The following is a 227051-nucleotide window of genomic DNA, read 5'->3' as shown; positions in this document are numbered from 1 at the left end:
GGGCCAGAGCTCGACCAGGGCCACCCACCAGCCCGCCGACACGACCATCGCGAGCCCGGCGAGGGCGAGCCGGCCGATGCGGCGGCCGATCGCACCCGGCGCGCACACCCCGTGGACGAGCGCGAGCGGCGGCAGGATCAGGAAGGCCTGGAGGGTCTTCGCGAGGAACGCGAAACCGAAGGCCACCCCCGCCCCGACCAGCCACTTCGCCGCGCCCTTCTCCTGCTCCAGGGCCCGCAGCACGCAGTACACCGCGACCGTCATGAGCAGCGCGAGCAGCGCGTCCGGGTTGTTGAAGCGGAACATCAACGCGGCCACGGGCGTCAGCGCGAGCACCGCGCCCGCGATCAGACCCGCGCCCGCGCCGAACCGGCGCCGGACGGCCGCGTAGAGCACGGCGACCGTGGCCACGCCCATCAGCACCTCGGGCACCAGGATCTGCCAGGAGCCGAGCCCGAAGAGACGGACGGAGAGCGCCATCGGCCACAGGGCGGCCGGGGGCTTGTCGACGGTGATGGCGTTGGCCGCGTCGAGGGAGCCGAAGAAGAAGGCCTTCCAGCTCTCGCCGCCCGCCTGGACGGCGGCGGAGTAGAAGGAGTTGGCGTAGCCGGAGGCGCTCAGGTTCCAGAGGTAGAGCGCGGTGGTCACGGCGAGCAGGCCGAGGAAGGCGGGCCGGACCCAGGGGGCGTCCTCGGCGCGACCGCGCCACAGCCGGGCGGGAGAGCCGCCGCGGGACGGCGCGGCGTGGGCCGCGGTGGGCAGGGTGGTCATCGGTCGTTCCTTGCTGAAGCGCGGTCCGGGAAGACCCAGAGCCGGAAGAGGAGGAAGCGCAGGACGGTCGCGGCGAGATTGGCGACGATCAGGACGGCGAGCTCCGTGGAGTGCGCCGGATCGCCGGTCGCCGCGCTCAGAGCCGCGAGCGAACCGCTCGTCAGGGCCAGGCCGATGGCGAAGACCACGAGCCCCTGCGCCTGATGGCGGACGGCCCGGTCCCGGCCCCGTACGCCGAAGGTCAGGCGCCGGTTGGCCGCCGTGTTGGCGACGGCCGAGACGAGCAGGGCACCGGCGTTGGCGAACTGCGGGCCGACGCCGAGCCGGAAGGCCGAGTACAGCGCGACGTAGAAGAGCGTGGACAGCGCGCCGACCACGCAGAAGCCGACGAGCTGGCGCGCGAGTCCGCCCGGCACTCCGCTGAGGTCGCGGTCCCGGGGATCGTCCCCGAAGGGCCGGGCCAGCCGGTCGAGGGGCAGCGAGCCGGTCGCGAGGGCGCGTCCGACCCGCAGGACGCCCTTCAGGTCGTCGGTGGCCGTCTTCACGATGTGCACGGTCGAGTCGGGGTCGTCGACCCAGTCGACCGGCACCTCGTGGATGCGGAGCCCGGCCCGCTCGGCGAGGACCAGCATCTCGGTGTCGAAGAACCAGCCGGTGTCCTCCACCATCGGGAGGAGCCGCTCGGCGACGTCCCGCCGTATCGCCTTGAATCCGCACTGGGCGTCGGAGAATCGGGCGGCGAGCGAGCCGCGCAGGATCAGGTTGTACGCCCGCGAGATGAACTCCCGCTTCGGCCCGCGCACCACCCGCGAGGAGCGGGCGAGCCGGGAGCCGATCGCCAGGTCCGAGTGACCCGAGATGAGCGGCGCGACCAGCGGGAGCAGCGCGTTCAGGTCGGTCGACAGGTCGACGTCCATGTAGGCGAGGACGGGGGCGTCCGAACCCGACCAGACCGTCCGCAGCGCCCGTCCGCGTCCCTTCTGCTCCAGCCGTACGGAGCGCACCTCGGGCACCTCGGCGGCGAGGGCCGCGGCGACGACGGGGGTCGTGTCGGTGGAGGCGTTGTCGGCGACGGTGATGCGGAAGCCGTACGGGAAGGTCCGGACGAGGTGGTCGTGGAGCCGGCGGACGCACGGCTCCAGGTCCTTCTCCTCGTTGTAGACGGGGATCACCACGTCCAGAACGGGCCTTCCGGCGACGCTCACCGGCAGGTGCTCCCGGGCGGGAAGGGCGCCGGGAGTCCCGTACGCGGGGCCCGCGATCGTTGGAGTTCGCATACGGACGACACTCGCCGGGGCCGCTGTCACCGCTGTGTGATGAGCCTGTGCCCTCGCTGTGAGTCCGGCTGGGGGCGCTGCCGGGAGTCCGGCGGGGAGTCCGGTAGGGGCGCCTTGTCGGAGGGGAGCCGGACGGTGAAGACGGTCCGGATCCCCGGGGTGCTCGCGACGCTCACCTCGCCGCCGTGGGCGAGGGCGACCGCGCGGACGATCGCGAGGCCGAGGCCGGTGGAGCCGGCGTGCCGGGAGCGGGAGGCGTCGCCGCGCGCGAACCGCTCGAAGACGGAGGGCAGGAGCTCGGGCGGGATGCCCGGCCCGTCGTCCTCGATGTCGACGAGGGCGCTCGGCCCGTCCGACCGGACCCGGGCGGTGACCTTCGTTCCGGGCGGGGTGTGGGTCCGGGCGTTGGCGAGGAGGTTGACGAGCACCTGCTGGAGGCGGGCCCCGTCGGCCCGTACGGTCACGGCCTCGCCGTCCGCGGGCAGTTCGAGGCGCCAGTGGTGCTCGGACCCGGCGGCGCGGGCGTCGCTCACGGCGTCCACGACGAGGGGGACGACGTCGGTGCTCTCGTACGAGAGCGGCCGGCCGGCGTCGAGCCGCGCGAGCAGCAGGAGGTCCTCGACCAGACCCGTCATCCGGGTCGCCTCGGACTCGATGCGGCCGAGCGCGTGCCGCGTGTCGGGCCCGCACTCCTCCCGGCCGCGCCGGGTCAGCTCGGCGTACCCCCGGATCGAGGCGAGCGGGGTGCGCAGCTCGTGGCTGGCGTCCGCGACGAACTGGCGGACCCGGGTCTCGCTCTGCTGGCGGGCGTCGAGCGCCGAGTGGACGTGGTCGAGCATCCGGTTGATGGCCGCGCCGACCTGGCCGACCTCGGTGCGCGCGTCGGCCTCCGTCTCCGAGACCCGCTGGTGGAGCGCCACCTCGCCGCTGTGCAGCGGGAGCTGGGCGACCTGACCGGCGGTGGCGGCGACCCGCCGCAGCGGGCGCAGCGCCACCCGGACCAGCACGGTCCCGGCGATCGAGGCCGCGACGAGCCCGGCGCCGGTGACGCTCAGCTCGACGAGGACGAGGGTGGAGAGGGCGTCCTCGACCTCGGTGAGCGGGATGCCGGTGAGGAACGAGCCATGGCCCCCAGAGGCGTACTCGACCCGGTAGGAGCCGAGGCCGCCGGGCAGCTCGACGGTGTGCGGCTCGCCGTCGCGGGGGACGGCGGCGAGCGCGGCCCGCTGGGCCGCTGTGAGGTCCGTGGTCGGGACGTTCCGTCCGTAGGCCCCGCCGTCCTCGGGCGCGGCCTCCTCCGAGTACAGGGCGGTGGTCACCTCGCCGTCCACCAGGACGGCGCCGAGGGTGCCGATCGCGCCGGGCCCTTTCACGAACGCGAGCAGGTCCTGCCCCCTGCCGGGGTCGGGCATGCCGGGGACGGAGCCCATGGCGGCCGGCGGGCCCGCGGCCCGTACCGAGACGCTGTTCAGCCGCTCGTCGGCCTGGTCGTACAGGTACGAGCGGAAGGCGATGGTCGTCACCGTCCCGATGACGGCCGCGACGACCGCGATCAGCGCGACCGCCGAGACGACGAGCCGGGTCCGCAGCGACCACGGCCGCCGACGTCGCACGCGCACGGGCGCTACTCCCCCGGCTTGATGAGGTACCCGGCCCCGCGCCGGGTGTGGATCATCGGGGCGCGGCCCGCGTCGATCTTCCGGCGCAGGTAGGAGATGTAGAGCTCGACGACGTTGGCCTGGCCGCCGAAGTCGTACGACCAGACGCGGTCGAGGATCTGCGCCTTGCTGAGCACCCGGCGCGGATTGCGCATGAGGTAGCGCAGCAGCTCGAACTCGGTCGCGGTGAGGTGGATCGAGTCCCCGCCCCGGGTGACTTCGTGGCTGTCCTCGTCGAGGGTCAGGTCCCCGACCGCGAGCAGCGACTCGCTGCGCGACTGCGCCGCACCGGACCGGCGGATGAGGCCGCGCAGGCGGGCGACGACCTCCTCCAGGCTGAAGGGCTTGGTGACGTAGTCGTCGCCGCCGGCGGTGAGCCCGGCGATCCGGTCCTCGACGGCGTCCTTCGCCGTCAGGAAGAGGACCGGCACATCGGGCAGCTCGCGACGGATCGAGCCCAGCAGGCTGAGCCCGTCGGCGTCGGGGAGCATCACGTCGAGGATCACGGCGTCGGGCCGGAACTCGCGTACGGAACGCAGGGCGGTGGCGCCGTCACCGGCGCTCCGTACCTGCCAGCCCTCGTAGCGGAGGGCCATGGAGAGGAGCTCGGCGAGCGAGGCCTCGTCGTCGACGACGAGGACGCGGACGGCGGTGCCGTCGGCACGGAGCATGTCGGCGCGGGTGCCGGGGCGGCGCGTGGTGACGGTCATGCACCCACGCTCTCCGTCGCCGCTGAGAGCCCTCTTTCCCTTTCCTGTGAATTCCCTGAGAAAGGGCCTCGGGAGACCGCGGGAGGTCTCAGCGGCTCACGGTTTCACGTGAAACAACGCGGCGCCGTTCTCATAGAGGACCCGCCGCAGCCAGTCGTCCCCGAGCCCGAGGCGTTCGAGGGCGTGGAGCTGGTGGGCGTACGGGTAGGGGATGTTCGGGAAGTCGGAGCCGAGGAGGATCCGGTCGCCGAGGTCGGCGAGCCGCCCGAGCTCCGTCGTGGGGAAGGGCGCGAGCCGCTCGCTGAAGTCGGTGAAGGCCATGGTGGTGTCGAGACGCACGCCCTCGTACCGCTCGGCCAGGGTGAGGAAGTCGCTGTACTCGGGCATCCCCATGTGCGCGACGATCACCCGCAGCCGGGGGTGCCGGTCGAGCAGCCGGCCCATGGGCCCGGGGCCGGTGTACTTGCCCGGGGTGGGCCCGGACCCGCAGTGCACGACGACGGGCGTACCGCAGTCGGCGAGGGTTCCCCACGCGCTGTCGAGCAGCGGGTCCGTCGGGTCGAACGCGCCGACCTGGAGGTGCACCTTGAAGACGCGGGCGCCGGCGTCGAGCGCCTCGCGGACGTACGTGTCGACGCCCGGCTCTGGGAAGAGGGTCGCGGTGTGCAGACAGTCGGGCGTGCGGGTGGCGAAGTCGGCGGCCCACGAGTTCAGCCAGGTGGCCATGCCGGGCTTGTGCGGGTAGAGCATCGCGGTGAAGGCGACGGCCCCGAAACCGCGCAGGATGGCGAGCCGGCGGTCCTCCTCCTCGCGGTAGGTGATGGGCCACTCCAGGCCCGTCAGGGGGCCGGCGGAGTCGAAGTACGCCCAGACCTTGTCGAGGACGTTCTGCGGCATGAAGTGCGTGTGCACGTCGACGAGCCCGGGAATCCCGAGCCGCGCGATCAGCGCCGGGATGTCACTCTCGCTCAAAGCTGTAGCTCCGTTCGACCTTGCCGATGTGGACGCTGTAGCTCTCGTACCAGTGCTCCCGCCCGTACGCCTTGGCCGCCTGGTGCTCGGTGTCGAGGCGCCAGGCGTCGAGGGAGTCGAGGTCGCGGAAGTAGGCGACGGTGATGCCGATGCCGCCGGGGGTACGGGCGGACTCGTAGCCGAGGAACCCGGGGATGTCCTTGACGATGTCCTGCATCCGGGTGGAGGTCTCGGCGTACCCCTCGGGCGCTTCGGGGCGGACGGAGGTGAACACGGCGGTGTAATAGGGCGGTTCCAGGCCCGCCACCAGCTTCGGAGTCATGTGATCACCCTCGTCCGGGCCGGGCCGGGATGTCCACGGGCGCAGACCAAAGGGATCCAAGACTTTACGAAGCGTCAGAAGAGCTCGCCCTGAGCGCTCTCGGACTCCGCGACGGCCACGGAGGCAACCGGCACCGAGAAGTCCTCCCCTTCCCCGACCCGCTGGAGCGCCCATCCCCCCATGAGCCGGGTGTCGAGGACGACGCAGCGCCCGCCGGGATCGAGCAGGTGCAGATCGGGCCCGGCGGCGGCGAGCAGCCGCCCCGTGACGACACCGCCGTCGACGAGTTCGGTGACCGTCCCGTCGAGCGGCGGGAGCCCGTCGAGATGGAACGCCCCGACGTGGTCACGGGGGACGAAGTCCAGCGGCTCCAGGGTCTCCGTCCAGCCGCCGACCGCCCGCGCGCTCCGGTACAGCTCCTCGACCTCCCGGGCTCGCTCCTCGGCGGGCGGCAGGACGTGCCGTACGGCCCGCTTCCGCTCGTACGCGATCCGGTCGGGCACGCCGAGCGCCTGCCGCAGCACCTCCTCGGTCCGGCGCGCGGCCATGAGGGGCCCACGCCCGAGCCAGCTGAAGGCGACGGCGCCCTGCTCCAGGAGCCGGGCCTCGCCACGGGCCTCGGCGGTGATCCCGACCTTGGTCATCCCGGGCCCGAACCAGGCGAGATAGACGCGGTAGGGCTGCGGATCGTCCAGCAGGGTGTCGGCCGCGACGGAGTGCGCCCGGTCGAGCCGCGCGCACTCACCGCACCGCCCTCCGGTGGCCCGTCCGGACACGACGGCCTCCAGGGGACAGGGATTGCCCCGGGCGCCCGGACACCGCCGCACTCCGGAGGCCCGAAAGGAAAGCCTCTGCCCTTGGACAAGAGTGCTCACCCTCCCGCCGCGCCACCGCAGCCCGGGCACTCCACCGGCCCACCCGAGCCCCCGACACCACCACTCCACCGGCCCACGCCTCCCTACCCCTGCTGTGGTGTCCAGTCTCCGCCACATCCGCTTCGAGTCCCCGACCCGAGGCCCCCGGGGCCATCACCCCGGCGCCTTCGGCCTCGCCAACGCGCTCGCCGGATAGTGGCGGCCCCCCTCAGGGCAGCACGTAGATCCGAGCCCCGTCAGGATCCGGGGCACCCACCTCGCGCATGCAGCCGCGCTCCAGAAGGATCCGGACGCAGTCGCGGACGCACTCCCCGGACAGCCCGGTGCGGCGGGTGACGTCCTGGGGCCGGTAGCGGACCCCGCCCCGCACGAGCGCGGGCGCGAGGCAGCAGGCGACGGTCCGCATGTCGCCGGTGATGGCCCAGGACTCGACGAGCTGCTGCGGGGTGAGCGCGGCGACGGCGGCGCCGGTGCGCTGCCGGGGCACCGAGAGACGCGCAAGGGAGTCGGCGGCCCTTGCGAGGTTCTCGCGTGTCTCGCGGAGCAGCTCCGCGCGGTCGACGTACTCCTCGTACACGGCGGCCTGCTCGTCGAACTCGCCCTCCAGCCGTACGAGCGCGTCGACGAGCTCCGGCGGCAGGAGGAACCCGGCGCGGACCGGCGAGGGTTCGAGCCCGTAGCCGCCGTGCCGCTGGACCGCCGTGACGACCTCCGCGACCCACGCCCGGAACGGCCCGGCCTCCGGCCTCCGGCACGCGCCCACGAGCTGGACGAGCCCCGGCAGGTTCACCATCCGCGCCGAGGCCCTGACCCCGCTGAGGGCGAGTATCGCGGCGCTCCCCGCGAGCTTCCCCGCCCCGACCAGGCACCCCTCGGGCAGCGCCACGGTCCGCAGCGCCTCCCGTGTCCCGGCGTACCCCAGCCGCTTCGCCACGTCCACGACCGGGAACCAGTGCGTCCCGTCCGGCGCGGTCAACCGCCTCAGACGCGCCCCGGTGGCGACGTGCACCATGTCATCGATGTCGATCGCATCCATCGATCATCACCTCCACCTCGCAAGCTAGGCCGAGGGCATATTCAACTGACATGCAAATCAGACAGGTTCACCCAAAAGGGGAAGGCCCCCGGGAATCCCGGGGGCCCTCACCAAACCGTCCGCTCCGCTACGTCACCGCTACTTCGCGACGAACTGCGTCAGGATCGCCTGCACCTCGTAGATGTCGACGCCCTTGGTGAAGGTCTTCTGGACGGGCACGGCGTTGCCCGAGATCCAGATCTTCAGCTCGGCGTCGAGGTCGAAGGTGCCGGCGGTCTCGACGGCGAAGTGCGTGATGCTCCGGTACGGGATCGAGTGGTACTCGACCTTCTTGCCGGTGATGCCCTGCTTGTCGACGAGCACCAGCCGCCGGTCGGTGAAGAAGATGGTGTCGCGAATCAGCAGATACGCGGCGTGCACCTGCTCCCCCTGCCCGAGCAGCCGCGCGAAGTCCTGCTGCGCCTGCGCCGGATCGATCGCGTGCGCGTTCCCGAAGAGTGCCATGCCCCTACCCCCATGGATGAAGAGAAAGAACGATCATCCGACCTGGCACCACACCAACGCAAGAGGCCCCGGACTCTCGTCCGGGGCCTCTCACCTATGTGCACTCGGCAGGATTCGAACCTGCAACCTTCTGATCCGTAGTCAGATGCTCTATCCGTTAAGCTACGAGTGCTTGTTTTGTTTTCTTGTCTCGCTCCCCGGTCTTTCGACCCGCTCGCGGCGACAGGAAGAACATTACATGACTGCCGCCGTCATGTGAAATCCATTCACCCCACCCCTTGTGACCTGCGAAAACGCCGTACGGGGGAGGTTCGGGGGGCCTGCGGTCGAGGGGTGCCGGCGGGGGTCCGAGGGGCGAGAACGCGGCGAAAGAGACCGGGGTCACATCCGCGTGCCGGTGAAGGCGGAGGCCGGGAAACGGCCGAAGCCCCGGCCGTGTGGGCCGGGGCTTCGGTAAGGGCGGAGGCGGAGGGATTTGAACCCTCGATGGGCTTTAAGACCCAAACCGCATTAGCAGTGCGGCGCCATAGACCGGACTAGGCGACGCCTCCATGCACCCCGCGCATACGCGAGTGGTGCGTGCAGATGATGACACAGGCGAACCGGCTGTCACCAATCGATTCTCACCGTACTAGGCCTCCGGGGTCCAGGGCAAAGCCCCGGGCGCCCGCGCCGCCCACCCGGCGCACCCCGCTTGCGCAACGCCCCGGCGCCCGGAGCGTTAGAGGGGGCGGGAGACGCCGTGCGTCCGCAGCACCCGTTCCCCTTCCCGTTCCCGTTCGCGTTCCCGCACTGGCAGCCCGCACCCGTGTCCGCCGCACCCGCCGTTCCTGGAGATCCGAATGTTGCGCCGTCTCGCCCTCGCGACCCTCGCCACCGCCGCCGCCGGGACCGCCGGGTTCGGCCCCCTGCCGCCGCTGACCCTGCTCTCCCCGCCCGACACGCTGACCGTGACGGTCGCGGAGAGCGGCCGTCCGGGCGTCGACGGGACGGTCGAGCTGACCTGTGACGACCGGGCCGGCGGGACGCACCCGGACGCCGAGGACGCCTGCGCACGCCTTGAGCAGTTCGCGAAGGAGGGCGTGAACCCCTTCAAGGCCGTTCCGCAGGACGCCTTCTGCACCCAGGTGTACGGCGGGGACGCCGTCGCGCACGTCACCGGCACCTGGCAGGGCCGCGAGATCGACGCCCGCTTCTCCCGCGTCAACGGCTGCGAGATCGACCGCTGGGAGAACCTCCGGCCGGTCCTGCCCGTCCTCGGGCAATGACGCCGGCATGGGTGCTGCCAATGAACGGCGGGCGGCGGCTCCCTTAGACTCCCTCCGTGACAGGCTGCGGCCCGAGGGGCAAGATGGGGCCCGCCTGCCGACAGGCAAGCACGTGCAGTGGGTCAGGGAGGAACCGTCGTCGTGAGCAGCAGGCCATCCCGAGGCGCTGCTCGCCTCGCAGCCATACTCGACGCCCTCCCCGACGGCCTCGTGCTGGTCAACTGCAACGGCACGGTCGTCAACGCCAACACGATCGCCCTCGGCATGTTCGAGACCCCCGGCACCGCGCTCGTCGGCCGTGGCCTGCTCGATCTGCTGCCCGGCTTCGACTCGCGCCTCATCCCCGGCTCCATGCGCCGCCCCGAGGGCACCGACGAGCGGGGCCGCACCAAGCCGACCCGGATGATCGCCCGCCGCACCGACGGCAGCGAGTTCCCCGTCGAGGTGACCAGCGCCAGCCTGGAGGACGGCCGCGAGGCCTACGACTCGTACAGCGGGTACACCGGCGACGAACTGCTCATGCTCGTCGTACGGGACCTCACCGGCACCCTCGACACCGAGGCCGAACTCGCCCGCTCCCAGCGCCAGACCGAGATGATCCTGCGCGCCGCGTCCGAGGGCGTCGTCGGCACGGACACCGACGGCCGGGTCGTCCTCGTCAACCCCGCCGCCGCGCAGATCCTCGGCTACCGCGCCGGTGAGCTCGGCGGGCAGGAGCTGCACCCGCTGATCCTCGCCACCCGCGCCGACGGCGAGCCCTTCCCGTACGAGGAGTCGCCGCTCGCCGACACCCTCAAGTCCGGGCGCAAGCACCGGGTCCGCGGGCAGGTGCTGTGGGCGAAGAAGGGCGACCGGGTGCCGGTCGACCTCACGACCGCTCCCGTCCGGGACGGGGACCAGCTCGTCGGCGCCGTGATGACCTTCGCCGACCGCAGGCCGTACGAGCAGCTCGCCGAGGAGCACGCCGCCGAGCTCGCCGACCGCGCCGAGCGCCACGCGGCCGAACGGGAGGCGCAGCAGGAGCGGTACGCCTCGCTGGCCGCCCGGCACGAGCAGCTGACCGCCGTCCTCGCCGAGTCGCTGCGCGGGCCCCTGGAGGAGCTGCGCACCCGGCTGGGCGCGCTCGCCGCCGACGACGCAGGGCAGCTGTGGCCCGAGGCCAACCAGGTGCTGCACCATCTGACCGCCGGATACGCCCGGATGACGGCCCTCGTGGACAACGTCCTGGGCTACCAGCGCCTGGACGCGGGCGAGGAGGAGCTCGACCGGCGGGTCGCGCTGCTCGACGGGGTCGTGACGGCCGGCATCGACGCGGCCGTCGAGCTGATCGGGCCCGGCCGCGCGCAGTTCGCCGTGCACGCGCCGCCGATCGAGGCCGAGGTGGACCCGGACCGGCTCGCGACCGCGCTCGCGCATCTCGTCGCGGACGTCGCCGGCGTCGACGCGACCGGCAAGAACAGGGCCGCCGCGCAGGGCGCCGGGCCGGCCGACTCCACGATCGTCGTCGCGGCCGCCCAGCGCGGAGACGTCGTACGCATCGAGGTCCGCGGCCCGTACGCGGGCGGCGACCCGGTCCACGGGCCGGTCGTGCGCGGGATCGTGGCGGCGCACGGCGGTGTCGTGCAGACCCACGAGGTCCCGGGGACGAGCGGCGGCGCGTACGTCCTCGAAGTCCCGGTCGGGGCAGGGCGGGGAACGGTCCCCGCGTCTGCTCCCGCACCCGCGTCTCTTCCCGTTCTCTCATCCGATTCGCCGTCGCAGGACGCCGGTGTACGGGACGTTCCCGCGCTGCCCGCGCAGGCCACGGGCGCGGAGGGGGAGACCTCGGGCGGCGGACGTCGCCGGGCCCGGCGCGCCTCCACGGACGCCTTCCTGGAGAGCCCGGTCGCCGCGGAGGGTGCCGAGGCCGGCGGTCGCCGCCGTGCCCGTACGGGAGAGTCGTCCGGTCACGCCGAACTGATCCCCGCCCAGCAGAACGCCGCCGTGGCCGCGCTTCCGGCGTCGGTTGCGGGTTCGGGTTCCCCTGTCGGTGGGCCCGCCGCCGAGCCCACCGGGCGCCGTCGGGGCCGTCCCGCCGAGGGGTCCGTGGTGACCGCCGCCGAGGGCGCGCAGGGGCGGGCCGCGCTGGGCGCCGCCGTGCCGCCGCAGGGTGTCGCCGCCGACGGGCACGTGAACGCGCCCGTGTCCGCCCACGGCCCCGCGCTGGCCCTGCCCGCCGTCGCCTCCGGTGACGTGCCCGCCGACCCGCCGAGCGGACGCCGCCGGCGGGCGCTGGCCGCCGCGCAGGAGCGGGCCGCAGCGGCCGAGGCCGGGCCCCGGACGCCGTTCGCGCTCCCGCCGGCCGACGCCGACCGCCCCGATGCCGACCCCGTCCCGGGCGCTCCGGCCCCGGCCCCCGTGGCGGTTCCGGCGGCCGGCGCCGCGCTGCCCGTCTCCGACGAGGGGCAGCACGAGGCCGTACGCGGTGTCCCGGGCTCCGACCACACGCCCCCGCAGCCCCATCCGCACCTCGCGTCGCAGCCTCAGCCGCTGCCCGAGCCGAGCGGTCGCCGCCGGGCCATGGCGCCGCCGGCGCCCGTGCCGTCGTCGGCGACCCCGCTGCCGGGTGCCGTCCCGGCCCCCGCGGCCGCCCCGCTGCCCGCGCCGCAGAGCGGCACCGGTTCCGGGACGGGCACCGGCTCCGTACCGCTGCCGCCCGAGCTGCCCATGCCGAAGGACTCGACGCAGGGGCGGGCGTTCAGCGTGCGCACCCTCGGGCAGGGCGTTCCCTTCGTCCCGCCGGCCGCCGCGTCCGCCACGTCCGTCGCTCCGGCGGCCCCCGTAGCGCCCGTCGCCCCGGTGGCCCCTCCCGCCCCCTCCGTACCCGCCGCCCCGGCGGCCCCCGCGCCCTCCAACGGTTCCGGGCGGCGGCGCAAGCTCGCCACCCCGCCGGAGGTCGACCCGCCGGCCCCGTCGGCCCCGTCGGCTCCGTCGGCGCTCCCCGTACCGGCCGCCGCCGAGAACGCGGCCAAGCAGCACCCGCAGTCCTCCCCCGAGGCCGCGCTCGGGCTCTCCCCGGCCGCCCCCGAGGGCCGCGCCTATGCCATAGGGGCGCCCGCGGAGGGCTCCGCCGAAGGTCCCGAGCCGCTCGACGGCCCCGGTGGCGCGGTCGAGGTCGCCAACCGTCCCGCTCCGCGGCCCGTCGACGACGAGCTGCCCCCCGAGCCGCTCGACAACCCGCGCCGGCTGCTCGTCTGGCCCGCGCCCGACGTCTCCACCCAGCAGGCGCTCAGCGACCGCGGCTACCGCCCCGTGATCGTGCACTCCCGCGAGGAGGTCGACGCCCAGATCGCCGCCTTCCCCGCCGCGCTCTTCGTCGACCCGCTGACCGGCCCCATCACCCGTACCGCCCTCCAGTCGCTGCGGCAGGCCGCCGTCGCCGCCGAGGTGCCGGTGCTGCTCGCGGCCGGTCTCGGGCAGGCGACCCGGGAGGCCGCGTACGGCGCCGACCCCGCCGTACTCCTCAAGGCGCTCGCGCCCCGCGACAGCGAGCAGCACCCGTCGCGGGTCCTGCTGATCGAGGAGCACGACGACATCGCGGAGGCGCTCGCCGCCACTCTGGAGCGGCGCGGCATGCAGGTCGCCCGCGCGGCCACGGACACCGAGGCGGTCACGCTCGCCACGCAGACCCGGCCGAACCTCGTCGTGATGGACCTGATGCAGGTACGCCGCCGCCGGGCCGGGATCATCGACTGGCTGCGCGCGAACGGGCAGTTGAACCGCACCCCGCTCGTCGTCTACACCTCGGCCGACCTGGACGAGGAGGAGCTGCCGACGCTGTCCTCCGGCGAGACGGTCCTCTTCCTCGCCGAGCGGTCGAACAGCACCGAGGTCCAGGCCCGGATCGTCGACCTGCTCGCGAAGATCGGCACCAACTAGTCCGGTACCGACTGGTCCGGCACCGGCCGGTCCGGCACCGGCCGGTCCGGCACCGACCGGCCGTACCGACACGGGTGAGGGGGAGGGCCGCCAAGCCCTCCCCCTCACCCGTTTCCGTCCCTACAGCCGGCCGGCTTACAGCTGCGTCACGTCCAGCTCGCCCTCCGCGTACTGCCTGCGGATGACCTTCTTGTCGAACTTGCCGACGCTCGTCTTCGGCACCGCCGGCACGATCGCCCAGCGCTCCGGCAGCTGCCACTTGGCGATGCCGCCCTCGCTCGCGAGGAAGGACCGCAGCGTCTCGTAGTCCGCCGTGGCCCCCTCCTTGAGGACGACCGTCGCGAGCGGCCGCTCGCCCCACTTGTCGTCCGGCACGGCGACGACGGCGGCCTCGGCGACCTCCGGGTGCGCCATGAGGGCGTTCTCCAGGTCGACGCTCGAAATCCACTCGCCGCCGGACTTGATGACGTCCTTCGCCCGGTCGGTGAGGGTGAGGTAGCCGTCGGGGCTGATCACACCGACGTCGCCCGTCTTGAGCCAGCCGTCCTCGCTGAACTTGTCGGCCGGGCGGATCTCCTCGCCGTCGGCACCGCCGAAGTACGAGCCCGCGATCCAGGTGCCGCGCACCTCCAGCTCGCCGGCCGACTCACCGTCCCAGGGCAGGTGATCGCCGCCGGGGCCGACGAGCCGCGCCTCGACACCGGCGGGGAAACGTCCCTGCGTGACCCGGTACGGCCACTCCTCCTCGGCGCTCAGACCGGCCGGCGGGTGGGCCATCGTGCCCAGCGGGGAGGTCTCGGTCATGCCCCAGGCGTGGCAGAGACGGACGCCGAGCCGGTCGTACGCCTCCATGAGGGAGGGCGGGCAGGCCGCGCCGCCGATGGTGACCTGGGCCATCGAGGAGAGGTCGCGGGGGTTCGCGGTGACCTCGGCGAGCAGGCCCTGCCAGATGGTGGGGACGGCCGCCGCGTGGCTCGGCCGCTCGCGCTCGATCATGTCGGCGAGCGGGGCCGGCTGGAGGAAACGGTCCGGCATGAGCATGTTGATGCCGGTCATGAAGGTGGCGTGCGGGAGGCCCCAGGCGTTCACGTGGAACTGCGGCACGACGACGAGGGTCGTGTCCTTGTCGGTCAGGGCCATCGACTCGGCCATGTTCACCTGCATGGAGTGCAGGTAGATCGAACGGTGGGAGTAGACGACGCCCTTGGGGTCCCCGGTGGTGCCGGAGGTGTAACACATGGCCGCGGCGGAACGCTCGTCGAGATCGGGCCAGTCGTACGTGGTCGGGCGGCCGGCGATCAGCTCCTCGTAGTCGTGCACGCGCGGCGCGGCGCCGTCCAGTACGGAACGGTCGCCGGGGCCCGCGACGACGACGTGCTCGACCGTCGGAAGGTGCGGGAGCAGCGGGGCGAGGAGCGGCAGCAGCGAGCCGTTGACGAGCACGACCCGGTCGTCGGCGTGGTTGACGATCCACACCAGCTGCTCGGGGGGAAGACGGAGGTTGAGGGTGTGGAGGACCGCGCCCATCGAGGGGATCGCGAAGTACGCCTCGACGTGCTCGGAGTTGTTCCACATGAGGGTGGCGACCCGCTGGTCGCCGGTGACGCCGAGTTCGTCGCGCAGGGCGTTGGCCAGCTGGTGCGCGCGGGCTCCGGCCTCCGCGAACGTGCGGCGCTGCGGCTCGGGCTCGCCCGTCCAGGTGGTGATGGTGGACTTTCCGTGGATCGTCATCCCGTGCTTGAGGATGCGGCTCACGGTCAGCTGTACGTCCTGCATGGTGCTGTACACGGGGCGTCCTCCCGGTGGGCGCTACGTGGCAGAAAGGGTGGGGAGATTCTGCGCACGTACCGCGCGGTATGTCACTACCCGGGAGTACGTAAATTGCCAGTGATCACTGGCGGTAGTTGCTCTTCCCCTGATCACTCAGGGCGTCTTCACCGTACGGGGGTCAGCTCCGGGTCCTCGCGGAGCTTGCCGAGCGCTCGCGACACCGCGCTCTTGACCGTGCCGACCGAGACCCCGAGGACCTCCGCGGTCTGGGCCTCGCTGAGGTCCTCGTAGTACCGCAGGACCACCATCTGACGCTGCCGCTCCGGCAGCTTCATCACCGCGCGCCACATCGCGTCGTGCAGCACCTGGCGGTCGGCCGGGTCGGGCTCCGGCAGACCGGTCGGCTCCGGCAGCTCCTCGCAGGCGAACTCGTCGACCTTGCGCTTGCGCCACTGCGACGTACGGGTGTTCAGCAGCGCGCGGCGGACGTAGCCGTCCAGGGCGCGGTGGTCCTCGATGCGCTCCCAGGCCACGAAGGTCTTGGTGAGCGCGGTCTGGAGGAGGTCCTCGGCGTCGCAGGGGTTGGCGGTCAGGGAGCGCGCCGTACGCAGCAGCACGGGACCACGCGCCCGGACGTACGAGGAGAACGACGGGTACGGCACGTGGCCGAGGGCGGCCTTCGAGGCGCCGGTGCAGACGGGGCCAGAGGGTGGCGGAGTCATGCCTCCACGCTAGAAGCGGACGTTGCCCGGCGGATCGGCCCCAGGTCCCGAACCGGGGTCCGCCTCAGGTTGGAGGAACCGCGCCGCCAGGACCTTCTCTGGGTGGAGTCGCCCCGCCGATGGCCTCAGGGTCGAGACCGGGTCGAACCAGGGTCGGGGGGAGGTTGCGGCGGGGTCGGGGCGGGTTGAGGCGAGGTCGGAGCCGGGCCGAGACGGGTGCGGGGGGGCGGGTGCGGGGCGGGTGCGGGGGGGGCGGGTGCGGGGCGGGTGCGGGGGGGGTGCGGGGGGGTGCGGGGGGGGTGCGGGGGGGGCGGGTGCGGGGTCAGATGCCGGGCGCCGTTACGCGGGCGACCGGCGCGTCCACCGCGTTGCGGTCGATCAGCATCCGGCGGCCTCCGTACGTCTCGGCGACGTTCCCCACGTACTGGTGGATCCGGGCGTGCGGCATCCAGGCATCCGGGTGCAGCGACGTCTCCTCGTACAGCGCGGGCACGCCACGCCAGCGCGCGAACCACAGCACGGACGGCAGGTCCGCCGTGCCCGCCTTCCGCGCCCCCTCGATGTGCCGGATGCCGGTGTCGGCGCTGCTGTAGTAGCCGGGCAGATAGCCGAGGCGCCGCACCTCGCGGTTCCAGGCGCGGACGAAGGAGAGGGTGGTGGCGGCACAGCTCGTGTCCTCCACCTGGAAGGACTCGATGTCCAGGTAGAGCGGGCTGCTCGTGCCGATCCCCAGGGCCCGCGCCGCCCGCACCGCGTCGCCCGCCTCCCGGGTGCCCTGGCTCCAGGGGGTGCTGCCGATGGCGTACGGCCGCTTCGCGGCGGCGTAGACGCACGGCGCCTGGGAGCCGACGAAGAGCGGCAGCAGCCGCCAGCCCATGGCGTGGGCCGACGCGACCCAGGCGGGGGTCAGCTCCTTCTGGGTGGGACAGCCCCGTCCCCGGCCCCCGAAGTAGACGCCGACGGCCCGGTACGGGGAGCTGAGCCAGGCCTTCATCACCGTGAGGGACGGCGCCTCACAGGTGTCGAAGGCCTTGCCCGCGAAGTGCGGCGCGGGCGCGAGCCTGGATGCGGACGCGAACGTCGGTGCGGGTTCGCGTGCGAGTTCGGGGTCGAGTGCGGGGTCGGGTGCGGGTTCGGGTGCGGGTGCGGGTTCGCGTACGGGCGCGGGAGCGCCGGCGGCGGGTGCGGCCGGGGCGGGGGCCGAGGCCGGCGGGGAGGCCACGGCCTTGGCGGGGGTCGGTCCGGCGAGGAGGGCCGCGCCGGCCAGCGCCACCACCAGCGCGGTGACCACGGTCCGCGCCCCGGGAGGCGGCGCGGACCGTGCGTACGGCGGACGGACGGGCGACGGCGACGACGGCGACAGCATCGGCGGCAGCACCGGGGACGGCGACAGTGACGGCGACGGCGAGCGCGGGGGTGGCGCGTGAGTGCTCATGGCGCGAGTGAAGAGCCGCCCGCCCCGCCCGGCCACCGCTGGGGCCGTCGCGTCAGCCGTCCGTGCCCAGGATCAACCCGGACGTGGGAACCCCCGTGCCCGCCGTGACCAGAGTCCGGGCCGCGCCGGGTATCTGGTTCACCGAGGTACCGCGCAGTTGCCGCACCGCCTCCGCGATGCCGTTCATGCCGTGCAGATAGGCCTCGCCGAGCTGGCCTCCGTGGGTGTTCAGCGGTATCGCGTCGGCCGCGACGAAGTCCGCCGCCTCCCCGGGACCGCAGAAGCCGAACTCCTCCAGCTGCATCAGCACGAACGGGGTGAAGTGGTCGTAGAGGATCGCCACGTCGATGTCGTCCGGTGCGAGGCCCGCGGTCCGCCAGAGCTGCCGGGCGACCACGCCCATCTCCGGCAGCCCGGTCAACTCGTCCCGGTAGAAGCTGGTCATGGCCTCCTGCTTCCGTCCGGCGCCCTGCGCCGCCGCCAGGATCACGGCGGGCGGCCGGGGCAGGTCCCGGGCGCGCTCGACGGAGGTGACGACGATCGCCTGGCCGCCGTCGGTCTCCTGGCAGCAGTCGAGGAGCCGCAGCGGCTCGACGATCCAGCGCGAGGCGGCGTGGTCGGCGAGGGTGATCGGCTTCCCGTGGAAGTACGCGGCGGGGTTGCGGGCCGCGTGCCGCCGGTCGGTCACGGCGACGTGGCCGAAGGCGTCCGGGGTGAGCCCGTAGGTGTGGAGGTACCGCTGGGCGGCCATCGCGACCCAGGAGGCCGGGGTGAGCAGCCCGAAGGGAAGCTGCCAGCCGAGCGCGGCGCCCTCGGCGGAGGGCTCGCGCTGCTGGACGCCGGAGCCGAAGCGGCGCCCGGAGCGCTCGTTGAACGCCCGGTAGCAGACGACGACTTCGGCGACCCCGCTCGCGACGGCGAGCGCGGCCTGCTGGACGGTGGCGCAGGCGGCCCCGCCCCCGTAGTGGATGCGGGAGAAGAAGGACAGCTCGCCGATGCCGGCGGCCTGGGCGACGGTGATCTCGGGGTTGGTGTCCATGGTGAAGGTGACCAGGCCGTCGACGTCGCCGGGGGTCAGTCCGGCGTCGTCGAGGGCGGCCCGTACCGCCTCGACGGCGAGGGAGAGTTCGCTGCGGCCCGAGTCCTTGGAGAACTCCGTCGCCCCGATGCCGACGACGGCCGCCCGCCCGCCGAGGCTGTCCCTGGTGCGGACGCTCATCGCGCCACCTCCACGGTGACGGTCCCCGTGACGTGGTGCCCCAGGCCGTTGGCCCCGACGACCCGGACCGTGGCCGTGTCGCCGGCCACCTCGGTGACCGTCCCGGTCAGGGTCATCGTGTCCCCGGGGTAGTTGGGGGCGCCGAGCCGGATGGCGACCCGGCGGAGGGCCGCACGGGGGCCGAAGTGGTCCGTGATGTACCGGCCGACGAGCCCGTTGGTCGTGAGGATGTTCATGAAGATGTCCGGGGAGCCCTTCTCCCGGGCCAGTTCGGCGTCGTGGTGCACGTCCTGGTAGTCGCGGGAGGCCACGGCCCCGGCGACGATCAGGGTGCGGGTGATCGGGATCGACAGCGGCGGCAGCTCGTCCCCGGGCTTCATGACAGGTCTCCCTTCGCGAGCAGGTCGCCGAGTTCGGCGAGGAGTTCGGTGCCGCAGCCCAGATAGGCGTCGAGCTGGCGGCCCCAGAGGAAGTGCCGGTGGACGGGGTGGTCGAGGTCGGCGCCCATGCCGCCGTGGAGGTGCTGCCCGGTGTGGACGACCCGCTTGCCCGCCTCGGACGCCCACCAGGCGGCGGTCAGGGCGGCCCCGGTGGCGTCCAGGCCCTCGTCGTGACGCCAGGCCGCCTCGTAGGCCGTGACCCGGATGGCCTCGGTGTCCATGTGGGCGTCGGCGGCCCGCAACTGGACCGCCTGGTGGGTGGAGAGCGGGCGCCCGAACTGCTCCCGTACGGAGGTGTACTCCACGGCCCGGGCGAGGGACCCCGCGCACACCCCGGCCTGGAGCCCGGCGAAGGCGACCCGGGCGGCGGCCAGCACGTCCTCGTAGGCTCCGGGGCCGGTCCCCAGCCGCTCCCCCGCCGCCCCGTCGAGCACGAGCCGCCCCGCCGACCAGGGCGCGGTGAGCTCGACGGGCTCGATCCGGGCCGCGTCCTCGGTGCGGACGAGCCACAGTCCGCGCTCCGCGTCCGGTACGAGGACATGGGTGGCGTCCCTGAGCCACGGCACCCAGTCGACGACCCCGTCGAGCCGCCCCTCGCCCGACGCGACCGAGCCGGACGACGTGACCGAGCCGGACGCCTCGACCGAGCCGGACGCCTCGACCGAGCCGGTCGACGCGACCGAGCCGGACGCCGCGACCCCGCCGGTAGCGGGGAGCGCGCCCGTCACCACCGTCGTCCCGTCGCGGAGGCCCGGCAGGAGCCGGGCGCGCTGTTCCTCGGTGCCGTGCCGGGCGACGGCGAGGATCCCGTACACACAGCTCGCGGCGAAGGGGACCTGTGCGGTCGTGCGCCCCTGCTCCTCCAGGAGGAGGACGAGGCCGAGCAGCCCGGTCTCCTCGACGGCGCCGGGGAGTCCCGCCGCGCAGAGGGCCTTCCACAGCTCGGCGTCGCTGCCGGTGCCGGCGGCCGCGAGCCGCTCGTGGGTGGCGAGGTCGCCGAAGATCCGCGCGGCCAGGTCCCGGGCGGCCTCCTGCTCCTCGGTGGGGGTGAAGTCCATGTCAGCCCTCCCCTCCCGCACGGAAGACGGGGAGCTCCAGCTCGTCGTCGACCCGCAGGAACTCCAGCCGCACCGGCATCCCGATCCGGACCTTGTCGTACGGCACGCCCACCACGTTGCTGACCATCCGGACGCCCTCGGCCAGTTCGATCAGCCCGACCGCGTACGGGGGGTCGAAGGCCGGGAAGGGCGGGTGGTGCATCACCACGTACGAGTAGACGGTCCCGGCGCCGCTCGCCTCGACCGTGTCCCACTCCGGCGAGCCGCACTCGGCGCACCCCGGCAGCCAGGGGAGGCGCAGGCTCGCGCAGTCGCCGCAGCGCTGGATGAGCAGCCGGTGCGCGGCCACGCCCTCCCAGAATCCGGCGTTGTCCCGGTTGACGACCGGCCGGGGCCGGCGGGGCGCCGCGGCGGCGGGCGCGGCGGGCTCCGAGCTTCGCCGGTCGGGCTTCGGGGGGCGCCCCGCGGGCGCGTACTTGAGGATCCGGAAGCGGTGGGTGCCCGCGAGCTCGCCGTCCGCCAGGACGTCCATCCGGGTCGTGACGAAGTGCCCGGTGCCGAGCTTGGTCGTCTTGCGCGGCGACACGGACTCGATGACGGCGTCGAAGGTGATCGCGTCCCCCGGCCGCAGCGGTCGGAGGTACTCCTGCTCGCAGTCGGTCGCGACGACCGAGGTGTACCCGGCGCCGTCGAGGAGCGCGAACAGCTCGTCGTACGCCTCGGAGCGGTCGCCGTGCCCGGAGAGGCCGCCCATGGTCCACGCCTGGAGCATGGTCGGGGGCGCGATCGCCCCGGGCCCGTCGTAGGCCGGGTGGGCATCGCCCATGGCCTCGCACCAGTGGCGGATCATGGGCAGGTTGACGGGGTCCTTGCCGACCCCGGCGGTGGCGGCGGACCGTCCCTCGTAGCCGGCGAGCCGCTCGTACAGCTCGTCCTGTGCCGTCTCCGTACCGGTCATCGCCGCCCCCTCCCCTTCATGCCGAGCCGCATCCTCGCGACGATCTCGCGCTGCACCTCGCTCACCCCTCCCCCGAAGGTGTTGATCTGCGCGGCCCGGTTCATGCGCTCCAGCTCGCCGCCGTCGAACTCCCCCGGCGATCCCGCTCGCACCGTCCCCGCCCCGCCCGCGATCTCCTGACATATGCGATAGACCTCGACCGCCGATTCGGTTCCCGCGAACTTCACGCCGCTCGCGTCCCCCGGGGCCAGCCGGCCGGCCCCCACATCCCCCACCAAACGCCAGTTGAGCAGGCGTGTCGCCGCCAGCCGGGCATGTGCTTCGGCGGCCCGGATCCGGATCCACGGCTCGTCGACACGACGCCTGCCCGTCACCGGATCGGGGGTGCGCGCCCGGTCGAGCGCCGCCGCGAAGAAGTCCTCGGCCTGCATGCCGATCGCGGCGAGCGCGACCCGCTCGTGGTTGAGCTGCTCGGTGATCAGCCCCCAGCCGCCGTGCTCCGGCCCGACGAGGTTCCCGGCGGGCACCCGTATCCCGTCGTAGTAGGTCGAGGTCGTCGTCAGCCCGCCGACGGTCGCGATCGGGGTCCAGGAGAACCCCGGTGCGCCGGTGGGGACGAGGACGATGGAGATGCCCCGGTGCGGCGGCGCGTCGGGATCGGTGCGGCAGGCGAGCCAGATCCAGTCGGCGTTCTGGGCGTTGGAGGTGAAGATCTTCTGCCCGTCGATCAGCCACTCCGCGCCGTCCCGCACCGCGCGCGTCCGGAGGGAGGCGAGGTCCGTGCCGGCCTCGGGCTCGCTGTAGCCGATGGCGAAGACGGTCTCGCCGCGCAGGATCCGGGGCAGGAAGTACGCCTTCTGCTCGTCGGTCCCGTACCTCATGAGGGTGGGTCCGACGGTGTTGAGGGTGACCATGGAGACGGGTGCGCCCGCCCGGTAGGCCTCGTCGAAGAAGACGAACTGCTCGTCGGGGCCGCGCCCCTGGCCTCCGTACTCCTCGGGCCAGCCGAGGCCGAGGAGCCCGTCCGCCCCGATCCGGCGGAGCAGTCGGCGCTGGGCGGCGGCGTCGTCGGCCGGAGGTGGGCCGTCGGGCATCACCTCGCGGAAGTACACGCGGAGTTCGGCGCGCAGCCGCAGCTGCCGCTCGGTCGGGGCGAGGTGCACGGCGACGGCCTCCCGTGGGACGACTGAGGTTTCTGACTGTCCGTCAGATTCAGGACCCCTGTCAAGGTCGGCGACGTACGCCCCCGGGCGTGCGGCCGACGAAAGGCGCACCCGGCGCGCGCACCCGGAAACGCGGGACGGCCCGCACGCCGGTACCGAAGTACCGGCGCACAGGCCGTCGTTCCTCGTTCACACCGCGGTCACGCCCCCCGTCGGGCCGGCTCCCGTGCTGCTGCCGACTACCACCACGGGTAGAAGTTCACCACCGCGTTCGTCTGGTCGATGTGGGTGAACGCGGAGCCGTTCACGCTCGCCGTGTTGTTCTGGTTGGAGGCACCGGAACCGGTCGCCACCTGCTGCGTGGTGGTGGAGTTTCCGTTGTTGTCCCCACCCACACCACTGCCGATGATCGTGGCGACGCTCGTGTTCGATCCGTCGTCCGCGAATCCACCGTTGTCGGCCTGGGCCACCCCGGTGAAGAGCGCGGCGGCGAGGGGCAGGGCGGCGGCAGCGGCGAGAACGCGGGCGGTACGGATGCTTGCCATGTCTGTTCCTCCGGGAACTGAAACTGATGCTTTGCACGGAACTGCTTCGAGAACTTCTCTGAACTACAGCCATTACCCAGGCAGTTGGCCGACCGCCTCGGTCGTTGTGCTCGACGTCGCGAATCCAGAGTTGCCCACCGAATCCCCGTCGAACCACCCCGGAGCGGCTTATTCCCCCGCAAGCGTGAGGACAGACCGATAAACCCCGGCGAAGCGAGAACGGCGCAGCTCAGCCGGTCGGAGGAAGGTGCGTCACCGGGAGAATCCGTGCGCGGCAAGGGAGGAAGCGTTCCGGCAGATTTTCCGCCAATCTTTCTCTCGGAAAGACGGCCCGGCGAGTCCCGCCAACATGGCATTCGAACACCCTGGCCATTCGGAAAAGAGCGTTCCACGGAAGGCCCTCCTGCGGAAAAGCCCTACGAAGGGCCCTACGAAGAGCCCTACGAAAGGGCCTGCCCGCCGACCGCCGCCTCGAAGGCCGCGTACGCCCCCGCGTCGAACAGCACGAACCGCACTTCCTCCACCTCGGTACGGGCGGACCGCACGGTCTCCACGGCGATCCTGGCCCCGTCGCCCATCGGCCAGCCGTAGATCCCGGTGGAGATGGCGGGGAACGCGACCGTACGGGCCCCCAACTCGTCCGCGACCCGCAGCGATTCGCGGTAGCAGGAGGCCAGCAGCGCCGACCGGTCCTCGTCCCGCGACCAGACCGGCCCCACGGTGTGGATCACGTGCCGGGCCGGCAACCGCCCCCCGGTCGTCGCCACGGCCCGCCCGGTCGGCAGCCCCTTGCCGTAGTGCGAGCGCCGCAGATCCTGACAGGCGGCGAGGATCTCCGGCCCGCCCTTCCGGTGAATGGCCCCGTCGACGCCCCCGCCCCCGAGCAGCGACGAGTTCGCGGCGTTGACCACCGCGTCCGCCGCCTCGGCGGTGATGTCCCCCTGCACCAAAACGATCCGCACCATGCCGAGAACCCCTTCATGCCAAAGGGGCGCTCCTGGTGAGGAGCGCCCCTTGCGATCAGCTCGGGCGCTGATCCGGTGCGGTGGGTGTGGGATTTGAACCCACGGAGACATCGCTGCCTCGACGGTTTTCAAGACCGTTCCCTTAGGCCGCTCGGGCAACCCACCTTCGCCCCTGCCCACCTGGGGTGGAGCGGGCTACAGCGTACCGGCTGGGGAGCGGGGCGGGGCGGGGTCGGCCGAGGAGGGGGCTGAGTTAGAGTCCCTTGTTCACAAGATCTCCACATTTGAGTTCCGCGGCGTGCGCCGCGTGATTCCCGAAGGGTTGCAGGGTGCACGGCACGATCGACGGCTTCAGCTACGGCATGGTCACGCCCTTGGTGGGTTACGTGATGGCCTGTCTGGGAAGCGCCCTGGGGCTGCGCTGCACGGTCAGGTCCCTCAGCACCGACCGTGCGCGGAAGCCCGGTTGGCTGGCGCTCGGCGCGGCCTCCATCGGGTGCGGCATCTGGACGATGCACTTCATCGCCATGCTCGGCTTCCAGGTGCGCGAGACACCGATCTCGTACGACGCGTCCCTGACGTTCCTCAGCCTCCTCGTGGCCGTGGTCGTCGTGGGCGTCGGCGTGTTCATCGTGGGCTACCTCGGCGCCCGGCCGGCCCCGCTGCTCGTCGCGGGCGTCTTCACCGGGCTCGGCGTCGCCGGCATGCACTACCTGGGCATGGCGGCCATGCGGATGAACGGGCAGCTCGGCTACGCCCCCGCCGTCGTCGTCGTGTCCGTGGTCATCGCCGTCGTCGCGGCGACCGCCGCGCTCTGGGCGGCGGTCTCGATCCGCGGCTTCCTGGCCAGCCTCGGCGCCAGTGTCGTCATGGGCGTCGCCGTGACCGGCATGCACTACACGGGCATGGCCGCGGTCAGCGTGCACGTCGCCGACGCGTCGCACACGGCCGAGAGCTCCTCGCTCCTGAACGTGCTGCCCATGCTCGTCGGCCCGCTCGTCTTCCTCGTCCTGGCCGCGGCCGTCGTCATGTTCGACCCCCTGCTGATCATGGGCGACGACGAGCCGCGCCGCCCGGCGCCCCGGAATCACTCCCGGGGCAGCGGGTTCGGCGCCACGCGGATCGACATCGGGGACGTCGAGGGCGGGGACGTCGAGAACGGGGGCGTCGAGAACGGGGGCGTCGGCCACGGGTACGTCGGCCACGGCGGGGACGGGCCTTCGTCCTGGGAGACGAAGGCCGAGGTCCTCACGTCGTACGACAGGCCCTAGCTGTCACCCGTGCGCTCGCCGAGGGTGACCGTGGCCGTGGACGTCTTGCCGTCGCGCTCGTAGGTGATCTTGACCGAGTCGCCCGGCTTGTGGGTCCAGATCTCGCTGATGAGCGTGGGGCCGCTGTCGATCACGTGGCCGTCGAAGTCCGTGATGACGTCGCCGGCCTTGAGGCCCGCCTTCGCCGCCGGACCGTTCGGGATGACCGGGGCGGTGCCGCCGGTGCCCTGGGACGCGATCGTCGCGCCCTCGCCCTGCTCGGTCATGTTCACGGTCGCGCCGATCACCGGGTAGACCGGCTTGCCCGTCTTGATCAGCTGCTGCGCCACGTTCTTCGCCTGGTTGACCGGGATCGCGAAGCCGAGGCCGATCGAGCCCGCCTGGGACTGGCCGAAGCCGTTCCCGGTGGACTGGATGGCCGAGTTGATGCCGATGACCGCGCCGCTCGCGTCGAGCAGCGGGCCGCCGGAGTTGCCCGGGTTGATCGAGGCGTCGGTCTGCAGCGCGCTCATGTACGAGTTGCCGCCGCCCGAGCCGTCACCCGAGGCCACCGGGCGGTTCTTGGCGCTGATGATGCCCGTCGTCACCGTGTTCGACAGGCCGAAGGGCGCGCCGATCGCGATCGTCGAGTCGCCGACCGCCACCTGGTCGGAGTTGCCGAGCGGCAGCGGCTTCAGCCCCTTCGGGGCGCTCTTCAGCTTCAGGACGGCCACGTCGTAGCCCTGGGCCCGGCCGACGACCTCCGCGTCGTACGTCTTGCCGTCGGAGAACGTCACGGAGAGCGTGCCGCCGTCCGCGGCCGAGGCCACCACGTGGTTGTTGGTGACGATGTGGCCTTCCTGGTCGTACACGAAGCCGGTGCCCGTGCCGCCCTCGCTCTCGCCCTGCGTTCCGCCGGACTTCGCCTGGATCGTGACGACGCTGGGCAGCGCCTTCGCCGCGACCGCCGCGACCGTCCCCGGGTCGCGCTTGAACGACGCGGGCGCCTCGGCCGAGGAGACCGTCGTCGAGCCGGTCCCGTTGTCGCCGCGCTCGGCCGCCCAGTAGCCGATGCCGCCGCCGACACCGCCCGCGACGAGCGCCGCGACCAGGACGGCCGCGACGATCCCGCCGGTCCGCTTGCGGGGTGCCTCGGGGGCGGGAGGGAGGGGCGCACCCCAGGCCGGTACGGCCGGCGGGGGCGGCGGCCAGCCGCCGGCACCGGCGGCCGGAGCCGTCGCGGGGGCGGGGGGAGCGGGCGGCGCGGCAGCCGCGGGAGCCGCGACGGTCACCGGTTCGGCAGGTGCGGGGGCAGGGGCCGGTGCCGGTGCGGGGTCAGTGGCGGGCGCGGAGGCCGCGGCCTCCGCCGTCGTCGGCGTCGTCGGCGTCTCCGTCGTCACCGCCTCCGCCGGCGGCGCCGAAGGGACGGGAGGCGTCGGAGGGGCGGACGGGGCAGTCGGGTCCGCCGGAACCGCCGTGCCCTCGTTCTCGGTGCTCACAGCTCGCTCTCCTCGTTGACTGCTCGATCACTGCGCGGGGTGGGTGCGGGGTGGTCGGGGGTGTGCTGATGCGTGGTCGTGGGTGGTCATGTCTGGCTCAGGCTCTTGTCACCAGCTTTTCCCACCGGGCGTCAGGCCGCTGTAAGGCGGAGCTGTGCATCTGCGCTCCATCCTTTATATACGGACAGAACGGACAGCTTCCGGTGTGCTCGCCCCACCCCGCCAATGGCACCATGACGCCGTGACTCACGCACGGCAGCACCCGAACAGCGCACCCGTCCAGGTCGTCGCCCACCGCGGAGCCTCCGAGGACGCCCCGGAACACACCCTGGCCGCCTACGTGAAGGCCATCGAGGACGGCGCCGACGCCCTGGAGTGCGACGTCCGGCTCACCGCCGACGGCCACCTCGTCTGCGTCCACGACCGACGCGTCAACCGTACGTCCAACGGTCGCGGCGCCGTCTCCGCGCTCGAACTCGCCGACCTCGCCGCCCTCGACTTCGGCGTCTGGAAGGAACGGGAGGAGCGGGACGACGCCTCGGAGAGCCCCGACTGGGGAGACCCCGAGTACACGTCCGTCCTCACCCTGGAGCGCCTCCTGGAGCTCGTCTCCGACGCCGGGCGCAGGGTCGAGCTGGCCATCGAGACCAAACACCCCACCCGCTGGGCGGGCCAGGTCGAGGAGCGGCTCCTCCAGCTCCTGAAGCGGTTCGGCCTCGACGCCCCCGCCTCCCGCGACGACTCTCCCGTACGGGTCATGAGCTTCTCGGCCCGGTCCCTCCACCGGATCGCCGCCGCCTCGCCGACCCTGCCGACCGTCTCCCTCACCCAGTTCGTCACCCCGCGCCTGCGCGACGGGCGCCTCCCCGCGGGCGCGCGCGTGGCGGGCCCCTCGATCCGGATCGTCCGCCACCACCCCGCCGTGATCCTGCGGCTCCAGAAGGCCGGGCACCAGGTCCACGTCTGGACGGTGGACGAGCCCGAGGACGTCGAGCTCTGCGTACGTCTCGGGGTGGACGCGATCATCACCAACCGTCCGAAGCAGGTGCTCTCCCAGCTGGGCCGCGGCTGACCTACAACCCCATACGTCACACCTTCCCCAGGGCTTACAGGGAGTGCACCGGCGCGTTCAGCGCGTACTCGATCGTCACGAGTGCCACACGCCACGTGCACTGGCCGGTTTCCGGTCCAGTCCAGTGGGGCATCCACACGGTGGCGTGGGGCAAAGGAGGTCTCGGGGGTGGCGTTGGTGGTGGCACAAGAGGTGCCCACGTCGTCGAGCATGGCCGTACCCCATGGCCCTGCGGGCGTGGGTGAGGCGCGACACCGGATGCGGGACGAGCTGTACCGCAGCGGGGTGTCCGAATCGGTCGTCGACGACGCGGTACTGATCCTTTCGGAGCTGCTCAGCAATGCCTGTCGCTACGGCAGGCCGCTGGGACGGGCGGAGCGGGGCGAGGGCGATGTCCGGGCGGCCTGGCGGGTCGACCCGGCGGGTGGCCTGCGGGTCGAGGTGACGGACGGCGGTGGTCCCACGAGACCCGTCCCGTCCACCCCTTCGGTCACGGCACGCGGCGGACGCGGGCTGAACATCATCAGCGCGCTGGCCCAGGACTGGGGCGTACGGGACAGCGCGACCGGCGAGGTCACGGTCTGGGTCGTGGTCACCGAGGGACACCGCCGCGAGGACTTCGCGGCGCGCGTCGGCGGTGGCTCGGGCTTCGACTTCCTCGACGCGTACGACGATCTGGACTGACGAACGGTCCGAACGGTCCGAACGGTCGACACGTACGACGACCTGGACCGGCACCAGCACCGGCACCGGGACCCGGTCCCGGACCGACGTGCCTCGGGCGGGGCCGCGCCCCGCCTGAGGGGCGGCGGTGCCCGGTGCGGCTAGGCTCGCGCCCGATACAGCACGCACACAGCACCGCCGCGATCGGGAGAAAGCCACACCATGGCCAAGAAGCGCCCCCAGACGAAGGCCGGCAAGGCCGGCCAGGCACAGGTCACGAGCGGGGAGATCCCGGTCGTCGGCGCGCGCGAGCCCTGCCCCTGCGGCTCGGGCCGCCGCTACAAGGCCTGTCACGGCCGGTCCGCCTCGCACGCCGTGACCGAGCTCGTCCAGCGCCCCTTCGAGGGCCTGCCCGGCGAGTGCGACTGGGTCGCGCTCCGCGAGCTGGTCCCCGCCGCCACCGTGCCGCTCACCCTGAAGGGCGGACTGCCCGAGGGCGTGCCGTCGGTGACGCTCGCGACCGTGCTGCCGATGGCGTGGCCGGCGCTGCGCCGCGACGACGGCTCCGTCCTCCTCGCCCTGCAGAACGACTCCTCCTCCGGCGACCTCGCGCGCGACCTCGCCGACACCCTCCAGCGCGCCCTGGAGACCGAGCCGGGCACCCCGGTCCCCCCGCGCCGCGTGCCGGCCGAGGGCCCGCGCCTGCAGGAGCTGCTCGACGCGGACGCCCCGTTCGCCCCGGAGGTCCACACGGGCTTCGAGTTCTGGATCCCGGCCTCCGCGGACGGCGCCGACCCCGAGGTCGCCGCCTCCCTGGAGCGGGCCAACGCCGCCGCGATCCCGACGGTCAAGCTGACCGGCGTCGACTCCGCGTACTGGTGCGAGGTCCCGGACAAGAACCACCTGCGCTGGGTCATGCCGCACCCGGAGGAGAAGCTCCTCGACGCGCTCGCCCGGCTCCAGGCCGGCGAGGGCACCTCCCTCGGCGCGGACACCCGGCTCGTCGGCTCCTTCCGCGCCCACGGCCTGATGGTGCCGGTGTGGGACCTGCCCAGCTCCATGACCGCCGAGGACTGCGAGAAGCCGGCCGCCGAGCTCGCCGAGCGGCTCGCCGAGGCGCTCGCCTCGGACGCCCCTCTCACTGCCGAAGAGCGTCGCGCTCGCGGCGGTCTCACGAACCGTCAGGTGACTCTCAGCTGATACCCCAGGTGGTATCGGTGACTGACAGACCGACCAGTCGGTGACTTCCGCCACAACCCGGTCTGCGGGCGGGTAAATCCCTGTCCGAATAACCGAGATCGAATTTGCGAACAGCAGATCTCTTGTTACCGTTCTGGAAGCCCGGTCGCTGGTGCATCCCCCGTCGCCAGCGATCGGGCGTTTCCATGCCCGCCCCAGGCCGCGCCGGGGCGTTCGGCACTCAACTTCCTTCGGTGTCCGCCGTGTTGCTGCCCGACCTCAGCAGCAGCGGAGTGGTGTCCCCTTCGCCGGTACCCGCGAATTCCGCCACCGCCGTATACGTCGTGGCCTTGCCCCGACCGCGTTCCCTGGGCGTTTCACAGGTTCCCGGTTCGTCCTGCGCCGCGACCGGACAACGCACTTGTACGGTCCGCCCGCCGGGCGCCATGAGGGTAAGAAACGCGTCGAGTTCCTGCCCCGTCGCGTTTCGGTAGTACGTACGCGCCCAGGTGTCGGGTCCCTCGGCCAGAACGCAGGTCTGCGCCTCGATCCCCTCGGGAGAGGCGAGTTCCGGACCACACTTCGTGACGCGTTCCGGCCCCTCGGAGGAAGCCGAGGAAGGTGAGGAAGCCGAGGGGGGCGAGGCAGGCGAGGAGGGCGAGGCGGGTACGGAAGCAGGAGCGGGAGCCCGATCAGGGCCGGCCGCCGGACCGGCATCCCGACCGGCGCCGGGAGTCCCCGCCGTACGGGATCCGCCGCCGAGCCCCAGGTCCGACAGCAGGTCCCCGCTCTCGCCCCCGCGCTCACCGCCGGGCTTCGCGTCGCTCTGGCCCGCGGGCGGCCGTGCGGGATCACCCGTCTGCCCCGCCACCGCGACGATCGGCAGCAGGACGGCGACCGTGACGGCCGCTCCGAGTCCGATCATGCGGAGTTTCGCCGGGCTCATCACCGGACTCATGCGTCCCACCTGCTCTTTCGCCCGGGATCTTCGACGGGTGGGGCGAACATATCGGCGGCCGGCGGGCGCCCGGTCGGCCGCGCGCGCGTTTCCCCTGCAAGTCGGGCCAGGACACACCCGTTCGGGTGAACGAGCCGCGCCGCCCGGCCCGTACGCGGACGGCCTCCGGACGCCACCGCCGGACGGTCACCGCCGGGCAGTCACCGCCGGACCGGTGGCGCCCCTCAGTACGTGAGCCGGCTCCCGCCGCCCGGGGTGCTCGTGCTCGCCTCGACCAGGGCGTCCACCACGGCCTCCACGTCCGGCAGCCACGGCCGGGCCGAGCCCGCGAGCGGCGCCCGCTCCCACCGCACCTGCCCGTTCCCGGCGACCGAGGGAGGCAGCAACAGATAGCCGCCCTCACTGTGGAACCGCAGCGAACTGGGCACGCTGTCCTTCACGTACAGCAGCTCGCCCAGCCGTTCGAGGCCGTACGGGGCGACGAGGATCGACCAGCGCGTCGGCGTCGCCACCACCGGGCCGAGCCGCATGCCCATCGCGTCGAGCGCGGTCAGCGCCCGCGCTCCCGCCACCGCGGGCAGGCTCACCGCGCACGGCGCACCGCCACCCGTGGCGAGGAGCACCGGGGCCTCCGGGCGCCTGGTCCACCACCAGCGGATCATCCGCTCGTCGGTGGTGGCCGCGAGGAGCCCGGGTTCGTACGGGTGCGCGCCGGGGACCGCGCATTCGGGGTCGGGGCAGACGCAGGCGGGCCCCGCGGCCGGGCGGGTCGTCGCCCTCAGGCCGGCGCCCGGCAGGACGGGCCAGCCCCACTCGACCGCGAAGGTGACCGCCGCGTCGAGCCGGGCCGGCCTCACCTCGCGCCGGAGCCTGCGTCGGCTGCCTCGCCTCACAAGGGGTCCCAGGATTCCGAGGATCTCGCGCATGAGCGCTCGTTCCTTTCCGTTGAACGCCGAATCCACATCACACCATGTGCAGATCTCTTCACCGTGCGTATCAGCGCGTACAAGGTCGGTGGTGCGCCGCCCCGCGCCGAAGCGGGGTCGACGGGCCAGGTATGAACCGGAGGAGCCAGGTCGAGCCGGGGAGGAACCGGTGGAGCAGGTCAGAACCAGGTGGAGCCAGGTCGGAACCAGGTGGTGCCAGGTCGGAACCAGGTCGAGCCAGGTCGATCCGTATCGGTGCCAGATCCAAGCCGGGTCAGAACACGTTCCCCGCCACTGGGGGACGGGCCGAGGCCTGCGGCACGTAAGACGCCGGGGTTCCGCGGCACGTTCCGGGGCAGCTCCAACTGCCCCTGCCTGTCATCGAGTACGTACCCAGCACGCTCGGAATGACGCGCTTTCAAACGACGCCAGTCGACCGCAAAAGGTGCACACCGGGGGCAATTTTCGGCCAACTTCCCGCGCACTTCAACCCTTGCGTCCAAGCTCACGGACACCACAAGTCCCATGGGGACAATGCTGGACATCGCTCCTCCAGTGCGTGTACATGTGGATGCATCGAGCGGCGCAGAATGACATGGGGGTTTGCGATGCTATGGCGTCAAACGCACCGGTCGGAAAGCCGACTGACATGAGCGCCCCACACATGCCGAAAGTGGCCGGAATCGATTCCACGGTTCCCCACCCCCCGCACACTACGGCGCCCCTTCCCGGGGTCCCCGCGGCGGCGACGCCCGCCGACGCGGCCCTCCCGCCCGGCGCGCTGATCCAGGACCGGCTGGCCGGCTGGGTCTCCGACCTCACCACCCTCCACGAACTCACCGAGCGCCTCATCAGGACCTCGTCCCTCGACGAGGCCCTCCCCGAGGTGCTCCGCGCCGGCGCCGCCCTCGTCGGCGCCCGCCGGGGCATGGCCGTCCTCGAACCCGCCGACGGCCTCGGCCCCGCCACCACCATCGGCCTCGGGCTCGCCCACGCCGAGCTCGGCACGATCGAGACCGTCCCGCGCGGCGCCACCAGCTACGGGCGCCTCCTCGACGGCCTCCCCGATCCCGCCGACCCGGCCCGCGTCCCCGATCCGATCGCCATCCCCGACGTCCGTACGGAGGAGGGCCTCGACCCGCGCCACCGCGAGGTCGCCGCCCGCCTCGGCTACGCCGCGAGCTACGCCCTCCCCCTCGCCACCGAGGAGGCCGGCCGGCTGGGCGCGGCCGTCTGGCTCTACGACGAGCCCGCCGAGCCCTCCGAACGCCAGCGCCACCTCATCGGGCTCTACGGCCGCTTCGCGACCGAGCACCTCGCCCGCCTCCTCCAGGTCGAGCGCGCCCGCGCCCAGGTCTCCACCATCGCCGAGGAGCTGCTCCCCAGCCGCCTCCCCCGCGTCCCCGGCGTCCAGCTCGCCGCCCGCCACCGCACCGGCCCCCGGGGCGGCGGCGACTGGTACGACGCGCTGCCGCTGCCGGAGGGCGCCCTCGGCCTCGCCGTCGGCTCCGTCTCCGGGACCGGGCCGAGCGCGCTGGCCGCCATGGGCCGGCTGCGCGCCTCCCTCCGGGCGTACGCGGTGATGGAGGGCGAGGATCCCGTCGCCGTCCTCTCCGACCTGGAGCTCCTGCTCCGGCTCACCGAGCCCGCCCGCTCGGCGACCGCGCTCTTCGCCTACGCCGAGCCCGCGCAGCGCCGGATCGTCCTGGCCGGGGCCGGGCACGCCCCGCCGCTGATCATCGGCGAGCACCGCACCGAGTTCGTCGAGACCTCGCTCTCGGCTCCGCTCGGGATGCTCTCCTGCTGGGAGGCGCCGAGCGTCGAGCTGTCTCCCACCCCGGGAGAAACGGTGCTTCTCTACACGGACGGGCTGCTCCGCCGTACCGGTGACGCCATGGACCGGGCCTTCGCGCGGCTCCACGCGGCCGCCGCGAGCGTGCCGAAGGCGGACCGGGGCGACCCGGGCGCGATCGCCGACCACGTCCTGCGGACCCTGCTGCCCGAGGGCCTCGACACGGCCGACGACGAGGAGGACGTGGTCCTGCTCGCCGCACGCTTCGAGTGAGCTCCGCGGGGCACTCGCACGGGAGCTCCGCGGGACGCCCGCGCGTGAGCGGAACGTGACGCTCCGGTAAGAGGCCTTCCGGCCCTGGGCCCCCTTCCGTACGACCGTACGATGGTGGGGGTTCAGTGTCGTACCAAGAGGAGGCAGACCCGTGGCCGAGGAGCTCACGCCGGAGACCCCGGAAGAGACGACCGAAGAGCAGGCGATCAAGCAGCGGAAGAACGGCCTGTACCCGGGCGTGTCCGACGAGCTCGCCGAGAACATGAAGTCCGGCTGGGCCGACACCGAGCTGCGTGACCTGGCGCCCGTCGCGCAGGCCGACAAGACGGCCGCGCGCCGCGCCGCGCTGTCCGCCCGCTTCCCGGGCGAGCGTCTGGTGATCCCCGCCGGCAACCTGAAGACCCGGTCGAACGACACGGAGTACGCCTTCCGTGCCTCGACCGAGTACGCGTACCTCACCGGCGACCAGACGCAGGACGGCGTCCTCGTCCTGGAGCCGGCGAAGAGCGGCCACAAGGCCACGATCTACCTGCTGCCGCGCTCCGACCGCGAGAACGGCGAGTTCTGGCTCGACGGCCAGGGCGAGCTGTGGGTCGGCCGCCGCCACTCCCTCACCGAGGCCGAGCAGCTCCTCGGCGTCCCCGCGAAGGACGTCCGCGAGCTGGCCGCCCAGCTGAAGGAGGCCACCGGCCCCGTCCGCGCCGTCCGCGGCCACGACGCCGGCATCGAGGCGGCCCTGACCGACAAGGTCACCGCCGAGCGCGACGAGGAACTCCGCGTCTACCTCTCCGAGGCCCGCCTGATCAAGGACGACTTCGAGGTCGCCGAGCTCAAGAAGGCCTGCGACGCCACCGCCCGCGGCTTCGAGGACGTCGTCAAGGTCCTCGACAAGGCCGAGGCGACCAGCGAGCGCTACATCGAGGGCACCTTCTTCCTGCGCGCCCGCGTCGAGGGCAACGACATCGGCTACGGCTCCATCTGCGCCGCCGGCCCGCACGCCACCACCCTCCACTGGGTGCGCAACGACGGCGACGTCCGCTCCGGCGACCTGCTGCTGCTCGACGCCGGCGTGGAGACGACCGAGCTCTACACCGCGGACATCACCCGCACCCTGCCGATCAACGGCCGGTACACCGAGCTCCAGCGCAAGATCTACGACGCCGTGTACGAGGCCCAGGAGGCCGGCATCGCCGCGGTGAAGCCCGGCGCCGCCTACCGCGACTTCCACGACGCCGCCCAGCGCGTCCTCGCCGAGAAGCTCGTCGAGTGGGGCCTCGTCGAGGGCCCGGTCGAGCGCGTCCTGGAGCTCGGCCTCCAGCGCCGCTGGACCCTGCACGGCACCGGTCACATGCTCGGCATGGACGTCCACGACTGCGCCGCCGCGCGCACCGAGGCGTACGTCGACACGACCCTCGCGCCGGGCATGTGCCTGACCGTCGAGCCGGGTCTGTACTTCCAGGCCGACGACCTGACCGTGCCGGAGGAGTACCGCGGCATCGGCGTCCGGATCGAGGACGACATCCTCGTCACCGAGGACGGCAACGTGAACCTCTCGGACGCGCTGCCGCGCACCTCCGAAGAGGTCGAGGCGTGGATGGCCGGCCTGAAGGGCTGACCTCCGCGTTCGCGCCGCGGCGCGGACGTTTTCGCGCAGCCGTTTTCGCGCGTACGTTGGAGACGAAGGGCCCCCGCCGACCGACCGGCGGGGGCCCTTCCCCGTACGCGCACGCCTCGCACGCCTCGCACGCCTCTCCCGGGCTCAGGCCATCAGGAGGGACGGGCCGTCCTTCCACTTCAGGATCTTGTCGAAGCTGACGACCGCGCCGCCCCGGCCCGAGCGGTTGCCGAACTGCACGTGGTCGGCGAGCTCCTCGATCAGGCGCAGCCCACGGCCGTGCTCGGCGTCGTCGGAGGCGGGCGGCGGCGCCGACGCCGTCCCGGCACCGGGGCGGCCGGGTCCCGCGCCGGGGAAGCCCGGGCCCGAGTCCGCCACCTCGATACGGCAGGTCTCGCCGTCCAGGTACGCCGTCACGCGGTACGCCCTGCCCGTCCCGCCGCCGTCGCCGTCACCGCCGTGCTCGACCGCGTTCGCACAGGCCTCGGTGAGCGCGACCGACAGCTCGTACGACACGTCGGGATCGACCCCGGCCGTCTCCATCGTGCCCAGCAGAAGCCGGCGGGCAAGCGGCACGCTCGCGGCCTCGCGCCGCAGATGGAGTGACCACCAGATGCTCATGCTCCAGCCTCCCGGCAGCGGCTCGACATACCGATACCTATTGCCGGACGGAACCCTTCGTAAGCCCCCGAAGGCGACAAGAGCGCTCGTTCGGCGGATGCACCGCGCCGGTACGCCGGTGTATGTCACCCCGAAGACGCCCAAGAACGACCTTACGGACCTGCCTCATGGCGGCCCTGCCCCTGGTGCGATGATGGGCCCGCCATGACTGCCCCCGCGCTCGCTCCACGGCTGCTGAGGGCCGCGGTGTTCACCGCGGTCTGCGTCGTGCTGTCCGCGCTGGGACACGCCCTCGCCGCCTGTGCGGGCATCGCCCTGTGGACCCTCCTCGCCGGTTTCCTCGGCGTCTTCGGGATCACCGTCCTCTTCGCCGGACGCGAACGCTCCCTCGCCTTCGTCGTCGGCGCCCTCGCGGGCGGGCAGCTCGGCCTGCACGTCCTCTTCAGCCTGGGCCGGCGCCCTCTCGCGCTGAGCCCCACGGCCGACGACGCCCTCGTGCGGCTGGCCGCCAAGCTGGTCTGCGGAGCGGGTACCGGGGCCATCAGTCCGGCCGACGCCGCCAGGATCGTCGGCGACGCCGGGCTCGCCCCGGCCACCGCCCACGGCCACCTGGGGCACGCGGCGGCCCCGTCCGACGGGCTCCTGCCCGGACTGCCCATGCTCCTCGGCCACCTGCTCGCCGCCCTCGCCGCGGGCTGGCTGCTGCGCCGCGGCGACCGGGCCCTGGTCCGGCTCGTCCAGCTCTCCGAGCAGGGCGCGACGGAGCTCGCCGAGTGCACCCTCGTGCGCTCGCTCCGGGCCGCGCTCCGCCTCGTACGGAGCCTGCTCGCCGGACTGCCCGCGGCCCCGCACACGGCATCGCGGCGGCCCGTACGTACGGCCTTCGACTCCGCTCCGCCGCCGGTCTTCGAGGCGCTCGAGAACACGGTGATCCGACGCGGCCCCCCGGCCGCCGACTGCGTCCTCGCAGCCTGACGCGGACCGCTCACCAGGAGCGGGCCGCGTACGTCCGCACGCCTGAGCAGGGGTTCCCCCTCGGCGCGCCGGATCCCGCCGTCCTTCTCCGAGCTGGAGTGTCTTCCGCCATGAGCGTTTCCCGTACCTCTTCCTCTTCTTCCTCGCGCCTCTCCTCCGCCACCCGTGTCGCCCTCGCCGGCGGCATCGCGCTCTCCTCCGTCGTGCTGCTGTCCGGCACGGCCTTCGCGCACGTCAGCGTGCAGCCGCAGGGCGAGGCCGCCAAGGGCGGCTACGCGACCGTCAACATCAAGGTCCCGAACGAGCGCGACAACGCCTCCACCGTGAAGCTGGAGGTCAACTTCCCGCTCGACCACCCGCTGGCCTCCGTCATGCCGCAGCCCATCCCCGGCTGGAAGGCCGAGGTGACGAAGAGCAAGCTCAGCAAGCCGCTGGAGCTGCACGGCAAGAAGATCAACGAGGCCGTCTCCAAGGTGACCTGGACCGCCGACGGTTCGAAGATCGGCCCCGGCCAGTTCCAGCAGTTCCCGCTCTCCCTCGGCCAGCTGCCCGAGGACGCGGACGAGCTCGTGCTCAAGGCCATCCAGACGTACGACAACAAGGAGGTCGTGCGCTGGATCGAGGAGGCGAAGGACGGCGCGGACGAGCCGCAGAACCCGGCTCCCGTCCTGAAGCTCTCCGCCGCGAGCGGTGACCACCACGGCGGCGGCGCCACCGCCCCCTCGGCCTCCGCCTCCGGCGACGCGAAGTCCGGGCACGACGACAAGGCCGGCGCCCACGAGGAGAAGACGGCCGCCGCCTCGTCGTCCTCCTCCGACACCACGGCCCGGATCCTCGGCGTCATCGGCATCCTGGTCGGCATCGCCGGCGTCGCCTTCGGCGTCCTCGCCGGCCGCCGCCGCTCGGCCTGACACTCCTTCTCCTTTCACCCGACTTCCACCCGACGAGTTCGGAAAGAACCACGATGTCCGCAGAGAAGACACCCACCCCGCAGCCCGAGGGCGGCGCCGCCCGCCCCGGGCGGCGCACCCCGCTGATCGTCGCCGCGGTCGCGATCGTCGCCGCGCTCGGCATCACCGCGGCCGTCGGCCTCGGTGGCAACGACGACAAGCCCGGCACGGGCTCGAACGCGGTCGCCGAGATCTCCGGCGGCAGCGACTCCACCAAGGCCGCCACCGTCCTCGACCGGCCGTTCACCAAGCCCTCGCTCGTCCTCACCGACACCAAGGGCGAGAAGTACGACCTGCGCGAGCGGACCAAGGGCAAGCCGACCCTCGTCTACTTCGGCTACACGCACTGCCCCGACGTCTGCCCCATGACGATGAGCAACATCGCCATCGCCATGAAGCAGCTCCCCAAGGCCGACCAGGAGAAGCTCCAGGTCGTCCTCATCACCACCGACCCCGAGCGGGACACCCCCGCCGAGCTCGCCAAGTGGCTGCCCGCCGCGGGCGACCCCTCCTTCATCGGTCTCACCGGCGAGTTCTCCACCATCCAGGCGGGCGCCCGCTCGATCGGCATCGGCATCGACCCGCCGAAGAAGGAGAAGAACGGCTCGGTCGTCTCCATGCACGGCGCCCAGGTGATCGCCTTCTCGCCCACCACCGACCAGGGCTACGTCCTGTACGGCGAGGACACGACCGTCGAGGACTACGCCAAGGACCTGCCGAAGCTCATCAAGGGGGAGAACCCGTGAACCGCCGCACCACCGCCCTGTCCGCCGCCGTGGCCCTCGCCGCCTCGCTCGCGCTGACCGGGTGCTCGTCCGACTCCGGATCCGACTCCGCGGGCGGCAAGCCCGAGCTGAAGGTCAGCGGCGCGTTCATGCCGCAGCCGGTGATGGACATGGCCGGCGGCTTCCTCACCGTCACCAACAGCGGCGGCACGGCGGACAAGCTCACCTCCGTCACCAGCCCGATCTCGGACGACATCACGATCCACGAGACGAAGAACCAGAAGATGGTGCAGGTGACGTCCTTCGACATCCCCGCCAACGGGGAGCTGAAGCTCGAACGCGGTGGCAGCCACATCATGTTCATGGAGCTGAAGAAGAAGCCCAAGCAGGGCGAGAAGGTCAGCATCGAGCTCCACTTCGAGAAGTCCGCCCCCCTCAAGGTCGACGTTCCCGTCGAGGCCGCCAACCACAACCCGCAGCAGCACTGAGCTCGTTGACGGAGTGACATACAGATGACAACCACCACCGCCCCGCGCCTCGGTACCGCCGTGGCCCGGCTGCTGATCCTCGCGGCCGCGCTGCTCGGCACGCTGCTCGCCGGCGCCGCCCCCGCCTCCGCGCACGCGGCGCTCACCGGAAGCGACCCGAGGGACGGGGCGGTGGTCGCCACCGCCCCCAAGGAGGTCAACCTGACCTTCTCCGAGCAGGTCGCCATGAGCGCCGACTCGATCCGGGTCCTCGACCCGGCGGGACGGCGGGCCGACACCGGCGAGATACGCGACCTGTGCAGCGGCTCGATCGTCCGGTACGGAGTCGGGCTCCGCGCCGGGCTCCCGGACGGTACGTACACCGTGGCCTGGCAGACCGTCTCCGCCGACAGCCACCCGATCGCCGGTGCCTTCACCTTCTCCATCGGGGCCCCCTCCGCGACCTCCGTCGCGCTGCCCGAGCAGAACGCCGGCGGTGGCCTCGTCGGCGCCCTCTACGGCATCGCGCGCTACCTCTCGTACGCCGCCTTCGCCGTCCTCGTCGGCGGCGGCGCCTTCGTCCTGGCCTGCTGGCCGCGCGGCGCGGGCGTCCGCCCGATCCAGCGGACCGTGGTCCGCGGCTGGCTGACCCTCACGGTCGCCACGCTGGCGATGCTCCTCCTCCGCAACCCGTACACCGGCTCCGGGGAGCTCTCCGACGCCTTCGACCTGGCGGGCCTGAAGTCCGTCCTGGAGACCAAGACCGGGGCCGCGCTCACCTCCCGTCTGCTGCTGCTCGGCGCCGCGGCGCTCTTCGTCGCGGTCCTCTTCGGTTCCTACGCCCGCCGCACCGACCCGAAGGAGCGGAAGGACCTCGCCTTCGGACTCGGCCTCGGCGGCACCGTCGTCGCCGCCGGTATCGCCGGTACGTGGGCGCTGGCCGAGCACGCCTCGACCGGCATCCAGCCCGGCATCGCCATGCCCGTCGACATCCTGCACCTGCTGGCCGTCGCCGCCTGGCTCGGCGGACTCACGGTGCTGCTCGTCGCCCTCTACCGGGCGCCCTCCGTCGAGCGCTCGGCGGTGGCACGCTTCTCGAAGGTCGCCTTCGGCTCCGTGGTCGTCCTCGCGGCGACCGGGCTCTACCAGTCCTGGCGACAGGTCGGCTCCTGGTCCGCGCTGACCGACACCCGCTACGGGCAGCTGCTGCTGGTCAAGCTCGGCCTGATGGCCGTGCTCCTCGGCATCGGCTGGGTCTCGCGCCGCTGGACCCAGCGCCTCGCCGACTCCACGCCCACCGAGCACCCGGCCGAGGCGAAGGAAGCCGAGGCGGCTGGAGAAGCCGAGGCGGACGAGGAAGTCGGGGCCCTCGTCGGCGCCGACTCCGACTCCGGCCCTGAGCCCGACGCCGAGGCCGGCCCCGAGCCCGACGCCGAGCGGGCCGCTCAGCTCGCCCGGCAGCGCGCCGCCGTCGCCACCGCCCGCCGCAAGCGGGAGCGGGACGCCGACCCCGAGCGGGCCGGTCTTCGCCGCTCGGTGCTGACCGAAGCCGCCGTCGCCGTCGTCCTCCTCGCCGTGACCACCGTCCTCACCTCCACCGAGCCCGGTCGCACCGAGGAGGAGGCCGGCCGGACCGGCTCCACCGCCGGCTCGGCCGCCGTGCCCGACCGTCCCGTCGACATCCGGCTGCCGTTCGACACCGGCGGCGTCGACGGCAAGGGCGTCGTCCGTCTCAGCCTCGACCCCGGCCGCACCGGCGCCAACGCGCTCCACGTCTTCGTCGAGCGCCCCAACGGCAAGCCGCTGGACGTCCCCGAGATCAAGGTCGCCCTCACCCTGGAGGCCAAGGACGTCGGCCCCCTGCCCGTCGCCCCCGACCGGATCCAGACCGGACACTGGAGCGCGAGCGGCGTCCAGATCCCGATGCCCGGCGAGTGGAAGATCCAGGTGACCGTCCGCACCTCCGACATCGACCAGACCACCATCGACAAGAACGTGAAGATCGGCTGACCCTCGTGACCGAGAGCGACAACAACGCCAACAGCGACAGCAGCGGCCACAGCGGCGGCGACAGCACCGGCCACGTGGACATCTCCCGGCGGCGGCTGCTCGGCACCGTCGGCGCTGCGGGCGCGGCCGGACTCGTCATCGGCGCGGCCGGCGGCGTCGGGGTCTCCGGGGCCGTGTCGGGCGATGACACCACCACCGCCGGCGCCGGCGGCCCGCAGGCCCTGGCCTCCGTCGGCGCGACCGAGGTGATGTTTCACGGGAAACATCAGGCCGGTATCACCACCCCTCTCCAGTCCCGCGGGCATCTGGTCGCCTTCGACCTGGCCCCGGGCGCCGGGCGCAAGGAGGCCGCCGCCCTGCTGCGCCGCTGGTCGGCCACGGCGAAGGCGCTGATGGCGGGGAAGGCCCCGGCCGGGGACACCGGCATCGCGCTCGACGCCGGGCCCTCCTCTCTCACGGTCACATTCGGCTTCGGCCGTACCTTCTTCGACCGCACCGGGCTGGCCTCGCGCCGCCCCTCCGCGCTCGACCCGCTGCCCGCCTTCTCCTCCGACGCGCTCGACCCGCGGCGGTCCGAGGGCGATCTGTGGGTGCAGATCGGCGCCGACGACGCCCTCGTCGCCTTCCACGCGCTGCGGGCCCTGCAGAAGGACACGGGCGACGCGGCCCGGGTGCGCTGGCAGATGAACGGCTTCAACCGCTCGGCCGGTGCCACCGCGAAGCCGATGACCGCGCGCAACCTCATGGGCCAGGTCGACGGCACGGGCAACCCGAAGCCCACGGAGCCCGACTTCGACCGGCGGATCTTCGTCCCCGCCGGGGCCACCGGCACCGAGGAGTGGATGGCCGGCGGTTCGTACGCGGTGGTGCGGCGGATCCGGATGCTCCTCGACGACTGGGAGAAGCTGCCGCTGGACCGGCAGGAGAAGGTGATCGGCCGCCGGAAGTCCGACGGCGCCCCGCTCACCGGCGGAACCGAGACCACCGAGCTCGACCTGAACAAGTTCGGGCCGGACGGACAGCTGGTGATCCCGGACAACGCCCACTCCCGGATCTCCGCCCCCGAGCAGAACGGCGGTGCGGCGATGCTGCGCAGGCCCTTCTCCTTCCACGACGGAATCGGTCCGGACGGGACACCGGACGCCGGGCTCCTCTTCGTCTGCTGGCAGGCCGATCCCCTCCGGGGGTTCGTCCCGGTGCAGCGCAAGCTCGACCGGGGCGACGCGCTGTCCACGTTCATCCGGCACGAGTCGAGCGGTCTCTTCGCGGTCCCGGGCGGCCCCGCCGAGGGCGAGTACGTGGGCCAGCGGCTCCTGGAGGCGTAGGGCCGGTCCGGCCCCGATCCGACGGACAGGCCGTGACCGCGTCCCGTCACCCCGTTCGAGCGGGCGGCCCGTGCGCCCGGCGACCACTAGGGTGACGGTATGTCCGCCACCCGGTTCACGTATCTCGGCCCCGAAGGCACCTTCACGGAGGCCGCGCTGCGTACGCTGCCCGAGGCCGCGACCCGGGAGCTCGTCCCGATGGTCTCGGTGCCGGCCGCGCTCGACGCCGTACGGAACGGGGAGGCCGCCGCCGCACTCGTACCGATCGAGAACTCGGTCGAGGGCGGGGTGACCGCGACCCTGGACGAGCTGGCCTCCGGCGAGCCGCTGATGATCTACCGCGAGGTGCTGCTGCCGATCGCCTTCGCGCTGCTCGTGCGCCCCGGGACCAGGCTCTCGGAGATCAAGACGGTCACGGGTCATCCGGTGGCCCAGCCGCAGGTCAGGAACTGGCTGCGGGCACACCTGCCCGACGCCGTGTGGGAGTCGGCCGCGTCCAACGCGGACGGGGCCCGGCTGGTCCAGGAGGGCCGGTTCGACGCCGCCTTCGCGGGCGAGTTCGCGGCGGCGACGTACGGTCTGGAGCCGCTGGTCACCGAGATCCACGACGCGGAGAACGCCGAGACCCGGTTCGTGCTCGTGGGGCGGCCGGCCCGCCCGGCGGCGCCGACCGGCGCGGACAAGACCTCGGTGGTGCTGTGGCTGGGTGACGATCATCCGGGTGCCCTCCTCGAACTGCTCCAGGAATTCGCGGTGCGCGGGGTGAACCTGATGCTGATCCAGTCCCGGCCCACGGGGGCGGGGATCGGGAACTACTGCTTCGCCGTGGACGCCGAGGGCCATATCTCGGACCGCCGGGTGGGCGAGGCGCTGATGGGGCTCAAGCGGATCTGCCCCAAGGTGCGCTTCCTCGGCTCGTATCCGCGGGCGGGCGTCGCGGTCGAGGACGTGGCGGCGCTGCGGCGCGGGACGTCGGACGTGGAGTTCATGGCGGCCTCCGACTGGCTGGCGAGGGCCCAGGACGGTCGGGCCTGACCCGATACTGACCGACCGCTCCCGCTGCCGGGAGCGGTCGTCCACAGGTACGAACAACTAGTCCTACCTGCATACTTTTCAGTTACCCACAGAGGTTATCCACAGGGCTCCGCTCGACCTGGGGACAAGTCGACATCGCAAACCGACATGGTCGACAAATCGCCCCAGCGACTCTCTGGCCACTCCCGAGTCGTCCACAGTGCGCTGATGACGCATCCGTCACCGCGTTTCCCAGGATCAACTCTTTGGAGCGAGCAATTCCCACCCGATTGAGTGGGCAAATGGCGTTTGATCACGGAATTGCCAGGTCCGGGGTGAGGAATCCCAAGGAATCCCCGCGACCCTCCCCGTAGTCCACAGAACTTCCGCACAGCCTGTGGATAAGTGAATGCGGCGGCCCCCGGTCCACTTTTCCCCGGGCGGCAATTCGGGCAAAACAACACGCGCAACCTTATCCGGTGGGGTCGCGCAAGCGGGCACCGGTAGCCTGGTGGGGTGATTGACCTTCGCCTGCTCCGTGAGGACCCCGACCGTGTTCGCGCCTCCCAGCGCGCCCGTGGAGAGGACGTCGCGCTCGTCGACGCCCTGCTCTCCGCCGATGAGCGGCGCAGGTCGTCCGGCGTCCGCTTCGACGAGCTCCGATCCGAGCAGAAGGCGCTCGGAAAGCTGATCCCCAGGGCCACGCCCGAGGAGCGCGCCGACCTCCTGCAGAAGGCGGAGCAGCTCAAGACCGACGTCAAGGCCGCCGAGGCCGAGCAGAACGAGGCCGACGAGACGGCCAAGCGGCTCCTGCTCCAGCTCGGGAACATCGTCCACGCGGACGTCCCGGTCGGCGGCGAGGAGGACTTCGTCGTCCTGGAGACGCACGGCACCATCCGTGACTTCGCGGCCGAGGGCTTCGAGCCCAAGGACCACCTGGAGCTGGGCGAGGCGCTCGGTGCCATCGACGTCGAGCGGGGCGCCAAGGTCTCCGGCTCGCGCTTCTACTACCTGACCGGCGTGGGCGCCCTCCTGGAGCTCGCCCTGGTCAACGCGGCGATCGCCCAGGCCACCGAGGCCGGCTTCGTCCCGATGCTGACCCCGGCGCTGGTCCGCCCGCGCGCCATGGAGGGCACCGGCTTCCTCGGCCAGGCCGCGGAGAACGTGTACCACCTGGAGAACGACGACCTCTACCTGGTCGGCACCTCCGAGGTCCCGCTCGCGGCGTACCACATGGACGAGATCATCGACGCCGACAAGCTGCCCCTGCGGTACGCGGGCTTCTCGCCCTGCTTCCGCCGCGAGGCCGGCACGTACGGCAAGGACACCCGCGGCATCTTCCGCGTCCACCAGTTCGACAAGGTCGAGATGTTCTCGTACGTCGCGCCCGAGGACGCGGAGAACGAGCACAAGCGGCTCCTGGACTGGGAGAAGCAGTGGCTGACCGCTCTGGAGCTGCCGTTCCAGGTCATCGACGTCGCCACCGGTGACCTCGGCGCCTCCGCCTCCCGCAAGTTCGACTGCGAGGCGTGGATCCCGACCCAGGGCAAGTACCGCGAGCTCACCTCCGCCTCGAACTGCAACAGCTTCCAGGCCCGCCGGCTCTCCGTCCGCATGCGCGACGAGCAGGGCGGCAAGAAGACCGTGCAGCCGCTGGCCACCCTGAACGGCACGCTGTGCGCCGTACCGCGCACGATCGTGGCGATCCTGGAGAACCACCAGCTGCCCGACGGTTCGGTGCGCGTGCCCGAGGTCCTGCGGCCGTACCTGGGCGGGCGCGAGGTCCTGGAGCCGATCGCCAAGTGAGCCCCTTCCCCTACCGCCTGGTGGCGACGGACCTCGACGGCACGCTGCTGCGCGCCGACGAGTCCGTCTCCGACCGCACGCGGGACGCGCTCGCCGCCGCGACCGAGGCGGGCGCCGCGCACATCGTCGTCACCGGCCGTGCGGTGCCCTGGACGCGGCACATCCTCGACGACCTCGGCTACGAGGGGATCGCGGTGTGCGGGCAGGGCGCGCAGGTCTACCACGCCGGTGAGCACCGGCTGCTGACCTCGCTGACCCTGGACCGGCAGCTCGCCGGGCTCGCCCTCTCCAAGATCGAGGCGGAGGTCGGCCCGCTGGCGCTGGCCGCCAGCCGCGACGGCCTGGAGGGCGAGGTCCTGATGGGCCCCGGCTACCGGATCCAGGAGGGTCCCCTGCCGTACGTGCCGTACGAGGACCCGGCGGAGCTGTGGGCGGCGCCGCTGACCAAGCTCTACCTCCAGCACCCGGAGCTGAGCGACGACGAGCTGGTGCGGATCGCCCGCGAGACGGTCGGCGGGCTCGTGGACGTCGTCATGGCCGGGCCGGGGATCGTGGAGATCCTCCCGCTCGGCCTGAGCAAGGCGACGGGGCTCTCCCTGGCCGCGCGCCGGCTGGGCGTGAAGGCTGCGGAGACGATCGCCTTCGGCGACATGCCGAACGACATCCCGATGTTCGCCTGGGCGGCACACGGTGTGGCGATGGGCAACGCGCACGAGGAACTGCGGACGGTGGCGAACGAGGTGACCTCGTCGAACGAGGAGGACGGCATCGCCGTCGTCCTGGAGCGCCTGCTCTCCGCCTGAGCCTCCTGCCTGGACCTCCTGCCTGGACCTCTTGCCGGAGCGCCTGCTTCGGCCCGAGCCTCCCTGAACCGACGACGAAGGCCCGCTCCCCGAAAGGAGCGGGCCTTCGTCGTTCACGGCCTCGCGCGGACGCCTGTCCACGCGCTCGAAGCGGCCGCTTCCGGGAGATCCCCCGTTTCCCCCGCACAACTAGTGTGCGCCGTGCCCCTGTTCGGGAGCGACTGGTTTTCCGCGGGTCAGCGGATAGCAGGCGAGGCCGATCGCCAGGGAGATCGCGTGCCCGAGGTCGGTGTACGTACGACCGGTCACGAGCGGTACGAGGAAGAAGGCGACGGCTCCCGCGAGGTAGAACCAGCGCCAGGGGCGGGGCAGTCGGTAGGTCAGGATGCCCACGGAGGCGGCGAGCCCGTAGCTGACCCCGATGTCGACGACGTGCGCCATGCTGCGCGGCACGTCGTGGTCGCGGATGGCGTCCAGGACGAGTTGCTGGCTGATGAGCGTCGCCGCGATGTGCGCCGTGGCCACGACGAAGAGCCACTTCGGGGTGCCGAGCCAGCGTTCCACGGGGGCGTGGAAGAGCTCGAAGAGGACCGCGTACAGCAGCAGGTCGGCCGGGTTCTCGATCCAGAACGCGCTGCCGAGCAGGGCGCGCACGGGGTGGTGCGCGAGCTGGTGGAGGTTGCTGCTGTTGCGGTGGAGGAGGTAGGCCTCCAGGCCGTCGGGGGAGAGCGCGATGACGAGGCTCGTGATCGCGATGACCAGCAGCCAGACATGCGTACCGGGTGACGAACGCACCCACGACCTGATCGGTCGGGACGGTTCGCCACCCGGCGAGGTGTCTCTGCCCGGAGAGGCGTCGCTGCCCGGGGATTCTGTGTTCGGCACCTTTCAGTGCCTATCACTTGAAACCAGGAGAAACCTTAGAAATTGATCATGTGTCCGGCAATGCCGTGGATGGCTTCCTTCACGGCCTCGCCCAGCGTCGGGTGCGCGTGGACGTTCCGCGCGACCTCGTGGACCGTGAGGTCCCACTGCTGGGCCAGCGTCAGCTCGGGCAGCAGCTCGGTGACGTCGGGGCCGATCAGGTGGGCGCCGATGATCTCGCCGTGCGTCCCGTCGGCGATGATCTTGACGAAGCCCGTGGCGTCGCCGAGACCGTGCGCCTTGCCGTTCGCCACGAACGGGAACTTGGCGACCTTGACGTCGAAGCCCTTCTCGCGGGCCTGCGCCTCGGTCCAGCCGAAGCTGGCGATCTGCGGCTGGCAGTAGGTCGCGCGCGGGATCATCGGGTAGTCGAGCTCCATCGTCTCGGCGTCCCCGATGGTCTCGGCCGCGATGACGCCCATGGCCTCGGCGGTGTGCGCGAGCATCAGCTTCGCGGTCACGTCGCCGATGGCGTAGATGTGCGGCACGGAGGTGCGGCAGCGGCCGTCGACGTCGATCGCGCCGCGCTCGGTGAGGGCGACACCGGTGGCCTCCAGGCCGTAGCCGGTGACGTTCGGGGCGAAGCCGATGGCCTGGAGGACCTTGTCGGCCTCCAGGACCTTCTGGACGCCGTCCTTGCCGGTGACGGTGACGCGGACCTGCGGGCCGGACTCGTCGATGGCCTCGACCCGGGTGGAGGTCAGGACGTCGATGCCGAGCTTGCGGTACTGCTTCGCCAGCTCCTTGGAGACCTCCTCGTCCTCCAGCGGGGCGATCCGGTCGAGGAACTCGACGATGGTGACCTTGGTGCCGTAGTTGTTCAGCACGTACGCGAACTCGATGCCGATCGCGCCGGCGCCGGCGATGACGATCGACTTCGGGGCGTCCTCGGCGAGGATCTGCTCCTCGTAGGAGACGACGCGCTCGCTGCGGGCCGTGCCCGGGAGCAGGCGCGGGGTGGCGCCGGTCGCGATGACGCAGTTGTCGAAGGTGATCGTCTCCGAGGTGCCGTCGGCCTTCGCCACCTGGAGGGTGTTCGCGTCGAGGAAGGTGCCCCGGCCGTTGAACTCGGTGATCCCGTTCTTCTTCATGAGGAAGTGGACGCCCTTGACCCGGCCGTCCGCGACCGAGCGGCTGCGGCGGTAGGCGTCGCCGTAGTCGAAGGTGACCGTGCCGTCGACCTTGATGCCGAAGGTCTTGGCCTCGTGGTTGAAGATGTGGGCGAGCTCGGCGTTGCGCAGCAGCGCCTTGGTGGGGATGCAGCCGACGTTCAGGCAGACACCGCCCCAGTACTTCTCCTCGACGACCGCGACCCGCTTGCCCAGCTGGGCGGCGCGGATGGCGGCGACGTAGCCGCCGGGGCCAGCTCCGAGTACGACGACGTCGAAGCGGTCTGACATGACTGACTCCCGAGGGTGGTGAGGGTGTTCGGTCCGCGTACGGCCCCACAGTAGTCCGGTGTCCCGCGCGGGGTCAGTTGTAGGATGACTGGGCAACCGGGCGAATGGAGAGGTCGGAACGGCATGGCACTCAAGGCGGCGGGGCGGACCTCGCTGGTGGACTCCGCGGTGGAACAGCTCCGTGCGCAGCTCACCGACGGGGAGTGGGCGGTCGGCGACCGCATTCCCACCGAGCACGAGCTCGCGCAGCAGCTCGGCGTGGGCCGCAACACCGTCCGCGAGGCGGTCCGGGTCCTCGTCCACGCGGGGCTCCTGGAGTCCCGGCAGGGCAACGGCACCTTCGTCAGGTCGACCGCCGATCCGGCCGCCGTGCTGCGCGGGGTGCGCCACGCGGGCGCGGCGGACGTGCTCGAACTGCGGGTCGCCCTGGAGGCGGAGGCCGCCCGGCTCGCGGCGGTACGCCGGGACACCCACGACCTGCTGCGGCTGCGGGCGGCGCTGACCACCCTGCGGGAGGAGGGCGACCGGGACGCGGACGCGGACCTCGCCTTCCATCTGGCGGTCGTGGGCGCGACGCACAACGCCGCCTTCGTCGAGGTGTACCGCTTCTTCTCCACGCAGGTGCACGAGGTGCTGGTGGAGGCGCTCGGCGACCGGGAGATGCCGCCCGTCGACATAGACGCCCACGAGGCCCTGGTGGAGGCGGTCGAGGCGGGCGACCCGGAGGCGGCGGAGCGCCAGGCGCGCGAGCTGCTGCGGTTGCCGCTGGAGACGATCGCGGCGCTGGAGCAGGACCTGGCGGAGCAGGACCTGCCGGAGCGGAACCTGCCGGAGCGCAACGGATGACCGCGATACGTACGGGAGGCGAGGCCCTCGCGGAGGCGGAGGGGCCGGCGCGCGTCCTCGTCGATGCCGAGGCCGGGGTCGCGCCGTCGGCCGAAGGGGTCGCGGCCCGCCGCGCACTGCTCGCGCACCCGGCGGTGCTCCTGATCGGGATCGTCCTGGCCTCGCTGAACATGCGGGTCGCCCTCGCGAGCGTGGCGCCCCTGGTGGGCGAGATCTCCACCGCCTTCGGTCTCTCCTCGACGGCGAGCTCGCTCGTCACCTCGGTGCCGGTCCTGTTCCTGGGCGTGGGCGCGCTGGTCGCTCCGTGGCTGGGTCGCCGCTTCGGCGCCGAACGGGTGCTGTTCGCCGCGCTCCTCCTGCTCGGCGTCGGCATCCTCGCGCGCGTCCTGCCGTCCGTGTACGCGCTGTACGGCGGCGGGATCCTCGTCGGTACGGCGATCGCCCTGCTCAACGTGCTGATGCCGGGGCTCATCAAGCGGGACTTCCCGGACCGGGCCGCGGCGATGACCTCCGTCTACACGGGTGCGCTGATCGCGGGCGCGACGGTGGCGGCTGCGGCCTCGGTGCCGCTGGAGGAGGCCCTCGGCGGCGGCTGGGAGGCCTCGTTGGGCTTCTGGTCGCTGCTCGCCGGGGTCGCGGCGCTCGCCTGGCTGCCGCAGGTGCTGATCGCCAAGGGCCGTACGGGGCACGAGGTACGGGCCGTCCCGGCCGGCGCCAAGCCCCCCGTGAGCGTCTGGCGCTCGCCGCTGGCCTGGCAGGTGACCCTGTTCATGGGCGGCCAGTCGCTCTGGTCCTACGTCCTGATCGCCTGGATGCCGACGATCTTCACCGATCACGGCATGAGCCGCTCCACGGCCGGGATGATCTTCGCCTTCAACACCCTGACCCAGATCGTGGGCGCCTTCGCGGTGCCGCTCCTCGCGGGCCGGATGCGGAGTCAGCGCCCGCTGATCGTCCTGGTCACGACGCTGGTCGCGGCCGGTTACGCCGGTCTGCTGATCGCGCCCGCCGAGGGCGCCTGGCTCTGGGCGGCGCTGCTCGGCGTCGGCCAGGGCGGCGCTCTGGGCCTCGCGCTGACCCTGATCGTGCTGCGCTCGGGGGACGCGGTGACCGCGGCCAGGCTGTCGGGGATGGCGCAGACGGTCGGCTATCTCCTGGCCGCGGCGGGCCCGCTGGTGGCCGGCGCCCTGCACCAGGCCACCGGCTCCTGGTCCCTGCCGATCTCGCTGGTCCTCGTCGTCTGCGCGGCGTCCCTCGCCGTGGGCCTGCTGGCGGCCCGGAACCGCACGGTCTGAGGTGTGGGGGGGCGGTACGGCTCCGGGAGGGCCTCCCGGAGCCGGGGCGACGACCCTCGGAGCCGTACCGCCGCTGTGTCGTCCCGTCCCGGGGGCCTACTCCTCGCCCGCCAGGGTCAGCGTCCGCAGCTTGTGGCCGGCGAACCAGGTCGCCGCGACCGTGACCGCCACGAGGAGGACGGTCGCCGTGGTGAGTCCGACCTCGGAGTCGATCAGGCCGTCGCCGGTGACCTTCTCCGCGAGGGCGAGCGACCACTGCTGGACGCTCAGGGTCTTCGCGCCGGAGATCAGGGAGCCGAAGAGGGTCTCCCAGACCAGCGCGTAGACGAGGCCGATGACGACCGCGTGCCGGCTGACCGTGCCGAGCAGCAGGAACAGCGCGCTGTAGGCGATGGAAGCCACCAGGGCCGCCACCGTGTACGCGACGGCCACCTGCTGGCCGTTGCCGTTGAGGATGAATCCGGCGATCAGCGTCGGCACCGCCGAGAAGACCATGGTCACGGCGATCGCCACGATGAGCTTCGTGAAGATGATCGTGGGCCGCTTCACCGGCTTGGACAGCAGGTAGACGATCGAGCCGTCGTCGATCTCCGGCCCGATCGCGCCCGTGCCGGCGATCACGCCGATCAGCGGCACCATCGTGGCCAGCGCGAAGCCGCCCAGGACGTCGGCGGCGACCTGGTCGTCCGCGCCGCTGAAGGCGCGCACCGCCCCGGCGATGAGCACGAGCAGGGCGGGCAGCAGGAAGAGGATCAGCGCCCGCCGGCGGCCGAGGAGGGCCCGGTAGGTGAGCCGGGCGACTGTGGGGTTGTACATCGGTCAGGCTCCTTTCAGGCCGCGACGAGGTACGAGAAGACCGATTCGAGGGACTCGTCCGAGGGCGAGACCGTCAGGAGGCGGATGCCCCGGTCCTTCGCGACCCTGGGCAGCAGCTCCGTGAACCGCCCGAAGTCCACCGCCTGGACGCGCAGTCCGCCCTCCACGTGGTCGACCTCGATCCCGGCCGTGGACGGGTCGGCGATGAGTGCGGCGGCCAGCGCCCGGTCGTCGCTGGAGCGGACGAGATAGCGGTGGGGCCGGTCCGTCATGAGCCGGCGGATCTTGCGGAAGTCGCCGGAGGCCGCGTGCCGCCCGGCCACGATCACCTCGATGTGGGAGGCGAGCTGCTCGACCTCCTCCAGGATGTGCGAGGAGAAGAGGACCGTGCGGCCCTCCGCGCCCATCCGCCGCAGCAGGTCCATCAGCTGCATGCGCTGGCGCGGGTCCATGCCGTTGAACGGCTCGTCGAGGAGGAGCACGGACGGCTGGTGCACGAGGGCCGAGGCCATCTTCACGCGCTGCCGCATGCCCTTGCTGTACGTGGAGATCTTGCGGTCCTGGGCGTACTCCATCTCGACCGTGGCGAGGGCCTCCTGGGCCTCCTTGTCGCCGAGGCCCTGGAGCTCCGCGTTGGCCACGACGAACTCACGGCCGGTCAGGAAGTCGTACATCGCCTCCCGCTCGGGGACGACACCGATCTGGCGGTAGACGGACTCGTTGCCCCAGATCTTCTGTCCGTCGAGCGTGACGCTGCCGGTGGAGGGGTCGAGGAAGCCGCCCATCATGTTGATCAGGGTGGACTTCCCGGCGCCGTTCGGGCCGAGGAGGCCGGTGACGCCCGGGCCCACCGCCATCGTGACGTCGTTCACGGCCACGACGTTTCCGAACCAGCGGGAGACGTGGTCGATGTGGAGCGTGGTCACAGCCCGACCTTTCGGTAGCGGCGCATCAGGATGCCGTACGAGCCGGCGATGAGCGCGAGGACGACCAGCACGTAGATCACGCCGGCACCGGTGCTCGGACCCCCGAGTTCGGGGAAACCGGGAGGGGCGCCCAGGAAGGTGCTCTGCACACCGTCGATGAGGGTCATCGGCGAGAAGAGGCCGAGCCACTGGATGGCGCCCGCGTTGTCCGTCGCGAAGGCGATGCCCATGAGGGTGGAGACCGCGCCGTACGAGACGGTCAGGACGGCGATCACGGCGGCGACGCCGAAGCCGCGCCGCGGGGTGAGGGCCGCCATGACGAGGCCGATGCCGCCGAAGAGCACCGAGAGCAGCGCCACGGAGACGAGGCCCTGGCCGAACATCTTGGTCTGCTCCGCGAAGTCCATCTTGGCGAGCAGCGAGCCGATCCAGAGGATCAGCAGCGGCGACGCGGTGAGGATGAAGAGCGCCGAGGCCATCGCGCCGAACTTGGCGAGGACGTAGTCCGCGCGCTCGATCGGGCGGGAGAAGTACAGCGGCACCGTCCGGAACCGGAGGTCCCGGGAGACGGACTGCGGTGCCTGCGAGGCCAGGTAGATGCTGATGACGACTTGGAGGTAGATCGCGTACTGCGTGTACTCGATCGAGAGCTTGGACTGCTTCCCGACCACGGCGACCGCGACGAGGATCAGCGCCGGGACGCACATCACGGCGAAGAGCAGCATCGGCAGCACCTTCGACTTGGCGCTGCGGCCGAGGCCGTAGGCGCCGCGCAGGGACTGCGAGAAGAGCGACCGGCGCGCGTAGGCCCGGCCGAGGCGCGGGCCGTCGTAGGACCGGTAGCCGATGTTGTGGATCTGCGTCGTGTCGGGAGCGGCCTGGGAGGGGTGGGGCTGGGTGCTCATCGGGCCGGCACCTCCTCGTGCCGCGGGGGCGTCTCGGGCCGGAAGACCTCGGCGATGTGGTGGCGGCGCTGCTCCATGCGGACGAGTCCGAGGCCGAGGTCGGCGACGGTGTCCCGCACGAGGTCGTACGTCTCCTCGCCGGCCGCTTCCAGGAGCAGGATGTGGCCGGCGCCGGGCAGACCGTCCTCCACGCCCGCGTGGAGGACGACACCGGCTTCGGCGAGGGCCGCGCGGAGCGCCCCCGTGCCGTCGGGGTGGGTGTCGGAGTCGGTGACCTCGACCGCGAGCGTCGTGGTGGTCCGGGTGAAGTCGCTGGTGGAGCTGGAGCGGAGCAGCTGCCCGCCGTCGATGACGACGACGTGGTCGCAGGTGCGCTCCAGCTCGCCGAGGAGGTGCGAGGTCACGAGGACGGAGATGCCGAAGTCGGTCCAGACGCGGCGGATCAGTCCGAGCATCTCGTCGCGGCCGACCGGGTCGAGGCCGTTGGTCGGCTCGTCGAGGAGGACCAGCTTCGGGTCGTGGACGAGGGCCTGCGCGAGCTTCACCCGCTGCTTCATGCCCGTCGAGTAGCCGCCGATCGGGCGGTAGCGCTCCTCGTACAGGCCGACGTGGCGGAGGGTGTCGGCGGTCCGCTCCCGGGCGGCGGTCGCGGGCAGGCCCGACATCCGCGCCATGTGGACGACGAACTCGGTGGCCGAGACGTCCGGGGGCAGGCAGTCGTGCTCCGGCATGTAGCCGACCTGCTCGCGGATCCGGGCGCCGGAGGTGCTGACGTCGAGGCCGAGCACCTCGGCGCGGCCCTCCGTGGCGGGGGAGAGTCCGAGCAGGATCTTGATCATGGTGGACTTGCCGGCTCCGTTGGCACCCACGAGTCCGGTCACACCGGGCCCGATGTCCAGGGAGAGCCGGTCAAGAGCGGTCACCCGGGGGAACCGCTTGCTGAGGCTTTCGGTCGCGATCACAGTCACGGTACGACGGTAGTGGCGTGCGCCACAGGAATCGTCAGCCCAACGGCTCGATCCTTCTCCGACCAGAGGAGTACAAGCCCGTAGGGGAGTCGCGACGAAAGTCTTTTTCCGCCGGCTCGCCCCCTGACTTCTCCACCTTCTTCTCCACCTCCTTCCCCACCTTTTCCACAGGCCGGCGTTCGACCCCTTGACTCAGCCGCCGGGCATTGTCACATTCATCGGTGTCAAGTTACGGACGCGTAGTGCGATCGGGCGCTCACACGGGACGGCGGATGGCATGGCCTCAGCAGTGACAGGTGAACTCTCCGCGGAGCTGCGGGGGTTCAGGGAAGTGCAGCGCCTCTCGTACGAGTGCGCGGAAGCCGTCGCGGCGCAGCTCAGGCCGGGGGTGACCGAGCGCGAGGCCGCCCGGATGCAGCGGGAGTGGCTGTACGAGCGCGGGGTGCGGGACTGGTTCCACCGGCCGTTCGCCTGGTTCGGGGACCGCACGGCCTTCGTCGACTTCAAGATCCCCCTCCAGTTCTTCCCGACGAACCGGCGCCTGGAGGCGGGGATGCCGTTCATCCTCGACATGGCGCCGGTCTACAAGGGGCACACCGCCGACATCGGCTACAGCGGCTGCCTGGGCCTCAACCCCCTGCACGACAAGCTGCTCGCCGATCTCCGCGACCACCGCGAGCTGATCCTGCGCGAGGTCCGCGAGCGCCGCACGCTGCGCGAGATATACGAGGACGTGGACCGGCTCATGGTCCGCCAGGGGTACGCGAACCGGCACCGGGCCTATCCTTTCGGCGTCATCGCCCACAAGATCGACCGGGTGAAGGAGCGCCGCTGGTCGCCGACGCTCTTCGGCTTCGGCACGCAGGCGCTCAAGGGCCTGGCGAGCGACGCGGTCCACGGCCACCGGGACGGCTGGTCGCCGCTCTGGTCGCCGTACACGTTCTCCGACCACCCGCCCGTGCCCGGGCTGTGGGCGGTCGAGCCGCACCTCGGGTTCCGGGGGACGGGCGCGAAGTTCGAGGAGATCCTGGTCGTCACCGACTCGAAGGATCCCGAGCAGAGCGCGTTCTGGCTGGACGACGATCTGCCGCACGTGCGGCGTTGGAACGAGGGGGCGGTCTGATGGCGGGAATCGCTGGGCTCGACGGCGCGCGGGAGCGCTGGGTCCGGACGGGCGGGGTCGAGCTGTGTGTCGCCGAGCTCGGCGACACGGACCGGCCGACCGTGCTGCTCGTGCACGGCTACCCGGATTCCAAGGAGGTCTGGTCGGAGGTCGCGGCCCGGCTGGCCGAGCAGTTCCACGTGGTGCTGTACGACGTCCGGGGCCACGGCCGGTCGACGGCTCCGGCCCCGCTGCGCGGCGGCTTCACCCTGGAGAAGCTGACGGACGACTTCCTCGCGGTCGCCGACGCCGTCAGCCCGGACCGGCCGGTCCACCTCGTCGGCCACGACTGGGGCTCGGTGCAGTCCTGGGAGTTCGTCACCGTCCCGCGCGCCGAGGGGCGGATCGCCTCCTTCACCTCGATGTCGGGGCCGAGCCTCGACCACTTCGGGCACTGGATCAAGCAGCGCATGGCCCGGCCCACCCCCCGCCGGGTCGGTCAGCTCCTCGGCCAGGGCGCCAAGTCCTGGTACGTGTACATGCTGCACACGCCCGTACTGCCGGAGCTCGCCTGGCGCGGGCCGCTCGGCAAGCGCTGGCCGAAGATCCTGGAGCGGGTCGAGAAGATCCCGGCCGGCGACTACCCGACGCCCTCGCTGCCGAGCGACGCGGCGCACGGCGCCTGGCTCTACCGGGACAACGTCCGGGCCCGGCTCGGCAGGCCGCGCCCCGACGCGTACGCGCACGCGCCCGTGCAGCTGATCACGCCGACCGGAGACGCCTTCCTCTCCGAGCGGCTCTACGACGACCTGGGCACCTGGGTGCCGGACCTGACCCGGCGCACCCTGCCCGCCAAGCACTGGGTGCCGCGCACCCGGCCGGACCAGCTGTCGGCCTGGATAGCCGAGTTCGTCCGGGCCAACGAGGACCCGGCGACCAAGGCGTCAGGTCTTCGTCCTGTCGCCTCGACGGCGGCGAAGAGCGGGGTGCGGCCGGAGTACGCGGAGCGGTTCGGCGGGCAGCTGGTCCTGGTGACCGGGGCGGCCAGTGGCATCGGGCGGGCCACGGCGTTCGCGTTCGCGGAGGCCGGCGCCCGGGTCGTGGCCGTGGACCGGGACGCCGAGGGCGCGGGCCGTACGGCCGAGATGGCCCGGCTGATCGGCGCTCCCGAGGCCTGGGGCGAGACCGCCGACGTCGCCGACGAGCAGGCGATGGAGAAGCTGGCCGCGAAGGTGGCCGGCGAGTACGGGATCGTCGACGTCCTGGTCAACAACGCGGGCATCGGGCTCACCGGCTCCTTCTTCGAGACGACGAGCGAGGAGTGGAAGCGGGTCCTGGACGTCAACCTGTGGGGCGTGATCCACGGGTGCCGGATCTTCGGCGCGCAGATGACCGCGCGCGGCCAGGGCGGTCACATCGTGAACACCGCCTCCGCGGCGGCCTTCCAGCCTTCCCGGGCCCTGCCCGCGTACAGCACGTCGAAGGCGGCCGTGCTGATGCTCAGCGAGTGCCTGCGCGCCGAACTGGCCGGCCAGGGCATCGGGGTGTCCGCGATCTGCCCCGGCATCGTCAACACCAACATCACCGCGACCACGCGGTTCGCGGGGGTCGCGGACGCGACGGAGGAGAAGCGGCGGCAGAAGAAGGCGTCGCGGCTCTACGGTCTGCGGAACTACCCGCCGGAGAAGGTCGCGGACGCGATCCTGGGGGCGGTCCTGCACGACCGGGCCGTCGTCCCGGTGACCCCCGAGGCCCGGGGCATCCACGCCCTGTCCCGGCTGAGCCCGGGCGCGCTGCGGGCGTTCGCCCGCTGGCAGCCACCCGCGTAGGCGGGTCCCCGGCTCCGCGGGTCGTGCGCGATCGCGCACGCTGTCGTACGCGACGGCCGCACGCCGTCGTACTCGATGGCGTACGCCGTCGTACGCGATGACGCACGCGGAGGGACGGTGGAGGGGCGGGCGGTCGTACGATCCCTCCCAGGAGGGGCCCCGCGGCGACGGGGTGCGGGAAAGCGGGCGGTGGGAGCGGGTTTGTCCGAGCAGTCAGCACAGCCGGAGTACCGGATCGAGGATCTCGCGCATCACAGCGGGGCCACGGTCCGGACGATCCGCGCCTACCAGGACCGCGGCCTGCTGCCCCGCCCCGAGCGGCGCGGCAGGTCCAACGTGTACGGGGACGCGCACCTCGCCCGGCTGCGGCAGATCGCCGATCTCCTCGACCGCGGCTACACCCTGGCCTCGATCAAGGAGCTTCTGGAGGCCTGGGACACGGGCCGGGGCCTCGGCGGGGTGCTCGGCCTGGTGGCGGAGGTCCACGGTCCGTGGACGGACGAGGAGGCGGACCGGATCTCCCGCGCGGAGCTGGACGCCCGCTTCGGCGGCACACCGGACGAGGACGCCATCCGGGAGGCCGTCGAGCTCGGCGTACTGGAGCGGCTTCCGGACCGGGAGGCGGAGGAGTACCTCGTACCGAGTCCGCAAGAGCTCGCCGTGGCGGTCGAGTTGTACGCGGCGGGGGTGCCGCTTCCGGCAATAACCGGGCATCTGAGGGAACTTCGCGATCAGGTGGAGCACATCGCCTCCCGCTTCCTGGAGTTCACAACCGAGCACGTCTTCGCGCGCTATCTGGAGCACCGGCCGCCGACGGACGCGGACGCGGCCGAGGCGGCGACGATGGTGCGACGGCTCCGGCCGCTCGCCCAGCAGACGGTCGACGCCGAACTGGCCAGGGCGATGCGCGTGTTGGCCACCCGGCACCTCCAGCTCCACCTCTCGCCCGACGCACCGCCGGCGCGGGACGACGAGCCTCGCGCGGTGGGCCTGCCTGCGGAGACGATTCGGGCCGTGCAGAATCTCGTTGGCGCGGAGGGTGTCGCGGCCTTCGTCACGGCCGCCACCGAACGAGAGGTCCATAAAAGGACATTGGACACTCTTGCCTCAACTGGCAAGATATCTGGCTAATTACCCCAATGCATCTTAAATAACAGCCGCGTTGTCCACAGAATCGCCAACTAGCCTGTGGATAAACCGCTTTGGCTGTGGATCAAACATCTCCGCTCCCCTTCAGTTCAGTTCAGTTCCGTTCCGTTCAGCTCGCTTCATTCACTTCAGGGGAGACCCATGGACGAACGACGCACCGTGAAGGTGTCGAAGTACCTCGCGAAGCATCTGCGCCACCAGCCCGAACGCATCGGCCTGGTCCTCGACGCGCAGGGCTGGACCGAGATCGACACGCTCCTGCGGGCGACGGCCGCGCACGGCTTCCCGGTCACCCGCGAGGAACTCGACCACGTCGTCGCGACCAACGACAAGAAGCGCTTCGCGATCGAGGGGACCCGCATCCGCGCGAGCCAGGGCCACACCGTCGAGGTGGACCTGGACCTGCCGGTCGCCGAGCCGCCCGCGTACCTCTACCACGGTACGGTCGCGGACCGGCTCCCCGCGATCCGGGCCGAGGGGCTGCGCCCCATGGCCCGCCACCACGTGCACCTCTCCCCCGACCGGGAGACCGCGACCCGGGTCGGCGCCCGCCGCGGCCGGCCGATCGTGCTGAGCGTCGACGCCGGTGCCATGTACCGGGCGGGACACGTCTTCCACGTCAGCGCCAACGGCGTCTGGCTGACCGACGCCGTGCCGCCGGAGTTCCTCCGCCTGCCCTCCTGAGACCCGACCGGCCGCCGAGCCGGACGGCTGAGGCATGATCGTCCCCATGGCACACCCGCACCTGCCCACCACCGAAGCGGCCGTCACCGCGATCCGCGCGATCGCCCAGGAGTTCCACCTGGAGATGACGGTGACCGACGACATCGGCGCGGACCAGACCTCCCGGCGCACCTCCTCCGGCGCGTTCACCGTCCTCGACCCGGACGGCTCCCTGCCGCACGAGGCCTACATCGAGCTGGGCGGCTCCCCCTCGCTCACCGTCCAGGTCTTCCCCGAGGACGACGCCAGGATCACCGTGGACAACATCGAGTTCGCCGACGTGCCCCGCGACGCGGTCCCCGCCTTCCTCCGCTCCGTCCTCGGCGGCCTCGCCCACGTGAAGGGCCGGTTCTTCCCGCCCGGCTACTGGCTGGTCGTCCCGCTCGCAGGCGACACCACGTACAAGGAGCTCATCCCGGGCAGCTCGCTCACCCCCTGGATGAACCGCAACTTCCGCTGATCCCTCGCGCACCGCCGTAGGCTCGGGACCATGAGCCTGCGTCTGAGCACCGTCATCCTGCCCGTCGACCGTTGGCACGAGGGAGGCCGCGAGAAGTGGCGGCGCGCCGAGGAACTGGGGTTCCACACGGCGTACACCTACGACCACCTCTCCTGGCGCACCTTCCGCGACGGCCCGTGGTTCGGCGCACTGCCCACCCTCACCGCCGCCGCGACGGCGACCGAGCGGCTCCGGCTGGGCACGCTCGTGACGTCCCCGAACTTCCGCCACCCCGTGACCCTCGCCAAGGACCTGATGTCGCTCGACGACATCTCCGGAGGCCGGATCACGCTCGGCATCGGGGCCGGCGGCAACGGCTTCGACGCCACCGCCCTCGGCCAGGAGGCGTGGACGCCGAAGGAGCGGGCCGACCGCTTCGGAGAGTTCGTGCCGCTGCTCGACCGTCTCCTCACCGAGGACTCGGTGACGGAGCGGGGCACGTTCTACTCGGCGGAGGAGGCCCGGAACATCCCCGGCTGCGTCCAGCGCCCGCGGCTGCCGTTCGCGGTGGCGGCGACCGGGCCGCGCGGGCTGAGGCTCGCCGCCCGGTACGGGCAGGCGTGGGTGACGACCGGCGACCCGAAGATCTTCGAAGAGGGCACTCCGGAGCAGTCGGTGGAGGCGCTGCGCGGCCAGATCGAGAAGCTCGGCAAGGCCTGCGCCGAGACCGGCCGGGACGTGGCCGGGCTCGACAAGATCCTGCTGACCGGCTTCACCCCGGACCGCGGGCGCCCGCTGGAGTCCCTGGACGCCTTCGTCGACTTCGCCGGCACCCACCGCGACCTCGGCTTCACCGAGATCGTGATCCACTGGCCGATCGCGGACTCCGACTTCGCCGCCGACCAGGCCGTCTTCGAGAAGATCGCCACCGAGACCGTCGCCCAGCTGGGCTGAACCCTCGCCGTCACCTCGCTCTCTGGCGTCGGGCGTGCCCGCGCCACAGGGCGAGGAGGGTCGGGGAGCCGGCCGGGGCAGGCCGCTCCGGACAGACGTCGAAGTGGCTGATCCGGCAGGTGTCGGAAGGTACGGCGGAGCCGAGGGCGACCGCCGTACCGTCGCCCGCGATCCGCCAGCGCCGGCCCGCCGGAACGACCCGGGCCGCCAGATCCCCCGGCTCCATCAGGATCCAGCGCCCTCGCAGCGTGCGATGCCACGCGGCCCCGGCCCCGCACCCGTCGCACGTCCCGGTCGACGGACGCCGCGGGTCCGGTACGGCGCTTCCGGTGCGGGCCGCGAACGTCACAGCGGCGGTCATGCCGGCCAGTACGTCCCCCACCAGCACCGGTTCCCGTACGGGATGCCCCGAGCCGTCCCGCTCGCAGGTCCCGCAGAGGGCCATGCCGAGGTTCGCGATCCAGCTGCCGTACGGCGCACCGCAGGCCTCGCACGCGTCGGACCACCGGCCCGAGACCATGCCTCCACCCCCTTGAGCGCCGCCGGCTCGCCTGTCTTCTGAGGGTCTTCCCCGCACATCCCCGAACCGAACGGGCGTTTACGGCCACATCCGTACGGTCGCGTCCGTACAGCCACATCCGTACAGCCACATCCGTACAGCCACGTCCGTACGGACGCTCGGGTCGGCCGCTCAGGGCGGCCGCTCAGCGTCGGCCGGGCCGCTTCGACAGGTGGCGGTAGCCCGGGTGGACGCCCGGCGTGAGGCCCTGCTGGTCGGCGATCCGCCCGAGGAGTGCCGTCAGCCGGACCCGTTCCTCCGGGTCGAGAGCGGCGAAGAGGTCGTCCTCGTGCGCGCCGGCCGCTTCCCGGACCCGTGCGAGCACCCGGCCGCCCTCCTCGGACACGTACAGCTCGTGATGACGGCGGTCCTCGGTGCTGCGGCGCCGTTCGACGAACCCCTTCTGCTCCAGGTTGTCGATGAGCGCGACGACCCGGCTCGGTACGACACCGAGGTCGGCGGCGAGGGAGCGCTGACTGCGCCCCGGGTCCATGGCGATCATCCGCAGCAGGCCGACGTCCGGCGGCGCGAGGCCCAGTTCGCCGACCCGTTCGCCGAAACGCTCCGCCGCGTGTGCCCCGAGCTGGGCGAGCAGGAACGCGCCGAAGCGCGGGGGCGCGGCGGGGGCCGCCCCGGGATCTTCGGCTGGTTGCCGGTCGGTACTCACAGGGTTATGGTACGAGACAAGAATGATTCTCTCTAGTGAACTATTCTCCTAAGAGAACGGACAGGACTCGTGTCTGCAGAGAGCCGGACCGACACCCGTTACCCGACCGGAGCACCGGCGGAGCGCCGGGAAGCCCAAGGAGGACCGCCCCCGGGCGTGCTCGCCGTGGTCTTCACCGCGCTGTTCCTGGCCGGGCTCGTCCTCAGCACCGTGCTCGCCGGCGGCGACCCGTTCCCCTCGCCCTTCGGCGAGACCGCCGAGATCGTGGCGTACTTCCGCGCCCACTCCGACGCCGTACAGGTCTCCGGCGCCCTCCAGTTCGCCGCCTCGATCCCGCTGGCCGTCTACGCCGCCACCGTCTCGGCCCGGCTGCACCGGCTCGGCGTCCGCGCCCCCGGCGCCACCATCGCCCTCGCCGGCGGCCTCCTCGCCGCCGGGTTCCTCGCCTGCTGCGGCCTGGTGAGCTGGACCCTTTCCCGTCCGGAGGTCCTCGAACTCCCGCCGCTCGTCCGGGCCCTCCAGTACCTGGCCTTCGCCACCGGCGGCCCCGGGCACGTCGTGACGCTCGGCCTGCTCGTGGCGGGCATCGCCGTCCCCGGCCTCCTCGCCGGACTGCTGCCGCGCGCCTTGGCCGTCACCGGCCTCGTCCTCGCCACCATCGCCGAACTGGCCACCCTCACCCTGCTCTTCGACGGCGCCGCCCTGCTGCTGCCCCTGGCCCGCTTCACCTGCCTGGGCTGGCTGATCGCCGCCGGATTCCTGATGCCCCGCCGCCGCACCCGCAAGGAGCTCTGACATGTCCGAGGACAGGACCGGGAACACGCTCGAGAAGCTCGTCCGCTTCCAGCAGCCCGAGAAGACCCTGCGCTACCTGGGGGAACTGCCCGAGGCCCGGCTGGCCGAGCTCTTCGGCCTGGACACCGACGCCTACCGCGCGCTGCTGCGCGACTTCGACGACCAGGCACGCGCCACCGCCGCCGAGCTCCTGAAGGACCCCGACTTCGCCGACCTGGCCGACCGGCTGCCCTTCCGGCCCGGGCAGCGGATCGCGGCCCTCGGCGAGAGCACCACCGCCGACCGGCTGTCGTGGTTCTCGATCCTTCGCCACCTCCTCCCGGAAGGCGTCGTACTCGTCAACCTCGCGGTCTCGGGCCTCAGCACCACCCAGGCCCTCGCCCAACTGCCCCAACTGTCCTTCCTGCGCCCCGACTGGGTGCTGTGCATGCTCGGCGCGAACGACACCCAGCGGCTCGGCCGCGGCGCAGGGGCACCGGGCACCCGGCTGGTCAGCGAGGCGGAGACCGCCCGCAACCTCCTCGCCCTGCGGGAACTCGGCGGGACCGACGGTCTCGGCGGTGTCGGCGGGATCGGCGGTCCCAGCGGGCCGGGCACGCATGCCGTGCTCCCCGGCCAGGATCGCTGGATCTGGCTCACCCCGAGCTCCGTGGACCAGGAACGGGCGGACGCCTACCCGCACTTCCGCCGCGCCGGCATCGGCTGGACGAGCGAGGACATCGACGGTGTCGCGGACTTCCTCCTCGGGCGGCCGGAACTCACGGTCGACACCCGGCAAGCCACGGCCGGCCTGCACCTCGACGACGGGATCCACCTCACGCTCGACGGCCAGCGGGCCGTCGCGGTCGCCCTCGTCGAAGCACTGGCGAAGGCCGCGGACGCGGCGTCGGGGACGGAGGCAGGGGCAGAGGCAGAGGCAGGGACGCGGACGGGGACGGGGACGGGGACGGGGACATCATGAAGCTCCTGCTCTTCGGCGTGACCGGCGGCACCGGCGCGCAGCTCCTGTCCCAGGCCCTCGGCGCCGGCCACCAGGTGACCGCCGTGGCCCGCCGCCCCGCCCGCGTGCCGGTCACGGATCCCGAGGCGCGGCTGACCGTCGTACCCGGCGACGTCCTGTCACCCGATGGCTGGTGGCAGGCCGTACCCGGACACGACGCCGTCCTCTCCTGCCTCGGCAGCACCGACCGGAAGCACCCCACGACCGTCTACTCGGAAGGCACCCGGAACATCGTCGAAGCCATGCACGCCGCCGAGGTCGGCCGCCTGGTCTGCCTCTCCTCGGCCGGCCTGGAGATCACCCCCGACGTGCCGCTGCCGCAGCGCCTCGTCACCCGGTACGTGGTCCAGCGGCTCTACCGGCACGGCTACGCCGACATGGCCCGGATGGAGAGCTTCATGGCCTCGCCGTCCGTCGGTGACACGGACTGGACGGTGGTCCGGCCGCCGATGCTCACCGACGGCCCGCTGACCGGCCGCTACCGCACGGCCGAGAACGGCCACCTGGACCGGCCGAAGTCCCTCTCCCGTGCCGATCTCGCCCACTACCTGCTGACCCGTGTCGACGACGACCGCGCCCACCGCGCCGTCGTGGAGGTCGCGTACTGAGCCGGAGAAGCCACAGGGGGACCGAAACCAGCTCACTCATATGTGCGGCTCCCTGCACGCACGTGCGTCCGGTGCGGAAGAATGGTGCGGTGACCTCTCCCTGTTCCCCGCGTCCTTCCGCTCCGGCGACCCGGCTGATCGCCACCGACCTCGACGGCACGCTCCTGCGCGACGACAAATCCGTCTCCGAGCGCACGATCGCCGCCCTCGCCTCGGCGGAGCGGGCCGGTATCGAGGTCTTCTTCGTCACCGGCCGCCCGGCCCGCTGGATGGACGTCGTCAGCGACCACGTCCACGGCCACGGCCTGGCCATCTGCGCCAACGGTGCCGCGGTCGTCGACCTCCACTCGGGAGGCACCTTCCTGGAGGTCCGCCCGCTGGAGCGGCCGGCCGCCCTCGACGTGGTCCGGGCCCTGCGCGCCGCCGCCCCCGGGACCTCCTTCGCGGTCGAGCTCACCACCGGCATCCACTACGAGCCCCAGTACCCGCCCTTCTTCCTCGACCCGGGCGCCACCGTCGCCACCGCCGAGAAGCTCCTCTTCGAGGAGGCGCCGGGCGCCGCCGCTCCCGTGCTCAAGCTGCTCGCGCAGCACCCCGAGCTCGAACCCGACGCGTTCCTGGCCCTGGCCAGGGAGGCCGCCGGCGAGCTGGCCTCCTTCACCCGGTCCAGCCCCACGGCCCTCCTGGAGGTCAGCGCCCTCGGCGTCTCCAAGGCCTCCACCCTGGCCCGGTGCTGCGCCGAGCGCGGCATCGCCGCCAAGGAGGTCGCCGCCTTCGGCGACATGCCCAACGACATCGAGATGCTCAGCTGGGCCGGCCGCTCGTACGCGATGGGCAACGCCCACCCCGACGTCCTCGCCGCCGCCTCCGGCCGGACGGTCGGCAACAACGAGGACGGGGTGGCCGTCGTCATCGAACAGCTCGTGGCGGAGGCGTCGGCCGCGCGGCAGGACAATCCGTAACGAGCAGGGCCTCCCTTAAAGCGGGGCTCCCTAAAGCAGGGCTCCCTTAAAGCGGGGCCTCCCACACCACCGTCGTACCGCCGCCGTCCTCCCCGAGGCCCGGCCCGCACCAGCTCGCGCCGCCCAGAGACTCGGCCCGTCGTGCCAGGTTGCGCAGGCCGCTGCGCCGCCCGCCCTCCGGGATGCCGACGCCGTCGTCCGCGACCGAGAGCCGCACCCCGGCCGAGCCGTCCGGCAGCGTGACAGAGGCGTCGACGACCACCTCGATGCGGCTCGCCTCCGCGTGCCGGAAGGCGTTCGAGAGGGCCTCGCGCAGAGCGGCGATGAGGTTCTTGCCGGTGAGCTCGCCGACCGCCGAGTCGATCACGCCGAGGAAGCGGTGCGCGGGCTTGAAGCCGAGCGGCACGGCCGCCATGTTGATCTCCCGCAGGACCCGGGTGCGCAGCCCCGACGGAGCCTCGGCGGGGCCCTGCTGGAGCGCGAAGATCGCCGTACGGATCTCCTGGATGGTCACGTCCAGCTCGTCCACGGCCTTGCCGACGCCCTCGCGCACGGCCGGCACGATCGACTTGCGCTGGGCGCTCTCCAGCATCATGCCGGTGGCGAAGAGCCGCTGGATGACCAGATCGTGCAGGTCACGGGCGATCCGGTCGCGGTCCTCGTACACGGCGAGACGCTCCCGGTCCCGCTGCGCGTCCGCCATCATCAGCGCGAGCGCCGCCTGGGAGGCGAACTGCGTGGCGAGCGTCCGCTCGGTCTCCGTGAACGGGCGCCCGCCCCGCACCCGGGGCGTCGCGAGCGCGCCGAGGACCCGGCCGCCGCTCTGCAGCGGCAGCATCATGCTCGGGCCGTACGCGGAGGTCAGCCGACTGATCATGCGCGGGTCCGTCGAGGCGTCGGCCACGAAGACCGCCTCGCCCTCCAGGAGCTGTGCCACCACGGCGCTCTCGGGCGGGATCACCACGCCCAGCGACTTGGTGGCGCGGGGCGAGGAGACGGCGACGATCTCCAGGCCCCCGTCCTCGGCGGGCAGCAGCACGATGCCGGCGTCCGCGTCGGCGAGCCGGCGGGCCTGTTCGGCGACGACCGTGAGCGCGTCGTCCGCGTCGCCGCCGGAGAGCAGCGCCGTGGTGACGGCGACCGAGCCGTCGATCCACCGTTCGCGCTGCCGGGCGGCCTCGTAGAGGCGGGCGTTGCCGATGGCGATGCCCGCCTCCGTGGCGAGCACCCTCACCATGTGGACGTCGTAGTCGTTGAACTCGCCGCCGCCGTGCTTCTCGGCGAGGTAGAGGTTCCCGAAGATCTCGCCCTGGACCCGGATGGGCACGCCGAGGAAGGTCCGCATCGGCGGATGCCCGGGCGGGAAACCGGCCGCGCGCGGATCGGCGGACAGGTCGGCGAGGCGAATGGTCTGCGGATCGCGGATCAGCGCGCCGAGCAGCCCGGCATGGCCGTCGGGGAGGCGCCCGATCCGGCGGGCCACGTCCTCGCCGACGCCGAAGGTGACGAAGTCGGACAGTCCTTCGCCCTCGTCGTCGACGACCCCGATCGCCGCGTAGCGGGCGTCGGCGAGTTCGGCAGCGGTCTCGCAGATCCGGTCGAGGGTCGAGTGGAGTTCGAGCCCCGTCCCGACCGAGCGCATCGCCTCCAGGAGCTGCGGTACGCGGGCGGTGAGCTCCGTGGACAGCCCCTGGAGGCTGCGCGTGGCCTGAGTGGCGGCTTCCAGGGGGTCCGAGGCGTCGGACGCGGCGGCGGTCATGGCCCTGAGCCTAGTTAGTCCTATTTGGCGAGAAAAGTCGGACCGGTGCCGATGACGAGCAGATCGGTCTCCCGCTCCTGCTCCAGCATCCGGCGCAGCGGGCCCTCCGTCTCCGCCAGCTCGGCGTACGGACCGCGCTGGACGGTTCGGCCCTCGTCCAGGACCACCACCTCGTCGACGGCGTCGAGCCCGTGCAGCCGGTGGGTGATGAGGACGGTGGTGCGGCCCTCCGTGGCCCGGAGCAGGTCGTCGGTGAGCGCGTCGGCGGTGGCCAGGTCGAGGTGCTCGGCCGGCTCGTCGAGGACGAGGACGGGGAAGTCGGCCAGCAGGGCGCGGGCGAGCGCGAGGCGCTGCCGCTGGCCGCCGGAGAGCCGGGAGCCGTGCTCGCCCACGAGGGTGTCGAGCCCGGCCGGGAGCCCGTCCACCCAGTCGAGCAGCCGGGCCCGGCGGAGCGCGTCGCGCAGCTCCTCGTCGTCGGCCCCGACCTTCGCGAGCCGCAGGTTCTCCCGGACGGAGCTGTCGAAGATGTGGGCGTCCTGGGCGCAGAGGCCGACGAACCGCCGGACCGCGTCGCCGTCGAGCTCCCAGGCGGGCACGCCGCCGATCCGGTACATGCCGTTCTCCACGTCCAGGAACCGCAGCAGCACCTGGGCGAGGGTGGTCTTCCCGGAGCCTGAGGCGCCGACGACGGCGACCCGGCGCCCGGCCTCCAGGGTGAGCCCGAAGTCGGCGAGCGCCACCCGGTCCTGCCCGGCGTGCCGGGCGGAGAGCCCGGTCAGCTCCAGCGGGAACGGGCTCGCCGGGGGAGTCTCGGGCGTGGCCGGCTCGTGGACGGGGACGGGTGCGTCGAGCACCTCGAAGACCCGCTCGGCGCTGTGCCGGACGCGCTGCCGGTACTGGACGGCGAGCGGCAGGCCGGTGACGGCCTCGAAGGCGGCGAGCGGCGTCAGGACGACCACGGCGAGGGCCACCCCGTCGAGTCGCCCGTCCCGCACCCCCTGGACGCCGACGAACGCGGCGGCCGCGACGGTCAGGCCGCAGACCAGCGCGGAGAGACCGGCGCCGAGCGCGGTGGCCGCGGCCTGCCGGGAGGCGATGGAGGTGAGGTGCCGGTCGGCCGTACGGGTCCGCTCGACCCGGCCGGGCAGTGCGCCCGCGACCGTCAGCTCGGCGCAGCCGCGGAGCAGGTCGGCGACGGCGGTCGCCAGGGTGCCGCGCGCGGGGGAGAGCCGGCGCTCGGCCCGGCGGGCGAAGGCCCCGCCGATCGCCGGGACGGCGATGCCCGCGACCAGCAGGCCCACGGCGAGGACGGCCCCGGCCTCGGGCAGCATCCAGGCGGTGAACCCGGCGGAGGCGACGCCCACGACGAGCGCGGCGCCCACCGGGAGCAGCCAGCGCAGCCAGTAGTCCTGGAGTGCGTCGACGTCCTGGACGAGCCGGGAGAGGAGGTCTCCGCGGCGGGTGCGGCGCAGCCCGGCCGGGGCGATCCGCTCCAGTCGGCGGAAGACGGAGACCCGGAGCTCGGCGAGCATCCGGAGCACGGCGTCGTGCGAGACGAGCCGCTCGGCGTACCGGAAGACGGCCCGGCCGATGCCGAAGGCGCGCGTGGCGGTGACGGCCATCATCAGGTAGAGCACGGGCGGTTGTTCGGAGGCCCGGGAGATGAGCCAGCCGGACACGGCCATGAGCCCGACGGCGGAGCCGAGGGCCAGGCTGCCGAGCAGCAGCGCGAGCGCCATGCGCCCCTTGAGCTCACCGGCCATGCCCCGAACCCGCCCGAGCACCGACCGCCCGGAGCTGGCTCCGGCTCCGGCGCCGACGGCCCCGTCCGCACCGGAGCGAACGCCCGGGTCCGTCCCCGGGTCCCTCCCCGAGTCCGCTCCGACTTCCGCCCGGCGGCCGCCCGCCCTGACCGCTTCCGACGCGTCCGGCTCCGAAGCCGGCTGCGACACCGGCTCCAAGGTCGACTCCGCAGTCGGCTGCGGCGAATCCACCCCGGCCGAGTCGGCGTCCACGGCCGCCGGTACCAGCGTCACCACCCGGTCCGCGACCGCGAGCAGCGCCGGCCGGTGGACGACCAACAGCACGGTCCGTCCCGCCGCGAGACGCCGGACCGCGTCGACGACTCCCGCCTCCGTCTCGCCGTCCAGCGCGGCTGTCGGCTCGTCGAGCAGCAGCAGCGGCCGGTCCGCCAGGAACGCCCGGGCGAGCGCCAGGCGCTGCCGCTGGCCCGCCGAAAGGCCGGCACCGTCCTCGCCGAGCGGGGTGTCGAGCCCTTCCGGGAGCCCCGTGACGAACCCGTCCGCCCCGGCGTCCCGCAGCGCTTCCCGTACCGCCTCGTCGGAGGCGTCCGGGCGGGCCAGCCGTACGTTCTCGGCGATCGTCCCCGCGAAGAGGTAGGGGCGCTGGGGCACCCAGGCGATCCGCGACCGCCACGCCTCCGGGTCGAGCGTCGCGAGGTCCTCGCCGCCGACCCGGACGGACCCGCCCTCCTCCGGCGCCGCGAAGCCGAGCACCACGTCGAGGAGCGTCGACTTCCCGACGCCGCTCGGCCCGACCAGGGCCACCGTCTCGCCGGGCTCGACCGTCAGCGTCGCCGCGTCGAGCGCCGGTTCGGCGCGCCCCGCGTGCCGTACGGTCACCCGGTCGAGCTCCAGCCGTACGGAGTCCGGAACCGCGCCCGTACCGGCCTCGCGTACCGGCTGCTCCAGGACCTCGAAGATCTCCTCCGCCGCCGCGAGCCCCTCGGCCGCCGCGTGGTACTGCGCGCCCACCTGCCGCAACGGGAGGTAGGCCTCGGGCGCCAGGATCAGGATGACGAGCCCGGTGTACAGGTCGAGCTCGCCGTGGACGAGCCGCATGCCGATGGTCACGGCGACGAGCGCGACCGACAGGGTCGCGAGGAGTTCCAGGGCGAAGGAGGAGAGGAAGGCGATCCGCAGGGTGCGCATCGTCGCCTGGCGGTACTCCGAGGTGATCGCGCGGATCGACTCGGCCTGAGCCTTCGCCCGGCCGAAGATCTTGAGGGTGGGCAGGCCCGCCACGACGTCCAGGAAGTGACCGGAGAGCCGGGAGAGCAGCTTCCACTGCCGGTCCATCCGCGCCTGGGTGTACCAGCCGATGAGGATCATGAAGATCGGAATGAGCGGCAGGGTGACGACGATGATCGCCGCCGAGACCCAGTCCTCGGTGACGATCCGGGCAAGGACCGCCACCGGCACGACGACCGCGAGGCCGAGCTGCGGCAGATAGCGGGCGAAGTAGTCGTCGAGCGCGTCGACGCCACGCGTCGCGATCGCGATCAGCGAGCCGGCCTTCTGGCCGCTCAGCCACCCGGGTCCGAGCGAGGCCGCCCGGGCGAGGAGCCGGCCGCGGAGTTCGGACTTGACCGCCGCGCTCGCCCGGTGGGCGGCGAGCTCGGTCAGCCAGGAGACGACGCCGCGCGCCACCGCGACTCCCGCGAGCAGCACCAGCGGGGTGGTCAGATCGGAAACCGCCAGGCCCTTCTGGAAGGCCCCCACCACGATCTCGGCGATGAACATCGCCTGGGCGATGACCAGCGCCGCCCCGGCCAGACCGAGCACGACCACCGCGGCAAGGAAGAAACGGGTGGCCCGGGCGTACCGGAGCAGACGCGGATCGATCGGTTTCACGTGAAACATGCCCCTCTAGTGAGCTCGTGCGTCAGTCGGCTGGTGAGCGTCGGCGATGTGCTGCGTACCGATGCGCTTGCGGAACACCCAGTAGGTCCAGCTCTGGTAGAGCAGCACCAACGGGGTCGCGATCGCCGCGCACCAGGTCATGATCTTGAGCGTGTACGGGCTCGACGACGCGTTCGTCACGGTAAGGCTCCACTCGGGGTTGAGCGAAGACGGCATGACGTCCGGGAAGAGCGCGAGGAAGAGCATCGCCACCGCGGCGGCGATCGTGATGCCCGAGAGCGCGAACGACCAGCCCTCGCGCCCCATCTTGATGGCGCCGATCGCGCCGACCAGGGCCACGACGGCGACCAGCATCGCCGCGAGGCTCCAGCTGTCGCCCGTGTCGACCTGGGTCCAGATCAGGAAGGCGAGTGCGAGCACGGCCGTGATCAGGCCCAGCTTGAGCGCGAGCGCCCGGGCGCGCACCCGGATGTCACCGTCCGTCTTGAGCGAGGCGAAGACCGCGCCGTGGAAGGTGAAGAGGGTGAGCGTGACCAGACCGCCGAGGAGCGCGTACGGGTTGAGGAGGTCCCAGAAGGTGCCGACGTACTCCATCTCTCCGTCGATCTTCACGCCCCGGACGATGTTGCCGAAGGCCACGCCCCAGAGGAACGCGGGGATCAGGGAGGTCCAGAAGATGGCCTGCTCCCAGTTGCGCTGCCAGTTCTCCTCGGGCCGCTTCGCCCGGTACTCGAAGGCGACACCCCGGACGATCAGGCAGACCAGGATGATCAGCAGCGGCAGGTAGAAGCCGGAGAAGAGCGTCGCGTACCACTCGGGGAAGGCGGCGAAGGTCGCGCCGCCGGCGGTCAGCAGCCACACCTCGTTGCCGTCCCAGACGGGACCGATCGTGTTGATGAGGACCCGCTTCTCGACCCGGTCGCGGGCGAGCAGCTTGGTCAGGATGCCGATCCCGAAGTCGAAGCCTTCGAGGAAGAAGTAGCCGATCCAGAGGACGGCGATGAGTACGAACCAGACGTCGTGGAGTTCCATGCCTCGTTCTCCTGAGCCTCAGTACGAGAAGGCCATGGGCCGGTCGGGGTCACGGGAGTCCCCGCCGATCTTGGTGGGCGGGTTGAGGTCGTCCTCGGTGAGCTCCGGCGGTCCCGCCTTGACGTACTTGACGAGGAGCTTGACCTCGATCACGGCGAGGACGGCGTAGAGGGTGGTGAAGATGATCATCGAGGTGAGCACCTCGCCCTGGGAGACACCCGGGGAGACCGCGTCCCGGGTGCGCAGCACGCCGTAGACGACCCAGGGCTGACGGCCCATCTCGGTGAAGATCCAGCCCCAGGAGTTGGCGATGAGCGGGAAGCCCATGGTCCAGAGGGCGACGATCCAGTACCAGTGGGCGAAGCGTGGGCTGAGCGCCTTCCGCTTGAACAGGACCAGATTCGGCACTTCGTCCTCACCGGTCCGCATCCCCGGTGCCAGCATGAACTTCTTGCGGGTCAGCCAGAGGCCGAGCATCCCGATGCCCAGCGAGGCCATGCCGAAGCCGATCATCCAGCGGAATCCCCAGTAGGCGACGGGGATGTTGGGCCGGTAGTCGCCGGGGCCGTACTTCTCCTGCTCGGCCTTGTTGACGTCGTTGATTCCCGGGACGTACGAGCTGAAGTCGTCGTTCGCGAGGAAGGACAGGAGTCCCGGGATCTCTATGGCGACGGTGTTGTGGCCCTTGTCGACATCGCCGTAGGCGAAGATCGAGAAGGGTGCGGGCGCCTCGCCGTCCCAGAGCGCTTCGGCGGCGGCCATCTTCATCGGCTGCTGCTTAAACATGACCTTGCCGAGCAGGTCACCGCTGATGGCGGTGCCGAGGCCGGCGATGATCAGGGTGATCAGGCCGAGCCGCAGCGAGGTCCGCATCACCGGGATGTGCTTCTTCCGCGCGAGGTGGAAGGCGGAGATGCCGACCATGAACGCGCCGCCGACCAGGAAGGCCGCCGTCATGGTGTGGAAGAACTGGGTGAGGGCGGTGTTCTGGGTGAGCACCTGCCAGAAGTCGGTGAGCTCCGCCCGGCCGCGCTCCTCGTTGATGCGGTACCCGACGGGGTGCTGCATCCAGGAGTTCGCCGCGAGGATGAAGTAGGCGGAGAGGATGGTGCCGATCGACACCATCCACATGCAGGCGAGGTGGATCCGCTTCGGGAGCTTGTCCCAGCCGAAGATCCACAGGCCGATGAACGTGGACTCGAAGAAGAAGGCGATGAGCGCCTCGAAGGCGAGCGGGGCCCCGAAGATGTCGCCGACGAAGCGGGAGTAGTCGGACCAGTTCATGCCGAACTGGAACTCCTGCACGATGCCGGTGACGACACCCATGGCGATGTTGATCAGGAAGAGCTTGCCCCAGAACTTCGTCGCCCTGAGGTACTTCTCCTTCTCGGTGCGCACCCAGGCGGTCTGGAGACCGGCGGTGAGGGCGGCGAGGGAGATCGTCAGGGGGACGAAGAGGAAGTGGTAGACGGTGGTGATGCCGAACTGCCAGCGCGCCAGAGTCTCTGGCGCAAGAGCGAGGTCCACGTCGTTTTCTCCTTACTCGCCGTGGTCACATCGGCAGTTTGCCCCGTTAATCCCACTAATTACGGGATGAACCAGGACACGCTTGTGAACGCGTTCACATTCACAAGCATTATGGCTCATACGAAATCCGTACCTTCAGTCGGGGGTCCCTCTACCGAAGGTCACCTCTTCCCAGGACCTTCAACATATTGTTGAATCCGGGCATGACCCTTCGGATACGCATCATCTGGCCGGCCGGACACACCACGGCCACCCTTGAGGAAACCCCCACGAGCACGGCGCTCGCGGGGGCTCTCCCGATCTCCTCCACCGCCCGGACCTGGGGCGAGGAGGTCTACTTCGACACTCCGGTCTCCGTCCCCGTCGAGGACGACGCCCGTCAGGTCGTCGAACCGGGCACGGTGGCCTTCTGGACGGACGGCGACGCGCTCGCTCTCCCCTACGGACCGACCCCGATCTCCCGGGGGGACGAGTGCCGGCTCGCGAGCCCCTGCAACCTCCTGGGCGCGCTGGACGGCGACCCGCGGATCCTGGCCACCGTCCGGGACGGCGACCCGATCCGCGTGGAGCTCGTGTCCTAACCCTCCTTGCGAAAGCCCTCCGCCGCCTTCAGGAACAGGTCGTTCGCCTCGGTCTCACCGATCGTGACGCGCACGCCCTCGCCCGCGAACGGCCGCACCATCACGCCGTGCCGCTCGCACTCCGCCGCGAAGTCCAGCGTCCGCTCGCCGAGCCGCAGCCAGACGAAGTTCGCCTGGGTGTCCGCCACGGTCCAGCCCTGGGCCACGAGCCCCGCATGGACCCGCTCGCGCTCGGCCACCAACGAGCCGACCCGGCCGAGCAGTTCGTCCTCGGCCCGCAGCGAGGCCACCGCCGCGTCCTGCGCCAGCTGGCTCACCCCGAACGGGACCGCCGTCTTGCGCAGCGCCGCCGCCACCGGCTCGTGAGCGATCGCGAAGCCGACCCGCAGCCCCGCCAGGCCGTACGCCTTGGAGAACGTACGCAGCACGGCGACGTTCGGCCGGTCGCGGTAGAGCTCGATGCCGTCCGGGATGTCGGTGTCGCGGACGAACTCCTTGTACGCCTCGTCGATCACGACCAGGACGTCGGAGGGCACCCGGTCCAGGAAGCGCTCCAGCTCGGCCCGGCGGACCGCGGTACCCGTGGGGTTGTTGGGGTTGCAGACGAAAATCAGCCGGGTCCGGTCGGTGATCGCCGCGGCCATCGCGTCGAGGTCGTGCACCTCGCCGTCGGTCAGCGGCACCTGCACCGAGGTGGCCCCGCTGATCTGCGTGATGATCGGGTACGCCTCGAAGGAGCGCCAGGCGTAGATCACCTCGTCGCCCGGGCCCGAGGTGGCCTGGAGCAGCGACTGCGCGACCCCGACCGAGCCCGTGCCCGTCGCGATGTGCGAGACGGGCACGCCGAAGCGGTCGGCGAGCTCCTGCGTCAGGCCGGTGCAGGCCATGTCCGGGTAGCGGTTGAAGTTCGCGGCGGCCGCCAGCGTGCTCTCCATGACCCCGGGCAGTGGCGGGTAGGGGTTCTCGTTGGACGACAGCTTGAAGGCCACGGGCCCGCCCGTGGCGGCCGGCTTGCCCGGCTTGTAGGTGGGGACGCCGTCCAGCTCGGCGCGCAGCTTGGGGCTGCCGGTGCTCGTCCCGCTGGTCTCGCTCACAGTGTGGCCTCCTCGACCGTCCGTACCGCCAATACTCCTCACCTTATGAGGATTCGCCTCCGCTGCGAATGGCCTGTGGACAACAGGAGGGACACGCTGTGGATACCGCCCCCCGGGGAGGGGGAGCGCGTGCCTGGGTGGCGCGCGCCGGTGGCGGGCGCCGTGGCGCGCATCCCCCGTAGAGGTGAGTTGAGACCTCTTCGAGACCTCGCCCCTTCGCCAGGCCTATGCCGTTCGGCAAGCCTAGGTCGCATGGAGAAGCCCTTAACTGCCTTGGATTCCTTGCCCATTGACCACTTTTGATCATGCAGAAACGTGCCTGTCAATGCCTGCATATGCGACCGTCCCGACCGCCCCTCATCGCCCTACTATCGGCTCGCCATGACAGCAGCAGGGAAGCACCAGGTGAGCCGGGCACAGACCCGGGGAAGCCGGCAGGGCCGGGCAGGCATCCGGGACGTGGCCGCCGCCGCCGGGGTCTCGATCACGACTGTCTCCGACGCGCTCAACGGCAAGGGCCGACTCCCGGACGCCACCCGCCGCCACGTCCGCGAGGTCGCCGACCGGCTGGGCTACCGCCCATCCGCGGCGGCCCGCACGCTTCGTACGGGTAAGTCGGGACTCATCGGCCTGACCGTGACCACGTACGGGGATGAACCTTTCACCTTCACCGAATTCGCATATTTCGCGGAGATGGCCAGAGCAGCCACATCGGCCGCACTCGCCCGGGGCTACGCCCTGGTCATCCTCCCCGCCACCTCCCGCCATGACGTCTGGTCGAACGTCGCCCTCGACGGCACCGTCGTCATCGATCCCTCCGACCACGACCCGGTCGTCACCGAACTGGTCCGGCAAGGCCTCCCCGTCGTCTCCGACGGACGCCCCGCCGGCACCCTTCCGGTCACCGCCTGGGTCGACAACGACCACGAAGCCGCCGTCCTCGATCTGCTCGACCACCTCGCCGACGCCGGCGCCCGCCGCATCGGCCTCCTCACCGGAACCACTACCGACACGTACACCCGCCTGTCGACCACCGCGTACCTCAACTGGTGCGAGCGGGTCGGCCAGGACCCCGTCTACGAGGCCTATCCGGCGCACGATCCGTGCGCGGGCGCCGTCGCGGCCGACCGGCTGCTCGCCCGCCCGGACCGACCCGACGCCGTGTACGGCCTCTTCGACCCCAACGGAACCGATCTCCTCGCGGCTGCGCGCCGCTACGGGCTGCGCGTCCCGGAGGACCTGCTGCTGGTCTGCTGCAGCGAGTCCACCGTCTACGCCACGACCGAACCGCCCATCACGACGCTCTCGCTCAAGCCACGCAGGATCGGCACGGCCGTCGTCCAGCTCCTCATCGACGCCATCGAGGGGATCGATACGGACGGTCCGGTCGAGCAGGTGATACCGACCGAACTCATCGTCCGCACGTCCTCGCAGCGGCGCTCGCCGCGCACCACGGTCAGCCCGCCGCGCTCACCCGCGAAGGACTGACCGAGGCTCACCGAACACGCCGCCCCCGCCCCTGCCCGTGGGCAGGGGCGGCGAAACCGAGCCGCATACCGGCCTCAACCCTGGACTGGACCTTCTCAATTCGGGCGAAACAACCGGTGAACCCGGAGTGGACCCGGATTCACCACCCCTGGTGCGTCACACAGGAGGACGCTCATTCCTATGATGGGCGGACGACATCGTGGGCCACCCCGACCAGGCCGGTCCACGATGTGCAGGGCATCGCGACGGTGGTGGAGGGGTCCATGACTCAGGGGGCCGGGCAGGAGCCCGTGGTGCGCACGGCGACATTGCGCGACTTCCGCGTACCGCCGTACGCCCGGGTGCCCGTACAGGGCCACGCCGCCGAGCCGACGTCCGCGGATCCGCTGCCGACGCCCGCGCCGACGCCGGCCGCCGAGCACCTTCCGCAGACCGCCGAGCACCTTCCGCCGGTCGAGGCGTCGGTCGAGAGCACCGTCGGGACCGCTGCCGGGACCCCTGCCGGGACCGCCGTCGCGGCACCCGTCGAGGCGCCGGCCGTCCCGCCCATGCCGACCACCGCGCCCGCACCCGCGCCCGCACCCGCCGACCCGACCCTGCTTCTGGGCCGCCGCATCGCCCCCGCGTACACCGACACGACCGGTACCACCGGTGCGCCCGCTGCGCCCGCTGCGACGGGCAACACGACCCGTACGACCGGTTCCTCCATCGTCTCGGTCGCCACCGGCCATCCCGGCAGCGCCTTCCCCGAAGGCGACCTGCCCGAGGGCTACACCCCGACCGAGCGCGACCTCCCCGTCATCAACCGCGGCGACACCGTCCAGGTCCGGGTCACCCCCGACGCCGCCCCCGCGCCCGACCCCGCGGCCACGACCGGCGACGGCCCCGGCCCGCTCTACGTCGTCGGTGACGTCCACGGCTACCTCGACGAACTCGTCGGCGCCCTGCGCGCCCAGGGCCTCGTCGACGAGAACGGCGGCTGGGCCGCGGGCAACGCCCGCCTGTGGTTCCTCGGCGACTTCACCGACCGCGGTCCCGACGGCATCGGCGTCATCGACCTCGTCATGCGGCTCTCCGCGGAGGCCGCCGCCGCCGGCGGCTACTGCAAGGCCCTCATGGGCAACCACGAGCTGCTGCTGATCGGCGCCAAGCGCTTCGGCGACACCCCGGTCCAGTCGGGTGCGGGCACGGCCACCTTCCAGGCCGCCTGGCTGCTCAACGGCGGCCAGAAGCACGACATGGACCGGCTCCAGGACGTGCACCTCCAGTGGATGTCCCGGCTCGACGCCGTGGTCCTGGAGGACGACCACCTCCTCCTGCACTCCGACACCACCGCGTACCTCGAATACGGCGAGACCATCGAGGACGTCAACGAGACGGTCCACGAGATCCTCAACCGGAGCGACGCCGACGAGGTCTGGGACGTGTTCCGGAAGTTCACGAAGCGCTTCGCGTTCCGCGACGAGTCAGGACCGCAGGCCGTCCAGGAGCTCCTCTCCACCTACGGCGGCGGCCGGATCGTCCACGGCCACAGCCCCATTCCGTACCTCCTCGGCCAGGTCGGCACGGAGGAGAGCGAGGGCAGCGGAGGACCGATCGTCGACGGACCGCACGTGTACGCGGACGGTCTCGCGATCGCCATGGACGGTGGCGTGACCATGGCCGGAAAGCTGCTGGTCGTCCAACTCCCCCTGAACAGCTGACGCATAACCCTGCGCATCCGGGGAAGTCGATTTCCGGAAACACCCTGTCAGCCCGTGGCGTCACCGCAATACCATCGGACCATCCGTAGCAGGCTCTCCTCCGTTTCCGTCCGACCGGCCGTTCTCCACGGCTGATCCGGGCCTGCGGAGCATCGGGGGATGCACATGAACGTGGCTCCGTACCTGCTGACCGAGGATCGCGCCGAGTACGAGCGGGTCCTCGACGACGCACTGAGCACCGCCCACGCACGTCCGGATCTCGCCGGAGTCGGCACTCGCCTCACGGCCGGGCAACTGCGCTCCATGGCCCTGAACGCGACAGCGCTGATCACCACCGCGGCGTCGAGCGAGTACGACCACTTCGTCAAGGTCCGTGAGCAGAGCCGCGTCGCGGTCACCACCCGCGTACCCGCCCCGCAGGACGGCTCCGGCGCGGGGATCGTCGCGATCGTCACCGTCATGGTGCCCGTCCTCGCCGGGTCGGCCGCCTTCATCTTCCTGCTGGTCGGCGCGTTGCTGCACGCGATCGCGCCCACCGTGGTGTTCGGCGCGACGCTGCTGACGGCCGGCCTGGTCTTCGGCGCGGTCGCCGCCGCCGGCCTGCTCTGCGCGGCCGCCGGTCTCCTCCGGACCGCCCTGCGCAACAGCCCGACCGCGACGGTCACGGCCGGCGCGCCCGCCACCGCGGCGGACGACGAACTGTCCCGCGCCCGTGAGGCCTGGCGCCTCGCCCTGCTCGAACGCGGCGTCGTGCCCTTCCTCCGCGACGCCCTCGCCGCCGCCCACCGGGACGACGACCTCACTCCCTGACAACGGCAACGGCCCGCGACTCCCCCGTGGGTCGCGGGCCGGTGCCTGCTCAGAAGCCGGCGCGACGGCCGGCGCCGGAGCCCTCCGCGGTCAGTCCGCCAGCGGCAGGTAGACGCGGTTCCCGCTCTCCGCGAACTCCTTCGACTTCTCTGCCATGCCGGCCTCGATCTCCTGCTGCGTGCCGCCGTGCTCACGCCGGATGTCCTGGGAGATCTTCATCGAGCAGAACTTCGGACCGCACATCGAGCAGAAGTGCGCGGTCTTCGCCGGCTCCGCGGGCAGCGTCTCGTCGTGGAACTCGCGCGCGGTGACCGGGTCGAGCGCCAGGTTGAACTGGTCCTCCCAGCGGAACTCGAACCGCGCGTCCGAGAGCGCGTCGTCCCACTCCTGGGCGCCCGGGTGCCCCTTGGCGAGGTCCGCCGCGTGGGCCGAGATCTTGTACGTGATGACGCCCGTCTTCACGTCGTCCTTGTTCGGCAGGCCCAGGTGCTCCTTGGGCGTGACGTAGCAGAGCATCGCCGTGCCCCACCAGGCGATCATCGCCGCGCCGATGCCCGAGGTGATGTGGTCGTAGGCGGGCGCCACGTCCGTGGTCAGCGGGCCGAGCGTGTAGAACGGCGCCTCCTCGCAGATCTCCTGCTGGAGGTCGATGTTCTCCTTGATCTTGTGCATCGGGACGTGGCCCGGGCCCTCGATCATCGTCTGCACGTTGTGGCGCTTGGCGATCGTGTTCAGCTCGCCGAGCGTGCGCAGCTCCGCGAACTGCGCCTCGTCGTTGGCGTCCGCGATCGAGCCGGGGCGCAGACCGTCGCCGAGCGAGTACGTGACGTCGTACGCCGCGAGGATCTCGCAGAGCTCCTCGAAGTTCGTGTAGAGGAAGTTCTCCTTGTGGTGCGCGAGACACCAGGCGGCCATGATCGAGCCGCCGCGCGAGACGATGCCGGTCTTGCGGCGCGCGGTGAGCGGCACGTACGGCAGGAGCACGCCGGCGTGCACCGTCATGTAGTCGACGCCCTGTTCGGCCTGCTCGATGACCGTGTCCTTGTAGATCTCCCAGGTCAGGTCCTCGGCCCTGCCGTCGACCTTCTCCAGCGCCTGGTAGAGCGGCACGGTGCCGATCGGCACGGGGGAGTTGCGCAGCACCCACTCGCGGGTGGTGTGGATGTTGCGGCCGGTGGACAGGTCCATGACCGTGTCGGCGCCCCACTTGGTCGCCCACGTCATCTTCTCCACCTCCTCCTCGATGGAGGAGGTGACGGCGGAGTTGCCGATGTTGGCGTTGACCTTCACCAGGAACCGCTTGCCGATGATCATCGGCTCGATCTCCGGGTGGTTGACGTTCGCCGGGAGAACGGCGCGGCCCGCGGCGATCTCCTCGCGCACGACCTCGGGGGAGACGTTCTCGCGGATCGCGACGTACTCCATCTCCGGGGTGATCTCCCCGCGGCGGGCGTACGCGAGCTGCGTCACCGCCTGGCCGTCGCGGCCCCGGCGCGGGAGGCGCGGGCGGCCGGGGAAGACGGCGTCGAGGTTCTTGAGCCCGCCGCCGCGCGGCGAGGTGTGCTTGATGCCGTCGTCCTCGGGACGGACGGGGCGGCCCGCGTACTCCTCGGTGTCGCCGCGCGCGATGATCCAGTTCTCGCGCAACGGCGCCAGGCCACGCCGCACATCGGTGTCGATGGTGGGGTCGGTGTACGGACCGGACGTGTCGTACAGCGTCACGTCCTTGCCGTTGGTGAGGTGCACCTGACGGACCGGGACCCGGAGGTCGGGGCGCGAACCCTCGATGTACCCCTTGTGCCAGCCGGGCGTGCGCTCGCCCGGGGTCGGCAGGCCGTCCTGGCCGTCCTGGCCCTCCTGGTCGGAGGCAGGCGTGCGTGCATCCTGAATGGTCATGAGACCGATCTCCCTACGCCGGCATTACCCGGTAACAGGTTCGGCGGTCGGCGCAGCCTCCTCCCGTACGTGCGTACGGTGATCAGCGCCCTCTCAGCCCGGTGCTCCGAGCTCCCGCGTGTGCAAAGGTGTCACCACGCTAGCGTCATCCCTGGCGTGCTGAACAGTGGGCCCCCCACCGTTCTTGCGATGATCGGTCGGTGACTTCCCCCCAGCAGACCCCCGAGCCGCACGGCCACGGACACGGCCACGAACCCGGTCACGGCCACGAACCGAGCCATGGCCACAGCCACAGCCACGGCCCCGCCGCCCCCGTCTCCCGGCATCTGCGCAAGGTCATCGCCGCGATCCTGATCCCCTTCGCCACCGCCGTGGTGGTCGGGCTCGTGGTCCTGTGGCCCGGTGGTACGCCGGCGCACGAGCGCACCGGAGTCGGCTTCGACCGGCAGACGGAGCAGGGCACGGTCGTCTCCGTCGAGCAGGTCGACTGCAAGGACGTGAACGCCGCCCAGGTCCCGCCGACCGGGGACACCTCCACGCCCGAGGGGCGCGAGGCGGTCAACGCCCAGCAGGGGCAGTGCGAGAAGGCGACGATCGAGGTCACCAGCGGGCAGGAGAAGGGGCGTACGTTCACCGAGATCGTGCAGCCCGACGCGCCGCGCCAACTGCACGAGGGGCAGGGCGTGGTGGTGGCGTACGCCCCCGACGCCCCGCGCGATCTGCAGTACTCGGTGACGGACGTGAACCGGAAGCTCCCGATGGCGGTGCTCGCCGGGATCTTCGCGATCGTGGTGGTGGTCGTCGGCCGGATGAAGGGCGTGATGGCGCTCATCGCGCTCGCCGCGAGCTTCCTGGTGCTGACGCTCTTCATCCTGCCGGCGATCCTGCAGGGCTCGAATCCGCTGGTCGTGGCGGTGGTCGGGTCGAGCGCGATCATGCTGATCGCGCTCTACATGTGCCACGGGCTCTCGGCCCGCACCTCGGTCGCGGTGCTCGGCACGCTGATTTCGCTGCTGCTGATCGGTCTGCTCGGCTCGGTCTTCATCGGCTGGGCCTCACTCAGCGGCAACACCGACGACAACACCGGCCTGATCCACGGCCTGTTCCCGGAGATCGACATGTCCGGCCTGTTGCTCGCCGGCATCATCATCGGTTCGCTCGGCGTGCTGGACGACGTGACCGTCACCCAGACCTCGGCGGTCTGGGAGCTGCACCAGGCCGATCCGGGCATGGGGCCGCGCGCGCTGTACCGGGCCGCGATCCGGATCGGCCGCGACCACATCGCCTCGGTCGTGAACACCCTGGTCCTCGCCTACGCGGGCGCCGCCCTGCCGCTGCTGCTGCTCTTCTCGATCGCGCAGAGCAGCATGGGCACGGTGGCCAACAGCGAGCTGGTCGCGGTGGAGATCGTCCGAACGCTGGTCGGTTCGATCGGTCTGGTCGCCTCCGTGCCGGTCACCACGGCCCTCGCGGCGCTCGTGGTCTCCGCCGACCGGCCGGGCTCCGACGTCGCCGGGAAGCCCCGGGCGGCGGCGGTACGGGGCGGTCGGCGCCGCCGCGCGAAGTAGGGGCTCCGGGCGGCGTACCGGCCCCGAATCAGCCGGCGTTCTCCTCTGCCAGAATCCGGCCGAGTGCCGCCTCCAGGTTGTCCTCGAAGTCACCGAGTGTCCGTTCCTGACCAAGCGGAACCAGCTTGTCCGTGCGGTCGAGGAACGCGACCAGCGGCGGCGCGCTGGCCCGGAACAGGGCGCGGTCGCCGCCCACCTGGAGCCGGATGGAGACATCCGAAAGGCCCTCGGGGTCCGTGGGAGCGATGTGTACGTCCCCGTCCCCGCTCGGCCTGTTGATCCCGTCGAGCAGCAACTCCCTGCCGAACGCCCAGGTCACGGGCGCGTCCCCGGGGAGGTGGAAGGTCATCCGCACCGCGTAAGGATCCCGGGTCTCGTATCGCAGCTCGACTGGGATCTTGAAGCAGAGCTCCTCGGAGACGAGGAAGCTCATCAGGACCTCGGCCTGAACCGACTCTCGCATCATGTACCCCGCAGTAGATGAAGCAGTTGTGTAAACACAGCTGCTGAAAGCTGTGACCGAAACGGCCAGGAATGATCCCCCGTGGCCCTCTTGACGCAATCGTGCTGTAAGCGCTAGCAGATCACAAGGAGTGATTTTTCAGATACTGATAGAGAACGCGAGCGAACTGAAGAGCCTCCCGATCTCCGTACGTAGCCGCTCGACTGCTGGGAGCAACCGTTCTTCCTGGTGAAGGGGGAGGGAAATGGCCATCGCGGCCGCCGTGGACCCCGCCGTGACGGGAATGGCGGCACAGACCGTGCCGAGCGCATATTCCTGACGCTCTACCAGGGGCTCCATTCGCCCCAAACCGCCCAAACGCTCCAAAAGGACACGATGGTTACGCACCGTGTACGGAGTGATGGCTTCCACCGGATGGCGGTCGAGGTGGTCTTGACGAGCTTTCAGATCGAGTTGGCTCAGCAGACACTGCCCGATGGCGTGCGCGTGCCCGGTCTCGCGGAAATCTGCCCACTCCTCCACTGCGGGGGCAGAGGGGGTGTCCGCGACAGCGACGAGCTCGATCTCTCCCTCGCGATAGAGGGCGAAGTACACCGGCACACCGATCTCGTCCCGCCAGCGGGCAAGGGAGTCTTCGATCTTGATGCGACGATTCTGCACAGCTCCGCCGCCGGCCAGTCGGACGGCGGCGTCGCCCAGGACGAACACACCCTTCTCACGGCGCAGATAGCCCTCGTGGGTCAGGGTGCGGAGCAGGTGGTACGTGGTGGGCAGCGGAAGGCCCGTCTCACGGGCGAGCTGTTTGGCCGGGGCGCCGTCCGCATGGGAGGACACGGCCTCCAGAAGTCTCAGCGCCCGCTGCACCGAGCCGATCAGGGTAGGTGCAGCGGTAGTCCGCGTAGCCGTGGCCAAAGGTCACCCCCAGGCGTGACGACGGATGCATGGCATCCGCCCGCGGGGGCCGCCCCCGCGCGCCCGCCGGGCCTGGGAAACCGCTGGTCAGTAGGGAGGTCTACGCCTGTAGTCCCCAACACGGCGGAGGGATTCCACTCTAGTGGCAGCCCTTGGGGCCCCGCCCGGATTCAGCCCACGCGTTCCCCCGCCCGGGCTAATGCCCGCCGTCGTCTCCCTGTCTCAGGGCAGCTTGTGCTACCAGTCCTCGCGCGACCCGGCGGAGCCCTTGAACTTCCGCACGACGTAGACCAGTCCGGCGACGAGCGCCACGAACAGCAGCACCTTGAACAGCAGGCCGACCACGATGGTCAGGACGCTGGTGATGAGTCCGCCGAAGACCAGCAGGGCGAGAGCGGGTATGGCGACCCACTTCACCCACCAGGGCATCCCCGCGAGAATCTCCTGTACGGCCATGGTCCTACCTCGCTCTCTCGATGATCTGTTCCGCGCACTCCGCGCCGAACAACCTCAAGGCTAGGGGCGGAAAGCGGCCCACGGGGGCCCGCGGCCCCCCGCTCTCCCCTGATCCGCCCCCTAGGGGGTCACCACCGCCGGCTCGGGGATCAGCTCTCCGGAGGGGAGAAGACCACCAGGACCCGCAGGTCCTCGCTGATGTGGTGGAACTTGTGGGGAACCCCGGCCGGCACGTAGACCACGCTGCCGCGCGCCACCTGGGTCGTCTCGTCCCCGACCGTGATCGCGGCGCGGCCGCTCACCACGAAGTACACCTCGTCCTGGCCGTGCGGCTGCTGCGGGTCGAGCTCCCCGGCGCCCAGCGCGTACAGGCCCACCGACATGTTCCGCTCTCGCAGGAACTGGAGATAGGCGCCCTGGTTCGCGGCGCGCTCCGCCTCCAGTTCGTCCAGCCGGAATGCCTTCATCGCCCGTCAGCCCCTGCCCTTGGCCCAATCATGTCTGCAACGATCAGACACATGAAGAATTTCGTAGTCAAGACGCTCGCGAACGCGGGCGCCCTGGGAGTCGCCGTCTGGGTGCTCTCACCGGACATCTCCCTGACCGGTGAGAACACCGGCAAGAAGGCCTTGACCCTCATTCTCGTCGCCCTGGTCTTCGGGCTCGTGAACGTCTTGGTCAAGCCGATCGTCAAACTGCTGACGCTGCCGCTCTTCATCCTGACGCTCGGCCTGATCACCCTGGTGGTCAACGCCCTGATGCTGATGCTCACGTCCTGGCTTGCCGACCTGTTCGACCTCAGCTTCCACGTGGACGGCTTCTGGACCGCCATCGTCGGCGGCCTGATCATCTCCGTCGTCTCGTGGGCACTGAACGTCGTGCTCCCCGACGGTGACTGAGCCGGCGACCGTGCCCTATCGCGTGTGCTTCGTCTGCACGGGCAACATCTGCCGCTCGCCGATGGCCGAGCACGTCTTCCGCCGTCGTGTGGAGGAGGCAGGCCTCGGCGGAGTGGTGGAGGTCGACAGCGCGGGGACCGGCGGCTGGCACGAGGGCCACGGTGCCGACCCGCGCACGGTCACCGTCCTGGAGGAGAACGGCTACACCTCCGCGCACTCCGCCCGCCAGTTCCGGGCCTCGTGGTTCCCCGCCCTCGACCTGGTGATCGCACTGGACGAGGGGCACGTCCGGGAGCTCCGGGCGCTCGCCCGCACCCCGGAGGAAGCGGCGAAGATACGGCTGCTGCGCTCCTACGACCCTGCCGCGGGGGACGCGCTCGACGTCCCCGACCCGTATTACGGGGACCGGGAGAGCTTCGAGGAGTGCTTGGAGATGGTGGAGGCCGCGAGCGAGGGACTGCTCGCGGCCGTACGTACGGAAGTGGAGGAGCGGACAGCGTGACCGACCAGGCAAGCGACCCCGACCGGCGGGCGGCCGGCGTGTTCGGCGACGGCACCCTCGCCGTACGGGCCGGGCTTCCCGAGCCCGTGAAGTACGAACCGACCCTGCCGGGCCCGGTGTTCGCGGCCCACTTCCATCTGCCGGGCGAACCGACCGGCCCGTACACGTACGGCCGCGACGAGAACCCCACCTGGACCCATCTGGAACGGGCGATCGGCGCGCTGGAGGCACCGGGGGAGCAGGACGTCGAGACGCTGGTCTTCGCCTCCGGCATGGCCGCGATCTCCGCCGTCCTCTTCTCCCAGCTGAAGGCCGGCGACGCGGTGGTGCTGCCGACCGACGGCTACCAGGCACTGCCGCTGCTGCACGAGCAGTTGCGGGCGTACGGCATCGAGGTGCGGACCGCGCCGACCGGCGGCGACGGACAGCTCGCCGTCCTCGAAGGCGCCCGGCTGCTGTGGATCGAGAGTCCGTCCAACCCCGGGCTCGACGTCTGCGACATCCGGCGCCTGGTGCGCGAGGCGCACGCCGCGGGGGTGCTCGTGGCCGTCGACAACACCCTCGCCACCCCGCTCGGCCAGCGGCCCCTGGAGCTGGGCGCGGACTTCTCCGTCGCCAGCGACACCAAGGGCATGACCGGGCACGGCGACATCCTGCTCGGGCACGTGAGCTGCCGGGACCCCCTGCGGGCGGCGGAGGTGCGGCGCTGGCGCAAGGTGGTCGGCGCGATCCCCGGCCCCATGGAGGCCTGGCTCGCCCACCGCTCGCTGGCCACCCTCCAGCTGCGGATCGACCGGCAGTGCTCCACCGCCCTGTCCCTCGCGCGCGTACTCGCCGAGCGCGACGACGTGACCGGGCTGCGCTACCCGGGGCTGCCCACCGATCCTTCGCACGCGGTGGCCGCCCGGCAGATGCGGCGCTTCGGTCCGGTGGTCTCCTTCGAGCTGGCGGACCGGAAGCGGGCCGAGCGGTTCCTGGAAGAGCTGCGGCTCGTGGACGACGCCACCAGCTTCGGCGGCGTGCGCTCCACGGCGGAGCGGCGGGGGCGCTGGGGCGGGGACGCGGTCGCGGAGGGCTTCATCCGTTTCTCGGTGGGCGCCGAGGATCCCGAGGACCTGATCGCCGACGTCCTGCGGGCCCTCGACGAGGCCGGCGCCGCCGGCTGAGCGTCGGCCGAGTCGTCGGCTGAGCGTTGGCTACGTCGTCGGCTGAGCGTTGGCCGAGTCGTTGCCTGAGCCGTCGTGGCGGCAGGAACGGGGCGCTCCGAGCCTCCCCCCTCGTGGCTCGGAGCGCCCTCGGTTCCCTACGCGGAGACCGCCTGTACAAGGCTAGTTGACTGTGCGTCAGTGTCCAATCACGGTAGCGACAGAGGCCTATCGACTTATTTATAGTTGGACGGTCCTGAGGCGCCGTCAGCCGGCCGCCTGAGTCGAACGGCCGCACGGCCGGGAGGGGGCGGACATGGATCTGGCCCTGCTGCGCACGTTCGTCACGGTGCACCGGGCCGGCTCCTTCACCCGCGCCGCCGCGCTCCTGGGACTCTCCCAGCCCGCCGTCACCAGCCAGATCCGGACCCTGGAGCGGCAGCTGGGCCGGCCGCTCTTCCTCAGGCAGGCGCGTGGGGTCACGCCGACCACGATCGGCGACGAACTCGCGCACCGCGCCGCACCCCATCTGGATGCCCTGGTCGAGATCGCCGAGACCGGCCTCGACGAGGTGAGCGGCGTCCGTACCCTCCATGTCGCCGGTCCCCCGGAGTTCACCGCGCTCCGCGCGCTGCCCGCGCTGACCCCGCTGGTCGGCCAGGGACTCGCCGTACGGGCCTCCTTCGCGGGCAACGCGGAGGAGATCCTCGACGGGCTCGCGGCCGGCCACCACGATCTGGCCCTCACGACCGCCCGCCCGCGCGGCGGCCTGTTCGTCGCCACTCCGCTCTGCGACGAGGAGCACGTGCTGGTCGCGGCCCCGCGCTGGGCGGCCCGGCTCGCCCCCGAAACGCTGCTCCGCAAGGGGGCGGTGGTCCTGGAGCAGCTTCCGGTGGTCGAGGTGCACGAGTCGCTGCCGTTCGTCTCCCGCTACTGGGCCGCCGTCTTCGAGACCAAGCCGGCGGCCGCCGCGACCGTGGTCGCCCCCGACCTGCGAGCCGTACGGGACTCCGCGGCCTCCGGCGCCGGTCTCGCCGTCCTGCCGCGCTATCTGTGCGAGGAGGCCTTGGAGCAGGGACGGCTCGTGGCGCTGCTCGACCCCCCGGTGCCCCCGCTGCGGACGTACTTCCTGGTCGTGCGGACCGGCACGCTCGCGCTGTCGCACATCGCGCGCGCCCACGAGGCCCTGTTGCGGTCCGCAGGGGACTGGTGAGTTTCAGGACACCGCGGACGGGCCATTTTCTTCCCATGACCGAACGGCCCGTGATCAAGCGCACCGCACGCGCCATCCTGCTCGACGGGGACGATCTCGTCCTCATCAAACGCACCAAGCCGGGGATGGATCCCTACTGGCTCACGCCCGGTGGTGGCGTGGAACCCTCCGACACCACGGTCGTCGAGGCCCTGCACCGCGAGGTGCACGAGGAACTCGGCGCCAAGATCACCGACGTGGTGCCCTGCTTCGTCGACACCGTCGAGCACATCGTCGACGGTGGGGTCTCCGGGGTGAAGGTCCAGCACTTCTTCGTGTGCCGGCTCGGCTCCATGGACCCGTCCCTGCGGCACGGCCCCGAGATCGACGAACCCGTCGGCGAGTACGAGATCGTCCGGGTGCCGTTCAGCCGGGTCGGCATCGCCGCCGTCCATCTCGTCCCCCTCTCCCTGCGCCACTACCTCGACGGCAACATCGAGGGGGTCCGCGCCATGCACGCGCCCGACCTGGGCTGATCGCCGCTCGCGGGGGTGAGTTCCGCCAGGAAGTCGTGCCGGATGCGGTCCGACGGCACCCCCGCTCCGCGCAGGGCGTCGACCCCGCGGCGGACCATGCCGAGCGGGCCCGAGAGGTAGGCGTCGCGCTCCTCCCAGGACCCGTAGCGGCAGACGGCGTCCGGGAGGCGCCCCTGCTCCTCCGTGACCGGGTGGACGGAGAGCCAGGGGAAGGTCTTCTGGAGGCGCAGCATCGTGTCGATGTCGTAGAGGCCGTGGCCGCTGCGCGCGCCGTAGAAGACGTCGACCGGCCGCCGGTCGCCGTGCTCGGCGACGTCCTCGACCAGGGCCTTGATCGGCGCGATCCCGGTGCCGCCGCCCAGACAGAGCAGTCCGCTGTCGGTGGAGTGGTCGACCGTCATGGAGCCGGCCGGAGCACCGAGGCGCAGCACGTCTCCGGGGCGCGCCTTGTGGACCAGGGCGTTGGACACCCAGCCTGCCGGGACCGCCTTGACGTGGAGGGTGAGCAGTCCGTCGGGCCGGGGCGCCGAGGCGAACGAGTAGTGGCGCCAGGTCCGGGGCCACCAGGGGGTCTCCAGTGTCGTGTACTGCCCCGCCAGGAACGGGTACGGCTGATCGGGCCGGAGAGTGACGACGGCGACGTCGGGGGTGCGGAGATCGTGGGAGACGACCTCGGCCTGCCACCAGGCGGGCGCGTGCTGCTCGTTCTCCGCCGCCGCGTCGATCATGATCTGGGAGATCGTCGTGTACGTACGGACCCAGGCCGCCTCGGTCTTCGCGTCCCAGCTCTCCGTGGCGTACCGGACCAGCGCACCGATGAGGGCCTCGCCGACGGCCGGGTAGTGGGCGGCCCTGGTGCCGTACTTCCGGTGCCCCTTGCCGAGGTTCTCCAGATACGCGGTGAGGACGGGGACGTCGTCCAGGTGCTCGGCCGCCGTCAGGAGGGCCTTCAGGAGCCTGTCCCGCTGGGTGTCCATGGCCGCGGGGAACATCTCGCGCAGCTCGGGGTTCCGGACGAAGAGCAGGGCGTAGAAGTACGAGGTCACCTGGTCGGCGACGGGGGCGATCTCCGCCAGGGTGCGGCGGACCAGGAACGCGTCGGGGGAGACCCCGTCAGGAGAGACCTCTTGGGCGGAGACCTCTTCGCGTATTCGGGCCTCCGTCCCGCCCGTCGTGGTGGTCGGAACATCCATCATGTGCCTCGCCTCGCGCTGGCCGGCTTCCGTGCCCGCAGCATGACGCTTCCGAGCACCGCTTCGGACGGAAAGCGGTGTTCTCGGGTCATAGGGCCGGGTTTCCGGCTAAGCTGCGCTGTTTCGGACCAAGTCGTAGGCCTCGCGCAGATCTCCGCCGGTGTAGCTGTGGCGGGAAAGCCCGGCGAGATGGTGGTCCGCGTTCACCGCCACGGTGTCCCGCACGATCGCGAAGAGCTCGGCGTCGGACATCGAGTCCCCGTAGGCCACGCAGTCGGACCACTCCACGCCGTACTCCGTGCAGAGCTCCCGGGCGATCCGTACCTTCGCCGCCGCGTCGAGGATGCCGGGCCGATGGATCGACTCGGTGAAGGGAACGGCGGGCCAGAGCGATCCGTGTGCCGTGTCGACGCCCCAGTCGAGCAGACGCTCGACGAAGAAGTCGGGCGAGAGGGAGATGACCGCACAGCGTTCACCCCGGGCCCGGATGTCGGCCCAGACCTCGCGGATGCCCGCCAGCCACGGCGCATCGTCGAAGGCGACGGCGACCTGCTCCGGGGTGAGCGTGGACCAGAGCTCGCGGGCCTGAACGGCGAACTCGGCCGGAGTGAGCCCCCGCAGAAACCCCTCCTCCAGCGCGGCGATCTCCTCCACGAGTCCCAGTTGCCGGGAGATCTCCACGGCGGCGGCCGAACCTCGGATCAGCGTGCCGTCGAGGTCGAAGAGGTGCAGTCTGCCGCGTCGGGATTCCATGGATTCACTCGGTTTCACGTGAAACATCGTCCGCATCCCAGCGGAGGGAATCAACGCTTCCTCGGGTAATCGGCCGGATCTCGTAAACCGGTGGACGGAAGATCACTGCTTCGGTCAGCCTGAAAGGCATGCCTGCATCTCCCTCCGCTCTCGCTCAGCTCCCCATCCGGCGCCTCACGGCGGACGACCTCCTCGCCTGCGCCGACCTCTCCGAGAACAGGGGGTGGCTGCGCGAGGAGTACAAGTGGGGCCATCTCCTCACCGCGGGCACCGGCTACGGCATCGACGACCCGTCCGGCACGGGGCTGGTCACCTGCTGCGTGGTCACCTCGTACGGGCCGGGGCTCGCCGCGATCGGCATGGTGCTCGTCGCCGAGGCGTACGCGCGCCAGGGGGTGGGGCGCCGGCTCATGCAGCACGTCCTGGCGGAGAACGGCGACACCCCGCTCACCCTGTACGCCACGGCCAACGGGCAGCCCCTGTACGAGCAGCTGGGCTTCATCGAGACGAGCCGGGCCGAGATGGTGCGCGGGCGGTTCAGTTTCACCACGCCCGCCCCGGACGTCCCCGTCCGCCCGGCGACCGCGGAGGACCTCCGGGCGATCCTGCGCCTGGACCGCGAGGTCTTCGGCCTCGACCGCACGCACATCCTCACGCGGCTGCCCGCGTTCGCGGACCATCTCCGGGTCGCGGAGGAAGACGGCGAGATCACCGGCTTCGCAGCGGCCTGGCCCAACATGGACACGCATGTCGTCGGACCGCTGATCGCCAAGGACCCGGCCACGGCCCAGGCGCTGATCGCCTCCCTGGCCGCCGCCACCGACCGGCCGCTGCGCACGGACATCGACGTGCGCCACACGACGCTGCTGAGCTGGGCGAAGGAGAACGGCATCGACTCGATCGCCACCACCTCCGTGATGGTCCGCTCCCTCCCCGACCTCCCTGGCGACTGGCGCCGGCGCTTCGCTCCGCTGACCGTCGCGGCGGGCTAGCGGGTGTCTTGTCGATCGGGCCGGATCAGGGTCGGACAGGCCCTGGCCTCGGCGCCGACGCGAACCCCGGACAGATTTACTTGCAGACGCGCATTATTGCGTTGCATCGTCTACCCTGGTTCGTGAGCCGCTCCGGCGCCGAGGAGAGACCGAGGAGAGACCATGACCGCGACGGACCCCGCACTGACCGCACTCTCCCAGCGCTGGTGCGCCCTCTCCCTGCTGCACGGCAGGATCGAGGCCCACATCGAGCGCGCCCTGGAGTCCGGTCACGGTCTGAGCGTCCGTGAGTACTCGCTCCTCGACGTCCTCAGCCGGCAGCACAGCGGCCCGGGCGGTCACCTCCAGATGAAGCAGGTCGCCGACGCCGTCGTGCTGAGCCAGAGCGCCACCACCCGGCTCGTCACCCGGCTCGAGGACCGCGGCCTGCTCACCCGGTACCTCTGTGCCACCGACCGGCGCGGCATCTACACCGATGTCACCGAAGCCGGCCTGAAGCTCCTCGAAGAAGCCCGCCCCACCAATGACAGCGCGCTGCGCGAGGCCCTCGACGAGGCCGCGAAGAACCCGGAGCTGGCCCCGCTGGTCCAGGTCGTGGAGGGCGTGACCGTCACCGTCTGACCCGACGGAGAGGGCAGCCGCGGCCGAGCGTGCGTACGCTGCGGGGCATGAGCGATCTTGATATACGCCCCGCCGTCTCCGCCGACCTGGCGGCCATCGTGGCGATGCTCGCCGACGACCCGCTGGGTGCCCAGCGCGAGTCCCCCGGCGACCTCACCCCGTACCTCACCGCCTTCGAGCGCCTCGCGAACGACCCCCACCAGCACGTCGTCGTGGCGGTCCGCGGGGAGAAGGTCGTCGGCACACTCCAGCTGACGGTGATCCCCGGGCTCTCCCGCCGGGGCACCACCCGCTCGATCATCGAGGGCGTCCGCATCCACGCCGACGAGCGCGGCAGCGGGCTCGGGACGCAGCTCATCGAGTGGGCCGTCGAGGAGTCCGGCCGCCAGGGCTGCGGACTGGTCCAGCTGACCTCCGACGTCACCCGCACCGACGCCCACCGCTTCTACGAGCGGCTCGGCTTCGAGGCCTCCCACGTGGGCTTCAAGAAGAACCTCTGAGGCCGCCCCACGGGCGGACAGCCGGCGGACAGCGCGCCGGGCAACGACCCGGCGCGCTGTTTCACGTGAAACACCAGAGGGAGACCGCGGGGACGACCACCGGCCGGACGGCTCAGAGGCCGCGCCAGCCCGCCTCGTCCACCCCGCCCGGTACCACGTCCCCCGGCTCGTACGGCTCCCGGGTGAAGACGAAGGACCCCAGGTCGAGGTGGCTCACACTGCCGTCGGGCCGCCGCACCGCCCGGAGCGTCTCTCCCGTGTAGTAGCCGTTGAGCCCGACCCAGCCGCCCTCGGGCAGCGCCCGGAAGCGAGCCCGCCGCCCTGCTCCCCTCAGCGGCTCCAGGACCACGGAACGCTCGGGCCCGAGCCGGAGCCCGTAGGAGTACGTGCCCCAGTACCAGGGCCCCGTCAGGGACAGCAGCTCCTCGTCGACCTCGGCTTCCGGAAGGGGCCGCCAGGGCTCCGGGAACCTCGGCTCGGCGTCCGCCACGATCCGCACGAGATCGGCCGCCACGGCTGCCGTCAGCGGCCCGGACGTGGCATTGGCGAGGGCGATCCCCGCCAGGCCGTCCTCCACGCTCACCCACAGGCAGGCGACGAAGCCCGGCAGCGAGCCGGTGTGGCCGATCAGCGTCCGGCCGTCCCTGCGCAGCAGCTGGAGGCCGAGCCCGTAACCGCCCTCCCAGTCGCCCTCACCGGCGGGGGAGGCGGGAGCCCGCATCTCCTCCACGGAAGACGCCACGAGCACCCGCTCGTCGCCCGCCGCGAGGAACACGGCGAACCGGCCGAGGTCCGCCGCCGTCGACCACAGCTGTCCGGCCGGCGCCATCAGCCCCAGGTCCTCGGACGGCTCGGGCAGCATCACGTCGGCCCAGGGGTGCACCGCCCAGCCGCCCGCGTGCGGGGCGACCGGGTCGAGCGTCGTACGGCTCATCCCCAACGGCTCCAGGATCTCGCGCCGCAGCGCCTCCCCCCAGGAGACCCCCCGCACCTCCTCGATGAGCGAACCGAGCAGGGTGTAGCCGGGGTTGGAGTAATGGAAGCCGCGCCCCGGGGTCCGCAGCGAGGGCTTCTCCCCCAGGACGTCGGAGAGCTCCGGGCGCAGCGCGGCGGAGGACCGCTCCCACCACTGGCCGGGCGTCTCGGCCGCGAGGCCACCACTGTGGCCGAGGAGCTGAGCGATCGTCACCTCGCCGACGCCCGTCCCCTTGAGGTGGCGCTCCAGCGGATCGTCGAGGTCGAGCAGTCCCTCGTCCCTCAGCCGCATCACGAGCACGGCGGTGAACACCTTGGTGAGGGAGCCGATCCTGAACTGTGTGTCGTCGTCGGGCGCGTGCCCGTCCACGCAGCTGCGCGAACCGCTCCACACCAGTGCTCCGTCACGGACCACCGCCCCGACGAAGGAGGGCGCTCGGCCCTCGGACTGGGCGACCGCCACGCGGTGCAGCAGGGCCCGCTCGGTACCGGGCAACAGAGCCTCGAAAGATGTCGTCATAGATCCCATCCAACGCGATGTCACATACGAAGCTTCCCGATCCGTCCCATGAGCATCACCGGATCGGAAGGGAGCACGGACATGAGGGTTCTGCTGGCAGGAGCGAGCGGCGCACTGGGCCGGAGCGCCGCCCGGCAGCTGACCGCTGCCGGACACGAGGTCGCGGGGCTCGGGCGGGGCGCCACGAACACGGTGCGCGCCGACCTCCTGGACGCCGACGCGGTCCTCAGGGCCGTGGACGGGCTCGCCTTCGACGCCGTCGTCCACGCGGCGACCGCACTCAAGGGCGAGTCGATGGCACGCCACCAGAGCATGGTGCCGACCAACGCCCTGCGGACCCGGGGCACCGAGAACCTCCTCGCCGCCGCCCGCGCGACCGGCGCCCGCCGGTTCGTGGTCGAGTCGATGATGTTCGGCTACGGGTACGGGGATCACGGCACCGGCCTGATCACCGAGGAGAACACCCCTTTCGGCCCACGCGGCACCAACGCCTGGCTGGAGCGCCACGTCGGCGCCATGCGCGCCAAGGAGCGGCTGGCCTTCACCGCGGAGGGACTGGAGACGATCAGCCTGCGCTTCGGCTTCTTCTACGGCGCGGGGGTCACTGACACCGACATGCTCCCCCTCCTGCGCAAGCGCTCCCTGCCCGTGGTCGCCGACCACGGACGCGCCCTGTCCTGGGTGGACGTCGACGACGCGGCGCGGGCCGTCGTCCTCGCCGTCGGGAGCGGCACCCCGGGCCAGGCCTACAACATCGCCGACCGCACCCCGCTCCCCTTCGGCAGGCACCTCCAGGAGGTCGCCGCGGCCTTCGGCGCCCCCAAGCCCCTGCGGGTCCCGCTCTGGCTGCTCAAGCCGGCTCCCCTGGCCCACACGGCCATGACCTCCCAGCTGCGCCTCGACGCGAGCAAGGCCGAACGGGAACTCGGCTGGTCGCCCACCCACGACGACAGCCTGGCGGGCGTACGGGCCCTCGCCTCCGCCCACCCCACGACCGTCTGAGGCAAACGTCCCGCCCTTCTCGGCGCCCTCATCCGGCGGAAGCCCAGGTCCGACGGCATCCCACCCGGACGGGGGAGGCGGCGTGCGGCCTCCGGTCAGGTCTGGGCCATGTCGACGAAGCGCGAGTAGTGGCCCTGGAAGGCCACGGTGATGGTGGCCGTCGGGCCGTTACGGTGCTTGCCCACGATGATGTCCGCCTCGCCGGCCCGCGGGGACTCCTTCTCGTAGGCGTCCTCGCGGTGCAGCAGGATCACCATGTCGGCGTCCTGCTCGATCGAGCCGGACTCACGCAGGTCGGAGACCATCGGCTTCTTGTCGGTGCGCTGCTCGGGGCCACGGTTCAGCTGGGAGAGCGCGATCACGGGCAGCTCCAGCTCCTTGGCGAGGAGCTTGAGGTTTCGCGACATGTCGGAGACTTCCTGCTGACGGCTCTCCTGCCGCTTCGAGCCGCCCGACTGCATCAGCTGCAGGTAGTCGATGATCACGAGCTTGAGGCCGTTGCGCTGCTTGAGCCGTCGGCACTTCGCCCGGATCTCCATCATCGACAGGTTCGGGGAGTCGTCGATGTACAGGGGCGCCTGGGAGACGTCGGGCATGCGGCGGGCGAGGCGCGTCCAGTCCTCGTCGGTCATCGTGCCGGAGCGCATGTGGTGGAGCGCGACCCGGGCCTCCGCCGAGAGCAGACGCATCGCGATCTCGTTGCGGCCCATTTCGAGGGAGAAGATGACGCTGGGCAGGTTGTGCTTGATGGAGGCCGCCCGGGCGAAGTCCAGGGCGAGGGTCGACTTACCCATGGCGGGACGGGCCGCGATGATGATCATCTGGCCGGGGTGCAGGCCGTTGGTGAGCGAGTCGAGGTCGGTGAAGCCGGTCGGCACACCCGTCATCTCGCCGCTGCGGGAGCCGATCGCCTCGATCTCGTCGAGGGCCCCCTCCATGATGTCGCCGAGCGGCAGGTAGTCCTCGGTGGTGCGCTGCTCGGTGACCGCGTAGATCTCGGCCTGGGCCGAGTTCACGATCTCGTCGACGTCTCCGTCGGCCGCGTAGCCCATCTGCGTGATCTTGGTGCCGGCCTCCACGAGGCGGCGCAGGACGGCGCGCTCGTGGACGATCTCGGCGTAGTACGAGGCGTTGGCCGCGGTCGGTACCGACTGGACCAGGGTGTGGAGGTAGGAGGCGCCGCCGACACGGGTGATCTCGCCGCGCTTGGTGAGCTCGGCGCCGACCGTGATGGGGTCGGCCGGCTCGCCCTTGGCGTAGAGGTCGAGGATCGCGGCGTAGACGGTCTCGTGGGCGGGCTTGTAGAAGTCGTTGCCCTTGATGATCTCCACGACGTCCGCGATGGCGTCCTTGGAGAGCAGCATGCCGCCGAGGACGGACTGCTCGGCGTCGAGGTCCTGCGGGGGGACGCGCTCGAATCCGGAGAGTCCGCCGTCCCACGGGCCGTCGCTGCCGCGCTCGTGCTGGTCATCACGCCCGCGGCCCCGGCCGCGTCCTTCTCCCCGGGTACGGGTGGGCAGCCGGTCACTCGGTCCGCCGTCGGCCCAAGGGTCGTCCATGGGCTCGGGAACGCTCACCAAGCCACCTCCTCCCGTCCGCTCCGCGGACCTCGCCGTGCCACTCTTTCTTACGCCACGGCCTTCAACAACAAGTGGCTTTGCGACCGCTGCTGGCGCGTCGGGCGCCGGACCACGGTAGGCCCGCGAGGGGCGTCAGCCAATCTGGTTATCCACAGGGCCTGTGGGTGAACGGCCAGATGCTGTGGAGAACTCCCCGGATCCTGTGCACGGAGCGGGGGACAGCCATGTGGACAAACTCATAGCACCCCTAGCTCCACCCATCTGACCTGCACCTTCTCCATCCACGGCCTGTGGGGGAGAAAAAGTTTTCCACCCGGCCCAAGATCAGAACAAACGGCCCACACCCGAAGCCCCGCTCCCCCAAGAAGTAAGAGTCTCTAATGCATTGCATCTCTTACCTGTGGAAGATTAGATTGACCCCATGATCCAGGCCCCCGCGACCTCCAAGGCCGTCCGCCGACAGCACGACCGCGAGATCGTCTCCCTCGCCCTGCCGGCCTTCGGTGCTCTCGTCGCCGAGCCGCTCTTCCTCATGGTCGACAGCGCCATCGTCGGCCACCTCGGTACCCCCCAGCTCGCGGGTCTCGCGATCGCCGCCACCCTGCTGTCCACCGCCGTCAGCGTCTTCGTCTTCCTCGCCTATGCGACCACGGCGGCCGTCGCCCGGCGCGTCGGCGCGGGCGACCTCCCGGCCGCCATCCGACAGGGCATGGACGGCATCTGGCTCGCTCTCCTCCTCGGCGCCGGCGTCGTCGCCCTGACCCTGCCCACGGCCCCCTGGCTCGTCGACGTCTTCGGCGCCTCCGACACCGCCGCCTCGTACGCCGTCACCTATCTGCGGATCTCCAGCCTCGGCATCCCCGCCATGCTGGTCGTCCTGGCCGCCACCGGCGTCCTGCGGGGCCTCCAGGACACCCGTACACCGCTCTACGTGGCCATCGGCGGCTTCGCGGTCAACGGGGCGCTCAACGTCGGGCTGGTCTACGGCGCCGGCCTGGGGATCGCCGGCTCGGCCTGGGGCACGGTCATCGCCCAGTGCGGCATGGCCGCCGCCTACCTCGTCGTGGTCGTCCGGGGCGCCCGCCGCCACGGTGCCTCCCTCCGCCCCGACACGGCCGGCATCCGGGCCTCCGCCCAGGCCGGCGCCCCGCTGCTGGTCCGTACGCTCTCGCTCCGCGCGGTCCTGATGATCGCCACCGCCGTCGCCGCCCGTATGGGTGACGCCGAGGTCGCCGCCCACCAGATCATCCTGTCCCTGTGGAGCCTGATGGCCTTCGCCCTCGACGCGATCGCCATCGCGGGCCAGGCCATCATCGGCCGCTATCTCGGCGCGAACGACGCCGACGGCGCACGCCAGGTCTGCCGTCGCATGGTCCAGTGGGGCGTGCTCTCCGGAGTCGTGCTCGGCGCGCTCCTGATCGTCGCCCGCCCCCTGTTCGTCCCGCTCTTCACCAGCGACACCACCGTCCAGGACACCCTGCTCCCCGCTCTGCTGGTGGTCGCGCTGTCCCAGCCGATCTCCGGGGTCGTCTTCGTCCTCGACGGCGTCCTCATGGGCGCGGGCGACGGCCCCTATCTGGCCTGGGCCATGCTGCTGACCCTCGCGGTCTTCGCCCCCGTCGCCCTGCTCGTTCCGGTGCTCGGTGGCGGGCTGACCGCGCTCTGGTGGGCGATGACCCTGATGATGACCGTCCGGATGGTGACGCTCTGGCTGCGCTCGCGCTCCGGCCGCTGGATCGTCACAGGCGCCACGCGCTGACGGTTCCACGTCGACTGTTCCACGTGGAACCGACCGTTTCACGTGAAACAGCGGAAGGGCCGCACCCCAAGGGGTGCGGCCCTTCCTTACTGCTCAGCGCAGAGCGCCGGCGGCAGCGTTACGCGGCGACGATCTCGACGCCGAGCTTCACGGCAACGTCGGCGTGCAGACGCACGGACACCTGGTGCGAGCCCAGGGTCTTGATCGGCGAACCGAGCTCGACGCGACGCTTGTCGACGTCGGGGCCACCCGCGGCCTTGATCGCCGAGGCGATGTCGGCCGGGGTCACGGAGCCGAAGAGACGGCCGGCGTCGCCGGAGCGAACAGCCAGACGGACCTTCGTACCCTCGAGCTGGGCCTTGATCTGGTTGGCCTGCTCGATGGTCGCGATCTCGCGGATCTTGCGGCCGCGGCGGATCTGCGCCACGTCCTGCTCGCCACCCTTGGTCCAGCGGATCGCGAAACCACGCGGGACCAGGTAGTTGCGAGCGTAGCCGTCCTTGACGTCGACGACGTCGCCGGCGGCGCCGAGGCCAGAGACCTCGTGGGTCAGGATGATCTTCATTTTTCGGTCACCCTTTCCTTATCGCGCGGTGGACGTGTAGGGCAGCAGCGCCATCTCACGGCTGTTCTTGACGGCCGTGGCGACGTCACGCTGGTGCTGCGTGCAGTTGCCGGTAACGCGGCGGGCACGGATCTTGCCACGGTCGGAAATGAACTTCCGCAGCATGTTCGTGTCCTTGTAGTCCACGTACGCGGTCTTGTCCTTGCAGAACGCGCAGACCTTCTTCTTAGGCTTGCGCACAGGCGGCTTCGCCATGGTGTTTCTCCTGTGTGATCAAGAAGTGGGGATACGAGCTACCTCGAGGGCGTGTGCCCTAGAAGGGAGGCTCGTCCGAGTAGCCGCCGCCGGAGTTCCCACCCCAGCCGCCGCCTCCGCCGCCCTGCTGGCCGCCGGAACCGCCGGAACCGCCAGAAGGAGCACCGGTCGCCCACGGGTCGTCGGCGGGAGCACCGCCGCCACCCTGCGGGGCACCGCCGCCGGAGTTTCCACCCCAGCTGCCGCCGCCCTGCTGCTGGCCACCGCCGCCGTAGCCGCCCTGACCACCGCGACCAGTGGTCTTGGTGACCTTGGCCGTGGCGTTCTTGAGGCTGGGGCCGACTTCCTCGACGTCCAGCTCGTAGACCGTGCGCTTGACGCCCTCACGGTCCTCATAGGACCGCTGCTTCAGCCGGCCCTGCACGACAACGCGCATGCCTCGCTGAAGCGACTCGGCGACGTTCTCCGCCGCCTGACGCCAGACCGAGCAGGTGAGGAAGAGGCTTTCGCCGTCCTTCCACTCGTTGGTCTGACGGTCGAAGGTGCGGGGGGTGGACGCGATACGGAACTTCGCGACCGCCGCACCGGACGGGGTGAAGCGCAGCTCGGGGTCGTCGACAAGATTGCCGACGACCGTGATGACGGTCTCGCCTGCCATGGGGGAACCTCTCGGCGGGATTGCTTCTGGCTGCTTGTAGCTACTCGAACCCGATGACCTCTGAGCTAGAAGCTCAGTGGGTCTCGGGGCGGAGGACCTTGGTCCGGAGGACCGACTCGTTCAGGTTCATCTGGCGGTCGAGCTCCTTGACGACCGCAGGCTCGGCCTGCAGGTCGATGACCGAGTAGATGCCCTCGGGCTTCTTCTTGATCTCGTACGAGAGACGACGACGGCCCCAGGTGTCGACCTTCTCGACCTTTCCGTTGCCCTCACGGACGACGGAGAGGAAGTTCTCGATCAGGGGGGCGACAGCGCGCTCCTCCAGATCGGGGTCGAGGATGACCATCACCTCGTAGTGACGCATGTGGAACCCACCTCCTTTGGACTCAGCGGCCACGGTCGTTCCGTGGCAGGAGGGTCGTGATGCGTAAACAACGGTATCCGCCACCACTGACAATCCCCCTCGGCGAACGAGGGTCACTGTCGGATCCAGGACGGACCAGGGCAGACACCGGTGCAGACCGTACAGAGTACCTGCACATCGGCCTCCGGTTGAAATTCACTGGTGAGGGGACGCAATCTGTACACAACGGATGTCGGCGGCGCTAAGATGCGCCGCCTTCCGCCAGGCACGCCAGGAGGTGCCCTCATGGCACAGGCAATGCGACCCGACCCCGGCCACTCCCTCTTCGCGACCGACGGCAAGCCACACCCGCTCCAGGACACGCTGCTCGCCGTGACCCTGGTGCTGGGCGTGCTCTCCTTCGTCACCGCCCAGTTCGACAACCTCCACCTGCTGAGTTCCTGGACGGGGCTGATCGGCATCCTGACCGGGGCGTACGGACAGTTCATCTCCGTGACGACCCGCGAGCGCTTCGCCCTGGTCGTCGGACTCGGTCTGGCGGCGGTGGGCTTCTACCTCGGCATGGCACACGGCGGTCTCTTCGGAGGCGTCATCAGCTACTGAGTCCGGCGGCACGTCAGGGCGGGCCCAGCGGCACGTCAGGGCGTACACGCCCATCCGGGGCGCTCCTCGGTCACAGTAGGCTTCGGCGCGAGAGCCGGAGCCCCTGACCGATGGGGACACACCTGCCGAGGAGCGCCCCGCATGAGCCTGACCCTGAGGACCATCAGCCGTGAGCAGCATCTGGGATTCATCCAGAGCCAGCCCGCGGCGAGCCACTGCCAGGTCCCGGCGTGGGCTGATGTGAAGACCGAGTGGCGCTCGGAGAACCTCGGTTGGTTCGACAAGAACGGCGAACTCGTCGGCGCCGGCCTGGTGCTCTACCGCCAGCTCCCGAAGATCAAGCGCTACCTCGCCTACCTGCCCGAGGGCCCGGTCATCAACTGGCACGCGCCCAACCTCGACGACTGGCTGCAGCCGATGCTGGCGCACCTCAAGCAGCAGGGCGCCTTCTCGGTGAAGATGGGCCCGCCCGTCGTCATCCGCCGCTGGGACGCGGCCGCCATCAAGTCCGGCATCCAGGACCCGGACGTGAAGCGCCTCAAGGACGTCGAGGCCACCCACATCGAGCCGCGCGCCTTCGAGGTCGCGGACCGGCTGCGGAAGATGGGCTGGCAGCAGGCCGAGGACGGCGGCGCCGGCTTCGGTGACGTCCAGCCCCGCTACGTCTTCCAGGTCCCCCTCGCGAACCGCTCGCTCGACGACGTCCTCAAGGGCTTCAACCAGCTGTGGCGCCGCAACATCAAGAAGGCCGAGAAGGCCGGCGTCGAGGTCGTCCAGGGCGGCTACGAGGACCTGGCCGAGTGGCAGCGGCTCTACGAGATCACGGCCGTCCGTGACCACTTCCGGCCGCGCCCGCTCTCGTACTTCCAGCGCATGTGGACCGTCCTCAACAACGAGGACCCCAACCGCATGCGGCTCTACTTCGCCCGTCACAACGGCGTGAACCTGTCCGCCGCGACGATGCTCGTCGTCGGCGGGCACGTCTGGTACTCCTACGGTGCCTCCGACAACATCGGCCGCGAGGTCAGGCCCTCGAACGCGATGCAGTGGCGGATGCTGCGGGACGCCTACGCGATGGGCGCGACCGTCTACGACCTGCGGGGCATCTCGGACTCGCTCGACGAGACCGACCACCTCTTCGGGCTCATCCAGTTCAAGGTGGGCACGGGCGGCGAGGCCGTCGAGTACGTCGGCGAGTGGGACTTCCCGCTGAACAAGCTGCTGCACAAGGCGCTCGACATCTACATGTCCCGCCGCTGAGCGGCGTCGCTTCGGCGACGGTTCCGTAGTCTCGTACATATCTTTGACACACCGCTGCCACCAGAAAGGTTCCGGGCCGGCCATGGCGCTCTCCCTCTACGTCGACACCGCTCGCTGGCGCGCGCACCAGAAGACGGTCATCGACCAGTTCCCCGGTCTGATCCCGGTCTGCAAGGGCAACGGCTACGGATTCGGGCACGAGCGCCTCGCCGACGAGGCCGCCCGCTTCGGCGCCGACATGCTCGCGGTCGGCACGACCTACGAAGCCGCGCGCATCAAGGACTGGTTCAGCGGCGACCTGCTGGTCCTCACGCCCTTCCGCCGGGGTGAGGAACCCGTTCCGCTGCCCGACCGGGTCATCCGCTCCGTGTCCTCCGTGGACGGCGTCCACGCCCTGGTGGGCGCCCGCGTCGTGATCGAGTGCATGAGCTCGATGAAGCGGCACGGCGTCCACGAGGAGGAGCTCCACCAGCTCCACTCCGCCATCGAGGACGTGCGTCTCGAGGGCTTCGCCCTCCACCTCCCGCTGGACCGCCCGGACGGCACGGACGCCGTCGAGGAGGTCATCGCCTGGATGGACCGCCTGCGGGCCGCCCGCCTGCCGCTGCACACCATGTTCGTGAGCCACCTGCGGGCCGCGGAACAGGCCCGGCTCCAGCAGCAGTTCCCGCAGACCCGCTTCCGCGCGCGGATCGGCACCCGGCTCTGGCTGGGCGACCACGAGGCGACCGAGTACCGGGGCGCCGTCCTCGACGTGACCCGGGTCGCCAAGGGGGACCGTTTCGGCTACCGCCAGCAGAAGGCCGCGTCGGACGGCTGGCTGGTCGTCGTCGCCGGCGGCACCTCGCACGGCGTGGGTCTGGAGGCCCCCAAGGCGATGCACGGCGTGATGCCGCGCGCCAAGGGCGTCGCCCGGGCCGGTCTGGCCACGGTCAACCGGAACTTGTCGCCCTTCGTGTGGGCGGGCAAGCAGCGCTGGTTCGCCGAGCCGCCGCACATGCAGGTGTCGATCCTGTTCGTGCCCTCCGACGCCCAGGAGCCCCGCGTCGGCGACGAGCTGGTGGCGCACCTGCGCCACACCACGACGCAGTTCGACCGGCTCGTGGAGCGCTGAGCCGGCCGAGCACGTTCACCCCCGGGGTTCCGGTTCCGGTTCCGCGGGGGTGCTCCAGCCCACTTCTCGGTCCTCGCCGGGCGTGCCCCATTCCACCCGCGGCCCCTCCACCGCCGGCGCGGCGTGCCGGGCCGGGTGCGCCGCCCTGCCCGTGACGAAGACGTCCTCCGCGCCGTCCAGGACGCCCCCCGAGGGGTCGTCCGAGCCGTCCTGCCGGACCGGGTCCTTCTCGGGCGTGAGGATGTCGCGTACGACCATGACGCACAGGTACAGCGTGCCGAGCAGGTGCAGGACGATCGCGAACTGGTAGCCGTCGACCGGCAGTCCCTGCTTGTTGTTGCCGCTGTTCATGAACGCCAGGTACATCCAGATGCCCAGGAAGTACATGACCTCGCACGCCTGCCAGATCAGGAAGTCGCGCCAGCGCGGCCGGGCGAGGGCCGCGAGCGGGACGAGCCACAGCACGTACTGCGGCGAGTAGACCTTGTTGGTCAGGACGAACGCGGCGACGACCAGGAACGCCAGCTGGACGAAGCGGGGCCTGCGGGGAGCGTTGAACGCCAGGAAGCCGAGGGCGACCACCGCGATCACCATGAGCATCAGCGCGTACAGGTTGGCCTTCTCCGGCGGGATCGAGGTGCCCGTCCGCTGGCTGACCAGCAGCCAGACCGAACCGAAGTCGACGTTCCGGTCGCGGCTGAAGAAGTAGAACTGCTTCCACCCCTCGGGGGCCATCAGCATCACGGGCAGGTTCACGACCAGCCACGCGCCGACGGCGCCGAGCACGGCCGTCCCGTACTCCCGCCACTTCCCCGCGCGCCAGCAGAGCAGCAGCAGCGGGACGAGGAGCAGTATCGGGTAGAACTTCGCGGCCGTGGCGAGGCCGAGCAGGATGCCGAAGCCGAGCGGCCGGCCGCGCGACCACAGGAGGATCGCGGCGGAGGTCAGCGCGACGGCCAGTATGTCCCAGTTGATCGTGGCGGTGAGCGCCACGGAGGGCGCCAGGGCGACCAGGAGGCCGTCCCAGGGGCGGTTCCGGTGGGTCCGCGCGACACAGACCGCGAGGACGGCCGCGCAGACCATCAGCATGCCCGCGTTGACCATCCAGAACGTCTGCTCGCGGTGGTCCATGGTGCCGCTGCCGGGCGTCAGCCAGGCCGCGACCTCCATGAAGAGGCCCGTCAGGACCGGGTACTCCAGAAACGGTATGTCGCCGGTCAGCCGGTCGAAGTAGGGCACCAGGCCGTCGGCGAACCCGCGCCCGGAGAAGAGGTGCGGGATGTCCGAGTAACAGGCGTGCGTGTACTGGGAGGTGGTGCCGCGGAACCAGGCCCAGTTGTAGCAGGGCAGTTTCTGCACCATGCCGAGGGCGAACATCCCGATGGCCACGAGGGCGATCACCCGCACCGGTGTGAACTGACTGCGGCCGGTCAGGGCACGGCGGCCGAAGGGGCCGCCGATCAGCTCGCTGCCCGCGGCGGCCACCTCGTCCCGGTGGGTGGGGATGACCGCCGGCGGGCCCTGCGGCCGGTCCTGCGGCTCGCGCGTCTTCTGGAGGCTCGGCATGGGGGACATCCTGCCGTACGTCCCTGGGAAAGCGGCGAGGGCCGCCGCGTCCGGCCCGTACGGAAGGTACGGACGGACGCGACGGCCCTCGCTGTGTGCTCTGGTGAAGGCGCGGCCCGGGTCAGGGAGTCCAGGACCCGTCGTTCCCGCCGCCGCCGGGTTTGCCGGGCCCGTTGCCCGGGTCCTCCGTCGTCGGGTCACCGGTCGGTGTCGGCCCGTCCGTCGTGGTCGGCGGCGTGGTCGTGGGCTGACCCGTGTTGCCGCCAGGGTCGCCACCCGGGTTGCAGTTCCAGTCGAAGACGTCGCAGGTCGTCTTGTCCGGCTTCGGCGGCTTCGTCGTCGTCGGCGCCGTCGTCGTCGGCGTGGCCGGGGGAGTCGTCGTCGGCGCCGTCGTCGTCGGCGTGGCCGAGGTCTCGGTGGGCGTCGGGGTGGGCGTCGGCGACGGCGTCGGGCTGGTGGCGCCCCCGCCGAAGACGGGCTCGGCGTTCTCCAGCTTCTCGGGCTCCGGGAACTTCACGTCCGGCATGTCCGCGACGGCGTCCGTCATGTAGTCGTTCCAGATCTGCGACGGGAACGACGAACCGTGGATCGTGTCGTGGCCACCCGTGCCGTACATCTTCTCGAACTCGCGGCCCTTCTTCGACTCGTCGTCGTCGAAGCGGTACATGTCGATGGCGGTCGACAGCTGCGGGGTGTAGCCCACGAACCAGGCCGACTTGTTGCCGTCGGTCGTACCGGTCTTGCCGGCCACGGCACGGCCCGGGATCGCGGCCTTGCGGCCGGTGCCCTCCGGGTCCTCCACGACGGACCGGAGCACGTCGGTGACGTTGCTCGCGATGGCCGGCGAGAAGGCCTGCACGGTCTTGCTCTCGTGCTTGTAGACGTTCTTCCCGTTCTTGACCACCTTCGTCACGAAGAACGGGTCGTTCTGCTCGCCGTTGTTGGCGAAGGTCGCGTAGGCGCCGGCCATCCGGATCGCGCTCGGGCTGGAGATACCGAGGGAGAAGGAGGGCACCTCGCCCTTGACGAGCGAGTTCTCGCGCAGACCGGCACTGACCGCGGCCGCGCGGACCTTGTCGATGCCGATGTCCATGCCGAGCTGCACGTACGGCGAGTTGGCCGACTTGATCATGGCCCGACGAAGGGTCATGGAGCCGTAGCTCTCGTCGCCGTCATTGGTCTGGCGCCACTCATCGCCCTTCTCGTTCTCCCAGATCTCGCCGTTGTACTCCCGGATCTTCAGCCCGTTCTTGCCGGAGTAGCGGCTCTTGTCGGGGTCCACGATCGTGCGGGAGTCAGCACCCTGGATGGGACCGAGGTCCTTGTCCCGGACGCCGTCCTTCATCGCGGCGGCCAGCACGAAGGGCTTGAAGGTCGATCCGACCTGGGCACCGGTCTGGTCGGCGTTGTTGGTGAAGTGCTTGGTGGCGTCCTGGCCGCCGTAGATCGCGACGACCGCGCCGGTCTGCGCATTGACGGAGGCGCCGCCGAACTGGACGTGGGTGTCCTTCGTCGGCCGCTTCTTCGGGTCGATGTTCTCGGCGTAGACCTTCTTGACCGCCTTCTCGAGCTCGTTCACCTTCTTCTTCTCGAAGGTGGTGTAGATCTCGAAGCCGCCGCGCTCCAGCTCCTTGGAGCCGTAGCCGCCGGTGTTGTTGTTGATGAAGTTCGCCTTGGCCGAGCTGACGAGGTAGCCGATCTGGCCGGTCAGCTGCGCGTCCTGCTTGCGCTTCTGGACCTTGGGGAACGTCGTGTACTTGGCACGCTCCTCGGCCGTGATCTTGCCGTCCTTGACCATCTCGTCGAGGATCCAGCTCCACCGCTCGGTGGCCCGGGCGAGGTTCTTCTCGGGCGTGGCCTCGGGGTCGATCTCCGGGTAGCCCGCCGGGTCGTAGTACGTCGCACCCTTCAGCACGGCGGCGAGCAGCGCCGACTCACTGGCGTTGAGGTGCTTGGCGTCCTTGTTGAAGTACGCGCGAGAGGCCGCCTGGATGCCGTAGGCACCACGTCCGTAGTACGACGTGTTCAGGTAGCCGGCCATGATCTCGCCCTTGCCCAGCTCGTTGCCGACCTTCATGGAGATGAAGAGTTCCTTCACCTTCCGGGTGAGGGTCTGCGACTGGTCGTTGAGGCGGTTGTTCTTCACGTACTGCTGGGTGATGGTCGAGCCACCCTGGGTCTCGCCGCCCTTGGCCATGTTCCACACGGCGCGGCCCATGCCCATCGGGTCGATGCCCGAGTCGTCCCAGAAGGTCTTGTTCTCGGCCGAGACCACGGCCTCCTGCATGACCCTCGGGATCTGCTCGATGCCGACGATCTGCCGGTTGGTGCCACTGCCGGTCGCGACCATGCGCGAGCCGTCGGCCCAGTAGTAGATGTTGTTCTGCGAGGTCGCGGAATCGTCCTGCTCGGGGATGCCCACCTGGGAGTACGCGAAGACCGCGCCGCCCATCAGCACACCGGCGAACACCAGGAACGTGCCCGACACGAGCTTCCACGAGGGCATCCAGCGACGCCAGCCGTACTTCCCGTACCGCGGGTAGTCGATGATCCGCTTCTTGCCGGGCGGGCGACCGCCGGAGCCACGCCCCGGCCCACTGCCGCGGCCGCCACCGCCGCCGCCACCGCGCCGTCCTCCACCGGGACCGGCGGGACCGCCAGGGCCCCCCGGTTCGGCTTCGGCGCCCCTTCGACGGCCACCGCGCTGGGCGGCCCGTCGGGCCTCCGCGCGACCGCCGTAGGGACGCGGCTCCTCCCCATGGGAAGAGGGCGGCCCGTACGAGGCCGAAGGGGCCCCCCTACCGACGACATCCTGGGCCGGGGCCGACCTGCGGCCCACCGGCTGCTGGGCAGCGCGCCGTGCCGCCGCGCGGCCACCTGTCGGCGGCTCCTGCGGCGACATTTTGCGACGATGCTCGCTCATCGAACGACTACTCCTCGGGCAGGCGTGTACGCCTGGAAGCGGCAGTTGAGTTCCGGTCCCCCCGAAATGCGCACGGACGGAACCCCATCGGAGGCCCCTCCGTACCGCAGCCGGTCACCCGCAGCACTGACGCCCCACGGCATCGCTTGGTTCCCGGTGGTCTGCATGCCGCACAGACTACGCACGGCCAAAACCCACGTAGGGCCGGAGTTCACCCCAAATCAGGCAAGTCGATCGCTGTGAATTGACGATGTGACGCCGGTCACGGCGGTCCCACTTGTCGAGACAGTGCGGCCGTTCTATCGTGCTGATGTATCGAGTCGATACATCAGCACGGCATAAGGGTCCCGAGAAGCGGAGGAGGCGACGGATGAGCAGGCGCTCAGGCATCCTCGAGTTCGCCGTTCTCGGCCTGCTCCGCGAGGCCCCGATGCACGGGTACGAGCTGCGGAAGCGCCTCAACACCTCGCTGGGGGTCTTCCGGGCCTTCAGCTACGGGACGCTGTATCCCTGCCTCAAGACGCTGGTCGCCAACGGCTGGTTGATCGAGGAGCCGGGCAGCGCCCCCGAGGAGGCTCTCGCCGCTTCACTCGCAGGACGCCGGGCCAAGATCGTCTACCGGTTGACACCGGAAGGTAAGGAGCACTTCGAGGAGCTCCTCACCCACACCGGCCCCGACGCCTGGGAGGACGAGCACTTCGCCGCCCGCTTCGCCTTCTTCGGCCAGACCGAGCGCGAAGTACGGATGCGGGTGCTCGAAGGCCGCCGCAGCCGGCTGGAGGAGCGCCTGGAGAAGATGCGCGCCTCCCTGGCCCGGACCCGCGAGCGACTCGACGACTACACACTTGAGCTGCAGCGCCACGGCATGGAGTCCGTGGAGCGCGAGGTGCGCTGGCTGAACGAGCTCATCGAGAGCGAGAGGGCGGGACGGGATCAGCGATCCGGTCCCGACGCCCCCGCTCTGCACGACAACGATTCTGGAGAAACGGGCGGCCTGCCCCGGCACGGGGGCAGTACCCGGCCGGATCCGTCCGACGACACCGTCTAGTGAAACCCTGCACACAGCAGGGCTTCCACGATCACAACAGGGAGCAACCGGAAATGGGTTCGGTTCGCGTAGCCATCGTCGGCGTGGGCAACTGCGCCGCCTCGCTGGTCCAGGGCGTCGAGTACTACAAGGACGCCGACCCGGCGGCCAAGGTGCCCGGCCTGATGCACGTCCAGTTCGGCGAGTACCACGTCGGTGACGTCGAGTTCGTCGCCGCCTTCGATGTCGACGCGAAGAAGGTCGGCCTCGACCTCTCCGACGCCATCGGCGCCAGCGAGAACAACACCATCAAGATCTGCGACGTCCCGAGCGCGGGCGTCACGGTCCAGCGCGGTCACACGCTCGACGGTCTCGGTAAGTACTACCGCATGACCATCGAGGAGTCCGCCGAGGAGCCGGTCGACGTCGTCCAGATCCTCAAGGACCGCCAGGTCGACGTTCTCGTCTGCTACCTGCCCGTGGGCTCCGAGGCCGCTGCGAAGTTCTACGCGCAGTGCGCCATCGACGCCAAGGTCGCCTTCGTCAACGCCCTCCCGGTCTTCATCGCCGGCACCAAGGAGTGGGCGGACAAGTTCACCGAGGCCGGCGTCCCGATCGTCGGCGACGACATCAAGTCGCAGGTCGGCGCCACCATCACGCACCGCGTGATGGCGAAGCTGTTCGAGGACCGCGGTGTCCGTCTTGAGCGCACCATGCAGCTCAACGTCGGCGGCAACATGGACTTCAAGAACATGCTCGAGCGCGACCGCCTCGAGTCCAAGAAGATCTCCAAGACGCAGGCCGTCACCTCGCAGATCCCGGACCGCGAGCTGGGCGAGAAGAACGTCCACATCGGCCCGTCGGACTACGTGGCCTGGCTGGACGACCGCAAGTGGGCCTACGTCCGCCTTGAGGGCCGCGCCTTCGGTGACGTTCCGCTGAACCTCGAGTACAAGCTCGAGGTGTGGGACTCCCCGAACTCCGCGGGTGTCATCATCGACGCCCTGCGCGCCGCGAAGATCGCCAAGGACCGCGGCATCGGCGGCCCCATCCTCTCCGCGTCGAGCTACTTCATGAAGAGCCCGCCGGTGCAGTACTTCGACGACGAGGCCCTGGCCAACGTCGAGAAGTTCATCAAGGGTGAGGTCGAGCGCTAAGCGCCCGCACGCTTGTCGAAGAGGGTCCCCGCGCTGCTGCCCGGGGACCCTCTTCGTATGTGAGTCTTGCTGCCATGTCCGTCGTACGTGATCTGCGCGTACTCCTGCGCCTGACGAACTTCCGCCGCCTGCTCGCCGTCCGGCTGCTCTCGCAGTGCGCCGACGGCGTCTACCAGGTGGCACTGGCCACGTACGTCGTCTTCTCCCCCGAGAAGCAGACCTCGCCCACCGCCATCGCCTCCGCCATGGCCGTGCTCCTGCTCCCGTACTCGGTGATCGGCCCCTTCGCCGGCGTCTTCCTCGACCGCTGGCAGCGCCGCCAGGTCTTTCTGTACGGGAACCTCCTGCGGGCCCTGCTCGCCTGCGGGACCGCCGTGCTGGTCGTCGCCTCCGTCCCCGACTGGCTCTTCTACGCCTCCGCCCTCTCCGTCACGGCGGTCAACCGCTTCGTGCTCGCGGGGCTTTCGGCCGCGCTGCCCCGCGTCGTCGACGAGGAGCGGCTGGTCGTGGCGAACTCGCTCTCCCCCACGGCCGGCACGCTCGCCGCGACCCTCGGGGGCGGTCTGGCCTTCGGCGTCCGGCTGATCGCCGACGACTCCGACGCGGCCGTGGTGGCCTTCGGCGCCGCTCTCTACCTCCTGTCCGCCCTCGCCTCCCTGCGGATTCCCCGGGGGCTCCTCGGGCCCGATTCCGAGCTCGCTCCGCAGCGGCTCGCCTCGGCCCTGGTCTCCACGGCCCGAGGGCTGGCCGACGGCTTGCGGCACCTGGCCGAGCGGCGGCCGGCCGCCAGGGCGCTGACCGCGGTCGCCCTGATGCGCTTCTGCTACGGCGCCCTGCTCGTCACCGTGCTCATGCTCAGCCGCTATGCCTGGAGCGCCACGGAGTCCGAGGGTCTCGGTCTCCTGGGGATCGCCGTCGCCGCCTCGGGCGCCGGGTTCTTCGCGGCCGCCGTCCTCTCCCCCTGGGCCGTGGGGCGACTGGGCCCCTTCGGCTGGATGACCCTGTGCGCCGGGCTCGCCGCCGTCCTGGTGCCGACCCTCGGCCTGTTCTTCGACCCCGCCCCCTTCCTCGTCGCCGCCTTCGTCCTCGGGCTCATCACCCAGGGAGCCAAGATCGCGACGGACACGGTGGTGCAGACGACGGTGGACGACGCCTACCGGGGGCGGATCTTCTCGCTCTACGACGTGCTGTTCAACGTCGCTTTCGTCGGCGCGGCGGGTGTCGCGGCGCTGGTGCTGCCGCCGGACGGCCGCTCCCCGCTGCTCGTCGTTCTGGTCGCCCTGGTCTACGCGGCGATCGCGCTGGCGCTGCGAAAGGAACGCACGGAGGGGTGATGTTTCACGTGAAACACCACCCCTCCGCAGCACCGCCGCTTCGACACCGATCGAGCGGGTGTTTCACGTGAAACATCACCCCGATCGACCCGGCTTCGTCTCAGTCGCGGGCCGCCCACCACTCCTTGAGTGCCGCGATCGCCTGGTCGTGCTCCATCGGACCGTTCTCCAGCCGGAGCTCCAGCAGGAACTTGTACGCCTGACCGATGGCCGGGCCGGGCCCGATACCGAGGATCTCCTGGATCTGATTGCCATCCAGGTCGGGACGGATCGCGTCCAGCTCCTCCTGATCCTGGAGCTGGGCGATGCGCTCCTCCAGGCCGTCGTAGGTGCGGGAGAGCGCCGCCGCCTTGCGCTTGTTGCGCGTGGTGCAGTCCGAGCGGGTCAGCTTGTGCAGCCGCGAGAGCAGCGGGCCCGCGTCGCGGACGTAGCGGCGCACGGCCGAGTCGGTCCACTCACCTTCCCCGTACCCGTGGAAGCGGAGGTGGAGCTCGACCAGCCGCGAGACTTCCTTGATCATCTCGTTGGAGTACTTCAGCGCGGTCATGCGCTTCTTGGTCATCTTCGCGCCCACCACCTCGTGGTGGTGGAACGAGACCCGGCCGTCCTTCTCGAAACGACGGGTGCGCGGCTTGCCGATGTCATGGAGCAGGGCCGAGAGGCGCAGCACCAGGTCGGGGCCGTCCTCCTCCAGGTCGATGGCCTGCTCGAGCACGATCAGCGAGTGCTCGTAGACGTCCTTGTGCCGGTGGTGCTCGTCGCTCTCCAGGCGCAGCGCGGGCAGCTCGGGCAGCACGTGGTCGGCGAGACCCGTGTCCACGAGCAGGCCGAGGCCCTTCCGGGGGTGGGCCGCGAGCAGCAGCTTGTTGAGCTCTTCCCTGACCCGCTCCGCGGAGACGATCTCGATCCGGCCGGACATCTCCCGCATCGCCGTGACGACCTCGGGTGCCACCTCGAAGTCCAGCTGGGCGGCGAACCGCGCGGCCCGCATCATCCGCAGGGGATCGTCCGAGAACGACTCCTCGGGCGTGCCCGGCGTCCGCAGGACCCGGGCGGCGAGGTCTTCCAGACCGCCGTACGGATCGATGAACTCCTTCTCGGGGAGGGCCACGGCCATGGCGTTGACGGTGAAGTCACGCCGGACGAGGTCCTCGTCGATGGAGTCGCCGTAGGAGACCTCGGGCTTCCGCGAGGTCCGGTCGTACGCCTCGGAGCGGTACGTGGTGACCTCGATCTCAAAACGCTGATCGACGTCTCCGACGCGGGCGTCCTTCTGGCAGCCGACCGTCCCGAAGGCGATCCCGACCTCCCAGACGGCGTCGGCCCACGGGCGGACGATCTTCAGAACGTCCTCGGGGCGGGCGTCGGTGGTGAAGTCCAGGTCGTTGCCGAGCCGGCCGAGCAGGGCATCCCGTACCGAGCCGCCGACCAGCGCGAGGCTGAACCCGGCCTCCTGGAAACGGCGGGCAAGGTCGTCGGCGACAGGGGACACACGCAGCAGTTCGCTGACCGCGCGGCGTTGCACCTGGCTCAGTGCGGTCGGGGTGTCTTCGTTGGCGTTCGGCACAACAGAAAAGGGTACGTGCCCCGGTCCACCGCGGCGTCCCCGTTTTCCCGCGGCCGGGCACACGGCCCCATCGGCTGGAGCAGTCCCCGGCACTTGCTCCCAGCGTGCCTCGTTACCATGCCTGGACACAGCAACCGGGAACCATCGACACCACTGGCACCACAGACAACGACGAGGATGGGCGAACGCGTGGGCGAGGCGGCAGACATTCAGGGAACCGGTCCCTCACCTGCCCGCCGATGGCTGCGGCGCACCATCACGGTCGCCGTCGGCGCGCCGCTCCTCGCCGGCCTGCTCCAGGCCCCGACCGCCGCACCGGCGGTCGCCGCGGAGGACGGGACCGTCTCCAAGACCGTCGATGTGTCCCTCGACACGCTCTCCCCGAGCGCGCCCGTGGAGGGTGACACCGTCACCGTCTCGGGAACGGTCACCAACCGGGGAAAGAAAGCCATCACCGACGCGACCGTGGATCTGCGGGTCGGCCCGATGATGACGAGCCGGAGCGAGATCGACCAGGTCTCGGACCGCACCGGCTACCGGAGCGACAGCGACCCCGCACCGCTCGGCGAGGCCCCCTCCGCCAAGATCCCCCGCCTCGACGCCGGGCTCAGCGCGGACTTCTCCCTCTCGGTCCCGGTCTCCGAGCTCGGCCTCGACGAGTCGGGCGTCTACCAGCTGGGCGTCTCGCTCACCGGCCAGACCTCGGACCGGCGCTACGACCGCGTGCTCGGCATCGAGCGGACCTTCCTGCCGTACCAGCCGGAAGCCACCGAGAAGAAGACCCAGCTCACCTACCTGTGGCCGCTGATCTCCTCGGCCCACGTCTCGGCCGAGACGGCCACCGACGACCAGCAGACCCCGGTCTTCGAGGACGACGCCCTGGCCGCCGAGCTGCGTCCGGGCGGCCGCCTGGAGCAGATGGTCTCGCTGGGCAAGGACCTGCCGGTGACCTGGGTGATCGACCCGGATCTGCTGGCCACGGTCGACGCCATGGCCAACGGCTACCGCGTCAAGGACGGCACGGCCCACGTCCCGGGCAAGAACAAGGCCGTGGCCGAGCAGTGGCTGAACGCGCTGGAAGCGGCCGTGCAGGGGCACAAGGTCGTCGCTCTGCCGTTCGCCGACCCCGACCTCGCCTCCCTGGCCCACCGCGGCAAGGACGTGCCGGGCTCCCTGGCACACCTCCAGTCGGCCACCTCGCTCGCGGCGACGACCGTGGAGACCGTCCTCCACGTCCAGCCGTCCACCGACTTCTCCTGGCCCGTGGAAGGGGCCGTCGACCCCTCGATCGTGGCCGTCGCCACCTCGGCGGGCGCCAACAAGGTGATCGCCCGCAGCGACAGCGTCCGGGACGACCTCCCCTACACACCGACGGCGGCCCGCCCCCTCGGCAACGGCAGCACCACCGCCGTGGTGAGCGACGAGCTCCTGTCCACCGCCTTCGAGGGCGACATGGTCCGCACGGAGAACTCCACCCTCGCGGTCCAGGAGTTCCTCGCGCAGTCGCTCGCGATCACCCTCGAACAGCCCGAGCAGCAGCGCAGCGTCGTGGTCGCCCCGCAGCGGGTACCGACCGTCGCCCAGGCACAGACGATGGCGACCGCCCTGAGCGGTCTGTCCGCCCGGCGCTGGACCACGCCGGCCGACCTGCTCACGGCGGCCGCGGCCAAGCCGGACCCGGACGCGTCGACCACCGTGCCCAGTGGCTCCCGGTACCCGAAGGAGCTGCGCGAACGGGAACTGACGGTCCAGACCTTCCGCGACATGAAGACCACCCGCGACGAGCTGGACGACTTCAAGGTCGTCCTGACCGTCCCGGACCGTGTCGTGGTGCCCTTCGGCAACGCGATCAACCGCGAGATGTCCACCTCTTGGCGCGGTCAGGCCAGAGCGGCCGCGGTCTACCGCAACGACGTCCTGAAGTACCTCCAGGACCTCACCGAGGGCATCCAGCTCGTCGACAAGTCGGACCTCACCCTGTCCGGTCGCAGCGCGACGATCCCCGTGACCGTCCAGAACAAGCTGCTCCAGGGCGTGGACGACCTGGTGCTGCGCCTCACCTCCAGCAACAAGAGCCGGCTGGAGCTGAACGGCGAGCGCTACGCCGAACTCCCGGTGAAGATCAACGCCGGGCACAGCCAGTCGGTGAAGTTCACCGTCTCGGCCAACGTCAACGGCCAGGTCCCGATGACGGCCCAGCTCTACACCGTGGACGGCACGCCGTACGGCCAGCCGATGAGCTTCAACGTGAAGGTCTCCGAGATCACCGCCACGGTGATGCTCGTGATCGCCGGCGGTGTGCTGCTCCTCGTCCTCGCCGGCGTCCGGATGTACAGCCAGCGCAAGCGGGTCGCCGCCAAGAAGGCCGAGGCGGAAGCCGAGGAGGCCGAGGCCGAGGAAGCCGAGGCGGGCACCGGGACGGAGCCGGAACCGGCGGCGGAGGACGTCGAGAGCGACGAACCCGAGCAGCCGAGTGACCCGACGCCGGACACCGGGTCCGAAAGCGGGGACCCGTCGGGCCCGGGTGAGAAAGTGGACCGTTGAGCGATGTCGTGGCCGGTCGGCCGGGGACGATGAGGTGGGGTAACCATGAACGCGCCGTACGACGGTGACCGCGGCCAGGGCGCGGGCGGCACCGCGCCGTCCGGTGGGACGCCCGCGGCACCCCCCGGTTCCGGGTACCCACCGGTGCCGCCCTCGCCCCAGCAGGGCGTCCCCGACCCTCACGGGCAGGACCCCTACGCGCAGAACCCGCACGGGCAGGACCCTTACGCGCAGAACCCGTACGCCCAGGACCCCTACGTCCAGGACGCCTTCGCCCACGACCCGTACCGGGCCCAGGACCTCTCCGCGCAGGACCCGGTGACCGAGGCGCTCTACGACCGTGCCGCGCACCCGCCGCCGCCGCCCGGCACGTACCAGGAGCCCCAGCCGCTCTACCAGCAGCCGGCCGTGCCTCCGCACGCCCCGGACCCCCGCGTGTGGGCGCAGACCCCGGCGCCCGAGCCCGAAGGCCCCTCGCGTCACCTGCCGTACGGCGACGACGCCCGTACGGTGCAGTTCACCGGTGTCGACGACCTGGTGACCCGCGCCGGCGAGGAGCGGCCCGAGCCGGACGCGTTCGCGCACCTCTACCGGGACCAGCAGACGCCCGGCCAGGTGCCCCCGCCCGCCACGGAGCCGGACCCCATGCCCGTCCCCGCCCCCGCGCCGAAGAAGTCCGGCCGCGCCTCCGGGCTGCTCAAGTCGAGCGCCGTGATGGCGGCCGGCACCCTGGTCTCCCGGCTCACCGGCTTCGTCCGCAGCCTGGTGATCACCGGTGCGCTCGGCGCCGCACTGCTCGGTGACACCTTCACCATCGCCTACACCCTGCCGACGATGATCTACATCCTCACCGTCGGCGGCGGCCTCAACTCGGTCTTCGTCCCGCAGCTCGTCCGTTCCATGAAGAACGACGAGGACGGCGGCGAGGCCTACGCCAACCGCCTGCTCACCCTCGTGATGGTGGCGCTCGGCCTGATCGTGGTGGCGGCGGTCCTCGCCGCACCGATCCTGGTCCGGCTGATGTCGAACACGATCGCCGACGACGCCGCGGCCAACAGCGTGGCCGTGACCTTCGCCCGCTACTGCCTGCCCACGATCTTCTTCATGGGCGTGCACGTCGTGATGGGGCAGATCCTCAACGCCCGGGGCAAGTTCGGCGCGATGATGTGGACGCCGGTCCTCAACAACATCGTCATGATCGTCACGTTCGGCCTGTTCATCTGGGTCTACGGCACCTCCGCCGAGTCCCACATGGGCGTCCAGACCATTCCCGACGAGGGCATCCGCCTGCTCGGCATCGGCACCCTCCTCGGGCTCGTCGTGCAGGCCCTGGCGATGATCCCGTACCTCCGCGAGACGGGCTTCCGCTTCCGGCCCCGCTTCGACTGGAAGGGCCACGGGCTCGGCAAGACGGTGAAGCTCGCCAAGTGGACCGTCCTCTTCGTCCTCGCCAACCAGGCGGGCGTCCTGGTCGTGACCCAGCTCGCCACGGCCGCCGGCCAGGAGTCGGGGAAGAACGGCGCCGGCTTCCTCGCCTACTCGAACGCCCAGCTGATCTGGGGCATGCCGCAGGCGATCATCACCGTCTCCGTCATGGCCGCGCTGCTGCCGCGGATCTCCCGCGCCGCCCACGACAACGACCCGGGCGCCGTGCGTGACGACATCTCGCAGGGCCTGCGCAACTCGGCCGTCGCGATCGTCCCGGTCGCCTTCGCCTTCCTGGCCCTCGGCGTCCCGATGTGCACCCTGCTCTACGCCTCCAGCGGCGTGCAGGCCGCCCAGGGCATGGGCTTCATCCTGATGGCCTTCGGACTCGGCCTGATCCCCTACTCCGTCCAGTACGTCGTGCTCCGCGGCTTCTACGCCTACGAGGACACCCGGACGCCCTTCTACAACACGGTCATCGTCGCCGCCGTGAACGCGGCCGCCTCGGCCCTCTGCTACGTCCTCCTGCCCGCGCAGTGGGCCGTCGTCGGCATGGCCGCCTCCTACGGACTCGCGTACGCCGTCGGCGTCGGCATCGCGTGGCGCCGCCTGCGCAACCGCCTCGGCGGCGACCTGGACGGCACCCATGTGATGCGGACCTACGCGCGGCTCTGCCTGGCCTCCGTGCCTGCCGCGATCGTCGCCGGCGCCGTCGGCTTCGGACTGCTGAAGCTCCTGGGCGAAGGTGCCCTGGGCTCGCTCGTCGCCCTGCTCGTCGGCGGAGCCGTCCTCCTGGGTGTCTTCTTCGTCGCGGCAAAGCGCATGCGGATCGCGGAACTGAACACCCTGGTCGGGATGGTGCGGGGACGCCTGGGACGCTGATTCCGCGTCCCCGCACAACCATCGGCGGGGACCGCGTGTCGTGCATAGCGTCGGACTGTGGGCACAATTGGCATGGCTGTTGGAAGTGGCGCAACGGATGGGGAGGCAGGACGACGGTGGCGGAACGTAGCACGGCTGCCGTCGACGTGGCCGACAACAGCGGTGAAGACCCGCTGACCGCCAAGGCGGACAAGGCTGCGACCGACGGGGTGGCGGAAACGCAGAAGACGGCGGAGTCGACCGCCGAGGCCACGAAGAGCAAGGCGGTCGAACGACAGAGCGGTGAACAGCCCTCCATGACGGCACCCGACCTGCACAGCGGCCACAAGCTGGCCAGACGGTACCGGCTGGAGGAGTGCGTCACCCGACTGGACGGCTTCAGCAGCTGGCGTGCCGTCGACGAGAAGCTGCGGCGCGCCGTCGGGGTCCATCTCCTGCCGGCCGACCACCCCCGGGCCCGCTCGGTCCTGGCCGCGGCCCGTTCCGCGGCGCTGCTCGGCGACCCCCGGTTCGTCCAGGTCCTCGACGCCGTCGAGGAGAACGACCTCGTGTACGTCGTGCACGAGTGGCTGCCCGACTCCACCGAGCTGACCGCGCTGCTCGCGACCGGCCCGATGGAGGCGCACGACGCCTACCAGCTCGTCAGCCAGGTCTCCCAGGCCATGGCCGCCGCCCACCGCGAGGGCCTCGCGCACCTCCGGCTCACCCCGAGCGCCGTCCTGCGCAGCTCCACCGGCCAGTACCGGATCCGCGGCCTCGCCGTGAACGCCGCCCTGCGCGGCATCACCGCCGAGCGCCCGCAGCGCACCGACACCGAGGCCATCGGCGCCCTCCTGTACGCCGCGCTCACCCAGCGCTGGCCGTACGACAGCGACGCCTACGGGCTCTCCGGCCTCCCCAAGGGCGTGGGGCTCCTCCCGCCCGACCAGGTCCGGGCCGGGATCCACCGCGGCCTCTCCGAGATCGCCATGCGGGCCCTCGCCAACGACGGCGCGACCGCCTCGCGCCAGGAGCCGCCCTGCACGACCCCGGACGAGCTCGCCAAGGCCGTGGCCGCGATGCCCCGCGTCAAGCCGCCGGAGCCGCAGTTCCCCGCCCCGCCCGACTACCAGCGCACGACGTACCAGCAGGGCACGTACGGCCGCCCCCAGGCGCGTCCCGCCGTCCCCCAGCCGGTCATCGTGCCGCCGGCGCCGCTCCAGAGCCGTACCGGCACGGCGCTGAAGTGGGCCGTCTCGGCCCTGCTGATCGCCGCCCTGGGTCTGGGCAGCTGGCAGATCGCCGACCGGCTGCTCGACCAGGAGCCGACCACCAAGACGCCGGTCACGTCGCCCACGGTCGACGAGAAGCCCGAGCCGCCCAAGCCGATCTCCATCGTGTCCGCCCGGGACTTCGATCCGCTGGGCAACGGTTCGGAGAAGCCCCAGGCCATAGACCTCGCCTACGACGGTGACCCGAGCACCTTCTGGTACACCGAGAACTACCGCGGTGTCGGCTTCGCCAACCTCAAGTCGGGCGTGGGCATGATCCTCGACCTGGGCACGGCCAAGGAGATCAGCTCGGTCGACCTGACGTTCCTGGGCCACACCTCGGTGGAGCTCCGCACCGCGCCCTCCGACGCCTCTTCCGCGCCCTCCACGCCCGACGGGTTCACGACCCAGGCGTCCGGATCGGGCAGCAACGTGACATTGAAGCCCACCAAGCCGGTCACGACCCGCTACGTTCTGGTCTGGCTGACGGAACTCCCCACCAACGACGGGGGCTACCGCGGCAAGCTGGCCGAGATCAAGATCATGGGCTGACCACCGCACGGGGAGGGGCTCACCGTTGGACGCTCCGATAGACGAGGCCACAGGCGACCAGGAGCTCTTGGCGCGCCATGTCGCCGGGGATCCGGACGCCTTCAGTGAGCTCGTGCGGCGTCACCGCGACCGGCTGTGGGCCGTGGCCCTGCGGACCCTGGGGGACCGCGAGGAGGCCGCCGACGCCCTCCAGGACGCCCTGCTGTCCGCCTTCCGGGCCGCCCACACCTTCCGGGGCCAGTCGGCCGTCACGACCTGGCTCCACCGCATCACGGTGAACGCCTGCCTCGACCGCGCCCGCAAGGCCGCCTCCCGCCGCACCTCACCCGTCGACGACACCGACCGCTTCGAGCAGCTCCTCGACCCGCACGAGTCGGCCGAAGCGCCCGTGGAGCGCCAGGATCTGCACCGGCAGGTCCTGGCGGCCCTCGCGCTGATCCCCGCGGACCAGCGCGCCGCACTCGTCCTCGTCGACATGCAGGGATACCCCGTCGCAGAGGCGGCACGTATCCTCGGCGTTCCCACCGGAACCGTGAAAAGCCGCTGCGCGCGGGGGCGGTCCCGACTGCTCCCGATGGTCACTCATCTGCGCACCGACACAGTGGGTAACGAGGCCACCGAAGGGGGAAGGAACCGGACGCCGGGGACATCCGTCCCACCGGTGCCGGGGCCGACGAGTACCGGTCCGACAGATCCAGCTGCTGTGAAGGGCGGAGGTGGGCGCGCGTGACTTCCACGACCGGCAAGGCCGACACGACACAGCACCCGGACGTCTCGGAGATCTCCGATCTGACCGAGGGGCTCCTGTCACCGAGCCGCTCCGCAGCCGTACGGCACCATCTGGACGGCTGCCCCCTCTGCGCGGACGTACGGACCTCCCTGGAGGAGATCCGGGGCCTCCTGGGCACTCTGCCCGGGCCACCCCGCATGCCCGCCGAGATCGCCGGCCGGATCGATGCCGCACTCGCCGCCGAAGCCCTCCTCCAGGCCACCGCGCCGGAGAACGACAGCCCTGTTTCACGTGAAACATCGCGGCCCCGCACCGAGCCGATTCCCTCCGGCGCTCCGTCCCCTGCCACGGAGCGCCCTGCCGGCCGGCCGACCGCGGCCACCGGCCCCGGCCGTCCGGGCCGCCCCGGAAAGCCCCGCCGACGCCGGATCGCGCTCGTCTCCACGCTCGGGGCCGCCTTCGCCGCCGCCGTCCTCGGTACGAGCCTTCTCCTCAGTCAGGGCGGCGGTGTACCGACCGCCGGGAGCGCGGACGCCGCCAAGAAGGCCGACGTCGGTGCTGTGGCCGTGAGCCCCTTCTCCGGGACACCGGTCGAGGAACGCGTCCACGCGCTCCTGGGTGAAAAGGGCAGCGTGGCCAGGACGCCTCAGGGAATCGGCCCCGAGTCGATGTCCGCCGAGGCCACCACCAGCCCCCAGCGGAACAGGGACAGCGCCGTCCCCGGCTGCGTTCTGGCCGGCACCGGACGTACCGACGCCGTGCTCGCCCACGAGCGGGGCGAGTACCAGGGGACTCCCGCCTATCTGCTGGTCCTGACGGACCCTGCGGACAGCAACCGGGTCCAGGCCTTCGTCCTCGACGCCTCCTGCGCCGATGGGCCCACGAGCACCGGAACCCCCGCGGCCGATCTTCTGCTCAGCGAGACGTACCCACGCTCCTGATCTCGCTCCCCGCCTCGGTCACGTGCCGTGCGGCAATCTCGGGAATGCATGCCCCGTAGGATCCGTTGGGTGGGGTGAGAGTGACCGAGGCAACCGCCCCCGTAGGCAGTGGCAGTCTGCAGAGACGAGGAAGACACCCGTGAGCGACGTCCGTAACGTGATCATTATCGGCTCGGGGCCCGCGGGTTACACCGCTGCGCTCTACACGGCCCGAGCGTCGCTGAACCCCCTGGTCTTCGAGGGTGCTGTGACCGCTGGTGGCGCCCTGATGAACACGACTGAGGTCGAGAACTTCCCCGGTTTCCGTGACGGCATCATGGGCCCGGACCTGATGGACAACATGCGGGCGCAGGCCGAGCGCTTCGGCGCGGAGCTGATCCCGGACGACATCATCGCCGTGGACCTGACCGGCGACATCAAGACCGTCACCGACACCGCCGGCACCGTGCACCGCGCCAAGGCCGTCATCGTCACCACGGGCTCCCAGCACCGCAAGCTCGGCCTCCCCAACGAGGACGCGCTCTCGGGCCGCGGTGTCTCCTGGTGCGCCACCTGCGACGGGTTCTTCTTCAAGGACCAGGACATCGCCGTCGTCGGCGGCGGCGACACCGCGATCGAGGAGGCCACCTTCCTCTCGCGCTTCGCCAAGACCGTCACGATCGTCCACCGCCGCGACAGCCTGCGTGCCTCCAAGGCCATGCAGGAGCGCGCATTCGCCGACCCGAAGATCTCGTTCGCCTGGGACAGCGAGGTCACCGAGATCCACGGCGAGCAGAAGCTCAGCGGTCTGACCCTGCGTGACACCAAGACCGGCGCGACCCGCGAGCTGGCCGTCACCGGCCTCTTCATCGCGGTGGGCCACGACCCGCGGACCGAGCTCTTCAAGGGCCAGCTGGAGCTGGACGAGGAGGGCTACCTGAAGGTCGCCGCGCCGTCGACCCGCACGAACGTCACGGGCGTCTTCGGTGCGGGCGACGTCGTCGACCACACCTACCGCCAGGCCATCACGGCCGCCGGTACCGGCTGCTCCGCCGCTCTCGACGCCGAGCGCTTCCTGGCCGCTCTCGCCGACAGCGAGAAGCTGGCCGAGACCCCCGCAGTCTGATCCTCGCTCTTCCTGACTCCACACCCCACGAAAACAAGGAGGCCGCCGTGGCCCTGAAGACTGTGACCGACGCTTCCTTCGAAGAGGACGTCCTCAAGAGCGACAAGCCCGTTCTGGTGGACTTCTGGGCGGCGTGGTGCGGCCCGTGCCGCCAGATCGCCCCGTCGCTGGAGGCCATCGCCGCGGAGCACGGCGAGATCGAGGTCGTGAAGCTCAACATCGACGAGAACCCGGCCACGGCCGCCAAGTACGGCGTCATGTCGATCCCGACGCTGAACGTCTACCAGGGCGGCGAGGTCGTGAAGACGATCGTCGGTGCCAAGCCGAAGGCCGCCATCCTGCGCGACCTGGACGCCTTCGTTAAGCCCGCGAACGGCTGACACGCTCTTTGTTTCACGTGAAACGTGCAACGTGAAACACGAACGGCCCGCCCCGACAAGGGGCGGGCCGTTCTCATGTTCCGGTGCCAGAGGTGCCAGAGGTGCTAGAGCGGCCTCAGGGCCGGCTCCTTCTTCACAGCGCCGAGCAGGCGGTCCAGGGCCATCTCGACGTCCTCCTTCCAGGAGAGCGTCGTCCGGAGCTCCAGCCTCAGCCGGGGGAACGCGTGGTGCGGGCGGACCGTCTTGAAGCCCACGGACAGGAGATGGTCGGCCGGCAGCACACAGGCCGGCTCCTTCCATCGGGCATCGCCGAACGCCTCGATCGCCTTGAAGCCCCGCCGCATCACGTCCTTGGCCACGGTCTGCACGACCATCCGGCCCAGCCCCTGGCCCTGATATCCCGGCATGATCCAGGCCGTCATCAGCTGCACGGCGTCCGCCGCCACCGGACTGGTCGGGAAGGACGTCGACCGCGGCACATAGGCCGGGGGAGCGTAGAGGACGTAGCCGACGGGCACCTCGTCCACGTAGACCACCCGTCCGCAGGACCCCCACTCCAGGAGGACGGCGGAGATCCAGGCTTCCTTCTCCGGCCCCGGACGCCCCGCCTTCACGGCGGCCTCCCCGCTGACCGGGTCGAGCTCCCAGAAGACACAGGAGCGACATCGCTGGGGAAGGTCCGGAAGGTTGTCCAGCGTGAGCGGTACGAGCCGACGCCCCACGGCTGCCCCTCGCTTCCCTCGCCACCGAGCACGAATACGCCTCTCGGAATCGTATCGACCGGGCGATCAGGGGGACACCGCTCCCAGGCAAAGGGCGGGCCGGACTCCGGTGATGACCGGAACACGACCCGCCCTGGGCGGCCTCAGCGCAACGAGAACGTCAGCTCTGCTCGGCGTTCTTCTGGTCCATGACCTTCCCCTCGCCGGGGGCGAGGGTCGAGAGGATCCGGTCCAGGTCGTCCATCGACGCGAACTCGACGACGATCTTGCCCTTCTTCTGCCCTAGGTCGACCTTCACCCGGGTCTCGAAGCGGTCCGAGAGCCGGGTGGCGAGATCGGTGAGCGCCGGCGAGACGCGTCCTCCGGCACGCGGGCCCTTCGCCTTGACCGCGGCGGGTGCCTCGGAGCCCATGAGGCTCACGATCTCCTCGACGGTACGCACGGAGAGGCCCTCGGCGACGATCCGGTAGGCCAGCTGGTCCTGGGCCTCCGCGTCCTCCACGCCGAGCAGGGCCCGCGCGTGACCGGCGGAGAGCACACCGGCGGCGACCCTCCGCTGCACCGGAAGGGAGAGACGGAGCAGACGCAGCGTGTTGGAGATCTGCGGGCGGGAGCGCCCGATCCGATCCGCGAGCTGGTCATGGGTGCAGCCGAAGTCCTTGAGCAGCTGCTCGTAGGCGTGAGCCTCTTCGATCGCGTTCAGCTGGGCCCGGTGGAGGTTCTCCAGGAGGGCGTCCAGGAGCATCTTCTCGTCATCGGTGTCCCGGACGATGGCCGGGATCAGCTCGAGACCGGCCTCCTTCGATGCCCGCAGACGACGCTCACCCATGACGAGCTCGTAGCGCTCGTCATCGACCTTGCGCACCACCACGGGCTGGAGCAGGCCGACCTCCTTGATGGAGACGACGAGCTCCGCCAGCGCGTCCTCGTCGAAGACCTCACGAGGCTGGTGCCGGTTGGGAACGACGGCGTCGAGCGGAAGCTCGGTGAAGTAGGCACCGGCCGGCGGCTGCGGCGGAGCCGCCGTCTCGGCCTCGCTCCACGAGCCCGCCGCGTCGGGGGACGGGCTGCTGTGCGGGAGCGATGCCAGCTTCGCCGCGGCCACACCCCGCTCCGAGGTCAGGACGGGGCCGGCACCGGCGGAGGTCGCCCCCGCTCCGACACCGACCATCGGCGTCTGCCGTTCCTGGGGAGCCGAAGGGATCAGCGAACCGAGCCCACGCCCCAATCCCCTACGTCGCTCACTCACTGGATCCCCTCCGACATGCTGCGCTGGTTGTTCTGGTGCCCTGCATGGGCGTGCTGCGGGTCGTAGTGCACGGCAACACCCCGCAGGGCGATCTCACGAGCCGCTTCCAAGTACGACAGGGCGCCGCTGGAGCCCGGGTCGTAGGTGAGAACGGTCTGCCCGTAACTCGGTGCCTCGGAGATACGGACGGACCGGGGAATGCTGGTCCTCAGCACCTCTTCGGCGAAGTGCGTGCGCACCTCGTCGGCGACCTGGGAGGCGAGCCTCGTCCGGCCGTCGTACATGGTGAGCAGGATCGTCGAGACGTGGAGCCCCGGGTTCAGATGTCCCCGGACCAGTTCGACGTTCCGCAGGAGCTGGCCGAGGCCCTCCAGCGCGTAGTACTCGCACTGGATCGGGATCAGCACCTCGGCTCCCGCCACCATGGCGTTGACCGTGAGCAGGCCGAGTGAGGGCGGGCAGTCGATCAGGATGTAGTCGAGCGGCTGCTCGTAGGCCTGGATCGCCCGCTGCAGGCGGCTCTCGCGCGCCACCAGCGACACCAGCTCGATCTCCGCACCGGCGAGATCGATGGTCGCGGGGGCACAGAAGAGGCCCTCGACATCCAGCACCGGCTGCACCACCTCGGACAGCGGCCGGCTGTCCACCAGGACGTCGTAGATCGAGGGGACCTCGGCGTGGTGGTCGATGCCGAGCGCCGTGGAAGCGTTGCCCTGCGGGTCCAGGTCGATGACCAGGACCCGGGCGCCGTGCAGGGCCAGAGAGGCGGCAAGGTTGACCGTCGTGGTCGTCTTGCCCACGCCGCCCTTCTGGTTGGCGACCACCATCACACGCGTCTGGGCCGGTCGGGGAAGTCCCTCACCGGCACGACCCAGGGCTTCTACTGCCAGTTGGGCAGCACGACCAATGGGGGTGTCGTCCATTGGGGGCAATGTTTCACGTGAAACATCCTCCCCCACCGATTCGGTTCGGGGACCGGGGACCGGATCGGTCATCGGTCCCGCGATGTTGGCGTCGGACCGCAAGGATTCACTCTCCTCGGCTTCAGGCTCGCGATGAGCAGAGCCTGCCATGCTTTCGGGGTCGTGAACCAGCGAGGTCGGTGGTTCTGTGGGTGAATCCACCTCTGTGGACAACTCCGTAACCCTCGCGAGTGGCTTCGCGAGGGGCTTACGGTCCCGGGGCGTGGCAGCCGCGCGACCGCGGCTGATGATCCCCTGCAGCAGGGAGTGACGTTTCACGTGAAACACCATGCCCCTGCTGCCCGGTCGGAGCCGTTCGACACTCCGAAATGGTGCGTATGCGACGCTCAGCGGCGTCGACGGGTCTTGCTCGTCCGGGCGGCCTTGGCGCGCTTGGCCGCGAACCGCACACCGCCCGGGCTCTCGCCGACCTCCACCCGGACGACCGTGGACAGCGGATCGACGATCCCCTCGCCCACGTGCAGCACCGAGGTCTCCACCACACCGAGCTTGGAGAGCGCGGCGCGAGCACCGTTGAGCTCCTCCTCCGCGGTGTCGCCCTTGAGGGCCAGCATCTCGCCGTACGGGCGGAGCAGAGGAACGCCCCAGCCGGCCAGCCGGTCCAGCGGAGCCACCGCGCGAGCGGTCACCACGTGGACGGGTGTGATCTTGCCGAGCATCTCCTCCGCGCGGCCACGGACCACGGTGACGTGGTCGAGGCCCAGCAGCTCGACGACTTCCTGGAGGAAGTTCGTCCTGCGCAGCAGCGGCTCCAGGAGAGTGATCTTGAGGTCCGGCCGGACCAGAGCCAGCGGGATGCCGGGAAGACCGGCTCCCGAGCCCACGTCGCAGACCGTGACGCCCTCGGGGACGACCTCCGAGAGGACGGCACAGTTCAGCATGTGCCGCTCCCACAGCCGCGGGACCTCCCGCGGGCCGATCAGGCCGCGCTTCACACCCGCGTCCGCGAGGAGCTCCGCGTACCGCACGGCCTCCGGGAAGTACTCACCGAAGACCGTCCGCGCCTGCTCCGGCGCCTCCGGGAGCACCGCTTCCTCCGTCACGGGAACCGTCCTTCCGTACCGCACGCAATCCTGCGAGCGCACTGTGGTGGCTGACTATCAGGCTGACAAAGATCGGCCCCGCCTGCGAACAGACGGGGCCGACACTACGAGAAGGATCAGGCCGGGAGCACGACGACGAAGCGCTCCGGCTCCTCGCCCTCGGACTCGCTGCGCAGACCGGCGGCGGCGATCGCGTCGTGCACGACCTTGCGCTCGAACGGGGTCATCGGGTCCAGCTTGACCGGCGCCCCGGACGACTTCACCTCGTCCGCGGCCTTGGCACCCAGCTCGGCGAGCTCGGTGCGCTTCTGGGCGCGGAAACCGGCGATGTCGAGCATGAGCCGGCTGCGGTCACCGGTCTCACGGTGCACTGCCAGACGGGTCAGCTCCTGGAGGGCCTCCAGGACCTCACCGTCGCGACCCACGAGCTTCTGCAGGTCACGGCTGCTGGAGTCGCTGACGATCGAGACCGCGGCGCGGTCCGCCTCGACGTCCATGTCGATGTCGCCGTCGAGATCGGCGATGTCGAGCAGACCCTCGAGGTAGTCGGCCGCGATCTCACCCTCCTGCTCGAGGCGGGTCAGGGTGTCGCCACCCTCGGCGGCAGCGGAGGTGATGCCTTCCGTCACGGATGGTCTCCTTCTTACTTCTTGGACGACGGGTGCTTGGGCCGCTGCTGGCCCTTGCGCTGACCGGACTTGCCCTGGCGGGAGCCTCCGGAGTTGGCACGGGGGCGCGCGGGCTTGTCGCCCTGCGCCTGGTCCTTCGCCTCGTCCTTCGTCTCGGCGTCGGCCTCGGCGTCGGCCTTCGCCGAATCCTGCGGCTTCTTCTCCAGCGAGGTGGTCGCCTGCTCGGCGGCCGGCTCGGAGCCTTCCTCGGCGTCCTTCGCCGCGGCCTGCTGCGCCGCGCCGGCCTGGCGCTGGGCCTTGGTCTGACGCTTGGGCTGCTGCCGCTTGGCGGTGGCGCCGCCCTCGGCATCGGCCTCGATCGTGTCGCTCTTGATCACGGTGCCGTCGGCCTGGGCCGCGAAGCCGGCCTTGCTCAGACCCGCGAAGAAGCGGCGCTCGTTCTCGTTGCGGTCGCTGCCCTTGGCGACGATGACCTTGACGATGTTCTTCCGACGACGGCCGCGGACCTCGCCATGCGTGCTGATGCCCTTCAGGAGGCGCTGGAGGTAGGAGTCCTGCGCCTTGCTGCCCGGGGTCGGGTTCTGGCTGATCACGTACATCTGCTGGCCCATGGTCCACACGTTGGTGGTCAGCCAGTAGACGAGGACACCGACGGGGAAGTTGACACCCATGACGGCGAAGATCACCGGGAAGATGTACATGAGCATCTTCTGCTGCTGCATGTACGGGGTCTTCACCGAGAGGTCGACGTTCTTCATCATCAGCTGGCGCTGCGTGAAGAACTGCGAGGCCGACATCATGATGATCATGATCGCGGTGACGATGCGGACCGAGGTCAGCGAAGCGTCGAGAGCGGCGACCTCAGCGGCGGTGTCCGTGAACTTCGAGGCCAGCGGGGCACCGAAGATGTGGGCCTGACGGGCGCTGGCGAGCAGCGGGCCGTCGATGACCCCGATCTCCTTGCCCGAGGCGATGGCCGAGAGCACGTGGTACAGGGCGAAGAAGAACGGCGACTGCGCCAGGATGGGAAGGCACGAGGAGAGCGGGTTGGTACCCGTCTCCTTGTACAGCTTCATCATCTCTTCGGACTGACGCTGCTTGTCGCTCTTGTAGCGCTCCTGGATCGCCTTCATCTTCGGCTGGAGCGCCTGCATGTTCCGCGTCGACTTGATCTGCTTGACGAACAGCGGGATCAGACAGATACGGATCAGCACCACGAGAGACACGATGGACAGGCCCCAGGCCCAGCCCGTGTCAGGGCCGAAGATCGCCCCGTACACCTTGTGGAACTGGACGATGACCCAGGAAACGGGCCAGGTGATGAAGCTGAACAGACTGGCAATCGTGTCCACTAATCAGGCTCCTTGAGCATTGGGCGAAGTCTCGGCGGCCGGGCTCGTCTCGGCGGGGGACCCGCCCTTGTCGCCGCGCAGCGCGTTCCTCAGCATTTCGTGCCAGCGAGGGCGCTTCCGCGGGGGGACATGGTCCACACCGCCGGGCGACCACGGGTTGCACCGCAGGATGCGCCAGGCGGTCAGGGCTGTGCCCTTGATCGCGCCATGCCGGTCGATGGCCGTGAATCCGTAGTGGGAACACGACGGGTAGTACCGGCAGACGGGCCCCAGAAGAGGGCTGATCGTCCACTGGTACAGCTTGATGAGAGCCAGCAGCGGGTACTTCATCGCGCGCCCCCTCCCAGCAACCGCTGAAAAGCGGCGTCCAGGTCTCGGGCCAGCTGTGCGTGGTCGGCGTCACCGGCTCCGGGCAACGCCCGTACGACCACCAGGCTACCGGGGGGCAGCTCGGACAGTCGGTCGCGGAGGAGATGGCGCAGGCGACGCTTCACCTGGGTGCGTACGACCGCACCGCCTACGGCCTTGCTCACGACGAAACCCGCACGCGTCGGGGGAGCGCTCTCCCCAGGCGCGTGCGGGTCCGTTGCACCGCTGCGTAGGTGGACGACGAGGAGCGGGCGACCGGCCCGGCGACCTCGGCGTACCGCGGTTGCGAAGTCCTCGCGCCGCCTCAGCCGATTCTCGGTAGGCAGCACGTCATGACCTGTTTAAGTGGATCAGGCGGACAGGCTCGCGCGACCCTTGCCACGGCGGTTCGCCAGGATGGCGCGGCCGGCGCGGGTGCGCATGCGCAGGCGGAAGCCGTGGGTCTTCGCGCGACGACGGTTGTTCGGCTGGAAGGTGCGCTTGCTCACTCGGGGGCTCCAGAAATGATTCGGGTGGAGGCGGGACATCGCCTGGCTGTCACCGTGCGCCCACGAGTAGCTCGTAACGCCCGATAGCACCGCTTCGCGACCACAAGCGTGGTCTTTGCCCATCGGAGGCAGGCGGCAGCAGCCATCGACAACTCGACCTGGTCACGGTACGCGCGGCTACGCCATCCGGTCAAACCGACCTGTCGCCATGGTCCATTATGCACAGGCTGTGGACAACAACTTGAACCACGTCAGCCGCCCCGACTACCGTGGTGAGACTCCACAGTCTTTTCCGTTCTGTCCTCACCTGTCCTCAACGGACCCGTCCTCACGGACTTCGACCCACCGTCCCCGAGAACCACACCATCGTGGGACCTGCGAGAAAGCGTGCCCCGTGGCTGACGTACCTGCCGATCTTGCCGCAGTGTGGCCACGCGTCCTCGAGTACCTCCTCGGCGAAGGCCAGCAGGGAATCGAAGCCAAGGACAAGCAGTGGATCGAGCGCTGCCAGCCGCTGGCCCTGGTCGCGGACACCGCCCTCCTCGCCGTGCCCAACGAGTGGGGCAAGCGCGTCCTCGAAGGCCGGCTCGCCCCGCTGATCAGCGAGACCCTGAGCCGTGAGTGCGGACGCCCGATCCGGATCGCGATCACCGTCGACGACTCCGTCGGCGAACCGACCCCGCCCGCGCCTCCCGTGCAGCAGTCCCGATACGACGAGCGCCAGCCCGAGCCGTACGAGAAGTACGAAGGCTACGGTCACCGCCCGATGCCCGACGACGGGCTGCCCACCGCGCGCCCGGCCTATCCGGACTACCAGCAGCCGCAGCGGCCCGACCCCGGCGCCTGGCCGCGCACCCAGGAGGACCTGTCCTGGCAGCAGCCGCGGCTCGGCGGTTACCAGGAGCGCGCCCCGTACACGGGCCCGGACCAGTCCCGGCAGCCCCGCTACGACGAGCCCTCCCGGGGATACGAGCAGCCGCAGCGGCCCGAGCGCGCCGAGCTGCCCGACCCGCAGGGCCACGGCGCCCGCCCCGGCCCGCGGCCGGGCGGCGGTCCGGTCCACGGCGGTCCCGGTTCCTCTTCCTCCGGGCAGGGCGCCGGCGCACCGGGCGAGCAGCACGCGCGGCTGAACCCCAAGTACCTCTTCGACACCTTCGTCATCGGTTCCTCGAACCGCTTCGCGCACGCCGCCGCCGTCGCGGTGGCCGAGGCGCCGGCGAAGGCGTACAACCCGCTCTTCATCTACGGGGAGTCGGGGCTCGGCAAGACCCACCTGCTGCACGCCATCGGCCACTACGCGCGGAGCCTCTACCCGGGCACGCGCGTGCGGTACGTGAGCTCCGAGGAGTTCACCAACGAGTTCATCAACTCGATCCGCGACGGCAAGGGCGACGCCTTCCGCAAGCGCTACCGCGATGTGGACATCCTGCTCGTCGACGACATCCAGTTCCTCGCGAGCAAGGAGTCGACGCAGGAGGAGTTCTTCCACACCTTCAATACGCTGCACAACGCCAACAAGCAGATCGTGCTCTCCTCGGACCGGCCGCCCAAGCAGCTGGTGACCCTGGAGGACCGGCTCCGCAACCGCTTCGAGTGGGGTCTCACCACCGACGTGCAGCCGCCCGAGCTGGAGACGCGGATCGCGATCCTCCGCAAGAAGGCCGTGCAGGAGCAGCTCAACGCCCCGCCGGAGGTGCTGGAGTTCATCGCGTCCCGGATCTCGCGGAACATCCGCGAGCTGGAGGGCGCGTTGATCCGGGTGACGGCCTTCGCGAGCCTCAACCGGCAGCCGGTGGACCTGGGACTCACCGAGATCGTCCTCAAGGACCTGATCCCCGGCGGCGAGGACAGCTCGCCGGAGATCACCGCCCCCGCGATCATGGCGGCCACGGCCGACTACTTCGGGCTGACGGTGGAGGACCTCTGCGGATCGTCGCGCAGCCGTGTCCTGGTGACGGCGCGGCAGATCGCCATGTACCTGTGTCGTGAGCTGACGGACCTGTCGTTGCCGAAGATCGGCGCGCAGTTCGGCGGCCGCGACCATACGACGGTGATGCACGCGGACCGGAAGATCCGTGCCCTGATGGCGGAGCGGCGCTCCATCTACAACCAGGTCACCGAGCTCACGAACCGCATCAAGAACGGCTGACAGCGGTCCCTGAAGGGCGCTCCAGGACACCTCCTGGGGCGCCCTTCGGCGTTCTCGAACCCCTTCCGGGAGCGCCCGTGTTCGTTGTGCACAGCTGTGTACGAGCGCGGGGTGTTCGATTACTCCGTTCCGGTGGCGGGTTCTCCACAGATTGGGGGATGATCTCCCGTCCACAGGGTGGGGACTGTCGAGTTATCCGGATTGTGTCCACAGGTCCGGCTGGTGACAGATCATCACCCCAGGTCAGGCCCTTGTGGATTTGTTGGCAACTTCTTTCCACAGCCTGTGGATGAAATCTTCGTCCACAGGGGGCCCGGAAAGTTGTCCACTGGCTGCCCACAGGGGGTCGGTGGTTGCCCACAGCTTCTCCACACCCCTGTCCACTGTTCGGCAACGAATCGCCCGGCCTCACCGCGTCGAGTGAAAGCGGTCACACCAAGGGAGACGGTTGGGCTGTGGGGAACGTGGGTAAAGCTGGGGACAGCGCTGGGGAGAACTCCCCATGGCCTGTGTACCGGGTGTGCAGAACTTTTGGGTGTCCACAGAGAGCCCCGGTTTTCCACCGGTTCCACCCACAGGGTCGGTGGACAAAAAAACGGGTCTGACCTGGTAAAACGACGTTATCCACCGTTTCCACAGGCCCTACTACTACTCCCACTTAGAGTTAGCTAGGAATCCGCTTCGAAGTGGGGCCTGTGCACAACTCGGCGCCGGAGCTCCGACGCGCCCTCGTCGCGACTTGACCCCGAGCAGCACCGAGTGTCGGCGGCGTACGTCAGACTGGTTCCCGCAGTCGACGAAGAGCCAGCAACAAGCAGGAGGCGGTTCCGGTGAAGATCCGGGTGGAGCGCGACGTACTTGCCGAGGCGGTGGCCTGGGTGGCCCGCAGCCTCCCGGCCCGTCCGCCGGCGCCCGTACTCGCGGGCCTTCTGCTGAAGGCCGAGGACGGCGCGCTGAGCTTCTCGAGCTTCGACTACGAGGTCTCGGCCCGTGTCTCCGTCGAGGCGGAGGTCGAGGAGGACGGCACCGTCCTCGTCTCCGGCCGGCTGCTCGCCGACATCTGCCGCGCCCTGCCCAACCGTCCGGTGGAGATCTCCACAGACGGTGTACGGGCGACCGTGGTCTGCGGCTCCTCCCGCTTCACCCTCCACACCCTGCCCGTGGAGGAGTACCCGGCGCTGCCGGAGATGCCCACCGCGACCGGCACCGTCCCCGGTGAGGTCTTCGCCTCCGCCGCCGCCCAGGTGGCCATCGCCGCCGGCCGTGACGACACGCTGCCCGTCCTCACGGGTGTGCGCATCGAGATCGAGGGCGACACGGTCACCCTGGCCTCCACCGACCGCTACCGCTTCGCGGTCCGCGAGTTCCTGTGGAAGCCGGAGTCCCCGGACGCCTCCGCGGTCGCCCTGGTGCCCGCGAAGACCCTCCTGGACACCGCGAAGGCGCTCACGAGCGGCGACACGGTCACCCTGGCGCTCTCCGGCTCCGGCAAGGGCGAGGGCCTCATCGGCTTCGAGGGCGCGGGCCGCCGCACCACCACCCGGCTGCTCGAGGGCGACCTGCCGAAGTACCGCACGCTCTTCCCCACCGAGTTCAACTCGGTCGCGGTGATCGAGACCGCGCCCTTCGTCGAGGCCGTCAAGCGCGTGGCCCTGGTCGCCGAGCGCAACACCCCGGTCCGGCTGAGCTTCGAGCAGGGCGTGCTGATCCTGGAGGCCGGCTCCAGCGACGACGCACAGGCTGTGGAGCGTGTGGACGCGCAGCTGGAGGGCGACGACATCTCGATCGCCTTCAACCCGACCTTCCTCCTGGACGGCCTGAGCGCGATCGACTCCCCCGTCGCCCAGCTCTCCTTCACGACCTCCACCAAGCCGGCGCTGCTCAGCGGCAAGCCCGCCGTGGACGCCGAGGCGGACGAGGCGTACAAGTACCTGATCATGCCGGTCCGCCTCAGCGGCTGACCTGCGCCGAGGCTCATCGGGGGTCGTCGCCTGAGCGGCTGACCCCACAGGTGTGCACCCGGGCCCGGGCGTAGGCTCGGACCCGGGTAAACCGCACACGACGCTTAAGGAATCTCTGATGGAGCTCGGTCTCGTCGGTCTCGGCAAGATGGGCGGCAACATGCGCGAGCGCATCCGCCGCGCAGGCCACACCGTCATCGGATACGACCGCAACCCGGACCTCGCCGATGTCCACAGCCTCGAAGAGCTTGTGGGCAAGCTCAAGGGTCCGCGCGTCGTGTGGGTCATGGTCCCGGCCGGTGCCGCGACCCAGTCCACGATCGACGAGCTGGCCGATCTGCTCTCCCCCGGCGACATCGTCGTGGACGGCGGGAACTCCCGCTGGACCGACGACGAGAAGCACGCCGAGGAGCTCGCCGCCAAGGGCATCGGGTTCGTCGACTGCGGCGTCTCCGGCGGCGTCTGGGGCCTGGAGAACGGCTACGCGCTGATGTACGGCGGCTCCGCCGAGGACGTGGCGAAGGTCCAGCCGATCTTCGACGCCCTCAAGCCCGAGGGCGAGTTCGGCTCGGTCCACGCGGGCAAGGTCGGCGCCGGCCACTTCGCGAAGATGGTCCACAACGGCATCGAGTACGCGATGATGCAGGCCTACGCCGAGGGCTGGGAGCTCCTGGAGAAGGTCGACTCCGTCACCGACGTGCGCGAGGTCTTCCGCTCCTGGCAGGAGGGCACGGTCATCCGTTCCTGGCTGCTGGACCTCGCGGTGAACGCGCTGGACGAGGACGAGCACCTGGACCAGCTGCGCGGCTACGCGTCGGACTCCGGCGAGGGCCGGTGGACCGTCGAGGCCGCCATCGACAACGCCGTACCACTGCCGGCGATCACCGCGTCGCTGTTCGCGCGGTTCGCGTCGCGGCAGGACGACTCCCCGCAGATGAAGATGATCGCCGCGCTGCGCAACCAGTTCGGTGGCCACGCGGTCGAGACGAAGAAGTAATCCACAGGCTGTGCACCCCGCGGTGCACAGTCGCCGGGGAAGAAGGTCGGCGCCCACCATGCACGTCACGCATCTGTCGCTGGCCGACTTCCGCTCGTACGCCCGGGTCGAGGTTCCGCTCGAGCCGGGCGTCACCGCGTTCGTGGGCGCGAACGGGCAGGGCAAGACCAATCTCGTCGAGGCCGTCGGCTATCTCGCGACCCTCGGCAGCCACCGTGTCGCCTCGGACGCCCCGCTCGTACGGATGGGCGCGGAGCGCGCCGTCATCCGGGCCGCCGTCACCCAGGGCGAGCGCTCCCAGCTGGTCGAGCTGGAGCTCAACCCGGGCCGGGCCAACCGTGCCCGTATCAACAGGTCCTCGCAGGTCAGGCCGCGTGACGTGCTGGGAATCGTCCGGACGGTGCTGTTCGCGCCGGAGGACCTCGCCCTGGTGAAGGGCGACCCCGGCGAGCGGCGGCGCTTCCTCGACGAGCTGATCACGGCGCGCACCCCGCGCATGGCGGGCGTGCGCTCCGACTACGAGCGCGTGCTCAAGCAGCGCAACACGCTCCTGAAGTCGGCGGCGATGGCCCGCCGGCACGGCGGCCGCGGCATGGACCTGTCCACGCTCGACGTCTGGGACCAGCACCTCGCGCACGCCGGGGCGGAGCTGCTCGCGCAGCGCCTCGACCTCATCCACACCCTGCAGCCGCTCGCCGACAAGGCGTACGAGCAGCTGGCGCCGGGCGGCGGACCGATTCTGCTGGAGTACCGTCCCTCCGCGCCGGGCGCCGGGCACACCCGCGAGGAGCTGTACGAGCAGCTGATCGCCGCCCTCGCCGAGGTCCGCAAGCAGGAGATCGAGCGGGGCGTCACGCTCGTCGGACCGCACCGGGACGAGCTGCTGCTCAAGCTCGGCGACCTGCCGGCGAAGGGGTACGCGAGTCACGGCGAGTCCTGGTCGTACGCGCTGGCGCTGCGGCTCGCCTCGTACGACCTGCTGCGCTCCGAGGGCAACGAGCCGGTCCTCGTCCTCGACGACGTCTTCGCCGAGCTGGACGCGCGGCGGCGCGAGCGGCTCGCGGAGCTGGTGGCCGGCGGTGAGCAGGTGCTGGTGACGGCGGCGGTCGACGACGACGTCCCGGGCGTGCTCGCGGGGACGCGGTACGAGGTGGCCGGCGGGACGGTGGAGCGGGTATGAGCGAGCAGCCGCCGCTCGGCGCCGGGGCGCAGGAGCAGCCGGAGACCCCCAGGATTCCCGAGGCCTCGGGAATCGACCTGGCGCGGGTCGCGCTGCGCGCGGCCAAGGAGCAGGCGAAGGCGCGGGGCGCCGCCGCCCAGCAGAAGAAGCAGGCCCGGCGCGGGGGCGGACTGCGGTCCGGCGCGCGCGCCGACGGGCGCGACCCGATGGCGCTCGGCGCGGCGATCAACCGGCTCATCACCGAGCGCGGCTGGGAGACCCCGGCGGCGGTCGGCGGCGTCATGGGGCGCTGGCCGCAGATCGTCGGCGAGGACCTGGCGAAGCACTGCGTACCGCTGAAGTTCGACGACGAGCCGGACGCGCGGGTCCTCACCGTGCAGTGCGACTCCACGGCGTGGGCGACGCAGCTGCGGCTGCTCGCGCCGCGGCTCGTGGCACGGCTGAACGAGGACCTGGGGCACGGGACGGTGCGGGTCATCAAGGTGCTGGGGCCGGGTGCGCCGCGGCGGGGGTACGGGCCGCTGCGGGCGCCGGGCAGCGTCGGGCCCGGGGACACGTACGGCTAGAGCGCCGGGCGGCCGGGCGGTGAGGGACCGGGCTCGAGGCAGGTCCTCGTGGTGCGGGTTCAGGCAGCAGGGCGTCGTGCGGGTGGGCTGTGCCCACCCTCCCCCAGAGGGGGCACCCCCAGCGCGGAACGATTGCCCACAGCCTGGCATCGGCCCGAAGCGCTAGGTGGCCGTCAGAGGGCTCTGGGGGCCCTGTCTGGATATGGGGAGTCGTCTTGGGTCTGCTCAGGGCGGCACATGCGGACTCAGGGACCGGCAAACCCCCATGAGTGTCGTCGCTACCGGTAGACTGGGAGACAATCCCGCCACCCTGCGGAACATGTCGAACGACGCAGCCGCTCCCGTATGCCCGGAGACCGGCCTGTGCTGTGCCAGAAAGGGCGCTTCGTGGCCGATTCCGGCAACCCCAACGAGAACAACCAGTACACCGCCAGCAACATCCAGGTCCTCGAAGGCCTGGATGCGGTGCGCAAGCGCCCTGGCATGTACATCGGCTCGACCGGTGAGCGCGGTCTGCACCACATGGTGCAGGAGGTCGTCGACAACTCGGTCGACGAAGCCCTGGCCGGCCACGCCGACACCATCGACGTGACGATCCTGCCCGACGGCGGCGTCCGCGTCATCGACAACGGCCGTGGCATCCCGGTGGGCATCGTGGCCTCCGAGGGCAAGCCGGCCGTCGAGGTCGTGCTGACCGTGCTGCACGCGGGCGGCAAGTTCGGCGGCGGCGGCTACGCCGTCTCCGGCGGTCTGCACGGTGTCGGTGTATCGGTCGTGAACGCCCTGTCCACCAAGGTCTCCGTCGAGATCTGGACGGACGGCCACCGCTGGACCCAGGACTACAAGATGGGCGCCCCGGTCGAGGCGCTCGTGCAGAACGAGGCGACCGACAGGACCGGCACCTCGGTCACCTTCTGGGCCGACCCGGACATCTTCGAGACGACCGAGTACTCCTTCGAGACGCTCTCGCGCCGCTTCCAGGAGATGGCCTTCCTCAACAAGGGCCTGACGATCACGCTCACCGACGAGCGCGAGTCCGCCAAGGCCACGGTCGGCGCCGACGACCCGGACGCCGAGGCGGCCGCGGAGCAGGCCGCGCGCACGGTGAAGTACCACTACGAGGGCGGCATCGTCGACTTCGTGAAGTACCTCAACTCGCGCAAGGGCGAGCTGGTCCACCCCACCGTGATCGACCTGGAGGCGGAGGACAAGGACAAGGCCCTGTCCCTCGAGGTCGCGATGCAGTGGAACAGCGGCTACAGCGAGGGCGTGTACTCCTTCGCCAACATCATCCACACCCACGAGGGCGGCACGCACGAGGAGGGCTTCCGTGCGGCGCTGACCTCGCTGATCAACAAGTACGCGCGGGACAAGAAGCTGCTCCGTGAGAAGGACGACAACCTCACGGGCGACGACATCCGCGAGGGTCTGACGGCGATCATCTCGGTCAAGCTGAGCGAGCCGCAGTTCGAGGGCCAGACCAAGACCAAGCTGGGCAACACGGAGGCGAAGACCTTCGTCCAGAAGGCGGTCTACGAGCACCTCAACGACTGGCTCGACCGGAACCCGGTCGAGGCCGCGGACATCATCCGCAAGTCGATCCAGGCCGCCACCGCGCGCGTGGCCGCCCGCAAGGCGCGCGACCTGACCCGCCGCAAGGGCCTGCTGGAGTCGGCGTCGCTGCCGGGCAAGCTGTCCGACTGCCAGTCGAACGACCCCGCCAAGTGCGAGATCTTCATCGTCGAGGGTGACTCCGCCGGCGGCTCGGCCAAGTCCGGCCGTAACCCGATGTACCAGGCCATCCTGCCGATCCGCGGCAAGATCCTGAACGTCGAGAAGGCCCGGATCGACAAGATCCTGCAGAACACCGAGGTCCAGGCGCTCATCTCGGCCTTCGGCACCGGTGTGCACGAGGACTTCGACATCGAGAAGCTCCGCTATCACAAGATCATCCTGATGGCGGACGCCGACGTCGACGGTCAGCACATCAACACCCTGCTGCTGACCTTCCTCTTCCGCTTCATGCGGCCGCTGGTCGAGGCCGGTCACGTCTACCTCTCGCGCCCGCCGCTCTACAAGATCAAGTGGGGCCGGGACGACTTCGAGTACGCGTACTCGGACCGCGAGCGGGACGCGCTCGTCGCGCTCGGCAAGCAGAACGGCAAGCGGATCAAGGAAGACTCGATCCAGCGCTTCAAGGGTCTCGGCGAGATGAACGCCGAGGAGCTGCGCGTCACGACCATGGACGTCGAGCACCGCGTGCTCGGCCAGGTCACCCTGGACGACGCGGCGCAGGCCGACGACCTGTTCTCGGTGCTGATGGGCGAGGACGTCGAGGCACGGCGCTCGTTCATCCAGCGCAACGCCAAGGACGTTCGCTTCCTCGACATCTGAGTCGGTCTCAGCTGACCGTACGAAAGGACTGACGACCAGCAATGGCCGACGAAATCACTCCCGGCACCACCGAAGACCAGGAGCCCGTACTGCGGATCGAGCCCGTCGGGCTCGAGACCGAGATGCAGCGCTCGTACCTCGACTACGCGATGTCCGTCATCGTGTCCCGCGCGCTGCCCGACGTACGGGACGGCCTCAAGCCCGTCCACCGTCGCGTGCTGTACGCGATGTACGACGGCGGCTACCGGCCCGAGAAGGGCTTCTACAAGTGCGCCCGCGTCGTCGGTGACGTCATGGGTACGTACCACCCGCACGGCGACTCCTCGATCTACGACGCGCTCGTCCGCCTCGCCCAGCCCTGGTCGATGCGCATGCCGCTCGTCGACTCCAACGGCAACTTCGGTTCCCCGGGCAACGACCCGGCCGCCGCCATGCGGTACACCGAGTGCAAGCTCATGACGCTGTCGATGGAGATGCTCCGGGACATCGACGAGGAGACCGTCGACTTCCAGGACAACTACGACGGCCGCAACCAGGAGCCGACGGTCCTGCCGGCCCGCTTCCCGAACCTGCTGATCAACGGCAGCGCCGGCATCGCGGTGGGCATGGCGACCAACATCCCGCCGCACAACCTCCGCGAGGTCGCGGCCGGCGCCCAGTGGGCGCTCGAGCACCCCGACGCCAGCCACGAGGAGCTCCTCGACGCGCTGATCGAGCGGATCAAGGGCCCGGACTTCCCGACCGGCGCGCTCGTCGTCGGCCGCAAGGGCATCGAGGAGGCGTACCGCACCGGCCGTGGCTCGATCACGATGCGCGCGGTCGTCGAGGTCGAGGAGATCCAGAACCGCCAGTGCCTGGTGGTCACGGAGCTTCCGTACCAGACCAACCCGGACAACCTCGCGCAGAAGATCGCCGACCTCGTGAAGGACGGCAAGGTCGGCGGCATCGCCGACGTCCGCGACGAGACCTCGTCCCGTACCGGCCAGCGCCTCGTCATCGTGCTCAAGCGCGACGCCGTCGCCAAGGTCGTGCTCAACAACCTGTACAAGCACACCGACCTGCAGACGAACTTCGGCGCGAACATGCTCGCGCTCGTCGACGGCGTGCCGCGCACCCTCTCGCTCGACGCGTTCATCCGCCACTGGGTGACGCACCAGATCGAGGTCATCGTCCGCCGGACGAAGTTCCGGCTGCGGAAGGCCGAGGAGCGCGCCCACATCCTGCGCGGTCTGCTCAAGGCGCTCGACGCGATCGACGAGGTCATCGCGCTCATCCGCCGCAGCGACACGGTCGAGGTCGCCCGCGGCGGCCTGATGGACCTCCTCCAGATCGACGAGATCCAGGCCAACGCGATCCTGGAGATGCAGCTCCGCCGCCTCGCGGCCCTGGAGCGGCAGAAGATCGTCGCCGAGCACGACGAGCTCCAGGCCAAGATCAACGAGTACAACGCGATCCTGGCCTCGCCGGAGCGCCAGCGGTCGATCGTCAGCGAAGAACTCGCGGCGCTCGTCGAGCGGTTCGGCGACGACCGCCGGTCCAAGCTCGTGCCCTTCGACGGCGACATGTCCATCGAGGACCTGATCGCCGAGGAGGACATCGTCGTCACGATCTCCCGCGGCGGCTATGTGAAGCGGACGAAGACCGAGGACTACCGCTCGCAGAAGCGCGGCGGCAAGGGCGTGCGCGGGACGAAGCTGAAGCAGGACGACATCGTCGACCACTTCTTCGTCTCCACCACCCACCACTGGCTGCTCTTCTTCACGAACAAGGGCCGGGTCTACCGGGCCAAGGCGTACGAGCTGCCGGACGCCGGCCGGGACGCCCGCGGCCAGCACGTGGCCAACCTGCTGGCCTTCCAGCCGGACGAGCAGATCGCCCAGATCCTGGCGATCCGCGACTACGACGCCGCGCCGTACCTGGTGCTCGCCACCAAGGCCGGCCTGGTGAAGAAGACCGCGCTGAAGGACTACGACTCGCCGCGCTCGGGCGGTGTCATCGCGATCAACCTCCGGGAGACCGAGGGCGGTGGCGACGACGAGCTGATCGGGGCCGAACTGGTCTCGTCCGAGGACGATCTGCTCCTCGTCAGCAAGAAGGCGCAGTCGATCCGCTTCACGGCCACGGACGACGCGCTGCGCCCGATGGGACGCGCCACCTCGGGCGTCAAGGGGATGAGTTTCCGCACGGACGACGAACTGCTCTCGATGAATGTCGTCCGGCCCGGTACGTTCGTCTTCACCGCGACCGACGGCGGGTACGCGAAGCGCACCCCCGTCGACGAGTACCGCGTCCAGGGCCGTGGCGGCCTCGGTATCAAGGCCGCCAAGATCGTGGAGGACCGCGGCTCGCTCGTGGGCGCGCTGGTGGTCGAGGAGACCGACGAGATCCTCGCCATCACGCTGTCCGGCGGTGTGATTCGTACGCGAGTCAACGAAGTCAGGGAGACCGGCCGTGACACCATGGGCGTCCAGCTGATCAACCTGGGCAAGCGCGATGCCGTCGTCGGCATCGCACGGAACGCCGAGGCCGGCAGCGACGACGAAGATGTCGACGACGATGCCGAGGGCGTCGTCGAGGCGGTCGAGGCCGCGGTGGTCGAGACCGCAGGGGTCGAGGCCGAGGCAGTCGAGGGCACGGAGCTCTCGGCCGGGGAGCACGAGGAGTAAGAGCGTGAGTGGAGCCACGGGCGCCGGATCGGCGGCTGCCGGAGCTTCTGCTGGTGCTGGAGCGAACGGCGCCCGTGGCCCCGCCACGGACTCCCAGGGGGTTGCGGTGACGGACAGCCGGGGGCAGCAGCCCTCGTACGAGACCTACAGCGGGCCACTGCCCGGCGAGCGCACGGGTGCGCAGCAGCCGGGCGGCCCGTACCACCCGCCGCAGGCGTACGGCGCTCCGGCGCCGGGCGGTGCTGCGGGTGTTCAGGCAGGCGGGACGCTGGGCGGCCAGACGGGCGCCGGTGCCGTGCGCCGGCCGCGTACGGGGGCGCGCACGACGCCCCGTACGCGCAAGGCGCGGCTGCGGGTGGCGAAGGCCGATCCGTGGTCGGTGATGAAGGTGAGCTTCCTGCTCTCCATCGCGCTGGGCATCTGCACGGTCGTCGCCGCGGCGGTGCTGTGGATGGTCATGGACGCCATGGGCGTCTTCTCGACGGTCGGCGGCACGATCAGCGAGGCGACGGGCTCGAACGAGTCCAACGGCTTCGACCTGCAGTCGTTCCTGTCGCTGCCGCGGGTCCTGATGTTCACCTCGGTGATCGCGGTGATCGACGTGGTGCTGATGACCGCTCTGGCGACGCTGGGCGCGTTCATCTACAACCTGTCGGCCGGTTTCGTCGGAGGCGTGGAGCTCACGCTCGCCGAGGACGAGTGACCTTCGGGTGGCCGCCGGGTGACCTGCGAGGGGGTCGGTCAGGAACCGATTTTGGGACTGGCCCCCACGTGCGCTAATCTTCAGGAGTCAGCGCGCGGGACACACACCGCAAGCGCGGCGGGGCTATAGCTCAGTTGGTTAGAGCGCATCCCTGATAAGGATGAGGCCACAGGTTCAAATCCTGTTAGCCCCACAGTATCGATCGACCCGGACGGTTCCTCCGTCCGGGTCGATTTGTTTGTCCGGGGAAGACGGGGACGCGTCGGGGGTTTGAAACTCGTACAGGTCACCGATCGGTATCGGTCGATGTGTAGAGTGGGCGTCAGAAGTCTCCTACGTCAACGAAAGACGAGGTCGCGCGGTGAAGAAGCTTCTCCTGGTCGCACTGGCCGCCATCGGCGGGCTCCTCGTGTACCGCCAGATCCAGGCGGATCGCGCCGAGCAGGATCTGTGGACGGAGGCGACCGACTCCGTGCCCGCAGGTTCGGGTGTCTGAGCCGAGAACCGTTTGTGGGTGAAGCCCCGGCCGCGCGTGAGCGGGCCGGGGCTTTGCTTTGCCTGAGCGAACAATTTGCTTGCTTGAGTAAAGGGGAGAGGCGCGTGAAGACGCAGGCCGGCATCGGACGCAACGGACGCATCGGCCGGATCAGCCGCTTCGGCCGGATTAGACGGGGGACCGGGGCTCTGGTCGCGACGGTCGCAGCGGTCGCGGCCGTGGGCGCGGTGACGGCGCTGCCGGGCCAGGCCTGGGCGGCCGACGGGGACGCGCTCCCGCCGTACGCCTTCGACGGCGCGGCCCAGCGGGTCAAGGGGGCCGCTTCGAGCTCGGACGCGGTGCAGTTGAAGACCGGGGAGACCTACCGGGACACGCTCAAGAAGGACGGCAAGGTCTACTACCGCGTCGACCTCGACGACAAGGTCAACAGCTACGTCTCCGTGGTGGCCGTACCGAAGCCCGGCGGCAAGGTCGAGTACGGCGACGGCTTCAAGGTGAGCATGCAGGACGGCTCCGGCACCGATTGCGGCTACCAGCAGGTGTCGTTCTCCTCCGCCGAGTACGTGCGCCCGCTCGCCGGGTACGCCCGCCGCATCGTCGACCCGGACAGCTCCAGCTGCCAGAAGGCGGGCGCCTTCTACGTGCTCGTCGAGCGCACCTCGAAGCCCACCTCCGCCTCGGACGACTGGGAGCTGGAGATCCGGCACCTGTCCGAGCCGGGCCTGAAGAAGGCCGGCCCGACCGAGCTCCCCGAGGCCTGGTCCTCCGCCACGCCCCCGCCGCCGACGGGCGGCCCGCAGAAGCGGCAGGGCGGCGCCGGCTTCCACGACGCCGTCTCGCTGACGCAGGGCGAGTGGCGGTCCGACATCCGCCCCGGCCAGACGCTCTTCTTCCGGGTGCCCGTCGACTGGGGGCAGCAGCTTTTCGCCACGGCGGAGCTCGGCAGCAGCGCCGCCGCGAACGAGTACATCGGCAACGCGCTGGTGCTCTCCCTCGACAACCCCGCGCTCGGGCACGTCGACGAGAACAGCGGAAGCTACGACGGGAAGCCCGCGACGCTGGCGCTCGACGCGCAGCGGCCGGTGGCGCACGAGAACCGCAGCTCGTACAACGAGGCCACGAACGGCATGCGGTTCGCCGGCTGGTACTACCTGTCGGCCACGCTCAGCCCCAAGGTCGCCGCGGAGTACGGGGACAAGCCGGTGCCGCTGACGCTGCGCGTGAACGTCACGGGGAACGCGAAGCCCGGACCCGGGTACGACGGGGACCCGGGCCCGTTCGCGGTGACTGCCGACGACAAGGAGGCGGCGGCGAACGGCGCGAGCGGCGTGCGGGCGGCCGAGGACAGCGGCTCCATGCGGCTCGTCGCGGTGGCCGGGATCGGCACCGGGAGCGTGCTGCTGCTCGGGCTCGGCGCGTGGACGCTGGTGGCGCGGAGGCGGGCGGCGTAGGCGCTCGCAGGCCGGCGTAGAGGCCTGGGGCGGCGTGGGGGCCTGGGGCGGCGTAGGCCGATCCAGGGCCCCTTGCCGGGCGGTCAGGTCTGGGCGAGGGCCCAGAAGCCGACCGCCAGGCACACCAGGGCGAGCAGCAGGACCGGGACCGTCACCTTCGGGGGCGGTCCCGGTCGGCGTACGGGGGCCGGGGGCGTGGGCTGCGGGCCGTGCGCCGGTGCGGTGTGCTGACCGGGAACCTGAACGGGTCGAGCGGTGTACGGATGAGGAGAGGCCTGTCCGTACGGTGCCCCGGCCGTGGGGGCCTGGTCGAAGGAGGGGTTCGGGTGCGTGACCGGCGGGGGAAGGTGGAAGCTGCCCGTCTCGGAGGCGGACGGAGCGGGGGACGGAGCGGTGTTCGGCAGCGGGGCGTGGGCCGGGGCCGGCACGGGCTGCTGGTACTGCTGGTACGGGGTCTGTGCGGGGTGCTGCTGGGCCGGTACGGGGGGCATGGGTGGTACGGGCATGGCGGCGGGCGGCGTCGGAGCCGCGTCGGTGACGGTGGGGGCGCCGTGCGGGCCGGGAGGAGCAGCGGGAACAGCGGGGCCCGTGGGGCCCGTGGGGCTCGTCGGGCCCTGGGGGCCGAAGCCGGTCGGCAGCGGGCCGATCTGGTCGAAGATCTCGACCGGCGGCTCGTCGGGACGCGGCTCGGGCAGCATCTCGGCGGCGGCGTCCAGCGCCTTGCGCGCGCCCGTGGCCGTCCGGAAGCGGGCCTGCGGGTCGGGCTGGAGCAGCCCGGCGAGCACCTGCCACAGCGGCTCCGGAAGGCCCTCGGGGGCGCTCGGGGTGCCGTGCGTGAGGAAGTGCGAGACGAGGGCCTGGGAGTCCGGGCTGCGGCCCTGGAGGAGATAGAGCGCGACCAGGCCGACGGCGAACAGGTCGGCGGTGAAGTCCGGCTCGGCGCCGAGGAGTTGCTCGGGTGCGAAGTAACCGGGCGTGCCGATCACGTAGTCGGTCTCCGTGAGCCGGGGTTCGCCCTTGCGCATGGAGATGCCGAAGTCGGAGAGCCGCAGGTGCGGCCGTCCGGTTCCGGTGACGTCCAGCAGGATGTTGGCGGGCTTGATGTCCCGGTGGACGACGCCTTCGGCGTGCACCGTGGCCAGACCGGAGAGCAGCTGGTCGAGCAGGGTGCAGACGAAGCGGGGCGGCAGCGGGCCGTAGTCTCCGACGACGTGCGCCAGCGAGCCGCCGGCGACCAGGTCCATGGTGAAGAGGACCTTGTCGTCGTCGGCGGCCCAGCTGGCCGGGGCGAGGACGTGCGGATGGTCGATCCGCATCGCCTGCTCGCGGACGAAGCGGAGCAGCGTGTGGGCGTCGCTCTGCTGGAGCACCTTGGCCGCCACGTACCGCCGGCGCCGGTGGTCCCAGGCACGCCACACCGCGCCCGCCCCGCCCCGTCCGATCGGGTCGATCAGCTCGTACCGACCAGCGAAGACCTCACCCATCGCGCTGCGCCCGCTCCCCGTCGTGTCGTGGACCCCCGGTACCGGCCGAGCGCCGGTCCCGCGTCAGTTCTGGTGCGACTCGTAGTGCGCGACCGCGTCCGCAGTGCGCCCCGCGCCGTACACCCGGAGGAACTCTGCCAGTTCCGGGTGCGCCGGGGCGAGGGAGTCGGCCGCGTCGATGATGTCGCCCGCGGCCGCCACGGACCGCAGCAGGGACTGGATCTCGCGGACCACGCGGCGCACGGTCGGGGCGCCGGAGCCGGTGGCGGTCTGGGCGGTGCTGGTGAGGACGGAGCCGCCCTGCGACTTCTTGACCTCGTCCATCCGGTCGGTGGCCTCGGCGGCGCTGACGCTGCCGTCGGCGACCTGGACGGCGAGCTCCTGGAGGGCCTGGACGCGCTGGACGACGGCCGGGTTGCCGATCTTGGCCCGCTGGCCGCTCATCAGCTGGGACAGCATGGGCGCGGAGAGCCCGAGCACGGCCGCGAGCCTGGCCTGGTTGAGCCCGAGATCGTCGATCAGCCGACGGAAGAGCGCCCCCAACGGCTCCCCGTACCAACTGCGCTGAAGCTCTCTGGCTCTTGCCGTGGCTTCTTGCTGCGCTGCGTCCATTACTTCTCCCCATCCCTTAGGTTCGCCACTGCGAACCTCGATCAGCATCTTACGGAGAGTGGTCGTGGACCGGGAGTCCCTATCCTTTTGCCGGACATGGGGGGAGACCCGGTACGCTGTTCTCGTTCCGGGGCCTTAGCTCAGTTGGTAGAGCGCTGTCTTTGCATGGCAGATGTCAGGGGTTCGACTCCCCTAGGCTCCACTCTCTTGCACCCCCTTGAACTGCGGAAACGCAGTTCAAGGGGGTGTTTTTGTCCCCTTTTCCCGTGCGGGATGTCAGCGCTCTCCCGCCGACGGGAGGGGCTGGTCGCCGAGGGTGGCGATCATGTCGTGCAGCCAGGCCAGTTCGGCCTGCGACGTCGCCCGGGCGATCAGCAGGATGCCGCTGCGGAACGGGTCGGTGATCTCCTCGGCGCCCAGGGGTACGGCGCCGTCGTAGAAGAAGCTGGCGGGCTCGTCGAGGAAGGCGAGCCGGCGGCGGAGCACGGTCGCCTGCTCGGCGGGGTCGTCGAGGTGGCGGAGGAAGGCCAGCACGGTGAACCAGCGGTTCTCGTCGCTGATGTCCAACTGCTCGGGTGTGCGCAGCCGTTCGTGCAGTGCCGCCCGGCCGGCCGGGGTGAGGTGCAGGGTGTGCCGGGGGGCGGCGGTGGATCCGGGTTCGGTCTCGCGGACGAGCAGGCCGTCGGTTTCGAGGCGCTTGATCGCGGGATAGAGGGTGCCGTCGCTGATCGGGCGGATGTGGCCGGTCAGTGCGGCCAGGTGCCGGCGTAGCTCGTAGCCGTGCATCGGCCGGTCGTGGAGGAACCCGAGAATCGCGAGCTTGAGCATGCGCCCATGCTGTCAGATCCCAGAGGCGGAGGTATATCGATATCGCTATACCTCGATGACGAGGTATCGTCGGTGTCCCCTGACGATCAAGGAGTCGGCCATGCGCCATGCCCCCGTGACCCCGAACGGCGACCTCATCCGCTGGGTGGAGATCCCCGGCACCGAGCCGGCCCGGCTCTACCTGCACGGACTCGGTTCCACCTCGCCGGTGTACTGGGCCGCCGCCGCCGCGCACCCCCTGCTGACCGGCCGCCGGTCACTGCTGCTCGACCTGCTCGGCTTCGGCATCAGCGACCGTCCGACGGACTTCACGTACACGCTGGAGGCGCACGCGGACGCCGTGGCGGCGGCGCTGGAGGCCGCCGATGTGACGGGTGCCGAGGTCATCGCGCACAGCCTCGGTGGTGCGGTGGCGATCCTGCTCGCCGCCCGCCACCCGCGGCTGGTCGCGAACCTGGTGCTCGTGGACTCCGTCCTGGACCCGGCGCCGATGGTGCCCGTTCCCGGCAGCAGCGGGATCACGGCGTACACGGAGGAGGAGTTCCTCGCCGACGGGTGGGAGCGGACCGAGGAGCGGGTCGGCCCGGTCTGGTGGTCCACGATGCGCCTGGCGGGACGCGAGGCGCTGTACCGCACCACGGTCCATCGGGCTCGGGGGACCGTCCCCGCTCTCCGCGAGCATCTGGCGGGCCTGTCGGTCCCCCGTACCTGCCTTCACCCGGCGGCCGACGGGGAGCCGGCCGATGTGGAGGGTCTGGTGGCCTCGGGCGTGACCGTCCGGGCGGTCCCGGACTGCGGGCACAACATCATGTTCGACAACCCCGAGGTGTTCGCACGGGAGGTCGCCGACGCGCTGGGCGGCAGCTGACGCCGTCCGTCGGAAGCGGGGGCGGGGGCGGAGGTGGGAGCGGAGGTGGGAGCGGGTGTGTGGGCGGGGTCGGGGCCGGGGGTGACCGCGTGGGGCGGCAGTGAGCGTTCGGCGCACAGGAGGATCGCCGCGCCCGTGAGGACCATCAGCGCGAGGACGGTCCACAGCTGCCACTGCCCCGCGTCGAGGAGGAAGCCCAGGAGCATGGGGGCGACGGTGCGGCAGGCGGACCAGGACAGCTGGTAGACCGACAGGTACCGGCCTCGCAGGTGGTCGGGGGCCGCCTGGACGGAGAGGCCCTGCGAGGGTGCGGAGTGGACGAGTTCGCCGGCGGTGTAGAGCACGGCGACCGCGAGGACGGCGACGAGGGCGTTCGGGCCGCTGACGAGCCGGGGGAGCAGCGCGAAGGCGGCGAAGGAGAGCGCGAAGACGACCGCTCCGAGTGCGGCGGCCCGCGTGCGTCTGCCGCGCAGCGTCAGCCGGGCGGCGGGGACGCCGAGCCCGGCGACCAGGGCGGTGTTGACCGCGAAGACGGTGCCGGCCAGGGCGTCGGGCAGGGCGATGTCGCGGGTGAGGAAGACCGGCAGGGCCATGGCCTGGGTGGTGTAGCCGAAGGCGATCAGGAAGTTGGCCGCCGTGACGAGCAGGTAGGGCCGGTCGGCGAGCACCTGCCGGTATCCCTCGCGCGCCTGCGGCCGCTCGGCGGGGCCGCGGACGTTCGGGATCCGGGTCACGAGGACCGCGGCGCAGCAGAAGACGACGGCCAGGGTCTCCGAGGCGGCGACGAAGCCCGTGGTGCCGTTCCAGGCGAGCATGCCGGCCGCCGCGAGACTGCCGCCTCCCATACCGGCGTTGCGCAGGCTGCGGTCCCAGGCCAGGAGCCGGTCGCGTTCGGTGCCTCGGGCGATGTCGCCGATCAGTGCCTGCTGGCTGGGCGAGGAGGCCCACATCCCGACGGCGACGACCAGGGCGATCGCCAGGAAGGCGGGGTAGGAGTCGGCGAAGGGGTAGGCCGCGAAACCGGCCGCGCGCAGCGCGAGCACGCCGATGAGCACCCGCCGGCCGCCGAACCGGTCGATGAGGACCCCCGCGGCCGGCATGAACGCCAGCGCGCAGAGCCCGGCGATCGTCAGGCCGGTGCCGATCGACGTCAGGGACAGGCCGGTGAGCGAGTGGAGGAACAGCATCGTGAGCGGCACGTAGATGCCGTCGCCGATCGACCCGGCGAGGCTCGCGGCGACGAGTCGGCGGCGCGTGGATTTATCTTCCATGGAAGGTTTTTTATCATCTGTGGAAGATAGAGTGAAGGGATGCAGGGAGATGCCATCGCCGCCATCGTCGACCAGTGGCGACGCGAGCGACCCGATCTGGACCCGACGCCGATGCTCGTCATCGGCCGCCTCTTCCGGCTCACCGACGCGCTGGACCAGCGGCTGCGCCCGCCGTTCGGCGCCGCGGGGCTGGGCAGCGGCGACTTCGACGTCCTCGCCGCCCTCCGGCGGTCCGGCGAGCCCTACGCGCTGTCCGCGGGCGAGCTCAGCCGTACCGTCCTGGTCACCACCGGTGCGATCACCAAGCGGGTCGACCGGCTCGAACACCGCGGTCTGGTCGCCCGGACCGTCGCCGAGGAGGATTCACGCGGCCGCCTCATCAGCCTCACCCCGGCGGGCGTCGCGCTGACCGACGAACTCATCGCCGTCCACCTCGACAACCAGCGCCGGCTCCTCGAAGGGCTCGGCGAGGACGAACAGGCGCACCTCGCCGACCTGTTGGAGCGGCTCGCCCTCAGTCTGCCCCCGGCCGGCGGCTGAGGCCGTCGCGCACGACCGCGATCCCCCGGCCCGACTCGGTGAGCGACGAGGTCTGGGACACGGCCGCCACGTACGACGACGAGAAGCGACTCGCCGCGATCATCCTCATGGCCGGCGTCGCCAACCCGTTCAACCGGCTCGACGCCACGACCCGGCAGATCGCCGGCGCGTGGGGCTGACGGCCCTCCCGTAGCCGTACCCAGGTCCGTACTCGTACGAGAGAAGGAACTCGCCATGACGAACACGCAGAAGTCCTCCGCCGAGTCCGCAGCCAAGTCCGCAGCCGAGTCCGCAGCCGAGTCCGCCGCCGAGTCCGCCGCCGAGGCGACGTCCGAGGGATTCACCACGGAGGAGCGGAGCGCGATGAAGGAGCGCGCCAAGGAGGTGAGGGCGTCCGCGCGCCGCGGATCGCGCGCCGACAAGGCGGCGGAGGAGGAGGCGGCCGTGGTCGCGAAGATCGCCGAGATGGAGGACTCGGACCGGGTCATGGCCGAGCGCATCCACGCCGTGGTCAAGGAGACCGCTCCGGAGCTCGCGCCGAAGCTCTGGTACGGGATGCCCGCGTACGCCAAGGGCGGCAAGGTCGTCTGCTTCTTCCAGAGCGCGCAGAAGTTCAACGCGCGGTACGCGACCTTCGGCTTCAACGACGTGGCGAACCTCGACGACGGCACGATGTGGCCGTCCGCCTACGCCCTGAAGGAGCTGACCGCCGCCGACGAGGCGCGGATCGCCGAGCTGGTGAGGAAGGCAATGAGCTAGGACGCCCGGGCCGGGAGGTGGCCACTGATCCGTACGGGTGGTGTTCATCGGAAGAACTGCGCGGCGGCGGCGTCGGTCCTCGGGAATCCGGGGGCGCATCCACATCATGTGGAAAGTACGTAAAGCGCGCAACCCGAAATGAACCATCCGAGAACGTCACGAAAGTGAGGGATCATGGCCACCGCCAAGGTCAAGCAGTTCTGGACCGCCTTCATCTCCGTCCTCTTCGCCCTGCTCGCCTCCGTCGGCCTGGCGAGCACCGCCGCCGCGGCCCAGCAGCCCGCCGTGCAGCAGCCCGAGGAGCCGGCCGGCTCCGCCGTCGCCGCCGGGGTCCCCGCCGCTTCGGAGCGTGCCCTCGCCTCCGTACCGGCACAGCGGACGCACCGGTGGCCCCTCGCCGGTGACCGTTCCCTGCCGCCCACCATCAAGCAGCGCATCGGCGCCGAGGCCCACGGCTCCTCCCCCTCGGTACGCCACCGTCACGCGGGTGGCGCGGCCGAGAGCGACCCGGTCGCGCTGACGGAGCTGGCGCTCGCCGCGACGGCGCCGGCGACGGGCGCGTAGGACGTGGGGAGCAGGCGTACGCGTACAAGCACACGCACACGTACTCCCCACGCCGTGAGAACCGCGAGACCCGTGAGAACCGTGAGAACCGCGAGACCCGCGAGACCTGCGAGACCTGCGAGACCCGCGAGACCCGCGAGACCTGCGAGACCTGCGAGAACCGCGAGACTCTCCGAACAAGCCCCTCAGAGCACCACCGTCGGACCTGGCACCACCGTCAGACTTGGCACCACCCTCGGACCTGGCACCACCTTCAGACCTGGCACCACCCTCGGACCTTCTTCTCTTGGACCGGCCCTCAGCGGTCAGCGACGCTCGTCGCGCTCCGTGGCATCGGCTTCGGCGTCCGCCTCGGCCTCGGCCTCGGCATCCGCCTCGATCTGGGCCTCCGCCTCGGTCTCCTTGACCTCCACCTCCGGATCGAGGAATCCCCCATTGCCGTCGCCGGACGACAACGTGGATCCCTCGCCCACCTCGGTGGGAGCGGGCGGCTCGACCAGCCAGTCGGGATTGGCCTGCTTGTCCCACCACTTCCAGGCGACGAAAGCACCGCCGACCACCAAGCCGAGGACCACGAGTCCCTTGGCGAGGCGTCCGGCCCTGACACGCCGCTCGTGCTGCTTCATGAGCTTCTGAATTTCCTTCGGCGTCACCTGTCCGCGCAGCGCGGCCCAGGCGGCGGTGGAACGCGACCCGGCCTCCTCCAGGACGGGACCGGTCGCGGCGACCGCGTGCTCGACACGCGGAACGGTGTAGTCGGCCGCCTGACGGGCGGCTGAGCGGGTCATGACCGCCGCGCGCTGCGCGGCCGCGTCGACCCGCGGCGGTACGTGCGGTGCGACATGCGCGGCATACTGCGCACGCGCCTGTACTCGGGCCTGCCGTGTGGCCTTCGAGACCTTCGGCGCGATCCGCACCCGCGCCTCGTGCGCGTAGTACGTGGCCTGGTCCTTGGCCGTTTCGGCGTACGGCGCCACCACTTCCGCGGCGTGCAGGACGCTCTCCTTCGCCGAATCTGATGCGGCGCGCACGCTGTCCATGCGGGTCACGGGATTCCTCCTCCTCGGTGGCGACGATGTCGGTTTTTCACCTTTCCATCCTTTTCGGAATCATGCCCGTCGGATCGAGGTCCGGCATGCGGGGCGGGCATCCGGGGCATGCCGGACGGTGATCCGGGGCGATGCCGGGCGGTGATCCGCGGCATGCCGGGCGGTGATCCAGGGCATGCGAGGATCGGTCACGCCAGAGAACAGACGTGGCATCAGGCGTGACATGACGCGACAAGACGTGGACGGAAGGCGACCGTGGCCGAGCAGCTGTACGCGATCCTCAAGACGAGCCTGGGCGACATCGAGGTCCGGCTGATGCCGTTCCACGCCCCGAAGACGGTGCGCAACTTCGTCGAGCTCGCCGGTGGCGAGCGCGAGTGGACGCACCCCGCCACCGGCAAGGTCTCCTCGGACCCGCTCTACGACGGCACGGTCTTCCACCGGGTCATCAAGGGCTTCATGATCCAGGGCGGCGACCCGCTGGGGAACGGCACGGGCGGACCCGGTTACGAGTTCGCCGACGAGTTCCACCCGGAGCTCTTCTTCGACCGTCCGTACCTGCTGGCCATGGCCAACGCCGGCCCGGGCACCAACGGCTCGCAGTTCTTCGTCACGGTCGGTGCCGCGACCTGGCTGAACCGCAAGCACACCATCTTCGGCGAGGTCGCGGGCCAGGAGAGCCGGAAGGTCGTGGACGCGATCGCGGCGGTCGCGACCGATCCGCACACCGAGCGCCCGCTCCAGGACGTGGTGATCGACTCCGTGGTGATCGAGAAGCGCTGAGGCGGCGCGAACAAGCGAGCAGGCGCCCGAGCGCCGAAGCGAGCAAGCGCCGAAGCGCCGAAGCGCCCAAGCGAGCAAGCGCCCAAGCGAGGAGCCGAGGAATGGGGACGTGAGGAATGGGGACGTGAGGAAGTGAGGGAAGGGATGGAAGGCATGGACGGGGCGAAGCCCCCCAAGGGCCCGCAGTCCGGTCTGCCCCGCTGTTATCGCCATCCGGAGGCCGAGACCGGCATCCGCTGTGCCCGCTGCGACAAGCCCATCTGCCCGCAGTGCATGATCTCCGCCTCCGTCGGTTTCCAGTGCCCGGACTGTGTGCGCAACGGTTCGGGGACCGGCCACGCCGCCGATGCCAATCAGCCCCGGACGCTCGCGGGCGGCAGGGTGACGGCCGACGACCGCCTCGTCACCAAGATCCTCATCGGGATCAACCTCGTGGTCTTCCTCCTGGTGCTGGTGCTCGGGGACCGGTTCGTCGACGAGCTCGTGCTCATCGGCTACGCCTACATGCCGGCGCTGGGCGAGGTCGTCGGGGTCGCGGACGGCGAGTGGTACCGGCTGTTGACGTCGACCGTCCTCCACCAGGAGGTCTGGCACATCCTCTTCAACGTGCTGGGCCTGTGGGTGATCGGCGGGATCGTCGAGCCCGAGCTCGGCCGGATCCGGTACGCGATCCTGTGCCTGCTCTCCGGGCTCTCCGGCTCCGTGCTGGCCTATCTCGTCGCCGCGCAGAACCAGCCCTCGCTGGGCGCCTCCGGCATCGTCTACGGCCTGATCGGCGCCTGGGTCGTGCTGGCCCGCCGCAAGCGCCACGACATGCGCCCGGTGGTCCTCTTCGTGGCGCTGTCGCTGCTCATGACCTTCACCCGTCCGGGGATCTCCTGGGAGGCCCATGTCGGCGGACTCGTCGCCGGCGTCGTGGTGACGTACGTGCTCGTGCACGCCCCGAGGGCGCGCAGGGACCTCGTGCAGTACGGGGCCTGTGGACTGGTGCTGCTGATCGACCTGGGGCTCGTGCTCGCCCGATCCGCAGCGCTCACCTGAGCGCAGAGGGCTGTGGACGAGCTCTTTCGCGAGCTTTCCCCAGAGTTATCCACAGTGTGTGGCGGATCGTTCCCTCAGCTGGGGGAAACACGGCACCCCTCGCCTCTGACCTGGTGTTTCTCCAGGGAGGCGAGGGGTGTTTCCCGTCCTGCCGTACGTGATTACGGTCACGGAGCGGTCATACCGGCGTCAATCTCGTGCAAGTTATCCACAGATCTTCGTAAGTTATCCAGTGCTGTGTACAACGCTGTGGATAAGTTCAGGGGAGAGCTTGACGAGCCGCCGGTCCAGCCGATAAACCGCCGGCTACTTCCACTGCGTGGAGACGCCGAAACCCGCCGCGATGAAGCCGAAGCCCACCACGATGTTCCAGTTGCGGAGCGCCTCGATCGGCATCGAACCGTCGGTGACGTAGAAGACCACGATCCACACCAGCCCGATGGCGAACAACGCCAGCATCACGGGCGCCACCCAGCTGCGGTTCGTCAGCTTGATGTTGGTGGCCTGCTTGGTGGGCGTAGGCGTGAAGTCGGCCTTCTTGCGGATACGTGACTTCGGCACGAGGGACTCTCCTGTCGATGCGCTGCGTGACCGCGCAGGGAACTGTGGCTGGCGCCGGGATGTGACGTAGGAGGAAGACTGCGTCCCCCGGGCGTCCGTTAGCGTAGTGGTTCCGCGGCACCGAAGGGGATCAGGGTACGTTGAGCAATTCCGCCGACACTCCCACAGGGCCGGGCCGCACCACGAGGTGGCGCCCCGTCCGGGTGCTCACCCTTGCCGTCTTCGCCCTCGCCGGACTGATCTTCGTCACGAGTTTCAACACCGCCAAGGGCACGAACATCCGCACGGACGCCTCGCTCCTCAGGCTCTCCGACCTCATCGAGGAACGCAGCCACAAGAACGCCGGGCTCGACGAGTCCACCGCCGCCCTCCGCTCCCAGGTCGACGGCCTCGCCGCCCGCGACGACGGTTCCACCCGTGCGGAGGATGCGAAGCTCGACGCCCTCGCGGCGAGCGCGGGCACCACGGAGGTCTCCGGCTCCGGCCTCACCGTCACCCTCGACGACGCCCCGCCGAACGCCCAGGCCGCCCCGGGCTACCCCGAGCCGCAGGCCAACGACCTCGTCATCCACCAGCAGGACCTCCAGGCGGTCGTCAACGCCCTGTGGCAGGGCGGCGCCGAGGGCATCCGCGTCATGGACCAGCGGCTCATCTCGACCAGCGCCGTGCGCTGCGTCGGCAACACCCTGATCCTCCAGGGCCGCGTCTACTCGCCCCCGTACAAGATCACGGCCGTCGGCGACCGCGGGAAGCTGAGCAAGGCGCTCGCCGACTCCCCGGCCCTCCAGAACTACCAGCTGTACGTCAAGGCGTACGGGCTCGGCTGGAAAGTCGACGACCACAAGGCGGTGACTCTGCCGGGCTACTCGGGCACAGTGGACCTCCACTACGCGAAGCCGGTCGGCTGACCCGTCAGCGGAGCGGTGAGCCGAGCGGTGAGCTGAATGGTCAGCTGATTGGTGAGCTGACCGGAGGGACTGCGGGGAGGGGCGCGTGGGCGGCTTGCGGCTCGTCGTGCGGACCTTCAGCGAGCTGTGCCTGACGGTCGGCACCCTGATCGTCCTCTTCGTCGTGTACGTCCTGTACTGGACCGGTGTCCAGGCCGAGAGCGCGAGCGCCGGCCAGATCGAGACCCTCCAGCGGGAGTGGGCGGACACCCCGATCGCACCGTCACCGTCGCCGCCGCCCCTGTCGGGGTCGTCGCCGAGGCCGTCGTCGGGGCCCTCGGCCCCGCCCGCCCCCAAGCCGCCGGCCTACGCCCCCGGCAAGGGGATCGCCGTCATGTACGTCCCCCGGCTCGGCAAGGACTGGAAGTGGCCCGTCCTCGAAGGCACCGGTCCCGGCATCCTGAAGAAGGGCCTCGGGCACTACGCGGCCACCGCCCGCCTCGGCGCGACCGGCAACTTCTCCGTCGCGGGCCACCGCCGCACGTACGGCGACCCGTTCAAGGACTTCCCGCGGCTGCGCCCCGGCGACGCGGTGGTCCTCACCGACGGGACGACCTGGTTCACGTACCGGATCGACCGCGGTCCCTACCGGACCGTGCCCACCGACGTCGGGGTCGTCGCCCCCGTACCGAGGAAGTCGGGCTTCGACGGGCCCGGCCGCTACCTCACCCTCACCACCTGCGAACCCGAGTGGGGCAGCAGCCACCGGCTGATCGTCTGGGCGCACCTCGACGGCACACAGCCGGTGACCGACGGTCGTCCACAGGCTTTGGACAGCTGACCCCTCACGGCCCCCTCGCCCCGTACTCTGGTCCCCGTAACGAACGGAAGGGGCGGTCGACGTCATGTACGGCTGGATCTGGAGGCATCTGCCGGGCAACGCGTGGGTGCGGGCACTGATCTCGATCGTGCTGGTGCTCGCAGTCGTCTACGCCCTCTTCCAGTACGTGTTCCCCTGGGCGGAGCCGCTGCTTCCGTTCAACGATGTGACGGTGGACGGCCAGTGAGCGCGCGGATTCTCGTCGTCGACAACTACGACAGCTTCGTCTTCAACCTCGTTCAGTACCTCTACCAGCTCGGCGCCGAGTGCGAGGTGCTCCGCAACGACGAGGTCGAGCTGAGCCACGCCCAGGACGGCTTCGACGGCGTCCTGCTGTCGCCCGGGCCCGGCGCGCCCGAGCAGGCCGGGGTCTGCATCGACATGGTCCGGCACTGCGCCGACACCGGCGTGCCCGTCTTCGGCGTCTGCCTCGGCATGCAGTCGATGGCCGTGGCGTACGGCGGCGTCGTCGACCGCGCGCCCGAGCTGCTGCACGGCAAGACCTCCCTGGTCACGCACGAGGGACAGGGCGTCTTCGCCGGTCTGCCCTCGCCCTTCACCGCGACCCGCTACCACTCGCTGGCCGCCGAGCCCGCCGCCCTGCCGGCCGAGCTCGAGGTCACCGCGCGGACCGAGGACGGCATCATCATGGGGCTGCGCCACCGTGAACTGCCCGTCGAAGGGGTGCAGTTCCACCCCGAGTCGGTCCTCACCGAGCACGGCCACCTGATGCTCGCCAACTGGCTGGAGCGGTGCGGCGACAAGGGGGCGGTCGGCCGGTCGGCGGGGCTCGCGCCGGTGGTGGGCAAGGCCGTCGCGTGACGACGGGCTCGCCGTGGTTCCGGGACGCGGGAGGCCCGGAGCCGGAGCCGATACCCGTGGACCCGTACGGGCACGGGGAGCAGCAACTGCCGTACGAGCCGACGGCGTACGAGCCCACAGCGTACGAGCCCACAGCGTACGAGCCGACGGCGTACGAGCCCACGGCATACGAGCCGTCGTACGACCCCGGGACCGGGGCAGCCGGGCCCGGCGCCGGGTACGAGGCTCCGTACGACCCCCGTCCGACGTACGAGCCGCAGCCCGCCTACGAGGCTCCGCACGAGCCGGCGTACGAGCCCGCCTACGAGGCCCCGCCCAGCTACGAGGCCCCGCAGGAGCCCGCGTACGAGGCGCCGTACGCGCCGTACGGCTCTGAGGAGCCCTCACAGGCCTCCCAGGCCCCATCGGCCCCACGGGACGAGACGGTGGCTCTACGGGCCGTGGAGACGCCTCCGGGGCCCGGACGGGCCGAGCGGCGCCGCGCGGCCAAGGGCGGCGGCAGGGGCAAGGGTCGCGGCACCACCCCCTCGGCCACTCCTGGGGCCCCTGGAACGGCCCCTGGATCCAAACCCCGCCCTCTCTCCCGCGTGGAGGCCCGCCGCGCCGCCCGCGCGGCCAAGGACAGCGTCGGCGTCGTCGCCAGCCGGGTCATCGGGGAACTGTTCATCACCTTCGGCGTCGTCATGCTGCTCTTCGTCACTTACCAGCTGTGGTGGACGAACGTCCGCGCCGGTCAGCAGACCGACCGTGCCAAGGAGCAGATCGAGGACACCTGGGCCAAGGGCGACAGCAAGCCGGAGGCCTTCGAGCCCGGCGAGGGCTTCGCCATCATGTACATCCCCAAGCTCGACGTCGTCGTGCCCATCGCCGAGGGCATCAACAAGACCAAGGTCCTCGACAAGGGCATGGTCGGCCACTACTCCGAGGGCAAGCTCAAGACGGCCATGCCGGCCGACAAGCAGGGCAACTTCGCGGTCGCCGGACACCGCAACACGCACGGCGAACCGTTCCGGTACGTCAACCAGCTCAAGCCCGGGGACCCGATCGTCGTCGAGACCCAGGACGCGTACTACACCTACAAGATGGCGAGCATCCTGCCCCAGACCTCGCCGTCGAACGTCTCGGTGATCGACCCGGTACCGAAGGGATCCGGTTTCACGAAACCCGGCCGGTACATCACACTCACCACGTGCACGCCCGAGTTCACGAGCACGTACCGCATGATCGTCTGGGGCCAACTGGTTGAGGAACGCCCGCGCAGCAAGGGGAAGCCCGAGGCACTCGTAGGCTGAGACCCGACACCTCCGGACGGGACGACGGGACGACCTAGTGGCACGCGCGCGTAACCGGATCGCCGGGATCATCAGCGTCTTCGGCGAACTCCTCATCACAGCGGGCCTGGTGCTCGGACTGTTCGTCGTCTACTCGCTGTGGTGGACCAACGTCCTCGCCGACCGTGCCGCCGACCAGGACGGCGCCCAGGTCCGCGACCGCTGGGCCGACGGCCCCGGAGCCCTCGACACCAAGGACGGCATCGGCTTCCTGCACGTGCCGGCCATGGACAACGGCGAGGTCCTGGTCAAGCAGGGCACCACCAGCGGCATCCTCAACAACGGCGTCGCCGGCTACTACACCGACCCGATCGAGTCCGCCCTCCCGCAGGACAAGAAGGGCAACTTCACGCTCGCCGCCCACCGCGACGGGCACGGCGCGAAGTTCCACAACATCCACAAGCTGAAGACCGGCGACGCGATCGTCTTTGAATCCAAGGACACCTGGTACGTCTACAAGGTCTACAAGTCGCTGCCGGAGACGACGAAGTACAACGTGGACGTCCTCCAGCCCGTGCCGAAGGAATCCGGCAAGACCGAGCCGGGCCGCTACATCACGCTGACGACCTGCACCCCGATGTACACCTCGGACTACCGGTACATCGTCTGGGGCGAACTGGAACGCACGGAGAAGGTCGACCGCGACCGCACCCCACCGGCGGAGCTGCGCTGACACCCGCCGCCCTACGACCGAGCCCCGGCATCCCATGGATGCCGGGGCTCGGTCGTGATGCGTGCGCGTGCGGGTGCGCGTGCGGGTCGGGCCGTCAGTCGAAGAAGCCGCCGCCGTTGTTGTTGTCCCCGCCGTTGGGGTCGCCGCCCGGGTTGCCGCCGTTGTCGCCGGGGTTGCCGCCGCCGCCCACGGTGATGACCGTGACCGTCTCACCGGTGTTGATCATCGAACCCGGCCCCGGGTTCGAGGTGATCACCGTGGCGTCCTCCTTGTCGGAGCCCTGCTGGACGACGACCAGACCCAAGGCCTCAAGCTGCGCCTTGACGTCCTTGAACGGCTTCGTCGCGATGTCCGTGGGGATCTGGACCTGGGTCTGCTGCGGGCCCTTGGAGACCTGGAGCGTCACCTCGGAGTTCTTCCCGACCGAGGAGTTGCCGTCCGGGGTCTGCTTCACGACCTGGTCCTTGGGCTGATCCGAGTCCACGTACTGCGTGACCACGGTGAAGCCCAGGTCCTTCAGCTGCTGCTCGGCCTGAGCGAGCGGGTTGCCGACGACCGGGGGAACCGTCGTCTGCATCTGCTTCGCGACCGTGATCGTCACCTCGGAGTTCTTTTCCGCCTTGGTGCCGCCCTGCGGGTCCGTGCTCAGGACCGTGCCCGGGTCCTCATCGGACTCCTGCTGCTCGACCTTGACCTTGAAGCCCTTGGCCTTCAGGCTCTCCTCGGCGCGCTCCTGCGACTGCTCGACGACGTCCGGGACCTCTTCGAGGGGGGCGCCCTCGGAGACGTACACCTGGATCGTGCTGCCGGTGTCCATCTTCGCGATGTTGTCCGCGACCGGGGACTGCCGGCAGACGGAGCCCTTGGGCTCGTCGCAGCGCTCGGTGCCGGCCTGGACCGCCTTCACCTGCGCGTTCGCCGCGAGACCCTCCGCCGTCTTCAGCGGCTGACCGACGAGCTGGGGGACCAGGACCTGCTGGGGCCCCTCCTTCTTGTCCATCAGCGAGACGCCGATGAAGATCGCGCCGACGAGCACCAGGATGCCCGCGAGGACCAGCAGGATCGTCGAGGTGTTCGACTTCTTCTGGCCACCACCGCGGCGCCGGTCCGGACGGTCGTCGTAGCCGTAGCCACCGTCGTCCCCGTTGACCGGGGGCATCATCGACGTCTGACCGGCCGGGTCGGCCTGGCGCAGGGCGGTGGTCGGCTGGTCCTCCGGCGGGTAACCGCCGTAGCCCCCGCCGTACGCGGGCGCGCCCGCCATGCCCATCCCCATCGCCGCGGCGGCCGCGACCGGCTGACCGTCGAGGCAGGCCTCGATGTCCGCGCGCATCTCGTCCGCCGACTGGTAGCGGTAGTCGGGGTCCTTGACCAGCGCCTTGAGGACGATGGCGTCCATCGACGGCGTGATCTCGGGGTCGAAGTTGCTCGGCGGCTGTGGCTCCTCGCGGACGTGCTGGTACGCGACCGCGACCGGCGAGTCGCCCACGAAGGGCGGCCGGACGGTCAGCAGCTCGTACAGCAGGCAGCCCGTGGAGTACAGGTCGGACCGGGCGTCGACCTGCTCGCCCTTGGCCTGCTCCGGGGAGAGGTACTGGGCGGTGCCGATCACCGCGGCGGTCTGGGTCATGGTCATGCCCGCGTCGCCCATGGCGCGCGCGATGCCGAAGTCCATGACCTTGACCTGGCCGGTGCGCGTCAGCATGACGTTCGCCGGCTTGATGTCGCGGTGCACGATGCCGGCGCGGTGGGAGTACTCGAGCGCCTGGAGGATGCCGACCGTCATCTCGAGGGTGCGCTCGGGCAGCAGCTTGCGCCCCGAGTGCAGCAGCTCGCGCAGGGTCGACCCGTCGACGTACTCCATCACGATGTACGGGATGGAGACCTGGTCGACGTAGTCCTCGCCGGTGTCGTAGACCGCGACGATCGCCGGGTGGTTCAGCGAGGCGGCGGACTGTGCCTCACGGCGGAACCGGGCCTGGAAGGACGGATCGCGGGCCAGGTCGGCCCGCAGCGTCTTCACGGCGACGGTGCGGCCGAGCCGGGTGTCCTGGGCGATGTACACCTCGGCCATGCCACCACGGCCGAGCACCGAGCCCAGCTCGTACCGGCCGCCGAGGCGACGCGGCTCTTCCATAGCTAATCCAGCCCTCTCCGTCTGTCCCGACCGCACCCATGGGTGGTCCGGCGGTGTGTGCTGTTCGCGCATACGCTACCGGCCCCGGGAAGACGTTCCGCTCGGGGCCGGTAGCTGATACCTGACCGGTACCTGGTTCGTACCGTCTACCTGGTTCGTACCGTTCCGGGATCAGCCCCGGCTCTTGATGACCGCCTTCATGACGGCCTTCGCGATCGGCGCGGCCAGGCCGCCACCGCTGATGTCCTCGCGGTCGGTGCCCTCGGAGTCCTCGACGATCACGGCCACGGCCACCGGGGACCCCTGGTCGGTCTTGGCGTACGAGATGAACCAGGCGTACGGGCGCTTCGCGTTCTTGTCGCCGTGCTGGGCCGTACCCGTCTTGCCGCCGACCTTGACGCCGTCCATGTGCAGGTCGGCGTTGCCGCCGGTGCCCTTGGTGACGACGTTCTCCATCATCTGCTGGAGCAGCTGGGCGTTCTCCTGCGAGACCGGCCGGCTCATCTCCTCCGGCTCGTTCTGCTTGACGATGTCGAGGTTCGGGGCGCGCAGCTGGTCGATCATGTACGGCTTCATCAGCTTGCCGTCGTTGGCGATCGCCGCCGTGACCATCGCCATCTGGAGCGGGGTGGTCGCGGTGTTGAACTGGCCGATGGAGGAGAGCGCGTTGCCGCCGCGGTCCATCTTCTTGTCGTAGACGGAGGCTGCGGAGCGGACCGGGGTGAACTGCTCGGCGTTGAAACCGAACTTCTCGGCCATCTCCACCATCTTGTCGCGGCCGACGTCGTCGCCGAGCTTCGCGAAGACCGAGTTGCAGGAGATCTCCAGCGCCTTGGTGAGGCTGGCGTTGGCGCAGCCCTTGGCGTGGTTGATCATCTCCTTGGTGGAGAGCGGGATCTTCCAGCCGTCGGGGGTGTCGGTCGCCGCGTTGATGTCGGTGACCTTGCCGTTCTCCAGCGCCGCGGCGGCGGTGACGACCTTGAAGACGGAGCCGGGCGGGTAGATCTCGCGGATGGCGCGGTTCAGCTTCGGCTTGCTCTTGTCCTTCTCCAGCCCGACCCAGGCCTTCTCGTCCTTGCCGGAGTAACCGGCGAAGGAAGAGGGGTCGTACGACGGCGTGGACGCCATCGCGAGGATCTTGCCGGTGGACGGCTCGATCGCGACGACGGCGCCGGTGTTGTTGCCGAGGCCCTCGAAGGCGGCCTTCTGGGCGGCACCGCTGAGGGTGGTGACGACGTCGCCGCCCTTCTTCGTCTCACCGGTGAACATGGCGAGCGTGCGGTCGAAGAAGAGCCGGTCGTCGTTGCCGGTGAGGATGCCGTCCTCGATCTTCTCGATCTGGTTGGCGTCGTAGGCCTGCGAGGCGTACCCGGTGACCGGGGCCCACATGGGGCCGTCGGTGTAGGTGCGCTTGTACTTGTAGAACGTGTCCTGCGAGTCGGCGGACCCGGTGATCGGCTTGCCGTCGACGATGATGTTGCCGCGGGGGTTGGCATACCGCTCGATCTGCACGCGCTTGTTGCGCGAGTGGGCGTTCAGCTCGTCGGCGCGGACGAACTGGAGCCAGTTGTCGCGCAGGAGCAGGGCGAAAACGAGCAGGCCACAGAAGATCGCGACCCGCCGCAGCGGCTTGTTCACGGACGGACCACCTGGGTCATCTCGGCGTCGGGGGACGGGGCGGGCGCGGGCGCGGGACGGCGCGCGGTGTCGCTGATCCGGATCAGGATGCCGACGAGGGCCCAGTTGGCGATCACGGAGGAACCGCCGTACGCGAGGAACGGCATGGTCATACCGGTGAGCGGGATGAGGCCCATCACGCCGCCGGCGACGACGAAGATCTGGAGCGCGAAGGCGCCGGAGAGGCCCATCGCGAGGAGCTTGCCGAAGGGGTCGCGGGCGGCGAGGGCGGTGCGGACACCGCGCTCGACGATCAGCCCGTAGAGGAGCAGGAAGACCATCACGCCGGTGAGTCCGAGCTCCTCGCCGACGGTGGCGAAGATGAAGTCGGAGTTGGCGGCGAAGCCGATGAGGTCCGAGTTGCCCTGGCCGAGACCCGTGCCGAGGATGCCGCCGGAGCCGAAGGACATCAGCACCTGGGTCATCTGGTCACAGGCGGGGACCGTTTCCGCGCAGGCGAACGGGTCGGCCCAGGCGTCGACACGGGCCTGGACGTGGCTCGCGAAGGAGGCCACGCCGACCGCGCCCGCGACGGACATCAGCAGACCCATGACGATCCAGCTGGTCCGCTCCGTCGCCACGTACAGCATGATCACGAACATGCCGAAGAAGAGCAGCGACGTACCGAGGTCGTTCTCGAAGATCAGGATGAGGAGGCTGACCGCCCAGATCGTCAGGATCGGGCCGAGGTCACGGCCGCGGGGCAGGTAGAGCCCCATGAAGCGGCGGCTGGCCAGGGCCAGGGCATCGCGCTTCACCATGAGGTAGCCGGAGAAGAACACCGCCAGCACGATCTTGGCGAACTCACCGGGCTGGATGGAGAACCCGGCGATGTTGATCCAGATCTTCGCGCCGTAGACCGGGGTGCCGAGGCCCGGAACGAGCGGCAGCAGCAGCAGGACGAGGGCGGCCGCCATCGAGATGTACGTGTACCGCTGGAGGACCCGGTGGTCCTTGAGCAGCAGCAGCACGCCCGCGAACATGGCGATGCCGATCGCCGAGTACAGCATCTGCTTCGGGGCGTCCGGGCTGAAGCTGCCGAAGTCCCGGATGGATTTGGCGATCAGCCGCGGCGACTGGTCGAGGCGCCAGATCAGCACCAGACCCATGCCGTTGAGCAGGGTCGCGAGGGGCAGCAGCAGCGGGTCCGCGTACGGGGCCCACTTCCGCACCACGAGGTGCGCGACGCCTGCGAGCAGGGCGAGGCCCAGCCCGTACCCGGCCATGCCGGCCGGGACCTTGCCGTCGATGGCCAGGCCCACGTTGAGGTACGCGAACACCGGGATGACGACGGCGAACGCGAGCAGCGCCAGCTCGGTGTTGCGGCGGCTCGGCGCCTCGATCGCGCCGATGGTGGTCGTGTTGGTGACAACGCTCATGGTGGTGAAAGGCCCCCTACGGGTGCTTACTGCTTGCCGCAGTTCGAGGCCAGCTTCTGCTCCTCCGCGGTGAGGGTGGGACCCGGCGACGGAGCGGCTGTGGTGGGCTTGGAGTCAGGGGTGGCGGTGCCTTCCGGCGTCTCGGCCGGCGGCTTGCTCGCCTGGTCCGCGGCCTTCTCGGCGGCGGCACGGCGCTGCTCGGTCTTCTTGCAGGCCGAAGCCTGCGCGGCCAGCTCGGAGATCTTCGTCTCGGCCTTGCCGAGGCTGCCGCCCGCGATCGTGTCCTCGACCTGCTTCCGCTGGTAGGCGGGGAGGTACTTGAGTTCGATCTCGGGGTGGTCCTTCTCGACCTTCGACAGCGAGACCCACGCCAGGTCCTGGCTGATGCCCTGGTAGAGCGCCACGTGCTGGTCCTTGGAGCCGACGAAGTACTGCGTCTGCGTCCACCGCCAGCCGCCGTAGAGCCCGCCGCCGACGAGGGCGAGGGCCAGGACGAGGAAGAAGGAGCGCTTGAGCCACTTGCGGCCGGTGCGCGGCTTGACGAAGTCGTCGTCCGTGTACGACTCGAAGGAGCCCTGCGGCGGCATGCCGCCGTAGCCGTGGTCGTCGCCGCTGCCGGGCGGACCGAAGCCGCCGGCCGGCGGCTGCTGGTGCGGGGCCGGGCGGCCGAGGCCGGAGGCGCGGCCGGCGGGGGTCTGCATCGCCCCGCCGTCGTTCAGCTGGGCGGCCTGGTTCTCGGCGACCGCGCCCACGATGACCGGGGTGTCGCTGAGGTGACCGGCGAGGGTGTCGCCGCCGTCGACGTCGAGGACGTCGGCGACGATCACCGTGATGTTGTCGGGGCCGCCGCCGCGCAGCGCGAGCTGGATCAGCTCCTGCACGGTCTCCTGCGGGCCCTGGTAGCTGGCGAGCGTGTCCTCGAGCGTCTGGTGGGACACCACGCCGGACAGGCCGTCGGAGCAGATCAGATAGCGGTCGCCGGCCCGGACCTCACGGATGGAGAGGTCGGGTTCGACGTGGTCACCGCTGCCGAGCGCGCGCATGAGGAGCGAGCGCTGCGGGTGGGTGGTGGCCTCTTCCTCGGTGATCCGGCCCTCGTCGACGAGGCGCTGGACCCACGTGTGGTCCTGCGTGATCTGGGTGAGGACACCGTCACGGAGCAGGTACGCGCGAGAGTCGCCGACGTGCACGAGGCCGAGGCGCTGACCGGTCCACAGCAGGGCCGTGAGCGTCGTGCCCATGCCCTCCAGCTGCGGGTCCTCCTCGACCATCATCCGCAACTGGTCGTTGGCGCGCTGCACCGCCGTACCGAGCGAGGTGAGGATGTCGGAACCGGGGACGTCGTCGTCGAGCGTGACGAGCGTCGAGATCACCTCGGAGGAGGCGACCTCACCGGCGGCCTGGCCGCCCATGCCGTCGGCGATCGCGAGCAGCCGGGGGCCGGCGTAGCCGGAGTCCTCGTTGCCCTCGCGGATCATGCCCTTGTGGGAGCCCGCGGCGAAACGCAGGGACAGAGTCATGCGCACCTGCCCTGTCGACGCTGCATCGGGGTACAGCCGGTCTCGACCCACACTGCCCACCCTCCGGTCGCTCCGCTCATTGTCGTACTACTTCCGCAGCTCGATGACGGTCTTGCCGATGCGAATCGGCGCGCCCAGCGGAATCGGTGTGGCGGTGGTGAGGCGGGTCCGGTCGAGATAGGTGCCGTTCGTGGACCCGAGATCCTCGACGATCCACTGGCCGTCCCGGTCCGGGTAGATCCTGGCGTGCCGGCTGGACGCGTAGTCGTCGTCCAGCACGATCGTCGAATCGTGCGCCCGGCCCAGCGTGATCGTCTGGCCCTGGAGGGCGACGGTGGTGCCCGTGAGGGTGCCCTCGGAGACGACCAGCTTGGTCGGGGCGCCACGGCGCTGCCGCCCGCCCGCGGTCGGCTGCTGGCCGCGCTGCTGCGGAGGCGCGGCGGTCTGCTGGCGCGTGTTCTGCTGCGGCCGGGCGTCCTGGCGCCGTGAACCGCGCTGCGTCACCCGCGTTCCGAACAGATCGCTGCGGATGACCTGGACGGCCACGATGACGAACAGCCACAGAACGGCCAGGAAACCCAACCGCATGACCGTCAGGGTCAGCTCTGACATTGCCCCCGCTTCACCCTTCGGCTTGCCGGTAAACGATGGTGGTGCTGCCCACGACGATCCGCGAGCCGTCGCGGAGCGTAGCGCGGGTGGTGTGCTGCCCGTCCACCACGATGCCGTTGGTGGATCCCAGATCCTGGATCGTCGAGGGCGTTCCGGTCCGGATCTCGCAGTGCCGGCGGGAGACGCCGGGATCGTCGATCCTCACGTCCGCGTCGGTGCTGCGGCCGAGGACCAGGGTCGGGCGGGAGATCTGATGGCGGGTGCCGTTGATCTCGATCCAGTGGCGCACGCGGGAGCCCGCTCCGGCCCCGGTGCCCGTGCCGGGCACGGCCACGGGGCCGCCCGCCGGACGCCCGGCGGGTGCCGCCGGCCGGTGGCCGGGGGCGCCGGGAGGGGGCGAGGCGGGCATGGGCGGGGCGCCGGCCGGGGGGTACCCGTAACCGCCGCGGCCCTGCGCCGGGCCCTGCTGGTGGTGCTGCTGGTGCTGCTGGGGTCCGCCGGCGGGCGGCTGCGGCTGTGACGTACTCGACGCGAGTGTGCGGCTGCGCACCCGGTACAGACCGGTGTCGAGGTCGTCGGCCTTCTCCAGATGGACCTTGATCGGGCCCATGAAGGTGTACCGCTGCTGCTTCGCGTAGTCCCTGACCAGGCCGGCGAGCTCGTCGCCGAGCTGGCCCGAGTAGGGGCTGAGGCGCTCGTAGTCCGGCGCGCTCAGCTCCACGATGAAGTCGTTGGGGACGACGGTCCGCTCGCGGTTCCAGATCGTCGCGTTGTTGTCGCACTCGCGCTGGAGCGCGCCGGCGATCTCGACGGGCTGGACCTCGGACTTGAAGACCTTGGCGAAGGTGCCGTTGACCAGACCTTCGAGGCGCTGCTCGAATCGCTTCAGGACTCCCATGGGGCACCTCCTCCGTCGTTGTCGTCCTGGTACTGCTTACTGATCGTATCCACGCGTCGGGAAATCGGCTGGTTCCCCTTCTCTGCCCTGTGGACGAGTGTCACCTCTCACAGACCTTTCCCCCGGATCGTAGAGGCGGCCTGTGGACAGTGTCCCGCACCCGACGGAGGGACCGGCGGTGGGACCGGGGGTCCGACCTCCGGAGCGGAGTGCGGTCCGTCACCTTCCTCCCTCCTCCTTCCGTTCCTCCCTTCCATCCGTTCTCTTCCCTTCCTTCCGTTCCTTCCGGCTCCGTCACCTTCCTGCCTCCCCTTCCTCTCCTCCCTCACTCGTTCCCTTCACTCGTTCCCTTCGGGGTCTCCGTCAGGCCTCCCTCTCTCCTTGTTCTGCGGGAGTGGGGACGAAACAAGGGATGTGAATCCACGGTCTCCGACGTGCTAATCTTCAGATGTCGCCAGGCGCTCGCACCGAAAGGTGAGGGGCTTGGAGGTCACCAATGCGCGGGTGGCGGAATAGGCAGACGCGCTGGATTCAGGTTCCAGTGCCCGAAAGGGCGTGGGGGTTCAACTCCCCCCTCGCGCACCAGACGGAAGCCCCGTAGGTCAATGACCTACGGGGCTTCCGCGTTTGTGTCGTGGAATGTGAGCCTTCCCACGTCGGGGCCGGGTGCCGGGTGCGAGAAGGCTTGGGGCGAGGTCGCGACTTTTGTCGTCGCAGCGCGAGACGAAAGACGGACGTCCGCGGATGGGGCCGCTGCCTAGGGTGCGAGCGTGGACGTTATGTCGAAGTCGGGGGACCGGGGCGCGAGCGGGAGCGACACCGGGAAAGACACAGGAATCAGGGCCAGGGCCGTTGCCTGCTGGGGATGGTTCGCCGTACCCGGACAGTGGTCGCGGCGCAGGACCGCCGGTGAGATCTCGCTCGCCGTGGTCGTCGCGCTGCTCGCCGCCGGCAGCGAGGAGCTCCTGGGCGGCGAGGGCTGGCGGCTGGCCGGAGTCGCCGCCGGTGCCGCCGTGCTGTCGCTGCTGCGCCGCAGGCTGCCCGCGAGCGTCCTCGTCCTCACTGCGGCGCTCGCCCCCTTCCTGCCCGGCTTCGGGCCGCTGCTGATCGTCGTCAGCTGGTCGGCCGGCCGGTACGTCGCGAGCGCCGGGCAGGCGCTGGCCGCGTTCATGGCCGCCTTCATCCTGGACGTCGGAGGGACGCTCCTGGAGACCTGGGACCGCCAGCGGCTGCTCACGGTGGCCTTCCTCGCGACCCTCTACTACCTGGGCACCACGCTCGCGCCCGGTCTCGCCCACCGCTACTGGACCCAGCGGCGGACCCTGCTGCACGCCCTCCAGGAGCGCAACGCCCAGTTGCTGCGGGAGCGGACGATGGTGGCCTGGCAGGCGCGGCTGCGGGAGCGGCAGCGGATCGCCCAGGACATGCACGACAGCCTCGGACACCAGCTGGCGCTGATCGCCGTGCACACAGGTGCCCTGGAGGTCGACCGGGAGCTGAGCGAGCGGCAGCGCGAGGTCGTCGGAGTCCTGCGGAACGCGTCGGTGACGGCGATGCACGAGCTGCGGGAGGTCGTCGGCATATTGCGCGACGGGATCGAGGCGACGGAGGGCACGGCCTCCGCGCCCGCGCGGGCCGGGGACGAGACGGGGCGGGCGGCGCGGGGGACCGCCGGCATCGACGGGCTCGTGGAGGCGGCCCGAGCGGCCGGGACCACGGTCGGGCTGCGCCGGGTCGGGGAGGAGCGGTCGCTGGCACCGGCCGCGGACCACGCCGCGTACCGGATCGTGCAGGAGGCGCTGACCAACGCCTACAAGTACGCGCCGGGGGCGCCGATCGGCGTCGAGCTGCGGTACGAGCCGGACACCTTCGTCGTGGAGGTCCTCAACGAGGAGTCGGAGGGCGGCCCGGCCAAGGACGTGGTGAGCGGCGGGCAGGGGCTGACCGGGCTGGCCGAGCGGGCCCGCCTGGTGGGCGGCATGTGCCACGCGGGTCCGGCCGACGGAGGCGGGTTCCGGGTGGCCGGGATGCTGCCGTACGGGGCGGCGCCCGTCGCCGAGGCAGCGCCTTTGGTCGATGCCGCCGACGACTTCCGGCAGCAGTCGACGACCCCGCTCGTGGGCGATGGTCGTCCGGTCGTGGTCGGACCGGCCGACTGGACGTTCACGGAGCGGGAGCTGGCGATGGCGGTGCGCGGGGGCAGAGGCAGGGGCAGGGGCATGGGCGCGGGCGGCGGGGTCGCCCTGGGGTGCGGGATCGCGTTCGCGGCGGTCGTGCTGCTCGTGGTGGCCGCGGGCTTCGGTCTCTTCTTCATGATCGGTTCGATGGAGAAGGGGATGATCGAGCCCGAGCAGTACGACGCGGTGAAGGTCGGCACGGCCGAGCGGGAGGTCCGTGACCGACTCCCTTCGGGCGATTCGATCGCCACCGTGGGGCTGACCGGCAAGGGGCCCGCGCGGCCGGAGGGCTCGGACTGTCTGGTGCTGCTGTCCTCGGACACGGGCGAGAAGTTCGACGAGGAGCCCGTTTTCCGGTTCTGCTTCAAGGACGGCAAGCTGATCGAGAAGAAGTCGTACGTGGTCGAGCAGCGGTGACGCTGTCCTCGGTCCTACCGGAGTCGTGGGGGAGTAGCTGTGGCAGGGCAGCCCATCAGGGTCGTGATCGCCGATGACGAGCCCCTGATCCGGGCCGGGATCCGGATGATCCTCATCTCGGACCCGGACATCGAGGTGGTCGGTGAGGCGGCCGACGGCCGGGCGGCCGTCGAGGCGGCGCGGGCGCACGCCGCCGACGTGGTGCTGCTCGACATCCAGATGCCGGTGCTCGACGGTCTCTCCGCGCTGCCGGAGCTGCGCCGGGCCGCACCGGAGGCCCGGGTGATCGTCCTGACGACCTTCGGGGAGCGGGAGAACGTCCTGCGGGCGCTGGAGCACGGGGGTGCCGGGTTCCTGCTCAAGGACACGGCGCCGGCGGAGCTGATCCGGGCGGTGCGGGCGGCCGCCGCGGGGGACGCGTATCTGTCGCCGGCGGCGACCCGACACGTGGTGGAGCGGCTCGCCACGGGCCGGGAGGCCGCGCGGTCAGAGCAGGCGCGGGCACGGGTGGCGGCGCTGAGCGAGAAGGAGCGCGAGGTACTGGCGGTGCTCGGGGAAGGGCTGTCCAACGCGGACGCGGGCAGACGGCTGCACATGAGCGAGGCCACGGTGAAGACGTACGTGAGCCGGATCCTGGCCAAGCTGGACTGCGAGAACCGGGTGCAGGCTGCGCTGCTGGCCCGGGACGCGGGGCTGTAGGCCCCTTCTCGGGTGGGCCGGGTCAGCGCGGGGCGCTGTCGCCGTCCGGGAGGCCGCCCGTGCCCGCGGTGTTGTAGCGGAGCAGATAGGCGGCGAACCGGGCGAGGTCGTCGCCCGACCAGTCCCTGAGGCGTTCCTCGTAGGCGGCGTGGCGGCTCGTCTGGGCCGCGGCGAGGACCTGGGCGCCCGCCTCCGTGGGGTGCAGGACCTGGACGCGGTGGTCGTCGGGCGCGGGCCGGCGCTCGACCAGGCCGAGCTTCTCCAGGGTGGCGACCTGGCGGCTGACCGTCGACTTGTCCAGCAGGTAGTGGGCCGCGAGGTCCGTGGCGCGGCAGCCGCGCTGGTCGTCGATGTGGGCGAGAAGCGTGTAGGAGACGAGCGGGAGCTCGGGGTGGACCCGGGCCGCCGCGGCCCGCGCGCGGCGCGCGAAGGCCGTCAGCTCGCGCTGGATGACGTCCAAGGACGCTTCGCGCGGTACGTCTGCGTCACCGGTCATGGTGCGCTCCCCTGTCGTCGGTTGCCTTCGCCTGCGGTTTCAGTTGTATAGTACAACGGTTCTTTAGTTGTAAAAGCCAACCATGGAGGTTTCGGTGTCCGCAGGACCGAGCACCAACGGCGCGTTGCGGCATGTCCTCGGACATCTGCTCACCCCCCTGCTGATGTGCGTCGGCATGGGCCTCGCCTACCTCGGCGCCTTCCACGCCCCCGCACCCCACGACCTGCGCGTCGACGTCGTCGGCTCCGGCCCGAGCGCCCAGGTCCTCGCGCAGACGCTCCAGGACAAGGGCGCCGGCGCCCTCGACGTCCGTACCGTCGCCGACCGGGAGACGGCCGTCGCCTCCCTGCGCGAGCAGGGCAGCTTCGGGGCCTACGTCCCCGGCGAGAAGCCCGAGCTCCTCGTCGCCTCGGGCTCCTCCGACACCAGCGCCATGGCCGTCGAGAAGGTCTTCACCAAGGTCGCCGCCGCACAGGACGCCCCGCTCAAGGTCACCGACGTCACCCCCGTCGCCTCCGGCGACCCCACCGGCCAGGGCGTCTTCTTCCTGCTCGTCGCCCTCAGCATCGGTGCCTACGCCTCCGTCGCCGTCATCGGCGGAGCCGGCGCCGTCCTGCCCATGCGGATCAGGGCCCTCCTCGCCGCCGCGATGTCGCTGGTCGTCAGCCTCATCGGCACCCTGTTCGCCGGACCGCTCTTCCACCTCGTCGACCAGGGCCTCGGCGGAGTCTGGGCGATGTCCTGGCTGTACGCGGCGGGCATCCTGCTCGTCGGCGTCGGCCTCCACACCTTCCTGCGCCGCTGGACCACCCTCGGCGTGATGGTGCTCTTCGTCATGCTCAACTTCACGAGCTCCGGCGGCATCTACCGGCCCGAGCTCCAACCCGGCTTCTTCGGAGCGCTCCACGCCTTCTGGAACGGCGCGGGCTTCGTCGAGGGCGTCCGCAGCCATGTCTACTTCGGCGGCCACGCACTCGGCGGACACGTCCTCGTCCTCGCCCTCTGGCTCCTCGCCGGAGCCGCGCTCGTGGTGACCGCAGGCGTCGTGGAGGCCAGGCGGAGCGGCGCGGAGAAGGCAGCCGGCGAGGCAGCCGGCAAGGCAGCGGGCAAGGCCGATGCGAAGGCCGGCGAGAAGGTCGAGGCAGAGGAGGAGATGGAGGAGGCGGTCGCCGTCTGAGGTCGTCCACAGGGCGTTGTCCACAGGGGGAGACGGTCTGTCAGGTGCGGCGGTACCTTCAGGGCCGGATGATGTTGGACATCGCATCGGGGGGAGGACGTCCCATGGACGAGATTCGGGCCGTGGTGCCGGGGCAGCGCGGTACGGACGGGGAGACGGACGGTGACCGCGTCCCGCACGTACCGGGCTTCGCGCGCCGCACCGCCGTCGGCGGCTCGGGGGTCTCCCCCAGGGACGTGGGCAAGGCACTGCGCGGCCGGGTGCCGCGCTCCGCGCACGACCGGCCGGCGCTCGCGGCCGACCGGCCGGACGCCGTCCGCGCCGTCGAGGAGTCCAGCCGGGACCGGGTGCCCGAGCTCGCGCCGATACGGGTCGGGAGGATGGCGGCGAGCCCCTTCGCCTTCCTGCGCGGATCCGCCGGGCTGATGGCCCAGGACCTCGTCACGACCCCCGTCACCGGGATATCCGCCCAGCTGTGCGGCGACGCGCACGCCGCCAACTTCGGCCTCTACGGCGACGCACGCGGCAGGCTCGTCATGGATCTCAACGACTTCGACGAGACGATCGTCGGCCCCTGGGAATGGGACCTCAAGCGGCTCGTCACCTCGCTCGTCCTCGCCGGTCGCGAGGTCGGCGCGAGCGAGGAGGTGTGCCGGGCGGCCGCGTTCGACACCGTCGGCGCCTACCGGCGCACCATGCGCCTCCTGGCCCGGCTCCCCGCCCTCGACGCCTGGAACGCGATAGCCGACGAGGAACTCGTCTCGCACACCGACGCCCGCGATCTCCTCGGCACCCTGGAGAAGGTCTCGGCGAAGGCCCGGAACAACACCAGCGCCCGCTTCGCCGCCCGGTCGACCGAGGTGGTGACCGATGCCGAGGGCGGCGGCCGCAGGTTCGTGGACGCTCCCCCGGTGCTGCGCAGAGTCCCCGACGGTGAGGCGGCGGCCGTCGCCGCCTCGCTCGGCGCCTACCTGGAGACCGTGTCCGAGGACCGGCTGCCGCTCCTCGCGCGGTACGCCGTCCACGACGTGGCGTTCCGGGTCGTCGGCACCGGCAGCGTCGGCACCCGCTCCTATGTCGTGCTGCTGCTCGACCACCGGGGCGAGCCGCTGGTGCTCCAGGTCAAGGAGGCGAGGCCCTCGGCCCTGCTGCCGTACCTGCCGGCCGTGGGCTTCACCGTGCCGGACCCCGGCCACGAGGGTCGGCGCGTGGTGCTCGGGCAGAAGCGGATGCAGGTGGTGAGCGACCATCTCCTCGGGTGGGCGACGGTCGAAGGGCGCCCCTTCCAGGTGCGTCAGTTCCGTAACCGCAAGGGCAGCGTCGACCCGGCCGCCCTCACCGTGGACCAGGTCGACGACTACGGCCGGATGACCGGGGCGCTGCTGGCCAGGGCGCACGCCCACAGCGCCGATCCGCGGCTGATAGCCGGCTACTGCGGCAAGAACGAGGAGCTGGACGAGGCCGTCGCGTCCTTCGCCGTCACGTACGCGGACCGCACCACCGCGGACCACGCCGACCTGCTCGCCGCCGTCCGGGCGGGGCGCATAGAGGCGGAACTGGGCGTCTGACCGCCGCCCGTACTGGGGGAGGGAGGGGAGGGGGAGGGGGGAGGCCCCCCGAAGGACCGTAGGCTGGGTGGGACGAGCCGGAACGAGGACGTGGGCGGGCGTGAACGTGAGCGTGGACCAGGGTGCGAACGACGAGCCCGAGGCCGAGCGGTCCGCGGACGAGCGGGCTGAGGCCGAGGCGTCCGCGGGCGAGCCGTATGCGGGTGGCGAGCGGGCTGCGGGCGAGCCGTCTGTGGGCGGTCAGCGGGCTGAGGGTGAGCCGGCTGTGGGCGGTGAGCCGGGTGCTGAGGCGGCGGGTGCTGACGAGCGGCCCGAGGCTCGGTTGGAGCGGGCCGTGCGGGTGGCCGAGCAGGCGTTGATCGAGTTCGAGATCGCCGTCGAGACCTTCCGGGTCGAGGTGGAGAACTTCTCGCGGCTGCACCACCAGAAGCTCGGCCCCATGTACACGCGGCTCGACGAGCTCGACGCGCGGATCGCCGAGGCACGGGCGGCGCGCACCGGGGACCCGGAGGATCTGCGGCGGGCCCAGGAAGCGCGGGCCGCGGTCATGCCCATGCCGGGGGTGGAGGAGCTGTTCAACGACTGGATCGACTCCGACGGCCTCTCCCCCGAGGCGGCGGCGATGCTCAACGAGCGGCCGGTGCAGGCTCCGAAGCGGGTCCGGCCCGGCGAGGAAGCGCGCAGGCTCTACCGCGAGCTGGCCCGCAAGGTCCACCCCGACCTGGCTCGGGAGGAGGGCGAGCGGCAGCGGCGCGAGGAGTTCATCACGCGGGTGAACGCCGCCTACGCCCGGGGCGACGAGGCGCAGCTGCGCGAGCTCGCCGCCGAGTGGGAGGCCGGGCCGGCGCCGGCCGAGGAGCGGCTCAGCGAGAACGAGGAGCTGTACGCGCGCCTGGAGTGGCTGGCGGAGCGCAAGGACATGCTGTCCGTGATGGCGCGCGAGCTGGAGGAGTCCGCGATCGGGGCGATGCTGCGGATGGCTCCGGACGACCCGGACCGGCTTCTGGAGGAGATCGCGGAGCAGCTGCTCGCACAGGTCTCCGAGCGTGAGGCCGAGCTTGCCGGGCTGGTGGAGTAGGTTTTTTCCGTGCGCTCGAACTTCGTCGGGCGGTTCTGACGAGAGAAGGCCAGTCCCATGAATTTCTCCCCGCTGCCCTCGGTGGACGCGGCTTCCGTGCCGGCCGATGCCCTGGTGCTGGACGTCCGGGAGGACAACGAATGGGAGGCCGGTCACGTCGAGGGTGCGCTGCACGTGCCCATGAGTGACTTCGTGGCGCGCTTCGGTCAGGTCACGGAGGCGGTGGCCGAGAGCGGTACCGCCTATGTGATGTGCCGGGTGGGCGGCCGGTCGGCGCAGGTCACGCAGTACCTGGTGCAGCAGGGCTTCGACGCGGTGAACATCGACGGCGGGATGATCGCCTGGGACGGTGCCGGGCGTCCGATGGTGACGGGGAACGGGAGCCCGGCCTTCGTCCTCTGAGGCGCTGCGGAGCCGTGGTGCTGCGGTGCTGCGGTGCTGCGGTGAGCTGAGGCGTCAGCCGAGGGGGTGGGCGGCCAGGAGGTCGCCCAGTGCCTCCTCGTGGGCTGCTGCGGGGCCGAGGGACAGTTCGAGCTGCTTGGCCCAGGCGTGGTAGCGGTGCAGGGGGTAGTCGGTGTCGGCGCCGAAGCCTCCGTGCAGGTGCTGGGCGGTCTGCACCACGCGCCGGACGCCCTCGGAGGCCCAGATCTTCGCGACGGCGATGTCCCCGGCGGCGGGGAGCGCCCCGTCGGCTCCGGTGGAGACGCGCCAGGCGGCCTGCCAGAGGGTGGCCTCCATGGCGCGCAGGTCGATGTAGCGGTCGGCGGCCTGGACGGCGACGGCCTGGAAGGTGGCCACGGGGTGGCCGAACTGTTCGCGCTTGCCGGTGTATTGGCTCGTCATGGCGAGGACGGCCTCGCCGAGTCCGAGGGCGAGTGCGCAGGTGCCGGTGGTGAGGAGTTCGCGCAGTCGCTCGCAGGCGCCTTCGGTGTCGATGACGTCGGTGCTGTCGAGGCGTACGGCGTCGAGGCGGAGTTCGGCGAGGAGTTCGCCGCTGGTGGAGTACTGCTCGGCGAGGGTGACGCCTTCGTGGGTGCGGGGGATCAGGGCGAGGACGGTGCGGTCCTCGGGGGTGTGTGCGGGGACGGCGACGAGGTCGGCGCCGTGGGCCCAGGGGACGGCGCTCTGGAGTCCGTCGAGGATCCAGGTGGTGCCGTCGCGGCGGGCGGTGACGGCGCGGTCGGCCGGGTCGTGGCCGGTGCGTCCGTGGGAGGCGGCGGTGAGGACGAGTTCGCCGCGGCAGACACGGGGGAGCAGCGCGGCGGCCGTCGAGCGGTCCGCGTACCGGTCGATGGTCATTGCGACGGCGCCGGTTTCGAGCAGGGGTACGCGGGCGAGGACGCGGGCGGATTCGCGCAGCACGAGGCAGAGGGTGACGGGGTCGAGTCCGGCGCCGCCGTGCTCGGGGGAGAGGACGAGTCCGAGCAGGTCGGCGGCGGCGAGGCGGGACCAGAGCGGTCGGTCGAGGTCCTCGGAGACGGCGCCCGGGGTGAGGGCCGGGCTCGGTACGGCGTCGGGTGCGATGCCCGCGAAGACCGCCTTGGCCGCCTCGACGGCCGCCTGTTGTTCTTCGGTGAAGGTGAAGTCCACGGTCCTGCCCTCCCGTTGCTGCTCCTGCTCTCTCTGCCCTGACGAGCCGTCAAGATAGAACAGGTTCTAGCGGAAGGGAATGGTGGTGCCGGGACTCGTCAGCGGTCGAAGTCCAACTCCACGTCCGGGGTGACGGGATGGGACTGGCAGGCCAGGACGTATCCGGCTTCGGTCTCTTCGGGCTCCAGCGCGAAGTTGCGGTCCATGCGGACCTCTCCGCCGACGAGGAAGGCGCGGCAGGTGCCGCACACTCCGCCCTTGCAGGCGTACGGGGCGTCCGCGCGGGCGCGCAGCACGGTGTCGAGGAGCGTCTCGCCGCGGTCCACGGGCCAGGTGCCGGAGCGGCCGTGCAGGGTCGCGGTCAGGTTCGCGTGCGCGGGGGTGTCGGTCGCGGCGACCGGGGTGGGTGCCGAGCCGTCGTCGACGTGGAAGATCTCCTGGTGGATCCTGCCGCGGTCGACTCCGAGGCCGCGCAGTGCCTGCTCGGCGCCCTGGACGAGTCCGAAGGGGCCGCAGAGGAACCAGCCGTCGATCTCGCCGACGGGCAGCAGTGCGGGCAGCAGTGCGGTCAGCCGCTCGTGGTCGAGGCGGCCGGAGGGCAGTCCCGCTTGCTGTTCCTCGCGGGAGAGCACGGTGACGAGCTGGAAGCGGTCCGGGTAGCGGTCCTTGAGGTCGGCCACCTCGTCGAGGAACATCGTGGAGGAGGCGGTGCGGTCGCTCCGGATCAGGCAGAACCTGGCCTCGGGCTCCCGGGCGAGCAGGGTGGCGGCCATGGAGAGGACCGGGGTGATGCCGCTGCCGCCGACGACGGCGGCGAAGTGGCCGGGGCGCGGGGTGAGCGCGAAGCGGCCCATGGGTTCCATGACCTCGACGAGGTCGCCGACGGCCAGTTCCTTGAGTGCGTACGTCGAGAACGCGCCGCCGTCGACGAGCCGGATGCCCACGCGCAGGACGGGGGGCTCGCCCGTGGGGGCGGCGGGGGCGCAGATCGAGTAGGTGCGCCGGATCTCCTCCCCCTGCTCGCCCGCGCGGCGCAGGGCGAGGTGCTGGCCGGGGACGTGCCGGTACGTCTCGTGGAGCTCGGGGGGTACCGCGAAGGTGACGGCCACGGAGTCGTCCGTGAGCTGCTCGACCTCGCTCACCCGGAGGGGATGGAACCCGGCCCGGCCGGCGGCTGAGGGCGGCATCTACAACTCCTTGAAGTGGTCGAACGGTTCGCGGCAGGCGGTGCAGCGGCGGAGAGCCTTGCACGCGGTGGAGGAGAAGCGGCTGAGGAGTTCGGTGTCGGTGGAGCCGCAGTGGGGGCAGCGGATCGCCAGCGTCAGGGGCACGGGGCCGCCGGCCGGGCCCTGGGGGCGGGGCGGGGCGATGCCGAACTCGGCGAGCTTGCGCCGCCCTTCCTCGCTGATGTCGTCGGTGGACCAGGCGGGGGCGAGGACGGTGACGACGGATACGTCCGGCACTCCGTGCTCGTGGAGGGCGCGCTCGATGTCCGAGGACATCGCCTCGATGGCGGGGCAGCCCGTGTACGTCGGGGTGAGGGAGACCTCGACCCGGCCGGGGCCGGTGACGTGGACGCCCCGCATGACGCCGAGCTCCTCCAGGGTGAGGACGGGCAGCTCCGGGTCGAGGACGGCGCCGGCGATCCGGCTGAGTTGTTCTTCCAGGGCTGTCATGGTCACCATGTCGCCCCCGGGTGGCTGCGGTGCAGGTGCTGCATCTCGGCGATCATGCGGCCGAAGGACTCGGTGTGGAGGCCCTGTCGGCCGGCGCCCGCGGCCCAGGCGCCGGTGCGGGGGCCGGTGGGCGGGGTGAGCGTGGCCTTGTCGAGGACGGCCGTGACGGAGTCGAGCCAGGCGCTCTCCATGGCGGTGTGGTCCACGTCGAGGCCGTCGACGGGCTGGAACAGCTCGCCGGTGTAGCGCCAGAGGGCGTCGCAGGCCCGCTGCATCCGCTCGTGGCTCTCGGGGGTGCCGTCGCCGAGGCGCAGGGTCCAGTGCTCGGCGTGGTCCTGGTGGTAGGCGACTTCCTTGACGGCCTTGGCCGCCAGGCCGGCGAAGGGGCCGTCGCCGGTCGCCAGCTGCCCGTACAGGAGGCGCTGGTAGGTGGAGAAGTACAGCTGCCGGGCGATGGTGTGGGCGAAGTCGCCGTTCGGCTGTTCGACCAGTTGCGCGTTCCGGAAGGAGCGCTCCTCGCGGAGGTAGGCCAGTTCGTCCTCGTCTCCGACGAGGGAGAGCAGGACGCGGGCCTGGCCGAGCAGGTCGAGCGCGATGTTCGCCAAGGCGACGTCCTCTTCCAGGACGGGGGCGGAGCCGGCCCACTCCCCCAGGCGGTGGGAGAGGACGAGGGCGTCGTCGCCGAGGGCGAGGGCGGCGGCGGTGGGCACGGTGGCCTCGCGGGTGTCGGAGGTGCTCACAGGTGCTTCACCCCCTCCGGGATCTCGTAGAACGTCGGGTGGCGGTAGGGCTTGTCCGCGGCCGGTTCGAAGAAGGGGTCCTTCTCGTCGGGCGAGGAGGCGGTGATCTCCGTGGAGGGCACGACCCAGATCGAGACGCCTTCGCTCCTGCGGGTGTACAGGTCGCGGGCGTTGCGCAGGGCCATCTCCGCGTCGGGCGCGTGGAGACTGCCCGCGTGGGTGTGGGACAGTCCGCGGCGGGAGCGCACGAACACCTCCCACAGCGGCCAACCGTCGCTCGTCATGCCTGTGCCTCCCCGTGCTTGCCGGTGTGCTTCTCCGCGTAGGCCGCGGCTGCTTCTCTGACCCAGGCGCCGTCCTCGTGGGCCTGGCGCCGCTTGCTCAGCCGCTGGTCGTTGCAGGGGCCGTTCCCCTTGAGGACGTCCCAGAACTCGGTCCAGTCGATGGGCCCGAAGTCGTGGTGCCCGCGCTCCTCGTTCCACCGGAGGTCGGGGTCGGGGAGGGTGAGGCCGAGGGCCTCGGCCTGCGGGACGGCGATGTCGACGAAGCGCTGGCGCAGTTCGTCGTTGGTGTGGCGCTTGATCTTCCAGGCCATCGCCTGGGCGGTGTGGGTGGACTCGTCGTCCGGCGGGCCGAACATCATCAGCGAGGGCCACCACCAGCGGTCCACCGCGTCCTGCGCCATGGCGTGCTGGGCCTCGGTGCCGTTCGACAGGGCGAGGAGGGCCTCGTATCCCTGGCGCTGGTGGAAGGACTCCTCCTTGCAGACCCGGACCATCGCGCGGGCGTACGGGCCGTAGGAGCAGCGGCACAGGGGGACCTGGTTGGTGATCGCGGCCCCGTCCACGAGCCAGCCGATCGCGCCGACGTCGGCCCAGGTCAGCGTGGGGTAGTTGAAGATCGAGGAGTACTTCTGGCGGCCGGCGTGGAGCTTGTCGAGCAGCTCGTCGCGGCTGGTGCCGAGGGTCTCCGCGGCGCTGTACAGGTACAGGCCGTGGCCGGCCTCGTCCTGGACCTTGGCCATGAGGATCGCCTTGCGGCGCAGCGAGGGCGCGCGGGTGATCCAGTTCGCCTCGGGCTGCATGCCGATGATCTCGGAGTGGGCGTGCTGCGCGATCTGCCGGACGAGCGAGGCGCGGTAGGCCTCGGGCATCCAGTCGCGCGGCTCGATCCGCTCGTCGGCGGCCACGGCGGCGTCGAACACGGCTTCGTAGGCGGCCTGTGTCGCCGCTACGGCCGCGTCCGACACGCCGGGCGCGCCCGTGGTTCCTGTCGTCCCTGCCGTCACTGCGGTCATCGAACCCCCTACCGACCGATCGTTCGGTTGAATGACTTCAATGGTGAGTCGGCGGCCCGTATGGTGTCAACCCTGTGGATAACCGAGGTGGGCCGATCGGGATCGGGGCGGGATGGACGCGGACGTCGAAAGGGACATCGACGCGGACGTCGAATCGGACGTCGAAGCGGGCGTCGCGGGCGCTGAAGCGGGCGTCGACGCGGCTCGCGTGACGGACGCGGACGAGGCGACGAGCGGCCCGCACGCGGCCGGGTCCGCCGGGCCCGCGGGGCCCGCCGGCAGCGGGATCATGGCCCTGTCGCTGCCCTACCAGGTCGTCGCCGCCGTGGCCCTCGCCGTGGCCGGGGTCTTCGTCTGCGTCCACCTGGCGATGGTGTTCCTGCACGTCGCGCCGTCCAACACGCTCACCAAACGGCACGGCCAGGCCGTCGACGACTGGGTCTATCCCGAGTTCGAACAGAACTGGAAGCTCTTCGCGCCCAATCCGCTCCAGCAGAACGTCTCCGTCGAGGTCCGCGCCGAGGTCGTCACCGCCGGAGACGGCCGCAGCACCACCGGCTGGATCGATCTCACCGCCCAGGACGCCGCGGCGATCCGCCACAACCCGCTGCCCAGTCACACCCAGCAGAACGAGCTCCGCAGGGCCGTGGACTTCTACCTGAACTCGCATTCCGACGACGACAGCCCCCACGGGATGCGCGGCCACCTCTCGGAGGAGTACATGCGCCGGATCGCGATGCTCCGGCTCGACGGCCTCCCGTCCCTCGAAGGGGCCGACGTGCGGCGCGTCCAGCTCCGGGCGGTCACCCGGCCCGTACCCGCGCCCCGGTGGAGCACCGAGAAGAACGACGAAACCCCCTCCTACCGCGAGCTCCCCTGGTGGAAGGCGACCGGCGCCGACCTGCCGGACGGCGCCACGCCGCCGGACGGCGCCGCCCCGAGCCGTACGGAGGCGGGCCGATGAGCGGTCCCACCGCCCCGCGCGCGCGTACGCGTGAGCCCTTCGACCGGCGGATCGCCCGCGCCGTCCAGGCCGTCACGGGCCGTGCGCTCGGCCCGCACCAGACCGCGATCGTGCGGATCGGCTTCTCGCTGACCTGGCTCGTCTTCCTGCTGCGCGAGCTGCCGCACCGGCACGAGATGTACGGGCCCGACGGCCCCTGGTCCTGGGAGCTGGCGCGCCGGCTGACCGCCGACAACCGGGCCTTCACCGTGCTGATGTGGTCCGACGGACGGGTGTGGTTCGAGCTCGTCTACGGGCTCGCGGTGCTCTCCGCCGTCCTGCTCCTCGTCGGCTGGCACACCCGCGCCGTGTCGGTGGTCTTCATGGTCGGGGTCCTCTCGCTGCAGAACCGCTCCGTCTTCCTGGGCGACGGCGGCGACAACGTCCTCCACCTCGCCGCGATCTACCTGGTGCTGACCCGCTGCGGCCAGGTGTGGTCCCTCGACGCGAGGAGAGCCGCCAGGAGGGCCGCCCGCGGGGCCCGCGAGGACGTCGCCGGCCCGCTGCTGTGGACCGTCCTCGGCGGCTTCCTGCTCGCCACCACGTGGTTCAGCGACGTCACCGGAGAGTGGTGGCTGCCGGTGCTGCTGTGGGTGCTGTGGCTCGGGCACGGGCTGTGGTGGCTGGTGTGCCGGCTCGCCCCCGGGGAGCCGCGCACCCTGCTCGACGTCCTCGCGAACCTCACGCACAACGCCGCCCTCGTCGTGATCATGGCCGAGGTCTGTCTGATCTACGCCACGGCCGGCTGGTACAAGATCCAGGGCTCGCGCTGGCAGGACGGCACGGCCCTGTACTACCCGCTCCACCTCGACTACTTCTCGCCCTGGCCCGCGCTCTCCGAGCTCCTCGGCGCCAGCGGGATCATGGTGATGCTGCTGACCTACGGCACGGTGATCGTGCAGGTCGCCTTCCCCTTCACGCTCTTCCACCGCAAGGTCAAGAACGTCCTGCTGGTCGCGATGATGCTGGAGCACGCCGGGATCGCCCTGCTCCTCGGCCTGCCGGTCTTCTCCCTCGCGATGATCTCCGCCGACGCGGTGTTCCTGCCGACCGCCTTCCTGGTGGCCCTCGGCGCACGGGCGGTCCGGGGCAGGGACCGGCTGCTGAGGCGGCGGTCCGCTGGGGCGGTGCCCGAGCAGCGCCGTACGGGTGAGGAGCACGGCCCCCGTACCCTCGTCGGGTGAGCAGCACCGAAGAGAAGCCCGGAACCGATACGGCGGAGGCAGCGGCCGAGCCGGTTCAGTACGACGAGGGGTTCGGCCCCGAGATCGGCGTCGGGCCGCACCCGGAGCCGTGGCCGGAGGGCGAGCGGTACGACCCCGAGCTGCTCGCCGACGGCGACCGGCGCAATGTCGTGGACCGCTACCGGTACTGGACGCGGGAGGCGATCGTCGCCGACCTCGACACCCACCGCCACGACTTCCACGTGGCGGTGGAGAACTGGGGCCACGACTTCAACATCGGCTCGGTCGTGCGGACCGCCAACGCCTTCCTCGCGAAGGAGATCCACATCGTGGGGCGGCGGCGCTGGAACCGGCGGGGCGCCATGGTCACCGACCGCTACCAGCACGTCCGCCACCACCCGGACACCGAGTCGCTGACCGCGTGGGCGGCGTCCGAGGGCCTGCCGATCATCGGGATCGACAACCTCCCGGGCGCGGTGCCGCTGGAGCGGACCGTGCTGCCGCGCCGCTGTGTGCTGCTCTTCGGCCAGGAGGGCCCGGGGCTCACGGACGAGGCACGCGCGCACGTCGAGATGGTCTGCTCGATCGCCCAGTTCGGCTCGACCCGGTCGATCAACGCCGGGGCCGCCGCCGCGATCGCCATGCACGCGTGGGTGCAGCGGTACGCGGAGATCGACTCCCCCGCCTGACGGACCACGGGGGTCGGAGAGACCGCGCGCCACGGAGACCGCGCGCCACGGAGACCGCGGGCCACGGAGATCAAGGAGACCGCGGAGATCAAGGAGACCGCGGAGATCAAGGAGACCGCGGAGATCAAGAAGACCGCGGAGGCCCCGGAGGGCCCCCGCGGTGCTCGTGGGTCAGGCCTGGCGGCGGACCTCCACCACCCGGAAGCGGTTCGAGACGAAGGCGCCGTCGCACAGCGCCGCGTTCGCCGCGGGGTTGCCGCCGGAGCCGTGGAAGTCGGAGAACGCCGCCGTCTGGTTGACGAACACCCCGCCCGTGAGGTTCAGCGAGAGCTGCGCCGACTCCTCCAGGCAGACCTCCTCGACCGCGCGCTCGGTCTCGGCCGAGGTCGTGTACGCGCCGACCGTCATCGCGCCCTTCTCGCGGACCGTGCGCCGCAGCAGCTCCAGGGCGTCGGCGGTGGAGTCCACCGAGACGGCGAAGGAGACCGGGCCGAAGCACTCGGAGAAGTACGCGGCCTGCGCGTCGGGCTTGGAGCCGTCCAGCTTCACGATGACCGGCGTACGGACCACGGCGTCCGGGAAGTCGGGGTTGACGACCTCGCGGGAGGCGAGCGCCACCTCGCCCAGGCCGGCGGCGGCCTCCAGGCGCGCCTTCACGTCGGGGTTGACCAGCGCGCCGAGCAGGCCGTTCGCCCGGGCGTCGTCGCCGAGCAGGCCGCCGACCGCCGCCGCGAGGTCGGCGACGACCTCGTCGTACGACTTGGGGCCCTGGTCGGTGGTGATGCCGTCGCGCGGGATCAGCAGGTTCTGCGGGGTCGTGCACATCTGGCCGCTGTACAGCGACAGCGAGAAGGCGAGGTTGCCCAGCATGCCCTTGTAGTCGTCGGTCGAGTCGACCACGACCGTGTTGACCCCGGCCTTCTCCGTGTAGACCTGCGCCTGGCGGGCGTTGGCCTCCAGCCAGTCGCCGAAGGCGGTCGAGCCGGTGTAGTCGATGATCCGGATCTCGGGGCGCACGGCCAGGGTCTTGGCGATGCCCTCGCCCGGGCGCTCGACGGCGAGCGCGACCAGGTTCGGGTCGAAGCCGGACTCGGCGAGCACCTCACGGGCCACGGAGACGGTGAGCGCGAGCGGCAGGACGGCGCGCGGGTGCGGCTTGACCAGGACCGGGTTGCCGGTGGCCAGCGAGGCGAACAGGCCCGGGTAGCCGTTCCACGTGGGGAAGGTGTTGCAGCCGATCACCAGGGCGATGCCGCGGCCGACCGGGGTGAACTCCTTGGACAGCTCCAGAGGGTCGCGCTTGCCCTGGGGCTTGGACCAGCCGGCCCGCCCGGCGGGGGTACGGGTCTGCTCCTCGTACGCGTAGGCCACGGCCTCCAGGCCGCGGTCCTGGGCGTGCGGGCCGCCGGCCTGGAACGCCATCATGAACGCCTGTCCGCTGGTGTGCATGACGGCGTGGGCGAACTCGTGGGTGCGGGCCGAGATCCGGGACAGGATCTCCAGGCAGACGAGGGCACGGGTCTCGGCCCCGGCGTCGCGCCAGGCGGCCGTGCCCGCGCGCATCGCGGGCAGCAGGACGTCGATGTCGGCGTGCGGGTACTCGATGCCGAGCTCCGGGCCGAACGGCGAGACCTCGCCGCCGGTCCAGCCGTCCGTGCCGGGCTGGTCGAGCTCGAAGCGGGTGCTCAGCAGGGCCTTGTGGGCGGCGAGACCGGCAGCCGCGTCGAGCGAGCCGTCCTCCCCGTACGCCTTCGGGTGCTCGGGGTACGGCGACCAGTAGGCGCGCGTGCGGATCGTGGCGAGTGCCTGATCGAGCGTGGACCGGTGCTTCTCGGCCAGACGGTCGGTGGTCGGCAGAGCGGTGGCCATGGATGGACCAACTCCTCGTCGAGCTGGGCAGGGAGACACGTACGGAGTTAGAGTAACCGAACGATCGGTCGGGACAAGGGGGTCCGTCGATCCTGTGGAAAACCCATCGGGGAGGATCACTCCTATGAGCGCCAACGTGACCGTCAGGGGGAGCGACGACGTGACCGCCAGTGAGATCACCGCCCTCGCACAGGACCGCACCGTGGCCGTCGTCGGCACCGGCACCATGGGCCAGGGGATTGCCCAGGTCGCGCTGGTCGCCGGCCATCCCGTACGGCTCTACGACAGTGCCCCCGGCCGGGCCGGGGAGGCCGTGGCCGCCCTCGGCGCCCGCCTCGACCGGCTCGTCGAGAAGGGGCGGATGGACGCCGCCGCGCGCGAGGCGGCCGTCGGTCGGCTGCACGCGGCGGAGGACCTCGCGGAGCTCGCCGACGCGGCGCTCGTCGTCGAGGCGATCGTCGAGCTCCTCCCCGTCAAGCAGCAGCTCTTCGCCGACCTGGAGAAGGTCGTCGGCGACGACACCGTCCTCGCCACGAACACCTCCTCCCTCTCCGTCACCGCGATCGCGGGTGGGCTGCGGCTGCCCGGCCGGTTCGTCGGACTCCACTTCTTCAACCCGGCGCCGCTGCTCCCGCTCGTCGAGGTCGTCAGCGGCTTCGCCACCGACGCGGACGTCGCCACGCGCGCGTACGAGACGGTGAAGGGCTGGGGCAAGACGCCGGTGCGCTGCGCGGACACCCCCGGCTTCATCGTCAACCGGGTCGCCCGCCCCTTCTACGCGGAGGCGCTGCGGATCTTCGAGGAGGGCGCGGCCGACCCGGCCACGATCGACGCCGCCCTGCGCGAGTGCGGCGGCTTCCGCATGGGCCCCTTCGAGCTCACGGACCTCATCGGCCAGGACGTGAACGAGGCCGTCACCCGCTCCGTCTGGGAGTCCTTCTACCAGGACCCGAAGTTCACGCCCTCGCTCGCACAGCGCCGGCTCGTGGAGTCGGGGCGGCTCGGCCGCAAGACGGGGCAGGGCTGGTTCTCGTACGCGGAGGACGCCGAGCGGCCCGAGCCGCACAACGCGCCGCCCGCGGAGGCGCCCGCGAAGATCGTCGTCCGTGGTGACCTGGGGCCCGCCGAGGCGCTGGTGGGCCTCTTCGAGGAGGCGGGGATCAAGGTGCGCCGCAAGGGCGGCGACGGGGCCGTCGTGCTGCCGGGCGGCGGCCAGCTCGTCCTCGCGGACGGCGAGACCGCCTTCGAGTACTTCGGCGACGAGATCATCTACTTCGATCTCGCGCTCGACTACGCGCGCGCGACCCGGATCGTGCTCTCCACCGGGGAGCGGACCTCGCCCGAGGTCCTCGCGGAGGCCGTGGGCCTCTTCCAGGCGCTCGGCAAGCAGGTGTCCGTGATCGGTGACGTGCCCGGCATGATCGTCGCCCGTACGGTCGCGATGCTGGCCGATCTGGCGGCCGACGCGGTCGACCGGGGCGTCGCCAGCGCCGAGGACGTGGACACGGCGATGCGGCTCGGGGTCAACTATCCCGCCGGCCCCTTGGAGTGGGCCGAGAAGGTGGGGCACATGCGGGTGTGCGACCTGCTGTCGGAGATGAACAAGCGCTATCCGACGGGACGGTACGCGCCGTGCCTGGCCTCCGCCCGCAAGGGAAGCGCCGATGCGGCCCGGATAGGGAAGGAAGGCCGATGACGACGGCGAAGCGCGACACGTACACCCCCGAGACGCTGCTCTCGGTCGCCGTGCGGGTCTTCAACGAGCGTGGCTACGACGGCACCTCCATGGAGCACCTGTCCAAGGCGGCGGGGATCTCCAAGTCGTCGATCTACCACCACGTGTCCGGCAAGGAGGAGCTGCTGCGGCGGGCGGTCAGCCGGGCGCTCGACGGGCTCTTCGCGGTGCTCGACGAGCCGGGGGCGGTACGCGGCCGGGCCGTCGAGCGGGTCGAGTACGTCACGCGCCGGACCGTGGAGGTGCTGATCGCGGAGCTGCCGTACGTGACGCTGCTGCTGCGGGTGCGGGGCAACACCGCGACCGAGCGGTGGGCGATGGAGCGGCGGCGCGAGTTCGACCACCGGGTGGCCGAGCTGCTGAAGGCCGCGGCGGCCGAGGGGGACCTGCGGGCGGACGTGGACATCCGGCTGGCGACCCGGCTCCTCTTCGGCATGATCAACTCGCTGGTGGAGTGGTACCGGCCGCATCCGGACGCGGTGGGCGAGCGGGAGCAGCTCGCCGAGACCGTCGCGCACCTGGCGTTCGACGGGCTGCGGACGGCTCGCTGAGTGGGCGTGTGGACGGCTTCAGGACGGCCCCTTCGGGGGCCGTCCTGCTTTTGGGTGTCAGAGGCGGTGGTCGGTGTTGAGGTCCGTCTCCTCGAAGACCAGCAGGGTGCGGGTCGACAGCACCTCGGGGATCGACTGGAGCCGGGTGAGCACCAGCTCGCGCAGCGTCCGGTTGTCCGGGGTGTGCACGAGCAGCAGGACGTCGAAATCCCCGCTGACCAGTGCGATGTGTGTGGCGCCCGGCAGCGCTCTGAGCTGCTCGCGGACCGTCCGCCACGAGTTCTGGACGATCTTGAGCGTGATGTACGCGGAGGCGCCGTGCCCCGCCCGCTCGTGGTTGACCCGGGCGCTGAAGCCGCGGATCACCCCGTCGTCGATGAGCCGGTTGATCCGCGCGTAGGCGTTGGCCCGGGAGACGTGCACCCGCTCGGCCACGGACCGTACCGAGGCGCGACCGTCCGTTTGCAGCAACCTCAGGATGTCGCGGTCGATCGCGTCCAGCGGGCGTGCCGGCAGGACGCCCGTCGGCATGCCGATCGGCGCGCTCAGGGCCTCGCCGGGCACCTCGGCCTCGGTCCCGCCGAGTGTCCCGCCGAGTGCCTCGCCGAGTGCCCCGCCGGGCGTCTGGCCCCGTGCCTCGCCCGTCGCGTCGGCCGGAGCCCCGCTCCGGTCGACGGCCATTTGTTCATCCGCCATGTGCCCCCGCCTCTCTCCGGTGGACGACCTGCTCCTATCCCAGGCTGTGGAGAACCGTTTGTCCACAGGCTGGAGGTGCCTGTAGCCAAAATGCCTCCACGACCGAACAATCGGTAGGTGAGGCGCGCCACACTCGCGCCACCCGCCTTCGGGTCTTATGCCCGCTCCCACGAGGAGGTGGACTCGTTGCAACAGCGCAGTTCGACAGTCCAAGAGCCGCCCGGTGCCGTTCCCGCCTACCGGCCCACCCCGCCGCCGGCCTGGCAGCCGCGTACCGACCCCGCCCCGCTGCTGCCCGACGCCGAGCCGCTGCGCGTGCTCGGCACGGACGCCGTGGCCGACGCCGACCCCGCGCTGCTGCTCCGGCTGTACGCGGAGCTGATCCGCGGCCGCCGGTACAACACGCAGGCCACCGCGCTCACCAAGCAGGGCAGACTCGCCGTCTACCCGTCCACCACCGGCCAGGAGGCGTGCGAGATCGCCGCCGCCCTCGCCCTGGAAGAGCGGGACTGGCTCTTCCCCTCGTACCGGGACACCCTGGCGGCGGTCGCCCGCGGCCTGGACCCCGTGCAGGCCCTGACGCTGCTCCGCGGCGACTGGCACACCGGGTACGACCCGCGCGAGTACCGCATCGCGCCGCTCTGCACACCGCTGGCGACCCAGCTCCCGCACGCGGTGGGCCTCGCCCACGCCGCCCGCCTCAAGGGCGACGACGTGGTCGCGCTCGCCATGGTCGGCGACGGCGGCACCAGCGAGGGCGACTTCCACGAGGCGCTGAACTTCGCGGCCGTGTGGAAGGCCCCCGTGGTCTTCTTCGTGCAGAACAACGGCTTCGCGATCTCCGTGCCGCTGGCCAAGCAGACCGCCGCCCCTTCCCTGGCCCACAAGGCCGTCGGATACGGGATGCCCGGCCGGCTGGTCGACGGCAACGACGCGGTGGCCGTGCACCAGGTGCTGACCGAGGCCGTGGCCCGCGCGCGGCGCGGCGGCGGCCCCACCCTCGTCGAGGCCGTCACGTACCGGATCGACGCCCACACCAACGCCGACGACGCGACCCGCTACCGCGCGGCCGGCGAGGTCGAGACGTGGCGGGCGCACGACCCGATCCTGATTCTCGAACGGGAGCTGACGGAGCGCGGCCTGCTCGACGAGGACGGCAAGCGGGCGGCGGCCGAGGCCGCCGAGACGATGGCGGCGGACCTGCGCGAGCGGATGAACGCCGACCCGGTGCTCGACCCGATGGACCTGTTCTCCCACGTGTACGCGGAGCAGACCGCACAGCTGCGCGAGCAGGCGGCGCAGCTGCGTGCCGAGCTCGACGCCGAGGGTGAGGCGTGATGACGACCGCGACGACCGGCCCCTCGGCGGCCAAGGCGGCCAAGGCCGCCGGTGCCGCCGGGAAGCCCAAGCCCGCGACGATGGCGCAGGCGCTCCAGCGCGCCATGCGCGACGCGATGGCCGAGGACCCGACCGTCCACGTGATGGGCGAGGACGTCGGCACGCTCGGCGGTGTCTTCCGGGTCACCGACGGGCTCGCCAAGGAGTTCGGCGAGGACCGCTGCACCGACACCCCGCTGGCCGAGGCGGGCATCCTCGGCGCGGCGGTCGGCATGGCCATGTACGGCCTGCGGCCGGTCGTGGAGATGCAGTTCGACGCCTTCGCCTACCCGGCGTTCGAGCAGCTGATCTCCCATGTGGCGAAGATGCGGAACCGGACGCGCGGCGCGATGCCGATGCCGATCGTCATCCGTGTCCCGTACGGCGGCGGGATCGGCGGGGTCGAGCACCACAGCGACTCCTCCGAGGCCTACTACACGGCCACCCCGGGCCTGCACGTCGTCACCCCGGCGACCGTCGAGGACGCCTACGGGCTGCTGCGCGCGGCCATCGCCTCCGACGACCCGGTGGTCTTCCTGGAGCCGAAGCGGCTCTACTGGTCGAAGTCCGACTGGTCGCCCGAGGCGCCCGCGCCCGTCGAGCCGATCGGCAAGGCGGTCGTACGGCGGCGGGGCACCGGCGCCACCCTGATCACCTACGGCCCGTCGCTTCCGGTCTGCCTGGAGGCGGCGGAGGCCGCCCAGGCCGAGGGCTGGGACCTGGAGGTCGTCGACGTGCGCTCGCTCGTGCCGTTCGACGACGAGACCGTCTGCGCGTCGGTACGGCGTACGGGCCGGGCGGTCGTGGTCCACGAGTCGACCGGTTTCGCCGGCCCCGGCGCGGAGATCGCCGCGCGCGTCATGGAGCGCTGCTTCCACCACCTGGAGGCGCCGGTGCTGCGGGTCGCGGGCTTCGACATCCCGTATCCGCCGCCGATGCTGGAGCGGCACCATCTGCCCGGCGTGGACCGGGTCCTGGACGCGGTGGCGCGGCTGCAGTGGGAGGCGCAGAGCTGATGGCCCAGGTGCTCGAATTCAAGCTGCCCGACCTCGGTGAGGGGCTCACCGAGGCCGAGATCGTCCGCTGGCTCGTCGCCGTCGGCGACGTCGTCGCGATCGACCAGCCGGTCGTCGAGGTCGAGACGGCCAAGGCCATGGTCGAGGTGCCCTGCCCGTACGGCGGCGTCGTCACCGCCCGGTACGGCGAGGAGGGCACCGAACTGCCCGTCGGCGCGCCGCTCCTGACGGTCGCCGTGGGCGGGACGGGTGTGCCGGAGGAGCTCGCGGAGGCGGCTCCGGAGGCGGCCCCCACGGCGGGTGGGTCCGCCGCCGAGTCCGCCGTCTCCTCGGAGTACTCGGGCAACGTGCTCGTCGGGTACGGCACGGCGGGGCCCGCCGCCCGGCGCCGGCGCGTGCTGCGCGACAACCCGGCCGCGGCTCCGGCTGTGGCCGCGGCCCCGGCTCCGGTCGCGGTGCGGGCTCCGGAGCCCGCAGCGCCCGTCGCCGCTCCTGTCTCCGCGTCCGTCACGGTGCCCGTCGCCGGGCAGGACGGGCCGGTGCCGGTCATCTCGCCGCTCGTGCGGAAGCTGGCCCGGGACCGGGGGCTCGACCTGCGGGAGGTGCGCGGATCCGGGCCCGAGGGCCTGATCCTGCGGGCCGACGTGGAGCTCGCCCTCGCTGCCCTGGAGCGGGCGGCAGCCGCTCCGGCGCCCGCCGCGAGCCCCGCGGTCTCCCCTGCGGTGACCTCCGTCGCGGCGGCCGGGGAGCGGATTCCGCTGCGCGGGCTCCGCGGAGTGGTGGCGGACAAGCTCTCGCGCAGCCGTACGGAGATCCCGGACGCGACCTGCTGGGTCGACGCCGACGCGACCGAGCTGATGGCGGCCCGGCGGGCCATGAACACGGCGGACGGGCCGAAGATCTCGCTGCTCGCCCTCCTCGCCCGGATCTGCGCCCACGCCCTGGCCCGGTTCCCCGAGCTCAACTCCACGGTGGACACGGCCGCCCGGGAGATCGTCCGGCTGCCGGCCGTGCACCTCGGCTTCGCCGCCCAGACCCCGCGCGGTCTGGTCGTCCCGGTGGTCAGGGACGCGGGGACGCGGACGGCCGAGTCGCTCACGGCGGAGTTCGCCCGGCTCACGGAGTCCGCCCGGCAGGGCACGCTCACGCCGGCCGATCTGACGGGTGGCACGTTCACCCTGAACAACTACGGGGTGTTCGGGGTCGACGGCTCGACGCCGATCATCAACCACCCCGAGGCCGCGATGCTCGGCGTCGGCCGGATCATCCCCAAGCCCTGGGTCCACCAGGGCGAACTGGCCGTCCGTCAGGTGGTGCAGCTCTCGCTCACCTTCGACCACCGCGTCTGCGACGGCGGCACGGCCGGCGGCTTCCTGCGGTACGTGGCGGACTGCGTCGAGCAGCCCGCGGTCCTGCTCCGCACGGTCTGACACCCCGTCCGTCCCGGCCCGGCCCGTCTCTCTTGGTGGGACGGGCCGGTCGGCCGTGATGCCCGGCGGCCCATACTGCTGGGGTGACCACCGCATACGACGCCGTCGTGCTCGCCGGGGGCGCCGCCAGGCGCCTCGGCGGCTCCGACAAGCCCGGAGTACGGGTGGGAGGCCGGACGCTCCTCGACAGGGTGCTCGCGGCCTGCCCCGACGCCGGCCGGACCGTGGTCGTCGGGGACCCGCGCCCGACCGTCCGCCCCGTCCGCTGGACCAGGGAGGAGCCGCCGGGCGGCGGCCCGCTGCCCGCCGTCGCCGCCGGGGTGCGCGAGACGGACGCCGAGGTCCTCCTCGTCCTCTCCGCCGACCTGCCCTTCCTCGACCGGGACACCGTCCGGCGCCTCCTCGCGGCGCTCGCCGAGGCGCCCGAGGCGGAGGCGGCGTTCCTCACCGACGCCGACGGCCGGGACCAGCCGCTCGTCGCCGCGTACCGGGCCGCGCCGCTCGGACGCGAGCTGACCCGGCTCACGCACGATCACCGCGGTCTGGCCCACATGCCGTTGCGGTACCTCGCGGAGGGGCTCCGCCTCACCCGGGTCGCCGCCGGATCCCTCGCCTCCTTCGACTGCGACACCTGGGAGGACATCGCCGCGGCCCGGGCCCGCATCAGGGAGCATGGGACCGTGCTGGACGAATGGATCACCGCAGTCAAGGACGAACTGGGCATCGAGCTGGACGTCGACACGGGCGTGCTGCTGGACCTGGCTCGTGACGCCGCCCACGGAGTGGCTCGCCCCGCCGCGCCCCTGACCACCTTCCTGGTCGGTTACGCGGCGGCCCGCGCGGGCACCGAGGGCGGTCCCGAGGCGGTCGCCGAGGCGGCCCGCAAGGCGGCGGAGCTCGCCAAGCGCTGGGCCGCCGAACAGGACGAGGCCGGATGACCTTCAAGGAGTCCGCCCTCGTGGCACCCGACACCTCCGCACGCCCGCAGGCGGCCGAGCAGCCGCACCGCGCCACCGCCTGGCCCGCGGCGCGGGCGGCCGCCGCCGAGGCCGGTTCCGCGGCCCGCGCCGTGCAGGCCGCTCGCGAGCCGCTGGCCGTCCCGCTCGGCGCGGCGCTCGGCCGGGTCCTCGCGGGGCCGCTCCTGGCCCTCACGGACCTGCCCTCCTTCGACACCTCCGCCATGGACGGCTGGGCCGTCGCGGGGACGGGCCCCTGGACGGTCCGTGAAGCGGGCGCCGTCCTCGCGGGCCACGCCACCGGGGCCGTACTGGCCGACGGAGAGGCCGTACGGATCGCCACCGGCGCCCGCGTCCCGACCGGGACGACAGCGGTCATCCGCAGCGAGCACGCCGACCACTCCGCACGCGTCGAGCACGTCGAGAACGCCGCGCGCGACCAACACGTCGAGAACGCCGCACGCGTCGAGCACGTCGAGAACGCCGCGCGCGTCGACCACTCCGAGCACGTCGACCATGTCGACCACACCACCCCCGCGCCCGGCCCCCTGCTGCACGCCCTGCGCGAGGTGCGGCGGGGACAGGACATCCGGCCCCGGGGCCAGGAGTGCCGCGCCGGAGACCAGCTGCTCCCCGCGGGCTCCGCCGTGACCCCCGCCGTCCTCGGTCTCGCCGCGGCCGCCGGCTACGACGCGCTTCCCGTCCTCGCCCGCCCCCGGGTGGAGATCCTGGTCCTCGGCGACGAGCTGCTCACGACGGGTCTCCCCCACGAGGGGCTCATCCGTGACGCGCTCGGCCCGATGCTCGGCCCCTGGCTGGAGGCGCTCGGCGCCGAGGTCCTCGCCACCCGCCGGATCGGCGACGACGCCGAGGAGCTGTACGCGGCCGTCACCGGTTCCACCGCCGACCTGCTGATCACCACCGGCGGGACCGCCGCCGGGCCGGTCGACCATCTGCACCGCGTGCTCGACGCGGCGGGCGCCACCCTCCTCGTCGACGGGGTCAAGGTCCGCCCCGGCCACCCCATGCTCCTCGCCCGGCTCGCGGGCACGGACCCCCGTCATCTCGTCGGGCTCCCCGGCAACCCGCTCGCGGCGGTCTCCGGGCTCCTCACCCTCGCCGAGCCGCTGCTCGCCGCCCTCGTGGGCGCTCCCCGGGAGCCGTCCCCGCCCCCGGCCACCTGCGTGCCCGTCCAGGACGAGGTCCAGGGGCATCCCCACGACACACGGCTCGTCCCGGTCGTCCGTCGCGCCGACCGGGCCGTCCCGCTGCACTACAACGGACCGGCCATGCTCCGTGGCATCGCCGCCGCCGACGGCCTGGCCGTCGTCCCGCCCGGCGGTGCCCGACCGGGCCGGGCACTGGAGATCCTCGGCCTGCCCTGGCCGACGGAGGCGGGGGACGCCCCGGCCCAAGGAGCGTGTTTCACGTGAAACTTCCCAGCCGCGACGTGATGGCCCGCAACGCGGACGAGCGGATCGCGGGTCCCCAGATCCGGCTCCCCCGCCGGGTCGTCGAGAGGCCCCTGCGCCAGGTCGGCAAGCGGCTGCTCATGGCGCTCGGCGTGCTGCTCCTGACGGTGCTCATCGTGTACGTCGACCGCGCCGGCTACCACGACAACGCCAACGAGACGCTCGACTTCCTCGACTGCGTCTACTACGCGACCGTGACGCTCTCCACCACCGGTTACGGCGACATCGTCCCGTACAGCGACTCGGCGCGGCTCGCCAACATCCTGCTGGTCACGCCCCTGCGCGTGCTGTTTCTGATCATCCTGGTCGGCACCACCCTGGAGGTCCTCACGGAGAGGACCCGGGAGGAGTTCCGGCTGAATCGCTGGAGGTCCACCTTGCGCGACCACACCGTCATCGTCGGCTTCGGCACCAAGGGGCGGTCCGCGATCCAGACCCTCTGCGCGACCGGTCTGAGCAAGGACCAGATCGTCATCGTCGACCCCTCCAACAAGGTGATCGAGACGGCGAACGCGGACGGGTTCGTCGGCGTCATCGGCGACGCGACGCGCAGCGACGTCCTGCTCCGGGCCGAGGTGCAGCGGGCCCGGCAGATCGTCATCGCCACCCAGCGCGACGACACGGCCGTCCTGGTCACCCTGACCGCCCGCCAGCTCAACCGGGGCGCGAAGATCGTCGCCGCGGTCCGCGAGGAGGAGAACGCGCCGCTGCTGCGGCAGTCCGGTGCGGACGCGGTCATCACCAGCGCCAGCGCCGCCGGCCGGCTGCTCGGCCTCTCCGTGCTGAGCCCCAGCGCCGGCACGGTGATGGAGGACCTCATCCAGCAGGGCTCCGGCCTCGACCTCGTCGAGCGGCCGGTGACCAAGGCCGAGGTGGGCAAGAGCGTGCGGGAGACCGAGGACCTGGTGGTGAGCGTGCTCCGCGGCCACCGGCTGCTGAGCTACGACGACAAGGCCGCCAGCCCGCTCCAGCCCACCGACCGGGTGATCACCATCGTGCGCGCCACGCCGGTGACCCCGCTCACGACGCCGCCGCAGGACTGAGCGTGCGGGACTGAGCACCGACCGCCGGAGTAGCCTCGCCGCCATGCATGCGATCACGATTCCGGAACCCGGCGGTCCCGAGGCGCTCGTCTGGGCGGAGGTGCCCGATCCCGTGCCCGGCGAGGGCGAGGTCCTCGTCGAGGTGGTGGCGAGCGCCGTCAACCGCGCCGACCTGCTCCAGCGGCAGGGCTTCTACGACCCGCCGCCGGGCAGTTCCCCGTACCCCGGTCTGGAGTGTTCGGGACGGATCACCGCGCTCGGGCCCGGGGTCTCCGGCTGGTCCGTCGGCGACGAGGTCTGCGCGCTGCTCGTCGGCGGCGGTTACGCGGAGAAGGTCGTCGTTCCGGTCGGCCAGCTCCTGCCGGTGCCCGACGGCGTCGACCTGGCCACGGCCGCCGCGCTCCCCGAGGTCGCCTGCACGGTCTGGTCCAACATCTTCATGATCGCCCACCTGCGGCCCGGCGAGACGCTGCTCGTGCACGGCGGGGCGAGCGGGATCGGGACGATGGCGATCCAGCTGGCGAAGGCGGTCGGGGCGCGGGTCGCGGTCACGGCCGGGAGCCCGGAGAAGCTGGCCCGCTGCGCCGAACTCGGCGCGGACGTCCTCATCGACTACCGCGAGCAGGACTTCGTCGAGGAGCTGCACAAGGCGACGGACGGGGCCGGTGCGGACGTCATCCTGGACATCGTCGGCGCCAAGTACCTGGAGCGGAACGTGAAGGCGCTGGCCGTCAACGGCCGGCTGGTCGTCATCGGGCTCCAGGGCGGCGTGAAGGGCGAGTTGAACCTGGGGGCGCTGCTCGCCAAGCGGGCGGCGGTCATGGCGACCACGCTGCGCTCCCGCCCGCCGCACGAGAAGGCGTCGATCGTCGCGGCCGTCCGCGAGCACGTCTGGCCGCTGATCGGTGCGGGCACGGTCCGGCCGGTCGTCGACCGGACGGTGCCGATGCCGGAGGCCGCCGAGGCGCACCGGGTGCTGGAGTCCGGCGACCATGTCGGCAAGGTGCTGCTGCTGGCGCCGCGCGGCTGATTCGCCGGACATGCAGGAGGGGCCCGGCACGGGATGTGCCGGGCCCCTCCTCTTGCGACGTCGGACTCGCCCTACAGGTACGGGCCCGAGCGGACGGCGTGGCCGTGGCCGCGGTCGTCGTCGTCATCGTCCTGCGAGGCGCCCGGCGGCAGCGCCCGGCGCATCTGCTCCAACTGGGCGCGGGCCGCCATCTGCTGGGCGAACAGGGCCGTCTGGATGCCGTGGAAGAGGCCTTCCAGCCATCCCACCAACTGGGCCTGTGCGATCCGCAGTTCCGCCTCGGAGGGCACCGCCTCGTCCGTGAACGGCAGGGAGAGCCGCTCCAGTTCCTCGACCAGCTCGGGCGCGAGCCCGTCCTCCAGCTCCTTCACGGAGCTGGCGTGGATGTTCTTGAGCCTGACGCGGCTGGCCTCGTCGAGAGGGGCCGCTCGTACTTCCTCCAGGAGCTGCTTGATCATGCTGCCGATCCGCATGACCTTCGCAGGCTGCTCGACCATTTCCGTCACCGGGACCTCGCGGGATTCGTCGTCACCCTGAGCGCCGCCGAGCGCCGTTCCGTCCTGTCCCACGATGAGGACCTGGGGGCTCTCCTGCGACCTGTCATTCCTCGGCATCTCCATGCCGCCATTCTCTCGCACACATGCCTCACCACACGGTGTGCCCCTGTACGAGGGTGATCCACCCTCGTACAGGGGCACAGGAACGCAACGGACCGGCCGGGCCGGGTCTGTCAGGTCGCCGCGCGCCGGGCCAGTGCGCCGCGCGAGCGGGTCACGAGCGCGGCGAGGAGCGCGGCGCCGAGCGGTACGGCGACGAGGAGACCGGCCAGCGTCTCCCAGGGGATGACGATCGGGATGTACGGCGGGCCCGACAGGCCGCTGTCCCAGCCCTCCGCGATGGCCTGCTCGTAGTAGCGGACCGCCTCGCGTTCCTCGGTGAGCCGGAGCCCGATCGCCGGCAGCACCCCGGCCGCCGATCCGAGGATCACGCCCATCGCCGCGACGACTCCGCACTGGAAGCCGCTGAGCGTACGGCGGACCCGGGGCGGGGCGCCCACGGCGGCGAGCGTCTTCAGGTCGGCCTCGGCGTCGGCCTGGGCGAGACCGGTGGCGATGCCGGCGGCGCCGATGGTGACGAGGCCGGCGAAGACGGCCAGCGCGATCAGGAAGAGGCTGTCGTCGCTGACGAAGCCCTCCTCGACGTGCAGCTCGACGTTGCTGCCGAGCTTGGCGAGCTCGCCGTCGAGCTTCTGGCGCTGCTCGCTGTCCGGCATCCGCTCGGTGCTGAAGTACGAGCCCGCGGGCACGGTGGACAGACCGGCGGCCTTGGCGGTGGCCGGGGTCATCACCACGTTGACGCCGTAGGACTCCTTGTCCCCGGGCACCATGTAGGCGGGGATCCTGCTGACCTTGCCGGGTGCGGGCAGGCCCTTCTCGGAGGCCTTGTCGGCGGCGGCGATGTCGGTGATCTGCTTGATCCCGACGGTGCCGTCCTTGGCGATCTCGGTCCGGGAGAAGGTGACGACCTTGCCTTCGGCGAGGGCCTTCACGGCACCCGGGTCGTCGATGCCGAGGACCTGGAGGAGCTTCGCGTCGCCGACGAGGAGACCGGCGTCGACGAAGACCCAGCCGCCGCCGGAGGACTGGTTGCACCGCCAGTCCTCGGCGAGCATTTTCCGGCGCTGTTCGGGGGTGTACTTCTCGCTGGGGTCGGTGCCGCCGGGCAGGGAGGTGCCGTACATCGGGCACTCGTTCGCCGGCGGGATCATGACCTCGTACCGGCCGCAGCCCGGGCCGTTGCCCCACAGGGAGCAGCCGGGCTTGCCGACCGAGACCCGCTCGACGTCGGCGCGGACGTCGACGGGGAGGAGGCGCTGGACGGCGTCGCGGACCGCGGGGACGTCCCGGCCGCCTTCCTCCAGGACGTAGGCGGAGACCGCCCCGTGCGGCAGCCTGGCCTCGTACGAGGCCCTCTGCTGGGCCTCACTGCTGGCCATGAAGGTGGAGACGGCGACCGTGCCCGCGACGGCGGCGAGGACGGCGGCGACGGCCGGTGCCGTACGCCCCCGGTTTCGGACGGCGTCCCGCAGCGCGAGCCGCGGGGAGAGCGGCAGCCAGCGTCCGGACCGGCCGAAGAGGCCCACCAGGGCCGGGGTCATGGCGACGACGCCCAGCTCGGCGATGGCGGAACCGCCCGCGACGATCATGAACGACTCGGTCACCGTCGAGCCGAGGAGCGCGAGGGCGACGCCGAGCAGAATGGCCGCGAGGCCGATCAGGGGCAGGACGCGGCTGCTGCGGCGGACACCGCGCCGGCCCGTGAGCGAGGCGAGGACGGTCTGCCGGGAGGCCGTGATCGCCGGGACGATGGCGGCGAGCAGACCGGTCAGCACGGCGAGCAGCGCGATGCCGAGCAGTTCGAGCGGCCGGATGTCGAAGGCGCCGAACCGCTGGTTCATCACGTCTTCGAGGACCGGCTGCAGCAGCAGCGTGAGGATCACGGCGAGGACCGTGCCGACGACGGCCGCGGCGACGCCGATGACGAGACCACCGCTCAGCACGATGGCCCGGATGTGGCTGCGGGCACCGCCGTTGGCCCCGACCAGACCGAGCTGGCGGCGCGAGCGGCGGGCGCCGACCGCGAAGGCCGGTCCGGCGAGGAGGCAGATCTCCAGCATCGCCAGGCCGACGACAGTGGCGAGGGCGGCGAGCGCGGCGGCGTCGGACGCCGGGCTGGAGTCGTACGTGCCCCAGCCGTCCTTCGCGTACAGCGGCACCTCGGACTCGGCCGGCGGGTCGAGCATGACGGCCCGCGAGGTGACGACCACGCCCTTGGTGTTGATCTGCTGGACGGTGTTCCACGTGAAACCACCGGACGCCTTCACCAGGTACGTGGTGGAGGTGTCGGGCTTCGGCAGACCGGACTTCTCGACCGCCGTCGCGTACGCGGTGAGGAAGGCGCCCGGCAGGGCGTTGACCTGGTCGACGGCGAGCGCGTCGGGAAGTTCGTAGGAGCCGACGATCCGATACGTACGGTCGAAGTTGCGGGCGGAAAGGGTCGATCCGACCGACAGACCGCTGACCTCCAGGAAGTGCGAGGTCGCCATGACCTCGTCGTTCTTCTCCGGGAAACGCCCGTCGAGCAGGGTCGTGATGCCGCGGGTGACCGGGTCGGACGCCTTCAGCTCACGGACCTCGGCGGACAGCAGACCGTGAGCCGTGGTCAGCTTCGCACCGCCGGAGCGGTCCGTGAGGACCGTGGAACCCGCCGGGATCGCCTTGGTGACGTCGGTGGGGCCGTTCGGCCAGGGCTCGTTCTTGTAGTCCTTGACCGGCGTGTACATCTCGCCCAGCGGGTCCTGGAGGATCGGAACACCCTCGGAATCGGAGTCCCGGAATATCGCGTCGGCCGTGCCCATCGACCTCTCCGCCTTCTCGGCGGCGGACAGTTCGGAGCTGCGGTAGGTCAGATCGAGCCCGCTGACACCCAGGATGGGCAGGGCGATCATCGCGAGGACGAGGGCGCTGCGGCCCTTGGAACGCCAGGCGTCGCGGCGGGCGATGCGGATCGCGGCCCGCCAGGAGTGGAACCAGGTCTTCACGCCTCCGCCACCTGGCCCGAGAGGAGGGAGTCGGCCTCGCTGCGCACGGTCTGGTCGACGATCGCGCCGTCCCGCAGGAACACGACGCGGTCGGCCCAGGCGGCGAACCGCGGCTCGTGGGTGACCAGGACACCGGCGGCGCCCGCGTCGCAGCGGGAGCGGAGCAGGGCGAGCACGGACTCGCCGGTCTCGGAGTCGAGGGCGCCGGTCGGCTCGTCGGCGAGGACGAGACGGCGGTCGCCGACGAGGGCGCGGGCGATGGCCACGCGCTGCTGCTGGCCGCCGGACATCTCGTCGGGGAAGCGCTCGGCGAGGTGGCCGAGCCCCATCTCCTCCAGGGCGGCCAGGGCCTCGACGCGTGCCTTGCGGGCGGAGGTGCCGTCGAGCTCGCGGGGCAGGGCGACGTTCTCGGCGGCGGTGAGCGCCGGGATGAGGTTGTAGTCCTGGAAGACGTACCCGATGCTGCGGCGGCGCAGGGCGGCGAGCTCCTTGACGCTCGCGGTGGTGATGTCGGTGTTCTCGACGATCACATGACCCGAGGTCGGGGTGTCCAGGCCGCCGGCGATGGTGAGGAGCGTGGACTTTCCGGAGCCGGACGGGCCCATGACGGCGACGAGTTCACCGGGGTACACGGCGAGGTCGATCCCGCGCAGGGCGTGCACCTCGGTGGCGCCCGAGCCGTGGACACGGGTCAGGTTCTGGAGCTGCAGCACGGGCTGCTGTGTGGACATGGAGGGGTCCCCCTTGGACGTACGCGGCGGTCGGCCGGGTACGGAGCGAGCGGTGGAAAGCGAGCGGTGGAAGGTGGTGCGACAGCGGTACGGGGCGGGGCGCGACCGTGCGGTCAGCGCGCCCTGCCCGTGGTCGTCGTGGTGCTTGCGTCGGCGGGAGCCGGAGCCGGAGCCGGAGTCGAGAGAGGAGCAGGCGGCGACGCGGGTGCGGGTGCAGGTGCGGGTTTGGGCGTGGGCGTGGAAGCCGCCGTCGCCGACAGGCGGATCAGCCGGGCCTCGCAGTGGTCCAGCCAGCGCGCCTCGGCCTCGGTCTGGAAGATCAGCTGCTCCAGGACGAGCAGCCAGGCCACGTCGTCCCGTTCCCGCGCACCCCCGCTCTCGACGGCGACGAGCGCCTGGGCCTTGAGCCGGGTGTAGTCCTGCATCGCCTTCACGGTGTGCCGGCGCTGGGACTGGATGACGTCGCGGATGTCGACGCAGGGTGCGCCGACGGCCATGGCGAGCTTGATGGCCAGCTCGTCACGGGCGGGGCTGGTGCGGTCCACCGGCTTCTCGAACCAGGTCCTGAGCTCGGCGAGGCCGGCCTCGGTGATCGCGTAGAGCGCGTGCCCCGCCTCGTCCTGGCCCCCCTGCGCGACCATGCCGTCGCGCTCCAGCCGGTTCAGGGTCGTATAGACCTGGCCGACGTTGAGCGGCCAGGTGGAACCCGTGCGGGACTCGAACTCCGTACGGAGCTGGGAGCCGTAGCGAGGGCCGCGTTCGAGGAGGGCGAGGAGCCCGTGGCGGATCGACATACTCAGTATGTATACCGAGTATGTGCTCCCCGACAACCGTCCTGAGACGGAAGCGGAAAGTCCGACTCAAGGGGGACCCCGGCGATCGGGACGGCTCAGCGGCGCCGCATACGGAGCCCCAGGAAACCGATCCCGAGGCCCATCAGGGCCAGCCCCACCCCCAGGGTGAGGACGGGAATCCGCTGGTCGACGAGGGTGGGCACGGCCTCGGCCGCCGTCCCGGGCGCGGCGGCGGGCCGGGTCGCGGGCGCCACCTCGGTCAGGACCTCGTCCTCCTCGCGTACCGCTTCGACGTCCTCCTCGACGGCCTCGTCCGCGCCGGAGTCTGTTGCCGTCCTGGTACGAGGGGGGCCGGGCGACGGAGGTGTGGGGCTCGGCGTCCCGGCGGGCGCCGTCTCGGAGCGGCCGGGCCGCGGGTGGCCCTCGGCGGCCGGCCGGCCCGCCAGGGAGGCGGAGCCGCTGGGGGCGGGGGCGTCGGTGGGCGTGGCGCTCGGCGCGCCGGTCGCGGAGGACGGGGCGGTGCCGGTCGGCGCGGGCGCCGGGGGGACGGGTGTGCCGGGGACGCCGGTGCGCCCGGGCGAGGCGGAGCCGGTCCCGGGGGCGGGGGTGGAGGGGGGCGTGGCGGGGCCGGAAGGCGTCGCGGTGGAGGGCGCGGTCTCCGTGGTGGGCGGCCCGGTCGGTGCGGTGGGCCCGGACGGGGTGGCCGGGGTGGTCGGCGGGGGCGGCGCGGGGGGTGTGGTCGGCGCGACCACGCGCGTACCGCTGGGGGCCTCCGCCGCGTACGCCAGGGGCGCGGCACAGAGGGCGAACGCGCAGGCGAACGTGCAGGCGAACGCGGGGCCGAGGGCCCGCGCCCGTGCCCTGCGGAGTGCTGGAGTCACCGGGTGACCCCCTCCCGTACCGAGCCGCCGAGGTGTCGACTCAGCGTCACATGCCGGGACACTTCCGGCATCCGGGACGGGGTCGGTGGGGGTGGGGGTGGGGGCACGGCCGTGCGGCCGTGCCCACCAGCCGTCCGTACTACTGCGGCGGGTTGCCCGTGGAGATGTTGAGGGTGAACTCGGCGTCCTCGTCGGTGATGTCCTCGCCCGCCGGCGGGTACTGCTCCAGGACCGTTCCTTCGCCGTAGGTCGCCTCGTCGACCGGGCGCTGGGTCGTGATCTTCCACCCGGCCGCCTGGATGCAGGCCTTCACCGACACGATGTTCTTGTACGTGAAGTTCGGGACCTCGAACTTGGCGGGGTCGTCGCTCGACTCCGAGGGCTGGGTGCACTTCTTGACGTCGATTGCCTTGGTCAGGTCCGGGCCCTTGTGCCCGGGCTTCGCCGTCTCGGTCTGCTCCGTGCCGCCGGTGCCGCCGCCCGTGCCGCCCGCGTTCGTGCCCGGGTCGTCCTTCTGGTTGAGCACGAAGACCAGGCCGCCGATCGCGAGGAGCGCGACGAGGACGGCGCCGACGAGCACGGGGGTGTTCCGGCGGGAGCCGCCGCCCGTCGGGACGTGGGCGGGAGCGGGCACGGGAGCCGGCGTGTGCATCGGGCCCGGGGCGTACGGCGAGGGGGTCGGCGCGGTCTGGTAGACCGGCGCGGGCGTCGGGGCCTGCTGCGGATACCCGTAGGAGGGGCCGGGCGCCGGGGTCGCCGGGCCGTACGGTCCGGGCTGCGGCGTCGGCGGGAGGTACGGCTGCTGCACGCCGTGCGGGCCGGGCTGCGGGGCCGACGGCGGGGTCTGGCCGATCGGCGGGAAGACCGCCGAGCCGACGCCCGAGCCACTGCTGACGGGACCGCCCTGGACGATCATCGGGGCACCGGTCTGACCGGCCGAGAGCACCCGCAGGCACTCGTCGCGCATGGCCGCGGCGCTCGGGAACCGCTCGTTCGGGTTCTTCCGCAGCGCCCGGGCGACGAGCGCGTCCATCGCCGGCGTCACCGCGCGGTTGACGGTGGACGGGGCGACCGGCTCCTCCTGTACGTGCGCGTACGCGATGGCCAGCGGCGAGTCGGCGTCGAAGGGGAGGCGGCCCGTCAGCAGCTGGAAGAGCATGATGCCGACCGAATAGAGGTCGGAGCGGGCGTCCACCGCGCGGCCGAGGGCCTGCTCGGGGGAGAGGTACTGAGGGGTGCCGACGACCATGCCGGTCTGGGTCATCGACGTGACCCCGGACTGCATGGCCCGCGCGATGCCGAAGTCCATGACCTTGACCACGCCGCGCTTGGTCGTCATCACGTTGCCCGGCTTGATGTCCCGGTGGACCAGGCCCATCTCGTGGCTGACCTCCAGGGCGGCCAGCACGTCGGCCGTGACCTTGAGCGCCTTGTCGGCGGGCATCGCGCCGTACTGCCGCACGTCCGAGGCGAGGACCGAGCCGAGCGGCTGCCCCTCCACGTACTCCATGACGATGTACGGCATGACGGCGCCGTCGAGGGTGTCCTCGCCGGTGTCGAAGACCGAGACGATGTTCGTGTGCGACAGCTTTGCGACGGCCTGGGCCTCGCGCCGGAACCGCTCGCGGAACGACGCTTCCCGGCCGAGCTCCGTGTGCAGGGTCTTGATCGCCACCTGCCGGTCGAGGGCGCTGTCGTAGGCCAGGTACACCGACGCCATGCCGCCCTCGCCGAGGAGGTCGCGCAGCTGGTACCGGCCGCCCGCTACCGAACCGCCCGCATAGCGGCCCTGTGCGCCGTCCTGGCTCATCTGTGCTTCCCCCATACGCGCGCGTGGCGGCGTCGAATTCCGGAATTTTCCTGGCCAAGTCTGCCCCAGGGCACCGACACGTCAAGCCGCGTGCCCGTTCCGTGACCCTCTGCACAGGTCGCCTCGGCGAAGCGTTCCGGAAGTGTCCGGGGAAACCCGTCGAATTTGCACAGGTGTACGTGGACGGGGTTGGATGGCCGGTCAACCGCGGACCGTGATGTCGTACGGAGCCTGTAGCGTGACGACTGGACACGGCACGACAGACGACGGCGAGGACTGATGGCACCCGAATCCGGAGCAGGTGGCGGTGTGCCGGACGCGGCAGCGGAATCGTGGGGCGTCGGTGGTGTCGTCGGCGACGGACGCTACCGGCTGACGCACCGTCTGGGCCGCGGCGGCATGGCCGAGGTGTTCGCCGCCGAGGACGTGCGCCTCGGGCGCACGGTGGCGGTGAAGCTCCTCCGCGCCGATCTCGCCGAGGATCCGGTCTCCAAGGCGCGCTTCACCCGTGAGGCGCAGTCGGTCGCCGGGCTCAACCACCACGCCATCGTCGCCGTGTACGACTCAGGCGAGGACCTCGTGGGCGGCCGGCCCGTGCCGTACATCGTGATGGAGCTGGTCGAGGGCCGCACCATCCGTGACCTGCTGATCAGCGCCGACGCACCAGGCCCCGAGCAGGCGCTCATCATCGTCTCCGGCGTCCTGGAGGCGCTGGCGTACTCGCACCAGCACGGCATCGTGCACCGCGACATCAAGCCGGCGAACGTGATCATCACGCACAGCGGTGCGGTGAAGGTCATGGACTTCGGCATCGCCCGTGCCCTGCACGGCGCGCAGTCGACGATGACGCAGACCGGCATGGTCATGGGCACCCCGCAGTACCTCTCCCCGGAGCAGGCGCTCGGCAAGGCCGTCGACCACCGCTCCGACCTGTACGCGACGGGCTGCCTGCTCTACGAACTGCTCGCGCTGCGGCCCCCCTTCACGGGTGAGACGCCGCTCTCCGTCGTGTACCAGCACGTGCAGGACGCGCCGGTCCCGCCGTCCGAGGTGACGCCGAGCGTGCCGCCGGAGCTCGACGGCCTGGTGATGCGCTCCCTCGCGAAGGACCCGGACGACCGGTTCCAGAGCGCCGAGGAGATGCGCGGGCTCATCCAGTACAGCCTGCAGATGCTCCAGCAGCAGGGCGGCCACGTCGGCACGTGGAACACCGGTCCCGTCGACATGCACGACGGCGGGCACACGCCCGTCGGCGGGATGGCCGCGACGACCGCGATGGGTCACCCGACGCACGGCGAGACCGCGCAGGGCCGGATCCTTCCGCAGATGAACCCGGACGACGGGGGCGTCGGCGGGTACGGCGGCTACGACGGCGGCACGGGCGGCACCGGCGGCTACGGCCAGGACGGGGCGTACGGCTCGAACGGCGGCGGCCGGGGCGGCCGCGGCAAGCTGGCCCTCTTCATCGCGCTCGCGCTGATCGCGGTCGTCGCGGGTGTCGTGTACGCCATAGACAAGGCGAAGGACGGCGAGGCGGGGACGCCCACGCCGACGAAGTCGTCGATCTCCAACTCGCCGTCGACCGCTTCCGAGGAGCCCACCCCCTCGGACGAGCCCTCCACCGAGGACGAGCAGACGCAGGACCCGGACACGTCGACCGGGGGCGGCGCCACGCAGCCGCCGTGGACGCAGCCGCCGGCCACGCAGCCGCCGACCACACAGCCTCCGACGACCGAGCCTCCGACGACGGACCCGACGACGGAGCTTCCGACGACCGAGCCTCCGACGACGGACCCGGCGACCGAGCCGACGACGGATCCGACGGGCACCACGGAGCCGCCGGTCGACCCGACCGGTGATCCCACCGACGACGGCGGCAACCCGGACAACCCGCCGACGGGCGGCGCCACCACGGCCGGCTGACCCGCCGGTCGCCGTGTCCCGTGGGGTGCACGGCGCCTTCCGCCCGCTCAGCCGGCGAAGGCGTCACGCACGGCGTCGTACTCACGGGTCCACCAGACCGCCAGGGCCGACACCGCGGGAAACTGCGGGTCGGCCCTTCGGTCGTGCAGCTGGTAGCGCCAGCGCAGGGTCCAGAAGTCGTTGAGCCGCTCCCACCACACCCGGTGCGCCGCCGCGGCCAGCTCGGCACCGTCGGCGCCCGTCGCCCGCCGGTACGCCCGCGCGTACGCCCGCACCTTCTCCAGGGCCAGCTCGCCCCCGGGCCGTACGAAGAAGATGGCGGCCGCCCTGACCGCCTCCTCGGCCCGCGGGCGGACCCCGAGGCGGTCCCAGTCGACGATCGCGGCGGGCTCGGCGCCCCGGTAGAGCAGGTTCAGCGGGTGGAAGTCGCCGTGCACCCAGCCGGACGCGGCGGCCGGCGGCGGCCGGTGGTGGGCGTGCTGGGCGAGCAGCCGGCGGCGCTCCCGCAGCCGGTGCTCGGCGAGCGCGTCGAAGCTGTCGTGGGGCCGGTGCGCGCGGGCGAGGCGGATCAGCTCCTCGATGGCGTGGAAGGTGTCCTCGGGACGGGCGCTCTCGTGCTCGCCGCCCGGCGGCGGGGACTCCATGACCCGCTCCAGACAGGTGTGGACGTGTCCCAGGAGGGCGCCGAGGCGGCGGGAGCCGCCGGTGGAGAGCTGAGTGCCGTCGCGGTGCCGGCCGTCGATCCACGGGTGCAGGGCGTAGCAGAGGCCGTCGACGACCGCGACCGTACGGCCCCGGCTGTCGGCGAGCGGCGGGGCCACGGGCAGGCCCAGGGCGTGCAGGCGCTGGGTGGCGCGGTGCTGCCGGACGATGGTGGCGCGGTCGGCGGTGGGGGCGTCCAGGTGCTGCTTGAGGAAGTAGCGGCCGCGCGTGGTGGAGAGGCGGTAGCCGCGGTTCAGGAGGCCCTGGGCCACGGGTTCGCAGGAGAGCGGCTCGCCCGCGGCCGCGTAGCGGCGAAGGAGGACGCCGACGGGCGGAGCGAGGGTTGCAGATGAGCGCGGCACTCCGCAGATGTTAGATCACGCTACGTGGTGGAGGTGTCGCTCCAACGAGTGGTCCAGGGGGCGCTCCGTGGAGTGGTCCGTGGAGTGCAGCTCGACGGGGCGGCCGGAGGACCCGGCGGGCCGGCCGTCCGTGTAGTCGAGCTCGTGCACGGTCACGAACTGCGGTTCGATCCGCAGGTAGACCGGGTCGAAGGGCTCGTCGTCCACGGCCCGGGGCTCGGGCCCGAAGGCCGCGAGCTGCTCCTCGGTCGGCTCCACGATCTCCGCCGTGCCCGTGAACTGCACGGACCAGATCTTCTGGGCTCCGGTGTTGAAGTTGTCCGCGCCGTACGCGACGACGCTGCCGTTGCAGGCGCGGTGGTAGCCGAGTCCTCGGTGCATCCGGATCAGGACGCGTCCGTCGGTCACGATGTGGCGGGCGGGTGCGACGAAGGGCATCGCCCGCATGCTCGTCGCCACCCGGCCGTACGACACTCGGCCGAGCAACTCGATGGCGCGGATCTCCTCGGTGGACATGGCTTCCACTCTCCGGCACCGGCAGTGTGTCGGAAAAGGGGCCCCTGCCCCGCCTTCATGGGGACGTAGGTCCCGAATCCTGGCCGTCGGCCCCGGGCTGCTCCGTACGGGTGAGGCACGGGAGGCGCCGGGGCCGCGCGGGCCTCAGTGGCGCTCGGCCTGGAGCCGGGCCACGTACGCCGCAGCCTGTGAACGCCGCTCCATGCCCAGCTTCGACAGCAGGCTGGAGACGTAGTTCTTGATGGTCTTCTCCGCAAGGTGGAGCCGCTCGCCGATGACCCGGTTGGTCAGGCCCTCGCCGATCAGGTCCAGGATCTTGCGCTCCTGGTCGGTCAGGTTGGCGAGCTTGTCGTCGCCCTTCGGGTTGTTGCCGTCACGCAGCCGCTCCAGGACGCGGGCGGTCGCGACCGGGTCGAGCAGCGACTTGCCGGCCGCCACGTCCCGCACGGCGTTCAGCAGTTCGTTGCCCCGGATGGCCTTGAGGACGTATCCCGAGGCCCCGGCCATGATCGCGTCGAACAGCGCCTCGTCATCGGCGTACGAGGTGAGCATCAGGCATTTGATGTCCTCGTCCTGCGATCGGATCTCACGGCACACCTCCACACCGCTGCCGTCCGGCAGCCGGACGTCGAGCACGGCGACGTCGGGTCGGGTCGCAGGGATCCTGACCAGCGCGTCTGCCGCCGTCCCGGCCTCGCCGACCACCTCGATGTCGTCTTCCACGGAGAGCAGCTCGTGGACGCCGCGCCGGACGACTTCGTGGTCGTCCAGCAGAAATACCCGGATTTTTCCTTCTTCGCGCACCTGGTCAGTCTCACATATTGGCTCTTCCCGCGCCCGGGGTGCGCGGGATAACGTGCCGGATGTTCCGGCGGCCCCTCTGGCCGTTGCCGACGCGCTGACCAGCGACTGTTCCCACTTTTCTCGATTTACTTGGAAATCCAAGCAAAATCGCAGGTCAAGTGGGGTTTCGCGGGAATGCCGCGCTGTGGGTAACGTGCCTAGAACAGGGCTCTCGCCGGGGCACCTGTCACGCCCGACCCCGGCCGCATCGCACCCACCCCGTGCGAAGGGTACGGATAAGGCGGAGAGCCGCACTGGTCTACCGGCGAACCCGGAGGCCGGACCGACGGAGGAGCACGCACGTGACCGTGGAGAGCACTGCAGCGCGCAAGACGACGCGACGCAGCAGCGGCACCAAGCGCACCGCAAGCGCGAGCACGAGCACCACCAAGAAGACGAGCACGCGCGCCGAGGCGGTAGCGACGGAGCCCGAGCTCGTCCAGCTGCTGACGCCCGAGGGAGAGCGCGTCCAGCACCCCGACTACGACATCGACCTGAGCGCCGAGGAACTGCGCGGTCTCTACCGCGACATGGTCCTCACCCGTCGCTTCGATGCCGAGGCCACGTCCCTCCAGCGCCAGGGCGAGCTGGGCCTGTGGGCCTCGCTGCTCGGCCAGGAGGCCGCGCAGATCGGCTCCGGCCGCGCTCTCCGGGACGACGACTACGTCTTCCCCACCTACCGCGAGCACGGCGTCGCCTGGGTGCGCGGGGTCGACCCGACGAATCTGCTGGGAATGTTCCGTGGCGTGAACCACGGCGGCTGGGACCCCAGCACCAACAATTTCCACCTGTACACGATCGTTCTCGGCTCGCAGACCTTGCACGCCACGGGCTATGCCATGGGCATCGCCAAGGACGGCGCGGATTCCGCCGTGCTCGCGTACTTCGGCGACGGAGCGTCGAGCCAGGGCGACGTGAACGAGTCGTTCGTGTTCTCCGCGGTCTACAACGCCCCCGTCGTGTTCTTCTGCCAGAACAACCAGTGGGCGATTTCCGAGCCCACCGAGAAGCAGACCCGCGTCCCGCTCTACCAGCGTGCCGCCGGCTTCGGCTTCCCCGGCGTCCGCGTCGACGGCAACGACGTCCTCGCGTGCCTGGCCGTCACCCGCTGGGCGCTCGAGCGCGCCCGCCGCGGCGAGGGCCCGACGCTCATCGAGGCGTTCACCTACCGCATGGCCGCCCACACCACCTCCGACGACCCGACGAAGTACCGCCGGGACGAGGAGCGCGAGGCCTGGGAGGCGAAGGACCCGATCCAGCGCCTCAAGACGTACATGGAGAACGAGGGCCACGCCGACGCGGCCTTCTTCGAGGAGCTGGAGGCGGAGAGCGAGGCCCTCGGCAAGCAGGTCCGCGAGGTCGTGCGCGCCATGCCCGTCCCGGAGCACATGGCGATCTTCGACAACGTGTACGCGGACGGGCACGCGCTCGTCGACGAGGAGCGCGCGGAGTTCGCCGCCTACCAGGCGTCCTTCGCGAACGGAGAGGCCGAGTAATCATGGCTGTTCAGAAGCTTCCCCTCGCGAAGGCGCTCAACGAGTCGCTGCGCAAGGCCCTGGAGACCGACCCCAAGGTCCTCATCATGGGCCTGGACGTCGGCAAGCTCGGCGGCGTCTTCCGGATCACCGAAGGTCTGCAGAAGGACTTCGGCGAGGACCGTGTCATCGACACCCCGCTCGCCGAGTCCGGCATCGTCGGCACCGCGATCGGCCTCGCGCTGCGCGGCTACCGGCCGGTCGTGGAGATCCAGTTCGACGGTTTCGTCTTCCCGGCGTACGACCAGATCGTCACGCAGCTGGCGAAGATCCGGGCGCGTTCGCTCGGCACCGTGAAGATGCCGGTCGTCATCCGCATCCCGTACGGCGGCGGCATCGGCGCCGTCGAGCACCACTCCGAGTCCCCCGAGTCGCTCTTCGCGCACGTCGCGGGCCTCAAGGTCGTCACCCCGGCGAACTCCTCCGACGGCTACTGGATGCTCCAGCAGGCGATCCAGAGCGACGACCCGGTCATCTTCTTCGAGCCCAAGCGCCGCTACTGGGACAAGGGCGAGGTCGACACCGAGGCCATCCCCGGCGAGCTGCACAAGGCGCGGGTCGCCCGCGAGGGCACGGACCTCACGCTGGTGGCCTACGGCCCGATGGTGAAGACCTGCCTGGAGGTGGCCGAGGCCGCCGCCGAGGAGGGCAAGTCGATCGAGGTCGTGGACCTCCGCTCGATCTCCCCGATCGATTTCGACACGATCCAGACCTCGGTCGAGAAGACCCGCCGCCTGGTCGTCGTCCACGAGGCTCCGGTGTTCTTCGGCTCCGGCGCGGAGATCGCCGCCCGGATCACGGAGCGCTGCTTCTACCACCTGGAGGCCCCCGTCCTGCGGGTCGGCGGCTACCACGCGCCGTATCCGCCGGCGCGCCTGGAGGAGGAGTACCTGCCGGGCCTCGACAGGGTGCTCGACGCCGTCGACCGCTCGCTGGCGTACTGAGGAGAGCACCGTGACGATCCGCGAATTCAAGATGCCCGACGTGGGCGAGGGCCTCACCGAGGCCGAGATCCTCAAGTGGTACGTCCAGGTCGGTGACACGGTCACCGACGGACAGGTCGTGTGCGAGGTCGAGACGGCCAAGGCCGCCGTCGAGCTGCCGATCCCCTTCGACGGGACCGTGCACGAGCTGCGCTTCTCCGAGGGGACGACGGTCGACGTCGGCCAGGTCATCATCTCGGTGAACGTCGGCGGCGGAGACGCCCCCGCGGCCGAGGCGCCGGCGGCGCAGGCCGCTCCGGTGGCCGAGGCCGCCCCGGTCGTGGCGGCCCCGGCCGCCCCGGCGGTCGAGGACGAGGAGCCCAAGGGCCGTCAGCCCGTCCTCGTCGGCTACGGCGTGGCCGCGAGCTCCACCAAGCGCCGCCCGCGCAAGGCGCCGGCGGGCACCGCCCCGGCGGCTGTGACGGCCGCCCCGGTCCTCGCCTCCGTACCGGAGCAGCTCAACGGGCACGCTCCGGCCGCGGCCAGGCCGCTGGCCAAGCCGCCGGTCCGGAAGCTCGCCAAGGACCTCGGCGTCGACCTGGCGACGGTCACCCCGACCGGCCCGGACGGCATCATCACCCGCGAGGACGTCCACGCGGCGGCGGCTCCCGCCCCCGCGCCGGTCGTCGCGGCCCCGGCCCCCGTGGCCGCCCCGGCCCAGGCCCAGGCCCAGGCCCAGGCCCCGGCTCCCGTCGCGGCGGCCGTGGTGTCGTCGGACGCCCGGGAGACCCGTATCCCCATCAAGGGCGTACGGAAGGCGACGGCGGCGGCGATGGTCGGCTCGGCCTTCACCGCGCCGCACGTCACCGAGTTCGTGACGTTCGACATCACGCGGACGATGAAGCTGGTCGAGGAGCTGAAGTCCGACAAGGACATGGCGGGCCTGCGGGTGAACCCGCTGCTCCTCATCGCCAAGGCCGTGCTGGTCGCGGTGAAGCGGAACCCGGACATCAACGCGGCCTGGGACGAGGCGGCGCAGGAGATCGTGCTCAAGCAGTACGTGAACCTGGGCATTGCCGCGGCCACCCCGCGCGGTCTGATCGTGCCGAACATCAAGGACGCGCACGCCCAGACCCTGCCCGAGCTCTCGAAGTCCCTGAGCGAGCTCGTCGCCACCGCCCGCGAGGGCAAGACCACCCCGGCGGCCATGCAGGGCGGCACCTTCACCATCACCAACGTCGGCGTCTTCGGCGTCGACACCGGTACGCCGATCCTCAACCCCGGCGAGGCCGCGATCCTCGCGGTCGGTGCGATCAAGCTCCAGCCGTGGGTCCACAAGGGCAAGGTGAAGGCGCGTCAGGTCACGACGCTGGCGCTCTCCTTCGACCACCGCCTGGTCGACGGCGAGCTCGGCTCGAAGTTCCTCGCGGACATCGCGGCGATCCTGGAGCAGCCGAAGCGGCTCATCACCCGGGGCTGAGCGGCTCATCGCCTGGGCCTGAGCGGCTATCGCCTGGGCCCGATCTCCCCGATGCGGTAGGCGGGTTCGCCCGTTTCACGTGAAACATCCGGTGACGACATCCGGTGGTGGCATCTGCCGCCACCGGATGTTTCGTTGTGCGGCATGGATCTGCGACGTCGGGATCCACGGAGGCGCCCGTCCGCATCCTGGACGGTGGCTCCTGTTGCACCTCTGTTGTATCTAAGCTGTACGCATGGCATCCGCACCCCCAGCCGCAGACCGCGTCTACATGCACGTCAAGCAGGCGGTGCTCGACCGTCGTTACGAAGGCGGCACCCTCCTCACCGAGGGGGAGCTCGCACTCGCGGTGGGGGTGTCCCGGACCCCCGTCCGCGAGGCCCTGCTCAAGCTGGAGATGGAAGGGCTGCTCAAGCTCTACCCGAAGAAGGGCGCCCTCGTCCTGGCCGTCTCCGCCCAGGAGATCGCCGACGTCGTCGAGACCCGGCTGCTCGTCGAGGAGTTCGCGGTCCGCCGGGCCGTTCCCGCGTCGGCCGTGCTGATCGAGCGGCTCGAAGAGCTCCTGGAGGAGCAGAAGCGGCGCGCGGAGGCCGGGGACCTCGCGGAGGTCGCGGTCACCGACCGCTGCTTCCACGCCGAGATCGTCCGCCACGCCGGCAACCAGATCCTCTCCCGCCTCTACGACCAGCTCCGCGACCGCCAGCTCCGCATGGGCGTCGCCGTGATGCAGTCGCAGCCCGACCGGATCGCCAAGAACATCACCGAGCACGCCGAGATCCTCGACCGGATCCGCGCGGGCGACGTCGAGGGCGCCGCCGCCTGCGTCCGCCAGCACCTCAGCTGGGTCAAGGTCCTGGTCCGGGGAGAGGACCGATGAGCCCCGACAAGCGGAAGGGGCGGGTTCGCGGCAGCCAGAACGGGTACGGCTCCGCCGTCACCCTCCCCGGCGACCCGCCCGGCGGCCGCCGCGCCGCCCTCGTCTGGGGCGTCGGCGTCGCCGTCTACTTCGTCGCCGTCATCTTCCGTACGTCCCTGGGCGTCGCCGGACTCGACGCCGCCGACCGCTTCGACGTCAACGCCTCGGCGCTCTCCACCTTCTCCATCCTCCAGCTGCTCGTCTACGCGGGCATGCAGATACCCGTCGGGCTCATGGTCGACCGGCTCGGCACCAAGAAGGTCCTGGCCATCGGCGTCACGCTCTTCACCCTCGGCCAGCTGGGCTTCGCGCTCTCGCCCACCTACGGCACGGCGCTCGCCTCCCGCGCGCTCCTCGGCTGCGGCGACGCCATGACCTTCATCAGCGTCCTGCGGCTCGGCAGCCGCTGGTTCCCCGCCCGGCGCGGCCCGCTCATCGGCCAGGTCGCCGCCCTCTTCGGCATGGCGGGCAACCTCGTCTCGACCGTCTTCATCGCCCGCGCCCTGCACGGCCTCGGCTGGACGACCACCTTCGTCGGCAGCTCGCTCGCGGGCGTCCTCGTCCTCGTCCTGCTGCTGCTCTTCCTCAAGGACCACCCCGAGGGGTACGAGCCCGAGCCCGCCCGGCACGCGGGCGCCGCCTACGTCCGCCGCCAGATCGCCGAGTCGTGGCGGGAGCCCGGCACACGGCTCGGCATGTGGGTCCACTTCACGACCCAGTTCCCCGCCATGGTGTTCCTGCTGCTGTGGGGGCTGCCGTACCTCGTCGAGGCGCAGGGGCTGTCCCGGGGCACCGCCGGTGAGCTGCTGACCCTGGTCGTGCTCTCCAACATGGTCGTCGGCCTCGCGTACGGGCAGATCATCGCCCGCCACCACACGGCCCGCGCCCCGCTCGCCCTCGGTACGGTCGCGGCGACCGCGCTGCTGTGGGGCACCACCCTCGCGTACCCCGGCGACCACGCCCCGATGTGGCTGCTGATCACCCTCTGCCTGGTCCTCGGGGCCTGCGGACCGGCCTCGATGATCGGCTTCGACTTCGCGCGCCCGGCCAATCCGCCGGAGCGTCAGGGCACGGCCTCGGGGATCGTCAACATGGGGGGGTTCGTCGCCTCGATGACGACGCTGCTCGCCGTCGGCATCCTGCTCGACGCGACCGGCGGCAACTACCGGATCGCGTTCTCGTCCGTCTTCGTCCTGGAGGCGTTCGGCGTCGTGCAGATCCTGCGCCTCAAGGCCCGTACCCACCGCAGGGAGCGGGAGCGGCTCGTCGCCAGCCGCGTGGAGGCCGTGCACGTACCGGCGTAGGAACATGCCGGCGCAGGCACGTACTGGCGTAGGCACCTACCGGCGTCGGCACCTACCGGCATAGGCACGTACCGGCGGCCTGGCGGTTCAGCGGGGCGTCACCGCGAAGTTGTCGAGGATCGCCCGCGCCAGGCCCTCGTCGCCCTCCGTCTTGATCCGGTCGGCGACATCGGCCGGCCGCACGCGCCCGCAGGCGAGCCGGACGAACGTCTCCCAGTCCGTCGCGAGCGTCACCGCAGGGCCCAGCGAGGGCGCCCCGTCGATGGAGCCCCGGCCCTCCGCGTCGACCCGTACCGTCCGCAGGAACTCCACCGGGCCGGTCACGTCGAGCACCACCGCCGAGGAGGCGGGCGCCCCCGCGTCCTTCGCGACCACCTTCGGCAGCGCCTCCAGGAGCACGTCCCGCGTGACGTGCGCCCCGGCCGAGTCCAGGTTGCCCGGCGTGCCCAGCGCGACCCGCAGGTCCTGCTCGTGCACCCACACGTCGAAGGCGCGCATCCGGTAGGCCAGTTCGAGCGACTGCTCGGCGCCGAGGGGAGCGCGGATCATGTGCTCGGGGGAGCGGTTCTCGTTGCGGAGCTGCCGGGCCCGGCGGATGAGGATGTACTCCAGCTCCGAGGTCATCTCCGGCGCGGTGTGGTGCCGCCGCACATCGACCTGGACTTCCGTGTAGCGGGCGAAGTCACTGCGTACGTGGTACAGGTCGCGCGGCAGGGAGTGGATCGGGCGCGGATCGCCGAGCATCTCCGTCTCCATGCCGATGACATGGGAGACGATGTCCCGCACCGACCAGCCGATGCACGGCGTCGGCCGGTTCCACTCGCCCTCCACAAGGGGCTGCACCAGCTCGGCTATCGCCTCGATGGAATGGGTCCAGGCGTCGGCGTAGTTCTGGAGGCTGGGATGGACGGTCACGGGACCCCTCGGCGGTTCTTCGGTGCGCGGGCTGAAAACACGACTGGGTGGGAGGCTCGGACGCTAAGTTACGCTGCCCGAAGGCACCCCGGCAGTGCTTTCGTGTGACGATCGTAGGCCGGTGTTGACGGCTCGAATGCCAGGACGGTGGTAGTGTGCGCGCCTCGCTGATCCAGATCGCGGTAGACCCGGACGAACCGGTCGACGCCCGGCGGGCCCGCGTGGCCCGTCTCGTACGGGAGGAATCCGGCCACGCCGACCTCGTCGTCCTCCCCGAACTGTGGCCCATGGGGGCCTTCGCGTACGAGTCCTTCGCCGCCGAGGCCGAGCCGCTGAACGGCCCGACGCACCGGGCGATGGCGGAGGCCGCGCGGGACGCCGGGGTCTGGCTGCACGCGGGCTCGTTCGTCGAGGCGGAGGGCGGCGCGCTCTACAACACCTCGCTCGTCCTCTCCCCCGACGGTGAACTCGCCGCCTCCTACCGCAAGATCCACCGCTTCGGTTTCGACAAGGGCGAGGCGGTGCTGATGGCGGCGGGGGAGGACCTGGTCACCGTCGACCTGCCGCACCTCACCCTCGGCGTCGGCACCTGCTACGACCTGCGCTTCCCCGAGCTCTTCCGCGGCCTCGTCGACGCGGGCGCCCAGGCGTTCGTCGTCCCCGCCGGCTGGCCCGCCCGCCGCCGCGCGCACTGGACGCTGCTCGCCCGGGCCCGCGCGGTCGAGAACCAGGCGTACGTCCTCGCCTGCGGCACGGCCGGCACCCACGCGGGCGTCGAGCAGGCCGGGCATTCGATCGTCGTCGACCCGTGGGGCGAGGTCCTCGCGGAGGCGGGCCCGGACGAGGAGATCCTGCGGGTCGTCCTCGACCCGGAGAAGGTGACGGCGACCCGCGAGCAGTTCCCGGCCCTCAAGGACCGGGTCCTGGGCCTCGCGGCGCCGCGCGTCCGCCGGCCCTGAGCGGGCGGACCCGAGCCCGATAGGTCAGCTGCCGGGCATGAGCGCGGCGAGGCCCTTGGCAAGGTCCTCGCGGTTCATGACCGGCCGGTAGGAGACCTTGGCGCCGAGCTGGAGGAAGAAGGGCTCCGAGAACTTCGGCAGCTGGGACGGGTCGGCGAGGTCGAAGAAGATGTAGGCGGTCCGACAGCCGTCCTCGGCGCCGAAGTAGGCCGCCTCGGGACGGAGCTCCTCCATCGAGGCTTCCATGATCTTCTGCAGAGTGCCCTGCTTGATGGCCTCGTTGGAGGTCTGGGTGTCCATCTGAACCTTCAGCAACATGCGCATGACGCGGCCTTTCCGACCGGGCAGGCGCTCCGTTCGGTACGCACCCTCGACACCCGGACGCGGTTACCTCCAGCGTCCCCCTTCCCGCCCGCCGGGACCACTCGGCAGCGGACGCTCCCTGGGACCGGCCCCAGGACCGGCCCCAGGACCGGCACTAGGACCGGCACTAGGACCGGCCCCAGGACCGGCTCTCCCTAGGACTGGCTCTCCGCCCACAACTGGCCGATCCGCGAGAAGCCCGCGCGGACCGCCCCGCCCCGGGTGAGGGCCGCGCGGTCCACCCCCGCGAAGATCAGCGCCAGGGACAGGTCAGCCGCGCCCGCGCGGCCCGTCACCGTCACGTCGAGCCGGCGCCGGCTCCCGCGGCCCGCCCCGCGGACCGACACGGTGACCCCCGGGTCCTCGGCGTCCGCCGCGCGGGCCAGCACCCAGGAGCGCCGGTCCCGCGCCCACAGCCGGTAGTGGTCGCCGCCGTACCGCAGCTGGAGCGCGCGCTGACGGGCCGTCGCGCCGAGCCGGTTGCGGGTCATGGAGACGTGGGCGTCGCCGACGCGGAGGGTCGCGCGGTTCAGGGTCGGCAGCCGGATCGTCTCGGTGTGGATGCCCCGTGCCTCGTACGAGGCCGGCGGGATCAGCCCGCCCCGCACCTCCGACAGCACGACCTGCTGCACGGTCTGCCGCAGCGGTGCCTCCACGGTGATCTCGCCGAACTCGGCGGACGCGCCCCGCCAGCCGGCCCGCCGCTCGTACCCCTTGCCCTCGCGCCACGGACGCAGCGTGAACGGTGTGACAGCGGTGTGCATGGCGCCCCCCTGAGGTGGATCCGGTCGTCAGACGACGATCGCATGGAGCGACGCGCGCTCCGGTGCCGGGCCCGGGGTGTACTCCGCCCAGGCCGCCGCCAGTCTCCGCACCGCCTCCGTCAGGACCTCGGGCGGCGCGAGGAAGTGGAGCCGGAGGTGGCGGACGCTGCCGCCGAGGGCGTCGGTCGTGGCGCCCGGCAGGACGGCCACCCCGTGGCGGAGGGCGAGTTGGGCGAAGGAGACGCCGTCGCCGTACGGCAGCCGTACCCACAGGGTCTGGCCGCCGGTCGTCGGCGCGCAGGACCAGGTGGGCAGCAGTCGGGCGAGCGCGGCCCTGAGGTGGTCGTGGCCCGCGCGGACCGCCGCCGTACGGGCCGTCAGGACGGGGGCGAAGTCGGCGAGGAGGCGGGTCGCGGCCAGTTGGGAGGGGAGGTCGCTGCCCAGGTCGTGGAGAGCCTTGAGCCGGGCGAGGCGGGCGATCAGCGGCGCCGGGCCCCGCACCCAGCCGATCCGCAGCCCGCCCCACACGACCTTGCTCAGCGAGCCGACCGCGATCACGTCGCCGTAGGAGGAGAGCGAGGACTCTCCGAGAGCGGGCTCTCCGAGGGAGGACTCCCCGAGGGCGGGCGTGAAGGCCAGGTCGGCGAGGACCTCGTCGTCGACGAGCGGCACGCCCAGCGCGTTCGCCGCCTCGACGAGCCGCCGCCCCGCGAGCGGTGGGAGGACCGTCCCCGTCGGGTTCTGGAAGCGGGCCACGACATAGGCGAGGGCGGGACGGTGACGTTCCATCACCCGTACCGCCTCCGCCACGTCCACCCCGTCGGGGCCCACCGCCACCGGCAGCGGTACGGCCGCCGCCTCGCGGAAGAGGTCGAGCGCCCCCGGATACGTCGGCGCCTCCACGAGCACCCCGTCGCCGGGCGCGAGCAGCAGCCGGGTCAGCAGCGAAAGCCCCTGCTGGGCGCCGGTGGTGACGAGGATCCGCTCCGGCCCGGTCGGCACGCCCCGTGCCGTGTACCGGGCGGCGACCGCCGCCCGCAGCGCCCCGAGCCCGGCCGGGTGGTAGCCGAGGTCCCCGTCGGGCAGGACGAGGGAGCGGTACGCCTCCGCCAGCTCGGGCGGCGGCTGCGAGGGTGCGGCGCAGCTCAGCAGGATCACGTCGTCGGGCGCTTCCAGGAGGTGCAGGAAGAGCGGGTTCGACGTCTCGGTGACCCGCGGCGTCTCGGGGGCGAGCGCGGGCCGGGCGACCCGGGTGCCGCTGCCCTGCCGCCGTACGAGCCGCCCCTCCTGCCGGAGGGTGTCGTACGCGGCGACCACCGTCGTACGGCCCACGGCGAGGGCCGTCGCGAGCCGCCGGTCCGGCGGCAGCTTGGCGCCGGGCGGCAGCGCCCCCTCGTCGATCAGCCGGCGCAGCCGGGCGGCGAGCAGCAGGTAGAGCGGGCCGCGCCCGGCGGACCAGCGGCCCAGGCGGGCGACCAGCGCGTCGATCGTGTGCGGGGTGAGGGTGATCGGCTCCATCGACGAACCAATCTGCCGGGATTGGACCTGGGAAGGCAAACGGCCTGTCCACAGACTGGGCGCATGAGCCACGCCGACTCCGCAGCCTCCCCCGCCGCCGCCCCCGCAGCCTCCCCCGCGGTCTCCTCCGCCGCCTCCCCCGCAGCGGCCTCCGCAGCGGCCTCCGCGGTGTCCCCCCTCCCCGACACGGCCCGCCCCGAGACCCTCGCCGTCCACCCGCCCCACGTCGAGATCACCGGCAGCCGGCCGCTCGGTGTCCCCCTCCACCAGGGCCACGTCTTCGCGTTCGACTCGGCCGACGCCCTCGCCGAGGCCTTCACCTCCCCCGACGCGTTCATGTACAGCCGCCACGGCAACCCCACGGTCCGCACCCTGGAGAACGCCGTGGCCCGCCTCGAAGGCGGCGCCGCCGGCCTCTCCTTCGCCTCGGGCATGGGCGCGGTCAACGGCGTCCTCCACGCCCTGCTCGGCAGCGGAGGCCACGTCGTCGCCCAGACCTGCCTGTACGGCGGTACGTACGCGGTCCTCACCGACCTCGCCACGCGCTGGGGCGTCGACGTCACCTACGTCTCCGGCACGGACCCGGAGGAGGTGCGGGCGGCCCTGCGCCCCGAGACGCGCCTCCTCTACCTGGAGACCATCGCCAACCCGACGACCCGCGTCTCCGACCTGCCCGCGCTCGCCGCCGTCGCCGGCGAGGCCGGGATCCCGGTCGTCGTCGACAACACCTTCGCCTCCCCGCTGCTCTGCCGGCCCCTCCACCACGGCGCCGACATCGTCGTCCACTCCGCCACCAAGTACCTCGCGGGCCACGCGGACGTCCTCGGCGGCATGGCCGTCTTCAAGGACCCCGACCTCCACCGCGACGTCCGCCGGCACACCGTCGAACAGGGCGCGTCCACCGACCCGTTCGCCGCCTGGCTCACCCTGCGCGGCATGCAGACCCTGTCGCTGCGCATCGCGCGCCAGTGCGCGAACGCCGCCGAGCTCGGCGCCCGGCTGGAGGCGCACCCGGCGGTCGCGGCCGTCCGCCACCCCGCGCTCGCGAGCCACCCGGACCGCGAGATCGCCGAGCGGCTGCTGCCGGACGGGGGCGGCGGCGTGATCTCGGTCGACCTCGCGGGCGGCCGGGAGGCGGGCCGTACCTTCGTCGAGGCGGTACGGGTGGCGTCGCTGAGCGTCTCCCTGGGCGATGTGAAGACGCTGGTGATGCACCCGGCCTCCACCTCGCACCACCAGCTCGACGCCGAGGCCCTGGCGGCGGCGGGCATCGGCCCGGGCACGGTCAGGATCTCGGTCGGCATCGAGCACGTCGAGGACCTGTGGACGGACCTGGAGCAGGCGCTGGAGCAGGCCAAGGCCGTGTGAGGGACGGTCAGTCCTCGCGCTCCCGCTCGGCCATCCGGATCACGCACACGGCCACGGCGACGAGCAGCGCCGCGTCCGCGTCCTCGCGGACCACGTTCACGGCGTACGTCTCGCGGACGCGGAACCACTGCCGGGAGATGTGGGCCAGGAGTTCGCCGTCGTACTCGACGGTGAACTCCCGGTCCAGGATCTTCCCGCTGACGTCCAGTTCGGTGCCCTCGACGAGCGTCACCCGGTAGTGGTTGCGCAGGAGCGAGAGCCGTTTGCGGCGGATGCTCGCGAGGGGGCGCTCGTCCCGCTCGATCGTCATCGCGTCCCGCAGGCTGAACATCTTCTGGCGCAGGGTGATCAGGACCTGCCCGTCGGGGTCCTTCAGCTCCAGGGTGTCGCGCAGCCGCATGGCCTTGCCGTCGACGAGGAAGGCGTGGCGGCCCTGCTCGTCCTCGATCCAGTAGTCGTCGCCGATCGCGAAGATCTTGTCCCGTACGAGATATTTCACGCGGATATGCCTGCCCCGTGGCGAGTCCTCTTACGCGACGCGGCTCACGCCGAGAAGGAGCGGGGTCGTACGGGTGTGATCCGGTGTTCATCGGCGGATGGCAAGCTTGAAGGATGAACGATGCCGCCCCGGCGCCCACCCCCGCGCCCGAGCCCCGCCGACGTGCCCGTGTCCGTGCCCCCGAGCTGATCGGCAAGGGCGGCTGGCTGAACACGGGCGGAGACGAACTGACCCTCGCCGACCTGCGAGGAAAGATCGTTCTTCTCGATTTCTGGACCTTCTGCTGCGTGAACTGCCTGCACGTCCTCGACGAGCTGCGCGAGCTGGAGGAGAAGCACCGCGACACGCTCGTGATCGTCGGCGTGCACTCGCCGAAGTTCGTGCACGAGGCCGAGCACCAGGCCGTCGTCGACGCCGTCGAGCGGTACGAGGTGCACCACCCCGTGCTCGACGACCCGGAGCTCGCCACCTGGAAGCAGTACGCCGTCCGGGCCTGGCCCACGCTCGTCGTGATCGACCCCGAGGGGTACGTCGTCGCCCAGCACGCCGGTGAGGGGCACGCCAACGCCCTCCGGACGCTCGTCGAGGAGCTGGAGGCCGAGCACGGGGCCAAGGGGACGCTGCGGCGCGGGGACGGGCCGTACGTGGCGCCGGAGCCGGTGGCCACCGATCTGCGGTTCCCCGGCAAGGCGATCCTGCTGCCGTCCGGGAACTTCCTCGTCTCCGACACCACCCGGCACCAGCTCGTCGAGCTGAGCGCGGACGGCGAGACCGTCGTGCGGCGGATCGGGGACGGCGAGTTCCGCGAGCCGCAGGGCATCGCGGCGCTGCCCGACGGCAGGGTCGTCGTCGCCGACACCGTCCATCACGCCCTGCGCGTGTTCGACCCGGAGAGCGGTGCGATCGAGCGCGTCGCCGGCACCGGCAAGCAGTGGTGGCAGGGCTCGCCCACCTCCGGGCCCGCCCTGGAGGTCGACCTGTCCTCGCCGTGGGACGTCGCCTGGTGGCAGGGCAAGGTGTGGATCGCCATGGCCGGCGTCCACCAGCTGTGGACGTACGACCCCGAGAGCGGGACCGTCGAGGTCGCGGCCGGGACGACGAACGAGGGCCTCGTCGACGGGCCCGCCGCCGAGGCCTGGTTCGCGCAGCCGTCCGGGCTCGCCGCCACCGAGGACCGGCTGTGGATCGCCGACTCCGAGACCAGCTCCGTGCGCTGGATCGAGAAGAACGAGAAGAACGAGAAGAACGAGAAGAACGGGGAGGACGGTGACGGTGACGGGTACGTCGTGCGTACCGCCGTCGGCACCGGACTCTTCGACTTCGGACACCGCGACGGCGCCGCCGACCAGGCCCTGTTCCAGCACCCGCTGGGCGTGACGGCCCTCCCCGACGGCTCGGTCGCGATCAGCGACACGTACAACCACGCCCTGCGCCGCTTCGACCCGGCGACGGGCGAGGTGACGACGCTCGCCACCGATCTGCGCGAGCCGAGCGACGCCGTGCTCGTCGACGGCGACATCGTGGTCGTCGAGTCCGCCCGCCACCGGCTGACGCGGCTGCGGCTGCCCGAGGAGGCCGTGCGGGTCGAGTCGGTCGCCCACCGCACCAAGCGCGAGGCCACCGAGGTCGCCCCCGGCCGCCTCCGCCTCGACGTCGTCTTCCAGGCCCCGACGGGCCAGAAGCTCGACGACCGCTACGGCCCGTCGACCCGGCTCCTGGTCTCCTCGACCCCGCCGGAGCTGCTGCTGGGCGGCGAGGGCACGGGCACGGACCTCTTCCGGGAGCTCGACCTGAACCCGGAGCTCACGGAGGGCGTCCTGCATGTCTCCGCGATGGCGGCGTCCTGCGACGACGACCCGGACAACGAGTACCCGGCCTGCCACGTCCACCAGCAGGACTGGGGCGTCCCGCTGAAGGTCACGGAGACGGGCATCGCCCGGCTGCCGCTGATCCTCGCGGGCATGGACGGCTGACGGGACTCAGCGGACCAGGCCCTGGTTCCTGGACGGGCGCCCCGCGGCCCCGTCCAGGCACCCGGCGACCCAGGCCGCCGGGTCGTGGACGGCCCGGTCGCCGCCCATCCCCTGCCGCTCCATCAGCGCGCACTCCCCGGCGAGCAGCGCCTTCGTGCGCGAGCCGTCGGTGTCGTACCCGCGGATGCGGGAGGCCAGGACGAAACCGCCCTCGTAGGCGATGTCCGTGCCCCACGGCGGCCGGTCGTCGTACTGGGCGACGACGACGGCCGCCGCCGTCACGGCGAGCGTGACGGCGGCGGTGAGACCGGCGGTGAACTTCCCCCGGGACGGGCCCTCGTGACGGTGCATGAGGACGAGCCTGCCGAGCGGGGGCTTTCGCCGATGTTTCGCTCGGCTTCCGGGACGGGCTCAGCCCTCCAGGAAGGCGACCAGTGCGTTCGCGAGGAGGTACGGGTCGTCGGCGCCGCAGAGTTCGCGGGCGCTGTGCATGGAGAGGATCGCGACGCCGATGTCGACGGTCTTGATGCCGTGGCGGGCGGCGGTGATCGGGCCGATCGTCGTGCCGCAGGGCATGTCGTTGTTGGAGACGAACGACTGCCAGGGCACGCCCGCCTTCTCGCAGGCGGCGGCGAAGACGGCCCGGCCGCTGCCGTCGGTGGCGTACCGCTGGTTGACGTTCACCTTGAGGATCGGGCCGCCGTTGACGCGCGGGTGGTGCGTCGGGTCGTGGCGCTCCGCGTAGTTGGGGTGGACGGCGTGGCCGGTGTCGGAGGAGAGGCAGACGGTGCCGGCGAAGGCGCGGGCGCGGTCCTCGTAGGAGCCGCCGCGGGCGTAGACCGAGCGCTCCAGGACGTTGCCGAGGAGCGGGCCCTGGGCGCCGGTGTCGGCCTCGGAGCCGTTCTCCTCGTGGTCGAAGGCGGCGAGGACCGGGATGTACGGGAGGTCGTCGCGGCCCGCGAGGGAGGCGAGCGCGGCGACGGAGGCGTGGACGGACAGGAGGTTGTCCATGCGCGGTCCGGCGAGGAGTTCGAGGTCGCGGCCGAGGTAGGCCGGGGCTTCGACGGGGTGGACCATGAGGTCCCAGCCCGTGACGTCCTCGGCGTCGACGCCGGCCTCGGCGGCGACGAAGGAGATCAGGTCGCCCTCGTGGACCTCGCCGATGCCCCAGATGGGCTGCATGTGGCGCTGGCGCTCCAGCTTGAGGCCGTCGTTGGCCCCGCGGTCCAGGTGGATGGCGAGCTGCGGGACGCGCAGCAGCGGCCGGTCGACGTTGACGAGGTGGTGGCTGCCGTCGCGGAGGGTGAGGCGGCCGGCGAGGCCGAGGTCGCGGTCGAGCCAGGTGTTGAGGAGGGTCCCGCCGTAGATCTCGACGGCGACCTGGCGCCAGCCCTGGGCGCCCATGTCGGGGCGGGGCTTGACGCGCAGGTTGGGGGAGTCGGTGTGGGCGCCGACGATGCGGTACGGGGTGTGGGCGGCGGCGCCCTCGGGCACGTACCAGGCGATGATCGCGCCGCCGCGGGTCACGTACTTCCCGCCGCTCGTTCCGTCCCACTCGGCGGTCTCCTCGACGCGCCGGAAACCGGCCTTCTCCAGGCGTTCGGCGGCACTGGCCACCGCGTGGTACGCCGACGGGGAGGCCGTCAGGAAGGACATGAGGTCATCGGTGTGACCGCGGTCGAAGGGGCCGGCTGTCGGGCGGGAGGCTGCGCTGCTCATGGGTTCACCTTAGCCAGGGACCGGAATGCGGATACGGGACCCCGGAGCAAGGACGCGGGAAGGCGGGGCCGGTGGAGCCGGGCCGGTGGAGCCGAGCCGGGGTGAGGCGGGGCCGGTGGAGCCGGGCCGTCGGGGTGAGGCGGGTCCGGGATGGAGCCGGGCCGTCGGGGTGGGGCGGGGCGGAGCCGGGCCACCGGGACCGGCGAGTGAGCCGAAGGGGCGCGGCCGGGGGAACGGCCCCGAGCGCGCGGAGGCCCCGACGAAGGAGGGGTCGAGCACGGTCGGGACCGTGAGCCCGGCTTGAGCGCCCCGGAGGCGAACCGAGCCCGAAGAAATACAGCACGGCCCGCCCCCCTCCCCGGGGACGGGCCGTGCCGGTATGGGCGAGGGGCGTCCTAGAACGCGGCCTCGTCCAGGTCCATGAGCGAGCCCTCGACGGCCTCGGCGAGCGCGCGCTCGGCCGAGACGCCCGGCAGGACGTTGGCGGCGAAGAACTTCGCGGCCGCGATCTTGCCCTGGTAGAAGGCGACATCCTTGCCGGTGGCGCCCGCGGCCAGCTTCTCGGCGGCGACGGCCGCACCGCGCAGCAGCAGGTAGCCGACGACGACGTCGCCGGAGGCGAGCAGCAGGCGGGTGGTGTTGAGGCCGACCTTGTAGATGTTCTTGACGTCCTCGCCGGTGGCGGTGAGGTCGGTGATCATCGTGCCGACGATGCCTTCGAGGTCGACCGCGGCCTTGGCGAGCGCGTCGCGGGCGCCGGCCAGCTCCTCGCCGCCGGTGCCGACCGCGAGGAACTTCTTGATCTCCTCGGAGAGGGCGTTCAGGGACGCGCCCTGGTCGCGGACGATCTTCCGGAAGAAGAAGTCCTGGCCCTGGATGGCCGTGGTGCCCTCGTAGAGGGTGTCGATCTTGGCGTCCCGGATGTACTGCTCGATCGGGTACTCCTGGAGGAAGCCGGAGCCGCCGAAGGTCTGGAGCGACTGCGCGAGCTGCTCGTAGCCCTTCTCGGAGCCGTAGCCCTTCACGATCGGGAGCAGCAGGTCGTTCAGGCCGTGGAGCGCCTTGACGTCCTCGCCGGCCGCTTCCTTGATCGCGATCTCGTCCTGCACGGAGGCCGTGTAGAGGACGAGGGTGCGCATGCCCTCGGCGTACGCCTTCTGCGTCATCAGCGAGCGGCGGACGTCGGGGTGGTGCGTGATGGTGACCTTGGGCGCGGCCTTGTCCATGAAGTTGGCCAGGTCGGTGCCCTGGACGCGCTCCTTGGCGTACTCCAGGGCGTTGAGGTAGCCCGTGGAGAGGGTGGAGATCGCCTTCGTGCCGACCATCATGCGGGCGAACTCGATGATGAGGAACATCTGGCGGATGCCCTCGTGCTTGTCGCCGATGAGCCAGCCCTTGGCGGGGTGCTGGTCGCCGAAGGTCATCTCGCACGTGTTGGAGGCCTTGAGGCCCATCTTGTGCTCGACGTTCGTCGCGTAGACGCCGTTGCGGGCGCCGAGCTCGCCGGTCTCCCAGTCGAACTCGTACTTCGGGACGAGGAAGAGGGAGAGGCCCTTGGTGCCGGGGCCGGCACCCTCGGGGCGGGCGAGGACGTAGTGGAGGATGTTCTCCTCCATGTCGTGCTCGCCGGAGGTGATGAAGCGCTTCACGCCCTCGATGTGCCAGGAGCCGTCCTCCTGCTGGACGGCCTTGGTGCGGCCGGCGCCGACGTCGGAGCCGGCGTCGGGCTCGGTGAGGACCATGGTGGAGCCCCAGCGCTTCTCGACCGCGATCTGGGCGACCTTCTTCTGCGCCTCGTTGCCCTCGTTGTAGAGGACGCCGGCGAAGGCCGGGCCGGAGGAGTACATCCAGATGGCCGGGTTCGAGCCGAGGAGCAGTTCGGCGTAGGCCCAGACGAGGGAGCGCGGGGCAGTGGTGCCGCCGATGCCCTCGGGGATGCCGAGGCGCCAGTACTCGGAGTCCATGAAGGCCTTGTAGGACTTCTTGAAGGAGGCCGGGACGGGGGCGGTGTTGGTCTCCGGGTCGAAGACCGGCGGGTTGCGGTCGGCGTCGGTGAAGGACTCCGCGAGCTCGTTCTCGGCGAGGCGGCGGATCTCGTCGAGGATGCTCTTGGCGGTCTCGACGTCCATCTCCTCGAACGGACCGGTTCCGTACACCTTGTCGCGGCCGAGGACCTCGAAGAGGTTGAACTCGATGTCGCGGAGATTCGACTTGTAGTGCCCCATGGCGACGGCTCCGTTAAGGCTCGGGGAGGCAGGTTCCTCGTACACGTACCAGCGAGTAGCAACACGCTCTCTCCGATGATGCTACCCACCGGTAATAAGAGCAACCCCTTCCGGGCCATCTGTGACGCAGTAGGCTCAGGGCCCATGTACGGCTACGACCAGAATCCGGGTGCCCAGCAGCAGTACGCCCCGCCGCAGCAGGGGTACGCGCAGCAGCCTCCGCTCTATCCGGAGCCCTCGCCTCCGTCTCTCGCCGACGCCGTACGCGCCTTCACGACCGGCACCCTCGCCCCCGAGGACTTCCAGCAGATCTTCGCGACGTCGAAGGTCTACTGCCCGCGCGGCGACAACCCCGGCTTCCTGGCCCTGCACAACACCCAGCAGCCGGTGATCCCGATGTTCACCACGCTCAAGGAGCTGCGGCGGTACGCGGGCAAGGAGTCGAAGTACTTCGTCATCACCGGCGCCGAGGTGATCGACCTGCTGCCCACCGGCTACGGCTTCGTCCTCGACATGGAGGGCGACCACCGCATGGTCTTCGACGCCAAGGCCGTCGAGCAGATGGTCGACTACGCGATGCGCCGGATGTACGGCTGACCGATTCTTGACCCATGGGGCGCCCGGGAGGAATTCCTCCCGGGCGTTCCGCGTTCCTGGTGGCAGAAAGTTCAGCGTTCAACTAAAGTGGACGTACAAGGTCGCACCTAGGAGGTCCGGTCATGCCCGCAGTGACTGTCGAGAACCCGCTCACCCTGCCGCGCGTCGGCGCCCCGGCCGACGCCGCGTCCCGCCCCGTGCTCGCCGTGACCACGGCCCCGTCCGGCTTCGAGGGCGAGGGATTCCCGGTGCGCCGCGCGTTCGCCGGGATCAACTACCAGTACCTCGACCCGTTCATCATGATGGACCAGATGGGCGAGGTGGAGTACGCCCCCGGCGAGCCCAAGGGCACGCCCTGGCACCCCCATCGCGGCTTCGAGACCGTCACCTACATCATCGACGGGATCTTCGACCACCAGGACTCCAACGGCGGCGGCGGCACCATCACCAACGGCGACACCCAGTGGATGACAGCAGGTAGCGGCTTGCTCCACATCGAGGCCCCGCCGGAGTCCCTCGTCGTCAGCGGCGGACTCTTCCACGGCCTCCAGCTCTGGGTGAACCTCCCCGCGGCCGACAAGATGATGGCCCC

Annotated in this window: 207 protein-coding genes, 6 tRNA genes, 1 pseudogene and 1 riboswitch (2 of these 215 running past the window's edge); of the genes and pseudogenes, 113 read left to right on the top strand and 101 right to left on the bottom strand. The window is 71.3% G+C overall.

Annotated elements, in window-relative coordinates; all coding sequences use genetic code 11:
- From ACFC0G_RS06515 to ACFC0G_RS06465, 11 genes are all read right to left on the bottom strand, one after another.
- Positions 1–771 carry the 5' portion of an ArnT family glycosyltransferase gene (locus ACFC0G_RS06515; protein ID WP_376398122.1) on the bottom strand. 1467 nt of this gene lie to the left of the window's left edge, so 771 of the gene's 2238 nt are visible here — the first part of the coding sequence; its start codon is at positions 769–771; its stop codon lies beyond the left edge, outside the window.
- Positions 768–2048 carry a glycosyltransferase gene (locus ACFC0G_RS06510; protein ID WP_376398119.1) on the bottom strand — a complete coding sequence of 427 codons (1281 nt, stop codon included), beginning with the start codon at positions 2046–2048 and terminating at the stop codon, positions 768–770. Before ACFC0G_RS06510 ends, ACFC0G_RS06515 begins: the two co-directional genes overlap by 4 nt.
- Positions 2049–2074: 26 nt before the next feature.
- The gene (locus tag ACFC0G_RS06505) at positions 2075–3667 is read right to left on the bottom strand and encodes an ATP-binding protein (RefSeq protein WP_376398116.1); all 1593 of its coding nucleotides are present in this window, start codon (positions 3665–3667) and stop codon (positions 2075–2077) included.
- A gap of 5 nt (positions 3668–3672) precedes the next feature.
- On the bottom strand, positions 3673–4416 hold the full coding sequence (locus ACFC0G_RS06500; RefSeq protein WP_376398113.1) for a response regulator transcription factor: 744 nt from the start codon (positions 4414–4416) through the stop codon (positions 3673–3675).
- 96 nt (positions 4417–4512) lie between these two features.
- Positions 4513–5388: an amidohydrolase family protein gene (locus tag ACFC0G_RS06495; protein WP_376398110.1), complete on the bottom strand. Its 876-nt coding sequence runs from the start codon at positions 5386–5388 to the stop codon at positions 4513–4515.
- Positions 5375–5710 (bottom strand): antibiotic biosynthesis monooxygenase family protein, encoded by a 336-nt coding sequence (locus tag ACFC0G_RS06490; protein WP_376398107.1) that lies wholly within the window; start codon positions 5708–5710, stop codon positions 5375–5377. The genes ACFC0G_RS06495 and ACFC0G_RS06490 overlap by 14 nt, the downstream gene beginning before the upstream one ends.
- Before the next feature lie 74 nt (positions 5711–5784).
- Positions 5785–6702: a DUF2797 domain-containing protein gene (locus ACFC0G_RS06485; protein ID WP_376398104.1), complete on the bottom strand. Its 918-nt coding sequence runs from the start codon at positions 6700–6702 to the stop codon at positions 5785–5787.
- 91 nt (positions 6703–6793) lie between these two features.
- Complete coding sequence (locus ACFC0G_RS06480; protein WP_376398101.1) at positions 6794–7621, bottom strand: Bro-N domain-containing protein; 828 nt, start codon at positions 7619–7621, stop codon at positions 6794–6796.
- Positions 7622–7759: 138 nt separating this feature from the next.
- A complete protein-coding gene (locus tag ACFC0G_RS06475) occupies positions 7760–8125 on the bottom strand; it encodes a PH domain-containing protein (RefSeq protein WP_024756150.1) in 366 nt (121 codons plus the stop codon).
- A 99-nt stretch (positions 8126–8224) separates the two neighbouring features.
- Positions 8225–8297: transfer RNA gene (locus tag ACFC0G_RS06470), tRNA-Arg, on the bottom strand.
- A gap of 288 nt (positions 8298–8585) precedes the next feature.
- A tRNA-Ser gene (locus ACFC0G_RS06465) sits at positions 8586–8676 on the bottom strand.
- A 291-nt stretch (positions 8677–8967) separates the two neighbouring features.
- Here ACFC0G_RS06465 and ACFC0G_RS06460 point away from each other — a divergent pair.
- Both ACFC0G_RS06460 and ACFC0G_RS06455 read left to right on the top strand, forming a co-directional pair.
- Positions 8968–9393 carry an SSI family serine proteinase inhibitor gene (locus ACFC0G_RS06460; RefSeq protein WP_376398097.1) on the top strand — a complete coding sequence of 142 codons (426 nt, stop codon included), beginning with the start codon at positions 8968–8970 and terminating at the stop codon, positions 9391–9393.
- Between the two features lie 141 nt (positions 9394–9534).
- Positions 9535–13311, top strand: coding sequence for a PAS domain-containing protein (locus tag ACFC0G_RS06455; protein ID WP_376398094.1), 3777 nt, complete (start codon positions 9535–9537; stop codon positions 13309–13311).
- A gap of 135 nt (positions 13312–13446) precedes the next feature.
- On the opposite strand, the gene ACFC0G_RS06450 is transcribed toward ACFC0G_RS06455, so the two are convergent.
- The 3 genes from ACFC0G_RS06450 to ACFC0G_RS06440 all read right to left on the bottom strand — a co-directional run bounded on the left by ACFC0G_RS06450 (position 13447) and on the right by ACFC0G_RS06440 (position 17094).
- A complete protein-coding gene (locus ACFC0G_RS06450) occupies positions 13447–15099 on the bottom strand; it encodes a long-chain fatty acid--CoA ligase (protein WP_376398091.1) in 1653 nt (550 codons plus the stop codon).
- Between the two features lie 146 nt (positions 15100–15245).
- Positions 15246–15803 carry a SigE family RNA polymerase sigma factor gene (locus ACFC0G_RS06445; RefSeq protein ID WP_317597343.1) on the bottom strand — a complete coding sequence of 186 codons (558 nt, stop codon included), beginning with the start codon at positions 15801–15803 and terminating at the stop codon, positions 15246–15248.
- Positions 15804–16125: 322 nt separating this feature from the next.
- The gene (locus ACFC0G_RS06440) at positions 16126–17094 is read right to left on the bottom strand and encodes a DUF1906 domain-containing protein (protein WP_376398087.1); all 969 of its coding nucleotides are present in this window, start codon (positions 17092–17094) and stop codon (positions 16126–16128) included.
- Here ACFC0G_RS06440 and ACFC0G_RS06435 point away from each other — a divergent pair.
- Positions 17087–17230 (top strand): hypothetical protein, encoded by a 144-nt coding sequence (locus ACFC0G_RS06435; RefSeq protein WP_376398084.1) that lies wholly within the window; start codon positions 17087–17089, stop codon positions 17228–17230. The two genes, ACFC0G_RS06440 and ACFC0G_RS06435, sit on opposite strands and share 8 nt — an antisense overlap.
- A 60-nt stretch (positions 17231–17290) precedes the next feature.
- On the opposite strand, the gene ACFC0G_RS06430 is transcribed toward ACFC0G_RS06435, so the two are convergent.
- From ACFC0G_RS06430 to ACFC0G_RS06395, 8 genes are all read right to left on the bottom strand, one after another.
- Entirely contained in the window at positions 17291–18457 is a 1167-nt protein-coding gene (locus tag ACFC0G_RS06430; protein ID WP_376398082.1) for a lipid-transfer protein, read from the bottom strand.
- On the bottom strand, positions 18454–18837 hold the full coding sequence (locus tag ACFC0G_RS06425; RefSeq protein ID WP_376398079.1) for a MaoC family dehydratase: 384 nt from the start codon (positions 18835–18837) through the stop codon (positions 18454–18456). Before ACFC0G_RS06425 ends, ACFC0G_RS06430 begins: the two co-directional genes overlap by 4 nt.
- The gene (locus tag ACFC0G_RS06420; protein ID WP_376398076.1) at positions 18834–19955 is read right to left on the bottom strand and encodes an acyl-CoA dehydrogenase family protein; all 1122 of its coding nucleotides are present in this window, start codon (positions 19953–19955) and stop codon (positions 18834–18836) included. The genes ACFC0G_RS06425 and ACFC0G_RS06420 overlap by 4 nt, the downstream gene beginning before the upstream one ends.
- 1 nt (position 19956) lies before the next feature.
- On the bottom strand, positions 19957–20913 hold the full coding sequence (locus ACFC0G_RS06415) for a bifunctional MaoC family dehydratase N-terminal/OB-fold nucleic acid binding domain-containing protein (RefSeq protein WP_376398073.1): 957 nt from the start codon (positions 20911–20913) through the stop codon (positions 19957–19959).
- Entirely contained in the window at positions 20910–22076 is a 1167-nt protein-coding gene (locus ACFC0G_RS06410; RefSeq protein WP_376398071.1) for an acyl-CoA dehydrogenase family protein, read from the bottom strand. The genes ACFC0G_RS06415 and ACFC0G_RS06410 overlap by 4 nt, the downstream gene beginning before the upstream one ends.
- Before the next feature lie 239 nt (positions 22077–22315).
- On the bottom strand, positions 22316–22621 hold the full coding sequence (locus tag ACFC0G_RS06405; protein WP_376398068.1) for a hypothetical protein: 306 nt from the start codon (positions 22619–22621) through the stop codon (positions 22316–22318).
- 440 nt (positions 22622–23061) lie between these two features.
- Positions 23062–23586 carry an O-acetyl-ADP-ribose deacetylase gene (locus tag ACFC0G_RS06400; protein ID WP_376398065.1) on the bottom strand — a complete coding sequence of 175 codons (525 nt, stop codon included), beginning with the start codon at positions 23584–23586 and terminating at the stop codon, positions 23062–23064.
- Positions 23587–23664: 78 nt separating this feature from the next.
- Positions 23665–23751 (bottom strand) — tRNA-Ser (locus tag ACFC0G_RS06395).
- A gap of 164 nt (positions 23752–23915) precedes the next feature.
- On the opposite strand from ACFC0G_RS06395, the gene ACFC0G_RS06390 reads away from it, so the two are divergent.
- On the top strand, positions 23916–24857 hold the full coding sequence (locus ACFC0G_RS06390) for an MHYT domain-containing protein (protein WP_376398063.1): 942 nt from the start codon (positions 23916–23918) through the stop codon (positions 24855–24857).
- Here the strand turns inward: ACFC0G_RS06390 and ACFC0G_RS06385 are convergent.
- Positions 24854–26335 (bottom strand): S1C family serine protease, encoded by a 1482-nt coding sequence (locus tag ACFC0G_RS06385; RefSeq protein ID WP_376398060.1) that lies wholly within the window; start codon positions 26333–26335, stop codon positions 24854–24856. The two genes, ACFC0G_RS06390 and ACFC0G_RS06385, sit on opposite strands and share 4 nt — an antisense overlap.
- A 241-nt stretch (positions 26336–26576) precedes the next feature.
- Between ACFC0G_RS06385 and ACFC0G_RS06380 the strand changes: the two genes are divergently transcribed.
- The 3 genes from ACFC0G_RS06380 (at position 26577) to ACFC0G_RS06370 (ending at position 29270) form a co-directional block, all read left to right on the top strand.
- Complete coding sequence (locus ACFC0G_RS06380; RefSeq protein WP_351814560.1) at positions 26577–27407, top strand: glycerophosphodiester phosphodiesterase; 831 nt, start codon at positions 26577–26579, stop codon at positions 27405–27407.
- A gap of 168 nt (positions 27408–27575) precedes the next feature.
- Positions 27576–28091, top strand: coding sequence for an ATP-binding protein (locus ACFC0G_RS06375; RefSeq protein WP_376398056.1), 516 nt, complete (start codon positions 27576–27578; stop codon positions 28089–28091).
- 201 nt (positions 28092–28292) lie between these two features.
- On the top strand, positions 28293–29270 hold the full coding sequence (locus tag ACFC0G_RS06370) for a DUF5926 family protein (protein WP_376398053.1): 978 nt from the start codon (positions 28293–28295) through the stop codon (positions 29268–29270).
- 1161 nt (positions 29271–30431) lie between these two features.
- Here the strand turns inward: ACFC0G_RS06370 and ACFC0G_RS06365 are convergent.
- Entirely contained in the window at positions 30432–31133 is a 702-nt protein-coding gene (locus ACFC0G_RS06365; RefSeq protein ID WP_376398050.1) for a bifunctional DNA primase/polymerase, read from the bottom strand.
- A gap of 613 nt (positions 31134–31746) precedes the next feature.
- Here ACFC0G_RS06365 and ACFC0G_RS06360 point away from each other — a divergent pair.
- Entirely contained in the window at positions 31747–33198 is a 1452-nt protein-coding gene (locus ACFC0G_RS06360) for a PP2C family protein-serine/threonine phosphatase (RefSeq protein ID WP_376398047.1), read from the top strand.
- Positions 33199–33349: 151 nt separating this feature from the next.
- Positions 33350–34813, top strand: a complete 1464-nt coding sequence (locus ACFC0G_RS06355; RefSeq protein WP_376398045.1) for an aminopeptidase P family protein — start codon at positions 33350–33352, stop codon at positions 34811–34813.
- A 144-nt stretch (positions 34814–34957) separates the two neighbouring features.
- On the opposite strand, the gene ACFC0G_RS06350 is transcribed toward ACFC0G_RS06355, so the two are convergent.
- Positions 34958–35434, bottom strand: coding sequence for an ATP-binding protein (locus tag ACFC0G_RS06350; protein WP_376398042.1), 477 nt, complete (start codon positions 35432–35434; stop codon positions 34958–34960).
- Positions 35435–35638: 204 nt separating this feature from the next.
- On the opposite strand from ACFC0G_RS06350, the gene ACFC0G_RS06345 reads away from it, so the two are divergent.
- The 9 genes from ACFC0G_RS06345 to ACFC0G_RS06305 all read left to right on the top strand — a co-directional run bounded on the left by ACFC0G_RS06345 (position 35639) and on the right by ACFC0G_RS06305 (position 45509).
- Complete coding sequence (locus ACFC0G_RS06345) at positions 35639–36409, top strand: hypothetical protein (RefSeq protein ID WP_376398040.1); 771 nt, start codon at positions 35639–35641, stop codon at positions 36407–36409.
- A gap of 110 nt (positions 36410–36519) precedes the next feature.
- Positions 36520–37320 carry a YcnI family protein gene (locus ACFC0G_RS06340; protein ID WP_376398037.1) on the top strand — a complete coding sequence of 267 codons (801 nt, stop codon included), beginning with the start codon at positions 36520–36522 and terminating at the stop codon, positions 37318–37320.
- Positions 37321–37373: 53 nt separating this feature from the next.
- Positions 37374–38105 (top strand): SCO family protein, encoded by a 732-nt coding sequence (locus tag ACFC0G_RS06335; protein ID WP_376398034.1) that lies wholly within the window; start codon positions 37374–37376, stop codon positions 38103–38105.
- The gene (locus ACFC0G_RS06330) at positions 38102–38572 is read left to right on the top strand and encodes a copper chaperone PCu(A)C (RefSeq protein ID WP_376398031.1); all 471 of its coding nucleotides are present in this window, start codon (positions 38102–38104) and stop codon (positions 38570–38572) included. Before ACFC0G_RS06335 ends, ACFC0G_RS06330 begins: the two co-directional genes overlap by 4 nt.
- A 24-nt stretch (positions 38573–38596) precedes the next feature.
- Complete coding sequence (locus ACFC0G_RS06325) at positions 38597–40561, top strand: copper resistance CopC/CopD family protein (protein ID WP_376398028.1); 1965 nt, start codon at positions 38597–38599, stop codon at positions 40559–40561.
- Positions 40562–40635: 74 nt separating this feature from the next.
- The gene (gene efeB, locus ACFC0G_RS06320) at positions 40636–41886 is read left to right on the top strand and encodes an iron uptake transporter deferrochelatase/peroxidase subunit (RefSeq protein WP_376398465.1); all 1251 of its coding nucleotides are present in this window, start codon (positions 40636–40638) and stop codon (positions 41884–41886) included.
- A gap of 99 nt (positions 41887–41985) precedes the next feature.
- Positions 41986–42921: a prephenate dehydratase gene (pheA, locus tag ACFC0G_RS06315; RefSeq protein WP_376398025.1), complete on the top strand. Its 936-nt coding sequence runs from the start codon at positions 41986–41988 to the stop codon at positions 42919–42921.
- A gap of 495 nt (positions 42922–43416) precedes the next feature.
- Entirely contained in the window at positions 43417–44706 is a 1290-nt protein-coding gene (serS, locus tag ACFC0G_RS06310; protein WP_376398023.1) for a serine--tRNA ligase, read from the top strand.
- On the top strand, positions 44703–45509 hold the full coding sequence (locus tag ACFC0G_RS06305) for an HAD family hydrolase (RefSeq protein ID WP_376398020.1): 807 nt from the start codon (positions 44703–44705) through the stop codon (positions 45507–45509). Before serS ends, ACFC0G_RS06305 begins: the two co-directional genes overlap by 4 nt.
- A gap of 189 nt (positions 45510–45698) precedes the next feature.
- Here the strand turns inward: ACFC0G_RS06305 and ACFC0G_RS06300 are convergent, their stop codons facing one another.
- Positions 45699–46316 carry a rhomboid-like protein gene (locus ACFC0G_RS06300; RefSeq protein ID WP_376398463.1) on the bottom strand — a complete coding sequence of 206 codons (618 nt, stop codon included), beginning with the start codon at positions 46314–46316 and terminating at the stop codon, positions 45699–45701.
- 113 nt (positions 46317–46429) lie between these two features.
- Positions 46430–47833, bottom strand: a complete 1404-nt coding sequence (lpdA, locus tag ACFC0G_RS06295) for a dihydrolipoyl dehydrogenase (RefSeq protein ID WP_376398019.1) — start codon at positions 47831–47833, stop codon at positions 46430–46432.
- Between the two features lie 123 nt (positions 47834–47956).
- Between lpdA and ACFC0G_RS06290 the strand changes: the two genes are divergently transcribed.
- A complete protein-coding gene (locus ACFC0G_RS06290) occupies positions 47957–48679 on the top strand; it encodes a FadR/GntR family transcriptional regulator (RefSeq protein WP_376398016.1) in 723 nt (240 codons plus the stop codon).
- Positions 48676–49974: a CynX/NimT family MFS transporter gene (locus tag ACFC0G_RS06285; RefSeq protein WP_376398013.1), complete on the top strand. Its 1299-nt coding sequence runs from the start codon at positions 48676–48678 to the stop codon at positions 49972–49974. The genes ACFC0G_RS06290 and ACFC0G_RS06285 overlap by 4 nt, the downstream gene beginning before the upstream one ends.
- A gap of 96 nt (positions 49975–50070) precedes the next feature.
- Here the strand turns inward: ACFC0G_RS06285 and ACFC0G_RS06280 are convergent, their stop codons facing one another.
- From ACFC0G_RS06280 to ACFC0G_RS06265, 4 genes are read right to left on the bottom strand one after another with little or no spacing between them, the layout of a single operon-like run.
- Positions 50071–50790 carry an ABC transporter permease gene (locus ACFC0G_RS06280; RefSeq protein WP_376398010.1) on the bottom strand — a complete coding sequence of 240 codons (720 nt, stop codon included), beginning with the start codon at positions 50788–50790 and terminating at the stop codon, positions 50071–50073.
- Positions 50791–50804: 14 nt separating this feature from the next.
- On the bottom strand, positions 50805–51716 hold the full coding sequence (locus ACFC0G_RS06275) for an ABC transporter ATP-binding protein (RefSeq protein ID WP_376398007.1): 912 nt from the start codon (positions 51714–51716) through the stop codon (positions 50805–50807).
- A complete protein-coding gene (locus ACFC0G_RS06270) occupies positions 51713–52621 on the bottom strand; it encodes an ABC transporter permease (RefSeq protein WP_376398004.1) in 909 nt (302 codons plus the stop codon). Before ACFC0G_RS06270 ends, ACFC0G_RS06275 begins: the two co-directional genes overlap by 4 nt.
- Positions 52618–53583 (bottom strand): ABC transporter ATP-binding protein, encoded by a 966-nt coding sequence (locus ACFC0G_RS06265; protein ID WP_376398460.1) that lies wholly within the window; start codon positions 53581–53583, stop codon positions 52618–52620. Before ACFC0G_RS06265 ends, ACFC0G_RS06270 begins: the two co-directional genes overlap by 4 nt.
- 283 nt (positions 53584–53866) lie before the next feature.
- On the opposite strand from ACFC0G_RS06265, the gene ACFC0G_RS06260 reads away from it, so the two are divergent.
- From ACFC0G_RS06260 to ACFC0G_RS06235, 6 genes are all read left to right on the top strand, one after another.
- The gene (locus tag ACFC0G_RS06260; protein WP_376398001.1) at positions 53867–54712 is read left to right on the top strand and encodes a M24 family metallopeptidase; all 846 of its coding nucleotides are present in this window, start codon (positions 53867–53869) and stop codon (positions 54710–54712) included.
- Positions 54712–56520: an SDR family oxidoreductase gene (locus tag ACFC0G_RS06255; RefSeq protein WP_376397998.1), complete on the top strand. Its 1809-nt coding sequence runs from the start codon at positions 54712–54714 to the stop codon at positions 56518–56520. The genes ACFC0G_RS06260 and ACFC0G_RS06255 overlap by 1 nt, the downstream gene beginning before the upstream one ends.
- Positions 56521–56721: 201 nt before the next feature.
- On the top strand, positions 56722–57651 hold the full coding sequence (locus ACFC0G_RS06250) for a MerR family transcriptional regulator (protein ID WP_376397995.1): 930 nt from the start codon (positions 56722–56724) through the stop codon (positions 57649–57651).
- A gap of 159 nt (positions 57652–57810) precedes the next feature.
- Positions 57811–58353, top strand: coding sequence for an RNA 2'-phosphotransferase (locus ACFC0G_RS06245; RefSeq protein ID WP_376397992.1), 543 nt, complete (start codon positions 57811–57813; stop codon positions 58351–58353).
- A gap of 46 nt (positions 58354–58399) precedes the next feature.
- Positions 58400–58852, top strand: a complete 453-nt coding sequence (locus tag ACFC0G_RS06240) for a hypothetical protein (protein ID WP_376397990.1) — start codon at positions 58400–58402, stop codon at positions 58850–58852.
- A 30-nt stretch (positions 58853–58882) separates the two neighbouring features.
- Positions 58883–59785 (top strand): LLM class flavin-dependent oxidoreductase, encoded by a 903-nt coding sequence (locus tag ACFC0G_RS06235; RefSeq protein ID WP_376397987.1) that lies wholly within the window; start codon positions 58883–58885, stop codon positions 59783–59785.
- Positions 59786–59795: 10 nt separating this feature from the next.
- Here the strand turns inward: ACFC0G_RS06235 and ACFC0G_RS06230 are convergent, their stop codons facing one another.
- Complete coding sequence (locus ACFC0G_RS06230) at positions 59796–60305, bottom strand: DUF6083 domain-containing protein (RefSeq protein ID WP_376397985.1); 510 nt, start codon at positions 60303–60305, stop codon at positions 59796–59798.
- 184 nt (positions 60306–60489) lie between these two features.
- On the bottom strand, positions 60490–61011 hold the full coding sequence (locus ACFC0G_RS06225) for a MarR family winged helix-turn-helix transcriptional regulator (RefSeq protein ID WP_125746707.1): 522 nt from the start codon (positions 61009–61011) through the stop codon (positions 60490–60492).
- A 69-nt stretch (positions 61012–61080) separates the two neighbouring features.
- Here ACFC0G_RS06225 and ACFC0G_RS06220 point away from each other — a divergent pair, with 69 nt between their 5' ends.
- The 4 genes from ACFC0G_RS06220 to ACFC0G_RS06205 all read left to right on the top strand — a co-directional run bounded on the left by ACFC0G_RS06220 (position 61081) and on the right by ACFC0G_RS06205 (position 64376).
- Entirely contained in the window at positions 61081–61806 is a 726-nt protein-coding gene (locus ACFC0G_RS06220; protein WP_376397983.1) for a hypothetical protein, read from the top strand.
- A 1-nt stretch (position 61807) separates the two neighbouring features.
- Complete coding sequence (locus ACFC0G_RS06215) at positions 61808–62767, top strand: GDSL-type esterase/lipase family protein (RefSeq protein WP_376397981.1); 960 nt, start codon at positions 61808–61810, stop codon at positions 62765–62767.
- On the top strand, positions 62764–63414 hold the full coding sequence (locus ACFC0G_RS06210) for an NAD(P)-dependent oxidoreductase (RefSeq protein WP_376397979.1): 651 nt from the start codon (positions 62764–62766) through the stop codon (positions 63412–63414). Before ACFC0G_RS06215 ends, ACFC0G_RS06210 begins: the two co-directional genes overlap by 4 nt.
- Before the next feature lie 89 nt (positions 63415–63503).
- Positions 63504–64376 (top strand): Cof-type HAD-IIB family hydrolase, encoded by an 873-nt coding sequence (locus ACFC0G_RS06205; RefSeq protein ID WP_376397977.1) that lies wholly within the window; start codon positions 63504–63506, stop codon positions 64374–64376.
- A 46-nt stretch (positions 64377–64422) separates the two neighbouring features.
- On the opposite strand, the gene ACFC0G_RS06200 is transcribed toward ACFC0G_RS06205, so the two are convergent.
- Genes ACFC0G_RS06200 through ACFC0G_RS06185 form a run of 4 tightly spaced genes read right to left on the bottom strand, consistent with a single transcriptional unit; the run spans position 64423 to position 72356 of the window.
- The gene (locus tag ACFC0G_RS06200) at positions 64423–66135 is read right to left on the bottom strand and encodes a GAF domain-containing sensor histidine kinase (protein WP_376397974.1); all 1713 of its coding nucleotides are present in this window, start codon (positions 66133–66135) and stop codon (positions 64423–64425) included.
- A 20-nt stretch (positions 66136–66155) separates the two neighbouring features.
- Complete coding sequence (gene cydD, locus ACFC0G_RS06195) at positions 66156–69788, bottom strand: thiol reductant ABC exporter subunit CydD (RefSeq protein ID WP_376397971.1); 3633 nt, start codon at positions 69786–69788, stop codon at positions 66156–66158.
- A 15-nt stretch (positions 69789–69803) separates the two neighbouring features.
- On the bottom strand, positions 69804–70829 hold the full coding sequence (cydB, locus tag ACFC0G_RS06190; protein WP_376397968.1) for a cytochrome d ubiquinol oxidase subunit II: 1026 nt from the start codon (positions 70827–70829) through the stop codon (positions 69804–69806).
- A gap of 18 nt (positions 70830–70847) precedes the next feature.
- Positions 70848–72356 carry a cytochrome ubiquinol oxidase subunit I gene (locus ACFC0G_RS06185; RefSeq protein WP_376397965.1) on the bottom strand — a complete coding sequence of 503 codons (1509 nt, stop codon included), beginning with the start codon at positions 72354–72356 and terminating at the stop codon, positions 70848–70850.
- Between the two features lie 203 nt (positions 72357–72559).
- On the opposite strand from ACFC0G_RS06185, the gene ACFC0G_RS06180 reads away from it, so the two are divergent.
- Positions 72560–72937: a cyclophilin-like fold protein gene (locus ACFC0G_RS06180; RefSeq protein WP_376397962.1), complete on the top strand. Its 378-nt coding sequence runs from the start codon at positions 72560–72562 to the stop codon at positions 72935–72937.
- Here the strand turns inward: ACFC0G_RS06180 and hisC are convergent.
- Positions 72934–74031 carry a histidinol-phosphate transaminase gene (gene hisC / locus ACFC0G_RS06175; protein WP_376397959.1) on the bottom strand — a complete coding sequence of 366 codons (1098 nt, stop codon included), beginning with the start codon at positions 74029–74031 and terminating at the stop codon, positions 72934–72936. The two genes, ACFC0G_RS06180 and hisC, sit on opposite strands and share 4 nt — an antisense overlap.
- Before the next feature lie 381 nt (positions 74032–74412).
- On the opposite strand from hisC, the gene ACFC0G_RS06170 reads away from it, so the two are divergent.
- The 3 genes from ACFC0G_RS06170 (at position 74413) to ACFC0G_RS06160 (ending at position 78032) form a co-directional block, all read left to right on the top strand.
- A complete protein-coding gene (locus tag ACFC0G_RS06170) occupies positions 74413–75519 on the top strand; it encodes a LacI family DNA-binding transcriptional regulator (RefSeq protein WP_055642419.1) in 1107 nt (368 codons plus the stop codon).
- Positions 75520–75782: 263 nt separating this feature from the next.
- Entirely contained in the window at positions 75783–77222 is a 1440-nt protein-coding gene (locus tag ACFC0G_RS06165; protein ID WP_376397955.1) for a metallophosphoesterase, read from the top strand.
- A gap of 159 nt (positions 77223–77381) precedes the next feature.
- The gene (locus ACFC0G_RS06160) at positions 77382–78032 is read left to right on the top strand and encodes a hypothetical protein (RefSeq protein ID WP_376397952.1); all 651 of its coding nucleotides are present in this window, start codon (positions 77382–77384) and stop codon (positions 78030–78032) included.
- Between the two features lie 90 nt (positions 78033–78122).
- Here ACFC0G_RS06160 and thiC read toward each other — a convergent pair whose 3' ends face one another.
- A complete protein-coding gene (gene thiC / locus ACFC0G_RS06155; protein WP_376397949.1) occupies positions 78123–79928 on the bottom strand; it encodes a phosphomethylpyrimidine synthase ThiC in 1806 nt (601 codons plus the stop codon).
- A riboswitch (TPP riboswitch) is annotated at positions 79922–80056 on the bottom strand. It overlaps the preceding gene by 7 nt.
- A gap of 72 nt (positions 80057–80128) precedes the next feature.
- On the opposite strand from thiC, the gene ACFC0G_RS06150 reads away from it, so the two are divergent.
- A complete protein-coding gene (locus ACFC0G_RS06150) occupies positions 80129–81496 on the top strand; it encodes a YibE/F family protein (protein ID WP_376397946.1) in 1368 nt (455 codons plus the stop codon).
- 28 nt (positions 81497–81524) lie between these two features.
- Here the strand turns inward: ACFC0G_RS06150 and ACFC0G_RS06145 are convergent, their stop codons facing one another.
- The 4 genes from ACFC0G_RS06145 to ACFC0G_RS06130 form a co-directional block, all read right to left on the bottom strand.
- Positions 81525–81959 carry an SsgA family sporulation/cell division regulator gene (locus tag ACFC0G_RS06145; RefSeq protein WP_024760447.1) on the bottom strand — a complete coding sequence of 145 codons (435 nt, stop codon included), beginning with the start codon at positions 81957–81959 and terminating at the stop codon, positions 81525–81527.
- Between the two features lie 138 nt (positions 81960–82097).
- Positions 82098–82823 (bottom strand): IclR family transcriptional regulator, encoded by a 726-nt coding sequence (locus ACFC0G_RS06140; protein ID WP_376397942.1) that lies wholly within the window; start codon positions 82821–82823, stop codon positions 82098–82100.
- 285 nt (positions 82824–83108) lie between these two features.
- Positions 83109–83327 carry a DUF5326 family protein gene (locus ACFC0G_RS06135; protein ID WP_376397939.1) on the bottom strand — a complete coding sequence of 73 codons (219 nt, stop codon included), beginning with the start codon at positions 83325–83327 and terminating at the stop codon, positions 83109–83111.
- Between the two features lie 149 nt (positions 83328–83476).
- Positions 83477–83794: a cupin domain-containing protein gene (locus tag ACFC0G_RS06130; RefSeq protein ID WP_376397936.1), complete on the bottom strand. Its 318-nt coding sequence runs from the start codon at positions 83792–83794 to the stop codon at positions 83477–83479.
- Between the two features lie 51 nt (positions 83795–83845).
- Between ACFC0G_RS06130 and ACFC0G_RS06125 the strand changes: the two genes are divergently transcribed.
- The 5 genes from ACFC0G_RS06125 to ACFC0G_RS06105 all read left to right on the top strand — a co-directional run bounded on the left by ACFC0G_RS06125 (position 83846) and on the right by ACFC0G_RS06105 (position 87601).
- A complete protein-coding gene (locus tag ACFC0G_RS06125; protein ID WP_376397933.1) occupies positions 83846–84226 on the top strand; it encodes a phage holin family protein in 381 nt (126 codons plus the stop codon).
- 10 nt (positions 84227–84236) lie between these two features.
- The gene (locus tag ACFC0G_RS06120; RefSeq protein WP_376397930.1) at positions 84237–84728 is read left to right on the top strand and encodes a low molecular weight protein-tyrosine-phosphatase; all 492 of its coding nucleotides are present in this window, start codon (positions 84237–84239) and stop codon (positions 84726–84728) included.
- Positions 84725–85894 (top strand): cystathionine gamma-lyase, encoded by a 1170-nt coding sequence (locus ACFC0G_RS06115; RefSeq protein ID WP_376397928.1) that lies wholly within the window; start codon positions 84725–84727, stop codon positions 85892–85894. Before ACFC0G_RS06120 ends, ACFC0G_RS06115 begins: the two co-directional genes overlap by 4 nt.
- A 295-nt stretch (positions 85895–86189) precedes the next feature.
- A complete protein-coding gene (locus ACFC0G_RS06110; RefSeq protein WP_376397925.1) occupies positions 86190–87086 on the top strand; it encodes a LysR family transcriptional regulator in 897 nt (298 codons plus the stop codon).
- A 35-nt stretch (positions 87087–87121) separates the two neighbouring features.
- Entirely contained in the window at positions 87122–87601 is a 480-nt protein-coding gene (locus tag ACFC0G_RS06105) for an NUDIX domain-containing protein (RefSeq protein ID WP_376397922.1), read from the top strand.
- Here ACFC0G_RS06105 and ACFC0G_RS06100 read toward each other — a convergent pair.
- Together ACFC0G_RS06100 and ACFC0G_RS06095 are read right to left on the bottom strand one after the other, a co-directional pair.
- Positions 87544–88794 (bottom strand): globin domain-containing protein, encoded by a 1251-nt coding sequence (locus ACFC0G_RS06100; protein WP_376398456.1) that lies wholly within the window; start codon positions 88792–88794, stop codon positions 87544–87546. The genes ACFC0G_RS06105 and ACFC0G_RS06100 overlap by 58 nt on opposite strands.
- A gap of 108 nt (positions 88795–88902) precedes the next feature.
- The gene (locus ACFC0G_RS06095; RefSeq protein ID WP_376397919.1) at positions 88903–89574 is read right to left on the bottom strand and encodes an HAD family hydrolase; all 672 of its coding nucleotides are present in this window, start codon (positions 89572–89574) and stop codon (positions 88903–88905) included.
- A 101-nt stretch (positions 89575–89675) separates the two neighbouring features.
- On the opposite strand from ACFC0G_RS06095, the gene ACFC0G_RS06090 reads away from it, so the two are divergent.
- From ACFC0G_RS06090 to ACFC0G_RS06080, 3 genes are all read left to right on the top strand, one after another.
- Positions 89676–90539 (top strand): GNAT family N-acetyltransferase, encoded by an 864-nt coding sequence (locus ACFC0G_RS06090; protein ID WP_376397916.1) that lies wholly within the window; start codon positions 89676–89678, stop codon positions 90537–90539.
- 162 nt (positions 90540–90701) lie between these two features.
- Positions 90702–91160, top strand: a complete 459-nt coding sequence (locus ACFC0G_RS06085; RefSeq protein WP_376397913.1) for a MarR family winged helix-turn-helix transcriptional regulator — start codon at positions 90702–90704, stop codon at positions 91158–91160.
- 47 nt (positions 91161–91207) lie between these two features.
- Entirely contained in the window at positions 91208–91660 is a 453-nt protein-coding gene (locus ACFC0G_RS06080; protein ID WP_376397910.1) for a GNAT family N-acetyltransferase, read from the top strand.
- Positions 91661–91772: 112 nt separating this feature from the next.
- Here the strand turns inward: ACFC0G_RS06080 and ACFC0G_RS06075 are convergent, their stop codons facing one another.
- Positions 91773–93155, bottom strand: coding sequence for a serine hydrolase domain-containing protein (locus ACFC0G_RS06075; RefSeq protein ID WP_376397907.1), 1383 nt, complete (start codon positions 93153–93155; stop codon positions 91773–91775).
- An 81-nt stretch (positions 93156–93236) separates the two neighbouring features.
- Between ACFC0G_RS06075 and ACFC0G_RS06070 the strand changes: the two genes are divergently transcribed.
- A complete protein-coding gene (locus tag ACFC0G_RS06070) occupies positions 93237–94157 on the top strand; it encodes an NAD-dependent epimerase/dehydratase family protein (protein ID WP_376397904.1) in 921 nt (306 codons plus the stop codon).
- 95 nt (positions 94158–94252) lie between these two features.
- Here ACFC0G_RS06070 and dnaB read toward each other — a convergent pair whose 3' ends face one another.
- Complete coding sequence (dnaB, locus tag ACFC0G_RS06065; protein WP_376397901.1) at positions 94253–95734, bottom strand: replicative DNA helicase; 1482 nt, start codon at positions 95732–95734, stop codon at positions 94253–94255.
- Between the two features lie 424 nt (positions 95735–96158).
- Between dnaB and ACFC0G_RS06060 the strand changes: the two genes are divergently transcribed.
- A complete protein-coding gene (locus ACFC0G_RS06060) occupies positions 96159–97496 on the top strand; it encodes an MATE family efflux transporter (RefSeq protein WP_376397897.1) in 1338 nt (445 codons plus the stop codon).
- A 118-nt stretch (positions 97497–97614) separates the two neighbouring features.
- Here ACFC0G_RS06060 and rplI read toward each other — a convergent pair whose 3' ends face one another.
- From rplI to rpsF, 4 genes are all read right to left on the bottom strand, one after another.
- Entirely contained in the window at positions 97615–98061 is a 447-nt protein-coding gene (rplI, locus tag ACFC0G_RS06055; RefSeq protein ID WP_376397894.1) for a 50S ribosomal protein L9, read from the bottom strand.
- 18 nt (positions 98062–98079) lie between these two features.
- A complete protein-coding gene (rpsR, locus tag ACFC0G_RS06050) occupies positions 98080–98316 on the bottom strand; it encodes a 30S ribosomal protein S18 (RefSeq protein ID WP_005315025.1) in 237 nt (78 codons plus the stop codon).
- Between the two features lie 58 nt (positions 98317–98374).
- Positions 98375–98974, bottom strand: a complete 600-nt coding sequence (locus tag ACFC0G_RS06045) for a single-stranded DNA-binding protein (protein ID WP_056653712.1) — start codon at positions 98972–98974, stop codon at positions 98375–98377.
- 73 nt (positions 98975–99047) lie between these two features.
- Positions 99048–99338, bottom strand: a complete 291-nt coding sequence (rpsF, locus tag ACFC0G_RS06040; RefSeq protein ID WP_005482942.1) for a 30S ribosomal protein S6 — start codon at positions 99336–99338, stop codon at positions 99048–99050.
- 285 nt (positions 99339–99623) lie between these two features.
- On the opposite strand from rpsF, the gene ACFC0G_RS06035 reads away from it, so the two are divergent.
- From ACFC0G_RS06035 to ACFC0G_RS06025, 3 genes are all read left to right on the top strand, one after another.
- Positions 99624–99941: a hypothetical protein gene (locus tag ACFC0G_RS06035; RefSeq protein ID WP_376397889.1), complete on the top strand. Its 318-nt coding sequence runs from the start codon at positions 99624–99626 to the stop codon at positions 99939–99941.
- A 141-nt stretch (positions 99942–100082) separates the two neighbouring features.
- The gene (locus ACFC0G_RS06030) at positions 100083–101201 is read left to right on the top strand and encodes a peptidoglycan bridge formation glycyltransferase FemA/FemB family protein (RefSeq protein WP_024760417.1); all 1119 of its coding nucleotides are present in this window, start codon (positions 100083–100085) and stop codon (positions 101199–101201) included.
- A gap of 82 nt (positions 101202–101283) precedes the next feature.
- Positions 101284–102315 (top strand): alanine racemase, encoded by a 1032-nt coding sequence (locus ACFC0G_RS06025; protein WP_376397886.1) that lies wholly within the window; start codon positions 101284–101286, stop codon positions 102313–102315.
- 15 nt (positions 102316–102330) lie between these two features.
- Here the strand turns inward: ACFC0G_RS06025 and ACFC0G_RS06020 are convergent, their stop codons facing one another.
- Positions 102331–103881, bottom strand: coding sequence for a glycosyltransferase family 87 protein (locus ACFC0G_RS06020; RefSeq protein WP_376397883.1), 1551 nt, complete (start codon positions 103879–103881; stop codon positions 102331–102333).
- Between the two features lie 121 nt (positions 103882–104002).
- Positions 104003–106804, bottom strand: a complete 2802-nt coding sequence (locus ACFC0G_RS06015; RefSeq protein ID WP_376397881.1) for a transglycosylase domain-containing protein — start codon at positions 106802–106804, stop codon at positions 104003–104005.
- A 370-nt stretch (positions 106805–107174) separates the two neighbouring features.
- Between ACFC0G_RS06015 and ACFC0G_RS06010 the strand changes: the two genes are divergently transcribed.
- The 3 genes from ACFC0G_RS06010 to ACFC0G_RS06000 all read left to right on the top strand — a co-directional run bounded on the left by ACFC0G_RS06010 (position 107175) and on the right by ACFC0G_RS06000 (position 110322).
- Positions 107175–107852: a helix-turn-helix transcriptional regulator gene (locus tag ACFC0G_RS06010; protein ID WP_376397878.1), complete on the top strand. Its 678-nt coding sequence runs from the start codon at positions 107175–107177 to the stop codon at positions 107850–107852.
- 53 nt (positions 107853–107905) lie between these two features.
- On the top strand, positions 107906–108988 hold the full coding sequence (locus tag ACFC0G_RS06005; RefSeq protein WP_376397875.1) for an inositol-3-phosphate synthase: 1083 nt from the start codon (positions 107906–107908) through the stop codon (positions 108986–108988).
- 74 nt (positions 108989–109062) lie between these two features.
- Positions 109063–110322, top strand: a complete 1260-nt coding sequence (locus tag ACFC0G_RS06000) for an MFS transporter (RefSeq protein WP_376397872.1) — start codon at positions 109063–109065, stop codon at positions 110320–110322.
- 100 nt (positions 110323–110422) lie between these two features.
- Here ACFC0G_RS06000 and ACFC0G_RS05995 read toward each other — a convergent pair whose 3' ends face one another.
- Positions 110423–111889, bottom strand: coding sequence for a CCA tRNA nucleotidyltransferase (locus tag ACFC0G_RS05995; RefSeq protein ID WP_376397869.1), 1467 nt, complete (start codon positions 111887–111889; stop codon positions 110423–110425).
- A 189-nt stretch (positions 111890–112078) separates the two neighbouring features.
- Here ACFC0G_RS05995 and ACFC0G_RS05990 point away from each other — a divergent pair, with 189 nt between their 5' ends.
- The 7 genes from ACFC0G_RS05990 (at position 112079) to trxA (ending at position 121698) form a co-directional block, all read left to right on the top strand.
- Positions 112079–114433 carry a DUF6049 family protein gene (locus ACFC0G_RS05990; protein WP_376398453.1) on the top strand — a complete coding sequence of 785 codons (2355 nt, stop codon included), beginning with the start codon at positions 112079–112081 and terminating at the stop codon, positions 114431–114433.
- 45 nt (positions 114434–114478) lie between these two features.
- Positions 114479–116740 carry a murein biosynthesis integral membrane protein MurJ gene (murJ, locus tag ACFC0G_RS05985; protein ID WP_376397866.1) on the top strand — a complete coding sequence of 754 codons (2262 nt, stop codon included), beginning with the start codon at positions 114479–114481 and terminating at the stop codon, positions 116738–116740.
- Between the two features lie 116 nt (positions 116741–116856).
- Positions 116857–118542: a protein kinase family protein gene (locus ACFC0G_RS05980; RefSeq protein WP_376397863.1), complete on the top strand. Its 1686-nt coding sequence runs from the start codon at positions 116857–116859 to the stop codon at positions 118540–118542.
- 25 nt (positions 118543–118567) lie between these two features.
- Positions 118568–119272: an RNA polymerase sigma factor SigM gene (sigM, locus tag ACFC0G_RS05975; RefSeq protein ID WP_376397860.1), complete on the top strand. Its 705-nt coding sequence runs from the start codon at positions 118568–118570 to the stop codon at positions 119270–119272.
- On the top strand, positions 119269–120213 hold the full coding sequence (locus tag ACFC0G_RS05970) for an anti-sigma factor (protein ID WP_376397857.1): 945 nt from the start codon (positions 119269–119271) through the stop codon (positions 120211–120213). Before sigM ends, ACFC0G_RS05970 begins: the two co-directional genes overlap by 4 nt.
- Positions 120214–120352: 139 nt before the next feature.
- Positions 120353–121318 (top strand): thioredoxin-disulfide reductase, encoded by a 966-nt coding sequence (gene trxB, locus ACFC0G_RS05965; RefSeq protein ID WP_376397854.1) that lies wholly within the window; start codon positions 120353–120355, stop codon positions 121316–121318.
- Positions 121319–121365: 47 nt separating this feature from the next.
- Entirely contained in the window at positions 121366–121698 is a 333-nt protein-coding gene (gene trxA / locus ACFC0G_RS05960) for a thioredoxin (protein ID WP_376397851.1), read from the top strand.
- 104 nt (positions 121699–121802) lie between these two features.
- Here the strand turns inward: trxA and ACFC0G_RS05955 are convergent, their stop codons facing one another.
- From ACFC0G_RS05955 to rpmH, 9 genes are all read right to left on the bottom strand, one after another.
- Positions 121803–122420: a GNAT family N-acetyltransferase gene (locus ACFC0G_RS05955; protein WP_376397848.1), complete on the bottom strand. Its 618-nt coding sequence runs from the start codon at positions 122418–122420 to the stop codon at positions 121803–121805.
- A gap of 160 nt (positions 122421–122580) precedes the next feature.
- Positions 122581–123669 carry a ParB/RepB/Spo0J family partition protein gene (locus tag ACFC0G_RS05950; RefSeq protein WP_376397845.1) on the bottom strand — a complete coding sequence of 363 codons (1089 nt, stop codon included), beginning with the start codon at positions 123667–123669 and terminating at the stop codon, positions 122581–122583.
- Positions 123666–124742, bottom strand: a complete 1077-nt coding sequence (locus ACFC0G_RS05945) for a ParA family protein (RefSeq protein ID WP_376397841.1) — start codon at positions 124740–124742, stop codon at positions 123666–123668. Before ACFC0G_RS05945 ends, ACFC0G_RS05950 begins: the two co-directional genes overlap by 4 nt.
- A 236-nt stretch (positions 124743–124978) precedes the next feature.
- Complete coding sequence (rsmG, locus tag ACFC0G_RS05940; protein ID WP_376397838.1) at positions 124979–125695, bottom strand: 16S rRNA (guanine(527)-N(7))-methyltransferase RsmG; 717 nt, start codon at positions 125693–125695, stop codon at positions 124979–124981.
- A 116-nt stretch (positions 125696–125811) separates the two neighbouring features.
- Positions 125812–126324 carry a protein jag gene (locus ACFC0G_RS05935; protein WP_376397835.1) on the bottom strand — a complete coding sequence of 171 codons (513 nt, stop codon included), beginning with the start codon at positions 126322–126324 and terminating at the stop codon, positions 125812–125814.
- 14 nt (positions 126325–126338) lie between these two features.
- Entirely contained in the window at positions 126339–127676 is a 1338-nt protein-coding gene (yidC, locus tag ACFC0G_RS05930; RefSeq protein WP_376397832.1) for a membrane protein insertase YidC, read from the bottom strand.
- A gap of 3 nt (positions 127677–127679) precedes the next feature.
- Positions 127680–128006, bottom strand: coding sequence for a membrane protein insertion efficiency factor YidD (gene yidD / locus ACFC0G_RS05925; protein ID WP_352018112.1), 327 nt, complete (start codon positions 128004–128006; stop codon positions 127680–127682).
- A complete protein-coding gene (gene rnpA, locus ACFC0G_RS05920; protein ID WP_078627236.1) occupies positions 128003–128374 on the bottom strand; it encodes a ribonuclease P protein component in 372 nt (123 codons plus the stop codon). The genes yidD and rnpA overlap by 4 nt, the downstream gene beginning before the upstream one ends.
- Positions 128375–128395: 21 nt before the next feature.
- Positions 128396–128533, bottom strand: a complete 138-nt coding sequence (gene rpmH / locus ACFC0G_RS05915; RefSeq protein ID WP_006381191.1) for a 50S ribosomal protein L34 — start codon at positions 128531–128533, stop codon at positions 128396–128398.
- 394 nt (positions 128534–128927) lie between these two features.
- On the opposite strand from rpmH, the gene dnaA reads away from it, so the two are divergent.
- From dnaA to ACFC0G_RS05860, 11 genes are all read left to right on the top strand, one after another.
- A complete protein-coding gene (gene dnaA, locus ACFC0G_RS05910; RefSeq protein ID WP_376397828.1) occupies positions 128928–130682 on the top strand; it encodes a chromosomal replication initiator protein DnaA in 1755 nt (584 codons plus the stop codon).
- Positions 130683–131512: 830 nt separating this feature from the next.
- Positions 131513–132643, top strand: coding sequence for a DNA polymerase III subunit beta (gene dnaN, locus ACFC0G_RS05905; protein ID WP_030205035.1), 1131 nt, complete (start codon positions 131513–131515; stop codon positions 132641–132643).
- Between the two features lie 118 nt (positions 132644–132761).
- A complete protein-coding gene (gene gnd / locus ACFC0G_RS05900; RefSeq protein ID WP_141298773.1) occupies positions 132762–133640 on the top strand; it encodes a phosphogluconate dehydrogenase (NAD(+)-dependent, decarboxylating) in 879 nt (292 codons plus the stop codon).
- Positions 133641–133698: 58 nt separating this feature from the next.
- Complete coding sequence (gene recF, locus ACFC0G_RS05895; protein ID WP_376397824.1) at positions 133699–134820, top strand: DNA replication/repair protein RecF; 1122 nt, start codon at positions 133699–133701, stop codon at positions 134818–134820.
- Positions 134817–135386: a DUF721 domain-containing protein gene (locus tag ACFC0G_RS05890; RefSeq protein WP_376397821.1), complete on the top strand. Its 570-nt coding sequence runs from the start codon at positions 134817–134819 to the stop codon at positions 135384–135386. The genes recF and ACFC0G_RS05890 overlap by 4 nt, the downstream gene beginning before the upstream one ends.
- A gap of 363 nt (positions 135387–135749) precedes the next feature.
- Complete coding sequence (gene gyrB, locus ACFC0G_RS05885; protein WP_376397818.1) at positions 135750–137780, top strand: DNA topoisomerase (ATP-hydrolyzing) subunit B; 2031 nt, start codon at positions 135750–135752, stop codon at positions 137778–137780.
- A 41-nt stretch (positions 137781–137821) separates the two neighbouring features.
- Positions 137822–140446 (top strand): DNA gyrase subunit A, encoded by a 2625-nt coding sequence (gene gyrA / locus ACFC0G_RS05880; RefSeq protein WP_376397815.1) that lies wholly within the window; start codon positions 137822–137824, stop codon positions 140444–140446.
- A gap of 106 nt (positions 140447–140552) precedes the next feature.
- On the top strand, positions 140553–141149 hold the full coding sequence (locus ACFC0G_RS05875; RefSeq protein WP_376397812.1) for a DUF3566 domain-containing protein: 597 nt from the start codon (positions 140553–140555) through the stop codon (positions 141147–141149).
- A 119-nt stretch (positions 141150–141268) separates the two neighbouring features.
- Positions 141269–141342: transfer RNA gene (locus ACFC0G_RS05870), tRNA-Ile, on the top strand.
- Positions 141343–141510: 168 nt separating this feature from the next.
- Entirely contained in the window at positions 141511–141645 is a 135-nt protein-coding gene (locus tag ACFC0G_RS05865; RefSeq protein WP_003958712.1) for a DLW-39 family protein, read from the top strand.
- A 104-nt stretch (positions 141646–141749) separates the two neighbouring features.
- Positions 141750–143096: a hypothetical protein gene (locus ACFC0G_RS05860; RefSeq protein ID WP_376397809.1), complete on the top strand. Its 1347-nt coding sequence runs from the start codon at positions 141750–141752 to the stop codon at positions 143094–143096.
- An 83-nt stretch (positions 143097–143179) separates the two neighbouring features.
- Here the strand turns inward: ACFC0G_RS05860 and ACFC0G_RS05855 are convergent, their stop codons facing one another.
- Both ACFC0G_RS05855 and ACFC0G_RS05850 read right to left on the bottom strand, forming a co-directional pair.
- On the bottom strand, positions 143180–144580 hold the full coding sequence (locus ACFC0G_RS05855; protein ID WP_376397806.1) for a protein kinase: 1401 nt from the start codon (positions 144578–144580) through the stop codon (positions 143180–143182).
- Positions 144581–144643: 63 nt separating this feature from the next.
- On the bottom strand, positions 144644–145192 hold the full coding sequence (locus ACFC0G_RS05850; protein ID WP_150268275.1) for a DNA-binding protein: 549 nt from the start codon (positions 145190–145192) through the stop codon (positions 144644–144646).
- Between the two features lie 129 nt (positions 145193–145321).
- Between ACFC0G_RS05850 and ACFC0G_RS05845 the strand changes: the two genes are divergently transcribed.
- A tRNA-Ala gene (locus tag ACFC0G_RS05845) sits at positions 145322–145394 on the top strand.
- Between the two features lie 74 nt (positions 145395–145468).
- On the opposite strand, the gene ACFC0G_RS05840 is transcribed toward ACFC0G_RS05845, so the two are convergent.
- Positions 145469–146020 (bottom strand): PadR family transcriptional regulator, encoded by a 552-nt coding sequence (locus ACFC0G_RS05840; RefSeq protein WP_376397802.1) that lies wholly within the window; start codon positions 146018–146020, stop codon positions 145469–145471.
- Between the two features lie 100 nt (positions 146021–146120).
- Here ACFC0G_RS05840 and ACFC0G_RS05835 point away from each other — a divergent pair, with 100 nt between their 5' ends.
- Positions 146121–146888, top strand: a complete 768-nt coding sequence (locus ACFC0G_RS05835) for an alpha/beta fold hydrolase (protein ID WP_376397799.1) — start codon at positions 146121–146123, stop codon at positions 146886–146888.
- A gap of 83 nt (positions 146889–146971) precedes the next feature.
- Here the strand turns inward: ACFC0G_RS05835 and ACFC0G_RS05830 are convergent.
- Positions 146972–148159: pseudogene (locus tag ACFC0G_RS05830) on the bottom strand (MFS transporter); the annotation flags it as partial.
- A gap of 39 nt (positions 148160–148198) precedes the next feature.
- Between ACFC0G_RS05830 and ACFC0G_RS05825 the strand changes: the two are divergent.
- The 4 genes from ACFC0G_RS05825 (at position 148199) to ACFC0G_RS05810 (ending at position 150022) form a co-directional block, all read left to right on the top strand.
- Positions 148199–148699, top strand: a complete 501-nt coding sequence (locus ACFC0G_RS05825; protein ID WP_376397796.1) for a MarR family winged helix-turn-helix transcriptional regulator — start codon at positions 148199–148201, stop codon at positions 148697–148699.
- 38 nt (positions 148700–148737) lie between these two features.
- The gene (locus tag ACFC0G_RS05820; protein WP_376397793.1) at positions 148738–148878 is read left to right on the top strand and encodes a hypothetical protein; all 141 of its coding nucleotides are present in this window, start codon (positions 148738–148740) and stop codon (positions 148876–148878) included.
- Between the two features lie 184 nt (positions 148879–149062).
- Positions 149063–149458 carry an iron chaperone gene (locus tag ACFC0G_RS05815; RefSeq protein WP_376398450.1) on the top strand — a complete coding sequence of 132 codons (396 nt, stop codon included), beginning with the start codon at positions 149063–149065 and terminating at the stop codon, positions 149456–149458.
- A gap of 174 nt (positions 149459–149632) precedes the next feature.
- Positions 149633–150022, top strand: a complete 390-nt coding sequence (locus tag ACFC0G_RS05810) for a DUF6344 domain-containing protein (protein WP_376397789.1) — start codon at positions 149633–149635, stop codon at positions 150020–150022.
- Between the two features lie 305 nt (positions 150023–150327).
- On the opposite strand, the gene ACFC0G_RS05805 is transcribed toward ACFC0G_RS05810, so the two are convergent.
- On the bottom strand, positions 150328–151071 hold the full coding sequence (locus ACFC0G_RS05805; protein WP_376397786.1) for a DUF5324 family protein: 744 nt from the start codon (positions 151069–151071) through the stop codon (positions 150328–150330).
- A 255-nt stretch (positions 151072–151326) separates the two neighbouring features.
- Between ACFC0G_RS05805 and ACFC0G_RS05800 the strand changes: the two genes are divergently transcribed.
- On the top strand, positions 151327–151854 hold the full coding sequence (locus tag ACFC0G_RS05800) for a peptidylprolyl isomerase (RefSeq protein ID WP_376397783.1): 528 nt from the start codon (positions 151327–151329) through the stop codon (positions 151852–151854).
- A gap of 153 nt (positions 151855–152007) precedes the next feature.
- Positions 152008–152895, top strand: a complete 888-nt coding sequence (locus tag ACFC0G_RS05795; protein WP_376397780.1) for a rhomboid family intramembrane serine protease — start codon at positions 152008–152010, stop codon at positions 152893–152895.
- 306 nt (positions 152896–153201) lie between these two features.
- Here ACFC0G_RS05795 and crgA read toward each other — a convergent pair whose 3' ends face one another.
- Positions 153202–153456 carry a cell division protein CrgA gene (crgA, locus tag ACFC0G_RS05790; protein ID WP_376397778.1) on the bottom strand — a complete coding sequence of 85 codons (255 nt, stop codon included), beginning with the start codon at positions 153454–153456 and terminating at the stop codon, positions 153202–153204.
- Between the two features lie 140 nt (positions 153457–153596).
- Here crgA and ACFC0G_RS05785 point away from each other — a divergent pair, with 140 nt between their 5' ends.
- The 6 genes from ACFC0G_RS05785 (at position 153597) to ACFC0G_RS05760 (ending at position 158049) form a co-directional block, all read left to right on the top strand.
- Positions 153597–154364, top strand: a complete 768-nt coding sequence (locus tag ACFC0G_RS05785) for a DUF881 domain-containing protein (protein ID WP_376397775.1) — start codon at positions 153597–153599, stop codon at positions 154362–154364.
- 94 nt (positions 154365–154458) lie between these two features.
- Positions 154459–155184 (top strand): class E sortase, encoded by a 726-nt coding sequence (locus ACFC0G_RS05780; RefSeq protein ID WP_376398447.1) that lies wholly within the window; start codon positions 154459–154461, stop codon positions 155182–155184.
- 64 nt (positions 155185–155248) lie between these two features.
- Complete coding sequence (locus ACFC0G_RS05775) at positions 155249–155410, top strand: hypothetical protein (protein ID WP_024760376.1); 162 nt, start codon at positions 155249–155251, stop codon at positions 155408–155410.
- A complete protein-coding gene (locus tag ACFC0G_RS05770) occupies positions 155407–156045 on the top strand; it encodes an aminodeoxychorismate/anthranilate synthase component II (RefSeq protein WP_376397772.1) in 639 nt (212 codons plus the stop codon). The genes ACFC0G_RS05775 and ACFC0G_RS05770 overlap by 4 nt, the downstream gene beginning before the upstream one ends.
- On the top strand, positions 156042–157337 hold the full coding sequence (locus tag ACFC0G_RS05765) for a class E sortase (RefSeq protein WP_376397769.1): 1296 nt from the start codon (positions 156042–156044) through the stop codon (positions 157335–157337). Before ACFC0G_RS05770 ends, ACFC0G_RS05765 begins: the two co-directional genes overlap by 4 nt.
- Positions 157338–157374: 37 nt before the next feature.
- On the top strand, positions 157375–158049 hold the full coding sequence (locus ACFC0G_RS05760) for a class E sortase (protein ID WP_376397766.1): 675 nt from the start codon (positions 157375–157377) through the stop codon (positions 158047–158049).
- 94 nt (positions 158050–158143) lie between these two features.
- Here ACFC0G_RS05760 and pknB read toward each other — a convergent pair whose 3' ends face one another.
- From pknB to ACFC0G_RS05730, 6 genes are all read right to left on the bottom strand, one after another.
- Entirely contained in the window at positions 158144–160186 is a 2043-nt protein-coding gene (gene pknB, locus ACFC0G_RS05755) for a Stk1 family PASTA domain-containing Ser/Thr kinase (protein ID WP_376397763.1), read from the bottom strand.
- A gap of 171 nt (positions 160187–160357) precedes the next feature.
- A complete protein-coding gene (locus ACFC0G_RS05750) occupies positions 160358–161824 on the bottom strand; it encodes a peptidoglycan D,D-transpeptidase FtsI family protein (protein WP_376397760.1) in 1467 nt (488 codons plus the stop codon).
- Positions 161821–163242 (bottom strand): FtsW/RodA/SpoVE family cell cycle protein, encoded by a 1422-nt coding sequence (locus ACFC0G_RS05745; protein WP_376397757.1) that lies wholly within the window; start codon positions 163240–163242, stop codon positions 161821–161823. Before ACFC0G_RS05745 ends, ACFC0G_RS05750 begins: the two co-directional genes overlap by 4 nt.
- Before the next feature lie 26 nt (positions 163243–163268).
- Complete coding sequence (locus ACFC0G_RS05740; protein ID WP_376397754.1) at positions 163269–164762, bottom strand: Stp1/IreP family PP2C-type Ser/Thr phosphatase; 1494 nt, start codon at positions 164760–164762, stop codon at positions 163269–163271.
- Between the two features lie 87 nt (positions 164763–164849).
- Positions 164850–165374, bottom strand: a complete 525-nt coding sequence (locus tag ACFC0G_RS05735; protein WP_376397751.1) for an FHA domain-containing protein — start codon at positions 165372–165374, stop codon at positions 164850–164852.
- A 10-nt stretch (positions 165375–165384) separates the two neighbouring features.
- Positions 165385–166272 (bottom strand): FhaA domain-containing protein, encoded by an 888-nt coding sequence (locus tag ACFC0G_RS05730; protein WP_376397748.1) that lies wholly within the window; start codon positions 166270–166272, stop codon positions 165385–165387.
- 498 nt (positions 166273–166770) lie between these two features.
- On the opposite strand from ACFC0G_RS05730, the gene ACFC0G_RS05725 reads away from it, so the two are divergent.
- The 3 genes from ACFC0G_RS05725 to ACFC0G_RS05715 all read left to right on the top strand — a co-directional run bounded on the left by ACFC0G_RS05725 (position 166771) and on the right by ACFC0G_RS05715 (position 169565).
- Positions 166771–166857: transfer RNA gene (locus ACFC0G_RS05725), tRNA-Leu, on the top strand.
- Between the two features lie 194 nt (positions 166858–167051).
- Positions 167052–168866 carry a sensor histidine kinase gene (locus ACFC0G_RS05720; RefSeq protein ID WP_376398444.1) on the top strand — a complete coding sequence of 605 codons (1815 nt, stop codon included), beginning with the start codon at positions 167052–167054 and terminating at the stop codon, positions 168864–168866.
- 39 nt (positions 168867–168905) lie between these two features.
- Positions 168906–169565 (top strand): response regulator, encoded by a 660-nt coding sequence (locus tag ACFC0G_RS05715; RefSeq protein WP_376397746.1) that lies wholly within the window; start codon positions 168906–168908, stop codon positions 169563–169565.
- A 22-nt stretch (positions 169566–169587) separates the two neighbouring features.
- Here the strand turns inward: ACFC0G_RS05715 and ACFC0G_RS05710 are convergent, their stop codons facing one another.
- Entirely contained in the window at positions 169588–170061 is a 474-nt protein-coding gene (locus ACFC0G_RS05710; RefSeq protein WP_376397742.1) for a MarR family winged helix-turn-helix transcriptional regulator, read from the bottom strand.
- A gap of 94 nt (positions 170062–170155) precedes the next feature.
- Here ACFC0G_RS05710 and ACFC0G_RS05705 point away from each other — a divergent pair, with 94 nt between their 5' ends.
- From ACFC0G_RS05705 to ACFC0G_RS05690, 4 genes are all read left to right on the top strand, one after another.
- The gene (locus tag ACFC0G_RS05705; protein ID WP_376397740.1) at positions 170156–171238 is read left to right on the top strand and encodes a hypothetical protein; all 1083 of its coding nucleotides are present in this window, start codon (positions 170156–170158) and stop codon (positions 171236–171238) included.
- Positions 171239–171342: 104 nt separating this feature from the next.
- Positions 171343–172806: a DUF2252 domain-containing protein gene (locus ACFC0G_RS05700; RefSeq protein WP_376397737.1), complete on the top strand. Its 1464-nt coding sequence runs from the start codon at positions 171343–171345 to the stop codon at positions 172804–172806.
- A gap of 265 nt (positions 172807–173071) precedes the next feature.
- Positions 173072–173884, top strand: a complete 813-nt coding sequence (locus ACFC0G_RS05695) for a hypothetical protein (RefSeq protein ID WP_376398440.1) — start codon at positions 173072–173074, stop codon at positions 173882–173884.
- Positions 173885–173941: 57 nt separating this feature from the next.
- Complete coding sequence (locus tag ACFC0G_RS05690) at positions 173942–174286, top strand: rhodanese-like domain-containing protein (RefSeq protein ID WP_376397734.1); 345 nt, start codon at positions 173942–173944, stop codon at positions 174284–174286.
- Positions 174287–174340: 54 nt separating this feature from the next.
- On the opposite strand, the gene ACFC0G_RS05685 is transcribed toward ACFC0G_RS05690, so the two are convergent.
- The 6 genes from ACFC0G_RS05685 to paaA form a co-directional block, all read right to left on the bottom strand.
- A complete protein-coding gene (locus ACFC0G_RS05685) occupies positions 174341–175474 on the bottom strand; it encodes an acyl-CoA dehydrogenase family protein (RefSeq protein ID WP_376397731.1) in 1134 nt (377 codons plus the stop codon).
- Positions 175475–175572: 98 nt separating this feature from the next.
- Positions 175573–176661: a 2Fe-2S iron-sulfur cluster-binding protein gene (locus tag ACFC0G_RS05680; RefSeq protein WP_376397728.1), complete on the bottom strand. Its 1089-nt coding sequence runs from the start codon at positions 176659–176661 to the stop codon at positions 175573–175575.
- Positions 176662–177159, bottom strand: coding sequence for a 1,2-phenylacetyl-CoA epoxidase subunit PaaD (gene paaD / locus ACFC0G_RS05675; protein WP_376397725.1), 498 nt, complete (start codon positions 177157–177159; stop codon positions 176662–176664). It lies immediately after the preceding gene.
- Positions 177153–177890, bottom strand: a complete 738-nt coding sequence (gene paaC, locus ACFC0G_RS05670) for a 1,2-phenylacetyl-CoA epoxidase subunit PaaC (RefSeq protein ID WP_376397723.1) — start codon at positions 177888–177890, stop codon at positions 177153–177155. Before paaC ends, paaD begins: the two co-directional genes overlap by 7 nt.
- Entirely contained in the window at positions 177887–178174 is a 288-nt protein-coding gene (gene paaB, locus ACFC0G_RS05665) for a 1,2-phenylacetyl-CoA epoxidase subunit PaaB (RefSeq protein ID WP_015034815.1), read from the bottom strand. The genes paaC and paaB overlap by 4 nt, the downstream gene beginning before the upstream one ends.
- A complete protein-coding gene (paaA, locus tag ACFC0G_RS05660) occupies positions 178171–179187 on the bottom strand; it encodes a 1,2-phenylacetyl-CoA epoxidase subunit PaaA (RefSeq protein WP_376397719.1) in 1017 nt (338 codons plus the stop codon). The genes paaB and paaA overlap by 4 nt, the downstream gene beginning before the upstream one ends.
- Before the next feature lie 112 nt (positions 179188–179299).
- Here paaA and ACFC0G_RS05655 point away from each other — a divergent pair, with 112 nt between their 5' ends.
- From ACFC0G_RS05655 to ACFC0G_RS05645, 3 genes are read left to right on the top strand one after another with little or no spacing between them, the layout of a single operon-like run.
- The gene (locus tag ACFC0G_RS05655) at positions 179300–180151 is read left to right on the top strand and encodes a DUF5819 family protein (RefSeq protein ID WP_376397716.1); all 852 of its coding nucleotides are present in this window, start codon (positions 179300–179302) and stop codon (positions 180149–180151) included.
- The gene (locus tag ACFC0G_RS05650) at positions 180148–181374 is read left to right on the top strand and encodes an HTTM domain-containing protein (RefSeq protein ID WP_376397713.1); all 1227 of its coding nucleotides are present in this window, start codon (positions 180148–180150) and stop codon (positions 181372–181374) included. The genes ACFC0G_RS05655 and ACFC0G_RS05650 overlap by 4 nt, the downstream gene beginning before the upstream one ends.
- Entirely contained in the window at positions 181371–182063 is a 693-nt protein-coding gene (locus ACFC0G_RS05645) for a TrmH family RNA methyltransferase (RefSeq protein ID WP_376397711.1), read from the top strand. Before ACFC0G_RS05650 ends, ACFC0G_RS05645 begins: the two co-directional genes overlap by 4 nt.
- 171 nt (positions 182064–182234) lie before the next feature.
- Here ACFC0G_RS05645 and paaN read toward each other — a convergent pair whose 3' ends face one another.
- Positions 182235–183932 carry a phenylacetic acid degradation protein PaaN gene (paaN, locus tag ACFC0G_RS05640; protein WP_376397707.1) on the bottom strand — a complete coding sequence of 566 codons (1698 nt, stop codon included), beginning with the start codon at positions 183930–183932 and terminating at the stop codon, positions 182235–182237.
- Positions 183933–184056: 124 nt separating this feature from the next.
- On the opposite strand from paaN, the gene ACFC0G_RS05635 reads away from it, so the two are divergent.
- Both ACFC0G_RS05635 and ACFC0G_RS05630 read left to right on the top strand, forming a co-directional pair.
- Positions 184057–185628 (top strand): 3-hydroxyacyl-CoA dehydrogenase, encoded by a 1572-nt coding sequence (locus ACFC0G_RS05635; RefSeq protein ID WP_376397704.1) that lies wholly within the window; start codon positions 184057–184059, stop codon positions 185626–185628.
- Positions 185625–186218, top strand: a complete 594-nt coding sequence (locus ACFC0G_RS05630) for a TetR/AcrR family transcriptional regulator (protein ID WP_055642496.1) — start codon at positions 185625–185627, stop codon at positions 186216–186218. The genes ACFC0G_RS05635 and ACFC0G_RS05630 overlap by 4 nt, the downstream gene beginning before the upstream one ends.
- Before the next feature lie 57 nt (positions 186219–186275).
- On the opposite strand, the gene ACFC0G_RS05625 is transcribed toward ACFC0G_RS05630, so the two are convergent.
- Complete coding sequence (locus ACFC0G_RS05625; protein ID WP_376398437.1) at positions 186276–186749, bottom strand: Lrp/AsnC family transcriptional regulator; 474 nt, start codon at positions 186747–186749, stop codon at positions 186276–186278.
- Between the two features lie 342 nt (positions 186750–187091).
- Here ACFC0G_RS05625 and pdhA (ACFC0G_RS05620) point away from each other — a divergent pair, with 342 nt between their 5' ends.
- From pdhA (ACFC0G_RS05620) to ACFC0G_RS05590, 7 genes are all read left to right on the top strand, one after another.
- The gene (pdhA, locus tag ACFC0G_RS05620; RefSeq protein ID WP_376397699.1) at positions 187092–188252 is read left to right on the top strand and encodes a pyruvate dehydrogenase (acetyl-transferring) E1 component subunit alpha; all 1161 of its coding nucleotides are present in this window, start codon (positions 187092–187094) and stop codon (positions 188250–188252) included.
- Positions 188252–189307, top strand: coding sequence for an alpha-ketoacid dehydrogenase subunit beta (locus ACFC0G_RS05615; protein WP_376397695.1), 1056 nt, complete (start codon positions 188252–188254; stop codon positions 189305–189307). Before pdhA (ACFC0G_RS05620) ends, ACFC0G_RS05615 begins: the two co-directional genes overlap by 1 nt.
- A complete protein-coding gene (locus ACFC0G_RS05610) occupies positions 189307–190737 on the top strand; it encodes a dihydrolipoamide acetyltransferase family protein (RefSeq protein ID WP_376397692.1) in 1431 nt (476 codons plus the stop codon). Before ACFC0G_RS05615 ends, ACFC0G_RS05610 begins: the two co-directional genes overlap by 1 nt.
- Before the next feature lie 83 nt (positions 190738–190820).
- Positions 190821–191675: an NTP transferase domain-containing protein gene (locus ACFC0G_RS05605; RefSeq protein WP_376397689.1), complete on the top strand. Its 855-nt coding sequence runs from the start codon at positions 190821–190823 to the stop codon at positions 191673–191675.
- On the top strand, positions 191672–193126 hold the full coding sequence (locus ACFC0G_RS05600; RefSeq protein WP_376397686.1) for a molybdopterin molybdotransferase MoeA: 1455 nt from the start codon (positions 191672–191674) through the stop codon (positions 193124–193126). The genes ACFC0G_RS05605 and ACFC0G_RS05600 overlap by 4 nt, the downstream gene beginning before the upstream one ends.
- Positions 193123–194208 carry a potassium channel family protein gene (locus ACFC0G_RS05595; RefSeq protein ID WP_376397683.1) on the top strand — a complete coding sequence of 362 codons (1086 nt, stop codon included), beginning with the start codon at positions 193123–193125 and terminating at the stop codon, positions 194206–194208. The genes ACFC0G_RS05600 and ACFC0G_RS05595 overlap by 4 nt, the downstream gene beginning before the upstream one ends.
- Positions 194209–194251: 43 nt before the next feature.
- A complete protein-coding gene (locus ACFC0G_RS05590) occupies positions 194252–195238 on the top strand; it encodes an NAD(P)H-quinone oxidoreductase (protein ID WP_376397681.1) in 987 nt (328 codons plus the stop codon).
- A gap of 71 nt (positions 195239–195309) precedes the next feature.
- Here ACFC0G_RS05590 and ACFC0G_RS05585 read toward each other — a convergent pair whose 3' ends face one another.
- The 6 genes from ACFC0G_RS05585 to ACFC0G_RS05560 all read right to left on the bottom strand — a co-directional run bounded on the left by ACFC0G_RS05585 (position 195310) and on the right by ACFC0G_RS05560 (position 203055).
- Positions 195310–195858, bottom strand: coding sequence for a bacterial proteasome activator family protein (locus ACFC0G_RS05585; RefSeq protein WP_376397678.1), 549 nt, complete (start codon positions 195856–195858; stop codon positions 195310–195312).
- Positions 195859–195968: 110 nt separating this feature from the next.
- Complete coding sequence (locus ACFC0G_RS05580; protein WP_376397675.1) at positions 195969–198839, bottom strand: ABC transporter permease; 2871 nt, start codon at positions 198837–198839, stop codon at positions 195969–195971.
- Complete coding sequence (locus ACFC0G_RS05575) at positions 198836–199570, bottom strand: ABC transporter ATP-binding protein (protein WP_376397672.1); 735 nt, start codon at positions 199568–199570, stop codon at positions 198836–198838. The genes ACFC0G_RS05580 and ACFC0G_RS05575 overlap by 4 nt, the downstream gene beginning before the upstream one ends.
- Before the next feature lie 113 nt (positions 199571–199683).
- On the bottom strand, positions 199684–200364 hold the full coding sequence (locus ACFC0G_RS05570; RefSeq protein ID WP_376397670.1) for a PadR family transcriptional regulator: 681 nt from the start codon (positions 200362–200364) through the stop codon (positions 199684–199686).
- 95 nt (positions 200365–200459) lie between these two features.
- Positions 200460–201245: a hypothetical protein gene (locus tag ACFC0G_RS05565; RefSeq protein WP_376397667.1), complete on the bottom strand. Its 786-nt coding sequence runs from the start codon at positions 201243–201245 to the stop codon at positions 200460–200462.
- 139 nt (positions 201246–201384) lie between these two features.
- Complete coding sequence (locus ACFC0G_RS05560; protein ID WP_376397664.1) at positions 201385–203055, bottom strand: protein kinase; 1671 nt, start codon at positions 203053–203055, stop codon at positions 201385–201387.
- 279 nt (positions 203056–203334) lie between these two features.
- Here ACFC0G_RS05560 and ACFC0G_RS05555 point away from each other — a divergent pair, with 279 nt between their 5' ends.
- Positions 203335–204978: a protein kinase gene (locus tag ACFC0G_RS05555; RefSeq protein ID WP_376397661.1), complete on the top strand. Its 1644-nt coding sequence runs from the start codon at positions 203335–203337 to the stop codon at positions 204976–204978.
- Positions 204979–205025: 47 nt separating this feature from the next.
- Here ACFC0G_RS05555 and ACFC0G_RS05550 read toward each other — a convergent pair whose 3' ends face one another.
- The 3 genes from ACFC0G_RS05550 to ACFC0G_RS05540 form a co-directional block, all read right to left on the bottom strand.
- On the bottom strand, positions 205026–206042 hold the full coding sequence (locus ACFC0G_RS05550) for a phosphotransferase (RefSeq protein WP_376397658.1): 1017 nt from the start codon (positions 206040–206042) through the stop codon (positions 205026–205028).
- A 15-nt stretch (positions 206043–206057) separates the two neighbouring features.
- A complete protein-coding gene (locus ACFC0G_RS05545; RefSeq protein WP_376397655.1) occupies positions 206058–206558 on the bottom strand; it encodes a pyridoxamine 5'-phosphate oxidase family protein in 501 nt (166 codons plus the stop codon).
- A 144-nt stretch (positions 206559–206702) separates the two neighbouring features.
- Positions 206703–207362, bottom strand: coding sequence for a response regulator (locus ACFC0G_RS05540; protein ID WP_376397652.1), 660 nt, complete (start codon positions 207360–207362; stop codon positions 206703–206705).
- A 341-nt stretch (positions 207363–207703) separates the two neighbouring features.
- Between ACFC0G_RS05540 and pdhA (ACFC0G_RS05535) the strand changes: the two genes are divergently transcribed.
- The 5 genes from pdhA (ACFC0G_RS05535) to ACFC0G_RS05515 all read left to right on the top strand — a co-directional run bounded on the left by pdhA (ACFC0G_RS05535) (position 207704) and on the right by ACFC0G_RS05515 (position 213559).
- A complete protein-coding gene (pdhA, locus tag ACFC0G_RS05535; protein WP_376397649.1) occupies positions 207704–208897 on the top strand; it encodes a pyruvate dehydrogenase (acetyl-transferring) E1 component subunit alpha in 1194 nt (397 codons plus the stop codon).
- Positions 208898–208899: 2 nt separating this feature from the next.
- Positions 208900–209880 (top strand): alpha-ketoacid dehydrogenase subunit beta, encoded by a 981-nt coding sequence (locus ACFC0G_RS05530; protein WP_376397646.1) that lies wholly within the window; start codon positions 208900–208902, stop codon positions 209878–209880.
- A 31-nt stretch (positions 209881–209911) separates the two neighbouring features.
- On the top strand, positions 209912–211339 hold the full coding sequence (locus ACFC0G_RS05525; protein WP_376398433.1) for a dihydrolipoamide acetyltransferase family protein: 1428 nt from the start codon (positions 209912–209914) through the stop codon (positions 211337–211339).
- A gap of 235 nt (positions 211340–211574) precedes the next feature.
- Positions 211575–212216 (top strand): GntR family transcriptional regulator, encoded by a 642-nt coding sequence (locus tag ACFC0G_RS05520; RefSeq protein ID WP_376397643.1) that lies wholly within the window; start codon positions 211575–211577, stop codon positions 212214–212216.
- Positions 212213–213559, top strand: a complete 1347-nt coding sequence (locus ACFC0G_RS05515; RefSeq protein WP_376397640.1) for a nitrate/nitrite transporter — start codon at positions 212213–212215, stop codon at positions 213557–213559. Before ACFC0G_RS05520 ends, ACFC0G_RS05515 begins: the two co-directional genes overlap by 4 nt.
- 87 nt (positions 213560–213646) lie before the next feature.
- Here ACFC0G_RS05515 and ACFC0G_RS05510 read toward each other — a convergent pair whose 3' ends face one another.
- A complete protein-coding gene (locus ACFC0G_RS05510) occupies positions 213647–214474 on the bottom strand; it encodes a maleylpyruvate isomerase family mycothiol-dependent enzyme (RefSeq protein ID WP_376397637.1) in 828 nt (275 codons plus the stop codon).
- 155 nt (positions 214475–214629) lie between these two features.
- Here ACFC0G_RS05510 and ACFC0G_RS05505 point away from each other — a divergent pair, with 155 nt between their 5' ends.
- Positions 214630–215433: a carbon-nitrogen family hydrolase gene (locus tag ACFC0G_RS05505; RefSeq protein WP_376397633.1), complete on the top strand. Its 804-nt coding sequence runs from the start codon at positions 214630–214632 to the stop codon at positions 215431–215433.
- 24 nt (positions 215434–215457) lie between these two features.
- On the opposite strand, the gene ACFC0G_RS05500 is transcribed toward ACFC0G_RS05505, so the two are convergent.
- From ACFC0G_RS05500 to ACFC0G_RS05490, 3 genes are all read right to left on the bottom strand, one after another.
- Positions 215458–215757 (bottom strand): hypothetical protein, encoded by a 300-nt coding sequence (locus tag ACFC0G_RS05500; RefSeq protein WP_376397630.1) that lies wholly within the window; start codon positions 215755–215757, stop codon positions 215458–215460.
- A 194-nt stretch (positions 215758–215951) separates the two neighbouring features.
- Complete coding sequence (locus tag ACFC0G_RS05495; RefSeq protein ID WP_376397627.1) at positions 215952–216560, bottom strand: hypothetical protein; 609 nt, start codon at positions 216558–216560, stop codon at positions 215952–215954.
- A 27-nt stretch (positions 216561–216587) separates the two neighbouring features.
- Entirely contained in the window at positions 216588–218078 is a 1491-nt protein-coding gene (locus ACFC0G_RS05490; RefSeq protein WP_376397624.1) for a PLP-dependent aminotransferase family protein, read from the bottom strand.
- 63 nt (positions 218079–218141) lie between these two features.
- On the opposite strand from ACFC0G_RS05490, the gene ACFC0G_RS05485 reads away from it, so the two are divergent.
- Entirely contained in the window at positions 218142–219446 is a 1305-nt protein-coding gene (locus ACFC0G_RS05485; protein ID WP_376397621.1) for a trans-sulfuration enzyme family protein, read from the top strand.
- A 7-nt stretch (positions 219447–219453) separates the two neighbouring features.
- Here ACFC0G_RS05485 and ACFC0G_RS05480 read toward each other — a convergent pair whose 3' ends face one another.
- Positions 219454–219945 (bottom strand): LURP-one-related/scramblase family protein, encoded by a 492-nt coding sequence (locus ACFC0G_RS05480; protein ID WP_376397618.1) that lies wholly within the window; start codon positions 219943–219945, stop codon positions 219454–219456.
- Between the two features lie 113 nt (positions 219946–220058).
- Here ACFC0G_RS05480 and ACFC0G_RS05475 point away from each other — a divergent pair, with 113 nt between their 5' ends.
- Positions 220059–221918: an NHL domain-containing thioredoxin family protein gene (locus ACFC0G_RS05475; protein ID WP_376397614.1), complete on the top strand. Its 1860-nt coding sequence runs from the start codon at positions 220059–220061 to the stop codon at positions 221916–221918.
- Between the two features lie 6 nt (positions 221919–221924).
- Here ACFC0G_RS05475 and ACFC0G_RS05470 read toward each other — a convergent pair whose 3' ends face one another.
- From ACFC0G_RS05470 to ACFC0G_RS05460, 3 genes are all read right to left on the bottom strand, one after another.
- A complete protein-coding gene (locus ACFC0G_RS05470; RefSeq protein WP_376397611.1) occupies positions 221925–222269 on the bottom strand; it encodes a hypothetical protein in 345 nt (114 codons plus the stop codon).
- A gap of 60 nt (positions 222270–222329) precedes the next feature.
- Positions 222330–223637, bottom strand: a complete 1308-nt coding sequence (locus tag ACFC0G_RS05465; RefSeq protein ID WP_376397608.1) for a M18 family aminopeptidase — start codon at positions 223635–223637, stop codon at positions 222330–222332.
- 395 nt (positions 223638–224032) lie between these two features.
- Positions 224033–225862 (bottom strand): acyl-CoA dehydrogenase, encoded by a 1830-nt coding sequence (locus ACFC0G_RS05460; protein ID WP_376397605.1) that lies wholly within the window; start codon positions 225860–225862, stop codon positions 224033–224035.
- A 144-nt stretch (positions 225863–226006) separates the two neighbouring features.
- Here ACFC0G_RS05460 and ACFC0G_RS05455 point away from each other — a divergent pair, with 144 nt between their 5' ends.
- Positions 226007–226459 carry an SseB family protein gene (locus ACFC0G_RS05455; protein ID WP_317597074.1) on the top strand — a complete coding sequence of 151 codons (453 nt, stop codon included), beginning with the start codon at positions 226007–226009 and terminating at the stop codon, positions 226457–226459.
- Positions 226460–226581: 122 nt separating this feature from the next.
- Positions 226582–227051: the beginning of a pirin family protein gene (locus ACFC0G_RS05450; RefSeq protein WP_376397602.1), read on the top strand. Its footprint extends 493 nt past the window's final position; the window shows 470 of its 963 coding nt (coding positions 1–470); its start codon is at positions 226582–226584; the stop codon falls past the right edge of the window.

The sequence above is a fragment of the Streptomyces sp. NPDC056169 genome (assembly GCF_042268445.1).
Taxonomy (GTDB): Bacteria; Actinomycetota; Actinomycetes; order Streptomycetales; family Streptomycetaceae; genus Streptomyces.
Note: the sequence above shows the minus strand (reverse complement) of the source record. Positions and strands in the feature narration are given on the sequence as shown.

Excerpts from the sequence above, each read along its gene's own strand:
- yidD (WP_352018112.1), bottom strand. The coding sequence starts at position 128,006 with ATGAAGTACCCGCTGCTGGCTCTCATCAAGCTGTACCAGTGGACGATC.
- ACFC0G_RS05635 (WP_376397704.1), top strand. The coding sequence starts at position 184,057 with ATGAGCGCCAACGTGACCGTCAGGGGGAGCGACGACGTGACCGCCAGT.
- ACFC0G_RS06245 (WP_376397992.1), top strand. The coding sequence starts at position 57,811 with ATGGACGAACGACGCACCGTGAAGGTGTCGAAGTACCTCGCGAAGCAT.
- ACFC0G_RS06365 (WP_376398050.1), bottom strand. The coding sequence starts at position 31,133 with ATGCGCGAGATCCTCGGAATCCTGGGACCCCTTGTGAGGCGAGGCAGC.
- ACFC0G_RS06260 (WP_376398001.1), top strand. The coding sequence starts at position 53,867 with ATGGCCTCAGCAGTGACAGGTGAACTCTCCGCGGAGCTGCGGGGGTTC.
- ACFC0G_RS06255 (WP_376397998.1), top strand. The coding sequence starts at position 54,712 with ATGGCGGGAATCGCTGGGCTCGACGGCGCGCGGGAGCGCTGGGTCCGG.
- lpdA (WP_376398019.1), bottom strand. The coding sequence starts at position 47,833 with ATGTCAGACCGCTTCGACGTCGTCGTACTCGGAGCTGGCCCCGGCGGC.
- ACFC0G_RS06430 (WP_376398082.1), bottom strand. The coding sequence starts at position 18,457 with ATGAGCGTCCGCACCAGGGACAGCCTCGGCGGGCGGGCGGCCGTCGTC.
- ACFC0G_RS05825 (WP_376397796.1), top strand. The coding sequence starts at position 148,199 with ATGCAGGGAGATGCCATCGCCGCCATCGTCGACCAGTGGCGACGCGAG.
- ACFC0G_RS05720 (WP_376398444.1), top strand. The coding sequence starts at position 167,052 with ATGTCGAAGTCGGGGGACCGGGGCGCGAGCGGGAGCGACACCGGGAAA.
- murJ (WP_376397866.1), top strand. The coding sequence starts at position 114,479 with ATGAACGCGCCGTACGACGGTGACCGCGGCCAGGGCGCGGGCGGCACC.
- paaD (WP_376397725.1), bottom strand. The coding sequence starts at position 177,159 with ATGGTGACCATGACAGCCCTGGAAGAACAACTCAGCCGGATCGCCGGC.
- ACFC0G_RS05495 (WP_376397627.1), bottom strand. The coding sequence starts at position 216,560 with ATGCACACCGCTGTCACACCGTTCACGCTGCGTCCGTGGCGCGAGGGC.
- ACFC0G_RS06010 (WP_376397878.1), top strand. The coding sequence starts at position 107,175 with ATGAGCAGGCGCTCAGGCATCCTCGAGTTCGCCGTTCTCGGCCTGCTC.
- ACFC0G_RS05855 (WP_376397806.1), bottom strand. The coding sequence starts at position 144,580 with ATGGGTGAGGTCTTCGCTGGTCGGTACGAGCTGATCGACCCGATCGGA.
- ACFC0G_RS06460 (WP_376398097.1), top strand. The coding sequence starts at position 8,968 with ATGTTGCGCCGTCTCGCCCTCGCGACCCTCGCCACCGCCGCCGCCGGG.
- ACFC0G_RS06020 (WP_376397883.1), bottom strand. The coding sequence starts at position 103,881 with ATGCCGAGCCTCCAGAAGACGCGCGAGCCGCAGGACCGGCCGCAGGGC.
- pheA (WP_376398025.1), top strand. The coding sequence starts at position 41,986 with ATGTCCGCCACCCGGTTCACGTATCTCGGCCCCGAAGGCACCTTCACG.
- ACFC0G_RS06135 (WP_376397939.1), bottom strand. The coding sequence starts at position 83,327 with ATGGCCGTACAGGAGATTCTCGCGGGGATGCCCTGGTGGGTGAAGTGG.
- ACFC0G_RS06170 (WP_055642419.1), top strand. The coding sequence starts at position 74,413 with ATGACAGCAGCAGGGAAGCACCAGGTGAGCCGGGCACAGACCCGGGGA.
- ACFC0G_RS06130 (WP_376397936.1), bottom strand. The coding sequence starts at position 83,794 with ATGAAGGCATTCCGGCTGGACGAACTGGAGGCGGAGCGCGCCGCGAAC.
- ACFC0G_RS06100 (WP_376398456.1), bottom strand. The coding sequence starts at position 88,794 with ATGGATGTTCCGACCACCACGACGGGCGGGACGGAGGCCCGAATACGC.
- ACFC0G_RS06490 (WP_376398107.1), bottom strand. The coding sequence starts at position 5,710 with ATGACTCCGAAGCTGGTGGCGGGCCTGGAACCGCCCTATTACACCGCC.
- ACFC0G_RS06345 (WP_376398040.1), top strand. The coding sequence starts at position 35,639 with ATGACTGCCCCCGCGCTCGCTCCACGGCTGCTGAGGGCCGCGGTGTTC.
- paaN (WP_376397707.1), bottom strand. The coding sequence starts at position 183,932 with ATGGCCACCGCTCTGCCGACCACCGACCGTCTGGCCGAGAAGCACCGG.
- ACFC0G_RS05730 (WP_376397748.1), bottom strand. The coding sequence starts at position 166,272 with ATGGGAGTCCTGAAGCGATTCGAGCAGCGCCTCGAAGGTCTGGTCAAC.
- ACFC0G_RS06215 (WP_376397981.1), top strand. The coding sequence starts at position 61,808 with ATGTCCGAGGACAGGACCGGGAACACGCTCGAGAAGCTCGTCCGCTTC.
- ACFC0G_RS05585 (WP_376397678.1), bottom strand. The coding sequence starts at position 195,858 with ATGGAGATGCCGAGGAATGACAGGTCGCAGGAGAGCCCCCAGGTCCTC.
- ACFC0G_RS06425 (WP_376398079.1), bottom strand. The coding sequence starts at position 18,837 with ATGAAGCCCGGGGACGAGCTGCCGCCGCTGTCGATCCCGATCACCCGC.
- ACFC0G_RS06165 (WP_376397955.1), top strand. The coding sequence starts at position 75,783 with ATGACTCAGGGGGCCGGGCAGGAGCCCGTGGTGCGCACGGCGACATTG.
- ACFC0G_RS05650 (WP_376397713.1), top strand. The coding sequence starts at position 180,148 with ATGAGCGGTCCCACCGCCCCGCGCGCGCGTACGCGTGAGCCCTTCGAC.
- ACFC0G_RS06485 (WP_376398104.1), bottom strand. The coding sequence starts at position 6,702 with ATGTGGCGGAGACTGGACACCACAGCAGGGGTAGGGAGGCGTGGGCCG.
- ACFC0G_RS05655 (WP_376397716.1), top strand. The coding sequence starts at position 179,300 with ATGGACGCGGACGTCGAAAGGGACATCGACGCGGACGTCGAATCGGAC.
- ACFC0G_RS06340 (WP_376398037.1), top strand. The coding sequence starts at position 36,520 with ATGAGCGTTTCCCGTACCTCTTCCTCTTCTTCCTCGCGCCTCTCCTCC.
- ACFC0G_RS05700 (WP_376397737.1), top strand. The coding sequence starts at position 171,343 with ATGGACGAGATTCGGGCCGTGGTGCCGGGGCAGCGCGGTACGGACGGG.
- paaA (WP_376397719.1), bottom strand. The coding sequence starts at position 179,187 with ATGACCGCAGTGACGGCAGGGACGACAGGAACCACGGGCGCGCCCGGC.
- cydB (WP_376397968.1), bottom strand. The coding sequence starts at position 70,829 with ATGGAACTCCACGACGTCTGGTTCGTACTCATCGCCGTCCTCTGGATC.
- ACFC0G_RS05600 (WP_376397686.1), top strand. The coding sequence starts at position 191,672 with ATGACCTTCAAGGAGTCCGCCCTCGTGGCACCCGACACCTCCGCACGC.
- pknB (WP_376397763.1), bottom strand. The coding sequence starts at position 160,186 with ATGGAAGAGCCGCGTCGCCTCGGCGGCCGGTACGAGCTGGGCTCGGTG.
- ACFC0G_RS05615 (WP_376397695.1), top strand. The coding sequence starts at position 188,252 with ATGACGACCGCGACGACCGGCCCCTCGGCGGCCAAGGCGGCCAAGGCC.
- ACFC0G_RS05710 (WP_376397742.1), bottom strand. The coding sequence starts at position 170,061 with ATGACCGGTGACGCAGACGTACCGCGCGAAGCGTCCTTGGACGTCATC.
- ACFC0G_RS05485 (WP_376397621.1), top strand. The coding sequence starts at position 218,142 with ATGAGCCACGCCGACTCCGCAGCCTCCCCCGCCGCCGCCCCCGCAGCC.
- ACFC0G_RS05680 (WP_376397728.1), bottom strand. The coding sequence starts at position 176,661 with ATGCCGCCCTCAGCCGCCGGCCGGGCCGGGTTCCATCCCCTCCGGGTG.
- ACFC0G_RS05945 (WP_376397841.1), bottom strand. The coding sequence starts at position 124,742 with ATGGCAGGCTCTGCTCATCGCGAGCCTGAAGCCGAGGAGAGTGAATCC.
- ACFC0G_RS06510 (WP_376398119.1), bottom strand. The coding sequence starts at position 2,048 with ATGCGAACTCCAACGATCGCGGGCCCCGCGTACGGGACTCCCGGCGCC.
- ACFC0G_RS05455 (WP_317597074.1), top strand. The coding sequence starts at position 226,007 with ATGTACGGCTACGACCAGAATCCGGGTGCCCAGCAGCAGTACGCCCCG.
- ACFC0G_RS06405 (WP_376398068.1), bottom strand. The coding sequence starts at position 22,621 with ATGGCAAGCATCCGTACCGCCCGCGTTCTCGCCGCTGCCGCCGCCCTG.
- ACFC0G_RS06325 (WP_376398028.1), top strand. The coding sequence starts at position 38,597 with ATGACAACCACCACCGCCCCGCGCCTCGGTACCGCCGTGGCCCGGCTG.
- ACFC0G_RS05525 (WP_376398433.1), top strand. The coding sequence starts at position 209,912 with ATGCCCGACGTGGGCGAGGGCCTCACCGAGGCCGAGATCCTCAAGTGG.
- ACFC0G_RS06025 (WP_376397886.1), top strand. The coding sequence starts at position 101,284 with ATGGCGCTCTCCCTCTACGTCGACACCGCTCGCTGGCGCGCGCACCAG.
- recF (WP_376397824.1), top strand. The coding sequence starts at position 133,699 with ATGCACGTCACGCATCTGTCGCTGGCCGACTTCCGCTCGTACGCCCGG.
- ACFC0G_RS06415 (WP_376398073.1), bottom strand. The coding sequence starts at position 20,913 with ATGACCGGTACGGAGACGGCACAGGACGAGCTGTACGAGCGGCTCGCC.
- ACFC0G_RS05815 (WP_376398450.1), top strand. The coding sequence starts at position 149,063 with ATGAAGGAGCGCGCCAAGGAGGTGAGGGCGTCCGCGCGCCGCGGATCG.
- ACFC0G_RS05520 (WP_376397643.1), top strand. The coding sequence starts at position 211,575 with ATGGCATCCGCACCCCCAGCCGCAGACCGCGTCTACATGCACGTCAAG.
- rpsF (WP_005482942.1), bottom strand. The coding sequence starts at position 99,338 with ATGCGTCACTACGAGGTGATGGTCATCCTCGACCCCGATCTGGAGGAG.
- ACFC0G_RS05890 (WP_376397821.1), top strand. The coding sequence starts at position 134,817 with ATGAGCGAGCAGCCGCCGCTCGGCGCCGGGGCGCAGGAGCAGCCGGAG.
- ACFC0G_RS05745 (WP_376397757.1), bottom strand. The coding sequence starts at position 163,242 with ATGAGCGTTGTCACCAACACGACCACCATCGGCGCGATCGAGGCGCCG.
- ACFC0G_RS06285 (WP_376398013.1), top strand. The coding sequence starts at position 48,676 with ATGACCGCGATACGTACGGGAGGCGAGGCCCTCGCGGAGGCGGAGGGG.
- ACFC0G_RS06230 (WP_376397985.1), bottom strand. The coding sequence starts at position 60,305 with ATGGTCTCGGGCCGGTGGTCCGACGCGTGCGAGGCCTGCGGTGCGCCG.
- ACFC0G_RS06400 (WP_376398065.1), bottom strand. The coding sequence starts at position 23,586 with ATGGTGCGGATCGTTTTGGTGCAGGGGGACATCACCGCCGAGGCGGCG.
- ACFC0G_RS05465 (WP_376397608.1), bottom strand. The coding sequence starts at position 223,637 with ATGAGCAGCGCAGCCTCCCGCCCGACAGCCGGCCCCTTCGACCGCGGT.
- ACFC0G_RS05545 (WP_376397655.1), bottom strand. The coding sequence starts at position 206,558 with ATGTCCACCGAGGAGATCCGCGCCATCGAGTTGCTCGGCCGAGTGTCG.
- ACFC0G_RS06110 (WP_376397925.1), top strand. The coding sequence starts at position 86,190 with ATGGATCTGGCCCTGCTGCGCACGTTCGTCACGGTGCACCGGGCCGGC.
- ACFC0G_RS06290 (WP_376398016.1), top strand. The coding sequence starts at position 47,957 with ATGGCACTCAAGGCGGCGGGGCGGACCTCGCTGGTGGACTCCGCGGTG.
- ACFC0G_RS06335 (WP_376398034.1), top strand. The coding sequence starts at position 37,374 with ATGTCCGCAGAGAAGACACCCACCCCGCAGCCCGAGGGCGGCGCCGCC.
- ACFC0G_RS06475 (WP_024756150.1), bottom strand. The coding sequence starts at position 8,125 with ATGGCACTCTTCGGGAACGCGCACGCGATCGATCCGGCGCAGGCGCAG.
- ACFC0G_RS05555 (WP_376397661.1), top strand. The coding sequence starts at position 203,335 with ATGGCACCCGAATCCGGAGCAGGTGGCGGTGTGCCGGACGCGGCAGCG.
- ACFC0G_RS06500 (WP_376398113.1), bottom strand. The coding sequence starts at position 4,416 with ATGACCGTCACCACGCGCCGCCCCGGCACCCGCGCCGACATGCTCCGT.
- ACFC0G_RS06080 (WP_376397910.1), top strand. The coding sequence starts at position 91,208 with ATGAGCGATCTTGATATACGCCCCGCCGTCTCCGCCGACCTGGCGGCC.
- ACFC0G_RS05515 (WP_376397640.1), top strand. The coding sequence starts at position 212,213 with ATGAGCCCCGACAAGCGGAAGGGGCGGGTTCGCGGCAGCCAGAACGGG.
- ACFC0G_RS05810 (WP_376397789.1), top strand. The coding sequence starts at position 149,633 with ATGGCCACCGCCAAGGTCAAGCAGTTCTGGACCGCCTTCATCTCCGTC.
- ACFC0G_RS06370 (WP_376398053.1), top strand. The coding sequence starts at position 28,293 with ATGGCCAAGAAGCGCCCCCAGACGAAGGCCGGCAAGGCCGGCCAGGCA.
- rpsR (WP_005315025.1), bottom strand. The coding sequence starts at position 98,316 with ATGGCGAAGCCGCCTGTGCGCAAGCCTAAGAAGAAGGTCTGCGCGTTC.
- ACFC0G_RS05590 (WP_376397681.1), top strand. The coding sequence starts at position 194,252 with ATGCATGCGATCACGATTCCGGAACCCGGCGGTCCCGAGGCGCTCGTC.
- ACFC0G_RS06480 (WP_376398101.1), bottom strand. The coding sequence starts at position 7,621 with ATGGATGCGATCGACATCGATGACATGGTGCACGTCGCCACCGGGGCG.
- ACFC0G_RS06200 (WP_376397974.1), bottom strand. The coding sequence starts at position 66,135 with ATGACCGCCGCCGCGTCCGACGCCTCGGACCCCCTGGAAGCCGCCACT.
- ACFC0G_RS05475 (WP_376397614.1), top strand. The coding sequence starts at position 220,059 with ATGAACGATGCCGCCCCGGCGCCCACCCCCGCGCCCGAGCCCCGCCGA.
- ACFC0G_RS05560 (WP_376397664.1), bottom strand. The coding sequence starts at position 203,055 with ATGAGCCAGGACGGCGCACAGGGCCGCTATGCGGGCGGTTCGGTAGCG.
- ACFC0G_RS05775 (WP_024760376.1), top strand. The coding sequence starts at position 155,249 with ATGTACGGCTGGATCTGGAGGCATCTGCCGGGCAACGCGTGGGTGCGG.
- ACFC0G_RS05625 (WP_376398437.1), bottom strand. The coding sequence starts at position 186,749 with ATGCCGACGGGCGTCCTGCCGGCACGCCCGCTGGACGCGATCGACCGC.
- ACFC0G_RS05850 (WP_150268275.1), bottom strand. The coding sequence starts at position 145,192 with ATGGACGCAGCGCAGCAAGAAGCCACGGCAAGAGCCAGAGAGCTTCAG.
- ACFC0G_RS05610 (WP_376397692.1), top strand. The coding sequence starts at position 189,307 with ATGGCCCAGGTGCTCGAATTCAAGCTGCCCGACCTCGGTGAGGGGCTC.
- ACFC0G_RS06180 (WP_376397962.1), top strand. The coding sequence starts at position 72,560 with ATGACCCTTCGGATACGCATCATCTGGCCGGCCGGACACACCACGGCC.
- ACFC0G_RS05740 (WP_376397754.1), bottom strand. The coding sequence starts at position 164,762 with ATGACTCTGTCCCTGCGTTTCGCCGCGGGCTCCCACAAGGGCATGATC.
- ACFC0G_RS06030 (WP_024760417.1), top strand. The coding sequence starts at position 100,083 with ATGAGCCTGACCCTGAGGACCATCAGCCGTGAGCAGCATCTGGGATTC.
- ACFC0G_RS06235 (WP_376397987.1), top strand. The coding sequence starts at position 58,883 with ATGAGCCTGCGTCTGAGCACCGTCATCCTGCCCGTCGACCGTTGGCAC.
- ACFC0G_RS05735 (WP_376397751.1), bottom strand. The coding sequence starts at position 165,374 with ATGTCAGAGCTGACCCTGACGGTCATGCGGTTGGGTTTCCTGGCCGTT.
- ACFC0G_RS05500 (WP_376397630.1), bottom strand. The coding sequence starts at position 215,757 with ATGCGCATGTTGCTGAAGGTTCAGATGGACACCCAGACCTCCAACGAG.
- ACFC0G_RS06085 (WP_376397913.1), top strand. The coding sequence starts at position 90,702 with ATGACCGCGACGGACCCCGCACTGACCGCACTCTCCCAGCGCTGGTGC.
- ACFC0G_RS06000 (WP_376397872.1), top strand. The coding sequence starts at position 109,063 with ATGTCCGTCGTACGTGATCTGCGCGTACTCCTGCGCCTGACGAACTTC.
- paaB (WP_015034815.1), bottom strand. The coding sequence starts at position 178,174 with ATGACGAGCGACGGTTGGCCGCTGTGGGAGGTGTTCGTGCGCTCCCGC.
- ACFC0G_RS06090 (WP_376397916.1), top strand. The coding sequence starts at position 89,676 with ATGCCTGCATCTCCCTCCGCTCTCGCTCAGCTCCCCATCCGGCGCCTC.
- ACFC0G_RS05795 (WP_376397780.1), top strand. The coding sequence starts at position 152,008 with ATGGACGGGGCGAAGCCCCCCAAGGGCCCGCAGTCCGGTCTGCCCCGC.
- ACFC0G_RS06350 (WP_376398042.1), bottom strand. The coding sequence starts at position 35,434 with ATGAGCATCTGGTGGTCACTCCATCTGCGGCGCGAGGCCGCGAGCGTG.
- ACFC0G_RS06210 (WP_376397979.1), top strand. The coding sequence starts at position 62,764 with ATGAAGCTCCTGCTCTTCGGCGTGACCGGCGGCACCGGCGCGCAGCTC.
- ACFC0G_RS06360 (WP_376398047.1), top strand. The coding sequence starts at position 31,747 with ATGGCGTCAAACGCACCGGTCGGAAAGCCGACTGACATGAGCGCCCCA.
- ACFC0G_RS06270 (WP_376398004.1), bottom strand. The coding sequence starts at position 52,621 with ATGAGCACCCAGCCCCACCCCTCCCAGGCCGCTCCCGACACGACGCAG.
- ACFC0G_RS05490 (WP_376397624.1), bottom strand. The coding sequence starts at position 218,078 with ATGGAGCCGATCACCCTCACCCCGCACACGATCGACGCGCTGGTCGCC.
- ACFC0G_RS06015 (WP_376397881.1), bottom strand. The coding sequence starts at position 106,804 with ATGAGCGAGCATCGTCGCAAAATGTCGCCGCAGGAGCCGCCGACAGGT.
- thiC (WP_376397949.1), bottom strand. The coding sequence starts at position 79,928 with ATGACCATTCAGGATGCACGCACGCCTGCCTCCGACCAGGAGGGCCAG.
- ACFC0G_RS05835 (WP_376397799.1), top strand. The coding sequence starts at position 146,121 with ATGCGCCATGCCCCCGTGACCCCGAACGGCGACCTCATCCGCTGGGTG.
- ACFC0G_RS05840 (WP_376397802.1), bottom strand. The coding sequence starts at position 146,020 with ATGCTCAAGCTCGCGATTCTCGGGTTCCTCCACGACCGGCCGATGCAC.
- ACFC0G_RS05460 (WP_376397605.1), bottom strand. The coding sequence starts at position 225,862 with ATGGGGCACTACAAGTCGAATCTCCGCGACATCGAGTTCAACCTCTTC.
- ACFC0G_RS06005 (WP_376397875.1), top strand. The coding sequence starts at position 107,906 with ATGGGTTCGGTTCGCGTAGCCATCGTCGGCGTGGGCAACTGCGCCGCC.
- ACFC0G_RS06125 (WP_376397933.1), top strand. The coding sequence starts at position 83,846 with ATGAAGAATTTCGTAGTCAAGACGCTCGCGAACGCGGGCGCCCTGGGA.
- ACFC0G_RS06075 (WP_376397907.1), bottom strand. The coding sequence starts at position 93,155 with ATGACGACATCTTTCGAGGCTCTGTTGCCCGGTACCGAGCGGGCCCTG.
- ACFC0G_RS05630 (WP_055642496.1), top strand. The coding sequence starts at position 185,625 with ATGACGACGGCGAAGCGCGACACGTACACCCCCGAGACGCTGCTCTCG.
- ACFC0G_RS06420 (WP_376398076.1), bottom strand. The coding sequence starts at position 19,955 with ATGGACTTCACCCCCACCGAGGAGCAGGAGGCCGCCCGGGACCTGGCC.
- ACFC0G_RS06280 (WP_376398010.1), bottom strand. The coding sequence starts at position 50,790 with ATGTACAACCCCACAGTCGCCCGGCTCACCTACCGGGCCCTCCTCGGC.
- ACFC0G_RS06145 (WP_024760447.1), bottom strand. The coding sequence starts at position 81,959 with ATGCGAGAGTCGGTTCAGGCCGAGGTCCTGATGAGCTTCCTCGTCTCC.
- ACFC0G_RS06105 (WP_376397922.1), top strand. The coding sequence starts at position 87,122 with ATGACCGAACGGCCCGTGATCAAGCGCACCGCACGCGCCATCCTGCTC.
- ACFC0G_RS05575 (WP_376397672.1), bottom strand. The coding sequence starts at position 199,570 with ATGTCCACACAGCAGCCCGTGCTGCAGCTCCAGAACCTGACCCGTGTC.
- ACFC0G_RS05690 (WP_376397734.1), top strand. The coding sequence starts at position 173,942 with ATGAATTTCTCCCCGCTGCCCTCGGTGGACGCGGCTTCCGTGCCGGCC.
- ACFC0G_RS05470 (WP_376397611.1), bottom strand. The coding sequence starts at position 222,269 with ATGCACCGTCACGAGGGCCCGTCCCGGGGGAAGTTCACCGCCGGTCTC.
- ACFC0G_RS05530 (WP_376397646.1), top strand. The coding sequence starts at position 208,900 with ATGGCTGTTCAGAAGCTTCCCCTCGCGAAGGCGCTCAACGAGTCGCTG.
- rplI (WP_376397894.1), bottom strand. The coding sequence starts at position 98,061 with ATGAAGATCATCCTGACCCACGAGGTCTCTGGCCTCGGCGCCGCCGGC.
- ACFC0G_RS06060 (WP_376397897.1), top strand. The coding sequence starts at position 96,159 with ATGATCCAGGCCCCCGCGACCTCCAAGGCCGTCCGCCGACAGCACGAC.
- ACFC0G_RS06070 (WP_376397904.1), top strand. The coding sequence starts at position 93,237 with ATGAGGGTTCTGCTGGCAGGAGCGAGCGGCGCACTGGGCCGGAGCGCC.
- ACFC0G_RS06045 (WP_056653712.1), bottom strand. The coding sequence starts at position 98,974 with ATGGCAGGCGAGACCGTCATCACGGTCGTCGGCAATCTTGTCGACGAC.
- ACFC0G_RS06160 (WP_376397952.1), top strand. The coding sequence starts at position 77,382 with ATGCACATGAACGTGGCTCCGTACCTGCTGACCGAGGATCGCGCCGAG.
- ACFC0G_RS06445 (WP_317597343.1), bottom strand. The coding sequence starts at position 15,803 with ATGACTCCGCCACCCTCTGGCCCCGTCTGCACCGGCGCCTCGAAGGCC.
- ACFC0G_RS06095 (WP_376397919.1), bottom strand. The coding sequence starts at position 89,574 with ATGTTTCACGTGAAACCGAGTGAATCCATGGAATCCCGACGCGGCAGA.
- ACFC0G_RS06240 (WP_376397990.1), top strand. The coding sequence starts at position 58,400 with ATGGCACACCCGCACCTGCCCACCACCGAAGCGGCCGTCACCGCGATC.
- ACFC0G_RS05570 (WP_376397670.1), bottom strand. The coding sequence starts at position 200,364 with ATGTCGATCCGCCACGGGCTCCTCGCCCTCCTCGAACGCGGCCCTCGC.
- gnd (WP_141298773.1), top strand. The coding sequence starts at position 132,762 with ATGGAGCTCGGTCTCGTCGGTCTCGGCAAGATGGGCGGCAACATGCGC.
- ACFC0G_RS06035 (WP_376397889.1), top strand. The coding sequence starts at position 99,624 with ATGGCACAGGCAATGCGACCCGACCCCGGCCACTCCCTCTTCGCGACC.
- gyrA (WP_376397815.1), top strand. The coding sequence starts at position 137,822 with ATGGCCGACGAAATCACTCCCGGCACCACCGAAGACCAGGAGCCCGTA.